Annotated in this window: 239 protein-coding genes and 2 pseudogenes (1 of these 241 running past the window's edge); 28 read left to right on the top strand and 213 right to left on the bottom strand. The window is 53.2% G+C overall.

Features of this window, described 5'->3' with window-relative positions:
* Positions 1-148: 148 nt before the first annotated feature.
* Together AC13H5_RS07320 and AC13H5_RS07315 are read right to left on the bottom strand one after the other, a co-directional pair.
* Positions 149-235 (bottom strand): annotated as a pseudogene (locus tag AC13H5_RS07320) (hypothetical protein); the annotation flags it as partial.
* A 46-nt stretch (positions 236-281) separates the two neighbouring features.
* Positions 282-416 (bottom strand): hypothetical protein, encoded by a 135-nt coding sequence (locus tag AC13H5_RS07315; RefSeq protein ID WP_483546518.1) that lies wholly within the window; start codon positions 414-416, stop codon positions 282-284.
* A gap of 211 nt (positions 417-627) precedes the next feature.
* Between AC13H5_RS07315 and AC13H5_RS07310 the strand changes: the two genes are divergently transcribed.
* On the top strand, positions 628-909 hold the full coding sequence (locus AC13H5_RS07310; protein ID WP_483546517.1) for a hypothetical protein: 282 nt from the start codon (positions 628-630) through the stop codon (positions 907-909).
* Between the two features lie 39 nt (positions 910-948).
* On the opposite strand, the gene adhE is transcribed toward AC13H5_RS07310, so the two are convergent.
* Positions 949-3,540, bottom strand: a complete 2,592-nt coding sequence (gene adhE, locus AC13H5_RS07305) for a bifunctional acetaldehyde-CoA/alcohol dehydrogenase (RefSeq protein WP_034777460.1) — start codon at positions 3,538-3,540, stop codon at positions 949-951.
* A 386-nt stretch (positions 3,541-3,926) separates the two neighbouring features.
* On the opposite strand from adhE, the gene AC13H5_RS07300 reads away from it, so the two are divergent.
* The 3 genes from AC13H5_RS07300 to AC13H5_RS07290 all read left to right on the top strand — a co-directional run bounded on the left by AC13H5_RS07300 (position 3,927) and on the right by AC13H5_RS07290 (position 6,631).
* Entirely contained in the window at positions 3,927-4,373 is a 447-nt protein-coding gene (locus AC13H5_RS07300; protein ID WP_034777458.1) for a MarR family winged helix-turn-helix transcriptional regulator, read from the top strand.
* 79 nt (positions 4,374-4,452) lie between these two features.
* On the top strand, positions 4,453-5,163 hold the full coding sequence (locus tag AC13H5_RS07295) for a YebC/PmpR family DNA-binding transcriptional regulator (protein WP_034777456.1): 711 nt from the start codon (positions 4,453-4,455) through the stop codon (positions 5,161-5,163).
* A 148-nt stretch (positions 5,164-5,311) separates the two neighbouring features.
* Complete coding sequence (locus AC13H5_RS07290; RefSeq protein ID WP_034777454.1) at positions 5,312-6,631, top strand: Na+/H+ antiporter family protein; 1,320 nt, start codon at positions 5,312-5,314, stop codon at positions 6,629-6,631.
* Between the two features lie 149 nt (positions 6,632-6,780).
* Here the strand turns inward: AC13H5_RS07290 and AC13H5_RS07285 are convergent, their stop codons facing one another.
* The 6 genes from AC13H5_RS07285 to AC13H5_RS07260 all read right to left on the bottom strand — a co-directional run bounded on the left by AC13H5_RS07285 (position 6,781) and on the right by AC13H5_RS07260 (position 16,462).
* Positions 6,781-8,232, bottom strand: a complete 1,452-nt coding sequence (locus tag AC13H5_RS07285) for a glutamate synthase subunit beta (protein ID WP_483546516.1) — start codon at positions 8,230-8,232, stop codon at positions 6,781-6,783.
* A complete protein-coding gene (gltB, locus tag AC13H5_RS07280) occupies positions 8,229-12,668 on the bottom strand; it encodes a glutamate synthase large subunit (protein WP_483546515.1) in 4,440 nt (1,479 codons plus the stop codon). Before gltB ends, AC13H5_RS07285 begins: the two co-directional genes overlap by 4 nt.
* Positions 12,669-12,945: 277 nt before the next feature.
* The gene (locus tag AC13H5_RS07275; protein ID WP_034777451.1) at positions 12,946-13,695 is read right to left on the bottom strand and encodes a TspO/MBR family protein; all 750 of its coding nucleotides are present in this window, start codon (positions 13,693-13,695) and stop codon (positions 12,946-12,948) included.
* Positions 13,696-13,912: 217 nt separating this feature from the next.
* Positions 13,913-14,725, bottom strand: a complete 813-nt coding sequence (locus tag AC13H5_RS07270) for an aldo/keto reductase (protein WP_034777450.1) — start codon at positions 14,723-14,725, stop codon at positions 13,913-13,915.
* Positions 14,726-14,791: 66 nt separating this feature from the next.
* The gene (locus AC13H5_RS07265; RefSeq protein WP_034777448.1) at positions 14,792-15,589 is read right to left on the bottom strand and encodes an ABC transporter permease subunit; all 798 of its coding nucleotides are present in this window, start codon (positions 15,587-15,589) and stop codon (positions 14,792-14,794) included.
* Complete coding sequence (locus AC13H5_RS07260) at positions 15,590-16,462, bottom strand: ABC transporter ATP-binding protein (RefSeq protein ID WP_483546514.1); 873 nt, start codon at positions 16,460-16,462, stop codon at positions 15,590-15,592.
* A 121-nt stretch (positions 16,463-16,583) separates the two neighbouring features.
* Between AC13H5_RS07260 and AC13H5_RS07255 the strand changes: the two genes are divergently transcribed.
* On the top strand, positions 16,584-17,147 hold the full coding sequence (locus tag AC13H5_RS07255) for a TetR/AcrR family transcriptional regulator (protein WP_034777446.1): 564 nt from the start codon (positions 16,584-16,586) through the stop codon (positions 17,145-17,147).
* A gap of 82 nt (positions 17,148-17,229) precedes the next feature.
* Here AC13H5_RS07255 and AC13H5_RS07250 read toward each other — a convergent pair whose 3' ends face one another.
* From AC13H5_RS07250 to AC13H5_RS07225, 6 genes are all read right to left on the bottom strand, one after another.
* Positions 17,230-17,577: a hypothetical protein gene (locus tag AC13H5_RS07250; RefSeq protein WP_034777445.1), complete on the bottom strand. Its 348-nt coding sequence runs from the start codon at positions 17,575-17,577 to the stop codon at positions 17,230-17,232.
* A 21-nt stretch (positions 17,578-17,598) separates the two neighbouring features.
* The gene (locus AC13H5_RS07245) at positions 17,599-18,717 is read right to left on the bottom strand and encodes an NAD(P)/FAD-dependent oxidoreductase (RefSeq protein WP_483546513.1); all 1,119 of its coding nucleotides are present in this window, start codon (positions 18,715-18,717) and stop codon (positions 17,599-17,601) included.
* A gap of 80 nt (positions 18,718-18,797) precedes the next feature.
* Entirely contained in the window at positions 18,798-19,532 is a 735-nt protein-coding gene (locus tag AC13H5_RS07240; protein WP_214752847.1) for a Bax inhibitor-1/YccA family protein, read from the bottom strand.
* Between the two features lie 26 nt (positions 19,533-19,558).
* Positions 19,559-20,083: a type 1 glutamine amidotransferase domain-containing protein gene (locus AC13H5_RS07235; protein ID WP_034777442.1), complete on the bottom strand. Its 525-nt coding sequence runs from the start codon at positions 20,081-20,083 to the stop codon at positions 19,559-19,561.
* A 96-nt stretch (positions 20,084-20,179) separates the two neighbouring features.
* The gene (locus AC13H5_RS07230) at positions 20,180-21,100 is read right to left on the bottom strand and encodes an NAD(P)-dependent alcohol dehydrogenase (RefSeq protein WP_483546512.1); all 921 of its coding nucleotides are present in this window, start codon (positions 21,098-21,100) and stop codon (positions 20,180-20,182) included.
* A gap of 104 nt (positions 21,101-21,204) precedes the next feature.
* Complete coding sequence (locus AC13H5_RS07225) at positions 21,205-21,486, bottom strand: hypothetical protein (protein WP_138859493.1); 282 nt, start codon at positions 21,484-21,486, stop codon at positions 21,205-21,207.
* A 172-nt stretch (positions 21,487-21,658) separates the two neighbouring features.
* Between AC13H5_RS07225 and AC13H5_RS07220 the strand changes: the two genes are divergently transcribed.
* The 3 genes from AC13H5_RS07220 to AC13H5_RS07210 all read left to right on the top strand — a co-directional run bounded on the left by AC13H5_RS07220 (position 21,659) and on the right by AC13H5_RS07210 (position 23,755).
* A complete protein-coding gene (locus tag AC13H5_RS07220; protein ID WP_483546511.1) occupies positions 21,659-22,330 on the top strand; it encodes a Type 1 glutamine amidotransferase-like domain-containing protein in 672 nt (223 codons plus the stop codon).
* 154 nt (positions 22,331-22,484) lie between these two features.
* The gene (locus AC13H5_RS07215) at positions 22,485-23,279 is read left to right on the top strand and encodes a thymidylate synthase (RefSeq protein ID WP_034777438.1); all 795 of its coding nucleotides are present in this window, start codon (positions 22,485-22,487) and stop codon (positions 23,277-23,279) included.
* Positions 23,276-23,755 (top strand): dihydrofolate reductase, encoded by a 480-nt coding sequence (locus tag AC13H5_RS07210; protein WP_034777436.1) that lies wholly within the window; start codon positions 23,276-23,278, stop codon positions 23,753-23,755. Before AC13H5_RS07215 ends, AC13H5_RS07210 begins: the two co-directional genes overlap by 4 nt.
* Before the next feature lie 15 nt (positions 23,756-23,770).
* Here the strand turns inward: AC13H5_RS07210 and AC13H5_RS07205 are convergent, their stop codons facing one another.
* The 6 genes from AC13H5_RS07205 to AC13H5_RS07180 form a co-directional block, all read right to left on the bottom strand.
* Positions 23,771-25,261 (bottom strand): GGDEF domain-containing protein, encoded by a 1,491-nt coding sequence (locus AC13H5_RS07205; RefSeq protein WP_138859495.1) that lies wholly within the window; start codon positions 25,259-25,261, stop codon positions 23,771-23,773.
* Between the two features lie 170 nt (positions 25,262-25,431).
* Positions 25,432-26,832, bottom strand: a complete 1,401-nt coding sequence (gene fumC, locus AC13H5_RS07200) for a class II fumarate hydratase (RefSeq protein WP_034777433.1) — start codon at positions 26,830-26,832, stop codon at positions 25,432-25,434.
* Between the two features lie 106 nt (positions 26,833-26,938).
* Positions 26,939-27,328: a reverse transcriptase-like protein gene (locus tag AC13H5_RS07195; RefSeq protein WP_215190153.1), complete on the bottom strand. Its 390-nt coding sequence runs from the start codon at positions 27,326-27,328 to the stop codon at positions 26,939-26,941.
* Positions 27,309-28,091: a 5'-3' exonuclease gene (locus tag AC13H5_RS07190; RefSeq protein ID WP_138859497.1), complete on the bottom strand. Its 783-nt coding sequence runs from the start codon at positions 28,089-28,091 to the stop codon at positions 27,309-27,311. The genes AC13H5_RS07195 and AC13H5_RS07190 overlap by 20 nt, the downstream gene beginning before the upstream one ends.
* Entirely contained in the window at positions 28,091-29,020 is a 930-nt protein-coding gene (locus AC13H5_RS07185) for a CobW family GTP-binding protein (RefSeq protein ID WP_034777428.1), read from the bottom strand. The genes AC13H5_RS07190 and AC13H5_RS07185 overlap by 1 nt, the downstream gene beginning before the upstream one ends.
* A 15-nt stretch (positions 29,021-29,035) precedes the next feature.
* On the bottom strand, positions 29,036-30,214 hold the full coding sequence (locus AC13H5_RS07180; RefSeq protein WP_214752836.1) for a DNA-binding protein: 1,179 nt from the start codon (positions 30,212-30,214) through the stop codon (positions 29,036-29,038).
* A gap of 156 nt (positions 30,215-30,370) precedes the next feature.
* Here AC13H5_RS07180 and AC13H5_RS07175 point away from each other — a divergent pair, with 156 nt between their 5' ends.
* On the top strand, positions 30,371-30,883 hold the full coding sequence (locus AC13H5_RS07175; protein WP_138859499.1) for a hypothetical protein: 513 nt from the start codon (positions 30,371-30,373) through the stop codon (positions 30,881-30,883).
* 40 nt (positions 30,884-30,923) lie between these two features.
* Here AC13H5_RS07175 and hfq read toward each other — a convergent pair whose 3' ends face one another.
* The 7 genes from hfq to AC13H5_RS07140 form a co-directional block, all read right to left on the bottom strand.
* The gene (gene hfq, locus AC13H5_RS07170; protein WP_021067304.1) at positions 30,924-31,172 is read right to left on the bottom strand and encodes an RNA chaperone Hfq; all 249 of its coding nucleotides are present in this window, start codon (positions 31,170-31,172) and stop codon (positions 30,924-30,926) included.
* 12 nt (positions 31,173-31,184) lie between these two features.
* A complete protein-coding gene (miaA, locus tag AC13H5_RS07165; protein ID WP_483546510.1) occupies positions 31,185-32,135 on the bottom strand; it encodes a tRNA (adenosine(37)-N6)-dimethylallyltransferase MiaA in 951 nt (316 codons plus the stop codon).
* A gap of 236 nt (positions 32,136-32,371) precedes the next feature.
* Entirely contained in the window at positions 32,372-32,965 is a 594-nt protein-coding gene (locus AC13H5_RS07160) for an AmiS/UreI family transporter (RefSeq protein ID WP_034777422.1), read from the bottom strand.
* 111 nt (positions 32,966-33,076) lie between these two features.
* Entirely contained in the window at positions 33,077-33,937 is an 861-nt protein-coding gene (locus AC13H5_RS07155; RefSeq protein ID WP_034777421.1) for a PPK2 family polyphosphate kinase, read from the bottom strand.
* A 113-nt stretch (positions 33,938-34,050) separates the two neighbouring features.
* Positions 34,051-35,580 (bottom strand): M4 family metallopeptidase, encoded by a 1,530-nt coding sequence (locus AC13H5_RS07150; protein ID WP_214708587.1) that lies wholly within the window; start codon positions 35,578-35,580, stop codon positions 34,051-34,053.
* Between the two features lie 179 nt (positions 35,581-35,759).
* On the bottom strand, positions 35,760-36,758 hold the full coding sequence (locus AC13H5_RS07145; RefSeq protein WP_034777418.1) for an ABC transporter permease: 999 nt from the start codon (positions 36,756-36,758) through the stop codon (positions 35,760-35,762).
* Positions 36,751-37,671, bottom strand: a complete 921-nt coding sequence (locus AC13H5_RS07140; protein WP_483546550.1) for an ABC transporter ATP-binding protein — start codon at positions 37,669-37,671, stop codon at positions 36,751-36,753. Before AC13H5_RS07140 ends, AC13H5_RS07145 begins: the two co-directional genes overlap by 8 nt.
* A 117-nt stretch (positions 37,672-37,788) precedes the next feature.
* On the opposite strand from AC13H5_RS07140, the gene AC13H5_RS07135 reads away from it, so the two are divergent.
* Entirely contained in the window at positions 37,789-38,538 is a 750-nt protein-coding gene (locus AC13H5_RS07135; RefSeq protein WP_214708585.1) for a GDSL-type esterase/lipase family protein, read from the top strand.
* A 36-nt stretch (positions 38,539-38,574) separates the two neighbouring features.
* Here AC13H5_RS07135 and AC13H5_RS07130 read toward each other — a convergent pair whose 3' ends face one another.
* The gene (locus AC13H5_RS07130) at positions 38,575-39,246 is read right to left on the bottom strand and encodes a hypothetical protein (RefSeq protein ID WP_232939480.1); all 672 of its coding nucleotides are present in this window, start codon (positions 39,244-39,246) and stop codon (positions 38,575-38,577) included.
* Positions 39,233-40,363, bottom strand: coding sequence for a mandelate racemase/muconate lactonizing enzyme family protein (locus tag AC13H5_RS07125; RefSeq protein ID WP_214708581.1), 1,131 nt, complete (start codon positions 40,361-40,363; stop codon positions 39,233-39,235). The genes AC13H5_RS07130 and AC13H5_RS07125 overlap by 14 nt, the downstream gene beginning before the upstream one ends.
* A 78-nt stretch (positions 40,364-40,441) precedes the next feature.
* Here AC13H5_RS07125 and AC13H5_RS07120 point away from each other — a divergent pair, with 78 nt between their 5' ends.
* Positions 40,442-41,632 (top strand): hypothetical protein, encoded by a 1,191-nt coding sequence (locus tag AC13H5_RS07120; RefSeq protein WP_483546509.1) that lies wholly within the window; start codon positions 40,442-40,444, stop codon positions 41,630-41,632.
* A gap of 17 nt (positions 41,633-41,649) precedes the next feature.
* Here the strand turns inward: AC13H5_RS07120 and nhaC are convergent, their stop codons facing one another.
* From nhaC to AC13H5_RS07050, 14 genes are all read right to left on the bottom strand, one after another.
* Positions 41,650-43,050, bottom strand: coding sequence for a Na+/H+ antiporter NhaC (nhaC, locus tag AC13H5_RS07115; protein WP_034779844.1), 1,401 nt, complete (start codon positions 43,048-43,050; stop codon positions 41,650-41,652).
* Positions 43,051-43,214: 164 nt separating this feature from the next.
* Complete coding sequence (locus AC13H5_RS07110) at positions 43,215-44,312, bottom strand: amidohydrolase (RefSeq protein WP_214708575.1); 1,098 nt, start codon at positions 44,310-44,312, stop codon at positions 43,215-43,217.
* 21 nt (positions 44,313-44,333) lie between these two features.
* Complete coding sequence (locus AC13H5_RS07105; protein ID WP_034777412.1) at positions 44,334-44,678, bottom strand: DoxX family protein; 345 nt, start codon at positions 44,676-44,678, stop codon at positions 44,334-44,336.
* A gap of 55 nt (positions 44,679-44,733) precedes the next feature.
* A complete protein-coding gene (locus AC13H5_RS07100; protein ID WP_034777411.1) occupies positions 44,734-45,996 on the bottom strand; it encodes a S1C family serine protease in 1,263 nt (420 codons plus the stop codon).
* A 121-nt stretch (positions 45,997-46,117) separates the two neighbouring features.
* Complete coding sequence (locus tag AC13H5_RS07095) at positions 46,118-46,936, bottom strand: fumarylacetoacetate hydrolase family protein (protein WP_034777410.1); 819 nt, start codon at positions 46,934-46,936, stop codon at positions 46,118-46,120.
* Between the two features lie 54 nt (positions 46,937-46,990).
* Positions 46,991-47,446: an anaerobic ribonucleoside-triphosphate reductase activating protein gene (gene nrdG / locus AC13H5_RS07090; RefSeq protein ID WP_214708567.1), complete on the bottom strand. Its 456-nt coding sequence runs from the start codon at positions 47,444-47,446 to the stop codon at positions 46,991-46,993.
* A complete protein-coding gene (locus AC13H5_RS07085) occupies positions 47,424-49,268 on the bottom strand; it encodes an anaerobic ribonucleoside triphosphate reductase (RefSeq protein ID WP_483546508.1) in 1,845 nt (614 codons plus the stop codon). Before AC13H5_RS07085 ends, nrdG begins: the two co-directional genes overlap by 23 nt.
* Positions 49,269-49,458: 190 nt before the next feature.
* The gene (locus AC13H5_RS07080; protein WP_200881482.1) at positions 49,459-50,310 is read right to left on the bottom strand and encodes a formate/nitrite transporter family protein; all 852 of its coding nucleotides are present in this window, start codon (positions 50,308-50,310) and stop codon (positions 49,459-49,461) included.
* A 201-nt stretch (positions 50,311-50,511) separates the two neighbouring features.
* Positions 50,512-51,171, bottom strand: coding sequence for a 50S ribosomal protein L25/general stress protein Ctc (locus AC13H5_RS07075; RefSeq protein ID WP_034777406.1), 660 nt, complete (start codon positions 51,169-51,171; stop codon positions 50,512-50,514).
* Positions 51,172-51,334: 163 nt separating this feature from the next.
* On the bottom strand, positions 51,335-53,137 hold the full coding sequence (gene mutL, locus AC13H5_RS07070; RefSeq protein WP_214752822.1) for a DNA mismatch repair endonuclease MutL: 1,803 nt from the start codon (positions 53,135-53,137) through the stop codon (positions 51,335-51,337).
* A gap of 4 nt (positions 53,138-53,141) precedes the next feature.
* The gene (gene mutS / locus AC13H5_RS07065) at positions 53,142-55,667 is read right to left on the bottom strand and encodes a DNA mismatch repair protein MutS (protein WP_483546507.1); all 2,526 of its coding nucleotides are present in this window, start codon (positions 55,665-55,667) and stop codon (positions 53,142-53,144) included.
* A 54-nt stretch (positions 55,668-55,721) separates the two neighbouring features.
* Positions 55,722-56,153 (bottom strand): YlbF/YmcA family competence regulator, encoded by a 432-nt coding sequence (locus AC13H5_RS07060; RefSeq protein ID WP_021067281.1) that lies wholly within the window; start codon positions 56,151-56,153, stop codon positions 55,722-55,724.
* 101 nt (positions 56,154-56,254) lie between these two features.
* Positions 56,255-56,683 carry a GNAT family N-acetyltransferase gene (locus AC13H5_RS07055; protein WP_215191007.1) on the bottom strand — a complete coding sequence of 143 codons (429 nt, stop codon included), beginning with the start codon at positions 56,681-56,683 and terminating at the stop codon, positions 56,255-56,257.
* Positions 56,684-56,699: 16 nt separating this feature from the next.
* A complete protein-coding gene (locus AC13H5_RS07050) occupies positions 56,700-58,163 on the bottom strand; it encodes a phytoene desaturase family protein (protein WP_483546506.1) in 1,464 nt (487 codons plus the stop codon).
* 142 nt (positions 58,164-58,305) lie between these two features.
* Here AC13H5_RS07050 and AC13H5_RS07045 point away from each other — a divergent pair, with 142 nt between their 5' ends.
* From AC13H5_RS07045 to AC13H5_RS07015, 7 genes are all read left to right on the top strand, one after another.
* On the top strand, positions 58,306-58,806 hold the full coding sequence (locus tag AC13H5_RS07045) for a hypothetical protein (protein WP_214710996.1): 501 nt from the start codon (positions 58,306-58,308) through the stop codon (positions 58,804-58,806).
* 16 nt (positions 58,807-58,822) lie between these two features.
* Complete coding sequence (locus AC13H5_RS07040) at positions 58,823-59,269, top strand: GNAT family N-acetyltransferase (protein ID WP_214710995.1); 447 nt, start codon at positions 58,823-58,825, stop codon at positions 59,267-59,269.
* Between the two features lie 13 nt (positions 59,270-59,282).
* Positions 59,283-59,804 (top strand): DNA topology modulation protein, encoded by a 522-nt coding sequence (locus AC13H5_RS07035; protein ID WP_214752815.1) that lies wholly within the window; start codon positions 59,283-59,285, stop codon positions 59,802-59,804.
* Positions 59,801-60,523: a nucleotidyltransferase domain-containing protein gene (locus tag AC13H5_RS07030; RefSeq protein ID WP_483546505.1), complete on the top strand. Its 723-nt coding sequence runs from the start codon at positions 59,801-59,803 to the stop codon at positions 60,521-60,523. Before AC13H5_RS07035 ends, AC13H5_RS07030 begins: the two co-directional genes overlap by 4 nt.
* Positions 60,524-60,532: 9 nt before the next feature.
* Complete coding sequence (locus tag AC13H5_RS07025) at positions 60,533-61,060, top strand: P-loop nucleotide/nucleoside kinase family protein (protein ID WP_214752811.1); 528 nt, start codon at positions 60,533-60,535, stop codon at positions 61,058-61,060.
* A gap of 126 nt (positions 61,061-61,186) precedes the next feature.
* Entirely contained in the window at positions 61,187-61,945 is a 759-nt protein-coding gene (locus AC13H5_RS07020; protein ID WP_034777396.1) for a transporter substrate-binding domain-containing protein, read from the top strand.
* On the top strand, positions 61,942-62,946 hold the full coding sequence (locus AC13H5_RS07015) for a pyridoxal phosphate-dependent aminotransferase (RefSeq protein WP_483546504.1): 1,005 nt from the start codon (positions 61,942-61,944) through the stop codon (positions 62,944-62,946). The genes AC13H5_RS07020 and AC13H5_RS07015 overlap by 4 nt, the downstream gene beginning before the upstream one ends.
* A gap of 33 nt (positions 62,947-62,979) precedes the next feature.
* Here AC13H5_RS07015 and AC13H5_RS07010 read toward each other — a convergent pair whose 3' ends face one another.
* The gene (locus AC13H5_RS07010) at positions 62,980-63,534 is read right to left on the bottom strand and encodes a maltose acetyltransferase domain-containing protein (RefSeq protein ID WP_483546503.1); all 555 of its coding nucleotides are present in this window, start codon (positions 63,532-63,534) and stop codon (positions 62,980-62,982) included.
* Positions 63,535-63,624: 90 nt separating this feature from the next.
* Here AC13H5_RS07010 and AC13H5_RS07005 point away from each other — a divergent pair, with 90 nt between their 5' ends.
* Positions 63,625-64,548, top strand: coding sequence for a DUF7916 family protein (locus AC13H5_RS07005; protein ID WP_214710292.1), 924 nt, complete (start codon positions 63,625-63,627; stop codon positions 64,546-64,548).
* 42 nt (positions 64,549-64,590) lie between these two features.
* Here AC13H5_RS07005 and hisIE read toward each other — a convergent pair.
* The 9 genes and pseudogenes from hisIE to AC13H5_RS06960 all read right to left on the bottom strand — a co-directional run bounded on the left by hisIE (position 64,591) and on the right by AC13H5_RS06960 (position 71,538).
* Positions 64,591-65,228 (bottom strand): annotated as a pseudogene (gene hisIE / locus AC13H5_RS07000) (bifunctional phosphoribosyl-AMP cyclohydrolase/phosphoribosyl-ATP diphosphatase HisIE).
* On the bottom strand, positions 65,177-65,944 hold the full coding sequence (hisF, locus tag AC13H5_RS06995) for an imidazole glycerol phosphate synthase subunit HisF (RefSeq protein ID WP_034777390.1): 768 nt from the start codon (positions 65,942-65,944) through the stop codon (positions 65,177-65,179). The pseudogene hisIE and the gene hisF overlap by 52 nt, the downstream one beginning before the upstream one ends.
* Positions 65,937-66,650, bottom strand: coding sequence for a 1-(5-phosphoribosyl)-5-[(5-phosphoribosylamino)methylideneamino]imidazole-4-carboxamide isomerase (hisA, locus tag AC13H5_RS06990; protein ID WP_483546502.1), 714 nt, complete (start codon positions 66,648-66,650; stop codon positions 65,937-65,939). Before hisA ends, hisF begins: the two co-directional genes overlap by 8 nt.
* Complete coding sequence (gene hisH, locus AC13H5_RS06985) at positions 66,628-67,215, bottom strand: imidazole glycerol phosphate synthase subunit HisH (RefSeq protein WP_483546501.1); 588 nt, start codon at positions 67,213-67,215, stop codon at positions 66,628-66,630. Before hisH ends, hisA begins: the two co-directional genes overlap by 23 nt.
* The gene (gene hisB, locus AC13H5_RS06980; RefSeq protein WP_483546500.1) at positions 67,212-67,799 is read right to left on the bottom strand and encodes an imidazoleglycerol-phosphate dehydratase HisB; all 588 of its coding nucleotides are present in this window, start codon (positions 67,797-67,799) and stop codon (positions 67,212-67,214) included. The genes hisH and hisB overlap by 4 nt, the downstream gene beginning before the upstream one ends.
* Positions 67,786-68,799, bottom strand: a complete 1,014-nt coding sequence (locus AC13H5_RS06975) for a pyridoxal phosphate-dependent aminotransferase (protein ID WP_483546499.1) — start codon at positions 68,797-68,799, stop codon at positions 67,786-67,788. The genes hisB and AC13H5_RS06975 overlap by 14 nt, the downstream gene beginning before the upstream one ends.
* Positions 68,796-70,013 (bottom strand): histidinol dehydrogenase, encoded by a 1,218-nt coding sequence (gene hisD / locus AC13H5_RS06970; protein ID WP_483546498.1) that lies wholly within the window; start codon positions 70,011-70,013, stop codon positions 68,796-68,798. Before hisD ends, AC13H5_RS06975 begins: the two co-directional genes overlap by 4 nt.
* Positions 70,010-70,618 (bottom strand): ATP phosphoribosyltransferase, encoded by a 609-nt coding sequence (gene hisG, locus AC13H5_RS06965; protein WP_034777382.1) that lies wholly within the window; start codon positions 70,616-70,618, stop codon positions 70,010-70,012. The genes hisD and hisG overlap by 4 nt, the downstream gene beginning before the upstream one ends.
* Complete coding sequence (locus AC13H5_RS06960; RefSeq protein WP_483546497.1) at positions 70,615-71,538, bottom strand: ATP phosphoribosyltransferase regulatory subunit; 924 nt, start codon at positions 71,536-71,538, stop codon at positions 70,615-70,617. Before AC13H5_RS06960 ends, hisG begins: the two co-directional genes overlap by 4 nt.
* A 109-nt stretch (positions 71,539-71,647) precedes the next feature.
* Between AC13H5_RS06960 and hisJ the strand changes: the two genes are divergently transcribed.
* On the top strand, positions 71,648-72,460 hold the full coding sequence (hisJ, locus tag AC13H5_RS06955) for a histidinol-phosphatase HisJ (RefSeq protein ID WP_483546496.1): 813 nt from the start codon (positions 71,648-71,650) through the stop codon (positions 72,458-72,460).
* A 162-nt stretch (positions 72,461-72,622) separates the two neighbouring features.
* Here the strand turns inward: hisJ and AC13H5_RS06950 are convergent, their stop codons facing one another.
* The 13 genes from AC13H5_RS06950 to AC13H5_RS06890 all read right to left on the bottom strand — a co-directional run bounded on the left by AC13H5_RS06950 (position 72,623) and on the right by AC13H5_RS06890 (position 84,173).
* Positions 72,623-72,979 (bottom strand): hypothetical protein, encoded by a 357-nt coding sequence (locus tag AC13H5_RS06950; RefSeq protein ID WP_034777378.1) that lies wholly within the window; start codon positions 72,977-72,979, stop codon positions 72,623-72,625.
* Positions 72,980-73,179: 200 nt separating this feature from the next.
* A complete protein-coding gene (locus AC13H5_RS06945) occupies positions 73,180-73,755 on the bottom strand; it encodes a deoxycytidylate deaminase (protein ID WP_034777377.1) in 576 nt (191 codons plus the stop codon).
* Positions 73,756-73,808: 53 nt separating this feature from the next.
* On the bottom strand, positions 73,809-75,038 hold the full coding sequence (locus AC13H5_RS06940; protein WP_034777376.1) for a toxic anion resistance protein: 1,230 nt from the start codon (positions 75,036-75,038) through the stop codon (positions 73,809-73,811).
* Positions 75,022-75,738, bottom strand: a complete 717-nt coding sequence (locus AC13H5_RS06935) for a 5-bromo-4-chloroindolyl phosphate hydrolysis family protein (protein ID WP_034777375.1) — start codon at positions 75,736-75,738, stop codon at positions 75,022-75,024. Before AC13H5_RS06935 ends, AC13H5_RS06940 begins: the two co-directional genes overlap by 17 nt.
* Before the next feature lie 184 nt (positions 75,739-75,922).
* Complete coding sequence (locus tag AC13H5_RS06930; protein WP_034777374.1) at positions 75,923-77,275, bottom strand: sodium-dependent transporter; 1,353 nt, start codon at positions 77,273-77,275, stop codon at positions 75,923-75,925.
* Between the two features lie 121 nt (positions 77,276-77,396).
* Entirely contained in the window at positions 77,397-78,275 is an 879-nt protein-coding gene (locus AC13H5_RS06925) for a diacylglycerol/lipid kinase family protein (protein WP_214791469.1), read from the bottom strand.
* Entirely contained in the window at positions 78,272-79,777 is a 1,506-nt protein-coding gene (locus AC13H5_RS06920; protein WP_034777372.1) for an ABC transporter permease/substrate-binding protein, read from the bottom strand. Before AC13H5_RS06920 ends, AC13H5_RS06925 begins: the two co-directional genes overlap by 4 nt.
* Positions 79,770-80,504 carry an ABC transporter ATP-binding protein gene (locus AC13H5_RS06915; protein ID WP_034777371.1) on the bottom strand — a complete coding sequence of 245 codons (735 nt, stop codon included), beginning with the start codon at positions 80,502-80,504 and terminating at the stop codon, positions 79,770-79,772. The genes AC13H5_RS06920 and AC13H5_RS06915 overlap by 8 nt, the downstream gene beginning before the upstream one ends.
* Before the next feature lie 158 nt (positions 80,505-80,662).
* The gene (locus AC13H5_RS06910) at positions 80,663-81,412 is read right to left on the bottom strand and encodes a 3D domain-containing protein (protein WP_232939451.1); all 750 of its coding nucleotides are present in this window, start codon (positions 81,410-81,412) and stop codon (positions 80,663-80,665) included.
* Between the two features lie 223 nt (positions 81,413-81,635).
* A complete protein-coding gene (locus AC13H5_RS06905; RefSeq protein ID WP_034777369.1) occupies positions 81,636-82,100 on the bottom strand; it encodes a GDYXXLXY domain-containing protein in 465 nt (154 codons plus the stop codon).
* Entirely contained in the window at positions 82,097-83,287 is a 1,191-nt protein-coding gene (locus AC13H5_RS06900) for a DUF2157 domain-containing protein (protein ID WP_214752790.1), read from the bottom strand. Before AC13H5_RS06900 ends, AC13H5_RS06905 begins: the two co-directional genes overlap by 4 nt.
* A 17-nt stretch (positions 83,288-83,304) precedes the next feature.
* Positions 83,305-83,505 carry a DUF2187 family protein gene (locus AC13H5_RS06895; protein WP_021067243.1) on the bottom strand — a complete coding sequence of 67 codons (201 nt, stop codon included), beginning with the start codon at positions 83,503-83,505 and terminating at the stop codon, positions 83,305-83,307.
* A gap of 41 nt (positions 83,506-83,546) precedes the next feature.
* Positions 83,547-84,173 carry an NUDIX hydrolase gene (locus tag AC13H5_RS06890; RefSeq protein ID WP_214709992.1) on the bottom strand — a complete coding sequence of 209 codons (627 nt, stop codon included), beginning with the start codon at positions 84,171-84,173 and terminating at the stop codon, positions 83,547-83,549.
* A gap of 104 nt (positions 84,174-84,277) precedes the next feature.
* Between AC13H5_RS06890 and AC13H5_RS06885 the strand changes: the two genes are divergently transcribed.
* Positions 84,278-85,816, top strand: coding sequence for an FAD-dependent monooxygenase (locus AC13H5_RS06885; protein ID WP_235420188.1), 1,539 nt, complete (start codon positions 84,278-84,280; stop codon positions 85,814-85,816).
* Between the two features lie 33 nt (positions 85,817-85,849).
* Here the strand turns inward: AC13H5_RS06885 and AC13H5_RS06880 are convergent, their stop codons facing one another.
* Positions 85,850-86,098, bottom strand: coding sequence for a hypothetical protein (locus tag AC13H5_RS06880; protein ID WP_483546495.1), 249 nt, complete (start codon positions 86,096-86,098; stop codon positions 85,850-85,852).
* A gap of 95 nt (positions 86,099-86,193) precedes the next feature.
* Here AC13H5_RS06880 and AC13H5_RS06875 point away from each other — a divergent pair, with 95 nt between their 5' ends.
* Entirely contained in the window at positions 86,194-86,487 is a 294-nt protein-coding gene (locus AC13H5_RS06875) for a hypothetical protein (RefSeq protein ID WP_483546494.1), read from the top strand.
* A 28-nt stretch (positions 86,488-86,515) separates the two neighbouring features.
* Here the strand turns inward: AC13H5_RS06875 and AC13H5_RS06870 are convergent, their stop codons facing one another.
* The 8 genes from AC13H5_RS06870 to recU form a co-directional block, all read right to left on the bottom strand.
* A complete protein-coding gene (locus AC13H5_RS06870; RefSeq protein WP_215190178.1) occupies positions 86,516-87,091 on the bottom strand; it encodes a nuclease-related domain-containing protein in 576 nt (191 codons plus the stop codon).
* An 18-nt stretch (positions 87,092-87,109) separates the two neighbouring features.
* Complete coding sequence (gene gpsB, locus AC13H5_RS06865) at positions 87,110-87,406, bottom strand: cell division regulator GpsB (protein ID WP_034777365.1); 297 nt, start codon at positions 87,404-87,406, stop codon at positions 87,110-87,112.
* A gap of 5 nt (positions 87,407-87,411) precedes the next feature.
* Positions 87,412-87,957 carry an SLOG family protein gene (locus AC13H5_RS06860; protein ID WP_034777364.1) on the bottom strand — a complete coding sequence of 182 codons (546 nt, stop codon included), beginning with the start codon at positions 87,955-87,957 and terminating at the stop codon, positions 87,412-87,414.
* Positions 87,954-89,111 (bottom strand): ribonuclease H-like domain-containing protein, encoded by a 1,158-nt coding sequence (locus tag AC13H5_RS06855; RefSeq protein WP_427377516.1) that lies wholly within the window; start codon positions 89,109-89,111, stop codon positions 87,954-87,956. Before AC13H5_RS06855 ends, AC13H5_RS06860 begins: the two co-directional genes overlap by 4 nt.
* Positions 89,108-91,357, bottom strand: coding sequence for a DEAD/DEAH box helicase (locus AC13H5_RS06850; protein ID WP_214710970.1), 2,250 nt, complete (start codon positions 91,355-91,357; stop codon positions 89,108-89,110). The genes AC13H5_RS06855 and AC13H5_RS06850 overlap by 4 nt, the downstream gene beginning before the upstream one ends.
* Positions 91,358-91,371: 14 nt before the next feature.
* A complete protein-coding gene (locus AC13H5_RS06845) occupies positions 91,372-91,932 on the bottom strand; it encodes a hypothetical protein (protein ID WP_232939442.1) in 561 nt (186 codons plus the stop codon).
* Between the two features lie 89 nt (positions 91,933-92,021).
* Positions 92,022-94,649, bottom strand: a complete 2,628-nt coding sequence (locus tag AC13H5_RS06840; RefSeq protein ID WP_483546493.1) for a transglycosylase domain-containing protein — start codon at positions 94,647-94,649, stop codon at positions 92,022-92,024.
* Between the two features lie 21 nt (positions 94,650-94,670).
* Positions 94,671-95,267, bottom strand: a complete 597-nt coding sequence (recU, locus tag AC13H5_RS06835; protein WP_084592793.1) for a Holliday junction resolvase RecU — start codon at positions 95,265-95,267, stop codon at positions 94,671-94,673.
* A 352-nt stretch (positions 95,268-95,619) separates the two neighbouring features.
* Here recU and AC13H5_RS06830 point away from each other — a divergent pair, with 352 nt between their 5' ends.
* Positions 95,620-96,471 carry a DUF3800 domain-containing protein gene (locus tag AC13H5_RS06830; RefSeq protein WP_034777355.1) on the top strand — a complete coding sequence of 284 codons (852 nt, stop codon included), beginning with the start codon at positions 95,620-95,622 and terminating at the stop codon, positions 96,469-96,471.
* A gap of 40 nt (positions 96,472-96,511) precedes the next feature.
* Here AC13H5_RS06830 and AC13H5_RS06825 read toward each other — a convergent pair whose 3' ends face one another.
* From AC13H5_RS06825 to bshB1, 15 genes are all read right to left on the bottom strand, one after another.
* Positions 96,512-97,732, bottom strand: a complete 1,221-nt coding sequence (locus tag AC13H5_RS06825; RefSeq protein ID WP_483546492.1) for an MFS transporter — start codon at positions 97,730-97,732, stop codon at positions 96,512-96,514.
* 104 nt (positions 97,733-97,836) lie between these two features.
* Positions 97,837-98,499: an endonuclease III gene (nth, locus tag AC13H5_RS06820; RefSeq protein ID WP_034777352.1), complete on the bottom strand. Its 663-nt coding sequence runs from the start codon at positions 98,497-98,499 to the stop codon at positions 97,837-97,839.
* Positions 98,499-99,086: a DnaD domain-containing protein gene (locus AC13H5_RS06815; protein ID WP_034777350.1), complete on the bottom strand. Its 588-nt coding sequence runs from the start codon at positions 99,084-99,086 to the stop codon at positions 98,499-98,501. The genes nth and AC13H5_RS06815 overlap by 1 nt, the downstream gene beginning before the upstream one ends.
* A 59-nt stretch (positions 99,087-99,145) precedes the next feature.
* Positions 99,146-100,447: an asparagine--tRNA ligase gene (gene asnS / locus AC13H5_RS06810; RefSeq protein WP_034777348.1), complete on the bottom strand. Its 1,302-nt coding sequence runs from the start codon at positions 100,445-100,447 to the stop codon at positions 99,146-99,148.
* A 20-nt stretch (positions 100,448-100,467) separates the two neighbouring features.
* Positions 100,468-101,655, bottom strand: a complete 1,188-nt coding sequence (locus AC13H5_RS06805) for a pyridoxal phosphate-dependent aminotransferase (protein ID WP_215190183.1) — start codon at positions 101,653-101,655, stop codon at positions 100,468-100,470.
* Positions 101,656-101,676: 21 nt separating this feature from the next.
* Positions 101,677-102,135 carry a hypothetical protein gene (locus AC13H5_RS06800; RefSeq protein ID WP_235420184.1) on the bottom strand — a complete coding sequence of 153 codons (459 nt, stop codon included), beginning with the start codon at positions 102,133-102,135 and terminating at the stop codon, positions 101,677-101,679.
* A gap of 17 nt (positions 102,136-102,152) precedes the next feature.
* Positions 102,153-102,338 (bottom strand): YpmA family protein, encoded by a 186-nt coding sequence (locus tag AC13H5_RS06795; protein ID WP_016509977.1) that lies wholly within the window; start codon positions 102,336-102,338, stop codon positions 102,153-102,155.
* A gap of 66 nt (positions 102,339-102,404) precedes the next feature.
* On the bottom strand, positions 102,405-105,215 hold the full coding sequence (dinG, locus tag AC13H5_RS06790; protein ID WP_214752775.1) for an ATP-dependent DNA helicase DinG: 2,811 nt from the start codon (positions 105,213-105,215) through the stop codon (positions 102,405-102,407).
* Positions 105,216-105,322: 107 nt separating this feature from the next.
* The gene (gene panD / locus AC13H5_RS06785; protein WP_021067221.1) at positions 105,323-105,706 is read right to left on the bottom strand and encodes an aspartate 1-decarboxylase; all 384 of its coding nucleotides are present in this window, start codon (positions 105,704-105,706) and stop codon (positions 105,323-105,325) included.
* A gap of 5 nt (positions 105,707-105,711) precedes the next feature.
* Positions 105,712-106,542: a pantoate--beta-alanine ligase gene (gene panC, locus AC13H5_RS06780; protein ID WP_215190185.1), complete on the bottom strand. Its 831-nt coding sequence runs from the start codon at positions 106,540-106,542 to the stop codon at positions 105,712-105,714.
* The gene (panB, locus tag AC13H5_RS06775) at positions 106,539-107,375 is read right to left on the bottom strand and encodes a 3-methyl-2-oxobutanoate hydroxymethyltransferase (protein ID WP_215190186.1); all 837 of its coding nucleotides are present in this window, start codon (positions 107,373-107,375) and stop codon (positions 106,539-106,541) included. The genes panC and panB overlap by 4 nt, the downstream gene beginning before the upstream one ends.
* Before the next feature lie 218 nt (positions 107,376-107,593).
* Positions 107,594-108,556: a biotin--[acetyl-CoA-carboxylase] ligase gene (locus AC13H5_RS06770; RefSeq protein WP_214752773.1), complete on the bottom strand. Its 963-nt coding sequence runs from the start codon at positions 108,554-108,556 to the stop codon at positions 107,594-107,596.
* On the bottom strand, positions 108,529-109,668 hold the full coding sequence (locus AC13H5_RS06765; RefSeq protein WP_483546491.1) for a CCA tRNA nucleotidyltransferase: 1,140 nt from the start codon (positions 109,666-109,668) through the stop codon (positions 108,529-108,531). The genes AC13H5_RS06770 and AC13H5_RS06765 overlap by 28 nt, the downstream gene beginning before the upstream one ends.
* Complete coding sequence (gene bshA / locus AC13H5_RS06760) at positions 109,665-110,786, bottom strand: N-acetyl-alpha-D-glucosaminyl L-malate synthase BshA (protein ID WP_483546490.1); 1,122 nt, start codon at positions 110,784-110,786, stop codon at positions 109,665-109,667. The genes AC13H5_RS06765 and bshA overlap by 4 nt, the downstream gene beginning before the upstream one ends.
* A complete protein-coding gene (gene bshB1 / locus AC13H5_RS06755; protein WP_483546489.1) occupies positions 110,783-111,466 on the bottom strand; it encodes a bacillithiol biosynthesis deacetylase BshB1 in 684 nt (227 codons plus the stop codon). The genes bshA and bshB1 overlap by 4 nt, the downstream gene beginning before the upstream one ends.
* 111 nt (positions 111,467-111,577) lie before the next feature.
* Between bshB1 and AC13H5_RS06750 the strand changes: the two genes are divergently transcribed.
* Positions 111,578-112,453: a YitT family protein gene (locus AC13H5_RS06750; RefSeq protein ID WP_483546488.1), complete on the top strand. Its 876-nt coding sequence runs from the start codon at positions 111,578-111,580 to the stop codon at positions 112,451-112,453.
* Between the two features lie 46 nt (positions 112,454-112,499).
* Here the strand turns inward: AC13H5_RS06750 and AC13H5_RS06745 are convergent, their stop codons facing one another.
* The 27 genes from AC13H5_RS06745 to prsW all read right to left on the bottom strand — a co-directional run bounded on the left by AC13H5_RS06745 (position 112,500) and on the right by prsW (position 134,201).
* On the bottom strand, positions 112,500-112,967 hold the full coding sequence (locus AC13H5_RS06745; RefSeq protein ID WP_483546487.1) for a GreA/GreB family elongation factor: 468 nt from the start codon (positions 112,965-112,967) through the stop codon (positions 112,500-112,502).
* Positions 112,968-113,026: 59 nt separating this feature from the next.
* The gene (locus tag AC13H5_RS06740) at positions 113,027-113,710 is read right to left on the bottom strand and encodes a zinc metallopeptidase (RefSeq protein ID WP_034777336.1); all 684 of its coding nucleotides are present in this window, start codon (positions 113,708-113,710) and stop codon (positions 113,027-113,029) included.
* A gap of 38 nt (positions 113,711-113,748) precedes the next feature.
* Complete coding sequence (locus AC13H5_RS06735; protein WP_214752765.1) at positions 113,749-114,363, bottom strand: DUF1405 domain-containing protein; 615 nt, start codon at positions 114,361-114,363, stop codon at positions 113,749-113,751.
* Between the two features lie 99 nt (positions 114,364-114,462).
* A complete protein-coding gene (locus AC13H5_RS06730; protein WP_021067210.1) occupies positions 114,463-115,257 on the bottom strand; it encodes a menaquinol-cytochrome c reductase cytochrome b/c subunit in 795 nt (264 codons plus the stop codon).
* 33 nt (positions 115,258-115,290) lie between these two features.
* Positions 115,291-115,962 carry a menaquinol-cytochrome c reductase cytochrome b subunit gene (qcrB, locus tag AC13H5_RS06725; protein ID WP_021067209.1) on the bottom strand — a complete coding sequence of 224 codons (672 nt, stop codon included), beginning with the start codon at positions 115,960-115,962 and terminating at the stop codon, positions 115,291-115,293.
* Positions 115,963-115,977: 15 nt separating this feature from the next.
* A complete protein-coding gene (locus tag AC13H5_RS06720) occupies positions 115,978-116,481 on the bottom strand; it encodes a QcrA and Rieske domain-containing protein (RefSeq protein ID WP_021067208.1) in 504 nt (167 codons plus the stop codon).
* Positions 116,482-116,591: 110 nt separating this feature from the next.
* Positions 116,592-117,032: a DUF2487 family protein gene (locus AC13H5_RS06715; RefSeq protein WP_214707512.1), complete on the bottom strand. Its 441-nt coding sequence runs from the start codon at positions 117,030-117,032 to the stop codon at positions 116,592-116,594.
* Positions 117,033-117,197: 165 nt separating this feature from the next.
* Complete coding sequence (locus AC13H5_RS06710) at positions 117,198-117,731, bottom strand: ReoY family proteolytic degradation factor (protein ID WP_034777333.1); 534 nt, start codon at positions 117,729-117,731, stop codon at positions 117,198-117,200.
* A 24-nt stretch (positions 117,732-117,755) separates the two neighbouring features.
* Positions 117,756-119,027 (bottom strand): tetratricopeptide repeat protein, encoded by a 1,272-nt coding sequence (locus AC13H5_RS06705; protein WP_214752763.1) that lies wholly within the window; start codon positions 119,025-119,027, stop codon positions 117,756-117,758.
* A gap of 36 nt (positions 119,028-119,063) precedes the next feature.
* Entirely contained in the window at positions 119,064-120,314 is a 1,251-nt protein-coding gene (gene aroA / locus AC13H5_RS06700; protein ID WP_215190915.1) for a 3-phosphoshikimate 1-carboxyvinyltransferase, read from the bottom strand.
* A gap of 1 nt (position 120,315) precedes the next feature.
* Positions 120,316-121,362, bottom strand: coding sequence for a 3-dehydroquinate synthase (locus AC13H5_RS06695; protein WP_215190914.1), 1,047 nt, complete (start codon positions 121,360-121,362; stop codon positions 120,316-120,318).
* Positions 121,356-122,516, bottom strand: coding sequence for a chorismate synthase (gene aroC / locus AC13H5_RS06690; protein WP_483546486.1), 1,161 nt, complete (start codon positions 122,514-122,516; stop codon positions 121,356-121,358). The genes AC13H5_RS06695 and aroC overlap by 7 nt, the downstream gene beginning before the upstream one ends.
* Positions 122,517-122,526: 10 nt before the next feature.
* Positions 122,527-123,306 carry a CheR family methyltransferase gene (locus AC13H5_RS06685; protein WP_034779832.1) on the bottom strand — a complete coding sequence of 260 codons (780 nt, stop codon included), beginning with the start codon at positions 123,304-123,306 and terminating at the stop codon, positions 122,527-122,529.
* Between the two features lie 117 nt (positions 123,307-123,423).
* Positions 123,424-123,840, bottom strand: coding sequence for a nucleoside-diphosphate kinase (ndk, locus tag AC13H5_RS06680; protein WP_034777324.1), 417 nt, complete (start codon positions 123,838-123,840; stop codon positions 123,424-123,426).
* A 91-nt stretch (positions 123,841-123,931) separates the two neighbouring features.
* Positions 123,932-124,894 carry a polyprenyl synthetase family protein gene (locus tag AC13H5_RS06675; protein ID WP_034777323.1) on the bottom strand — a complete coding sequence of 321 codons (963 nt, stop codon included), beginning with the start codon at positions 124,892-124,894 and terminating at the stop codon, positions 123,932-123,934.
* Positions 124,895-124,897: 3 nt separating this feature from the next.
* On the bottom strand, positions 124,898-125,599 hold the full coding sequence (locus AC13H5_RS06670) for a demethylmenaquinone methyltransferase (RefSeq protein WP_034777322.1): 702 nt from the start codon (positions 125,597-125,599) through the stop codon (positions 124,898-124,900).
* 20 nt (positions 125,600-125,619) lie between these two features.
* Positions 125,620-126,192, bottom strand: coding sequence for a heptaprenyl diphosphate synthase component 1 (locus tag AC13H5_RS06665; protein ID WP_034777321.1), 573 nt, complete (start codon positions 126,190-126,192; stop codon positions 125,620-125,622).
* 127 nt (positions 126,193-126,319) lie between these two features.
* Positions 126,320-126,592 carry an HU family DNA-binding protein gene (locus AC13H5_RS06660; protein ID WP_021067196.1) on the bottom strand — a complete coding sequence of 91 codons (273 nt, stop codon included), beginning with the start codon at positions 126,590-126,592 and terminating at the stop codon, positions 126,320-126,322.
* 109 nt (positions 126,593-126,701) lie between these two features.
* On the bottom strand, positions 126,702-127,412 hold the full coding sequence (locus AC13H5_RS06655; RefSeq protein WP_214752753.1) for a hypothetical protein: 711 nt from the start codon (positions 127,410-127,412) through the stop codon (positions 126,702-126,704).
* 3 nt (positions 127,413-127,415) lie between these two features.
* A complete protein-coding gene (locus AC13H5_RS06650; RefSeq protein ID WP_034777319.1) occupies positions 127,416-127,616 on the bottom strand; it encodes a DUF2768 family protein in 201 nt (66 codons plus the stop codon).
* 80 nt (positions 127,617-127,696) lie between these two features.
* Entirely contained in the window at positions 127,697-128,740 is a 1,044-nt protein-coding gene (locus AC13H5_RS06645; RefSeq protein ID WP_034777318.1) for an NAD(P)H-dependent glycerol-3-phosphate dehydrogenase, read from the bottom strand.
* A 17-nt stretch (positions 128,741-128,757) separates the two neighbouring features.
* Complete coding sequence (der, locus tag AC13H5_RS06640; protein WP_034777316.1) at positions 128,758-130,068, bottom strand: ribosome biogenesis GTPase Der; 1,311 nt, start codon at positions 130,066-130,068, stop codon at positions 128,758-128,760.
* A 129-nt stretch (positions 130,069-130,197) separates the two neighbouring features.
* Positions 130,198-131,346, bottom strand: a complete 1,149-nt coding sequence (rpsA, locus tag AC13H5_RS06635) for a 30S ribosomal protein S1 (RefSeq protein WP_034777315.1) — start codon at positions 131,344-131,346, stop codon at positions 130,198-130,200.
* A gap of 140 nt (positions 131,347-131,486) precedes the next feature.
* Positions 131,487-132,110, bottom strand: coding sequence for a lysophospholipid acyltransferase family protein (locus AC13H5_RS06630; RefSeq protein ID WP_034777314.1), 624 nt, complete (start codon positions 132,108-132,110; stop codon positions 131,487-131,489).
* A complete protein-coding gene (gene cmk, locus AC13H5_RS06625; protein ID WP_034777312.1) occupies positions 132,107-132,784 on the bottom strand; it encodes a (d)CMP kinase in 678 nt (225 codons plus the stop codon). The genes AC13H5_RS06630 and cmk overlap by 4 nt, the downstream gene beginning before the upstream one ends.
* Positions 132,785-132,858: 74 nt before the next feature.
* Positions 132,859-133,524, bottom strand: coding sequence for a flagellar brake protein (locus AC13H5_RS06620; RefSeq protein ID WP_214752752.1), 666 nt, complete (start codon positions 133,522-133,524; stop codon positions 132,859-132,861).
* 20 nt (positions 133,525-133,544) lie between these two features.
* On the bottom strand, positions 133,545-134,201 hold the full coding sequence (gene prsW, locus AC13H5_RS06615; RefSeq protein WP_034777310.1) for a glutamic-type intramembrane protease PrsW: 657 nt from the start codon (positions 134,199-134,201) through the stop codon (positions 133,545-133,547).
* Positions 134,202-134,309: 108 nt separating this feature from the next.
* Here prsW and AC13H5_RS06610 point away from each other — a divergent pair, with 108 nt between their 5' ends.
* Both AC13H5_RS06610 and AC13H5_RS06605 read left to right on the top strand, forming a co-directional pair.
* Positions 134,310-135,281: an asparaginase gene (locus AC13H5_RS06610; RefSeq protein WP_034777308.1), complete on the top strand. Its 972-nt coding sequence runs from the start codon at positions 134,310-134,312 to the stop codon at positions 135,279-135,281.
* Positions 135,282-135,317: 36 nt separating this feature from the next.
* Entirely contained in the window at positions 135,318-136,325 is a 1,008-nt protein-coding gene (locus tag AC13H5_RS06605) for a YpdA family putative bacillithiol disulfide reductase (protein ID WP_214823325.1), read from the top strand.
* Positions 136,326-136,379: 54 nt separating this feature from the next.
* On the opposite strand, the gene AC13H5_RS06600 is transcribed toward AC13H5_RS06605, so the two are convergent.
* The 7 genes from AC13H5_RS06600 to AC13H5_RS06570 all read right to left on the bottom strand — a co-directional run bounded on the left by AC13H5_RS06600 (position 136,380) and on the right by AC13H5_RS06570 (position 143,157).
* The gene (locus tag AC13H5_RS06600) at positions 136,380-137,648 is read right to left on the bottom strand and encodes a Glu/Leu/Phe/Val family dehydrogenase (protein ID WP_021067184.1); all 1,269 of its coding nucleotides are present in this window, start codon (positions 137,646-137,648) and stop codon (positions 136,380-136,382) included.
* 151 nt (positions 137,649-137,799) lie between these two features.
* Positions 137,800-138,717, bottom strand: coding sequence for a D-alanine--D-alanine ligase (locus AC13H5_RS06595; RefSeq protein ID WP_034777306.1), 918 nt, complete (start codon positions 138,715-138,717; stop codon positions 137,800-137,802).
* 96 nt (positions 138,718-138,813) lie between these two features.
* The gene (locus tag AC13H5_RS06590) at positions 138,814-139,395 is read right to left on the bottom strand and encodes an adaptor protein MecA (protein ID WP_034777305.1); all 582 of its coding nucleotides are present in this window, start codon (positions 139,393-139,395) and stop codon (positions 138,814-138,816) included.
* Positions 139,396-139,456: 61 nt separating this feature from the next.
* Positions 139,457-140,314: a MerR family transcriptional regulator gene (locus tag AC13H5_RS06585; RefSeq protein ID WP_034777304.1), complete on the bottom strand. Its 858-nt coding sequence runs from the start codon at positions 140,312-140,314 to the stop codon at positions 139,457-139,459.
* Between the two features lie 164 nt (positions 140,315-140,478).
* Positions 140,479-140,682 (bottom strand): hypothetical protein, encoded by a 204-nt coding sequence (locus AC13H5_RS06580; RefSeq protein ID WP_034777302.1) that lies wholly within the window; start codon positions 140,680-140,682, stop codon positions 140,479-140,481.
* A gap of 41 nt (positions 140,683-140,723) precedes the next feature.
* Positions 140,724-142,151, bottom strand: coding sequence for a RecQ family ATP-dependent DNA helicase (locus tag AC13H5_RS06575; protein WP_483546485.1), 1,428 nt, complete (start codon positions 142,149-142,151; stop codon positions 140,724-140,726).
* A complete protein-coding gene (locus tag AC13H5_RS06570) occupies positions 142,135-143,157 on the bottom strand; it encodes a YpbB family protein (protein WP_483546484.1) in 1,023 nt (340 codons plus the stop codon). Before AC13H5_RS06570 ends, AC13H5_RS06575 begins: the two co-directional genes overlap by 17 nt.
* 143 nt (positions 143,158-143,300) lie before the next feature.
* On the opposite strand from AC13H5_RS06570, the gene AC13H5_RS06565 reads away from it, so the two are divergent.
* Positions 143,301-143,549: a ferredoxin gene (locus tag AC13H5_RS06565; protein WP_021067177.1), complete on the top strand. Its 249-nt coding sequence runs from the start codon at positions 143,301-143,303 to the stop codon at positions 143,547-143,549.
* Positions 143,550-143,587: 38 nt separating this feature from the next.
* On the opposite strand, the gene AC13H5_RS06560 is transcribed toward AC13H5_RS06565, so the two are convergent.
* From AC13H5_RS06560 to smc, 85 genes are all read right to left on the bottom strand, one after another.
* Complete coding sequence (locus AC13H5_RS06560; RefSeq protein WP_034777300.1) at positions 143,588-144,385, bottom strand: thermonuclease family protein; 798 nt, start codon at positions 144,383-144,385, stop codon at positions 143,588-143,590.
* 91 nt (positions 144,386-144,476) lie between these two features.
* Positions 144,477-145,436: an ABC transporter permease gene (locus AC13H5_RS06555; protein WP_034777299.1), complete on the bottom strand. Its 960-nt coding sequence runs from the start codon at positions 145,434-145,436 to the stop codon at positions 144,477-144,479.
* Positions 145,433-146,497, bottom strand: a complete 1,065-nt coding sequence (locus AC13H5_RS06550) for an ABC transporter permease (protein ID WP_034777298.1) — start codon at positions 146,495-146,497, stop codon at positions 145,433-145,435. The genes AC13H5_RS06555 and AC13H5_RS06550 overlap by 4 nt, the downstream gene beginning before the upstream one ends.
* Positions 146,494-148,020, bottom strand: coding sequence for an ABC transporter ATP-binding protein (locus AC13H5_RS06545; protein WP_034777297.1), 1,527 nt, complete (start codon positions 148,018-148,020; stop codon positions 146,494-146,496). The genes AC13H5_RS06550 and AC13H5_RS06545 overlap by 4 nt, the downstream gene beginning before the upstream one ends.
* A gap of 61 nt (positions 148,021-148,081) precedes the next feature.
* Positions 148,082-149,167: a BMP family lipoprotein gene (locus AC13H5_RS06540; RefSeq protein WP_034777296.1), complete on the bottom strand. Its 1,086-nt coding sequence runs from the start codon at positions 149,165-149,167 to the stop codon at positions 148,082-148,084.
* A gap of 128 nt (positions 149,168-149,295) precedes the next feature.
* On the bottom strand, positions 149,296-150,015 hold the full coding sequence (locus AC13H5_RS06535) for a GntR family transcriptional regulator (RefSeq protein ID WP_034777294.1): 720 nt from the start codon (positions 150,013-150,015) through the stop codon (positions 149,296-149,298).
* 402 nt (positions 150,016-150,417) lie between these two features.
* Positions 150,418-152,595: a DNA translocase FtsK gene (locus tag AC13H5_RS06530; protein ID WP_483546483.1), complete on the bottom strand. Its 2,178-nt coding sequence runs from the start codon at positions 152,593-152,595 to the stop codon at positions 150,418-150,420.
* A gap of 62 nt (positions 152,596-152,657) precedes the next feature.
* On the bottom strand, positions 152,658-154,325 hold the full coding sequence (locus AC13H5_RS06525; RefSeq protein WP_034777292.1) for a ribonuclease J: 1,668 nt from the start codon (positions 154,323-154,325) through the stop codon (positions 152,658-152,660).
* Positions 154,326-154,420: 95 nt separating this feature from the next.
* Positions 154,421-155,074 carry a M15 family metallopeptidase gene (locus tag AC13H5_RS06520; protein ID WP_214707485.1) on the bottom strand — a complete coding sequence of 218 codons (654 nt, stop codon included), beginning with the start codon at positions 155,072-155,074 and terminating at the stop codon, positions 154,421-154,423.
* Positions 155,071-156,324: a lipid II:glycine glycyltransferase FemX gene (locus AC13H5_RS06515; RefSeq protein WP_034777290.1), complete on the bottom strand. Its 1,254-nt coding sequence runs from the start codon at positions 156,322-156,324 to the stop codon at positions 155,071-155,073. The genes AC13H5_RS06520 and AC13H5_RS06515 overlap by 4 nt, the downstream gene beginning before the upstream one ends.
* A 3-nt stretch (positions 156,325-156,327) precedes the next feature.
* On the bottom strand, positions 156,328-157,788 hold the full coding sequence (locus tag AC13H5_RS06510) for a UDP-N-acetylmuramoyl-L-alanyl-D-glutamate--2,6-diaminopimelate ligase (protein WP_232939398.1): 1,461 nt from the start codon (positions 157,786-157,788) through the stop codon (positions 156,328-156,330).
* A gap of 83 nt (positions 157,789-157,871) precedes the next feature.
* A complete protein-coding gene (locus tag AC13H5_RS06505; protein ID WP_034777288.1) occupies positions 157,872-159,089 on the bottom strand; it encodes a M16 family metallopeptidase in 1,218 nt (405 codons plus the stop codon).
* A gap of 50 nt (positions 159,090-159,139) precedes the next feature.
* Positions 159,140-161,356, bottom strand: a complete 2,217-nt coding sequence (gene pnp / locus AC13H5_RS06500) for a polyribonucleotide nucleotidyltransferase (RefSeq protein WP_138859580.1) — start codon at positions 161,354-161,356, stop codon at positions 159,140-159,142.
* Positions 161,357-161,488: 132 nt separating this feature from the next.
* Positions 161,489-161,758: a 30S ribosomal protein S15 gene (rpsO, locus tag AC13H5_RS06495; RefSeq protein ID WP_015881433.1), complete on the bottom strand. Its 270-nt coding sequence runs from the start codon at positions 161,756-161,758 to the stop codon at positions 161,489-161,491.
* Between the two features lie 124 nt (positions 161,759-161,882).
* Positions 161,883-162,809, bottom strand: coding sequence for a bifunctional riboflavin kinase/FAD synthetase (locus AC13H5_RS06490; RefSeq protein ID WP_034777286.1), 927 nt, complete (start codon positions 162,807-162,809; stop codon positions 161,883-161,885).
* A 16-nt stretch (positions 162,810-162,825) separates the two neighbouring features.
* Entirely contained in the window at positions 162,826-163,734 is a 909-nt protein-coding gene (gene truB, locus AC13H5_RS06485) for a tRNA pseudouridine(55) synthase TruB (RefSeq protein WP_483546482.1), read from the bottom strand.
* 48 nt (positions 163,735-163,782) lie between these two features.
* Positions 163,783-164,133: a 30S ribosome-binding factor RbfA gene (gene rbfA, locus AC13H5_RS06480; RefSeq protein ID WP_483546481.1), complete on the bottom strand. Its 351-nt coding sequence runs from the start codon at positions 164,131-164,133 to the stop codon at positions 163,783-163,785.
* Positions 164,134-164,151: 18 nt separating this feature from the next.
* Complete coding sequence (gene infB, locus AC13H5_RS06475) at positions 164,152-166,386, bottom strand: translation initiation factor IF-2 (protein WP_214710613.1); 2,235 nt, start codon at positions 166,384-166,386, stop codon at positions 164,152-164,154.
* Between the two features lie 21 nt (positions 166,387-166,407).
* Positions 166,408-166,704 carry a YlxQ family RNA-binding protein gene (locus AC13H5_RS06470; protein ID WP_021067159.1) on the bottom strand — a complete coding sequence of 99 codons (297 nt, stop codon included), beginning with the start codon at positions 166,702-166,704 and terminating at the stop codon, positions 166,408-166,410.
* Positions 166,701-166,979 (bottom strand): RNase P modulator RnpM, encoded by a 279-nt coding sequence (gene rnpM / locus AC13H5_RS06465; RefSeq protein WP_200881481.1) that lies wholly within the window; start codon positions 166,977-166,979, stop codon positions 166,701-166,703. Before rnpM ends, AC13H5_RS06470 begins: the two co-directional genes overlap by 4 nt.
* Positions 166,976-168,142, bottom strand: a complete 1,167-nt coding sequence (gene nusA / locus AC13H5_RS06460) for a transcription termination factor NusA (RefSeq protein WP_034777276.1) — start codon at positions 168,140-168,142, stop codon at positions 166,976-166,978. The genes rnpM and nusA overlap by 4 nt, the downstream gene beginning before the upstream one ends.
* A gap of 12 nt (positions 168,143-168,154) precedes the next feature.
* Positions 168,155-168,625 (bottom strand): ribosome maturation factor RimP, encoded by a 471-nt coding sequence (gene rimP, locus AC13H5_RS06455; RefSeq protein ID WP_034777274.1) that lies wholly within the window; start codon positions 168,623-168,625, stop codon positions 168,155-168,157.
* 119 nt (positions 168,626-168,744) lie between these two features.
* Positions 168,745-173,037 carry a PolC-type DNA polymerase III gene (locus AC13H5_RS06450; RefSeq protein ID WP_214707473.1) on the bottom strand — a complete coding sequence of 1,431 codons (4,293 nt, stop codon included), beginning with the start codon at positions 173,035-173,037 and terminating at the stop codon, positions 168,745-168,747.
* 75 nt (positions 173,038-173,112) lie between these two features.
* The gene (locus AC13H5_RS06445; RefSeq protein WP_483546480.1) at positions 173,113-174,813 is read right to left on the bottom strand and encodes a proline--tRNA ligase; all 1,701 of its coding nucleotides are present in this window, start codon (positions 174,811-174,813) and stop codon (positions 173,113-173,115) included.
* A 46-nt stretch (positions 174,814-174,859) separates the two neighbouring features.
* Positions 174,860-176,110, bottom strand: coding sequence for an RIP metalloprotease RseP (gene rseP, locus AC13H5_RS06440; protein ID WP_034777270.1), 1,251 nt, complete (start codon positions 176,108-176,110; stop codon positions 174,860-174,862).
* A 16-nt stretch (positions 176,111-176,126) separates the two neighbouring features.
* Positions 176,127-177,272, bottom strand: a complete 1,146-nt coding sequence (dxr, locus tag AC13H5_RS06435; RefSeq protein WP_214752728.1) for a 1-deoxy-D-xylulose-5-phosphate reductoisomerase — start codon at positions 177,270-177,272, stop codon at positions 176,127-176,129.
* A gap of 12 nt (positions 177,273-177,284) precedes the next feature.
* On the bottom strand, positions 177,285-178,082 hold the full coding sequence (locus tag AC13H5_RS06430; protein ID WP_034777254.1) for a phosphatidate cytidylyltransferase: 798 nt from the start codon (positions 178,080-178,082) through the stop codon (positions 177,285-177,287).
* 1 nt (position 178,083) lies between these two features.
* Positions 178,084-178,821, bottom strand: a complete 738-nt coding sequence (locus AC13H5_RS06425) for an isoprenyl transferase (protein WP_483546479.1) — start codon at positions 178,819-178,821, stop codon at positions 178,084-178,086.
* Positions 178,822-178,904: 83 nt separating this feature from the next.
* Positions 178,905-179,465, bottom strand: coding sequence for a ribosome recycling factor (gene frr / locus AC13H5_RS06420; protein WP_034777248.1), 561 nt, complete (start codon positions 179,463-179,465; stop codon positions 178,905-178,907).
* Positions 179,462-180,187: a UMP kinase gene (gene pyrH / locus AC13H5_RS06415; protein ID WP_034777246.1), complete on the bottom strand. Its 726-nt coding sequence runs from the start codon at positions 180,185-180,187 to the stop codon at positions 179,462-179,464. Before pyrH ends, frr begins: the two co-directional genes overlap by 4 nt.
* Before the next feature lie 108 nt (positions 180,188-180,295).
* Positions 180,296-181,177, bottom strand: a complete 882-nt coding sequence (gene tsf / locus AC13H5_RS06410) for a translation elongation factor Ts (RefSeq protein ID WP_138859592.1) — start codon at positions 181,175-181,177, stop codon at positions 180,296-180,298.
* A gap of 117 nt (positions 181,178-181,294) precedes the next feature.
* On the bottom strand, positions 181,295-182,035 hold the full coding sequence (gene rpsB / locus AC13H5_RS06405; RefSeq protein ID WP_021067146.1) for a 30S ribosomal protein S2: 741 nt from the start codon (positions 182,033-182,035) through the stop codon (positions 181,295-181,297).
* A gap of 152 nt (positions 182,036-182,187) precedes the next feature.
* Positions 182,188-182,556, bottom strand: coding sequence for a hypothetical protein (locus tag AC13H5_RS06400; protein WP_138859593.1), 369 nt, complete (start codon positions 182,554-182,556; stop codon positions 182,188-182,190).
* 13 nt (positions 182,557-182,569) lie between these two features.
* Positions 182,570-183,340, bottom strand: a complete 771-nt coding sequence (locus tag AC13H5_RS06395; protein ID WP_034777239.1) for a FliA/WhiG family RNA polymerase sigma factor — start codon at positions 183,338-183,340, stop codon at positions 182,570-182,572.
* Positions 183,341-183,351: 11 nt separating this feature from the next.
* Positions 183,352-183,837, bottom strand: coding sequence for a chemotaxis protein CheD (locus AC13H5_RS06390; RefSeq protein ID WP_483546478.1), 486 nt, complete (start codon positions 183,835-183,837; stop codon positions 183,352-183,354).
* On the bottom strand, positions 183,830-184,429 hold the full coding sequence (locus AC13H5_RS06385; RefSeq protein ID WP_034777234.1) for a chemotaxis protein CheC: 600 nt from the start codon (positions 184,427-184,429) through the stop codon (positions 183,830-183,832). The genes AC13H5_RS06390 and AC13H5_RS06385 overlap by 8 nt, the downstream gene beginning before the upstream one ends.
* A complete protein-coding gene (locus tag AC13H5_RS06380) occupies positions 184,419-184,850 on the bottom strand; it encodes a chemotaxis protein CheW (protein WP_034777232.1) in 432 nt (143 codons plus the stop codon). Before AC13H5_RS06380 ends, AC13H5_RS06385 begins: the two co-directional genes overlap by 11 nt.
* 12 nt (positions 184,851-184,862) lie before the next feature.
* Complete coding sequence (locus tag AC13H5_RS06375) at positions 184,863-186,836, bottom strand: chemotaxis protein CheA (RefSeq protein ID WP_034777229.1); 1,974 nt, start codon at positions 186,834-186,836, stop codon at positions 184,863-184,865.
* Positions 186,837-186,855: 19 nt separating this feature from the next.
* Positions 186,856-187,695 carry a MinD/ParA family protein gene (locus AC13H5_RS06370; protein ID WP_034777227.1) on the bottom strand — a complete coding sequence of 280 codons (840 nt, stop codon included), beginning with the start codon at positions 187,693-187,695 and terminating at the stop codon, positions 186,856-186,858.
* On the bottom strand, positions 187,674-188,753 hold the full coding sequence (locus AC13H5_RS06365; protein WP_034777225.1) for a flagellar biosynthesis protein FlhF: 1,080 nt from the start codon (positions 188,751-188,753) through the stop codon (positions 187,674-187,676). The genes AC13H5_RS06370 and AC13H5_RS06365 overlap by 22 nt, the downstream gene beginning before the upstream one ends.
* Positions 188,754-190,727: a flagellar biosynthesis protein FlhA gene (flhA, locus tag AC13H5_RS06360; RefSeq protein ID WP_251126271.1), complete on the bottom strand. Its 1,974-nt coding sequence runs from the start codon at positions 190,725-190,727 to the stop codon at positions 188,754-188,756. It abuts the gene before it with no gap.
* Between the two features lie 58 nt (positions 190,728-190,785).
* Positions 190,786-191,877: a flagellar biosynthesis protein FlhB gene (gene flhB / locus AC13H5_RS06355; RefSeq protein WP_034777221.1), complete on the bottom strand. Its 1,092-nt coding sequence runs from the start codon at positions 191,875-191,877 to the stop codon at positions 190,786-190,788.
* Entirely contained in the window at positions 191,874-192,644 is a 771-nt protein-coding gene (fliR, locus tag AC13H5_RS06350) for a flagellar biosynthetic protein FliR (protein ID WP_034777220.1), read from the bottom strand. Before fliR ends, flhB begins: the two co-directional genes overlap by 4 nt.
* The gene (fliQ, locus tag AC13H5_RS06345) at positions 192,641-192,913 is read right to left on the bottom strand and encodes a flagellar biosynthesis protein FliQ (RefSeq protein WP_034777219.1); all 273 of its coding nucleotides are present in this window, start codon (positions 192,911-192,913) and stop codon (positions 192,641-192,643) included. The genes fliR and fliQ overlap by 4 nt, the downstream gene beginning before the upstream one ends.
* 11 nt (positions 192,914-192,924) lie before the next feature.
* Positions 192,925-193,590, bottom strand: a complete 666-nt coding sequence (gene fliP, locus AC13H5_RS06340; protein WP_034777218.1) for a flagellar type III secretion system pore protein FliP — start codon at positions 193,588-193,590, stop codon at positions 192,925-192,927.
* On the bottom strand, positions 193,587-194,081 hold the full coding sequence (locus AC13H5_RS06335; protein WP_034777217.1) for a flagellar biosynthetic protein FliO: 495 nt from the start codon (positions 194,079-194,081) through the stop codon (positions 193,587-193,589). Before AC13H5_RS06335 ends, fliP begins: the two co-directional genes overlap by 4 nt.
* Positions 194,078-194,443, bottom strand: a complete 366-nt coding sequence (locus AC13H5_RS06330) for a response regulator (protein WP_021067131.1) — start codon at positions 194,441-194,443, stop codon at positions 194,078-194,080. Before AC13H5_RS06330 ends, AC13H5_RS06335 begins: the two co-directional genes overlap by 4 nt.
* Positions 194,444-194,455: 12 nt before the next feature.
* Entirely contained in the window at positions 194,456-195,562 is a 1,107-nt protein-coding gene (gene fliY, locus AC13H5_RS06325) for a flagellar motor switch phosphatase FliY (protein WP_034777215.1), read from the bottom strand.
* The gene (gene fliM / locus AC13H5_RS06320; RefSeq protein WP_034777213.1) at positions 195,559-196,548 is read right to left on the bottom strand and encodes a flagellar motor switch protein FliM; all 990 of its coding nucleotides are present in this window, start codon (positions 196,546-196,548) and stop codon (positions 195,559-195,561) included. The genes fliY and fliM overlap by 4 nt, the downstream gene beginning before the upstream one ends.
* A gap of 9 nt (positions 196,549-196,557) precedes the next feature.
* Positions 196,558-197,007 (bottom strand): flagellar basal body-associated FliL family protein, encoded by a 450-nt coding sequence (locus AC13H5_RS06315; RefSeq protein WP_034777211.1) that lies wholly within the window; start codon positions 197,005-197,007, stop codon positions 196,558-196,560.
* The gene (locus AC13H5_RS06310) at positions 197,000-197,218 is read right to left on the bottom strand and encodes a flagellar FlbD family protein (protein WP_034777209.1); all 219 of its coding nucleotides are present in this window, start codon (positions 197,216-197,218) and stop codon (positions 197,000-197,002) included. Before AC13H5_RS06310 ends, AC13H5_RS06315 begins: the two co-directional genes overlap by 8 nt.
* Positions 197,218-198,009: a flagellar basal body rod protein FlgG gene (flgG, locus tag AC13H5_RS06305; protein ID WP_034777207.1), complete on the bottom strand. Its 792-nt coding sequence runs from the start codon at positions 198,007-198,009 to the stop codon at positions 197,218-197,220. The genes AC13H5_RS06310 and flgG overlap by 1 nt, the downstream gene beginning before the upstream one ends.
* Positions 198,010-198,020: 11 nt before the next feature.
* On the bottom strand, positions 198,021-198,452 hold the full coding sequence (locus AC13H5_RS06300) for a flagellar hook capping FlgD N-terminal domain-containing protein (RefSeq protein WP_034777205.1): 432 nt from the start codon (positions 198,450-198,452) through the stop codon (positions 198,021-198,023).
* On the bottom strand, positions 198,424-199,476 hold the full coding sequence (locus AC13H5_RS06295; RefSeq protein ID WP_483546477.1) for a flagellar hook-length control protein FliK: 1,053 nt from the start codon (positions 199,474-199,476) through the stop codon (positions 198,424-198,426). Before AC13H5_RS06295 ends, AC13H5_RS06300 begins: the two co-directional genes overlap by 29 nt.
* A 20-nt stretch (positions 199,477-199,496) precedes the next feature.
* Positions 199,497-200,057: a MotE family protein gene (locus AC13H5_RS06290; protein WP_214797026.1), complete on the bottom strand. Its 561-nt coding sequence runs from the start codon at positions 200,055-200,057 to the stop codon at positions 199,497-199,499.
* 4 nt (positions 200,058-200,061) lie between these two features.
* Positions 200,062-200,496, bottom strand: coding sequence for a flagellar FliJ family protein (locus AC13H5_RS06285; protein ID WP_034777199.1), 435 nt, complete (start codon positions 200,494-200,496; stop codon positions 200,062-200,064).
* Positions 200,493-201,812, bottom strand: coding sequence for a flagellar protein export ATPase FliI (gene fliI / locus AC13H5_RS06280; protein ID WP_034777197.1), 1,320 nt, complete (start codon positions 201,810-201,812; stop codon positions 200,493-200,495). Before fliI ends, AC13H5_RS06285 begins: the two co-directional genes overlap by 4 nt.
* Positions 201,799-202,521 carry a FliH/SctL family protein gene (locus AC13H5_RS06275; protein WP_483546476.1) on the bottom strand — a complete coding sequence of 241 codons (723 nt, stop codon included), beginning with the start codon at positions 202,519-202,521 and terminating at the stop codon, positions 201,799-201,801. Before AC13H5_RS06275 ends, fliI begins: the two co-directional genes overlap by 14 nt.
* Positions 202,505-203,512 (bottom strand): flagellar motor switch protein FliG, encoded by a 1,008-nt coding sequence (gene fliG / locus AC13H5_RS06270; RefSeq protein WP_034777193.1) that lies wholly within the window; start codon positions 203,510-203,512, stop codon positions 202,505-202,507. The genes AC13H5_RS06275 and fliG overlap by 17 nt, the downstream gene beginning before the upstream one ends.
* A 5-nt stretch (positions 203,513-203,517) precedes the next feature.
* Positions 203,518-205,086, bottom strand: a complete 1,569-nt coding sequence (gene fliF / locus AC13H5_RS06265) for a flagellar basal-body MS-ring/collar protein FliF (RefSeq protein ID WP_483546475.1) — start codon at positions 205,084-205,086, stop codon at positions 203,518-203,520.
* Between the two features lie 21 nt (positions 205,087-205,107).
* Positions 205,108-205,392 carry a flagellar hook-basal body complex protein FliE gene (fliE, locus tag AC13H5_RS06260; protein WP_034777189.1) on the bottom strand — a complete coding sequence of 95 codons (285 nt, stop codon included), beginning with the start codon at positions 205,390-205,392 and terminating at the stop codon, positions 205,108-205,110.
* 13 nt (positions 205,393-205,405) lie between these two features.
* Positions 205,406-205,834: a flagellar basal body rod protein FlgC gene (flgC, locus tag AC13H5_RS06255; protein ID WP_034777187.1), complete on the bottom strand. Its 429-nt coding sequence runs from the start codon at positions 205,832-205,834 to the stop codon at positions 205,406-205,408.
* Between the two features lie 2 nt (positions 205,835-205,836).
* Positions 205,837-206,205: a flagellar basal body rod protein FlgB gene (gene flgB / locus AC13H5_RS06250; protein WP_034777185.1), complete on the bottom strand. Its 369-nt coding sequence runs from the start codon at positions 206,203-206,205 to the stop codon at positions 205,837-205,839.
* Between the two features lie 274 nt (positions 206,206-206,479).
* The gene (codY, locus tag AC13H5_RS06245) at positions 206,480-207,259 is read right to left on the bottom strand and encodes a GTP-sensing pleiotropic transcriptional regulator CodY (protein ID WP_016508279.1); all 780 of its coding nucleotides are present in this window, start codon (positions 207,257-207,259) and stop codon (positions 206,480-206,482) included.
* 37 nt (positions 207,260-207,296) lie between these two features.
* On the bottom strand, positions 207,297-208,667 hold the full coding sequence (gene hslU, locus AC13H5_RS06240; protein ID WP_483546474.1) for an ATP-dependent protease ATPase subunit HslU: 1,371 nt from the start codon (positions 208,665-208,667) through the stop codon (positions 207,297-207,299).
* Positions 208,664-209,212, bottom strand: a complete 549-nt coding sequence (gene hslV / locus AC13H5_RS06235; protein WP_214752711.1) for an ATP-dependent protease subunit HslV — start codon at positions 209,210-209,212, stop codon at positions 208,664-208,666. The genes hslU and hslV overlap by 4 nt, the downstream gene beginning before the upstream one ends.
* An 11-nt stretch (positions 209,213-209,223) precedes the next feature.
* Positions 209,224-210,105: a tyrosine-type recombinase/integrase gene (locus AC13H5_RS06230; RefSeq protein ID WP_483546473.1), complete on the bottom strand. Its 882-nt coding sequence runs from the start codon at positions 210,103-210,105 to the stop codon at positions 209,224-209,226.
* 186 nt (positions 210,106-210,291) lie between these two features.
* On the bottom strand, positions 210,292-211,650 hold the full coding sequence (gene trmFO, locus AC13H5_RS06225) for an FADH(2)-oxidizing methylenetetrahydrofolate--tRNA-(uracil(54)-C(5))-methyltransferase TrmFO (protein WP_052090098.1): 1,359 nt from the start codon (positions 211,648-211,650) through the stop codon (positions 210,292-210,294).
* Positions 211,602-213,698, bottom strand: a complete 2,097-nt coding sequence (topA, locus tag AC13H5_RS06220; RefSeq protein WP_034777177.1) for a type I DNA topoisomerase — start codon at positions 213,696-213,698, stop codon at positions 211,602-211,604. The genes trmFO and topA overlap by 49 nt, the downstream gene beginning before the upstream one ends.
* A 66-nt stretch (positions 213,699-213,764) precedes the next feature.
* Positions 213,765-214,556, bottom strand: coding sequence for a DNA-processing protein DprA (dprA, locus tag AC13H5_RS06215; RefSeq protein WP_214707451.1), 792 nt, complete (start codon positions 214,554-214,556; stop codon positions 213,765-213,767).
* Positions 214,557-214,611: 55 nt separating this feature from the next.
* On the bottom strand, positions 214,612-215,529 hold the full coding sequence (gene sucD, locus AC13H5_RS06210) for a succinate--CoA ligase subunit alpha (protein WP_034777173.1): 918 nt from the start codon (positions 215,527-215,529) through the stop codon (positions 214,612-214,614).
* A 12-nt stretch (positions 215,530-215,541) separates the two neighbouring features.
* Positions 215,542-216,702 carry an ADP-forming succinate--CoA ligase subunit beta gene (gene sucC / locus AC13H5_RS06205; RefSeq protein ID WP_214797030.1) on the bottom strand — a complete coding sequence of 387 codons (1,161 nt, stop codon included), beginning with the start codon at positions 216,700-216,702 and terminating at the stop codon, positions 215,542-215,544.
* Positions 216,703-216,813: 111 nt separating this feature from the next.
* Entirely contained in the window at positions 216,814-217,083 is a 270-nt protein-coding gene (locus tag AC13H5_RS06200; RefSeq protein ID WP_034777170.1) for an EscU/YscU/HrcU family type III secretion system export apparatus switch protein, read from the bottom strand.
* Complete coding sequence (locus AC13H5_RS06195; RefSeq protein ID WP_215190220.1) at positions 217,080-217,928, bottom strand: hypothetical protein; 849 nt, start codon at positions 217,926-217,928, stop codon at positions 217,080-217,082. The genes AC13H5_RS06200 and AC13H5_RS06195 overlap by 4 nt, the downstream gene beginning before the upstream one ends.
* Positions 217,929-217,939: 11 nt before the next feature.
* Positions 217,940-218,692 carry a ribonuclease HII gene (locus AC13H5_RS06190; RefSeq protein WP_034777166.1) on the bottom strand — a complete coding sequence of 251 codons (753 nt, stop codon included), beginning with the start codon at positions 218,690-218,692 and terminating at the stop codon, positions 217,940-217,942.
* Between the two features lie 41 nt (positions 218,693-218,733).
* The gene (ylqF, locus tag AC13H5_RS06185) at positions 218,734-219,594 is read right to left on the bottom strand and encodes a ribosome biogenesis GTPase YlqF (protein WP_034777164.1); all 861 of its coding nucleotides are present in this window, start codon (positions 219,592-219,594) and stop codon (positions 218,734-218,736) included.
* A 12-nt stretch (positions 219,595-219,606) separates the two neighbouring features.
* Positions 219,607-220,149 carry a signal peptidase I gene (gene lepB / locus AC13H5_RS06180; protein ID WP_034777162.1) on the bottom strand — a complete coding sequence of 181 codons (543 nt, stop codon included), beginning with the start codon at positions 220,147-220,149 and terminating at the stop codon, positions 219,607-219,609.
* Between the two features lie 82 nt (positions 220,150-220,231).
* Entirely contained in the window at positions 220,232-220,585 is a 354-nt protein-coding gene (gene rplS / locus AC13H5_RS06175) for a 50S ribosomal protein L19 (protein WP_015881369.1), read from the bottom strand.
* A gap of 114 nt (positions 220,586-220,699) precedes the next feature.
* The gene (gene trmD / locus AC13H5_RS06170; RefSeq protein ID WP_214707443.1) at positions 220,700-221,416 is read right to left on the bottom strand and encodes a tRNA (guanosine(37)-N1)-methyltransferase TrmD; all 717 of its coding nucleotides are present in this window, start codon (positions 221,414-221,416) and stop codon (positions 220,700-220,702) included.
* Complete coding sequence (gene rimM, locus AC13H5_RS06165; RefSeq protein ID WP_034777158.1) at positions 221,406-221,921, bottom strand: ribosome maturation factor RimM; 516 nt, start codon at positions 221,919-221,921, stop codon at positions 221,406-221,408. The genes trmD and rimM overlap by 11 nt, the downstream gene beginning before the upstream one ends.
* Before the next feature lie 53 nt (positions 221,922-221,974).
* Positions 221,975-222,250 carry a 30S ribosomal protein S16 gene (gene rpsP / locus AC13H5_RS06160; protein ID WP_021067098.1) on the bottom strand — a complete coding sequence of 92 codons (276 nt, stop codon included), beginning with the start codon at positions 222,248-222,250 and terminating at the stop codon, positions 221,975-221,977.
* A gap of 81 nt (positions 222,251-222,331) precedes the next feature.
* Complete coding sequence (gene ffh / locus AC13H5_RS06155) at positions 222,332-223,672, bottom strand: signal recognition particle protein (protein WP_214823249.1); 1,341 nt, start codon at positions 223,670-223,672, stop codon at positions 222,332-222,334.
* Positions 223,673-223,683: 11 nt separating this feature from the next.
* Entirely contained in the window at positions 223,684-224,007 is a 324-nt protein-coding gene (locus AC13H5_RS06150; RefSeq protein WP_214823250.1) for a putative DNA-binding protein, read from the bottom strand.
* A 96-nt stretch (positions 224,008-224,103) separates the two neighbouring features.
* On the bottom strand, positions 224,104-225,105 hold the full coding sequence (ftsY, locus tag AC13H5_RS06145) for a signal recognition particle-docking protein FtsY (protein WP_034777152.1): 1,002 nt from the start codon (positions 225,103-225,105) through the stop codon (positions 224,104-224,106).
* On the bottom strand, positions 225,102-228,659 hold the full coding sequence (gene smc, locus AC13H5_RS06140) for a chromosome segregation protein SMC (protein ID WP_483546472.1): 3,558 nt from the start codon (positions 228,657-228,659) through the stop codon (positions 225,102-225,104). Before smc ends, ftsY begins: the two co-directional genes overlap by 4 nt.
* A 115-nt stretch (positions 228,660-228,774) precedes the next feature.
* Here smc and AC13H5_RS06135 point away from each other — a divergent pair, with 115 nt between their 5' ends.
* Positions 228,775-228,969: a DUF1128 family protein gene (locus AC13H5_RS06135; RefSeq protein WP_021067093.1), complete on the top strand. Its 195-nt coding sequence runs from the start codon at positions 228,775-228,777 to the stop codon at positions 228,967-228,969.
* A 46-nt stretch (positions 228,970-229,015) separates the two neighbouring features.
* Here AC13H5_RS06135 and rnc read toward each other — a convergent pair whose 3' ends face one another.
* The 3 genes in view from rnc to fabG are tightly spaced (at most 59 nt apart) and all read right to left on the bottom strand, a layout consistent with a single transcriptional unit that may run on beyond the window.
* Positions 229,016-229,795 carry a ribonuclease III gene (gene rnc, locus AC13H5_RS06130; protein WP_138859619.1) on the bottom strand — a complete coding sequence of 260 codons (780 nt, stop codon included), beginning with the start codon at positions 229,793-229,795 and terminating at the stop codon, positions 229,016-229,018.
* A gap of 58 nt (positions 229,796-229,853) precedes the next feature.
* Positions 229,854-230,093, bottom strand: coding sequence for an acyl carrier protein (acpP, locus tag AC13H5_RS06125; protein WP_021067091.1), 240 nt, complete (start codon positions 230,091-230,093; stop codon positions 229,854-229,856).
* Positions 230,094-230,152: 59 nt separating this feature from the next.
* A protein-coding gene (fabG, locus tag AC13H5_RS06120) for a 3-oxoacyl-[acyl-carrier-protein] reductase (RefSeq protein ID WP_214752696.1) crosses the window boundary here: on the bottom strand, positions 230,153-230,686 show its 3' portion. 207 nt of this gene lie beyond the right edge of the window; the window shows 534 of its 741 coding nt (coding positions 208-741); the start codon falls outside the window, past its right edge; the stop codon is at positions 230,153-230,155.

Here is a 230,686-nt window from a genome sequence, read left to right as displayed (position 1 = left end):
TCTTTTGATACACCTAATTCATATGAAGTAAATATTTCCAACATGTCGAAAGATAGAGCATCTCCGATGTTATCCCATTTGAATGTGTATTAAGGAGTTGAAATAGACGTTCGATTTTTTATTAATATTTGTTGAGTTTCAGCAGATTTCATTCATTTCTGCTAAATCGGTCAATAACTCTTACAACCACAGCGTCATATTCATTGTTATTCACTTTCTCGAGCATCGCATTTAATTGTGGTCGGTTTTGCTATTCCACAGAAGCAATTTATTCATACACTTCATATTTCCATTTTTTCTTTTTTGCAATACTCAATCAATATTCTTCGATGATTTTCAAGCAACGTATCAATACTAATACCATCTTCATCTCTAGACAACCATAAATAAATAGCCATATGTTTAATCTCACTCATAATTAAATCCCGTCCTTTTTAATGTTTTAGTTTTTTTGATTCCATTGGCATTATATTGAGGAATCGGAAAACGTAAAGCACAAAATGAAATTGTTTTAACGAGTTTTAATTATAAGGCGAGTTGTAACCAAATACAGGTCTAGTCTGCCGTGAAAATGGTATGATGATTGAAGAATCAAAATAATGTATTAGAAGACGGTTGGTGCCACATATGAATCAAGTTTATCCGAATCAACAGCGAACGAAAAAACGCTACTTATACGCTTTTCTCCTCTTTGCCCTGTTCAATACAGTACTACATGCATATGATACCGGATCTGTCGCATCCTCCCCGTTCCAACTTGTCGGCGGTCTCGTTTTCTATACAACTCTTCTCTATTTTGGGTTAAAAGAAATAAGGTGGGCCGAAATCGCCATCAAGTTTGTCGTCTGGTTAAACGTCATCGTTTTATTCATCATCCTCTTGTTCATGGGACTCTCCCTCTTTGCATGAAAAAGGCGGCCACTCGTTTGAGTGGTCGCCTTTCGTTGCTTATACGCCTTCGTAAGCAGCGTACATAATCTCTTTCAATTCTTCGACGAGCGGCATTTTCGGGTTAGCCGTCGTACATTGGTCTTCGAACGCGTCGACTGCCATCTTGTCGACTTTCGCGTCGAGGTCCGCTTTCTTGATGCCTTGGGCTTTGAACGAGAGCTTGATGTTCAAGCGCTGACCGAGCTCGATAATCGCTTGGATGAGCGACTCGACGCCTTCTTCCGTCGTGCTGGCTGGAAGTCCGAGGTAGCGCGCGATTTCAGCGTAACGCTCGTCGGCGATGAATGACTCATATTTCGGGAACGCCGCGAGTTTCGATGGGCGTGTCGCGTTATAGCGGATGACGTGCGGCATAAGGATCGCGTTCGTCCGTCCGTGCGGGACATGGAACTCGCCACCGATTTTGTGTGCGATCGAGTGGTTGATACCGAGGAACGCGTTCGCGAACGCCATACCAGCCATTGTCGATGCGTTGTGGACTTTCTGACGCGCTTCGGCGTCACTGCCGTTCTCATACGCTTTCGGGAGGTAATCGAAGATCATCTTCATCGAACGAAGCGCGAGTCCATCCGTATAGTCGTTTGCCATGACCGAAACGTACGCTTCGATGGCGTGTGTCAACACGTCCATACCTGTATCAGCCGTGATTGAAGCTGGGACCGTCATGACGAACTCAGGGTCGACGATGGCGACGTCCGGTGTGATCGCATAGTCAGCGATCGGGTATTTGACGTTGCGTTTCTTATCTGTGATGACCGTGAACGGTGTCACTTCAGAACCCGTACCTGATGTTGTCGGGATGGCGACGAACATCGACTTGTTGCCGAGTGTCGGGAACTTGTACGTCCGCTTGCGGATATCCATGAATTTTTGGCGAAGGTTCGAGAACTTCTCTTCTGGGCGTTCGTAGAAGAGCCACATGCCTTTCGCGGCATCCATCGGTGATCCACCACCGAGTGCGATAATCATGTCTGGTTGGAAGTGACGCATCGCTTCGGCACCACGCATGACCGTTTCGACCGATGGGTCTGGCTCGACTTGGTCGAAGATGCGATACTCGACACCAGCCGGCAAGTTTTTGACGACTTTATCGGCAAATCCGAGTTTGACCATCATTTCATCTGTAACGATCATCGCCCGTTTTTTCGATGTGAGCGATTGAAGGTATTGGACCGAGTTTTTCTCAAAGTAAATCTTTTCAGGGACTTTAAACCATTGCATATTCACGCGACGTCTCGCCACCTTTTTCACGTTGAGTAGATGTTTCGCCGTCACGTTCTCAGAGACGGAGTTTTTACCGTACGACCCACAACCGAGTGTGAGTGATGGTGTCATTTCGTTATAGAGGTCACCGATCCCGCCGTGTGCCGTTGGCGAGTTGACGATGATGCGGCAAGCTTTCATCCGGAGTCCGAATGCGAGGATGGCGTCGTCGTCTGTCGAGTGGATGGCTGCCGTATGACCGAGACCACCGATTTCGAGCATCTTCTCAGCGATGGCGAAACCTTCTTCACGCGATTGAACTTTGTAGGCTCCGAGTACTGGGCTAAGTTTCTCGTGTGAGAGCAATTCTGTCGCGCCGACCGTCTCGAGTTCGGCAATCAAGATTTTCGTGTCGGCCGGAACACTAAGTCCAGCTTTCTCGGCGATCCAGGCTGCAGGCTTCCCGACGATTTCAGGGTTGACCGCACAAGAGTCTGTTTTAATGACGAGTGTCTCGAGTTTTGCTTTCTCTTCTGGTGAGCAGAAGTAGCAACCGAGCGCCGTCATTTCGGCTTTCACTTCTTCGTAAACTTCTTGGTCGACGATGATCGCTTGTTCAGATGCACAGATCATCCCGTTATCGAACGTTTTCGACAAGATGACGTCCGAGATGGCACGTTTTACTTTTGCTGTCTTGTCGATGTAGGCTGGAACGTTACCAGGACCGACACCGAGGGCCGGTTTACCAGTCGAATAGGCTGATTTGACCATCGCCGCACCGCCTGTTGCGAGGACCATGGCGACTCCTGGGTGGTTCATAAGTGCTTTCGTCGCGTCGAGTGACGGTTTTTCAACCCATTGGATCAAATGTTCCGGTGCTCCGGCTTCGATGGCTGCGTCACGAAGGATGCGTGCCGCTTCACTTGAACACTGTTGTGCCGACGGGTGGAAGCCGAAGATGATCGGGTTACGTGTTTTGATGGCGATGATTGCTTTGAACATCGTCGTTGATGTCGGGTTCGTGACCGGTGTTACCCCGGCGACGACACCGACTGGTTCCGCGATGTACGTGATGCCGTTTTGCTCATCGTCTTCGATGACGCCGACCGTCTTCTCACCACGGAGTGAGTTATAAATATATTCTGTCGCAAAGATGTTTTTGATCATCTTATCTTCAAACACACCGCGACCAGTTTCTTCATATGCATGTTTCGCGAGTGCGACGTGTTGTTCGAGACCGGCTAGCGCCATCGCTTGAACGATCGCATCAATTTTCTCTTGATCAAACGTCATTAACGTGTCGAGCGCTGTATGTGCTCGTGTGACGAGCGTGTCGACCATCTGTTCTGCTGATGTTTCCACTACTGCTTTCTCTTTAACTGCCATGTTGGGTTCCTCCTCATGAATGAGAGCTTATACTGCTGACTTGATGGAGAGCACGGGGCGATCAGTGGTTTGATTAAGAGTTTGTGCTTTCCTTCACATTCATAGAATACAACGTTTCCGACAATTTGTGCGTGACAACAATGTGAACTCTTTCACAATATTTTTTTGAAGAATGAGGATAGGTCTTGCTTTTTGATAGGACGCTCAGTAAAATCGTATGCGTTTTCATGAAAAGATGAAGTCTTACAAATGTAAACGCTTACATATATTGTGACGCCCGTTTGTCTGATGTGCTGTGCAATTTGTCACGCAACAAGGATTGGTCGTCCACCCCGCCCTCGGTCGTGTATAATGAAGAAAGAACCTAATTAGGAAGTGACATGACTATGCCGAGACAAGACGCAGCCGATCAGTTCGTAAAACTGATCCCATTAATCCGCAGGAAGTTGTTACGCCGTTCCGACCTCCCGCAAATCCCAAACTTGAACTTTTCCCACTTTCATCTCCTCATGTTGATTGAGGATGAAGGCGCCGTGACGAACGGACACATCAGCGAGACGCTATCGATCGCCCCGCCGAACGTGACGCCGCTCATCACGAAGCTCGTCGATGAGGGCTACATCACCCGCGTGCCGGACGAGCGTGATCGCCGTGTCATCTGGAACCAGTTGACCGACAAAGGTGAGCTCGTTCTTCGCGAGCGCCGCGACTCGTTTCGACGCTTGTTCGAGGACCGCCTCGCTTTTTTAGACGAGGAAGAGACGGATCGATTGATCGACAGCCTGAAGACGTTGACGGAGATTGTCGAGAAAATGGATAAGAGTGAGGGATGATTTTTACTCGTCAACATCCACGTCTTCTTATATAATCGAGGATGAATCAATCGAACAATGGAAAGAGAGATGACATGTAATGGGTCGTAAATGGAACAACATTAAAGAGAAAAAGGCGTCAAAAGACGCCAATACGAGTCGCATTTATGCGAAGTTCGGCCGTGAAATCTACGTAGCCGCCCGCCAAGGGGAACCAGATCCAGAATCAAACCAAGCGCTCAAATTCGTCGTTGAACGGGCGAAGACGTACAACGTCCCACGCGCCATCATCGACCGCGCCATCGACAAAGCGAAGGGCGGCGACGAAGAGAACTTCGATGAACTCCGCTATGAAGGGTTCGGACCGAACGGCTCGATGCTCATCGTCGACACGCTCACGAACAACGTCAACCGGACGGCGTCTGAAGTCCGCGCCGCTTTCGGCAAAAACGGCGGCAACATGGGTGTCAGCGGGTCGGTCGCTTACATGTTCGACGCGACGGCCGTCATCGGTGTCAGCGGCATGTCTGCTGACGACGTACTCGAACTCATGATGGAGCACGATCTTGACGTTCGCGATGTCATCGAAGAAGATGAGACGATTATCGTTTATGCGGAACCAGAAGCGTTCCATGCCGTCCAGACTGCTTTCAAAGCTGCAGGCATCGAGACGTTTGAAGTCGCCGAGTTGACGATGTTGCCACAAAACGAGATCGCCCTCGACGACGAGTCGAAAGAACAGTTCGAAAAACTGCTCGACGTCCTCGAAGATCTTGAAGACGTGCGCCAGGTGTACCATAACGTTGAATGATCATGAACGAGCGATAACTTTTCGGAGTTATCGCTTTTTTTGAACAATCGATTTGACAACCCGAAAAACGTATGTTAAATTTCAAAAGTCTTTATCATATTAAAGTGATAACAAGAGAAAGAGTTTTGAAAGAAAGGTGTTGGAATTGATGAATGCTGTCTTATTAGCTGTTATCGTATTATTCGCTCTCGCGATCAGTCGAGTTCACATCGTCTTGTCGCTCATCCTCGCCGCCGTCGTCGGTGGTCTCGTCGGAGGTCTCGGGTTCAATGAGACGTTGACCGCCTTCAGCGACGGTCTTGGCGGAGGGGCTACCATCGCCCTCAGTTATGCGCTACTCGGCGCGTTCGCCGTCGGTTTGTCAAAAACAGGGCTCCCAGACGTCCTGGCTGAAAAGTTGATTAGCATGTCAGGCCGCGACGTCACCGGTAAGAGCGTGGCGCGCGTCAAGGCGTTGTTGCTATCGTTCCTCTTATTACTAGCAATCAGTTCGCAGAACGCATTACCGATTCACATCGCGTTCATCCCGATCGTCATCCCGCCGCTCCTCGTGCTCTTTAACGAGTTGAAGCTCGACCGCCGGCTCGTGGCGACGATCCTCACGTTCGGTCTCGTCACGCCGTATATGTTACTTCCGGTCGGATTCGGCGGCATTTACTTGAATGAGATTTTGCTACCAAACGTGGAAACGAACGGCATGGCCGTCGGTGATGTCAATATTGTCAGCATCATGGCCATCCCAGCCCTCGGGATGCTCGTCGGTCTCGTCACCGCCTTCTTCCACTACCGGAAGCCGCGGACGTACGATACGATTCAACTCGGGCCTACTGATTACGAGATTCGGACGTTGAGCCCGCTCAAAATCTGGCTCACAGCTGCCGTCGTCCTCGTCGTGCTCGTCGTTCAACTTCAGACCGAATCGATGATCGCATCGGCCGTCTCAGGACTCATTCTGTTGACGCTGCTTCGCCTCATCCCTTGGTCAGAGGCAGACGACATCTTCACGAGCGGGATGCGCATGATGGCTTTCATCGGCTTCGTCATGATTGCAGCGAGCGGTTTTGCCGCCGTCATCCGCGCGACCGGTGCCATCGATCCGCTCGTCAGTGGCGCAAGCGGCATCATGGGCGACTCACAATTTGTCGCCGCGCTCGTCATGCTCCTCGTCGGACTCGTGATCACGTTAGGAATCGGTTCGAGTTTCTCGACGATTCCAATCATCGCGGCCATCTTCGTCCCGCTTTGCATCCAATACGGTTTCTCGGTCGAGGCGACAATCGCCATCATCGGGACGGCCGGTGCACTCGGTGATGCTGGTAGCCCGGCAAGTGACTCGACACTCGGACCGACGAGCGGCTTGAACGCCGACGGTCAACACGACCACTTGCGTGAGACGGTGTGGCCGACGTTCCTCCACTACAATATCCCGCTCATCGTCTTCGGCTTGATCGCCGCCATGGTGTTGTAATCACTTCCGATTGCGCCGAGCGTAAATCGTGCCGAGCAAGACGAGCACGAGTAAAAACCAAACCCCGGTGTACATGAGGATTTCGATAATCATTTCTGACTCCTCCTAAATGTCCATGTAAAAAGGAGCGACGAATTCGTCGCTCCTTTTTATGATGAAGTTTTTAGCTGTTGTTGACAAGTGTTCAAGTATCCGTCGACGGTATCCGCGACCTCGCGACCTTCTCGGATTGCCCAAACAATCAAACTTTGTCCCCGTCTAGCATCCCCTGCAACAAACACACCTTCGACGTTCGACGTATAGTCATGGTTCGCCTCGATGCCGACCTTCCGGAGCTCTCGCTCCGGTCGTTCGAACCCGATGGCGACAAGGACGAGATCGGCTGGATACGTCTCGACCGACCCGTCGACGACGAAGAACGTCGCCTGTCCGTCGGGTTTGACGATTTTCTCCATCCGTTCCGTCTCAATCCCGACGACACAGTCTCCATCTTTGATAACCCGGTTCGACCGAATCAAATACGTGCGCGGATCGTGGTCGAAGTGTTCAATCGCTTCCGCATAGGCATAATCGGTCGACAACGTGTCCGGCTGGAGCGGCCATGGCCGTTCCGGTGCCCGGAACATGCCTTTCTCCGGGTGCTTCCCGAACTGTGTCACCGACTTGGCGCCTTGACGGATCGCCGTCGCCACACAGTCCGCGCCCGTATCCCCGCCACCGATGACGATGACGTCTTTCCCGTTCGCGTCGTATCGGGCGTCGAGCGATTTCCCGCCGAGCGTACGCGTCGACTCGGTCAAATAATCCATCGCCGGCTCAACGCCTATGGCATCATCCCCATCGATGCCGAGCGTCCGTTGTTTTTGAGCCCCTGTCGCGAGAATGACGGCATCGTACGTGTGACGGAGTGACTCGATCGTCACATCGGTCCCGACGTTGACGCCCGTCTTGAAGCGAATCCCTTCTGCCTCGAGTAGCCGTACGCGACGACGGACGACGTCCTTCTCCAGCTTCATGTTCGGGATACCATAGAATAACAGGCCGCCCGCCTCATCCGCTTTCTCATAAATTGTGACCGCATGGCCGAGCTGGTTCAATTGATCAGCCGCCGCGAGTCCGGCCGGCCCGCTGCCGATGATGGCAACACGGTGTCCGGTCCGTTTCTTGACATGACGTGGCTTGACCCAACCTTCCTCGAACGCGCGGTCGATGATCGTCCGTTCGATCGATTTGATCGCGACCGGATCCTCGCTGATGCCGAGCGTACACGACCCTTCACACGGGGCCGGACAGACACGCCCCGTAAACTCTGGGAAGTTGTTCGTCTCCATCAATCGTTCGTAGGCCCGATACCAATCTTGATCCGAGACGAGCTTATTCCATTCGGGAATCAAGTTGTGGATTGGACAGCCGATCGTCTCTTGACCGATCATGTCCCCGACGTGACAGAACGGGGTGCCGCAATCCATGCAACGCTCGGCTTGATTGACGATCGGTCCGTCTTCCATCCGTGAAGCGTATTCACTGTAATCATGAATCCGTTCGAGGACGGAACGTTCTGGCAATGTCTCCCGTGGGATATCGATAAATTTATGTCTCATGCTCCCCCTCCTTCAGTCACGACGCGGAATAGTTCGAGGGCGCGGTCGGCGTCACTCAATTCCGGACGCGTCGCCTCGATGTGACGCATGACGTCAAGTACGTTCGCATAGTCACGCGGTACGACTTTGACGAAGCGTTTTCGTTCTTGCTCAAACGCCTCAAGTACGGCTCTCGCTTTCACACTGTCCGTATGGAACTGGTGCATCTCGAGCAACGCGTAAATCTGTTCGGCATCTTCATCGGTCAACTCTCGATCAATCGAGACGAGCTCTTCGTTGACAAGTTGTTCGTACACCTGGTCCCCGTAAAGGTAGGCCACTCCGCCCGACATCCCGGCCCCAAAGTTACGACCGACCGTACCAAGGACGACGACCGTCCCACCGGTCATGTACTCACAGCCGTGATCGCCGACGCCTTCTGTCACAGCGACCGCACCCGAGTTACGGACGGCAAATCGTTCTCCGACATGACCGTTGAAGAACGCCATCCCGGACGTCGCGCCGTAGAGACAGACGTTCCCCGCGATGACTTGTTCGCTCTCTTCAAACGGGGCATGTTTCTCGGCGATGACGGCGAGTTTTCCACCGCTCAAGCCTTTCCCGACGTAATCGTTCGCGTCGCCGATGACCGAGATCGTGATCCCGCTCGGCAGGAACGCCCCTAAACTTTGGCCGGCCGATCCGCTGAGGCGAAGTGAAATCGTATCCTCGGCGAGACCGACGTTGCCATGCACTTTCGTCACTTCATGCCCGAGCATCGTCCCGACGGCGCGGTCCGTGTTGCGGACGCGACCGACGAAGAACGTCGGTTGAAGCGACTTGATCGAGCGTGATACGGCCGGGATCAATTTTCGGTGGTCATACGACTGATAGGCCGGATGCGGCAGCTCTTCTTTTTCCGGCAACGCTGTCGGAATCGATAGCATCGGTGCCAAATCAAGTGTTCTCGCTTTCGGATGTTCTTGTTTCCAGACGCTTTCCTCTAACAAGTCGGTCCGGCCGATGACGTCACGGAGCGATTTCGCACCGAGCGAGGCTAAAATCTCTCGCACGTCTTCGGCGAGGAACGTCATCAAGTTGACGACGTGTTCGGGTTTGCCCATGAACTTTGCGCGCAAGGCCGGGTCTTGTGTGGCGACACCGACCGGACACGTGTCGAGGTGACACGCCCGCATCATAATACAACCGAGCACGACGAGCGGCGCCGTCGCGAACGCGTATTCTTCGGCGCCGAAGATGGCGGCAAGGACGATATCACGCCCGGTCATGAGCTTACCGTCGGTCTCGAGTGTGACGCGGCCCCGGAGTCCGTTCAACGCGAGCGTCTGGTGCGTCTCGAGCAGACCGAGCTCCCACGGGAGTCCCGTATGCTTGATTGATGTCCGTGGTGACGCCCCGGTTCCTCCGTCATAGCCGCTGATGACAATCGTGTCGGCGTTCGCCTTGGCGACACCGGCCGCGATCGTCCCGACGCCTGACTTCGAGACGAGTTTGACGCTGATTTTCGCGTTCGGGTTGACGTGCTTCAAGTCGAAGATCAGCTGAGCCAAATCTTCAATCGAATAGATGTCGTGGTGCGGCGGTGGCGAGATGAGTCCGACACCTGGGACTGAGCCGCGCACTTCGGCGACCCATGGATATACTTTGTTCCCTGGCAATTGTCCACCCTCACCCGGCTTCGCACCTTGCGCCATCTTGATTTGAATCTCATCGGCGTGATACAAATATTCGGCCGTCACACCGAAACGACCGCTCGCGACTTGCTTGATGCGACTGACGCGTTCACTGCCGTCCTCATCAGGGGTGAACCGATTCCGGTCCTCCCCGCCTTCTCCTGAGTTGCTCTTGCCGCCGATTTGGTTCATGGCGATGGCGAGCGTCTCGTGCGCCTCTTTCGACAAGGATCCGAACGACATTGCTCCCGTCTTGAAGCGGCTGACGATCGAAGTGACCGACTCGACTTCATCAATCGAAATCGCATCTTGTTGTTTGAACGCGAACAATTGACGTAAGAATTGGCCTGACGACTCGTGGAGTTTGACGTAAGCGTCATAATACCGGCGCTCGTTCTCGCGGCAGGCACGCTGGAGCAAATGAATCGTCTTCGGGTTGAAGGCGTGCTCTTCCCCATCAGCGCGCCACTGGAAATCGGCTCCGGCCTCGAGCGGTCGTTCCCGCTCGTAGGCAGCTTCATGCTGGCGGCGCGACTCTTCTTCGAGTTCAGTGAAACCGACACCGGACAACTGTGATGTCGTCCCGCGGAAATGGCGTTCGATCAAGGCACGGTCAATCCCGACCGCCTCAAAGATTTGGGCCCCACGGTAACTTTGTACGGTCGAGATCCCCATCTTCGACATGATCTTGACGATGCCATCGACCGATGCCGTCTGATAGCGGCGAACGGCTTCTGTGAACGAGTATGGCAGTTGACCGGCCTCGACCGCCTCGGCAATCGTCGCATAGGCGAGATACGGATAGACGGCGTCAGCGCCGTACCCAATCAAGGCGGCCGCTTGGTGCACTTCACGCACTTCGCCACTCTCAGCGACGAGACTGCACGACGCGCGAAGATTGACGCGAATCAAATGTTGGTGGACGGCGCTCAAGACGAGGAGCGACGGCATCGCCAGCAGGTTTTCGTTCATGCTTCGGTCTGACAAGATGATGACTTCAGCCCCATCGCGGACGAGCCCTTCGACACGTTCGAACAACGTCTCAAGGGCAGCCTCGAGGTCGTGTTCGTATGTCGTCTCGACCCGTTCGACGCGAAGCGTCTCGTTCACTTGTTCGACCGCGGCCGCATCAAGGAACGGATGTTTGAGCCAGACGCGACGCGCATGACCGCGACCGGTGTGGACCGGGTTCGCGAGTGGTCCGAGCCACGTGAACGTGGCCGTGACGATCTTCTCACGCAATGCATCGATTGGCGGATTCGTGACTTGGGCGAAGTGCTGTTTGAAGTAATGGAACAATGAGCGTGGCCGTTCAGACAAGACCGCGACCGGTTGGTCATGACCCATCGAACCAATCGGGTCTTTCTTCTCAAGGATGAGTGGGACGAGATATTGTTCGATATCTTCTTTCGTGTAACCGAACGCCCGCTGTTTCCGGTGCAGTTCGGCGACGAACGGCTCTTCGACCGGAGACTCTTCAAGCTTAGTCATCTGCTTCAACCATTTACCGTACGGCTCGGCTCGCGCGATCGTCTGTTTGATTTCCGCGTCAGGGATGAGGCGTTTCGACTCTAAGTCGATCAATAGGAGCTGGCCTGGACGAAGTCGCTGTTTCGACTTCACGTTCTCGGCTTGTACGGGAATGACGCCGCTCTCAGACGACAAGATGAGTTCGCCATCAAGCGTCTCGATGTAACGCATCGGTCGCAGTCCGTTCCGATCCAAGATGGCGCCGATTTGACGGCCGTCCGTGAAGACGACACCAGTCGGTCCATCCCAAGGCTCCATGATCGATGAATGATATTGGTAGAAGTCTTTTTTGAACGGATCTATTTTCACTTCTGCGAACGGCTCAGGGATGAGCATCATCGCCGTATGAGCGATGGAACGTCCGGTCCGTGTGAAGAACTCGAAGGCGTTATCGAGCATCGACGAATCGCTGCCCGTCTCTTGAAGGACTGGGAACAGCTGATTCACGTCCTCGAACAAATCGGTCGATGTCACGCCTTCGCGCGCTCGCATCGCGTCGATATTGCCGCGGAGTGTGTTAATTTCTCCGTTGTGCACAATCATGCGGTTCGGATGGGCCCGCTCCCATGATGGGAACGTGTTCGTCGAGAAGCGAGAATGGACGATACCGAACGTGCTCTTATAGGCCGGCGCCTGCAAATCGAGATAAAATCGCTCAATCTGTTCAGGCGTCAGCATCCCTTTATAGACGATCGTCTTCGTCGATAAACTCGGCATGTATAGATTCAAGTCTTCGGTCTTCTCAATCGTTCGTCTGAGTTGGTAGAGTGTCCGCTCGTTCGAGTCGTAGTCTGCGAATGGGCAAGAAACGAACCATTGATAAATCGTCGGCTGTGTCACCCGGGCGTGTTCCCCAATGGCCAAACTATCGACCGGGACCTCACGCCAGGCGATGGTCGCATAGTCAAACTCATCGGCAATCGCTTCCATCTGCCGTTGCTTTTCTTGCAGCCGTGATTCGTCAGGTTGGAAAAAGACCATCCCGACCGCGTAGCGACCTGGTGTCGGCAAATTCATCGTCTCGAGGAACAGTTCGTGCGGTAGCTCGGTCATGATCCCCGCGCCGTCTCCGGCATCGATGACGCCTTGCCCGCCCCGGTGTTCCAGCTTACAGAGCATCGATAATGATTTACTGACAATGTCGTGTTTCTTCTCTCCGTTTAGGTTGACATATAGCCCAATGCCACATGCGTCTTTTTCGAATCGTGAATCGTACAAGCCTGTTCGCTTCATCGAATCAACCCCTCTCTCTCGATCTTGTTTCGTAAATTTTATTTTGTTCTAAATATTCTGATAAATCAAGGGTCTTGTATACCATTCTGCATAATTCACGTCCACCACTATATCGATGTAAGCGGATTCATTAGCGTTATCAAGCAATTTTTGAAAACATGTTATAATGCATAAAGAATAATTATCCATAAAATATATTGATATATAGGTTCATAAGAACTCAAATAAATTCGCAAAAAAGCGGTAGTCTATTGAGCTACCGCTTCTGCTTTCGACCTTATTCAACCGTTTTTCGTGAGTGATGCAAGAATGCCCGTGGTTTTTTCCAAATGATCAAGCCGACATAACCGAGGGTGAGCAAAATCAAGGCACTGACGAGGACGACATAAAGCGTCGCATTGTCGATTCGTGCGAAGATGGCGACGTAGGCCCAGACGAAGACGAGCGGATAGATGAAGTCACGATGCCACCACATGAAGACGAGTGCGAGGACAACACCGACCATGAGCATGAGCGACGTCCAAGCCAGTTCGTCGAGCCCGAGCAACGTGGTGACATTTTCTCGGTTCATGACGACGAACACGTTGACGATCGTCGCGACGGACACCCAGCCGATATAAATCGAGAACGGGAACCGGTCGAGCCAACTTGTCGACGTCCGGAAGGCGATGTAATAGAGCCAGGCGAGCGTCGCGAGAAATGCGATCATGACGACGAGCGAAGCGATGAACCACTCGTTCGTGAACGTGAGCAACCAGAGGCCGTTCAAGATACACGAGACGAGAAAGCCCGCTTTCATCCGATTCGCCTGCCGGTTCGCAACCGACCCTTTCTTCAGTTGCAAGACGAGCCAGACGGCGAGCGCGATATAAATCACGCCCCAAATCGAGAACGCGTAGCCGGCCGGTTTGAAGTAAATATCGATTCGGTCCGACACGGCCGCATTTTCACCGCTCGCGAAGTAGTTGATGACGACTGTCGCTAAAAACGCCAGCCAGTTGATTAAAGGCCATTTTGATAAGTCCATAAGTAGGATCCTCCGAAGAAGACCTGACACCTCCTTTATTAGCATAGTTTTCTATACCCATGTGCCAACGCTCATACACATCTGGACTAGCTCTTGAATAACTCGCTGGACACATAATAAAACGACCCCGGCCTAAACCGGAGTCGTGTCAAAGAAACGGCAGTGTCACCGCATTCGGGATCGCCCACCTGAGTTCGTGGACAATAGCATCAATTGTTTAGAAGTCGATCTCATCCGGGTCCGGACCGAGGCGGTCATGCGTCGCCACGGCGTCGATTTTCGCCAAGTCGTCCGCATCGAGCGCAAAGTCGAACACTTCGAAGTTCTCTTGAATGCGGTGCGGTGTGACGGATTTCGGAAGCGCGACATTCCCCGTGTCCAAATGCCAGCGAAGCACGACTTGCGCCGGCGTCTTGCCGTGTTTCTCCGCGATCTCAGCGAAAGTCGGGATGTCGAGGAACTTCCCTTGCATGAGCGGGCTCCAGGCCTCGACTTGAATGCCCTCGTCTTGGCAATACTCGACGAGATCCGGTTGCGGCAGTTGCGGGTGCAACTCGATTTGATTGATGAGGGGCGTCATGAGACCCGCTTCTTTCAACGTTTCGAGATGGTGTTCTTTGAAGTTCGACACCCCGATTGCCTTGATTTTACCGGCCTCATAGAGGTCAATCAAATCTTTCCATGCCTCGACGAACCCGTCGACTGGCCAGTGGAGGAGGCAGAGATCCAAATAGTCCGTATCGAGTCGAGCGAGTGATTCGTCAAACGCTTCTTTCGTCCGGCGCTGGCGGATATCTTCGTTCCAAATCTTCGACGTCAAAAAGATATCTTCACGAGCGACGCCTGATGTTTGAATCCCTTTGGCGACGCCTTCTTCATTCTTATAAACGGCTGCCGTATCGATATGGCGATATCCGACTTTCAGTGCCTCGGCGACAGCCTGTGGCGCCTCCGTCTCGTTGTCGACTTGCCATACCCCAAAGCCGATCATTGGAATTTTGACACCGTTGCGTAACGTTGCGAGTTGCATACAATCATTCCCCTTTCCAATCTGTTCGAGCTGATTGTATCATACCCGTCATTCTATTTCGAAAAACTAAATCGTCAAATCTTTTCGGGTAAAACGTCCATAAGACAACAGCATGGCGACGATGAGAAGTCCCCCCAACCAGATGAAAGAACGAAACGCTGATTCCCCTTGGATTTGAGCATTGGCGTCAAACAACGAGAAAATCGATAACGTATTCAACCAGTCGAGCTGGTCACTAAATCCCGAGAAGACGTTCGCCATCAAGAAGAGCGCGAAAATCCCACCCGTGACCATATATGACCGTGTGCTGTCGTCGAACAGGCTTGCGAGCACATAGGCGAGCGCACCGAGGACGACTAGAATCAGTCCTGCGTTCAACTGAAGCGTCCACAGTAAGCCGATGTCGATCTGTAAATCAAATAGGACGTTGGCGAGCATCAGACTGAGCCCGTTCAACCCGACGAGTATACCACTCGCGATCACAAGCAACACCATACTAGCCGTCACGTAACCGGCACGTGAAATCGGTGCGGCCAAATAAAGCATGACCTCACCTGAATCGACCGGTTTAGCCATGAGCCGTGAGGCGAACGTGAGCGCGAACAGGATGGCCAATACGTAAAAGATGAGCCCATAGTAATTGCCCGCGAGCAGATTGATGACGTTGTCCATCGCCAAGTTCGGGTCGATTTTAAACACTTCTAGCAACTCGGGTGGCAACGAATCCAACTTTCCTTCAATCAGCCCCGTCTCTTGGATGGATGGGAACACCGCCGCCAAAAAGAACAAGTAGAGGCTCGTCCCGAGCGAGTACCCAAGAATCCAGCTACGATTTTGTTTAAACAGTGCCGAGATGAGAACCATTTATTTCGCCTCCCCATAATATTGCATGAACAGATGCTCGAGTTCGTCCGTGCCGCTCGACAACGATTGGACTTCGTGACGGGCGAGTCGATGAATCAAGTCGTTCAACTCTTCGACCGTCGATAAAGTGACGGTGACGACCACACCGTTACGCGAACCGATTTCTTCGCTCAACCGCATTGCTGCCGCCTCGTCCTTCAATTCGATCCGATACGTCTTCTGACTATGCCGTTTTAACTCGGTCATCTCCGCTTCGATGATCATCCGACCATCACGGATGAGTGCGGCCCGGTCACACGTCTTCTCCATCTCCGGGAAGTGGTGGGAACTCATCAAGACCGCCTTGCCCGCTGTTTTCTCAGCGATGACCCAATCGACGAGCCGTTCCTGCATGAGCGGGTCGAGCCCGCTCGTCGGTTCATCGAGAATATAAACCGGCACATCTTTCATGAAGCAGGTGACGATGGCAAGTTTTTGTTTCATTCCTTTCGACATCTTGCGCACTTTGAGTGACGTATCGAAGGCGAACACGTCACGCAACTTCCGTTCGCGCTCCGCGCTCGTCACATGAAGTTTCCGAGTCAGTCGGATGACATCTTCCCCAGTCATGTCCTGTGGATAATTGATCTCGCCAGGCAAATAGCCGACAAGCGCCTTCACCGTCTCACTCTCGTTCCAGCAATCATGTCTCATGACGGTGGCGACACCCGATTCAGCGTGGAGCAACCCCATCAAGTGACGAATCGTCGTCGATTTCCCCGCCCCGTTCGGTCCGATAAATCCGAACACGGTTCCCGGCTCGACCGTGAACGACACGTCGAAGATGCCGTGTGACGCATCGAAACGCTTCGTCAGTCCTTTAATTTGAATCACCGCACTCACTCCTTAGTTTTGAAATTTATTATATATATGATTACAAAACTAGTATATCACGTTATTTTTTGAAATGGAAATGGTATATTGATTACAAAACATTAGAGAAGCGAGGGTCATCATGGATGGATTCACAAAACGAACTGAAACGAAACGACGAGCAATCTTAGACGCCGCCTTTCGGCTAATGAACGAGAAGCAGTCCCGTTTCACGGTGAGTGAGCTTGCTCGCGCCGCCTCGGTCTCACCGGTATCGATTTATAATTACTTCGGCTCCAAAGAACAAGTGATTGTCGCCGTCTTGACCGAAATGACGGAGGAACAGATGGGATGGATCGAGTCACAAATCGCTGACACCGTCCCGTTCGATCAATTACTGATCGAGATTTTGTCTCGTAAAATCGAGACGGCCGGGCTGTTCGACGAGACGATCACTTCGATGATTCAAGCGGACGCCTCGTGGCAACAGTTGGCAGGACGAGGCTACGCCGCATTCCGGCAATTGATTGAGTACGGGAAGACGAGCGGGGCCATCGACCCGGAGCTGTCGACCGATTCGTACTTACGCTACGTCCAACTCGTGCAGCAGGCGATTTTGTCCGACCCGAGCCTGTCGACGTCACCGATGACCGATTCGATGCAAGACTATTTCCGATTTTTCCTTCACGGCATCATCCGGAAATAACTAAAAAGTCGCCTTCCCCTTCATGTGTGTGTAAGAAGGGATAGGCGACTTTTTATATTCCGTTAACGTAGTAGAAGAGATGCTACTCTTGAAGTTCAGGGGGGATGTACGAATCCACGTCCAATTCGTCTCCACAGGCGATAATCAGTTCCGAGCTTTCAGGCGTCATGAAAACACCCATGCGTTGACAAACCAGTCCTTCCATCATCGGTTCAACATGAACGTGTCGACCGACTTCAAAGCGGTGGGCCATGCGAATCAACTCCGTGCCGAGCCCAATCATGGCATTTCGGCTTAAGGAGATCATCACCTTGCTTTGCGGGCTGACATTTTCCCACGACTCATCAAACACCATGACCGTGCCTACATTATCCGCCAGCTGCTCAAACTCATCATTTTCATCGTCAATCAAATCAAATTCGTACCGCATTCGTACTCCCCCTTCTTATGATTAGCTGTCTTTCGTTCTAAACACCGATTCCTCGATTGGATAGAGTGATAGATCGAGCTCACAATCTCCGCTTATAACAAGGTCGGCGAGCACTTTCCCGATGAACGGGCCGACCGTCAAACCGGACGAGCCGAGACCGTTCGCGACGAGCAACTGCTCCGCTCCAGGCACGCGGCCAAGAATCGGGATCGAGTTCGGCGTGACCGGACGGAAGCCGACCCGCGTCTCAATCAGTTCGGCCTCAGCGAGTCCCGGGGCCGATTCTAGCCCTTTTGAGAGCACTTCATGAATCCCGATCGCCGTCGGTCGTGCGTCGAACGCCTTGTCCCGCTCATGCGTCGAGCCGATGACGATTCGTCCTTCTTCAAATCCGAGCAAATAGCGGCGCCGCGGCGGCATGACGACCGGCCAGTCGGATGCGTCCGTATCAGGTAGCTGCACGTGCACGATTTGCGCCTTCTCCCCGGCGACACGGGCCGTGTACCCGATTGGTTCCATCAACTCGGGCAACCACGCCCCGCAGGCGAGTACGATTTCATCCGCCTCAAAGCGGATACCATCACATTCGACATGATAGCCGTCCGCTTCAACGAGCACGGCCGAACCGTCAATCAAGGTCACACCGCGTTTTACGGCGACCCGTTCGAGCGCCGCTCTTAACTTCTCCCCATCGACGCGTGCCCCTCCTTCGACGAGAAGGGCGTCATATTCGTCCGAGAGCGGCGGGAACAGCGCTCTCGCTTCTTCTGCCGTCATCCGGGTCAAATCGCCGATTTCCGGGGCTTCTTCACGGCGTAGCGCCGTCCGCTCTTGCATCTCGTTCAATTTTTTGTCTTCGTGCAAGGCGAGCGTCCCGACGCGTTTATAGCCGGTCTCCGTCTCTCCTTCTCGCTTCAAATCGTCCACGACGGTCGCGTAGTAGTGAGCGCCCCCTTTGGCGAGCGCGTACCACGCCTTGTTCCGGCGCTGGGCGATCCACGGGCAGACGATGCCTGCTGCCGCGTCGGTCGCACGGCCCTTCTCTTTACGGTCGATGACGGTGACGTCGGCCTTCCCGGCCAGATGGTACGCGGTCGAGATGCCGACGATTCCTGATCCAATCACAATCACTTTTTTCATAACAGTAGCGCCATCATCGGTTCGATGACGGCTTCACATCCTTTCCTTTCATAAAAAATCACCGGCCCGAAGGCCGATGATCAGTCGCGCATGGCGAGGCGATACAGTAAATCAAGAATTTCAATATAGAGCCAGATGAGCGTCACAATCAACCCGAACGCCGCGACCCATTCGAGCTCTTTCGGAGCCCGGCTCTCGACTTGACGAGCGATATAGTCGAAATCAAGCACGAGCGCGAGTGAGGCGATGATGACAATTACAAATTGCACGCCGATGGCAAGCGGTGACGAGCCCGTCATGAACGGGAGTCCTGAACCGAAGAAACTCATCCCGATTTGAACGAGATAAAGCAACATGACCGTAAAGATCGCGGCCGTGACACCGGCGCGGAACTTTTGCGTCACTTTGACGAGACCCGTCGAGTAGACGAACCACATCGCGAACGCGACGATGAACGTCGTCAAGACGGCACGGCCGACGATGCCCGGAAGCATCGCTTCGAAGAAGTACGAGATCAACCCGACGAACACCCCTTCGACAATACCATACAATGGCGCGACGACCGGTGCCGTTCTCGGTTTGAACGTGATGACGAGTGCTAAGACCAAGCCGAGGATGAGCGAGCCGATCATGAGCGGGAACAATAACGCCTCCCCGATTGTCGGCACGAGCATCCACGTCGTCCCGGCGGCTGCCGTGACGAGCAAGAGCAGCGTGAACACTTTCGACCACGTACCGGCTTTCGTCATCGGCGTGGCGCTATAAGCTGTTGTCTCCATTGATTTACGGAGAACTGGATTCGATTTAAGTCTCAACTGTCGTTAACCCCTTTATTCTATTTTCAGTTCTTGGCCATGACTTTAATGAATTCCCGCATATAGTCAGGCAGGTCAGGCGGACGGCGGCTCGAGACGATATGACCGTCGACGACGACCGGCTCATCGTGCCAAATCGCACCCGCGTTTTCCATATCATCTTTAATACCCGGTGTGCTCGTGACGTTGACACCATCAAGAATCTTCGCTGAAATCAATACCCAGCCCGCGTGACAGATTTGACCGATTGGCCGTTTCTCGTCATGCATATAGCGGACGAACCCTTTCACCGAATCGAAGCGGCGCAACAAGTCGGGTGACCAGCCACCTGGGACGAGGATAGCGTCGTACGATGAGATGTCGACGTCATCGAACGCGATGTCCGATTTGGCTGGAACGCCGTACTTACCGATATAGGCGTGATCTGCCTTCTCGCCGGCGAGGATGACGTTTGCACCTTCCTCGCGTAACCGATGGACCGGATACCATAATTCTAAGTCTTCAAAGTCGTCACTGACGATTTGCAGGACATTCTTACCTTGTAATTGCATCGAATCCCTCCCTTTATTTGTCTTTCACAAGTATACCCCATAAGCCACGTGGCGAAAACAGGGACGATTGATGAAACGCACGTCGCTTAACTTGAATCAATTTGCTTGTGTCACGGTCACAATCACATTTCCAGCCTTTCCTCCGGCATCAACGTAACGGTGCGCCGCGACGATGTCCTCGAGCGGATAAACCGAATCGATGACGGCCTTTACTCGGCCGGCTTCAAACAGATCGTTCAGGAAAGTCAAATCCTCTTTCCGTTCACTCGCAGGTCCTTGTCCGGCGACAGAACTGAATTTCCCGTGTTCGGCGACATGTTTCCGGGCCAACCGCTTATCGATTTTCCCGGCCGCATCGAACACGGCGTCGTATGTGGTCAGTTTCTCGTCGTAGCCGTCTATGGTGTAGTCAATCACCACGTCCGCGCCGAGACTTGTGACGAGTTCGAAGTTTCGCTCTCGACAGACTGCCGTTACGTGAGCCCCGTAATGTTTCGCGATTTGAACGGCCATCGAACCGACTGCCCCGGCAGCCCCATAAATCAATACGGTCTTCGCTTGTTCGATGTTCACTTTGCGCAAAAAATGAAGGGCAGTCGTCCCTCCGAACGGCAAGCTGGCCGCTTCGACAAAACTAGCGTTTGTCGGCATGCGTTCGACACATTTATTCGCTTTGACACACGCATATTCGGCATAGCCGCCGAACCGCATCCCGGTCAGCGCATAGACACGGTCACCGACCTTGAGGTCTTCAACGCGACTACCCGTCTCGACGATCTCCCCTGCCAAGACGACACCAAGAATCGGTTGGCGCGGCGCCTTGAAACCGACGATGACTCGCATCGGGAGCTTACCTAGAGCCGGTACATCAAGAGCCCGTAATCGACGGTCGCCGGAATGGACGGCAGTGGTGTGAACTTTGATCAACAACTCATCCGATTTTGGCACAGGCTTGTCGACCTCTCGGAGCTGTAACACGTCAGGTGGCCCATATGCGGTACAAATCACTGCTTTCATCGTAACCCTCCTCTTAAGACGTGCAGTAGTTACTAATGAATTCACCGTCTCAATAAAATAAAACTAGATGGAAAAGTCATCTGGTTCCTGGAATGAGTTTTTCATCAAACAAGCTGAGGAATAAGAATGACCGCCAACAGAAAAACGGAAGTGATTTTTACTTTGTTACGATTCAATGCGAAAGGAAGCAGAAATAACCCAAGAAAAGTAATGGCAAGGGCGATAAGTCCATGGATGAAGTACCCTTCAGTGGATGCGATTGGGATGCTGATCACCTGAATGGTTGGATTTAAGAAAAAGCCCATCGTTTCAAAAACAAGATTTCCGATTAGGCCAAGGCTCAGTAAGCATACGGATAATAAGAAAATTAATGATTGCTTCTTCACGATAATCCTCCTTTTGAACGTACATCAATCAACATGACAAGGTGAACTCGTTTGTCTTCTTCATTATAAACAATCACATATTATTTATGGAAAAAATTTCAACCAATTCGGTTACAATGAGATTGATTCTAATCAATTTATTGAAAGAACTTCCATACGAAGGAGGCTCACTATGAAGACGTGCTACTATCTTGGATGGTTCAACGATTTTTTCCCAACTCATTTGGCAGATGCCTTATCACGAGACGTGACAAATCGGCAGTCCCTCGTAATGATCAGCTCGGACCCTGCCTCAACTGCGGAAAATGGTGTTATCGAGCTATCGTGGTTACAGGAAGCCGGCATCTTGTTCAACGACTATCACGTAATCAATTATGAAACGGACCGAACTAATGCAAAACATCTTCTTAAAGCAGCTTCGATGATCTTCTTGTTAGGTGGGGACACCGTCAAGCAAAATCAGTTCATACATGAATATGACCTAATCCAATCGATTCAACAAAGCGAGGCCATCGTCATAGGCGCTAGTGCAGGCGCAATCAATATGTCTTTGTCTTGGTTATGCTCGCCATTCATGGGTTATGAGGTTTCAACCCCAACGATTTTCCAGGGCGTGGCCCTCAACGATTTTTCGGTGCTCTCCCACTTCGATCTCGAACATCACATGCACATCGTCAAACAAGAACTCGCCCTCTTATCCGAAGAATTACCAATCTATTTGTCGAACAAAGATTGTGCACTTCGTGTTCAAGGTGATCAAGTCGATATCTTCGGAGACGTTTATTTGTATGCGAATCGAAACATAACGAAGCTACCTGAGACCACATCTTTCCATACAGATTAGTCCCTCCCATTACGATATGGTTTCATGTTAAATCCGAGATAATTATCGCTTGCAAAATCTGTATATAGAAATCGAAACGTTATGTCGTCAATATATTGTGTTATAATGAGTGCGTCTTTTTGTAAATTTTTGAACGAGAAAGGGGACTTCCCACATGAAACAATACCATGATTTATGCACCCATATCCTCGAGAACGGGGTCGTCAAAGAAGACCGCACCGGGACCGGGACGACGAGCGTGTTCGGCTACCAGATGCGTTTCAACCTTCAGGACGGGTTCCCCCTGATCACGACGAAGAAATTACATACGCGTTCCATCATCCATGAACTGCTCTGGTTCATCACCGGCGACACGAACGTCAAATACCTTCAAGACAACGGGGTTCGTATTTGGAACGAGTGGGCCGACGAGGACGGTAATCTCGGTCCTGTCTACGGGGCTCAGTGGCGCTCGTTTCCGAAACCAGACGGCACGACTGTCGACCAGCTCGCGCAAGTAATCGAGCAAATCAAAACGAACCCTGACTCGCGCCGACTCATCGTCTCGGCCTGGAATCCAGGGCAACTTGAAGACATGGCGTTGCCGCCGTGCCATCTCATGTTCCAGTTTTACGTCGCGGACGGCAAATTGTCGTGCCAGCTCTATCAACGAAGCGCTGACACGTTCCTCGGTGTCCCGTTCAATATCGCGTCTTACGCTTTGCTCACGCATATGGTCGCCCATGTGACCGGGCTTGAGGTCGGAGACTTCGTCCATACGCTCGGCGACGCCCACATTTACCATAATCACCTCGAACAAGTGAAGCTGCAATTGACGCGTGAGACACGACCGCTCCCGACATTGAACATCCTGCGTGACGTGTCATCCATCGAGGACTTCCGGTTTGAAGACTTCGAGATTGTCGGCTATGACCCTCATCCACACATTAAAGGAGAAGTGAGCGTATGATCATCCATGTCGTCGCCATCGGGAGCAATCGGGAAATCGGGAAAGATAACGCCTTGTTGTGGCGCCTGCCCGATGACTTGAAACAGTTCAAAGCTGTCACGACGGGTCAAACGGTCGTCATGGGACGAAAGACGTTTGAATCGATTGGTCGGCCGCTGCCGAACCGACGCAATATCGTCGTCACGTCGGACCGCACCTTTTCGGCTGAAGGTGTCGATGTGTGGCACGACCTCGAGTCGCTTAAAGACGAGACGACAGACCTTTATATCATCGGTGGCGCGACGCTCTATGAGCAGACGCTTTCGATAACGGACCGGTTCTTCGTCACCGAGGTCGATGGCACGTTCGAGGCGGACACGTTTTATCCGTCCCTTCCGGACGGTCTTATCGTGACGAACGAACAGTTTCATCCGGCCGACGAACGGCATGCCTATAGCTTCACATTCCGTCAATATGACAAAAGGGACATCGACTGAGTCGACGTCCCTTTTCTAATCGGGTAATTTTTCGAGCCATTGCTCGATTTTTTCAGTGATCGTGTCCTGATGGTCCTGCTCGGCCAAGTCATCATACAGCGCCCCGAGCTCGAGCGCGGTTCGTTTCGATACGGCCAAGATGTGGCTGTACTTGCCGCGTTGCTCTTTGACGGCTGACAAGGTCCCTCTCGTCTCGTTCGTGCCCGAGTCATCGAGAATAAACATTTCCATATGATCGTTACAGGCGTAACGGTCGTAAGGGCGATAGATGACCTCGTAGCGACGATGCTGCTTCGGCAAGCGCTCAGCGAGCAAAGCGTACTTCTCAGGACTCATCGTCACGTAAGCGAGCCGTTTCTCCTCGCGGACGGCTGACGAGTAGCGGATGATTCGATTGCGTCCATCGCGCTTCGCCTTGTAGAGCGCCTCATCGGCATAAGCACACCACTCGCCGAGCGTCATACCGGTCTGACAGACCCGTGTATAGCCGATCGATACGGTGACGTGATGTTCATATGTAAATGTCATCTCCTCGATGCGCCTACGGACCCGTTCAAGCACCGCATCGACGACGTGACGCTCGGACACGTTTAGGATGATGAGAAATTCTTCCCCGCCATAACGAATCAATTCGTCACTCGAGCGGATGGCGAGACGGACTTCCTCGGCGACGCGATGCAACACCTCGTCCCCGTAAGCATGACCGAACGTATCGTTCAACTGTTTGAAATGATCGATGTCGAGCAGGGCGAGCGTGAAGCTCTCACCGGAGCGCTCAAGTCGGGACATGAAACGGCTAAACGTCGCTTTCAAATATTTTCGGTTGAACGCGCCTGTCAATTCATCGACGAGGAGCGCGTTCGAGACGAGACGAGCCTTCTCGATATGATGTCCGAGACGAACGAGTCGTTCTTCCATCGGTACCCATTCCTCCCAATAGTCATCGAAGCCGTAAGAATAGGCGGCGAGGCGATAATGTTCATTCGTGCCGATCACGATGAGCGGGACATACAGCTTCTTCATCTTGCTGACGAACGATTGAATCGACCGCTCCGGGAAGCGGGCCCACAACTCGACGTCCATGATGATGGCTTTCGGGACATCTTCATAGTCATATTCGACGGCCTCTTCTAACGTCTGCAAGAAGACAGGACGCGCCCCGAGCTTTTCGACGCGCGGTTTATACCGGCTATACGTAGAAAAACTGTTAGCTAAAACAAGGACGAGATCCTCGTCTTCCTGCTCGATGCCTAAGACGGTATGGATATAACGTTTCACTGGGGCAATCAAAGCCATCGCCTCCGCTTGCGTCAAGACCGGTGGCAATTCACGAACATCAGACTCGACACGACTGAAAATCTCAAGCAAGTGCATCAAGCGGCGACGCTTCACTTCTTGCTTCATCCAATCTAATAAAAACTCGATCTCTGATGTTTGAATCTGTCTCGCGCTCGTGATTTGCGTCAAAATAGTATGTATACGATCTGTGAGTTGCTGCTGCTTCATTCCCGACCCCCCCAGTTTCGTTCTCCCCGATATGTTCTTCTGTCTATGATTATGCGACTTTATCCACGAAAATACAACTATTTACTTATTTTCCGCCCATTGTTTGACAATAAGATAGTGCTTATGACCCATTACATCATGAAAAAGAGCGGTCATCGACCGCTCTTTTCTTATTTTCCAACTTTTAGGTTAGGAGATGTCATCTCTTCTGGACGAATCCATTCGTCAAACTGCTCTTCTGTCAATAGTCCTGTCTCTAGCGCCGCTTCTTTTAAAGACGTCCCATTCTTATGTGCTAGTTTTGCGATTTTAGCCGCATTCTCGTAGCCGATATGCGGGTTGAGCGCTGTCACGAGCATGAGCGAACGATCGACGTTGTGCGCGATGACGTCTAAGTCTGGTTCGATGCCGACGGCGCAATGCACGTCGAACGAATGAAGACTGTCCGTCAACAGGCGGCACGTCTGGAGGAAGTTGTACATGATGACCGGTTTGAACACGTTCAACTCGAAGTTTCCTTGGCTCGCCCCGAATCCAATCGTCGCATCATTGCCGAGCACTTGGGCCGCGACCATCGTCAACGCCTCACTCTGAGTCGGGTTGACTTTACCAGGCATGATCGAGCTGCCCGGTTCGTTCTCCGGAATCAAGATCTCACCGATACCGGCACGCGGGCCAGAAGCGAGCCAACGGACGTCGTTGGCAATCTTCATCGCATCCATGGCGAGCGCTTTCAAGGCACCGTGTGTGAACACGAGCTGATCGTGGCTCGTGAGCGCATGGAACTTGTTGACGGCCGTGATAAAACGTTTTCCGGTCTCTTGCGAGATCTTCTCGGCCACGACTTCTCCGAACCGTGGATGAGCATTGATCCCCGTCCCGACTGCCGTCCCGCCGAGGGCGAGCTCTGTCAACGGTTCGAGCGTACGCTCAATCATCTGTTTCGACAGCTCGAGCATCCGGACCCAACCACTGATCTCTTGACCGAGCGTGACTGGCGTCGCGTCTTGCAAGTGCGTCCGACCGATCTTGACGATGTCCATGAATGACTCGGCCTTCTTCGCGAGCGTCGCGTGGAGCGCCTCGATTGACGGCAACACATGGTCCTCAACAGCGAGGATGGCGGCGATGTGCATCGCCGTCGGATATGTGTCGTTCGAGCTCTGCGACTTGTTGACGTCGTCGTTCGGATGAATCGTGAGCGTTTGACCACGCTCTTTCAACTTATCATTCGCCAAATGGGCGATGACTTCGTTGACGTTCATGTTCGACTGTGTCCCTGAACCCGTTTGCCAGACGACGAGTGGAAACTCGGCGTCATGTTTCCCGGCGACGATCTCATCGGCGACTTCGGCGATGACGTCGGCTTTCGCTTGCTCCAACACACCGAGCTCGGCGTTGGCGAGTGCGGCACCTTTTTTCAAAATCGCGAAGGCATGCACGACCTCGAGCGGCATCTTTTCCGTGCCGATTTTAAAGTTCTCTAGACTGCGCTGTGTTTGGGCTCCCCATTTGGCTGAAGCCGGAACGTTGATTTCCCCCATCGTGTCCCGTTCGATCCGATATTCCATGAAAATTCCCCCTCTTTTTTTGACTACGCTTTCATTTTAGCGAAACTTTTGCAAAAAAGAAATCATTCCCCTGCAATTGACAAAAAGTCGGGCCAAAGCCCGACTCTCATCCGATCAACAATGCCTGTTTCGCCACGTCATGGGCCCGGTTCTCTGCCCGCGGGATCCATTTGATGAACTTGTTTGGCAATTCGTCATACAGCGTCAGCGCCTTGACGAACAAAGGACGCACCGCTTGGTCTTTTAAGAACCGCTGCTCGAGCGCCCGCACGACCGTCTCGGCGTCCGAATAGAACATGAACGTCGATTCGTCCGTGAGCGTATGCGCTTTTTCGAGGGCGAACGCGAGCGCGGCGAGTTCGGCCTGAACGCTCGTCAGCCCGACACGTTTGGCGATGTACGTGGATACGGTGCCGTCCGTCGTCTTGACCCAGACACCAAGACCGTTCTCACCCGCCTCTTGGTTCGTCGCCGCATCAAAATAAATGTGAACCAAAGCGATACGCCTCCCAATCCGTTTCGATCGGTGCATGGATATCGATGAGCGAGAGACGTTTCGACAAGAGCGCCACTTCTTCTTGCCCGTCGAGCTTCTTCGCAAACTTCCGATGCGCCTCTTGGAGTGCTTCTTGTCTCAAGATGTCATACAGCGCTTCAACCGTGTCGTATGACTGGACAAGAATCGTCGCCGTCTTTGGTCCGATGCCGCGGACGCCTGGAATATTGTCCGAGGCATCACCTTGGAGCGCTTTCACATCGACGAACTGTCCGGGCCGTATTCCATAAGTCGTCTCGAATATGTCCTGGTTCATCATCATCTCTTCCCCTTTTTTCGGGACGATTTGAAACACGTTCGGGGAAAGCAGCTGATGCAAATCACGGTCTGACGAATACATATACGATTCACCCGGGAACGCGGTCGCGACGGCCCCGATCAAATCGTCGGCCTCATATCCGGCGAGCTCGGACTGAAAAATGCCGCGCTCGCTCAACGCTGCCCGCAACTTGACGTAATCGTGGAACAACGGTTCCGGTAAGCCGGTGCGAGTCGCTTTATAGTCCGAAAACAGGGCGTAACGATGCGTCGTCTCGCGTGGTCCGTCCCAAAAGAAGGCGATATGCGTGAAGTCGTTCGTCCACCCGTCAACTTTACGGAGCAGTCCTTTCAACGTCACATCGGGATCGAGCGCCCGACGACGCTCTGTGGCAAAATAATAACGCGACAGGAGATTAAACCCATCGACCAACATCAATTTCATCATGCATCCACCTCACAAGCTTGTAATCCGCGCGCTAGCGCGTCTCGATCGAGATTCTTCCCGATCCAGACGAAGACGGAACGCGAGTCGTCGCTCGGTTCGTTGGCGAACGTCGCCCCCATCAGTTGATTTGTCGCTTGGACGACGAATTTTGATGTTTCTCCGTCTAAACGGACAATCGCCTTCAAGCGATAGACATCGTCCTCATAGTGCATGAGCACCTCGCGTACGTATTGCGTGACACGTTCCCGACGTAGTGGGACGTCGGTCGTGAGCGTCACGGCCCGTAGTGAAGAGACGGACGTGTGCCCTGCTGTCAGTCGACCGAGGAGTTGCTCGTCGACTCGTGAAAGCTGGAACGTATTTTCCGTCAAGTCATAGTCCCCTACCGTCTGGACCGTCTCGATGACCCGAACGGTCGGATTTAGTGCTTTAATCCGTTCATGCGCTTGTTCGAGCGTGACGTCATCGACGAGGTCGACTTTGTTCATCAGAATCACATCTGCATAGGCGATTTGATGGATTCCTTCTATAAACAATTCGCGGTCCATTTGACTAGCGTCGACGACCGTCAAAATCGCCGTCAGCTTGAACCGTGTCCGTAAGTAATCATCGTAATAGATCGTCTGGATGATCGGTGCCGGATCGGCGACACCAGTTGTCTCGATGACGATGCGGTCAAATGTATCTTTGGACGCAAGCTGATAGAACGTCTTACTCAAATCGCTTTGAATCGAGCAACAGATGCAACCGTTCGATAACTCAATCTGTTCTTGGTCCATCTTGACGATCAACTGTTCGTCGATATTGACTGAGCCAAGCTCGTTGACGATGACGAGCAATCGCTCGTCCGTCGCTTCTAGCAAGCGATTCATATAGGTCGTTTTTCCGGCGCCTAAAAAACCGGTCACCAATTGCACGGGAATCATGTACTGCACCTCACCTTATAAATTTTCGTGGACCCGCGCCCACTTCTCATAACGGGCATCCAACAAGTCGATCAGATGGAGCATCCATCCTTCCGTCGTGACCGGTAACACGCTCGAGCCCCACTCGCGCTTGCCGTGGTGGGACAAAATCATATGCCAAATCCGGTGATGGACGTCGAGCGGAAGTGTGACGCCGGCAGCTTGTTGACTTCTCTCGAACAAAAGTCCGCCGTACGGCATGTGTCCGATCAAGCTTCCCATCGGGTTGATGGAGATCCCGGTCGTCTCACTCGTGCCGCTGACCGAGAACAGTTGCTCGAACCGGTTCGGGGACGACAGCAAGTGACTGTACTCGAACAACTTACCGATATCATGGAACAAAATCCCGAGCGCGAGCTCGTCCCAACGGAGTGGCTCTTTCAACTCGGCGATGGCCTCACAGGCCGCGTAAAGCGACTCGAACGTGCCGCGGAACGCCTGTTCAACTTTTACACCGTTCATCGTATTCCATACGTCTACTTTGTGCAACTGCTCGGCTTCTTTGATGACCCGGAACGCCATCGCCAAATGGTCGTCTTGTTCTTGAAACCGATAACCAAGTCGAAGCATACAGACCGTGTGCTTCAAGAGGCCGCCGACATAGTTATGATGATGATACAGTGCGGCCGGTGCGAGAACGAAATCGTCCCAATAGCGGTCGAGCAGTGACATCGCGATCGCTTGATAGTCTGGCGAGAGCGTCGACAGAATCGCGAACAGCTCGTCGGCGTATTGTTCCATCGTCTCGTCTCCAGGAAGACCTGGCAACAACGATACCGCTTCGTCCCGGGCAATCGGTTTGGCCCGGTCGATCGTAATCGATTTGGCGCCGTCCGGTTTTGGGTAGACGTCGATTTTCCCTTCGAGCTCGATGACGCCTGACTCGTAAATCGGCAACAATTGATCTTCATTGCCGCGCAACCACTGCTTGGCACGGATGAGTCCACTCGAGGTCGTCAAATTGAGCTGTAACCATTTCGCCCCGGATTTGCCTTCTCGAACTTCGACCGTACTGACGAGCGCTTTCGTCTGAACCGGTGTTCCGTCTGTCAGGTCCGATAGCCGTGTCGCCGACTTCTCTACGGTCGGAAGTTGGAACCGTGTTCGGTCGAATCCGCCCCCTGCAATTGGATCAATCTGTTGGTAATAGTTCATGTGCAATGCCCTCCTTCTTCTCTTTGCCCATTGTATCGTGTTTTCCGCTTCGAGGCGAACATACTTTCGTTATAGGGCCAGAAGTTTCCTGAATTATATTGAAAGCGCTTACTAGAATTGTTACGATAAAGGCAGTTAGATAAAGGGGGAACTCACATGATTTCATTGGTAGATACGTATGAACGGTTGATCGCAACAGGGGAAGCGACACGTTACGCCACTACGCATTCGACAATCGCAAGCATTTTACAGGCATCGACTTGCCCGGTCTCGCATCAAGAGCTCGTCACGGCGGTCTCGGGGCATGCCGGTAACCCATATACGCCAGACCAACTCGTCGACTCGGTCATCGAGCATGAAATGAAAGGGGCGATGGCCGTCCTGCTCGTCGCCGGTTATCCGATCCAAACACCGCTCGCCAAAGCCGTCGTCTTATCGGCGTTCGCACGCACGAACCGGATGAACATCGAGAAACTGAAAGAACTCGGTCATGCTGACTTGCTCGTGCGGATTCAATCGGCAGAACGATCTTGGAAGCGGACATATACCCACTTGTATCGGTCGGCACCGACACAGCTCTGTGACCAGCTCGACTCACTGCTCGGCGGTTGCGCCGTCCATCGTGTGATTGAAGCACTCGATCTCGACCCGAACGTCAAAACGGCATAAAAAAGAGCGGTCCCCGGGCCGCTCTTTTTTATGCCTTAAATTATCCTTCTGTCACTTCGACCGCTTCCGGTTCGAACAACGTGACGTTCCGCGCTGGTGAGAACGTTGAAATCGCATGTTTATAGATCAACTGTTGGCGCCCTTCTGATTCGACGATGACCGTGAAGTTGTCAAACGATTTGATGACTCCCCGAATTTGAAATCCGCTGACTAAAAAGACGGTCGTCGGCACCATTTCTTTACGTAATTGATTCAAAAAATGGTCTTGGATGTTATAGCTAGCCTTCATGTTGCATTCCCCCTAGTCTATGTCTCTTTCAAATAATCGGAATTTTCGAAAAAACTCCTCAACTTCATCATAAATATTTTGATACGATAGTTCAAATGATTTTCTTCCCATATCAACCCAAATCCCATCAAATTGATGACGGAACCATGTTAATTGACGCTTCGCGAATTTGCGCGTGTGCTGTTTGAGCGTCTCGGTCATCTGCTCTCGGGTCATCAATCCATCAAGGTACGGAACGACTTCTTTATAACCGATGGCCCGCATTGCCTGCGTATCCCGATAACCAGCTGCGAGCAAACGTTCGACTTCTTCGATGAGACCCGCTTCGAGCATCAAATCGACACGAAGGTTGATACGCTCATAGAGTACGTCCCGGTCGGCGTGGAGCACAAACAATTTGTAGGCGTAATGCTGGGAGGGGAGGCTATCCATCGCCTGGGCGTCGCCTTGGAGCGCGACTTCAAGAGCACGGATGACGCGGCGGACGTTATTTGGATGAATGCTCTCGGCCCGTTTTGGGTCGAGCGACTGCAGGCGGGCGTGCAGCGCTTCAGGACCATTTGTCTCCGCCTCTAACTCGAGCGATTCGCGCAATTCATGGTCGACCGGTCGCTCCGTGAACTCATAGTCATATAAGATTGCTCTGATGTAGAGACCGGTCCCACCGACTAAAATCGGCAATTTCCCGCGCGCGTAGATGTCATCGATCGCCGCTCGGGCCAACGTCTGGAATTTGGCGACGCTCATCGCCTCGTCCGGGTCACAGATATCGATTAAATGATGCGGAACCCCTTCCGCCTCCTCGACCGTCACTTTTGCCGAACCGATATCCATCCCGCGGTACACTTGGACCGAGTCGCCCGATACGATTTCACCGTTGAACGCTTTCGCGAGCTCGATTCCTGTCTTCGTCTTCCCGACAGCGGTCGGTCCGACGAGGACGATGACTGGTGTTTGTTCCATCCTTGTCACTCCTCAAACGAAAGACCGTTCCAAAAAGGAAACGGTCCGTTAAATTCTTCTTTTAATTGTATCATCAAACACGACCGCAAACAGCATCCATCCGCATAATAATAGTCCCATCAATAAAATTAAGCCGTCACTCATCCGTGGTCGCCTCCTTTACGTACCTCATTCCCACTTTTCACACTTTAGACACAATTGAATACGTAAAAAAAGACGCTCACGAAGAGCGTCATTCATTGTGTCACTTCAAGAACTCGGCGGCCTCGCCACATCGTGAACCCAATGTAGAGAACCGTCGTGCCGCTCGCTGCCCACCAGATCACGTCATAGAGCGGTGTCATCAAGTTGGCCAGTCCAAACAGCGCCGGGACGATCAGTGTCAACCAAGCGAGCACGAATGCGACTCGGGCCGTCAACCCATCAATTTGGCGCCCAAGACCCATCCCTACATAGAACAGTCCCCATAGGAACGACCAGAACAACCAGGTTACGGCGCCCATCACATCGCCCGTCGTGAACGAGATGGTGGCATAAAAAACGGCTGAAATCGAAACAAATAGCGAGAACCAACCGACGCCACGTCCGTCGAGGTCGAACAAAAATGTCACACCGACGTACAAATAGGTGAAAGCGAACAAATAGATGCTCGCATATCCGAACACTTCCGCCGAACTCGCGCCGATGACGAGCCACGTCGCGATGAACGTCTGCAACAGTCCTGTGAAGAGACTGAATACACCCGCACTCTTGACGTCCACTTTCCCGAATAAGACGAGGCTGTTAATGAACAGTGCCACGCCACCAAATAATAAACTAATATTCCCCACTCTCATTGCTCCTTCGTACAGATGTCTGACGTCTTATTTTATACGTCCACTGTAACGTGAATTCGTTTTCAGTGCAAGTAGGGAAATGGATGTTCACGGAGTCGACAAAGGTCACTCATTCTCGAGCGTTTCAATCGCTTCATCAATCCGGTCCTGTTCGTCCTCCGTAAATGTCGGGAATTTAGGATCGATGTCTTCAAGGACGTCAATCATAATCGTGGAGACGATATATCTGGCGTACCAGTCATCATCTGCCGGGAGCACAAACCAGGGTGCATGTTTCGACGCCGTGTTCGATAACATATCCTCAAAGATATCCTGGTAATCATCCCAATGCTTTCGCTCTTCGACGTCATTGAATGAAAACTCCCAGTTCTTACTTGGATCTTTCAGTCGTTCAAGCAAGCGGTCACGCTGGACTTCTTTTGACACGTTAAAGAAAAATTTGATGACTTTGAATCCGTTCTCATCTAAATATTGTTCAAAGTCATTGATTTGGCGATAACGGACCTTCCATACCGACTCTTTGTCCTCTTCATCAGGGATGACCTCTTCCCCGAGCAGGTCATGGACGCGCGGAGCGATCACTTCTTCATAATGCGACCGGTTCAAGATGCCTACCTGCCCCCGCTCTGGCATGAGGTCATGCATTCGCCACAAGTAATCGTGTTTCTTTTCCGTGTCCGACGGTTTTTGGAACGCGTTCGTCTTCAACCCTTGCGCGTTCAAGTTCGAAAAGATATAACTGATCGCCTCATCTTTGCCGCCGGCGTCGAGCGCCTGCAAGACGACAACGATCCCTTTCTTCGATTCGGCGTACAGCTTCCAATGCAACTCTTTCAATCGCTCCACGCTCTTTGGAATCAACTCGTTTTGTAACGTCTCGTCAGATGGGCGATCTTGTATCGTGGTCGGGAAATCGCTGAGACGAATCCCATTTTTATGGTCAATGCGAAAAGTTTGAATATCCATGTGTCCTCCTTGACTCGATTGAATTCTAAGTACAACATCTATTTACCCTATTCTTTCAAAAAAATAGCGACAAAAAAATCCTTTCCGCCGAAGCGAAAAGGACTGAATCAAGTTTAGTTGATGCCGACCGCATCGAACGATTTCGCCGCTGCGACTGCTTGCGTGCTCGTCGCACCGTGCAAGTCTTTGGCCGATTGAACGACGGCTTGACGTAGGCTTGAGAAGTTCGAAGTCGGTGTCAAGTAGACCGTGAGGGCACGGTAGTAGATGTCCCCCATCTCCATGACGCCGATGCCTTGGACCGAGACGCCGTAGTGTGACCCGCCGCTCGCTAAGAGATAAGCCGCTTTGTTGACAATTCCCGAGTTGATGTGGACGCCGCCGTTATCCTGCGTCCCCGTGTAACGGACCGAGTAGTGGTCCGGGTCACCATATGCTGCCGGATTCGACATCGAGCGGAGACCGTCCCCAGCCACGCCAGGCGTGTAGATGTCTTCCCCGACCAACCAGTCAAAGTTCGAGCCGACACTATATTCCGCGACCGTACCGAAGATATCCGATACCGCCTCGTTGATCGCACCCGATTCATTTTGATAGATCAAACCGGCCGTGTATTCTGTAACGGCGTGTGACAATTCGTGAGCGACAACGTCGAGGGCACCAGAGAGGTACGTGAACGTTTGACCGTCCCCGTCACCGTACACCATCTTGCTGCCATCCCAGAACGCATTGTTGTAGCTACGGCTATAGTGGACCGTCGAGTTGAGGGCCGCACCGTTGTTATCGTAACTGTTGCGTCCATAAGTGTTCTTGAAGAAGTCATACGTCTTCGTCGCGTTGACATGGGCACTGACAGCGGCCCGGTCGTACGTCGTGTTCAAGACGTTGTCAGCGTCGGCCCAGAGCGATCCAGGAAGGCGCGTCCGGTTTCCGGCGTCATACGTATAGATGCCTTTACCGCGCGTCGAGTCTTGGAGATAGTAATATGAACCGCTCTTCGTCGTCTTGAACGTTTGGCTCTGACCAAGAACGTCGATTCCCGTTCCCGTAAATGTCGTACCCGTGACGCCGTTCGTCGGTTTGGCGTGCGCCAATTGGTTGTATTTGTTCAATACTTTCCCGCTTGCCGCATCGATGAAGTATGTCCAGCGTGACGGCTCATCCGCATCAAGGATCGTCCCGGTCACTTCATACGCATAGACCGCCTCTTCACCATTCGGATAGACGACGAGTTCCGCTGCCGGCTCAAGCTCGTATGCGCCTTTGTGGCCGACAAGCTCTTTATAACGAGCGACCGCTTTTTGCTCATTCAGCTTGATCGATTTATGTAATCCTTTAAGTTGTTTCGTATCATCGACGACCGTTTTCAATTGGCCATCGTTATCGACGACACCGACGACAATTCCACCGAAGACTGGCACTCCGTCGACCGTCTGTTGTAATTTGACAACTTGTCCGACTTTGTCACGCTTCGATTCGAGCGTTTTGAATTCGCCTTTCGCTTTCGCATACTCTTTGACGATCGTCGTCGGGGCTTCGTTCGATGGTTTCGTCAACGTGCCCGACTTGAGCTCCGCCGCGCCGACGAGTTGTGGCACGAGCAAGACTCCTGCGATGAGTGATGTAGATAAAACTTTTTTCATGTGTGTTTCCCTCCTTATGTGGTGTCTCCTACTTTACATAGTTTCCCACATTTAATGTATCCAACTTTTTAATTATTTTGACAATTCAAATTATTAAGACATTTGGACTAACCCGTCCTCTTCTCTAGTCGTATCAGCCGTAACAAAAAAAGCGTCACCATGGAAGGTGACGCCAGTCATCAATAGACATCTTTTTGTGTGAAATGGTAGAACGCATACGCGAGAGCCGCTAGCGACCAGACGAATATGACGATGAGCGAGAACGGCAACGTCATCCCCTCGATTGGTGGGGCTTGCCCCTCGAGATAGGTATGAAGACCGAAATTGACGTTGACCAAATATTTCGAGCTGTCCCAATTCGACCCGAGCGACGTGAGGAGCGGTCCTGAAATCAGGACGGCCATCATGATCCCAATCCCTGTCGCCGTGTTTTTAACGATGACCGAGATCATGAGCGCAATCGTCCCGACGGCTGCGACGACGAACCAAGATAGTCCGACCGACATGAGCAAGTATTGCCACATCGGCAGCGTATGAACGAAGTCGGTCGAGAACGTCCCCGTCGACGAGGCCTGGAAGCCGGTCAAAATCGGGGCGGTCCATCCGTCCCAACCGAGCACGATGCCGGAGATGGCGTAACTAACGAACGCCGTGATGAAGATGAGAATCGACGTATAAAGCAGCGTCGTCATCCATTTGGCGAGCAAGATTTTGAATCGTCTTACGGGCCGAGACAACAGTGTCTTGATCGTCCCGTCATTGTGTTCACCGCTGACGATATCCGCCATCAAGACGATGATGAAGAGCGGCAGCACGAGCGTCGTCCCTTGCGAGAAGAAGACTCGCATGAACGTCGGAGCCCCGGGATAGTTCGGGTTAATATCATTATCTAAGTAGTATTGATTCTGTTGGACCTGGAACTCCAAGATTTGACGGAACTCGTCCTGAACGTTCGCCGAGGCGAGCCGGTTTTGCGTATCGACAATCTCTTGTTGCAAGTCGACGCGCCAATCGATCGTCCCTTGTTCTTCGCGCTGTTTCTCGATTTGACGATAGTTCGCATACGTGAACATCGAAACGAGCACAATCAAGATGATCGAGACGACGAGGAGTCGTCGCTTCTTATGGATCTTTAAAACTTCGTTCCGAATAAGGCCAAGTATTGACGGATTAGACAATATGGTCACCCCCGGTCAATGAGATGAATAATTCTTCGAGTGTCTGGACGCGTCGTTCAAGCCCGAATACGTCGACTCCCCGGTCAAGCAAATAGCGGTTCAAGCGGGCCGTCTCTTCAAGATTCATCGAGACGCGAATCGTGCGCTCGTCGACGACGTCGGCGTGCTCAATCGATTCGAAACCGCGCACAATCGGCAAGACTTCAAAACTGTCGGCCACATGAACATCGACAGTCGACGCCAACTCATGAATCAATTCGTCAACCGTCCCGACTTTGACGATTTTCCCGCGCGACATGATGGCGACGCGGTCCGCGAGCAGTTCAATCTCAGCCAAAATGTGGCTCGAGACGAGGACGCTCAGTCCAGTCTCTTCGACGAGACGGCGGATGAAGAGTCGAAGATCGCGAATCCCCATCGGGTCGAGCCCGTTCGTCGGTTCATCAAGAATCAAGACGCGGGGATTGTTCAACATCGCTTGGGCGATACCGAGCCGTTGCCGCATTCCGAGCGAGTAGGTCTTCACTTTATCATCGATCCGCGCCGTCAAGTCGACGAGGTCGATCACTTCTTGAATCCGGGTCTCATCGACACCGGGCAACATCCGGGCAAAGGCGTTCAAGTTCTCACGCCCGCTCATGAATTTATACAGCTCCGGATTCTCGACGATGGCCCCGATTTGGTTCATCGCCTGAACGAATTGTCGTTCGACGCTGAATCCACAAATCGAGACGGTCCCTTTCGTCGGCTTAATCAACCCGACAATCATCCGGATCGTCGTCGTTTTGCCGGCCCCGTTCGGACCTAAAAATCCGAACACCTCACCTGGGAATACATCGAACGAGATGTCATCGATGATTGTTTTCTTACCGATTACTTTTGTCAAATGGTCTATTTTCAATGTTGGTTGCATCATCTCACCTCTCCTACATTCTATCGGACTCAACCGCATCTGTCCTATTCGAACATTCACATAGGGCAGGTTCAAACTTATTTGATATGATAGTCTCATAGAAAGTGAGGGAATCACATGAAAAATGGGAAATGGTATTCGTTTTTAATCGGTTCGGTCTTCTTGACGGGCATCGCCTTATACGGTTTATGGATCGGCTATCAAGATATCGTCAACCCGCCGGAACGCACACTCTCGATTAGTGAAGATTCGAGACCCGAACCGGTCGGTGACGTTTACGTCGCTTTAGGTGACTCCCTGACACGCGGCGTCGGGTCGACGTCAGGTGCTGGCTACGTTCAGCCGGTCGGTGAAACGCTCGACGAAGACGGCATTCGTACGCAGAACTTGGCCGTCTCTGGTGCCCGGACTGAGGATTTGTTGGCCCAACTCGAACAACCGGAAGTACGGCGAACGATTGAGAACGCCCGCTACATCACACTCACGATTGGCGGCAACGACCTGTTCAATCGCGGCGAGAACGTCGATAACTTTGAATCGGTCGATATCGAACAAGTCGTGACCGATGCCAAGACGAATTTGAATGACATCTTTGAACAAGTTCGCGGATTGAACGATACGGCACAAATCGTTTATATCGCGCTCTATAATCCATTCCAAGAGAACGAAAACGGTGAGGCGTTCAATCAACTGATTCTCGATTGGAACGCCTCGGCGGCCACGTTCGGAAACGCGCAACGCATCGACGTGATCGACCCGTTCGCTTACGTCTCTGACGTCTCGCGTGACCTCGCGACCGACCAGTTCCATCCGAGCGATCGGACGTACGAGAAGTTAGCCGAGGACGTCCTGTTCATCCTCGAATAAGTAAAATGGCCTGATCATCGCGATCAGGCCATTTTTTCATCTTTCATATTTGACGAGCCAGCTCTCCCCGTCGCGCGTCATGGACGTTCCGTACCAACCCGCCTTCAACAAGGCGCCCTGTTGCTCCGTCTCGCCCATCTCGAGCCATGTCGCTTCTCCGGCCGGTCGCCAGTCGCTGTGCAGTTCCTTCATAAAGATGTAGCGCAACTTCCCGCCATACTTCGGTTTAAGGGCACCGATGCGAAGCCCGAGGGCAAACTTGTCTTTCAAGCTCGGGATGTTGAATGGTGCCACGGTCGCACAGACGAGGTCGAATCGGCTACCATGTTCCAGCTCTTTCATCAGAAGCCTGCCGAGATGCTGTTGCAGGCCGTAGCCGCGGTAGTCCGGATGGACGTTCGTCACTTCTTGATAAATAATGCGTTCCAGTCCCTCTGATGGATAACCGATATCATAGCCGAGATGCTCGTCATCGAGCGGTGGGATGAGGAGCGCGCGGAACGCGATCAACGTTCCCTTGTGATATGCCCCGATGAGCGTCCGGTCCGTCAACAACTTGACGAACTCCTCTGTCGACAGGGACTGATACTGGCTCCCTTCCGTCAGTGTATCCATGACATTCTGTTGCACCGCCTCGATTTGTCCCAGGTCGGTCATCGCCAAATAGGTGACCTCGATGTCGAGGCCGTTACAATCACCGCGCCACATGATCGGTCCCTCCGACGACGTACGTCGCGGTCGTCAGACGTAATAAGACAGATTCATCGACGTCGACACCGAGTCCTGGTCGTTCAGACAATCGAATGAACGGGAGGTCGTACGTCAAATTGCCGATGTCTTCTGCGAAACGGAGCGGCCCTGTCAATTCGACCGATTGGACGATTTTGCTCGAGAACGCGACGTGGAAACCTGCACTCGAGGCGACCGACGACTCGACCATCGACCCGATTTGGCACTCAATACCTGACATCTCGGCCATATGGACAAGTTTTTTCGCCGGGTAGATGCCGCCGCACTTCATCAGCTTAATGTTCACTTTGTGGGCGGCCTGCATCATCGTCAGACGCCGCATTTCGGTTACACCCCGCACGCCTTCATCAATCATGAGCGGGACCGAGATTTTCCCTTTCACTTCGACCATGCCTTCAAAATCGTCGGCTTTGACCGGCTGTTCGACCCAATCGATATGGAATGGCTCGAGCAACTTCATCGCTTGGAGCGTCTTGGCAGCATTGACCCAACCTTGATTGACATCGACCCGAATCGGAACGTCCGGTCCGACGGCTCGCCGAACCGCCTCGACACGTCGTACGTCCGAGGCGACATCGACGCCGACTTTCATCTTGACGGCTGTATAGCCTTGTTCGATTTGTTCGAGCGCCTCGGCCGCCATCGCTTCCGGATCTCCGATGCTTAACACGTGCGTGACCGGGAAGGCATCGTGATAACGGCCGCCAAGCAACTCATACACAGGCAAGCCAAGTTTTTTCCCAACAACGTCGTGACAGGCAATATCAAGCGCCGCCTTCGCCGCCGGCACGTCCCGGATGGCTCGGTCCATCACATCATGGATTCGTTCCATATGCATCGGGTTTTGCCCGATCAAAAGAGGTCCTAGCACATGTCGGATGACGCTAATCGTACTGTCGAGCGACTCACCCGTGACGTGCTCATCAGCGACGGCCTCGCCGTAACCGACATGTCCGCACTCGGTCGTCAGTTTCACGATCACCGACGGCATGTCGTCGTAGCGGTGATAACTGACGATGAACGGTACTTTCAGTGGTAGACGTATCGCAAACAGCTCGATTTTCTTTATTCTCATATCCATTCCCCTTTACTTTTCACATATCGTTAGCTATATTGTCGTTAAATAGTCGTTAAATTGCAAGGAGGAGTTTTGATGTCCATCCATATCGCCATCGTCGGGTCGCACGAATTCGTGGCGACCATCCGTACCCTCGGTGCCCCAGAAGGTGTTCGGTTCGAGTATCACCCTTATGAGCATCCCCATGAAGCAACCGTTATCGCCAAAACGCTCGGCTCGTTCGATGGTGTCTTTTTTTCCGGGTCGTTCCCGTTCACTTATGCGGCCCCCTACCTTCAAAACGTGGCGACCCATCACGTCGTCCAAGACGAGACTGTCCTATTAACGACACTTCTCTATGCGACGCTCACCCACTCAGTCCCTCTTGATCAACTGTCCATCGATTTGGTCGAGCCGGAGCGTTTGACGTCAATCCTCGAGTCGTTCCCGAACCGTGCCTCGACTCCTGCCGTTATGAAAATCGAACCGAGTATCGCTTTCGAAGACGTGATTACTTTTCACACGGAGCACCGGGCCAAGCAGGCGAAACTGGCCGTGACGAGCATCGAACAAGTTCATCGTCAACTCGTCCGTGATGGGTATCATAGTCTATTGATGATCGAGCCGCGGTCCACGGTCGAGCGCCATCTCGATATGTTAATTCAACGAATTCGACGCCAGTTCGCGGACGACGCCCAGTTCGCCATCATTCGTTTCGAGACCGACGACAAGGCATTACTCGAACATTTGAAAATGGTCCGCTACCTTGGTGGACACATCGAATCGACCGACGATGGTCGTATCACGCTACTTACGACACGAGGCGAGACGAACAACGCCCTCGATACAAGTACGCTCAGCCCAACAGGTGATTATCGAATCGGAATCGGCTATGGCACGCAATATCAACAAGCATACGAACATGCTGAGATCGCACTATCGGCCGCGAGCAAGGAGCGCATTCGAATCGTCGACGATTCAAAACGCTTGTCCTTTCCGAACCGTGAGGACCGCATCCCCTATCGAGTGACCGAAGTAGCGGTCTTTAACGTCATCAAGCAAGCCGGAATCAGTCCGGTCAATATCGGTAAAATTATGCAGTTCTCAAAACACCATCTCGAATTCACGGCAAAAGAGTTGACTGACCATCTCGCCGTCTCAAGACGGACGACGGAGCGACTCATCAAAAAATTACATGACGCGCAACTGATCGAAGTGATTGGTGAAGAGATGAGTTACAACCAAGGACGACCTCGTGCCGTCTATAAATTCAATTTCCCGACCTGAATAGGCCGGGAAATTTTTCATTGTGCTGCTTGTTTTTCGAGTGGCGGTTCCACACTCTGCACAGCAATCCGTGCAATCGTGAAGCCTGTGAACGCATAGATAATCGAGATGACCGGAACGATGAAGTTCAAGATCGCGTATGGCGCATATTCGAACGCCCCGACGCCGAGCGTCCCGAGAATGAACACACCGCACGTGTTCCATGGGATGAAGACCGACGTCAGTGTCCCGCCGTCCTCGAGTGCCCGGGATAAGTTTTTCGAGTGAAGCCCCATTTTCTCATAAGCACCTGCAAACATACGAGATGGAACGACGATCGAGATGTATTGTTCGGAACACGTGGCGTTCGTTGCTACCCCGGCGAGAATCGTCGACGCAATCATCGAACCGGCCGTCTTCGCCAGTTTGACGATTTGATTCATGATCGATTGCAGCATCCCCGAGTATTCTAAAATCCCTCCGAACGTCATCGCGACGATCGTCATCGAGACAGTGTACATCATCGCGTCGAGACCGCCCCGACTGAACAAGTTGTCGACGAGTTCATTACCGGTGTCGATCACATACCCGCTCTGCAACGCCCCGACGCTGTCGGCGAGCGAACCGCCTTGGACGATGACTTGGGCGAGAAAGCCGAGCGCAATCCCGACGACGAGTGCCGGAATGGCCGGTACTTTCCTCGCGACGAGGACGATGACAGCAAGTGGAATCAATAGGAGCCACGGCGAGATGACGAAGCTGTCCTGTAAAATACCGAGTGTTTGGACGATTTCTGAAGAGTCCGTCGTCGTCTCACTGAACCGTCTGCCAAGCCACCAATAGGCGCCGAGCGCGATGACGAGCCCTGGAATCGTCGTGTAGAGCATATGCCGAATATGTTCGAACAAGTTCGTGTGCGTCAAACCCGCCGCAAGGTTCGTCGTATCCGACAACGGGGACATCTTATCCCCGAAGTATGCCCCTGAGATGACAGCTCCGGCGACCATCGGTGCTGGTATCCCCATACTCAGTCCGATGCCCATCCCGGCGACGCCGATCGTTCCCATCGTCGACCATGAGCTGCCAATCGAGAGCGCGACGACCGAGCAGATGATACAAATCGTCACCAAGAAATAGGCCGGTGAAATAATCGTCAATCCGTAATAAATCATCGTAGCGACGACGCCTCCCCCGATCCAGGCACCAATCGTTAAACCGACCAAGATGATGATGACGACGGCCGGTAGTGCGAGCCGAATCCCTTTGTACATCATCTCCTCGATCTCTTTCCACTTGTACCCGTGTCGCCATGCGACGAGCGACGCGACCGCTGTCCCGACGATGAGTGGGATGTGCGGCCCTTGTTCCAATTTGACGATGGCTACGAGCATGACCCCGATCATGACAAGTAGCGGCAATACCGCCCAGCGAAGCTTCATGTCTACCTTGTTCCCCTGTTGTTCCATGTGTCTTCCTCCCCGATAGCGAAAAATTCAGAATTGTCGTTATATTGTCGCTAATAAGTAGATGATAACGCTTACATTTAAAGTTGGCAATAAAAAAATGAACGAGCTCGTCCGGCCCGTCCATCTAGTCAATCGCTTCAATTATCGTTTGCGGCCCGGCGCAACGTATCGGCGAGTAAGGCGGCCGCTTCTGGTAAGACGTCCCGATCGAACGACATATGAGGATGATGGAGCCCCGGTGTCAAGTTCGCGCCGATTCCGATCATCGTCGCATCGAGTCCCGGCTGTTCGACCGTATAGAAATGAAAGTCGTCACTACCTGATGTAATGATCCGGTCGACGAGCGCGCTTTCCCCGAAGCGGTCGACAATCGCTTCGGCCGCATGTCGGCTCGAGCGTTCGCCGATCTCCGCACCCGGTGTGAAGTCTTGCCAGTCCCAGTGGATGGTGACATCATGAAGGACGGCGATTTGCTGCAACAGCGTCTCGACGCGGTCACGTAACGCAAGCAACTCCTTGTTCTGTTGAGCCCGGACGTCGAGTGAGAACGTCGCGTTCCCTGGGATGATATTCAAATTATCGCTACCGGCTTGGACGCCCGTCAATTTGATCGAATGGGGCTCGAACGGCGACAAGTAGATGCTTTTGAGCATCTGTTGAATCGTAAAGATGACATCTAACGCGTTTTGACCTTGATGCGGTCGCGCGCCATGGGCATCGTCCCCGATAACGCTTCCTCTTAGAAAGAATGCGGCTCCGTGTTGAATCGCAGCCGCATATTGTCCGCGCTGCAATTCCTCGAGCGGTCGCAAGTGGATGCCATACAGCTGACTCACTCCTTCGAGTGCCCCTTTTTGAATCATCGCGAGCGAGCCGTTCCCTTGTTCTTCCGCCGGTTGGAAAATGAAGCGAATCCGCTTCGATAGCATCTCATGTCTCAACAGGTCGAGCGCGCCGAGCACCATGCTGATGTTGGCGTCGTGCCCGCATGAGTGATTGGCTTGAAACGTCCCGTCGACTTGTTGCCATAAGGCATCGATATCGGCCCGGACAGCGATGACGTCATCACCTTGCCCAATCTCTGCGATGACCCCGGTCACGTCCGCAAACGTCTCGTGACGGACTTGCCATGACGTCAAGATGTCGGCAATCGTCTTCGTCGTCTCAACCTCTTTCCAGCTCACTTCCGGATGAGCATGAAAATGCTCAAACCAGTTCAATACGTTCGTCGTCATGATCAATTCCCCCATATGTACTTATATTTTTTTGACCCCTTTGATTAAGAGCCACTGCAGCGGCAATCGGGCCCACGTGACCCATTTTGGGAGCGGTATTTTGCCTAGTTTCGACGGTTTGAGCGCCATGTTGATATTGGCCGGGAACACCGCGATTAAGAAAGCGGGTAATGTCCCTTTCACGAAGCGCGTCCCTTTGTTCATGAGCAACAACACACCATAGACGACCTCGATGACCCCGCTTGCCTGGACCATGAATCGTTTGAACGGCCATGATTTCGGAATAATCGACATGAACGCCCGTTCCTGAATGAAGTGCATGATGCCGGCCCCTAGAAATAAAATCCCGTATAGTTTACGAATCAACTGAACCCCTCCTTTTTTCTAAGCATAACAAAAAAGATGGGCTGCGTGCCCATCTTTACAGTGCGTCTCCATTTGCGTTTTGAATCTCGACATCGACCGTTTCGGTCTTACCGTCACGAACGTATTCGATTGTGACGGTCCCGTCCGTGTCTCGAATCAGTTCACTCCGCAGGTCGATGAACGATGAGACAGCCTGGTCGTTGATTTTCACGATGACATCGCGTGCCTCAAGTCCTGCCCGTGCAGCCGAACTGTTCGCTTGCACTTCAACGATGATCGTGCCCGACGTCACCGACTCCGGCAAATTGATTTGCTCGGTCAAGTACCCCGGTGGGAACTCCGACACGTCCCGAAGCGAGACGCCGAGCGATGGATGATTCACTTCGCCCGTCTGTTCGATTTGATTGATGAGCGGCAAAGCGATATCGACCGGGATGGAGAAGCCGACCCCTTCGACCGAGTCGGTCGCGATTTTCATCGAGTTGATCCCAATCAATTGTCCTGATTCGTTGATTAACGCGCCACCGGAGTTACCCGGGTTGATGGCCGCGTCCGTCTGAATGACTTCGGCGTTGAAGTCGGCTTGTCCGTTCTCATCCGTATCGACCGGGACGAGACGTGACGTCGACGAGACGACGCCGCGTGTGACCGAGTTCTCAAACTGGCCGAGCGGGTTCCCGATGGCGACGACGGTTTGCCCCGGTTTCAACTCGCTCGACTTTCCAATCGAGATGACGGACGAGACTTTGTCCGCATCGACTTCGAGCACGGCCAAGTCATACGTGGCGTCGCTACCCATCAATTTGGCGTCCGCTGTCGATCCGTCATTGAATGTCACGGTCAAACGGTCAGCACCGTTGACGACGTGATGGTTCGTGACGATGTAAGCCGAGTCGCCGTCTTTCTTATAGATGACACCCGAGCCGACCCCGGCTTCGACAGCTTCACTTGAAAAACCGTTTGACGCGAAATTGTTCACCGTCACGACAGCAGGCTGTGCGGTCGCGACCGCATCGGTGACCGAGCTGTCCGTTGTCGTAGACGTCGTCTGGACCGGCGACCCTTCCGACGTCACGTTCGTATCAGACACATTTGTCGGCACTTGATCGATGAACGGAAAAGCGATGGCGCCAGTCAAGACGGCACCAATCACGCCGCCGACAAACCCAGGGAACATCCGGCCGACGAACGATGGTCGGGCCGGTTGCTCTGCGCGCGACGGTTCTTGTCGTTGTTCTGACGAGCCGAGCTCGGTATCGAGCCAATCCTCGCGGTGATTTTGTTCATTTGATTCTGTTGGACGATCATTGCGTTCCATGTGTAATCATCTCCTATATGATGTTTCCTCTTTGTTCTACCCTTAGTATAAGAGGCATAGTCATCGTTTTGCGGAAATGAAGCATCGATTACAAGATTCTTCACAATTTGCGTCAATTGGGTCAGACGATGACGTTTCGGAGCGTCCCGAGTCCCGTGATGCTCACTTCGACCGTGTCTCCTGATTGGAGATAGACGGGCGGCTTCATGCCGTGGCCGACCCCGGCCGGTGTGCCGGTCGCGATGATGTCTCCTGCTTCAAGTGTCATGCCCTTTGACAAAGTCCGAATTAACTCTTCGATCGGGCGAATCATATCCGCCGTCGACCCATCTTGACGTGTCTCGCCATTGACAACCGTTTGAATCGTGAGTGGGAACGAGAGCTCATCCGGTGTGACGATATACGGCCCCATCGGACAGAACGTATCGAACGATTTACCGCGGAAAAACTGGACGTGTTGTTTTTGCACATCCCTGGCCGTGATGTCGTTCAGAATCGTGTAACCAAAAATATGGGCATCGACGTCGTCAATATCCCGCCCTGATTTCCCGATGATGACGGCGAGTTCGCCTTCATAGTCGAGCTGGTCGGTCAATTCGGGGTGACGTTCGACGACAGCCTCTGGGCCGACGACCGAGGTCGGCGCTTTCGTGAAGATGACGAGCTTACCGGCCCCCGCCGTATCCATCTCTTTCACATGCTCTTCGTAATTTTTCCCGATACAGATGACATTTTTGAGCGGACGATACGGTGCGACGAACGTGACGTCTTGAAGCGCCAGCCTTGGCGCGACATCTAAATCGACATCCGGTTCAAACTCACGCGCGATGACTTCTAACAACGAAGTCGTATGTAATTGGTCACTGACGTCATAGACGAACTCTCCTGCCACGACACCGACCCTCTGCTCTCCTTCAACTTGAAAACTACACCATTTCATCAAAATTCCCCCTTTTTTGCTAGTATACAAAAAATCGGGACCCGACGGCCCCGATTACGCTTTGTTTAAGAAAATAATCCGCTGGTTGCTCGATCCCCGAAACCGGAGCGACCGGTCCATGAGCGGCTGTTCGAAACGCCCATCGACGAGCACATCGGCACGGTCGAGCACGCTTGTGACGAATTCGTCGTGCATGGCTTGCAACTGTTCGAGCGTATAGCCCGTATACACCCAAACGTTTTTTTGCAGGACCTTACATCCGTCGACGAGCCGTGCCAATTCTTCCGGTTGCAGAAATGGTTCCCCGCCTGAAATCGTCACCCCGTCCCAGCCTGATTGTTCGATTTGAGCGAGTAAGTCCGCGACCGAGACGTCTTGTCCTCCACGTGGATTCCAAGATTCTGGATTATGACACCCAGGGCAACGGTGCGGGCAGCCTGCCGTAAAGATGACCGTGCGAATGCCTGGACCGTCGACGACCGATTCTTCAAGTACGGATAGGACGCGCATGATGCTTCACCCTCGCTCGTTCTTCTTCTCGTTTTGCCGAATTCCACCGGTCCATCGTCCCGACCAAGTAGCCGGTGATGCGACGGATCCGTTCAATTCGTTCATGCTCGCCACATGTCGGGCACGCTTCGTCGATGATCCCTTCAAGGCCGCAGTTGCCACAACGGTCGACCGGATGGTTGATCGACCCGTAGCCAATGTTCTCGGTCCGCATGAGCCGGACGATCGCTTCGACCGCTTCCGCATTATGGGCGAGCGATCCGTCGACTTCGACATACGTGATATGACCCGCATCACAGAGCGCGTGGTAAGGCGCTTCGAGACGGACTTTATCGCGAATCGAGACCGATTGATACACGGGCACATGAAACGAGTTCGTATAAAAGGCGCGGTCGGTCACACCTTCAATCATCCCAAACGATTGCTGATCTCTCGTCACAAATTTACCCGACAATCCTTCGGCCGGGGTCGCCAAGAGAGAAAAGTTCAAATCGTATCGTTCCGATGCCTGCTTCATTCGATCACGTAAATGAGTGACGATATCGAGCCCAAGCCGTTCCGCCTCTCGCGACTCGGCATGCGTGCCACCTGTGAGAACACGAAGCGCTTCGGCGAGACCGATAAATCCGACCGAGAGCGTCCCTTGCTTCAGTACCTCGCGAAGATCGTCTTCTGGACCGAGTCTCTCTCCACCCCGCCAGACGTATTGGGCATAGAGGAACCGAAATTCGTCGGCATGCCGCTTCGCTTGATAGTCGAATCGTTCGAGTAATTGATCGATGGCGACGTCGACGTAAGCGTCGAGCGTCTCATAAAAAGTATGGATATCCGAGGAGACGAGTGCCATTTTCACCAAGTTCAACGTCGAAAATGATAAGTTGCCTCGTCCAATCGACGTCTCGGCACCATGTCGATTCCCCATCACCCGTGTCCGACAACCCATGTAGGCGACTTCCGAGCCGTGCGTCCCGTCGTAGTATTGAAGGTTGAACGGAGCATCGACGAACGAGAAGTTCGGGAATAACCGCTTGCCCGTCACACGACAGGCGAGACGGAACAAGTCGACGTTCGGATCGTCCTCATGGAAGTTGACCCCTTCTTTCACTTTAAAGATTTGAATCGGGAAAATCGGCGTCTCCCCGTTACCGAGCCCTCGCTCGGTCGCACGCAGCAACTCTCGAATGAATACTCGTCCCCACCGGCTCGTGTCGGTGCCGTAATTGATGGAAACGAACGGTACTTGTCCGCCACCACGTGAGTGCATCGAGTTGGCGTTGTGGATGAACGCCTCACACGCTTGATACGTCGCCGCAATTGTTTCAGACTCGGCAGTTTCAAAGAGTTGCTCGGTCGTCCATTCGACTGGTAGCTTTTTGAGCCGCTCGAGCTGACGTTCATACGTCTTTTCGACATACGGTGCGAGGTCGACATCAAACATCGGGAAAGCTTGACCGCCATGCTGCATGTTTTGGTTCGCTTGAAGAATGATCGAAGCGAGCGCCATCGCCGAGCGGATATCCTGGGGCGGTCGAATCGTCCCGTGCCCGGTATGAAATCCGTTCGTGAGTAGATCACCGAGTGGGATTTGACAACACGTCGTCGATCCTGTCACATAGTAGTCGGCGTCATGGATATACAAAAAATTATCCTCGACGGCTTGACGTGACCGTTCTGATAATAGATATGTCGTCGACAATTGTTTTGATACTTCTGAGGATAATCGTGCCAATTTCCCAAGTGGTGATTTCCCGTCGACGTTGGCGTTCTCTTGTACGAGGTCCTGATCTGGGAGAACACAGACATCTTCATAAAGCTGGAGCATATTCACTCCGCATCACCTCACTATATATTGATTACAAGCGAGTTAATTACTCGCTCAAGTTCCATATATAGATTATGTCATGTTTTGCTCTTGAGATGTGAAGTCGAAATTGTGATCAATGCTTGTGATAAAAACGCAAAAACAGTCGAGCCACTGACGTGGACTCGACTGCTCGTTGTCGTGAGCTACCTTATACTTCTTTGGCAGGTTTCACAATTTTCAATTCGACTTCTTCCGTTGCTTCCGATTCTTGGGCTTCACGCAAGCCTTTCGCGTTTAACCACGTATAGATCGCACCCATGAACAACGCGCCACCGATGATATTCCCGAACGTGGCTGGAATCAAGTTGTGGATCGCGCCGGCAAAGCTGATCGCCTCAGGATGCGGGACGACGAGCGTGAGGGCGAACAAGACGAAGTTGGCGATGACGTGATCAAATCCTGAGGCGAAGAAAACGGCGACGAGGAAGATCATCGAGAAGATTTGGGCGAACTCGTTTTTCATTTGCTTCGGCAAGAAGATGGCAAGACAGACCATCCAGTTGCAGAAGATCGCGCGGAAGAAAATTTCGACCGTCGTATGGTGCATCTTGCTTTCGACGACTGAGAACAGCCAGTTGTCCATCCCAAGTTCTTGGATGACACCGGTCGGCGCGAGCAGCAAAGCGAACAAAACGCCACCGAGCGCATTCCCGACAAAGCAGAGCAACCAGACGAGCATCGTGTCGCTGAGCGTCGTGTACCCCCGCATCGTCGAGGTTGTGAAGTACATCGTATTCCCGGTGAACAGTTCGGCTCCGCCATAGATGATCATGACGAGGGCGATCCCGAATGAGAATCCTCCGATGAGCGTTGTGAACGGAGAATCGATCAAATACATTCCGTTGACGACTTTCAGTGTGAAAATTGAAGCGAATCCGATAAAGATCCCCGCGAGCATTGCTCGTAAAAAGTACTCCATTGGCCGATAATGAATCATTTGCGAAGATGCCTGCGCTTTCTTCCGCAACGATTCGAGTGCATGGATTTCCATTGATGCCATGTCACAAACCCTTCTTTCTGTTTGAATGAAACCATTATAATAAGAACGAACATGTGAAATCATTAACAATATAAGCCCGAAACGAATAAATTGCAATCGCCCCTTCCACATGTTGACACATTTTTCACATCGTAATCGTTTACATTTGTCGGATTTGTGACTAGAAAAAAACGACCCTTCGCAAAGGGCCGTTCGAAATGATTATTCTTTGTTTTCAGAAGCCTCTTCCGACTCTTCCGTTGAAGTTTCTGACGCCTCTTCAGTCGCTTCAACTTCGCCTTCTGTCGCTGTATCAGCTTCAAGGTCTTCGACCGCCACCGGTTCATTCACCGATGCGATTTGAAGATCACCCTCAGATACGATTTCGTAATCTTTGTTCTCTGGAATATCAGCGACAGTGAGCGAGTCACCGATGCCGAGTTCAGAAACATCAAGCTCGATACGCTCCGGAATGTTGGCTGGTGTTGCCGAGACCGTTACTTTGTAGAGCGTCTGTGCCAAGTAGCCGCCTTCTTTGACGCCTTTCGCGTCGCCGACGAGTGTGACGTCCGCTTCGACTTCTGTCGCTTCGTCCATCTTCACTGCCATAAATTCGACGTGCTTGTATTCGTTCGTGAATGGGTCGACTTCTGTCCCGTGAACGAGTGTGTTCACTTTCTTACCATCGATATTGAGTTCGATCAAAGCGTTGTCGCCGTGTTCACGAAGAATCTTACGAAGTGCCATCTCTTCGAATGCGACCGGTGTGCTTTCAACTTTGTAGCCGTAAACGACACCTAACACTTTTCCTTCTTTACGCAAGTTAGCGCGGACCGAACGTGGTCGTAATTCTCGTTTCGTTACTTTAAGCGTGTCTGCCATAATCTTTTCCCCCTACTGGTTTATCGATCATGTCTACATCTTGAGGGTGAGGCAGTGAAAAAGCCACCTCTCAACCTCGATGCGTTGAGTGACATGTGTATATTGTTCCCATAGCCACCTATCCATAAACGTAACAGGAGGTTAAGAAAAGATTACAGGCGTGTCACATAACGCGTTTAAATAGCTTCTCGAGCTCGTACGTGCTCCACTTCACTAAAATCGGACGTCCGTGCGGACACGTGTACGGAGACGTCGTCTGATTCAAATCGTGAAGCAATTGCCGCATCATCTCGTGGTTCAACGGATGGTTTGCTTTAATCGACCGTTTGCACGCCATCAAAATCGACGCATCTTCCCGATATTTAGCGATGTCAATGGAGCGATCCCGGATCGCCATCTCTATCAAATCACGGACCGTTCCTTCTAAATCGTGTTGCGGGTACCACGTCGGAATCTCTCTAACGAGGAACGTATTGCCGCCGAACGGCTCCAATTCGAGACCTGCTTCTTTTAAAAGCGGAGTGACTTCTTCAATCGCGAGCGCCTCTTCTTGCGTGAACTCGAGCGTGAGCGGAAGCAGCAACAACTGGTATTCCTTGTCAGGATTCCCGAGCTGCTCGTAAAACAACTCATATTTGATTCGTTCCTGGGCCGCGTGTTGGTCAATGACGTACATCCCGTCCTCGGCACCACAGACGATATAACTCGCATGCAATTGACCGATGACGTCGAGCGGCGGCAACCGCTCTCCTTTCGTCTCGATTGTTTCCGATTCGACCGTCGACTCTATCGGCTCAGGCGCTTCATTGACGAGCGGGGTCGGCGACCATCGACTCGGTGACGTGACAGGCTCACGTGGAATTGGATAGTTCCACGTCGGCGCTTCATCCGTGACCGGCGCCCGTTCAACCGTGAAATCAAGTCGCTCTTGTTCGGTCCGATTGACCGGTCGCTCTTTCGGTTTGACCGACGGGATTAAACGCTGTTCCCGGAGTGTCAGTTGGACCGTCTCGCGAATCAATTGACAGAGCTCTTTCTCTTTTGAAAGCCGAACTTCTCGTTTCGTCGGATGGACGTTGACATCGATCAGCATCGGGTCCATGTTCACTTCGAGGACAGCGATCGGATAACGACCAATCGGTAGCAGCGTGTGGTAGCCTTCGAGCACACTTTGGGTCAAAGCGAAGTTTTTAATGCTTCGCCCGTTCAAAATGAGTGTCACGTACTGCTTGTTCGAACGCGTCACTTCCGGACGGACGAGATGGGCGCTCAAACTATAGTCGTTCGTCTTACTCGACGCCGTGACAATTTGGGCCGCGACTTGTCGGCCATAGATGGCGAGCATGACTTGTTTGATGTCTCCGTTCCCGCTCGTCCTGAGTAGTTCCTTGTCTTCATGGAACGCCGTGAGGCGCACTTCCGGGTGGGACAAGGCAATCCGGTTCAACGTGTCGGTGATGCTCGCCAGTTCCGTCGCGGACGTTTTCAAATACTTCAATCGGGCTGGTGTATTATAGAACAATTGACTGACGGCTATCTCCGTCCCGACGTTCGCCGCGGCCGGTGTTTGCGCCGTGACAACGCCGCCTTGAAGCGTCATCTCGAACCCGTCTTCCTCGGCCCGGCGTGACTTCAGCGTCACATGGCTAACCGAAGCAATCGAGGCGAGCGCCTCGCCCCGGAAGCCGAGCGTGCGAATCCGGAACAAGTCGTGCTCGTCCCGAATCTTACTCGTCGCATGACGTAAAAAGGCGCGCGGGGCGTCCTCTTCATAAAACCCGTGCCCGTTATCGCGGACTTTAATGAGCCGGATGCCCGCTTCCTCCAAATCGACTTCGATTTTGGTGGCGCCGGCGTCAATCGCGTTCTCGACGAGCTCTTTCACGACCGAGGCCGGTCGCTCGACGACTTCGCCAGCCGCGATTCGGTTGGCCAGTTGTTCCGGTAACTCTTGAATGATTCCCATCGACTCACCCCTTCTTCGCGGATTGTTGGAGCGCATAGAGCGCTTGCATCGCCTCGATCGGGTTCATCGCCAACAAATCGAGTTCGAGCAATTGTCGTTTAATCTCGTCTTCCGCCTCAAAGAGCGATAGTTGGGCCACGGGTTCTGCCGTTCCCGGATTTTCAACAGCTGCCCGTTCCGGTTTCGAGTCCGTCTCAAGTTGAGACAAGATGGTCCGCGCCCGTTCAATCAAATCACGGGGCAATTCAGCGAGCTCGGCGACATGAATCCCGTACGACTTATCGGCCCGCCCCGGATGTACTTCATGTAGAAACACGACACGCCCGTCTCGCTCGATGGCGCGGACGTGCACGTTCTCAAGAGCAGGGATCGTGTCTTCGAGCACGGTCAGCTCGTGATAGTGGGTCGAGAACAACGTCTTCGCTCCAATTGTCGAAGCGATGTATTCGACGATAGCCTGGGCGAGCGCCATGCCGTCATACGTCGACGTCCCCCGACCGATCTCATCGAGCAAGATGAGGCTGTGTTCGGTCGCCTCTGTCACCGCTTGGCGTGTCTCCGTCATCTCGACCATGAACGTCGACTGGCCGCTCACCAAGTCATCGGCCGCACCGATGCGGGTAAAGATTCGATCAAACAATGGAATCTCAGCCGCTTCAGCCGGCACGAACGACCCGATTTGATGCAAGATGGCGATCAAGGCGAATTGACGCATATACGTCGATTTACCGGACATGTTCGGTCCGGTGATTAAGAGCATGCGCCGCGTGTCGTCGAGCGTCAAATCGTTGGCGACGTATTCACCGCGTGGTAGCACCGTCTCGATGACCGGATGGCGGCCACGATCGATTTGGACGTTCGTCGACGTCGTCGGCCGGACATAGTCACGTTTTTCGGCGACGATGGCGAGCGCGAGCAAGACGTCAAGCTCACTGAGCGAGCGCGCCAGTTGTTGGAGCGGTTTCGTCTCTTGCTTGACTTGGTCACGCAAGGCGACGAATAAATCATACTCGAGCGTACAACTCTTCTCTTCAGCCCCGAGAATGAGCGCTTCTTTCTCTTTTAACTCGGGTGTGACGTAACGCTCGGCGTTCGTCAGCGTCTGTTTCCGTTCGTAACGTCCCTCTTCGAGCAGGCGGGCGTTCGCTTTCGTCACTTCTAAGTAATAGCCGAAGACACGATTATAGCCGATTTTCAGCGACTTGATGCCGGTCGCGAGCCGCTCTTGTTGCTCGAGATTGGCAATCCATGTCTTTCCGTTCGCTTTCGCCTCGAGCAGTTCGTCGAGTTCGGCCGAATAGCCGGCACGAATCATCCCACCTTCTTTAATCGAGATCGGTGGCGCCTCGACAAGCGCTGCCTGGAGCATGTTGGCCAAGTCGTCGAATGTGTCGAGCGTATCATCGATTTGACGAAGCCGTGAGGCCGTGACGCCTTCGAGCAAGGCCCGCACCGCCGGGATGCGCTCGAGTGTGTTCCGGAGTTGGACGAGGTCACGGGCGTTGGCCGTCCCGTAACCGACTTTGGCGACGAGCCGTTCGATATCGTAGACGTGACGTAACTGTTCACGCAACTGGTCACGAAGCATGAAGTCATCGACCAAGTTCTCGACCGCATCTTGTCGGTCCCGAATCGCCTGCTCGGTATAGAGCGGCTGTTCGAGCCAACGTTTCAGCAACCGTCCCCCCATCGCCGTCGTCGTCTCATCAAGCAAGGCGAGAAGCGACCCTTTCCGTTCACCGGACCGGGCTGACCGAAACAATTCCAAGTTCCGGGCCGTGTTGGCATCGAGTTGCATATGGGCCTCGACTTCATAGGCGACGGCCGGTTGGAGATGATCGAGGGCGCGTTTTTGCGTGCGCGTCAAATAAGCGAACAGCAATTCAAACGCGCTCACTTGCGCCTCGTCTTTCGCTCCGCTCGACAACGGGCTCGCTAGCCGCTCTGTCTGGACCGACAACGGGATGCCGAGTGATGAGAGATGGTCTGCCAACTCGGCGTCATCAACGATGATTTCACTCGGGACCAACCCTTCGACTTCGCGCAGGACGGCCTCACGCGACGGCAAGGTCGTCAACCAAGATTCACCTGTCGTCACATCGCCGCGGGCAATCCCGAAACGGCCTGCTACGTTCACGACCGATAGTAAATACCGGTTCTCTTTTTCACCGAGTGCAGCCATGTATGTACCCGGCGTGATGACTTGGATGACTTCACGTTTGACGAGCCCTTTCGTCGCTTTCGGATCTTCCATCTGTTCACAGATGGCCACGTTGAATCCTTTTTCGATCAGTTGTTCAATGTAGATAGCGGCCGAGTGATGTGGTACGCCACACATTGGAATCGGGTGCTCAGCGTTCTTCCCGTTTTTCGCGGTCAATGTCAACTCAAGTTCTTTGGCAACGATTTGGGCATCTTCAAAGAACAGCTCGTAAAAGTCACCGAGCCGGTAGAAGAGAAAGGCGTCTGGATAATCGGCCTTGATTGAAAAGTATTGTTTCATCATCGGGGTTTGATGTATCGTTTCCATTCGTGTTCACCTCTAGAAATTAGAACAGCTGACCAAAGGCCAGCTGTCTGTTTGTTAGTATCCGCAGCCGCCGCGTGATTTCTCCGCTGCCATACCGCTTCCTGTTTTACCGGCGAGAACGTCACCGTCCGTCGACTCGATAATGCGATCTGTCACCGAGTTGGCGAGTGTGACCGTCACGTATTGAAGCAAATCGTTCACTTCGACTTGCGTCTCCTGAAACGCCTGGACAACCGGGATCGAATCGAGTTCGTCCATCGCCTTGTCGATTTTCAGCTCGACTTTGGCGAGTGCTTCCGTCTTCCCGTAGTGCTTGCAGTTGACGGCTTCTTTTTGTAAGTATTTGATACGTTTAATCAACGTTTGAACGCGTTCACTTTCGTTCACTTTCGTTTCCGCTTCTTTGAAGCGGGCCACTTCCGGCGTGCTCGCCAATAAGTCGGCTAATTCTCTCGCTTTTTGAATCACAGTTTGATCAGTCACCATCGTAAACCCCTTTGCTCTCTATGATTGAACGCACGTCTTGACGCACGCAAGTATTCCTCATCATTCTACCACGAACTTATGGCAAACGGTACCGCATCGATTCACTTCGAGACGGTCGCCGTCCGAACCATATCGACGTGAGGAATCCCGTCCTCTAAGTAATCCTCGCTCGTTCGTGTGAACCCGAAGCTCGCATAGAACGGCTCCACGTATGTCTGTGCTTGCAAGTACAAATCGCGATCCCCAAAGTCAGCCACGGCTTCTTGCATCAAACGCCGCGAATGGCCTTGTCCCCGATGCGTCGATTTCGTGACGACACGGCCGATGGCAACCGGCGACTCCTCCTCGAGGACACGTAGCGCCGCGATCGGACGACCATCAGCCTCAATCCAGTAATGGACCGCCGCCACGTCTTTCCCATCGACTTCTTGATATGGGCAATCTTGTTCCACGACAAAGATTTCGGTCCGGAGCGCCAATAACTCATAGAGTTCTTTCGTCGTCAATTCGTCAAACCGTTTTTTATGCATCTCCACTTGTCTCCCCTCATAACTTCGAACCGAGCGCTCGAGCGACATGAAGCCCGCTCGTCATCGCCCCGATTGTGCCTGCCCCCGGAAATACTGTATCCCCGCAGACATACAGGTTCGGCAAGGTTGTCCGGTAGCTCGCCGCATGGAACAAAGCTTGTTGCGGTGTTTGGGCATAACCACCGACCGCGCCGTGCGGACGTTTCGTATATTTCACCCACGCCCCTGGTCCCCCGGGCAACATGACAGACGATTCGCCGTTCCAGTCCGGGAACGCTCGACTCACAACCGAGACGAGACGCTCGGTCCAATCTGTCTCTAGTTTCTCATACGTCACCTTGTCTTTCCAAGCCTGCCACTCTGTCAAATCGATATGGGTCGAGACGGTGACGGTCCGTTCCGGCCGCTCGGTCCGGAGCGAATCATCTGCGGCTGACATCGAGATGAAGGCGTGTCCTGACGGTAAGTCATCGCTATACACTTGTTGGAACAGCGGACGGTTCATGCATATCGCTTCAGGTAACGTGACGTACAGACTGAACGTTCCCCATTGCGAGCGCTTTAAGTGACGCCCGTACTGCTTGCTGAATTGACGTGACGTATCTCCGCTCAGCAGTTGAGCGGTCGCCTCGAGCGGGATGGCGGAGACGACGACATCGACGAGGTCGAGCCGGCCCCGCCGATCGGTCAAGAGCCAACCGTCCGCCACGCGCTCGAGTTTGACGATTTGTCGTCCGAGAAGGGTTTGTCCGCCGTCTTTTTGAATCGAGCGCTCCAAGGCGTGAGCGAGCGTGTACAAGCCGCCATCGACGTAAAATGCCCCTTCGTGGTAAATCGATAACGCGACGGCCGCGAGCAAGTGACTCGCCTCGCGAGCTCCGGTCTGAAGACTATCGAGCAAAATCCCGTCGATGACCCGTTCGAACGCCGTCCCGTCCAATCGATGCCGTTTTAACGTTGTACCGAGCGACCGGTATAACTTCCGAAACGCACGTAGTTGCGTCGGTCGAAAACCACGTATCGCAACCGATGCGTCATGAATCGTTCGAAACGGCAACGCCGGTAGCGTCTCAAACAAAGGACGAATCGTCTCAAAATCGGTCCATACTTCATTCAAGAAGGCACGAATCCGCGGAGCGAGTTCGGGAAACGTCGATTCAAGTTCAAGTAAAAAACGAGTCGGGTCTTGATAATAGCGGACCGTTTTCCCGTCCACATGAATCTGCATCACTTCCTCTAACACCCGAACGTCGATCGACTCACCCAAATACGTCAGCACTCGTTCGTGTAGTCCGCCCGGTTCAAATCCCATCCCGAGCGTTGCCCCGGCTGGGAATCGGTAGTCACCGCGCTCGAACTTACCGGCGCAACCACCCCACTCCCGCGATGATTCAAACACCGTCACGTCATGACCAATCCGACTTGCCAACGCCCCGGTCGTCAACCCGGCAATCCCACCGCCGATAATCCCGATTCTCATTCCTCATCCCCTCCTGACTTCATCATACATGGGTTCCTTGTATCCGAGATGTTTCGACGTGTTTCGGCAACATATTTCAAGCTTTAGGCAGGGTTCTGCCAGAAGATGGCGAAAAAAATCGATAAAGGACAGGTGAAACTATATGCGAAGTCGGGTCATCATTTATCTGCTCATCCCTATCTTAATTTTTATCGGCATTCTCATCACCCCGCCATCGGAAGAATCACAAAAATTGGCCACGATGACGGCTGTGAATATTCAAGAGATGATTCCGTATGAACGCGAGTACACGGCACAAAAAGTGTTACTCAAGGAAGTGAACGATGGCCGCGAGGCAATCATCGAGGAGTGGCGACTCGAACGCGGGGCGCGCACGACTTATAGTTACGTGTTACGACTCCAAGGGTTCGATACGGTGATTCAAGTCGATGCAGGGGCGGCCAATACGCGTTCGGACGGCTATTATGCCATGCAGGCGCACAGTCCCGTGTTCGAAGCGGACGAACCGCTATCGACCGGTTATCCGATTGTGCTCTTCGCCACCGAGCAACGGCTCGTTTTAAACCAGATGGAAGTACGCGTCCTATACGAAGAGGACGGTGTCATTGAAAAATGGCGTATCCTTGAATCCACAGACTCCTAACAAAGGCGGAATCGATATGAATCTCACGTTTCAACGAGCAACCGAATCACAACTGACCGAAATTTATAGTCTTGCAGGCGTCAACCGCGAAGAAGCAACCAATCACGTCTCGGCTGATAGCCGGGAAAAGATGATTGAAGCGTACGAACACTCTGCGAAATTTGGTGCCTATTTCCTCTGTCTCGTCGATGGTGAGACGCTCGTCGGCTGGACGCAAATCGATAAAGCATTCGACTATTTGACGGGTGCAGAGGTCGGTTGGGTGAACGACCTGTATATCAAGCCCGCGTTTCGCGGTCACGGCTATGCCAAACTATTGATGCGAGAAGCACTCGATACGTTCAAACAGATGGGCCATACTGATGTGCGCCTGAACGTGTATGCTCACAATCAAACGGCGATGCAACTATATGAACAACTCGGTTTCACAGACGTCAGTAAATTTATGAAGATTGACATTTGAAAGGTGGTATTCGATGCAAAAAATACTTCTCATCGGCTCAGGCGGTTCGGGCAAATCGACGCTCGCCCGCGTGTTGGGAACCCAACTCGGCATCGACGTCCATCACTTAGACGCCTTACTATGGAAACCAAATTGGTCACCCGCCACACGGCAAGAACAAATTAAAACGCAGTCCGCATTGATTGGACGCGATTCATGGATTATCGACGGCAATTACGGGGGCACGCTCGACTTGCGCCTTCATGCTGCCGACACGATTGTTTTTCTCGACTTGCCGAGGATTATTTGTACGTATCGCGTCTTGAAGCGCATGCTTTCCTATCGTGGCAAGACACGTCCGGACATGGGCCCAGGTTGTGAGGAACGGTTTGACCCGAAGTTCTTGAAATGGGTGTGGGATTATCCGAAATCGCAACGCCCGATTGTGATCAACCGATTGCAAGCCCTTCCTGATAACAAACAAGTCATCATATTGCATTCACGGACAGAGGTTCGTGACTTTATAACGCGCGTCGGTACGGAGCAACACCTATGATTCCTAAACTTGAACCAATCGTAGCAGCGAAGACGTTCGTCACAACGCGTTTCTCCCACTGTCGGGCCGCACTGCTCGCCGGGAGCGTCGTCCGTGGTGAGGCGACCGCAACGTCGGATTTAGATATCATCATCTTCGACGACACCCTCGGCTCGTCTTTTCGGGAATCGTTCATCGAGTCCGGATGGCCCATCGAACTGTTCGCCCATAACTTGACGTCGTATCGGACGTTCTTCGAGCAGGATTGCCGACGTGCCATTCCGTCGTTGCCGAGAATGGTCGCCGAAGGCATCATCTTGAAGGACACAAATATCGTCGAAGACATCAAGCGTGAAGCGAGAGCCTTGCTCGACAGCGGGCCCGAGGCTTGGTCGGACGAGACGATCGAGATGAAGCGATACTTCCTGACCGATGCACTCGAGGATTTGATTGGATGCACCACTCGGGCAGAAGGGTTATTCATCGCGGGCACTCTCGCCACGTTGGTCTGCGAGTTCATCCTGCGCACGAATCGACAATGGACGGGATCTTCCAAATGGACGTACCGCGCTCTCGACCGCTACGATGCGCAAGCAGCCCGAGAACTCGTCACTGCCCTTGAGGCGTATTATCAAACGAACGAACCCGACGCGCTCATCCGTTACGTCGATGAGACGCTCTCCCCGTTCGGCGGCCGGTTGTTCGCCGGATTCAGCCGCGGGAAATCAAACGAAACGTGAGGGTACTCCATGTTCTTTCTTCAAATGTCCGGGTTCCCCGGATCAGGTAAGTCGACGCTGTCTCGGGAAATCGCCCGACGGCTGGATGCGGTCATCGTCGATCATGATATCACGAAGACGGCACTGCTTGAATCGACTTCACAACACCCGCTTGACCCGGCGCTCGCCGGAAAAGTCGCCTATGATCTCGATTGGGCGCTCGTCGAGTTCCATCTGTCTTTAGGACGGAACGTCATTCTAGATAGCCCTTGTCTATATGACGTAATGATCGACCGCGGTTTGGCGATTGCGGCAAATAACGGGGCCACGTATCGTTACGTCGAGTGTCTCGTCGACGACGTCGATGTAATCAATCGGCGGTTGCGCGAGCGAGACCGGAAGCTCAGTCAAATCGGAAGCGTCTCACCAGAAAATTTCGATCGGACCGTCGCCAGCAGTAAAAAACCACCGAATATGCATGCGCTTACAATCGATACAAATCGCCCGCTCGAGACGTATTTACCGGACGTCATCGCCTATCTTCAGGCGATTGATTGACGATTCGATGCACCCTGAAACTTTTTCCCGGATGCATTTTTTTAATCATTTTTTGTATTTTTATGCTTTACAATTAATAATCATACATATACACTTAGTCTCATATCTTGAAGGAGGAATTCATACATGAAAAAGTGGGTCATTACAGGGGGATTAGTGGCAAGTGCATTACTAGCAGGATGTAGCCAAGAGACGACGGGCGAAGAGAAAAAAACACTCGTCATGGGGACGAGCGCCGATTACTTCCCGTATGAGTTTGTCGATACGGCGAACGGGGATGAGATTGTCGGATTTGATATCGAGATCGCCGAAACCGTCACGGAACGCCTCGGCTACGAACTCAAAATTGAAGACATGGACTTCGGCAGCCTGCTTGGGGCACTAAACGCCGGACGTGTCGACTTCGTTATGGCCGGTATGACGCCGACCGAAGAGCGGAAAGAAAATGCCGCCTTCTCGGATATCTACTTGTCGGCGACGAACTTAGTCATGACGAAAGATGAGTCACTCGAGTCGATTGAGGCGCTCGCCGGCAAGAAAATCGGCGTCCAAACCGCTTCGATTCAAGAGAACATCGCCAAAGACCAAGCTCCGGAGGCAGAGCTCGTCTCATTGAACAAGATTCCAGAGATCGTCCAAGAGTTGAATACGGGTCGGATCGACGCGATGGTCATCGAGGACACGGTCGCCCAAAAATACTTGGACCAAGATGCCGGACTGTACACGTTCGCCTTGAAAGAAGATGGCGAGAAAGGTTCAGCAGCCGCCTTTAAATTGGAGGACGACCTTCGCGATCAGTTCAACGAGGAGTTGAACAAGATGATTGACTCAGGTGAAATCGACAAACTCGCCAAAAAATGGTTCTCGATGGAGCCGACGGAATGAGACCAGTCTCGCTGCCGATTTATCCAGTCACCTATCCAGACGGGTACCGTTTGAATCAAAACGAGAGTCAGTTCCCGGTGCCGTCCCGCCTCTATGACCAGCTCGCGACGATTTCGTTCCAAGACTTGCATGAGTATCCGGTCCAACCGATTGACGAGTTGTTCACCCGTTATGCGGCCTACGCCGGTGTCGAGCCGAATCAATTGCTCGTCGGTTGCGGCAGTGACGAGATGATTCACGTCGTCACCCAGGCGCTGTTGGCACCGGAAGACGTCGTCTTGTCACCGAGCCCGGATTTCGCACTCTATCCGATCTTCACGACAATCGCGCACGGCCGGCACGTGCAAGCCGATGACCTGTCGTATGACGCACTCGTCCAGGCGATCACGCAACACACACCGAAGCTGTTGCTGTTGTCGAACCCGAACAATCCGACCGGTAAATTGTGGAGCGTCGCTGAATTGGCCGAACTCGCGGGACTCGTGCCGTACTTGATCGTCGACGAAGCCTATATCGACTTCACACCGACGTCGAGCATGGTGGCCCATCTTGATTCATTTGCGAATGTGATTGTACTGCGGACGTTATCGAAGGCGTTTGGCCTGGCCAACGTCCGCCTCGGTTTCATGGTCACGACGACCGAACTCGCCGCTTATTTCCGTCAGTTCGTCCCGCCGTTCAACATTAGCGGTGTCAGCGCGAAAATCGCCAACATGTTCTTACAAGATGCGACGTATCTCGATGAGGCCATCGCATGGCACGCCGACATGCGCGGACAGTGGACCGACTTGTTCGCCACCATCGGACACGTCCATCCCGCCGAGGCGAACTTCATTTACGTCACGCTCGATGAGCCGGAGGCCGTTTGGGCCCACCTCGTCGCGCATGGCGTTCACACATCGAAACAACCGAACGGGATTCGCATCACGCTCGGCAATGAATCTGCTCTCGAAGCAACACGTCAGGCACTAGTCACCTTCGCGTCACAACCGACAGCATAAGCAAACGACCCGACATCACGTCGGGTCGTTTCGTCATGGTATGAACTTGAGCACTTTTGCTGGATTGCCCCCGACGACGGCACGGGCTGGCACGTCTTTCGTCACAACGGCGCCAGAGGCGATGACGGCATCGTCCCCGACTGTCACCCCTGGGTTTAGAATGGCACCGCCGCCGATCCATACCCGATGTCCGACCGTGACCGGTTTCCCGTATTCAAGACCCGAGATTCGTTCGATCGGGTCGAGCGGATGCGTCGCTGTATAGACGTGGACACCTGGACCGAGCATGCAATCGTCACCGAATGTGATCGGACAGATGTCGAGGAATACGCAATCAAAGTTAGCGAAGAACCGTTCTCCGAGATGAATGTTATAACCGTAGTCGCATTTGAACGTCGGCTCCAAATAAAACGAACTTCCGGTCGAGCCGAATAGCTCCGCTAACACTGCTTTTCGGTCGTCGAGTTCATCAATCCCGGATCGATTAAATCGTTCCGTCAAACGCTGGGCCTGACGCCGGTCGGCGACGAGTTCCTCGTCTCCGGCCAAGTAAAGCTCGCCCCGAATCATCTTTTCTTTTTCAGTCATCTGCATCTCCCCCTATTCTGTCATCATTATAGAGGAATTTCTAGCGAAATGGGGAATAGGAACATGACGAACTAGAGGAGGAATAGACAGATGAAACGAATTCTTGACTGTAGAGCCAGTGATTTCTTGACGTTCAACCGCTCGGATTTGATTGGATCGATTCGCAAAGCCGAAGGCCGGACCGTACTCGCCGAAGTCATCCCGACCGTACAACCACTCTATCCGGAAGTGACGAACGCCGAACTCGCGCGGGCGTTCGGTGCCGACATGATTCTTTTGAACATGCTCGACGTGTTCCACCCGTACATAAAAGGTCTCGAAAGCCACGCCTTGTTCGGAAACATGCCGGGCGAGACGATGTCTGACAATCCAATCATGGAATTGAAGCGGCTCGTCGGTTTGCCGATTGGGGTCAACCTCGAGCCGGTCGACTTTTCCGAGAAATCGGAGGACATGTATGATGTGAAACAAGGACGGCTCGCGACACGGGAAGCGTTCGCCAGAGCGTCCGAGCTCGGGATCGACTTCATCTGCCTGACCGGAAACCCGAACACCGGGGTGACGAACGAGGCGATCGAGCAAGCCATCATCAACGCCCGCCAAGAGTTCGCGGGCGTCATCATCGCCGGGAAAATGCATCAAGCCGGCGTCGGCCGTGTACTCGACCAGGAGGCGTATGTCCGCTTCGCTGAGGCCGGGGCCGACATCATCTTGATTCCAGCGCCCGGCACCGTTCCTGGCGTCCGCGAAGATGAATTCTATGAAGTCACGCGCGAGATTCAGGCGTTGGATAAACTTGTCGTCGCCGCCATCGGCACTTCACAGGAAGGATCCGATGAAGCGACGATTCGTGACATCGCCTTGTCCTCGAAGCGCGGTGGGACGGACATCTTCCATATCGGCGATGCTGGGCTGTCCGGAATCGCCACACCAGAGAATATTCAGGCGTTATCGATTGCGATTCGGGGACGGCGCCATACGTACATCCGTATGGCCGCCTCGGTCAACCGCTAATCAAAAGGAACGAAGCCGATAATGGCTTCGTTCCTTTTTGTGTTACCAGTCGGTGACGTCTCGGCGTGGTTTCGCCGGAGTCGTCGTCCCGTGCCGTTTGGCGAGGAGCGCCTCAACGTCTTGTAATGACACGCCTTTGGCGGCGAGCAAGACGAGCAGGTGGTACAAGAGATCGGCCGACTCTTCGACCAAATCTTCATCGTTCAGCGCCGCGATGACGACCTCGAACGACTCTTCCCCAAACTTCTTGGCAATCTTGTCAACACCTTGGTCGAATAGATAAGACGTATACGACCCTTCTTTCGGTGACGCCTGTCGTTCTTGAATCAACTTCTCTAATTCGTGAATCATCCTTCCACCTCCGTGAAAAAGCAGCTTCGATTTCCCGTATGGCACGTCGGCCCATTGGCACGGACACGGACCAACAACGCGTCTTGATCACAATCGACGTGGATGCTTTCGAGCTCGAGCGTATTCCCGCTCGATTCCCCTTTCATCCAAAGTCGCCCTTTTGAACGTGACCAGAACGTGACCGTGTTCGTCTCGAGCGTCTTCTGAATCGCCTCGTCGTTCATGTAGCCTAACATGAGGACGGCGTCGTCCTCTGTCGACACGATGATGGCTGAAATCAATCCGTTTTCGTCGTAACGAACCGCATCGGCAAGTTGTGCTCGCTGCATACGTGTTTCACCTCTTCCACTGTCGTTTTCCGGTCATGCAAAATCGAGGCGAGTAGCGCCGCATCGACCTTCTCGAGCGCGTCGACGACGTGATTCGCGTTCCCGGCACCGCCAGAGGCGATAATCGGGATATCGACGGCGTCCCGGAGCAAATCAAGGATTCGCAAATCGTAGCCGCTCTGCTTTCCGTCCTGATTCATCGACGTGACGAGCAGTTCACCCGCCCCAAGTGCGGCCACTTGCTTTGCCCAATCGACGGCCCGCAACTCGGTCCGGTTCTTCCCGCCATACGTATAGACGAAGTAATCGTCGTCCTCGAACTTGACGTCGATGGCGATGACGATACATTGTGACCCGAACCGCTCGGCCGCTCGTTTAATCAAATCGGGTGATTCGACGGCGAGCGTGTTGAGCGACACTTTATCGGCCCCAGCTTTTAAGAGCGAGGAAATATCCTCAAGTGACCGGATGCCGCCACCGACCGTGAGCGGAATGAACACTTTCCGGGCGACGGCACTGACGACGTCAAGCATCGTCTGGCGGCGTTCCGTACTCGCAGTGATATCGAGAAACACGAGCTCATCCGCACCGGAGGCGTCATAATACTTGGCAATCTCGACGGGGTCGCCGATGTCACGTAACGCGACAAACTCGATCCCTTTGACGACACGACCGTCTTTCACATCAAGACACGGAATGATGCGACGTTTAAGCATGGCGCGCCTCCCACTCGATCAAGTCATCGAGACTGACTTGTCCGGAGAGTAGTGCCTTCCCGACGACCGCCTCGTCGATGCCGGCCGCTTGAAGCGCCTCGACGTCAGCCTCGGTCGTCACGCCACCCGAGGCAATGATCGTGACCGAAACAGCCTCACGGAGCGCCTTCATCCGCTCAAGGTTCGGTCCGTTCAATTTCCCGTCCGAACCGATATCCGTATAGAGAATCGTCTTGACCCCACGGTCGACGAGTTCTTTCGCGGCATCGATATCTTTTAAGTCGGTCGCTTCTTGCCAACCGTTGACGGCGACGATACCATCATAGGCGTCGAGGGCGACGGCGACACGATTTCCGTACTTCGCGAGCGCCCGGCCCAAGAAATCCGGGTCTGTGAACGCTTTTGTCCCAAGCAAAACCCGGTCGGCGCCGGTCGCCATGACCGCATCGAGCGCTTCCTCGGAACGAATGCCTCCGCCGGTCTGGACGAAGAAGCCGCACGATTTAGCGAATCGGACGACATCAAGATGTCTCGGTTCGCCGGCTTTCGCTCCCTCGAGATCAATCAAGTGAAGCATCGGAACGCGCCCTCGCCATTCCTTCAATTTTTCGTATGGGTCGCCATACTGTTCTTCTGTATTGAAATCGCCTTCCGTCAAGCGGACGATTTTTCCGTCAATCAAATCAATGGCCGGTAGTAATCTCACGTTCGACCGCCTCCTTCCATTCTGTCAATAAACGTAATCCGAACGCGCCGCTCTTCTCGGGATGAAACTGCATCCCCGTGACGAGTCCTTTTTGCACGATGGCTGGCACGGTTTCACCCATATAATCGGCAGACGCGATCACGTGGACTGGATCAGTCACGACGTGATACGAGTGGACGAAATAGACGTCCTCGTCGCGCAAAATCGAGTTCCATCCGACGTGTGGCAGACGTTTCGCCCGCATCCGCTCAACGCGCCCTTCAATCAAACCGAGTCCCTCCGTCGGCACGCCTTCCATACTCGAGTCAAACAAGAGCTGCATGCCGAGACAGATGCCGAGGAACGGCTTTTCATTCGCCGATCGTTTCAATAGCGGGATCAGCCCCGTCTCGTTCAGTGATTGCATCGCCTGCGGGAACGCTCCGACCCCAGGTAACAAGATGGCATCAGCCGTCTCGATTTCCACTGGATCGTTCGTGATGGTGACGTAACAGCCGATAGCTTGGAGTGCCCGTTCGACGTTGAACACGTTACCCATTCCATAATCGATGACCGCGATTTTCATCCTTCGATCAGTCCTTTCGTCGACGGGAGCCGATTCGACCCGTCTTGCCCGATCGCTTCAGCGAGGGCGCGACCGAACGCCTTGAACAGTCCTTCAATCATATGGTGCGAGTTCGACCCGTAGAGGACCTCTAGGTGCAGTGTCAACCGGGCGTTCATCGCCACGGCCCGGAAAAATTCTTCGGCGAGCTCGGTATCAAAGTCTCCGAGTTTCGGATTTTTAATATCGGCGCGGTAGACGAGGAACGGACGGCCCGATACGTCGACGACGGCACGCGCGAGCGTCTCGTCCATCGGCAAATAACTCGTGCCATAGCGGCGAATGCCGACTTTGTCGCCGAGCGCTTGATTGATCATCTGCCCAAGGGCGATTCCGACGTCTTCGACCGTATGGTGAGCGTCGACCCACGTATCCCCTTCGACATGGACCGTCAAATCGATTTGGCTGTGGAACGCGAACAGTGTCAGCATATGATCAAAGAAGCCGACACCTGTCTTGATGCCACTTTGTCCTGTCCCATTCAAATCAAGCTTGAGCTCGATGTTCGTCTCTTTTGTCTCTCGTTTCGTCTCAGCTGTTCTCAAGTGAAGTCACCTCTTCTATCGTTTGTTGAAGCAAGCGGTACGCCTCGTCCGTGCCGGCACTGACACGAATCCCGTCTGCGAACGCGCGAACATGGACATCCTTTTCTAAGAAACGGGCGGCCCAAGCTTCGCTGTCCGGTGTTTTGACGTATAGGAAATTGGCACGGCTCGGTAAGACGTTTCCAATCGGTGCGAGCAACGTTTCAAGCTTTTGTCGTTGCGTTTGATGGAAGCTGATCGACTCATCGATATATTCGGAGTCGTTCAACACGACCGTCGCCACGGCCGCGCTCAGCCCGCTCACGTTGAATGGCGAACGGAACCGATCAATCTTCTCGATTAAGCGCTCGTCGGCAATCATGAAACCGATGCGCAGATTCGCGAGCCCGAACGCTTTCGATAGCGTACGGAGAATGATGACGTTCGCGTGGTCCGCGAGTCGGTCTTTGAATGAATCTTCCATCGTGAAATCGATATATGCCTCGTCCACGACGAGATATGGAACACGGCTGGCGACCGTTTCGAGTTCATCGAGCGTCCACATCTTTCCGGTCGGATTGTTCGGGTTCGACACGAGCACGAGTTTCGGCCGTTCCGCCTCAATCGTTTGCATAAGCGCCTCGAACGACAATCCGTCCGCATCCGGCTGCACAAAATTCCCGCGAGCAATATGCGTATAAATGCCGTACATCGAAAAATCGGGAATCGGGGCGGCGGCGACGTCATCGGCGTCAAGGATTGCCTGACAAAGAATCGCGAGCAATTCATCGCTACCGCTCCCGACCATGAGTTGTTGCGGATCCACACCAGCATATGTCGCATAACTTTGTTTCAGCGCTGCCAACTCATCGACCGGATAATGGCTCAAATCGAGCGGAAGCTCTCGGATTGCCGTCTTTAACCGCTCTGGGAACTCATATTGGCTCTCGTTTTGATTCAACGCATGTCCTTTGACCGCCTGCGGGACGTAGCGGGGAATCGTCTCATAGTTCTGTCTCATACGTCCTCCAATCGAACCGCCATCGCTCGGGCGTGGCCGTCAAGTTGTTCTTGTTGCGCGATGCGAATCGCGGCGCGTGTGACACGTTCATCGAGCTCCGTCATCTGAAGGAACGTCTGGCGTCGGTAAAAATCATCGACCGAGAGCCCGCTCGAGAAACGTGCCGTCCCGCTCGTCGGCAAGACGTGGTTCGGTCCAGCGATGTAATCGCCAAACGCTTCCGCGGCTTCATGACCGAGGAAGAACGAACCACCGTGACGGATGGCTTGCATATAGGTTTCCGGGTCGGAGACGGCAAGTTGCACGTGCTCGGCTGCCATCTCGTTGGCGACTTCGATTGCACGTTCGCTCGACATGATGCGTACCCCGCCTCGTTTCAATGCCTCGACCGCAATGTCACGGCGTGGTAGCTCGGCCAGCTGGCGTGCCAATTCCTGTTCGATCCGTTCGGCCAACTCGTCTGACGTGACGAGAGCGAGTGCCGTCGCTTCAACGTCATGTTCGGCTTGGGCGAGCAAGTCGGCGGCGACCCATTTCGGATTAGCCGTCGCATCGGCGATGATGAGTACTTCAGACGGTCCAGCGACCGAGTCGATGCCGACGATGTGGGAGACGAGCGATTTTGCAGTCGCGACATAGGCGTTACCAGGTCCGACAATCTTGTCGACCGGTTGAATCGTCTCGGTGCCAAACGCAAGCGCGGCCACGGCTTGTGCCCCGCCGACGAGATGACACTCATCTGCCCCTGCGATTTTTGCCGCAATCAATAGCGACAAGTCGATGCCATCTGGTTTTGGCGGCGTCACCATGACGATCCGTTTCACACCGGCCACTTTCGCCGGGATGATGTTCATCAATACGCTCGAGGGATAGACGGCCGTCCCACCCGGTACGTACACGCCGACCGAGTCGAGCGGCATGAAGCGACGTCCGAGTCTGAACATGCCATCTTCATACGCGTCGTCTTGACGACGCTGACGCTCGTGGAACGTGCGAATGCGTTCGGCGGCGAGCGTCAACGCCTCGGTCAACTCCCCGTAAGCTTCAGGTGGCGTGAAGGCCGTCAAGTCGACCGTTTCGATTACGTCGACACCGTCAAATTTCTTTGTAAACTCTAGGAGCGCCTCATCTCCGTTCGACTCCACGGCCTCGAGAATTGGCTTAACCGCTTCCGCCCAGCTTTCACGCCGGCTCCGATTCGTTTCCGTGCTCATTTCGCTTCCTCCTTGCTTAAACGACGAATCCAAGCCTTCAATTCATCAGGATCGTTGGCGAGCGCCGTCTCACTCGTGATGAACTTGGCGTTCACCGTGAAAATCGTTTCGTATTCCTCGAGGTCGTTCGCACGAAGCGTCGCCCCCGTCTCGACGATATCAACGATGCAATCGGCGAGTCCCGTGAGCGGTGCGAGTTCGACCGAACCGTTCAACGCAATCACTTCGACGTTCTGTCGCTTCGAAGCGAAGTGAGAGATGGCGATATTCGGATACTTGCTCGCGACTTTCAATTTTTTCGTCCCGTTCTTTCGTTCTTTCGGTCCACAGACCGCCATCCGGCAACGGCCGAACGGCAAATCGACGACTTCGAGGACGCCAGGCGTCTTCTCTCGCAAGATGTCGCCACCGACGACGCCGACATCAGCCGCGCCGTGCATGACATATTTATAGACGTCATCCCCTTTGACGAAGATGAACTCATGCCCGTCGACTTCGACGGTCAATTCCCGGCCGCGTTTTTCGGGCCAGACGGTTAATCCGACTTGTTCGAAATAGTCTCGGGCCGCTTTTTCAATGCGTCCTTTCGCGATGGCCACTTTCATAAAATCACCTCACCTAATTGTTCTAAATCAAGCGACAATCCGAACGCCCGTCGCGATTGGCCGAAATGTCCATATAGCGAATCATAGCGACCGCCCGAGAGGACGCGCCGTCCATCGATGCTTCCTGTCACCGTCAATCCTGAATAATAATCAAAATCGCCGGTCTGTCCAAAGTCGTACGATACGTTCAAACCGATGGCGCGTAAATGTTCGACCGCCCGCTCGACTTCATTGATCGCAGCCGTCAACCCTGGCTCGGCGACTTCTCGTAGTTCAGCGAGTGCCGAATCACCGATTAAGAACGGTAGCTTCGCGATTAACGGGTATTGGTACGTATCAGCGAGGTCACGAAGTGATTCCAAGTTACGGAGCGCCAAATATTGACGGAGCGTCCGCTCTGGGATCCCGGCCTCTTCCGCCACGGCCGCGACCAAGGCAGCCGAGCCGACTTGAATCCGAAGCCCGTCTTGCGGCAACACCCGCTCGGTCATACTGAGGAACGATGCGATCAGCTCCATATCAGGTGAGTCCCCGTCAATCCATTCGAGACCGAGCTGTTGACGCTCATGCGGCTGACCCGAATGTTTCGGGGTACGCCGATAGACGGCACCGGCATAGGCGACCCGCATCGGCTCATGACCATCGGCGAGCTTCCGAGCGATTTGCAACGTATAGTCCGGACGCATGACGAGCAACTCGCCGTCATTCCCGAACAGACGATAATAGGCCGACTCATCGAACAAGGCCAAGTCTTGATAGTGCGAATAATATTCCACGAGCGGTGGCTCAATGACACTGTAGCCATTTGACTCGGCTCGTTCTAAAAATGACAACATCCACTGCTTCGGACGCAGGACGTCTTCCCCTTGCAATTCGTGCCATCCTTCCGGGATGGATCCTTTTGTATTGAACCAGATCATCAATATCACCCTTTATCTTATTATCACTTTACCAAACTAAAGTAGTGTGTTAAATTTATCAAACCAAGCCGTTGCTGTCAACCGGCGAACTCGAAAGGAATGTCGACTGATGATTGACTTTACCCGTGATGGTCACCTTCACACCCCATTTTGTCCGCATGGTTCATCCGATTCGCTCGAAGCGTATGTAAAGCGCGCCTTGAACCAAGGAATCCAGACGCTCACGTTCACGGAGCATGCGCCGCTCCCGGCCCGGTTTCAGGACCCGACGCCAGAACAAGATTCAGCGATGGCGCTCGATTTGCTCCCGCGTTATATAGAAGCTTTGCAGACGTTGAAGCGGTCGTATCCCGAACTTGATCTCCGCATCGGTTTGGAGATCGACTATTTGCCCGGATATGAGTCCGAGACGCTGGCGTTGCTCGAGCCGTATGCCGACGTATTAGACGAAGCAATCTTGTCCCAACACTTTCTCCTCGTCGACGACGAGCTCCTGCCTATCGACTTCTCGGCCGACACGTTTGATGCGCTCGTCAAACGTGTCGGCTCGTTCGAGACCGTGATGAAACAATACTACACGGCGCTCGCTGCCGGCCTCGCATTCCCTTGGGAGCGTTTGAAAGTGGACCGCATCGGACATATCGACTTACCGATCAAATATCAACACAATTACACGTGGGACCGCTCGAACGTGCAGGACGAACAGACGCGCTTGCTACAAACGATCGCTACACGCGGTTTCGGTCTCGATTTGAATACGGCCGGGCTCCGCAAGCCCGATTGCGGCCAACCTTACGCCATTGACGTCGCGTCCGAGGCGGCCGCACTCGGCATCCCGTTCGTGCTCGGTTCAGACGCCCATATCGCCTTTGATGTCGGCGCCGGGTTCGAAATTATACAAAAAAAAGCCACGTTCCTATGAACGTGGCTTTTTCACAGCGATCTAGCTATCTAGATCCCCATTTTTGGTTGTCGATAACGATATGGCGTTCCATTTCTTCATCTATTGACAATAATACCATACTGAACCCGCATTGCAACCCGAAAATGAAAAAAGGATGACGTGGGTGTCATCCTTACAAAGTTAGACCGCCATCTCGGCGTATAGGTCTTTCAACTCTTCCGTCGCTGCCTCATCCATTTGTAACGCGACGAGTTCAACAAACCGGAGCGCCGGATCCGTATCCCCTGACAAGGCGACGATCTCAGCTGCGGCACCATCGAGCGCTAGCAAGATGCCCGAGACACCGAGCGTCGGATAGTAGCGAAGCAACGCCCGAACGTGCTTCAACTCCGAAACCTCATTTCCGTTGATCTTTAATGACTTAACGGCGAGCTCTTTATGCGTCCCGATGGCAAATTTATCTTCCCACACCTCTTCGAGTGTGATCAACGCTTCCACATCATAGGCACCATCTGTGAAACGAACTTGTTTTTCCATGTAACATTTCCCCTCTCGTTAATCTACTTTCATTATAAGAAAGAAACCCACGAAAAGATTGTGAAATATTGAACATTATGTGTAAACTTTGTCTCACCTGTGCTTAGCCATAAAAAAAGGTCCCTCCGAAGAGAGACGAATAATGGAAGAGTAAAACACCATTGGCAGTACATTAATAATATAACATCGAATGTAAACGTTTACAATGTGTTTTTGAAACTTTTTTCGAGTGGCATATGTACCACGTCAATCCCACTCTCACGCATCAAATCGAGGCCGTCACCGTGCTCATAGCCGACCGCATAGACGACACGGGCTACGCGTGACGCGATCAAAGCGAGCGAACAGGCATGACATGGTGAGTGGGTCACATAGGCTGTCGCGCCGAAGGCGTTCGTCGAATCCGCGGCGAGCTTACCGATCGCGTTGATTTCGGCGTGGATTTCATGTTGCTTCGACCAATTATGGTGGTCGTATGGGTCCGAACATCTAATAAATGTCACACCCTCATGGATGAATGAAACCGGTGCCTCGAGCAAATCGACCGCATCTTCTGACACGTACTCGGCCCGTTTATAAAAACCGTCTTCCCGTTTTAAAAAGATCTCATTGCAGTTCGTATGTCCGGGTGGCGTCCCATTGAGCCCAATCGAGATCGGCTTCTCATCTTTGACGATGACGCAAGCGACACTTTTCGAGGCGCATTTCGAATGGCGTACCGCCATCATATCAGCGAACTGCAACCACGTCTCATCCCATAGCCGTTGTTTTTCCATTTTCTTATCCTCCTCAAAGAAAAGGAAAGTCTGAGGGCTCAGACTTTCCTCGTTCAATATCCAGTCTCTTTTGGCAACTCTTTGTTTTTTGAAGCGATCTCGATGACTTTTTCTTTCAACTCGTGCTCCATGCGATCGAGTTCACGTTCGGCCTCACGGCGCTTCTGACGTCCTTCTTGTTGAATCCGGAGCGTCTCGTCGAGCGTCGAGAGCAAGTTCTCGTGCGCCACTTTGAGCGATTCGACCGAAACGATGCCTTTCTCGTTCTCTGTGGCGATCTCGATCGATGAGTCTTTCAACATCTTCGAGTTCTGCTCGAGCAACGTATTCGTCGTCTTCGTGACGTCTTGCTGCATGCGGAGCGCCGTCTTTTGTCGTGTCAAGCTGAGCGCGAGCACGACTTGGTTTTTCCAGAGCGGAATCGTATTGACGACCGCCGACTCGATTTTCTCGGCTAGAATCTGGTTGTTCTGTTGGATGACCCGAATTTGCGGTGCCATCTGCAGACTGATTGTCCGGCTCAGTTTCAAATCGTGCAATTTTTTCTCGAATCGGTCCGCGAGTTGAATCATGTCGTTCAACTGTTGAAGTTTGACCTGGTCTTTCGACATCTCCACTTCTTGACGGAGCGGGGCGATCTCATAGCTGCGCACGTGGTCAAGTTTCGTCTCACCGGCGGCGATATAGACGTTAAGCTCTTCAAAATAACGCTTGTTCTTATCGTACATCTGATCGAGCATCGTGATGTCCTTCATCAAACCGAACTTGGCCCGGTCTAGATTATGGATGACTTCTTCTAAATAGACGCTCATCTTTTCAAACTGGAGTTTGTAGTTCTCGGCTTTCTTCTTGGCCCGTCCGATGAGCGGCAAGTTGTCCATAAAACTCTTCTTCTCTGGTTGCAACATGTCCGGGTCCATCTTGCGTACGTTCTGCATCAAGTCGGACAATAGCTTTCCGGCGTCACCGCCATCCTTCATCCGGACCTCGGTCAAGATTTGGTCCGAGAATTGCGACAGTTCGCGTTGCACGTTTGATCCGAACAACATGACGGAATCTGTCTTTTTAATATCGATCGACTCGGCGATGCGCGTGATCCGTTCCCGGTGTTCCTGCGGGACATCTGGATTCACTTGAATCGCCGGCACCTCATGTTTCTCTGTCATAGATGACCAGTCCACGGACGGGTCCGAAATCGCATCGGTTTCCGTCTTCGTTTTCGTCTGTGAAGTGAGCTCTTCTTCTGGCCATGACTGCCAGTTCGTTTCATTCGATGAAGTCATGTTTTTTTCTCCCTTCTGGTTGATCGGCCAATACTTTTTCCATCATGATCAACTCTCGTTCAAAGTCGACCGCATCGTCTTCTAAGAGACGGCTGCGTTGCTGTTTGAACTTGTCGACGATGAGTCGCATATTGGTAATCAACTGTTCACGTGTCTCTTCTTGAATGACGACGCGTTTTCCTTCTAGTTCTTTAAATTTCAACACGACCGACACAAGCGAATCCAAATAGAACGTGAAGAGATCACGAACATGTTTCGCGTCTTGTGGATTCTCGAACAGTTCAGCGAACAGTTCGTGCGCTTCCTTCGAGACGGCCTTCATCTCACGCCGCACCTCGATGTCTTTGATTTCCGGCAAGACGCGGTCGATTTGTTGCAGTTTCTCATACCCTTGTTCAATCGTCCGTTGCAAAAATTGAAGCTCTAAATCGTCGGTCGCCTCGAACTGACGTACCGGCGCCGCTTCTTCAAGCGGTTTCAAAATACGCGAGCCGACGAACGGTTCGTCTTCATCGAGCAACAGCTTTTTCTTGGCCCGTTTGGCAACGGGGGCCGGTGCCCGCTTCCGGCGTTTATTGGTCGACCACACTTCGTTTAATACGAGCGCCCCGACGATGATAAACAACCAAGAGAAATCAAAAACGTTTATGGCAAAATATAGGATCGCCCCGGTCAGGGCCCATTTCATCCATGTTTTCATCCGTTTCACCTCGTCTCATGATACTTCTATTGTACCTTACGTGACCCTTCAAAAAAAGTTTCGTCATCTTTATAAGCTTAGCATAATGACGCCGCACGCTCTCTCGGTCGCAAGAACGAAAAGTCAGGGTCGCTCGAATGTAAAAAACCCTCCTGATTCAATGAATCAGGAGGAGTTCGTCACGTTACACCGTGACCCACGTCGTCACCATGACGATGGCGACCGTCACCGGAATGACATACCGGATGAGGAAGTGCCAGACCGGGTACAGCTTGACACCAGCGCCCGATGTTTGAATCTCTTCTTTAAGAATGCGCTGATCGACGACATACCCGACGAAAATCGATGTCAAGAGCGCACCGACCGGCATCAAGACATAGCTGACGATATAGTCCATCGAATCGAAGAACGTACGACCGTTCAAGAACTGCATCTCGCTCATCACTCCGAACGAGAGGGCCGAAGGGATACCAACCGCAAAAACAATCGCTGCTGACAAGAGTGTGACGTTCCGTTTCGACATCGTCTGTTTCTTTTCGTTCAGTCGGTCGGTCACACCGGCGACGACGACTTCAAGCATCGCAATCGATGACGTGATCGAGGCGAACGTGAACAGCAAGAAGAACAATACCATGAAGAACCCACCGAGCGGGACTTGATTGAAGACGGCCGGCAAGACGACGAAGAGAAGCGCCGGTCCTTCAGCCGGGTCGAGACCTGATGCGAACACGGCCGGGAAAATCGCGAGACCCGCTAACAGTGAGACGGCGATGTTCAATAGAACGATCATGTTCGCCGAGCGATTGAGCGTGCCTTTCGTTTTAATGTAGGACGCATACGTCAACATGGCCGCAACCCCGAGTGATAGCGAGAAGAACGCTTGACCGAGGGCGAACAAGACCGATTCCCCCGTCAAGGCAGAGAAGTCAGGCTGCAAGAAGAAGCGAACCCCTTCCATCGCCCCGTCGAGCGTCAATGAGCGGATGACGAGGACGATGAAACTGACGAACAAGAGCGGCATCAAGATCTTGCTCATCCGCTCGATTCCAGCTTCGACGCCTTTTAGCACGATTAAGAGCGTGATCAATAAGAATAAGAATTGACCGAACACGGCGATGCCTGGTGACGAGACGACATCTCCGAAGACGGCACCGAATTCGTCAGGCGATCGGCCGTTCAATGTCCCGCTCAAGCCGAGACCGACATAGATTAAGACCCAACCACCGATGACACTGTAGAATGAGAGCAATAAGAAACATGCGATGACACCAAGGTAACCGACAAGTGTCCAACGGCCGTGCCCTAATTTTTTGAATGCGAGCAGTGCCGTTTTTTGTGTCGAGCGTCCGACGATGAACTCACCGATCAATAACGGGAGACCGAGTAAGAGCGTAAACGCTAAAAACATGAGCAAAAAGGCGCCGCCTCCACTTGTGCCGGTGACATACGGAAATTTCCAGATCGCACCGAGACCAATCGCTGACCCTGCGGCCGCTAAGATGAATCCAATTTTTGAGGCGAACGAGTTTTGCGCCATTACCATCCCTACTTCCTGTTTTCATATCTATTTTCATAATAATAGTGAAATACTAACACGGTTCAGAAATGAGAACAACAAAAAACAGAGAAAAGTCTGAATTCTTTTCTCTGTCTGGTTTTTAGTGGGATGGGACAAGGAATGTCAGTTCACTTGGCAAGACGTCGATGTGTAATCGGTCCGCCTCAAAATGTTCCCCATCGACGTCGATGATCTGTGATTCGCTCAAGTGGACGGTCAGCTGAGACATCTGTAGATGGACCCACTCCGGCGACGACTGTTCGAGTCCGAGTTGTTGGGTCAACAATTGACGAATCATTGGAAAGCCGATGGCCGAGCTGTGCACGACTTCGACGAGTCCGTCGGTGAACGATTGGGTCGGTAACTTCGTCGGTACCGTACCAAGATATGCCCCGTTTCCGACGTACAAAAAACTGACCGGCCCATCATGGACGACTTCTCCGTCCTGCTCGATGCGGACGTCGAACGGGTCGAGCTCTCTAAATTGACGAATCGTCGCTAAAAAGTAGCCGATGGAACCAAGAGATTCTTTTTGAAGCGGATCGATTTGTCGCGATGCGTCGGCGATCAGGCCGACCCCAATAAAATTGAGGCCATATCGATCATTGACCCGCATGACGTCGACGGGCTGGACATGACTCATCTTAAATAACCGCGCCGCCTCAATCGGTTCGACTGGTAAATCGAGCGCACGGGCAAAGTCGTTGCACGTACCACCGGGGACGAGGCCGACCGTCGGCCGCTCGTCCTTCGGAAGTGACATGAGGCCGTTGACGACCTCATGCAGGGTCCCGTCCCCACCGATGACGATTAAATGCTCGAACGACCCACTCGCCTCGGCAAAGCGGGCAGCATCTCCTTGTCCGAGCGTCTTTCGAATCAGAATCTCGTCATACAAGGATTCGACCGTCCCGACAACCTCACCGAGCATCGTTTCACTTGCACCGGATGTTGGATTCGAGATAATCATTGCTCTCATAGGAGACCTTCCTGCTCCAAGAAGTCTTGTGCGACGTCATAAGCACGCTCATTCCCATACGCGACGCGGCGGTTGAGTTCAGACATTTCTTCATCTGTAATTTTACCAGCCAATTGATTGAGCGCGTCCTCGATTTCAGGGTGCTCGTCTAATGTCTCTTGCTTGAGCAACGGTGCCCCTTGATATGGCGGGAAGAACTGTTGATCATCTTCAAGGACGAGCAAATCATTCTCGGCGATATCCGGGTCCGTCGCGTATGCATCGACAAGGTTGACGTCACCACGAGCGATGGCGCGGTAACGGAGTTTCTGTTCCATCGAGACGACCGACGGGAAGTCGAGACCGTAGGCTTGCTGAAGTCCAGGGTATCCGTCTTCCCGGTCCGTAAACTCGAGCGTGAAGCCAGCTTTAATGTCCGTTTGCACGTTCCGTAAATCAGAAATCGATGTGATGCCTTCCTCTTCGGCGTAGTCGCGTGGGATGGCGATGGCATATGTGTTGTTGAACTGCATCGGCTCAAGCAAGGCATAGCCGTCGTCTGCCAGCGCATCACGAGCCTGTTCATACACTTCGCGAGCATCATTTGAGTTCGGTGTCTCTTTCACGAGACTGGCGAGTACCGTCCCTGTGAATTCTGGGTAAATATCGACATCACCAGATTGGAGCGCACCCCAGACGAATGTCGTCTCGCCAAAGTTTGGTCGGACAGAAACAGTCAAATCAGTCTCTTCCTCGATCAATAATTTATACATGTTCATTAAAATTTCAGGCTCTGGTCCAAGTTTTCCGGCGACGACGAGATCGGTCTGTTGCGTGCGACCGAGCGCGAGCGGTGCCGCGACGATTAACGCCAAGACGGTAGAGACAGCAATCAATTTTGTCTTATTCCGCGTAGCTGTCGCGCCTTCCATTTGTCGGAGCAAGAAATCGAACAAGAGAGCGAGGATGGCGGCCGGGATGGCGCCGAGTAAAATCAAGTAGTTGTCATTCCGGTTGATTCCTAAAAGAATCAACGTCCCGAGCCCACCTGCTCCAACGAGGGCAGCGAGCGTCGCCGTCCCGACGATGAGGACCATCGCCGTCCGAATCCCGGCCATAATGACCGGCAAGGCGAGCGGGAGCTCGACTTTCATCAAGCTCTGGTTCGGCTTCATGCCGCAAGCTCGTGCCGCTTCGATGAGCGATTTGTCGACCTCGTTCAGTCCGGTGAACGTGTTTCGTAAAATTGGGAGTAAGGCGTACAACACGAGGGCGATCGTCGCCGGCAAGGCGCCAATCCCAACAAGTGGAATCATCAGTCCGAGGAGCGCCAAAGAAGGAATCGTTTGAATGATGGCAGTGACACCGATGGCGGTCTCGGCCACTTTTTTACGGCGCGTCAACCAAATACCGAGCGGGACGGCAATCAAGACCGCGATCAATAAGGAGACGACGGAGAGCTGCAAGTGCTCGATGAGCGCCTCGACGAGTTCCCCTCGTCGGTTTTGGAATGTCTCAAGCATCAACCTCACCTCTTCCGCGTTGTGTAAAGTCGAGGACGAACGGGTCCGTGCTCGCTCTGATTTCATCTGGTGTCCCGACGACGACCAACTCGCCGTCACGCATCAACGCGATACGGTCTCCGAGTTTCATCGCTTCCTGCATGTCGTGGGTCACGAACAAAATCGTTTTCCCAAGTTCATCGTTCAAGCGTTTAATATCGTCTTGGAGTTGGCCCCGGCTGATTGGGTCGAGTGCCGAGAACGGCTCATCCATCAAGATGACGTCAGGATCGGCCGCGAGCGCACGGAGCACCCCAACGCGTTGCTGTTGTCCACCGGATAGCTCGGTCGGCTTTTTAGCCCGCAAGACGGGATCTAATCCGGCGATTTCCATGAGTTCGGTCACGCGGTCTTTCGTCTTTTGCTTTGGCCACTTCAATAGTTCAGGAACGACAGAAATATTTTCTTCGACCGTTAAATGAGGGAATAAGGCAATTTGTTGAAGTACATAACCGATATTGCGGCGTAACTCATAAATATCGAATTGGTAAATCTCTTTCCCATCAATCAAAATTTTCCCGTCGGTATGATCGATCAGTCGATTCACCATTTTCATGGTTGTCGTCTTGCCACACCCTGATGGGCCGATCAAGACAAAAATCTCGCCTCTTCGTACTGTTAAATCCAAATCTTTGACGGCTAACGTCCCGTCTTCGTAACGCTTAGATACATTTTGGAATTCTATCAACTCTACCCCTCCTCGGCTCGTAACTTTTCATGAAAGTCAAATATTAGTTTGCCCGTTTCCAACGATTGTTAAACAATGAAACGTGCTGGGACGCGGTCGAAAGACTGCCAACCCACGAGGCGAGACAAAAAAGGTTCCCCCGCAGGAGAACCTTTAAATTATGGCAATGTGATTGTGATATGACGACGACCCCAATTGATGGCCTCGCTCTTCGTGTCGACGAGTAAATCGACGATGTTCCCTTTAATGCGTCCTCCTGTATCAAGGGCGATCGCTTGGCCGATGCCGTCGATTTGAACGACCGTACCGAGCGGGATGACAGATGGGTCGACTGCGATGATACGCATGCCGTTATAATAAATCGAGTCTGTCACGTCATGGCCTGTCGCCGTCAAGACGCGTCCCCCGTAAGAACCGTTGTCAGCTGCATCGTTCGTGTAGGCCGTTGACTCGGCTTGAATGACACGTCCTTGTGTCGAGACCGGTGTCACGGTCGCACTCGATGCCGCTTGTTGCTTCTTCTCGGTTTTTGCTGCGGCTTGGCGTTTCGCTTCTTCTTGTCGTGCCTTTTCGGCAGCGACGCGCTTTTCTTCTTCCAAACGTTCTGCTTTCGCTTTCGCTTTCGCTTCACGCTCGGCCTGTTCACGTTTGGCTTTCTCTTCTGCCAAGCGCTTTTCTTCGGCTAAACGTTTTTCTTCAGCGAGCCGTTTCTCTTCGGCAAGACGTTTCTTGCGTTCGATTTCTTGCTGGCGCTCCAACTCAATGGCCTGACGTTCTAATTCAAGTGGGTTTTGGACAATTTTCTGTTCAGTCCCGATTCCAATTTGGGCGGCATCGGCATTCGCAGCAAACACGAATGTTCCAACAGCGGCAAATAAAATCGCGATTATATATTTTAAGGAATGCATTAATAGGTCAGCACCTTTCTCGTCATCTAACGAACAGGAGTAAATTTACCATGTCGTTTCAATCACGAGAAGGGATTTTGACGAAGTGAAATATTTCTGACACATCAAGAAAGAACTGGTTACAATCTGTAACATTTACAATAAACCTAGTGTTACCAACCGTTTTCGTAAAAAATTACAGATTCGTTACAACATAACGTGTAACAAATCTGTAATCTGATTGTCATTCTGTTTCAGCTTCAATCGAGCGTAAATCATGGGGGCGAACCATGCCCCAAGGTGCCACGTCGACATCCACTTCGAACGTTTTCGCACCTTCGATCGCCGACGTTTCTTCTTCGGCGACCCGATACGAACTCATGTCATCGATATACACTTGCCGGTCATAGTAATTGGCACGAGTGCCACCGAAGAACGGCCGTGAACTGACCCGATCAATGGTCGCGTAACCGTCGTCCCCCGTTTTGAACGACACGTATACCGTCCCTGATTCGACATCTTGTCTGCCGTCGAACGAATCGTATTCCAAATAGACAAAGTCTCCAAAGAACGGATCGTACGGCTCATAGGAGGTCGCTTTGAACGTATACGTCTCTCCGAACCAGGAGACCGCATAGACGAGCAGAATAAAACCGACAGCGATCACTACTTGCAAAACCGGCACTAGCCAAGGCGTCAATCGTTTCATGTCTGAGCATCCCCTCTCGTACGGCTACGGCTGCGCCACCACAAAGCGAGCGACAATGCGAAGACGATCAATGCTCCGATGAGGAAGAACAGCGAAATGTCGAGTCGATCCCAAACGTAAATGAAGTAAATCGTCATTTGGACGAGCAAGAAATAAATGAAAGCAAGCACGATCGGTTTGCGATTGTGGTCTTGATAGACGAGATAGGCGAGTGCGACCACTTCAAGTAGCACCGCTAGCAAGATGCCGGAGTCTTCGAATAATGAGAACGGGATGACAGCGAGTAAACTGACCCACATCAAGTCCTGGCGTCGGTGAAGTAAATAGACGGCGACGAGGACGACCGAAAGGATCGTCGCCTCGATGACCGAGGGCGTTCGTTGCGACAACCAGCCTTCCGTCGCATTGATTAAATAACCGATCGATAGGACGGCCGCGACGAAGAGGTACAAATAATTCCACTGGGCCCGCTCACGATAGATAAGGAATAGGACATGTAAGGCAGCAAGGGCCCATAGCGGCCAAAAGCGTCCTTCGTAGCCGGCATATTGACCGATTGTGATGAGGAGGCCATAAAAGCCGAACCAGGCGAAGATACGATCGAGCTCGTTGTCTCCGTAATGGAACCAGACCCAGGTCACGAGGAACCCGAACGCGATCAACGTGATGCCGATGCCTTGAAAACTGTTCGTGACCGCCAAAAAGGCAGCGAGCGCGGCCAGGAACGTGTAGATGGGATGCTTATAGATCAATTTATGCAGGACAGCGACGGCAAGGAAGAGCCAAAATAAGAGCGGGATTTGCGAGGACAGATTATAAGTGGAGAAGATGACGATCATCGTGGCGACGAAGAAAGCGACGCCTAAAAGCCGGAACAGCGTGACATAGCGTGACGCCTTCACTTGCAGGCGTTCGGCGGTCACATACATCCCGACCATAAACCCGAGGAAAATAGCGACTTTCACAAGGTCAGGAATCGCTTGCCAATTGGCCGCGACAAAGCTGAATAGACTGAGTGCGAGCAAAATAGAACCGATGATCACAAGAATAGGCGGTTTGTGCTCACGTTTGTCACCGACCGCCAATTTCTTATGTTCATATTCGACCAAGCGCTGACCGGTCACTTCATCAAGTAAACCGGCCTCTTCCCATTCACGAACTTTTTTGTCAATGGACACCTGAATCATCCCTTTCGATTAAAAGGTCAGCTGGCGCGTTCGATCAATTCCAAATCTTTTTTCAGTAAAACTTGCTTCTCAAATTCGAGACCAAGCTGTTGAAATTCTTCCATGATGGAAACGTCCCCGATGACCGTATTGGTCAATACGGCAGTCACTTCTGCGACCCAACCTTCACGAGTTGACTTGACGATATCACCCACAACGAATTCTACAGACACACCCATTCACTTCCAATCTTAAATTTGTTTCTATCATTATAACGAAATTATATCGGTTTGAATACGTTTTCTTTAAGCCGTTTAATAAATTGTGTCAAAATTTTTCCAGTCAATCCCCAAATAATGTAGTCTTCATGTTCATAAAAAGGTTCTCTCATTTTAATTACCCGTTTTTCGTACGCTTTAGCATTCGCCATCCGTTCAAATGGGATATTTTGATCCGGGTTCATCGTCCATTCCATCTCCCCATGGAACGGGTCTAGCAAAAGCAACGTCTCGACCGGGATTGAAAATAAATGGTCGACCTCATCCGTATGGTGCACGTCCGGTAGCAGTGGAATTACCCCGACGAACGGATAGATCAGTTGCCGGTGCGGCGTCGCGAGTGGCTGCAGGCGACCGATGACCTCGATATCGGATAAGGCGAGCAATAACTCCTCACTCGTCTCTCGAACAGCGGCCTCGACCGGTGTCTCACCGGGATCGAGACGGCCGCCCGGAAATGAGATTTCTCCGGGTTGACGCCGCATTGTATGGGCGCGTACTTCAAAGACGACGTGCCACGTCCCGTCGACCTCGGTCAACGGGATCAAAACGGCTGCCGTCTGTTCATAGTTTTCTTCCATCGAGAAACTGTCACGTAGTTGTTGTTCCGTGATCCACGATTTGTCCATTCTCTCCACCTCGTTCTCTTTGTTTCTACACTTCCACCGTTGTCTCCTCGTTTAAACGCATCAAATGTCGGAAATATCATTATTAACGATAGGAGTTGGTGGATGTGGTGGATAAAAAAGTTGATGTATTGATCGTCGGAGCGGGCCCGACCGGACTCACGCTCGGATTGACGTTAGCCAGATATGGGATCTCATTTGAAATCATTGATCGTAAGACGACCCCGTCGAACAATTCCCGGGCCATCGGGATTCAACCGCGAACGATCGAAGTGTTCTCTCGTCTCGATGTCGCCAAGGAAGTACTCGGCCGGGCACGGACCATCGAGAAAGGCAATCTATACTTCTCGGGTCAATGGACGGCCAAACTTGAATTTTCTCGCCTCGTCACGCCGTACCCGTTCGTGACGCTGCTACGCCAAAACGAGACCGAGGCGATTTTAGAGGATGCGTTAAACGGACACGGTCATTCCGTCCAGCGCGGTGAATCGCTCGTCTCGTTGACACATTACCCGTCTCGAGTGCTCGCCCACCTTGAGTCAGATGCATCAAACCGGACGATCGAAGCCAAATACGTCGTCGCGGCCGATGGGGCGAACAGTTCGATTCGCCGGATGCTCGCCCTTCCGTTTAGCGGAAAATCGTTCAAAGAGTCGTGGGTGCTCGCCGATATGAAAGCCAAATGGAACATCTCGCGCGAAGAAGTGCATATTTTCTTTTCCGACCGGGGCGTCTTAGAAGTTTTCCCGCTCACGGATGACACGATTCGCATCACAGGGAACCTCGCGAGCGACGAGTCGTTCAATGAGTCGGAACTGCGCAAGTTGATTGAACAGCGAAGCCATATGGATGTCGAGATCGACGAAGTTGAGTGGTTCTCGCTCTTCCGGGTCCACAACCGCATGGTCGACTCGTTCATCCACAATCGAGTCATTTTAATGGGAGACGCCGCCCATATCAACTCACCCGTAGGCGGACAAGGGATGAACACCGGCATCGCCGACTCGTTCAACCTCGGGTGGAAGTTGTGGCTTCATTTGAAGGCTGGTGCCCCGTTCCGCGTCGTCGCCTCGTATCGCGACGAACGTGAACACGTGGCTCGTAACGTACTTCAGACGACGAACGTGGCGACTGAGGTGTTACAGACGACGTTGCCTGTCCTCTTGCCGTTCCAAGCGCTCGGCGCCGACGTCTTTACGCGCGTCAACTTGGTCAACCAAAAAATAACGGAACGAATCGCCCAACTGCACTTGTCTTATCCCGGACATTCCCGAATTCCGTTTTTGCGTGTCACCAAGGGCAAAATCTTCCCGGAGATCGAGATCATCCGGACCGATGACGGGTTGCGCACCAAAATCTCAGAGATTGCGGACGGCCGGTTCCAAGTGCTCATCCTCGACGATGATAAACGTGATGCGACCGCACTCTATGATTATTTGAACGATCATCAATCGTTCTTCCAAATCATCACGCTCTCGAAGACGAGTCGTCCCTTCTTCGACCAAGGCAACGAGCTCGCGAAATCATTGTTCATGAAGCGCGGCGTGCTCGTCATCCGACCGGACGGCTATTTGCTTCATAAACAACGGCACCTGCGCCCTGATTCGTTGCAAGAGACGATGTCCACTTGGCTGCCGACACCATGACAAAAGCTCCACTCGAGATGAGTGGAGCTTTGTTTACGCTTGGTTATAATAAAGCGTCCCTGGCTTCGAGAGCATCAAATCGTAGAACGCCTCAAACGCTTCGATGTCCTCTAACTTGCGGAAATCGACTTTGTCCGTCTCTTCATTCGGAATCGCGACGACGATTCCGTCTTCGGTTTGTTTGATCATCCCGGTCTGCCCGTTATGGATGCGGATGTAGAGCACGTGCTTGTCTTCTAGCAGCGTCACGGCTTCGCGACGCGATTGAATCGTTGTTTTCATCGTCATCCCTCACTTTCTTTTGAGTATACCGGTCTATCGTTGTTGCTTTCAAGCGGTTGCACCCTTAAAATTATGTAAAGAAGGGGTTGAACGCTTTGGATTTGGAAACGCTATTGATTATCGTCTTAGGCATCACATTCGTCGTGCTCGTCTCAATCCGCGCCGTCCGCAACTTACAGTGGGTCCGCTTCGGCGAGGCGTTTGGCAAGCAAGGCGAGGCGCTGCTCGACGACTATACGTATTTGACGGAACATGGCATCACGTGTCGCGTCGAACACGGCTTGCCGACCGGGCGCCTGTTCCGCCCGCTCGCAAAAAACTTGGACGACCGGGTCGCTTTGTTCGTCCATCGTAAAGATGCAGAACAAGCCCGACAATTATTGAAATGAAAATGGCGCTGAAGCTTCAGCGCCATTTTCATTTATGTACTTGACGCTCCGAGCAATAGTAGGCGATGTGTTTGATTGTCGCCTCCGATAACAGCTCGAGCTTCGTTTTCGCGATGACGTCATCGATCACATCGAACGTATCGGCACAGTTGGCTTTGATGCGTTCGACCTTTAGACGGGATGTCTCAGGGAAAATCAAGAACGACGTGACAGGGACTGCTTGTCCGCATTGCCTCTTCAGGGCGCTCCTGACGTGCTTCGTCATCCGCTCAAGCTCTTCTATCGGATGCGGATAGATGTTTTTCCAACCGAGCGACGTCTCGAGACGACAGTCACGGTTCGTCATATGGACGGCCGACGTCGTCCGATTGATGCGGACTAAAAAGACGCCTTTCGGGCCGACCAATACATAATCGAGCACATCCTCACCAAGCTCGACTTGTTCGATCATCATCCAATCAAACCGGCATGTGTGACGGATAATCTCGACGATCTCGTCCGTGTACGACTTCGGCGGTGCGATGACTTCTTCTTTCGTGCGGAACAAGCCTTTCGTCTGTCGTTTCTCAGGTTCTTTTTTGACGGCCGTCAATACTTGTAACATCTTCTCCACCTCCTCACTTTATTCGCTCGGGCCGACCTGTTTTCCGAAGACGGCCTTTTCTAAATTCGAGATGCGACGCAACATGTCATAGTTCGACGCGACAGGCTGGGCCGGTTTGACCGGTTCTGCTTGTTCGTTCGAACCGCGGCGGAGCGACTCGTTCTCTTGGCGCAACCGTTCGATTTCTTTCGTCATCTTCTCATAATCGCGGATGACGACGTCCAAAAACTGGTCGACTTCTTCTTGTGAGTACCCACGAAGGGCGGTCTTGAATTCTTGTTTATAAATGGCTTCGGCTGTTAATTCAGTTTGCATCATTTTCACTCCCAATGTTGTTCCCATTGTTTTTCTTCTTCAATCACGCGTAATTCTTCCTGTGTGATCAAGAATAACTCCATCTGATGTTTTCGTTTAGCCCCTTCGACGAGAAAGCGTGGGCTTCCTCCCGTCTCTTCGTCATACAGTGTGATTAATCCTGCTGCTTTGTCTAAAAAGAAGGCGGTTTTTGCCCGCAACTGACTCGGGTCCTCGTAAGGACGCTGGGTCAGCGCTTCAAAAAAGTCGGCCTCGAGCTGCAAACGAATGAACAATTCTTGCTCGTACGGCTTATACTTCTCTTCCATCTGTAAAAAAGGTGGAAATACGGCGATTTTGATTGGATAAGTTTCTCTTAACTCTAACAATACTTCTCCAGCCCATAATTCACAACCGTTCGTGCCACTAAAAATGAACCATTCGGCTCCGAGCTCGATGGCTTCGACAATTTTTCGCTCATACGCTTCCTTGATGATGCCGATACCGGGATGGTCGGCTTTGAAGATGCCGAGTTCATGCGGCCGGTATCCTGTGATGGCGACAACTTTCATGACTGCTTCCTTTCTAGCCGGTTCATCCGGTGCCGAAGCGCCCGCATCTCGGTCAAAGCGGTCTGTCGAAGCACCGTCTCTTTCCGTTCCGCCAAGGCGATGGCCTGTTCGGTATAGATGATGGCCCGATTGATGTCTTTTTCGCGATGTTCGGCGTATTTCGCCAATTCGACGAGCGCCTCGACCGTACCGACTTGTTCGAACAGCGGCAACGCCTGCTCCATCTGACCGGTCCGTTTTAACAGGAGCGCTTGACGCATCAAGGCCCGCTTCGTCGGCTGTTCAAGCCGCTCGTACTCTTGAAGCGCCGCCTCGGCGTTGCCGAGGTCGTTCAACCAGTGCGCCCGTTCTTCACCAAATGGCGTCTCGTCGGCTTCGACGAGATGACAGAGCCGTTTGTAGAGCGAGACGAGGCTTAGACAGTCGGCATGATGGTGTTCGATGACCGGCTGTAAAATATCCGGTTCCCGGTCCTTCACATATTGGAAATAGTGCATCGGGGCCAAGAAGCCGGGCAAGTCGTCCGTCCGGGCGTGGCCGAAATGGGCCTCGACCGCTTTGAGCGATACCGATTCGAGCGTCGGTTTCAGCAATCGCCGTGAGGCATGCAACAAATCGACATGGCCGACGGCCGGGAGCGCCTTCACTTTCGAACGGACGAACGTATGCCTTGTTTTGATTTGGGGCCAGTCGAACGACTTGCCGTTATACGTCACGAAACGAACCTCGTCGCCGATGTCATTCAAGAAGTGATAATAAAACGCCGTCTCGAACGCGGGATGAGGCAACACGTATTGGATCATCTCGAGATGGTCTCCTTGGAAACGCGCGAATCCGATCAAAAAGATCGAGGTCCCCGATCCGCGGAGCCCGGTCGTCTCGGTATCCATGAACAACACCTGCTCGGACGGGACATCGACTTGGAAAAAGGGATGGGTCGATGTCGCGAGTGAGGCTTTTGCCTCTCCGAACGTAAAGTCGTGGTACGTCTCGTCGAGCGGATAAATCTGCTTCAAGCGGACACACCACTCTTGTTCGAACGTCAGGATTTCTCCACCTCGGGCCCGCCACTTCGCCTGTTCAACGTCGTCCGGCGTCACGGCCGTTTGTTTCGGTTCATTCGTTTTGATGAGTCGTGATAGTTTTGCTTTCATATCGATCCTTTCAATGCATGCAACTGCTGGACGACCTGCTGTTTGAAATCACCGTACCCAATCATGCCGACGCACCGCGGACAGCCGCTCTCACACGGACAGTCCTCGACCGTACGGATGGCTGCATCCAAGACCTCATCGGCGTCGCGATAAAGCGCCTCGCTCAGCCCGATGCCGCCTGGGTAGCGGTCGTATAAATAGACGGTCGGTTTATTCGTATGGGTCGCTTTCATTTGAATCGTCGTGAACAAGTCGAGCGTGTCACACATCAAATAGAGCGGGGCGAGCCGCCGCAATAGATCACTGACCGCTTCGAGCTGATCTTCCATGTCGGCCTCCGAGTAGGCGAACCGTTCGTCGAGCGTGAACCACGTCGCCGTCGTGTGCAGTTCTCGTTCCGGCAAATGAATCGGCCCGGAACCGATATTCTCATGCGTCCCGAACTTAATTTTCTTGAATAGTGTCGCCATCGCGATGACCGATACTTCTCCAAACGTCTTCACGCCGGTCGTCTTGTTCTCTTCCAACACTTTCAGTTCGACCGCCAAATTGGCGTCCGTATAGTAGTCGACGTCGACACGTCGGACGTAAGCTTTCTTCTCTTCAAAGTCGAGTCGTTCGACTTGGTATTGCTCGGCCCCATGTAAATAGATGGCCTCGTCATGCAGTAACGTCATCGCGCTGAACGTATCCATCTCACCGATGACCTGGTTTTTCGCGGTCTGGTCGACGATGACGACATTCTCTTGGTCACTCGTCCGCAGCGAGATGTCGTGAGCCGGGAATGCGTCCGTCATCCAATAATATTTATTGGCCCGTTCATGCAAGATGTGGGCGTCCGTCAAGAAATCGAGAATCTCTTCCGTCTCGACCGTGCCGAATCGTTCCCCTTTTGAGAAAGGCAGTTCGAAGGCGGCACATTTCATATGGTCAACGAGAATGATTAAATTGTTCGGGTCGAGACGAGCCGCTTCCGGAGACCGGTCTAAAATCAAATCGGGCTGTTCGACGACGAGTTGATCGAGCGAAGACGACGAGGCGACAAAAATGACGAGCGCCTCGGAATGACGGCGTCCGGCCCGGCCCGCTTGTTGCCACATCGAGGCGACCGTGCCCGGATAGCCGTTCAAGACACACGCCTGCAACTGGCCGATATCGACGCCGAGTTCAAGCGCATTCGTCGAGACGACAGCTTTAATCTCACCGTTACGGAGCCGACGCTCGATTTCACGACGCTCCGACGGTAAGTAGCCGCCCCGATAGCCAACGATCGATTTTGGTCCGAGCTCGCGCCGCGTCAGTTCTTGTAAATACGTCAACAACACCTCGACCCGTACCCGTGAGCGGGCGAAGACGATCGTCTGAATGTCCGCTTCGACGAGCTTTGAGGCGATCCGCTTCGTCTCGAGCGTGGCGCTCCGACGAATCCCGAGCGCCTCATTGACGACGGGCGGATTGTAGAAAATTAAATGTTTCTTCCCTTGGGGCGCCCCGTTGTTGTCGACAAGGACGACGTCCTCTTCGGTCAACAGTTCAGCCAGCTCGACCGGGTTGGCGATCGTCGCTGACGTCATGATCCATTTCGGATGGCTCCCATAATAGGCACAGATCCGTTTCAAACGACGAAACACGTTGGCGACGTGGCTACCGAATACCCCTCGGTACGTGTGCAACTCGTCGACGACGATATATTCCAAGTTCTCGAACAAGCGAATCCATTTCGTATGATGCGGCAAGATTCCAGAGTGAAGCATATCGGGATTCGTGATGACGATATTGCCGGCGTCCCGTACTTTCGTACGAGCCGCTGGCGCCGTGTCCCCATCGTAAGTGAAACAGCGGAGGTCACCTTCGAGCGCCTCGACCATCTCCATCAAATCACTGTTTTGGTCTTGGGCGAGCGCTTTCGTCGGGTACAAGTAGAGCGCCCGGGCATTCGGTTGTTCAATCATTTTCGATAAAACCGGCAGATTGTAACAGAGCGTCTTCCCGGAAGCGGTGGGGGTGACGATGACCGTCGAGTTGCCTCGAGACGTCTGCTCGATTGCTTCGGCCTGATGGGTGTACAGTTGTTCGATTCCGCGGCCATGCAGCACCCGGACGAGATCTGGCGGGACGCTCGATGGAATCGGCGCATACCGGGCCGGCTTCGCCTCGACCGTGTGCCAATGCGTCACGTTGCCCGAGAAACCCGGGTCGGTCTTGAGCGTCTGAATCATTTCTTCCACGGAACGTTTTTTCCGCATAGAGTTCACCTTCTTTACGATTTCGAAGGTGCAAGACGTTCCACGACAGCCTTGACTTGGCTGATCCGTTCGTCGCGTACGAGCCGGTGGACGGCCGGCAAACGGAGCACGTCCATCGCTTTGAACGAATCGGCGACATGCTCATTCTCTTCTTCGAGACGCGTGATCGCATCGTCATACAACCGTTGCGTCGACCGTCCGAACAAGACGATGGTATGTAGCTTCGTGCACTTCGAGTGGACCGCTTGTAAATGCTTCGTGTAACGCTGCACCGCTTTATGATAATCTTCATGCGTCGCGAGCGCTTGGCGCTTGCCCCGCAGAAGTTCAGGGTAATATGACTCGTCGCCGAGAAACATCGTCTCAACGCCGATCCGTTTCAAATAGGGATGGCCACTGGCCTCGGCCACGGCTTGATCATCAATCAAGCGTCCGAACGGAATCGATTCCTCGAGGAGCAATCGGCCCATCTTCAAGCCATTGACGCCATGTAACGGGATGCCTAAATCATCCTCTTGCAGTCGGTCGATCACAAACAATACTTTCATCTTACGTTTCAATGAGAGTTGTACCATGTGTCACCATCCTATTCGCTTTCTTTTCATTATAGCAAACGAAACAGAAAAACAGGGCGCTGATGTCGCCCTGTTTCCTGTGAGTCAGATTAGTCACGACCCCCGTTGCCATTCCCGTTGCCGTTGTTACGGTCATCCGAGTCTGACGTCGATTGACGGCTGACGTCCCCCTCCGAATCCGACTCCCCGTCTGTCTCATCGGTTGTCGGTTCTTCTTCGGTCGGTTCTTCCGTGTTCTCGTCTTCGGTGTTGTTGTCGTTTCCGTTATTCTCATTGTTTTCGTTATTGCCATTGTTCTCGTTGCTCTCACCATCGGTTTGCTCGCCTTCTTCTTCAGGAGGCGTCTCTTCCGTGGCTGGCTCTTCTTCCTCTTCGGCAGCAGGCTCCTCGCTCCGTTCGACCGTGTAGGAAGTTTGGAGCGGGCTCGACTGTTGATCGCCGACGAGCGCGTTCGTCGCGTTGGCGACAATCGTGAACGTCGTCTCCCCTTCACCGAGGCCAGAGATGGCGATGCTCGTGTCTTCGGTCGTCCCGACGACACGCTCGCTACCGTCCGGACGTGTCTCCGTCACGGTGAACGAAAGTCCTTGGTAACCAGCTGCTTCGACTGCTTGCTTGTCGTATGACCACGAGAGCGTACCTGTCTCGCCTGGCACATCGTAGTCAATCGATGCGCCGGTCGGCGCGGCGAGTTTGTCCGGCTGCAAGTCTTTTGGTTTCGTTCCTTTGACGTACAACTCGTTTCCGAGCGAGAGCACCGATTCCGGTTGCTGGAAGCGATCCGGTTGACCCGTCGCTTTCGTCACTTCTTGCATCATATACTCGAAGTAATATTGGGCGTAGTTCGGTTTAAACAACGATACGGGTATGTCATTTGATGCACGGGCCGTCCATACCGAAATTGAGTAATCGGTCGTATAGCCGGTAAACCATTTATCATTCTCATCGCCCTTTTCATCGTTCGTCGTCCCGGTCTTCCCGGCGACGTCGTACGGGAACGCGCCTGGTTCATACGTCCCGTTCGAACCGCTGACGACGTCACGAAGCATATCCGTCAACATGTAAGCCGTATAATCTTCCATCGCCTGCTTCGCTTTGATCGGCGAGTTGATCGTCGAGCCGTCATTGAATTCAATTTTTTGAATCAAGTGCGGCTTCGTATACATACCGTTCGTGCCGAGCGCCGCGTAAGCAGCCGCCATTTGTGTCGTGCTCGCTTCTGCTACACCAAGACTGTTTGCCGGCAGAATCTCGTCACCCGCACGCGCCGGCTCGATGCCGACGTTCTCGACGAACGACTCAATCGCCTCCGAACCGAACTCTTCCTGTACTTCATAGAAGGCACGGACGGCTGGTGTGTTCCCGGAAACCGTCAAATAGTAACGCATCGTGTTGGCACCGCGGAACCCTGGATAGTAGTTCCCTGGTTTAAAGGTTTCACTTTCGTCAAACTCTTTATCGATCAAAATTTTCCCAGTCGACCACTGTGCGTTCTCAATCCCTGGGCCGTAATCGAAGAACGGCTTCGCCGTCGAACCGATTTGGCGTTTTTCGCGCGAATAGTCGCGATAGTTCTTATCGCCTTGTTTCGCTTGTTCACTGTCGATAACGGCGACGATTTCACCCGTCTTCGTGTTCAACACGGTCGCTCCCATGCGAAGATCTTCTGGGAACTCACTTGTTGGAAGGTTGACGTTATCGTTCTTAATGTCGTTATTGAACTTCGTATGCAAATCTTTATTGATTGACGTATACACTTTCAAGCCCGTCCCGTAAATGTCGGCCTGCTCGAGACCGTAGTCTTCCTCGAGCTCGGCTTGGACGCGAGCGTAAATAGAGCGCGTGTACGTCTCTTCTTCTGTTTCTTCACCTGGTGAGATGACGTCCGCGATCTCGACGTCGAGCGCCTGGTTGTATTCTTCTTCCGTGATATGACCGTCACGCTTCATCGCTGAGAGCACTTGCTCTTGACGATAACGCGTCAGTTCCTGGTCCCCGTTGATCGGGTCATAGGCACTCGGACGTTGCGGGAGACCCGCCAAAATGGCCGCCTCTTGGTAATTCACTTCTGAGACCGGCTTATTGAAGTAGCGTTTCGATGCCGTTTGGACACCATATCCGCCTGTACCGTAATAGTTCTTATTCAAGTACATCTCGAGAATCTGCTCTTTCGTGTACTCGCGCTCAAGTTTGATGGCGAGCCACTGTTCTTGCAGCTTCCGCTTCAATTTCTTGTCGGTCGACAAGAACGATTGTTTGACGAGCTGTTGCGTGATCGTCGAACCACCTTCGGCCCCAAAGCCGTCCGTCAAGTTCGCGACCACGGCGCCGCCGATACGGCGCAAGTCGATTCCGTTATGTTCATAGAAGCGACGGTCCTCGATCGAGATGACCGCTTGTTGCATCACTTCTGAAATTTCATCGATGGAGACGTACTCCCGAATTTGTCCGCTTCCTTCGAGCGGTTCGCCTTCAGCTGATAATAGTTGGATCGGATACGTATCGACCAACTTCTCTTCATCGAGCGGCGGTGCCGTCGCGATCGCATACGCCGTGTATGCGGCGCCGGCGATGACGCCGATAATGAATAAAATCCCTAAAATCGTTAAAATGCGTCGAAACTTCGACTTCTTCGTTTTTTGTTTCGGCTTCTTGGCCGCTGGTTTACGTTTATTGCTCGTCGTATCTTGTCGACGTGCCATCCGACTTCGTTCCATTCACGCTTCACTCCTTCTATTTCAATCGAGCCACGCCTCAATCGCCGTCAAATAATCGACGGCGGGCATCGCCCGGGTTGGAACTTCAATTGCTTCTTGCTCGATATAAGAGAGCGGAATCGACTTCCGTCCCGATTCGCGCTGTTCCCACCAAACTAATAATTGCTCCGTTGATAACACATATTGCGTATTATAGCGGCTAAACCGAATGATGACAAAACAAACCCCTCCATGCCGCTCGCACTCACGCATGTGGTTGATTTGGTGGTCGTGGAAGTTTCCGAGTGGAAATGACGTCTTATTGTTCGTCTCTTTCGCCTCGAAATCGATGTACTTCCCGCGATACACCCCGTTATAATCGGTCGTCGACGCTTGCTTGAAATACGCCTCGGTCACTTTCGCCGCACTCCGTTTCGGGTAATCGACTTTCACGATTTGCAGCGGTGTCGGCTTCTTATGGATGACCGCTCGTCCATGGAGTCGGTAAAACTCATTCGTGTCGTTCAGCAGCGTCTCAAGGTTCATGCCTCGATTCGCATACGTCTGCGGATTAGAGCGGACCGGCGTTGCCGCAGGTTTCGGCTTTTTCCCGTTCGGATAATGGAACAATGTCGTCACCCCTAGTCTCTAGTTTAACAGGTTGGTCCAGCCGTTCCTTCCGTCTGAAGTCTGATTGTCGAGTTCTGTCGCTCGACTCCTGTGTGGATTTTCCGCAATCCATATCGTACCAAACTCCCGTATGTTAAACTAGTATGTAGTTCATTGTGTAGTCAAATTGACACGACCTTGTTACGGAAGAGCTATTTATTTTTCTGAAATAAGTCTTCTACTTATTAGCCATAATCAAGACAGATTAAACGCAGATTGACGTAAGTTTGAAAAAGTGCGCAATAAGCAATGTAAACCAAGGTTGGAAAACAATTAGCAGGCTCGCTTAGATAAACAGTTGAGCCATGGTTGGAGGAGTAAGATGGAAACACAAAAGAAGTATGTCATGTTCGTCGATGAGACGGGCACGCCAAAAGGAAATACCCAGTTCAACCTCACCGGCGTATTGATGGAATACAAATATGCAATCGATGCCGACGAGGCCGGGATGCCGTGCGAGTTGAAGCGCCGGTTACATGCCTTCAAACGCGACGTGTTCAAGACGGAGAATATCCCGCTCCATTTAAAAGAGATTTTAAAGGCCGAGCATCCGTATGGAAAAGAGGATGGCATCACGATCGATATGCTTCGTGACTTTTGGAACAAGTTGCCGGACTTCCTACGCGATATCAACTGCACGATCATCAGTGTCGAGGTCGATAAACAAAAACTTCACGACTTTTATTCAACGCCGAAAGACCCGTACGTCGTCGCCTTCGCCCACTTGATGAAATCGTTTTATGCATTCTTAGAAGAGACGGAAGCGGTCAGCGCCCGTGTCGTCTTGGAATCGCGAGACGACTATCAAAACTTGCTCATCCAAAAAGCGTTCTTCGATATCTTCAATTCAGGGACAGTCCATCTCGACGTCGAGAAGAGCCGACAAAAGATTAAAGGTTTCATCTTCTCGGAGAAACAGAACACAATCTATCAGTCTGGGCTTGAAATCGCTGACCTCGTCTGTCTACCGCTCTCGCGCGTACGTCGCGGCGTCATCGAAGTGAAACCACGGTTCGTCCATTATGGGGATGAGAACCGGATCTTCAAAGCCATCAAGGACAAGATTTACATTCGTAAAGAAAGTCCTGACCAAGATTTCCGTAACTGGGGATTCAAAAAAGTACCCATCACGAAAAAACGCCGCGAATGGAGCGACCATCCGTGGAACCATTAAAAACTGCCTCGCCGAAATCTTCGGCAAGGCAGTTTTTTGATTAACGCAAACCTGGAAGTGTCTCCCGCAAACGACCGAGCGCATTGAGTCCGGCCAGGAACGGTAGGACGGCCACAAGCCCAATCGCCCAATCGATGGACAATATGTCGGTCAATACCCCGGCAAAGATGGCTCCGAACGCATAGCCGCTGTCGCGCCAAAACCGATAGACGCCCATTGCTGAGGCGCGCCAATATGGCTCGGCGACGTCACTGATTGAGGCTTGGAGCGTCGGATAGACCATTGCCGTCCCGATGCCGAGCATGACCGCGGCGAGCACCCATTGCCAATAGTCGGACATGACGAGAATCGCCCAAAGCGAACCGGCCTGGACCCACATCCCGGCGACGATCAATCCTTTGCGTCCGATGCGATCGCTCCATACCCCGGTGAACAGTTGGAAGAAGCCCCACGCCGCCGGATAGACCGCCACGATTAATCCGACTTCAGCTAGACTGAGCCCTTGTGCGGCGAAATAAATCGGGAACAAGCCCCATGCCATGCCGTCTTTCAGATTGGTCGACAGACCCGCCACCGTCAGACTCGAGAGCGAGCGATCTTTCCAAGTCGTCGTCATAAATACGTCTCTCGCGGAACGTGTTTTCTCAGACCCGCTCGTCGGTTGGAGCTGTATCTGATTCGTCGTATCGCGGACGAACAGTGATAACCCGAGACCGATGAATGCGACGAGGACGCCGATATAAAACGGTTCCGGCCGACTGCCGTACGTGACGGCAATCATCCCAGAGACGGCGGCCATCACGGCGACGCCGACATAACCGGCGAATTCATTCAGTCCGACCGCGAGCCCCCGCTCCGTCGGTTTAGCCAAATCAATCTTCATATTGACCGTCATCGACCACGTCAGTCCTTGGTTAATCCCAAGCAAGACGTTCGCCACGATGATCATCCACCAGGCCGGGGCCAACATGACGAGCACGGGGACGAATACCCCGATCCCCCAGCCGAAGACGAGCACTTTCTTGCGCCCGAATCGATCGGCGATGGCTCCTGCGAAGTAATTGACGACAGCCTTCGAGAACCCAAAGCTGATGATGAACGATAGCGCCGCACTCGTCGAGACGAGACCGAAGTACTCTTCTCCGATGATGGGCAAGATCGTCCGTTCGAGGCCGACCATCGACCCGACGAAAAAGTTCGTCACGACGAGTAAGATAAAGTTCATTTGATTTTCTTTTATTCCAATCCGGGTTTCACCCATATACATCCTCCTTGCCGATTGCTAACTGGATTGAGTATACCAAAAAATACCCCCTTACGTATAAAAAGCGTCTTCCTGATCAATGTAATCAGGAAGACGCTTGTTCATTGTCCGGTCGCTTGCTTGGACTTCATTCGTTTCTTGCCTTCGCGGCACATGTGCAACAACGGACATGTCTCGCAGGCAGGACGTTGCGCTTTACAATGGTAACGTCCGAAAAAGATGAACTGATGATGGAGCTGAGACCATTCTTCGCGCGGGAACTTCTTCATGAGCGTGTCCTCGACTTGACGGACGTTGTCTTTCCAACGACAAATCCCGAGCCGTTTCGAGACGCGCTCGACGTGTGTGTCGACGGCGAACGCCGGTTCATGAAACGCGACGGACAAGACGACATTCGCCGTCTTCCGTCCGACGCCAGGCAATGCCTCGAGCGATTCGCGGTCCGACGGAACGATTCCGTTATGACGTTCCACGATTTGCATCGACAGCGCCTTCACGTTTTTCGCCTTGTTCCGATAGAGACCGATGCGCTTGATTAACGCCTCGATGTCGGCGACGTCTGCCGCGGCCATCGATTCGACGGTCGGATAGGCCTCGAACAGACCAGGCGTCACTTTGTTGACGAGTGCATCCGTCGCCTGCGCCGATAACGCCACGGCCACGACCAGTTCGAACGGGTTGCGGTGCGTCAACTCACAGTGGGCGTCCGGGAACATACGGCGCATCTCGTCCGACACTTCGTTCAATTGGGCTCTCGTCAACATCACTTTTTCCTCCGTTGATAATCGACGAGGTCCTCGAGCGACTCGACGTTATGGTCTTGCCACACCCGGAGGATCTTGTCCATATATTTGAAGTTCCGTACGTTGCGTAGTTTCGCTTCCCGAAGCGCGGCCATGATCAGCTCTTCGCTGAAGCCGTCCTCGGTCAACCAGCCGACAATCTGCTCGATCTCAAATGGAGTGATTGTCCCGAACTCGCGCTCAAACGTATGAATGATGTTCTCATTCAACGAATGGGCCGATTTTTCAGGTGCCGCCCCTTCCTCGAGCGCCAAGAACAATGGAAGCAGACTGTATCGTTCGACCTCGGCCGACGCGTCGATGGCGATCAACTCTTTTTGGAGCAGGCCGAGCAACACGGCGCGGGCCTCGCTCTCGGCCACGTTCATCCGGTCCCCGAGCTCACTCGGGAGCGGCATCTCGATGCCTTCCCCGATCATTTCAAGCAGATGGATGACGAGATTGAACTCGACCGGCGTCAAGTTGAGGCGACGTGCCTCGGTGAACAGTTTCCTCGGAACGACGACTGGATTTTGTTCGAACAGCTTGATTATATTATGTGCATCCATGTCGCACATCCTTTCTAGACAAATCAATCGGGGAAGACAAAGTCATCCCCGATCGGCGATTATGGGTGAATGCGGTTCAAGAGACGTGGGAACGGGATCGCTTCGCGGATATGCTCGATACCGCTAATCCAAGCAACCGTCCGCTCAAGGCCGAGGCCGAAGCCAGAATGCGGGACCGACCCGTATTTACGGAGTTCGAGATACCAGTCGTACGCGTCCGTCTCATCAAGACCTTCTTTGATGATTTCTTCTTTCAAGCGGTCGTAGTCGTCTTCACGCTGCGAGCCGCCGATGATTTCGCCGTAACCTTCCGGCGCGATCAAATCGGCACAAAGGACGAGTTCCGGGTTCTCCGGGTCGACTTTCATGTAGAACGGTTTGATGTCTTTCGGCCAATGGGTGATGAACACCGGGAGGTCATGCGCGTTGGCGATGGCCGTCTCGTGCGGTGCACCGAAATCGTCACCGTACTCGATGTCGTCGAAGCCTTCCTCTTTCAAGAACTTGATCGCATCCGTATAACGGACGCGCGGGAACGGTGCTTGAACTTTTTCGAGTTTTGACAAGTCACGTCCGAGCAGTTCCAATTCGTTACGGCAGTTCTCAAGTGCCGACTTGGCGATGTATGAGACGTAACGCTCTTGGAGCTCGAGGCTCATGTCGTGGTCGAAGAATGCCATCTCTGGCTCGATCATCCAGAATTCGATCAAGTGACGACGCGTCTTCGATTTTTCGGCCCGGAACGTCGGTCCGAACGAGAATACTTTCCCGAGTGCCATCGCTGCGGCTTCCATATAAAGTTGGCCCGTTTGCGATAAGTAGGCCGGCTGTCCGAAATAATCTGTCTCGAACAATTCCGTCGTGCCTTCCGGTGCGCTCGACGTGATGATCGGTGGGTCGATCTTCACGAATCCTTCTTGGTTGTAGAACTCGTACGTCGCCCGGATCAATTCGTTACGGACTTTCATGATCGCGTGCTGACGACGCGAGCGGAGCCAAAGGTGACGGTTGTCCATCAAGAACTCTGTCCCGTGCTCTTTCGGTGTGATCGGATAGTCGACCGACTCCGCGATCACTTCCATGTCCGTCACCTCGAGTTCGAACCCGAGCGGCGTGCGACCGCCGTCCGATTTGACGGTACCGGTCACCCAGACCGATGTCTCTTGTGTCACGCCTTTGGCGAGGGCAAACAAATCTTCTGCCACATCGGCTTTGACGACGACCGCTTGGGCAAAGCCGCTCCCGTCACGAAGTTGAAGGAACGCGATCTTTCCGCTCGAACGTTTGTTGGCGATCCAAGCTCCGACCCGGACCGTCTGGCCTTCATAGTCTTTAAATTGGCTGATTGAAATAGTTGTCATGTTCATATCCATCCTTTCGCTTATCGAGCGTTACGTGTAATGAAGTCTTCCACTCGATCGAGCGCTTCTAGTACTCGTTTTAATTCTGTTGCATATGACAAGCGGACGTAGTCGTCCTGACCAAAACCTGAACCCGGGACGAGCGCGACGTACGCTTCACCGAGGACGGCCTCGCACCACGCATCGACCGAGTCGTAACCGCTCATCGTGGCCGCTTCTTTGGCGTTGGCATATAAGTAAAATGCGCCTTGTGGCTTCAAGCATGTGATTCCTGGAATCGCAATGAGTCGTTCATAGACGATCTCGAGTCGTTCAGCGAACGAGACACGCATCATCTCGACGTCATCTTGTGGTCCATTGTAGGCTTCGACCGCCGCAGCTTGCGCGATCGACGTCGGGTTCGATGTCGAGTGCGACGCGAGGTTCGTCATCGCCTCGATGATCGTCTTGTCACCGACCGCATAGCCGATGCGCCATCCCGTCATCGCATGCGACTTCGAGACACCGTTGATGATAATCGTCCGTTCCCGCATGTCAGGAAGCGTCGCGATGGAGACGAACTCCGCCTCACCGTAAACGAGTTTCTCATAAATCTCGTCACTGACGACGAGCAGATCATGCCGTTTGACGACGTCCGCAAGCGCCGAGAGTTCAGATTTTGTATAAATCATGCCGGTCGGGTTCGATGGGCTGTTCAAGATGACCGCCTTCGTCCGATCCGTGATGGCCGCCTCGAGCAGCTCCGGCGTCAGTTTGAACATCGTCGTCTCGTTCGTGTCAACGTAGACCGGAACCCCGTCAGCCAGCTTCACTTGCTCCGGATAACTGACCCAATATGGTACCGGAATGATGACCTCGTCCCCTTCATCTAAAATCGCTTGGAACAGCGCATAGAGGGCGTGTTTCGCACCGGAAGCGACCATGACCTCTGGACGTGTGAACGTCAAGTTGCTGTCGCGTTTCGTCTTTTCGATGATCGCGTCTTTGAGTGCGACCGTCCCGCCAGATGGGGTATACTTCGTGTCGCCATCGCGTGCGGCCTGACAGGCTGCCTCGATGATGCGTTCAGGCGTATTGAAGTCCGGCTCACCGGCCCCTAGCCCGATCACGTCTTGACCCGACGCTTTTAACGCTTTCGCTTTCGCCGTGATGGCGAGTGTCGTTGAAGGTGTCAACTGCTTTACACGTTGTGCCAATAGATGTTCCATTGAGATCCCCCTCTAGTTTCGTCAAGGCGAGTCCGTCAATTGGACCCGTCGAATGAATTCGCCCGCTTGGAGCGTATAGTACGAGTACGTGTAAGACGTGCCCGCTTTTGTCACGACTTCGATCAATGCCCGTTCATCGAAGCCATATTTACAGCTGACGAGCGTACCGCCGGTCTCTGCGACCGAATCGGCACAGATTTGTTCTGAGTCGACCGTTGCGATGTCCCGTGTCTCGATTGGCAACTTGTCGTCGACCGGCACGAACTGGACCCGATCCGTCTCCTCGAAGACGACATACGGTTCTGTCCCGTTAAACAGTTCGGCCCGTTCAATCGAGACGGACGGTTGCTCGTCGACGAGTCGCTCGCGCGCTTCCTCGATCATTTTCTCTTTCGTCCGCTCGGTGTGGCCGACCGTGAACCAATAAATGCCACTAAATACGATGACGACACCGATGAGTGCCGTCATGAACGCAATCACTACTTTTGTCTTCCGTGTCATTCCGTCCGATAGATGGTGAACACCATCTCTTCTTTCTTCGGATCATTCACTTTTTTCTCTAAAGCAAGACCGAACATTAAATCTTGGCTCTTCAACGTACGATTCAACAAGTCGACGATTTTGTAGACGTCTGCCGTCGGCTCGATTCGAACCGTCGCCAACGTCTCAATATTCGAATTCATGATTACTCCTCCTTCAAAAAACACTATACCCATTATTATAAAGCGATAATTTCACGATGCCTAGCGTTATCTCTGATTTCCTAACCCGGTCTTCTCTTTCTCGTCTAAAAACAGCTCAAGTTCAGCGAGGGCGGTCTCGAGCGGTCCGTCAATTCGATCGACGGACGGTAGACTGTTGATGAACTGCTTGCCATAACGCGTTGTCTCGACGCGACGGTCGAAGACGAAGATGGCGCCGTAATCCTCTTTCGAACGGATTAGGCGACCGACCCCTTGCTTGAAGCGGATGACCGCTTGCGGAAGCGATAGTTCAAAGAAAGACGATTTACCGGTCGCCTCGATTTTCTCGGACCGAGCCTGCATGACCGGCTGGTCGGGCGGCGCGAACGGAAGCCGGACGATGATGAGGCAGGTGAGTGCCTCGCCCGGAATATCGACCCCTTCCCAAAAACTTGCCGTTCCGAACAAAATCGACTGGTCGATCCGTTTGAACTGTTTCGTCAAGCGGCTTCGCGATCCGCCGCTGACGCCTTGGGCGAGGAGCGTGTACGCCTCATCCAATTGGTCTTTGACAGCCTCGTGCGTCAAACGCAACAGTTCGTTCGACGTGAACAAGACGAGCATCCGTCCTTTCGTCACGTTGGCGATTTGGGCGATCGAGTCCGCGATCTGCTCGACGAACCGCGGCAACGGAACTTCGTTGATGAGCGGGATATCGGACGGGACGAACAGTTTCGCTTGCTTCTTGAAATCAAACGGGGACGCCAGGACGACGCGGCGAACGTTTTCCCCATCGAGTCCGAGACGCCGCTCGATGAAGCCGAATCGTCCTGAGACGGTCATCGTCGCCGACGTCAGGATGGTCGGCCGTTTGGCGAACAGCCGCTCATGCAGGAGCGGTCCGATCTCGACCGGCTGGGTGTACACCGAGGTCAACTTGCGATTAGCCAGATTGAGCTCAACCCAACTGACGGCATCGTCGTCTCGCGTGAGCATCGTCTCGTAGAGGACGCTCTCGATATCGCGCACGTCGCCGATGAACGCCTTCAAATCACCGAGCACGGCCCGTTGTTTGAACGTCATATGCTCTTTATGCTCATCGAGGAGACGGTGCAGTTGTCGCAATGTCGTCCGTAACGTGCGCAGTCGGTCCTCGAGCCGTTTCGCCACTTCACGAATCGGTCGGAACGGTTCCCCTTCCCGCTCGAAGCGGACGGTTTGACGTTGCTCCCGCTTTTTCCCGAGCGACTGGAGCGCCGTGAGCAAATCGTTCAGCTCATCGTCGACGCGGGCGAGTGCTTGATCGGTCGCTTTGCTAAACGCCTCCGCCTCTTCCGAGACGGACGTCAAATCGGCGAGCCCGAGCACGCGCGAATGAAACTTGCCGTCGGCACCGTAGCCGAACCATTTGAACAAGCGGTCAAATTGAATCGCGTCAAACGTGACTCCGAAGTGATGCGACGCGACTTCCTCGACTTGATGCGCCTCGTCCAAGACGAGTGGCGTATCGGTCGGGAGAATCCCAGCCTGGTGTTGCAAATCAGAGAACAACAAAGCATGGTTCGTCACGATGATATCGGCCTCTTTCGAGCGCAAGACGGCCCGGGTGAAGAAGTCACGGCTATACCAAGGGTCGAAGCGACCGAAGTCAGAGGCTGCATCGGCCTGGATCAGCCGTTTGAACGAGGCCGGCCCTTGTGACGCCGCACCGGGCAATGACAACTCTTCCAAGTCCCCCGTCTCGGTCTCGGTCAACCAGACGAGGACCATCGCCTTGCACATCGCCGGGAGCAGCCCGTCATTCGTTTCTTCGAGAATCATCTCGAACTTTCGGAGGTCGATGTAGTTGCGTCTCCCTTTCAAAAGTGTGAACTCGATTTCAGGGAAAATCGCTTTTAAGATTGGTAAATCTCGATTCAACAACTGTTCTTGCAACTGAATCGTATGTGTGCTGACGACGACCGGGCGCTTCGTCTCGAGGGCGTGGTGTGCGCTCGGAATCAAATACGCCAATGTCTTTCCGGTCCCCGTACCCGCCTCGATCAACAGCGTCGCCTCGTCGTCGAGCGCCTTATAGACGTGTCGCATCATCTCGAACTGACTTTGACGCGGTTCAAATTGACCGAATAGTGCCGGAAGCGTCTCTTCGATCGTACGGTGAAGAAACGGCTCGAACGGTTCGCGTTCGACAGCGGGTTCGAACGTATCGACGAGACGTCGGAGTGCGATTTTCCGATGAATATCGAACGTCGTCTCATCGTCGGCTCGGATCCCAACCTCAAGAATCAACTCGTCGAGGAGCGGTTCGACGTTGCTCGTCCATGACTCGGACAGGCGTCGTAACTGTTGTAACGTCACGAGTGGCAAGGCGCGCAACCGTTCAATCAAACGAATGAACAGTTCCGCCGTCGCCTCGGCATCGCTGAGCGCCCGGTGCGCGTCAGTATGCACGAGATCAAACGTCTCGGCGAGCGACTCGAGCGCATGGCTCTCAAGCGTCGGGTATAAGATCCGGGCCAGCTCGACCGTATCGATCGCTCGCCCTTGGAACGGCAAGTACCCGGCTTGCTCGAGGCTTTCATTTAAAAAATTCAAATCGAAAGACACGTTGTGGGCGACGAATATTCGCCCATCGAGCATCTTCCATATATCTGGGATCACTTCCTCAAACGTCGGGGCTTCTGCCACGTCTTGGTTCGTGATCGTCGTCAACTGCGTGATAAAAGGCGGGATTGGGCGACTCGGGCGAATCAAGGTACTGTAGCGCTCAATCACTTCACTCCCTTGAACGACCACCGCCGCAAATTCAATCAGTTCGTCGCCGGACTTGACGGAATGACCAGTCGTCTCCAAATCCACTATCACATAGGTGTCCATAACATCCATCCCATCTTCGGCACGCTCGTGCTTTCTGTCTGTCTCATCTTACCATAGAACGATACACGAAAAAACGGGGATGCCTCTATCGGACATCCCCGCTCGTGTCATAGAATCGTATGGGCGATCTCTTCATAAAGAAGTTGATCGATCTCGTTCCGTTCGTTCAAGACGGCGACTTTCGGACGATGCTGTTTCGCTTCCTCGGCTGTCATTTGGCCGTACGCCATGATAATGACGACATCTCCGACTTGGAAGTGGCGGGCCGCTGCCCCGTTCAGACAGACGACACCCGAACCTCGTTCTCCTTTGATGACATACGTCTCGATACGAGCTCCGTTATGGTTGTTCGTGATGTGCACATGTTCGTTTTCCATGATGCCGACCGCGTCCATCAAATCTTCATCGATTGTGATTGAACCGACGTAATGCAAGTTCGCCTCGGTGACGGTCGCTTTGTGTAGTTTCGCGTGCATAAATGTTCGAATCATTGGATTCATCCTCTCTTCCAAATCACATTATCAATCAAGCGGGCCCGTTCGAACTGCACCGCTACGGCAATCAATAGTTCGGTCGACGCGGAGGTCACCTCGGTCAACGTCGGGTAGTCTTTGATCTCGATATAGTCGATCGTACTGTTTGGGACGTTCTTCAGGCGTTCCTCGAGATGTGCTTTCACATCTTGAATCGTCTCACCTTGCGCAAGGGCGTCTCGCGCCTCGATCAAGGCACGGTTGATGTCACTCGCATCCGCCTTCTCCGTCTCCGACAAATAGACGTTCCGGGACGACTTGGCGAGACCTGATTCTTCACGGATGATTGGACAGCGTCGAATCTTGACCGGGACGAAATAGTCACGGACGTATCCTTCGATCAAGGCGACTTGTTGCGCGTCCTTCAAACCAAAATAAGCGCGCGTCGGACGGACCAAGTTGAACAGCTTGGACACGACGGTCAAAACGCCATCGAAATGACCGGGCCGGCTCGCTCCGCAGAGAACATCTGCGCCGGTACGTACCGTGACACGAGCCATGTCGAGCGGATACATCGTCTCCGTGTTCGGGTAGAACAAGACGTCGACACCCGCCTCGCGGGCGAGCGCCTCGTCCCGCTCGAAATCACGCGGATAGCGGTCGAGGTCCTCGTTCGGACCGAACTGGGTCGGGTTGACGAAGATGCTCATGACGACGAGGTCGTTCTCTGACTTGGCCGCCTCGACGAGACTGAGGTGCCCTTCATGCAAATAACCCATCGTCGGGACGAAACCGATCGTCCCGGCGTCGGTCAACAGTTTCTGTAAGTCATGTGGTGTCGTGACGATGTTCATGCCTTGCCCCCGTAGAGCGTGTCGAGCAGCGACTCATCCATCGTGAACGTGTGCCGTTCGAGCGGGAACGAGCCGTCTTTCGTCGCCTCGACATAATTGCGGATTGCCGTCGTCGCGACCTCGTTCACATCGGCATACGCCTCGACGAACTTCGGCAGACGGTCGACGCCATATTTCAAGATATCGTGATAGACGAGCACTTGACCGTCCACGTCGGCACCGGCACCGATGCCGATGACCGGGATTGTAAGTGCCTCGGCAATCTTTTTGGCCAATTGATGTGGCACACACTCGAGAACGAGCATCTTCGCACCGACCCGTTCGGCCTCGAGACTGTCGGCGATCAACTGTTCGGCATCCTCGAGCGATTTGCCTTGTACTTTATAGCCTTCAAGCACACCGACCGATTGTGGGGTGAGGCCAAGGTGGGCCACACACGGCATACCGACTTTCGTCAGACGTTCGATCGTTTCGAGCACCTCGCCGGCCCCTTCAAGTTTGATGGCATCGGCCTGACCGTCTTGGAACAACGTCGCGGCCGCTTGAAGCGTGCGGTCGAAGTCGCCATGATATGTCGCAAACGGCATATCGACGACGACGAACGTGTCGCGTGCCCCGCGGCGTACGGCCTTGGCATGGTGCACCATGTCCGAAGTCGTCACCGGAATCGTCGAATCGTAGCCGAGCACGACCATTCCGAGCGAGTCCCCGACTAAAATGATGTCGACCCCTGCTGCCTCGGCCAGTTTCGCCGACGGATAATCGTAGGCCGTCAACATGACCAATTTCTCTTCTTGCTTCATCTTCTTCAATAACGAAGTCATCGTGTGCATATGGTTCTCCTCCTAAATGTGGAGACAGGTTACAAAAAACGCCTTCCTACACGAATGGTAAGAAGGCGCACGAAAACGATCTCAAGTAGTTGAGTGTCCTTCTGTCCCTGTCAAAATGATCAAGGCAGACAAAATATAGAGTGGCGGTCTGCAGTTCCGGTACACTTCGCGAGCGATAGCGTCCGGCACATTCATTATAGACCACGAACCCGTTTCCATCAATCATTCCAAACTGCGATCTCCGCCGAATAAATCGGCTCGATGATTCCTTCTTGTTCCAAAAGGAGTGCGCCTTCTTCCGAAATACCGCGCATCGTTCCATACCTCGGCTTACCTGACGCCGTCAACGTGATCGATTCGTTCAGATAAGCGGCATGCTCGAGCCAATGCTTGCGCACAGGGCCGAACCCAGACTCAAGGAACAAGTCATATTCGCTTTCAAGCTCGGCGAGTAAGTTGGCAAGCAGCTCGCTTCTGCGATGCGTCTGATTCGTCTCGAGTTTGATCGATGTGGCCCGATGCGCGAGCTCTTCCGGGATGACCTCGCTGTTGACGTTCATCCCGAAGCCGAGGATGACGGCTTGAATCCGGTCACCCTCCGTCTGCATCTCGGTCAAGATGCCGCCGATTTTTTTCCCGTTGAGCAACAAGTCGTTCGGCCATTTGATGGTGGCCGGGATGCCTTGCGCGTGCAGGGCGCGCGCGAACGCGCTCGCCGCCATGAGCGTCAGCTTCGAGGCGTCTCGAATCGGCAACGCCGGCCGCAAAATCACGCTCGCCGCGATATTGACGTGGCTCGGATTATACCAGTTCCGGCCGAGTTGGCCTCGGCCCGCTGTCTGCTCTTCGCTGATGACGAGCGTTCCTTCGAGGACGCCCTTTTGCGCCAATTCATGGGCGATGCGTTGGGTCGTGTCGATTTGCTCAAACGCATGGACGACTTGTCCGAACCGCCCTTTTCGGAACGATACGAACGCCGGTTCATCGAGCCGGTCGGTCTGACCGAACAATTGATACCCTTTTCGAGGAATCGTTTCAATCGCATACCCGTCTTGTTTTAACGTCTCGATATGCTTCCAAATGGCGGTACGTGAAATATTTAATTGGCGGGCCAACTCTTGACCGCTCCAGACGGCCCCGTCCTGCAACAGATTTAAGACTTTTCCGCGTGTCGAAGCCATTGTTCGGCCTCCTTTCGTAACGGTTCCGGCTCATTGGCGAGCTCGCCAATGAGCACGAGCCGCTCAACGTGGGCGAGCAGCTGTTTGATGAGCGGTCCCCGGGCACCGAGATGTAGCGCATCGCGACCATCGAATCGGAGTTCCCGGCGCGACTGGATCGGCAACTGCCGCTTCAACTGTTCGGCCGTCTCGCTTCGTCCGGACATCCGCAAGTATGTCGCTAGCGTCTCCGGCGTCGTCTCATAGATGGTGAACGTGTCGAGCCCGCTGTCGAACAGACGCGCGAGCACGCCCGCCTCCCGCTTCAGTGCGTTCGAGCGTTTCCACGGTGTCAGCCAATCGGTGGCGTCAGCATAATAGACGAACAACGCCCAGCCCCCGACCGGGTCGACCGGGGTCCGCTTGTCGGCGATGACACGGCGGATGAGCGTCTCCGTGACGTTCGGCAAGTATTGATGGATGCCGAGGTCAAGTATCGCCGCGAGCGCCTTTCGGTATGCCGGGCCCATCATCAACTTCTCGAACTCGATGGCGACCCGTTCCATCGCGATGTCTTGCAGTTTGTGGCCGAGTTCGCGTGAAGCCCGTTGCACGTCTTCGTCGAGCCGGAAATCGAGCTGGGCCATGAAGCGGAACGCCCGCATGATGCGGAGCGCGTCCTCGTTGAAGCGTTCATAGGGGCTGCCGACGGTCCGAATGACACGTGCCTCGAGGTCCATCCGTCCGCCGAACAAGTCGACGACGTTGCCGTCGTGGAACGCCATCGCGTTCATGGTGAAGTCACGCCGTTTCATATCTTCTTCAAGCGAAACGCCGAGCGAAACATGATCGGGTCGTCTCGAGTCCGAGTACGTCCCTTCCGAGCGGAACGTCGTCACTTCGAACGGATGATGGTCGAGGATGACCGTCACCGTGCCGTGGTCAATCCCGGTCGGTACCGATTTCGGGAACAAGCGCATGACTTCGTCCGGGAAGAGCGACGTGGCGATATCGATATCATCCGGAAGCGTACCGAGCATATAGTCACGGACGGCCCCCCCGACGATGTACGCTTCGCCGCCGTGGGTGTTGATCGTTTCGATGATTCGTTTGGCGTATTCCCATTCCGTCATCGGCCCACCACCTGTTCATAAAGCGATTCATACGCCGTGACGATATCGGCCGAGGCGAACTGTTTGGCCCGCTCGAGTCCGTTCGTGCGGAAGCGTGCATGCAGTTCCCCATCGAGCAAGATTGCTTCGAGCGCTTTCGTCGCCGCGGGCGCGTCGCCGCGTTTGACGACAAACCCTTCCACGCCGTCGGTGATGACTTCCGGCAATCCGCCCGCATCGCTGACGACCGACGGTACACCCGTCGCCATCGCCTCGAGGGCGACGAGGCCGAACGCCTCTTTGTCCGACAACAGGATATGGACGTCGCACATCGATAGAAGTGCCGCCACTTGCTCTTGCTTCCCGGCGAAGATGACTTGCTCTTCGAGCCCCATCTCGCTCACGAGGCGGCGCATCGCTCCCATGAGCGGGCCGTCACCGACGAGGAGCAGTTTTTTGTGCGGCACGTTCATCTGCTGGAACGATTCGAGCACGAGGTCGATTCGCTTCACTTGACGGAAGTTTGAGATATGGATGACGACCCGGTCCTGTTCCGATAAACCGTATCGTTCGCGAAGCGATGTATCGGCCTGCGGTTGATAGACGGCCTCATCGATAAAGTTATGGATGACGTCAATCGACAAATCGGACCCGATCCGCTCGAGCGTCTCTTGTTTCAAGCTATCCGAGACGGCCGTGATCGCGTTCGATTGACGCAACCCATAAAGGATGGCCGGCTTGAGTTCTTCGTCTTCCCCGAGCACGGTGATATCGGTCCCGTGGAGCGTCGACACGATCGGCGTCTTCGTCCCGGCCATCTCGCGCCCGAGGGCGGCACAGACAGCGTGCGGCACCGCGTAGTGGGCATGAATGACATCAAGCCCGAACGCCTGGATGACGCTCGCGATTTTCGAGGCGAGCGTGATGTCGTACGGCGGATAGCGGAACACCGAGTATTGGTTGATCTCGACTTGGTGAAACGTGATATTCGGATGGTAGGCATTCAGTCGGAACGGGATGCTCGACGTGATGAAATGAACGTCATGCCCCCGGTCGGCGAGCTTCATGCCGAGCTCGGTGGCGAGTATGCCCGAACCTCCGACCGACGGATAACAAAGGACCCCGATGCGTAGTCTCATGCGAGCTCACCCGCCTTCGTGACAACGTACGGACGGGTCGTCATGAGCCCTTCGGCGTACTCCGTGCCGATCAAACTGCCGAAATGACGTTCCCGTGCCAACACCCGATCGAGATAGGCGTCCGTGAGCGGCGTCGCCACACCGTCGACTGGTGTGAACTGACTGGCATAAGCCCGTAAAGCGTTTAGTTTATGTTCGATCGTCGCCGTGATGTCGATGCAGACGTCAGGCGTCGTATGGGCGTTGATCATATATTGATAGACGCTCGCCGGTCGATACGCGGCGACGTCCGGCATAAATTTACGGATTCCTGCGTTAAAGAGCGCCTCCTCGACGAGTCGGGCGCAAGCCCCATGGTCAGGATGGCGGTCGACGCCGTATGGATAAAAGACATGTGTCGGACGTTCGGTCCGAATCAAACGGACGAGCGCCTCGACTTGTTCATTGTCCCCTGTCAAACCCCGGTCCGGAAAACCGAGGTTCACACGCCGGATACCGAGCACACGGTCGGCCGTTTCGGCTTCTTTCCCCCGGGTGACGACGTCCCCGTTCGATGACAGTTCGGCTCTCGTCAAATCGACGTATAGGACCTCGATCCCGTCCTCGGTCCATTGGGCGGTCATACCGGCGATGCCGATCTCAATGTCGTCCGGATGGGCCCCAATTGCTACTATTTTCATAAAATCACCTCTTCTGTGAAAAGTATATCGGACTCCGTCTCGATTGTCATATGTTCAGGGTAGGCAATCGAGAGGTTTTTCGAGTACGCTACTAGATGGGAGGTGAACCAGATGACGGTACAATTACCGATTCGGTTTCGCAATATATTCTTCATTTTGATTGGTTCCTTTATTTTCGCGTTCGGTGTCTACCACTTCAACGTCCAGAACAACTTGGCGGAAGGCGGCTTCACAGGCATCACCTTGATTCTGCGGGGCTTGTTCGATTGGTCGCCATCGATCACGAACTTGGTGCTCAACATCCCGCTCTTCTTCGTCAGCTATAAGCTGCTCGGGCGGACGACGTTCATCTACACGCTCATCGGGACGTTCAGCTTCTCGCTCTGGTACGCCCTCATTGCCAAGTACTCAAACCTCGTCATCGATTTGACGGACGACATGGTGCTCGCGAGTTTGTTCGCCGGCCTGTTCATCGGGGTCGGTCTTGGGATCATCTTCAATAACGGCGGCACGACCGGAGGCGTCGACATCATTGCCCGGCTCGTGCAACGTTACGTCGGCTGGTCGATCGGCAAGACGTTCCTCGTGTTCGACTTTTTCGTCATCGTCCTCAGTTTGACGTATCTTGATATTCGCGAGGCGATGTATACGCTCCTCGCCGTCTATATCGGGGCCCGCGTCATCGACTCGATGCAGGAAGGGACGTATGCCGGGAAGGCTGCCATGATCATCAGCGACCATCGGACGGCCATCGCCGACGGCATCCACGCCACGATGAACCGCGGGACGACCCGTCTTCTCGCCAAAGGCGGCTATTCGAACAAGGAACTTGAAGTCCTCTACGTCGTCGTCGGGCGGAACGAAGTGAACCGGTTGAAGACGATCGTCAAACAAATCGACCCGCACGCCTTCATCACGTTCCACCACGTCTATGAGGTCGGTGGTGAAGGCTTCACGTTCGATGAGAACCGGATTCCTTTGAAATAAGTCACGACGCACAACGCCCCGTTCGAATGAACTGGGCGTTGTTTCATTATCGTTCGATGCGGACAATCTCAAACGTGAGCGTGCCGCCCGGTGAAGCGATGGAGACGGTTTGACCGACGGTAGCTCCCATCAAACCACTGCCGAGCGGTGATGTCGCGGAGATCGACCCGTTTGCCAGATCAGCCTCGAGCTCGCCGACGATTTGGTACGTCTCGGTGTCACCATCCGGCAGTTCTCGCAACGTCACCGTGTCGCCGAATCCAACCTCTCCGGCAGTCGCTTCCTCTTCCACGACGACGGCAGCGGCGAGCGTCCGCTCTAGTTCGCTGATTTTCGTCTCGATCCGCTCTTGTTCACGCACTGCGTCAAAGTACGTCACATCTTCTCGAAAGTCACAAAATTTCCGGGCCGCCTTGACACGTTCGAGCGCTTCACGCCGACCCTCGATGCGAAGCGTCTCGAGTTGTTCGATCAGACGCAGACGACCCGCCTTCGTCAACTGTGGTTTTGACATCTCGGTCCCCTTTCCAAACATGATAAAAAAAGTCCCGTCGCGAGACGGGACCGTTGATTCTACTCATCACGTGGCATGAAGACGATGAGTGCCAAGCGGATCAATTCGGCGACGGCGACGAGCGTTGCCGCCACGTACGTCCATGCTGCCGCGTTGAGCACTTTGCGCGCACCCGACTCTTCGGTTGCCGTGACGATTCCGTGGCTCGTCAGTTCAGCCATGGCCCGTTTCGAGGCATCGAATTCGACTGGGAGTGTGACGAGTTGGAACACGACCGCCCCGAGCATCATGACGACACCGAGTTGGGCGAGGCCCATCGCGCCGAGCAAGAAACCACCTAAGAGAAGCGGGAACGACAAGTTCGACGTGATGTTCACGACCGGCACGAGCCGGTGGCGGACACGCATCATCTTATAGTCGGTCGCATCTTGAATGACGTGGCCGATCTCGTGGGCCGCAATCGCAGCCGATGAGATCGTCGAGCCTTGATACACTTCACGTGAGAGACGGACGACTTTATTGACCGGATCGTAATGGTCACTCATCAGTCCGTCGACCATCTCGATGCGGACGTTGTTGACGCCGTTTTGTTTCATGATGAAGTCAGCGACTTGGGCGCCGGTGACGCCGCTTTGAATCGGTTGTTGAAGAAATTTTTTGTACGTACTTTTCACTCGCATCTGGGCCCATAATGGGATGAGCATAATCAGTGCAAGATAGAAAATATAGCCACCTAATGACATGTTCTCTATCACCTCTGCGTGTATTTGATACCCTGATTTTACATTCTTATGAACTTATTATCAAGTGAAGTGCGCAGGATGAGGTGGTATCCCATAAAAAAACATATTCCCGTCAACCAGAACGAACCGTAGCCGATCCAGGCGATATGCTCGGCGAGCGACGGATAGCGCGGCCATTGGCCGAGCACATAATCGACGACGTCATTGTGGACGACCCAGACGAGCGTCATAACGAACGAACGAACCGTCCATGTCATGAACGGTGCATACAACAGCGCCTGGAACGCCATCGCTCCGTGCGACACCATCAGCATGACGGCCATGAGCACGGTGAACGTCTCGGCGTCCGGACCGAGTTCTCGCAAGAACAAGAGGTTCATGATGACGGCCCACACCCCATACTTGATGAGCGTCACGAAGGCGAGCGTCTCCATGAGCGGCGACTTCTTTCCGGCGAGCCATAGGCCGAGCACAATCGTGAAGAAGAGCGAGGCCGTCGGGCTGTCCGGTACGAACGGCCAATAGATGAGCGGCGTATCGCGAAGCTGGGGCTCATACCAGACGTACCCGTAGATCGTGCCGAGCAGATTGATGAGAAAGAGTAGTCCTAACACGAGCCGGTGTGTCAGGATCGGGCGCAACATATGTATCATTCGAGTATTCCATCCTTTTTTTCTTCATTGTAGCGCAACGAAACGAAAGTAAAAAGAAGTGTGGCCCGTTTGACGGGTCACACTTCTTGAACCAATCGTTTATTGGTTGTTTTCTCCGCCTTCACCGTATGAAGCGATGAATTCAGACATGGCTTGGAGGTCCTCATCCGAACCGTCCCATTGGCCGGCCGGCATCGTACCGACACCGTTGACCGCGATATCCGCGATCTCTTCGGCCGTGTACTGAGTGCCGACGAGTGCAGGAGCTGCTGCCCCGCCTTCGAGGTTCTGACCGTGACAGTTCACACATGACTGCGCCGAGTAAATCTCGTAACCTGGTGCGGCCGTATCGATTTCAGGGCCCTCGCCCGGTACTTCCAAGATTCCTTGTTCATGCACTTGATCCCAATGTGTCGTTTGAACCGATTCCCACGTCAAGTAGAAGATCGACAAGACGCCGAGAAGCATGAAGCTGATGGCGACCGGACGTTTCGCCGGACGGCGTTCGAGTCCTTGGTCGAGCCATGGTGCGATCAAGAGCGCCGTGAAAGCGACCCCTGGCAAGATGACCGTCCCAAGAAGGATCCAGTCCCCTGCTGCGAATTGGTATTTGAGCAATTGATACAAGAACAAGAAATACCAGTCCGGTAACGGAATGTAAGATGTGTTCGTTGGATCGGCGATGTTTTGGAGCGGTGGTGCCTCGACGATCGTCAAGGCGATGAATCCGATCAAGAAGACCGAACCGACCATCCACTCTTTCAACAAGAAGTTCGGCCAGAACGCCTCAGTGCGTCCTGGGTATTCAGAATAGTCTTTTGCAATATTTTGTTTCCGATTCGAGATTCCTACTCGAGAGTCGGTTACAAATTTCATCCCTTTACCGCGATGCATATCGTTTCTCCCCCTTTATATCTTCGAATCGGCTTATAGCGGTCCTGAAATCCCTTGTTTACGAATCATCAAGAAGTGGGCTCCGAGGAGTCCGAACAAGGCCGCCGGTAAGAAGAAGACGTGAATGGCGAAGAAGTTCGTGAGCGTCCGTGCGCCGACGATCTCACCACCGGCGAGAAGCGTCTTGGCAATGCCACCAATGACCGGGACACTCTCGGCAATTTGAAGCGTAACTTTCGTCGCGAACAACGCTTTCATATCCCACGGCAACAAGTACCCTGTAAGACCGAGCGCCAAGACGACGAAGAACAAGAGAACACCGACGACCCAGTTGAGTTCGCGCGGTTTCTTATACGATCCGGTAAAGAATACGCGGAGCGTATGTAAGAACAACATGACGATGGCGACCGATGCGCCCCAGTGGTGCATCCCACGAACGATTTGTCCATGTGCGATCTCGTTTTGAAGATAGTACACCGACGCGTGCGCGTTGATGATGTCTGGTACGTAGTACATCGTCAAGAACATCCCTGACAGAATTTGAATCACGATCGTGAAGAACGTCAGACCGCCGAAGCAATAAACAAATGCTGAAAAGTGATGGGCAGGGTTGACGTGTTCTGGAACTTCATGGTCAGCGATGTCGCGCCATAACGGCGTGATGTCGACGCGTTCATCGACCCAATCATAAATTTTTTGTAACATCGACTATTCCCCCTCTCACAACTGTGCGACTGGACTGCCCAAGTATAGGAAGCCGTCTTTTTCTTCTTTTTCGTAGCGTGCAAGTGGTGCAGTCGGAGGCGTACCAGGAATGTTCGTTCCATCTTTCTCATAGCGACCGAAGTGACACGGGCAGAAGAACTCTGTCGGTCGAGTCGGGTCTCCACCATATCCTACTTGACAGCCGAGGTGCGTACAAATTGGAGACAAGGCGATGATCTCGCCGCTCTCATCTTTAAATACCCACGCCGAAAGCGTTTCTTCAAATTCATACCAAGCATCTTGCGTTTGTTTCTTAAAGTCGACACGTTGCGGCTCAGTCGTGATGTCATCAAGACTGATGACTTTTACTTTATCGCCCGCTCCCGATTTTTTTAAGACCGGATCGATCGCAAAGTTGACCATCGGACTGATCAATGTTGCCGCCATAAAGCCACCTACACCAGTCAACGTATACGTTAAGAACTGACGGCGTGTGACTTTTGACCCATTTTGAGCCATTTCGTTCCCCCCTCATTCGTGTGCATAACCCCATAATTCTTTATGCATTCTTCACAAAAATTTCTCACTCAACAAAATAGTATATCAATAAAACCTCCACGTCAACCGCTTCATGTCGCCATCCAACGGCTCGAAAGCTCGGTAATGACTTGCGTCGCAAAATTTTGAACCATCGTGTGCGACTGCTCGCCGGACATGCCTTTTAAAGCAAGCGGCGGAACAAACATAATCGGCAGTTCAGACCCTTTGAAACGCAAATCCGAGGAGATGAACAACACGTGGGAAAACCCAGAGGACACCGCCTTCGTGAGTACCGCTTCTGCCGTCGCCCGGCCAGCGTCCACGTCGACGTAACTAAGTGTCGGGCTGAGCATCGTCCGTCCCGACAGTTGCCGTTCGGTCTCAAGTGCCACCGCCTGAATGACTTCGTTCCCTTCGGCTTTTCGCACCATGTCCTCATCAAACGCCAGTTCGACGAGTGGGACGACGAGCGTGTCGACGTATTGACGTTCTGTCAGCGATTTCATCGCGTCTATGCCATCGAACCTCATCTTCCTCCTCCTCTCCTCCAGACATACATCATCATGTCCATTGTAGCGTACCTACAAACGTTCCCTATGCGAAACTTATGAACGAAATGTGAAATTATTGTGTATTCCTACGTCATTAATATACCAAAAAACAAGCGCCGACCATAACGGAAGCGCTTGTTTTTATTAAAATAATTTTGAGGCTCGCACTTGATGCAGCTGACTCGTCAAATTGCGGAACAATTTCTCGTCACGCCGGTCGAGCGCCTTGTCGATTTCGACGAGCAGACGTTCTTCCTCGAACTGGGCGACCGAGGCCCGGATGACCGTTTGCGCGGACGTCGTCACTTCATCCTTAAGTTCGGCCACGGGTTCGAACGGGTTCAATTCAACGATGTCGATCCACATTTCGTCGATCATCATCCCTTGGAAGTTGAGCTCCACGTAGATGGCGCCGTCATGGAGCCGGATGTCGTGATACGCCTTCTCGGGATTGACCGTGATGAGGTCACCCCGGCGGTAACGGAACGGTTCCCCGTCAAAACCGTACGCCGTCATGATCAGGCTACGCGGTGAGACCGAGGCGTTCGTGACGAAATGAACGTTCCCGAGTTTTTCTGGATGTCTGAGCCAGTAGTCGATAATCCACTTGGCTTCTCGTTTGCGAAGCGTATGATGAGCGAGGAATCGCTTTAAGAACATCTTTTTCCGCTCGACCATATGACCCCATCTCCTTTGTATCGATTAATCGTGGTCCGTCAACCGTTCGAGCCGCTCCTCCAGAACTTGGCGGTCGTCGACATCGACGGTGAGCGCAAGCGTTTGCTCGAGCACTCGTTGCGCTTCGGCACGCTGTCCTTCTTCTATCAATAGTGTAGCCCATTCGATGGCAAATGACACGTCCTCTTTATAAACTTGCTCGATCGACCCGTATAACGTGACGGCTTGATCGTAGTCCTCGAGTTCATAGGCCGCCTTCGCTTTGTACCAGGTCATGAGCGGAGACGTCGAATGCTCTTCGAGCGTGTCGATCGTCTCGAGGACGGCCTCCATGTCACCCGATTCGAATAAGACTGATAAGAGGAGCTCGGTCGCCTGGAGCGATTCCGGGTTCAGCGCGAGCGCTTCCCGGAGTTCCGTGACCGCCTCGTCCGTCCGCCCTTGCTTCAAGAACAGCTTCGCCTTCACCGTCCGCAACTCGTCGTTGTAGTCGTCACGGTCGATTCCCTGATCGATCACATCCAATGCCTCTTCGAAGCGGCCGAGCGCGTCGAGCGCTTCCGTATAAGGCAAGTAGAGCGACGTGAAGTCCGGGTCCATCGCCCGGAGTGACTCGAACTGCTTCACGGCGATTTCATCGCGACCGATGCGATGGGCGGTCATCGCGTGACCGAACACGGTATTCAAGTTGCGGTCGTTTGCTTTCTCATACTCATTGAGCGCCTCTTCGAACGAGCCGATCATCGTCAGCGCCTCGGCGTAGTCCGCCTGATAGTCGAGTTCTTCCGGCAAGCGCAAGTGCGGCAGACGGGCATAGAGCGGGACCGCCTGTTCGAATGAACCGATCGACGCATACAACTCGGCTAGGCCATAGATGAGGAGCGGTTCGTCTGGATTCGCCTCAAGCGCCTCCATCAATTTCTTCACCGCGACCTCATCCAACCCTTGAGATTGATAGAGATCAGCGAGCAAGACGAGGCTGCGCATATGCGCTTCCTTGTCTGTCGTATCAATCTTTTCGAGGACGGCAATCGCCTCTTCTTCCCGGTCGCTGTCCAAGTAGGCCTCGGCGAGTGACAAGGCGACGTGCGGATTGCCCGCGTAGTCGACGTAGAGTGCCGCGAGTACGTTCACGGCCCGATCGGCGAGCCCGAGTTCGAGGTAGATGTCAGCGATGGCCAGGCGGTCTTCGTCCGACCCTTCCTTCTCGAGCGACTCGAGATGCATGAGGGCATGCTCGGTCTCACCTTTCTCGAGCATCTCAATAATATGATTCAATTCTATTTCGTCTAACATGTTTATAATTCCTCCTACCGGCTACTCGTATTGACGTTATTCTATCTCACGGCCGAGGCGTTGTAAATCGTCACGGAATCGTGGGTAACTTACATCAGCTGCCTCGACGTGTTCAATCGTCACACGGTCCGTCGTCAATAAGTCTGCGATTTGGAGCATCATCGCCAAGCGATGATCCCCGTGCGAGGAGACATGACCCCCGTGCAACCGGCTCGGATAGACGTCAAATCCGTCCTCGGTTTCGCGCACATCGACCCCGAGTGCCGAGAGTTCGTGCACGACCGTCTGAATCCGGTCCGTCTCTTTCACTCGGAGTTCGCCCGCGTCCCGGACCGATGACGGACTCGTCGCTTGCGACGCGACGAGAGCGAACAACGGCAATTCATCAATTTGGTGCGGGATGGCATCCCCGTCCAAGCGGATGCCGTGAAGTGTACTCGTCGACACTGTCACGTCGCCGACTGACTCTTCCCCGAGCGTGCGAACGTTCGTCACTTCTGTCTTCACACCCATCCGTTCGAGCGTACGTAAAAATCCGATTCGTGTCTCGTTCAAACAGACGTCGGTCGTCGTGACGCGACTGCCCGGGACTAGCGCCGCCCCGGCCCACCAAAAGGCAGCCGAAGATGGATCGGCCGGAACGGCCACCGTGGCCCCCTTGAGCACGGATGGAGCTAACCGGATCGTTCGGACACCGTCCTCTGCCGTGATGTCCAATTGCCCACTGAACAAAGGCAGCATGCGTTCCGTATGGTCCCGCGATAAGACGGGCTCGCGCACGATTGTCGGTCCGGTCGCACGAAGTCCCGCAAGCAGGACCGCTGACTTCACTTGCGCGCTCGCGACAGGCAACGTGTAATCGATGCCCGCCAGCGTCCGGCCGTGAATTTGGATCGGGGCGAACTCCCCGTCGAGGTCCGCGCCCATTTGTCGGAGCGGGTCCGTCACCCGACGCATCGGACGTTTTGAGAGCGAGGCGTCTCCGGTAAGCGTGAACTCCCCATCGTAACCGGCGAGAAGCCCTGTCAAAAGACGCATCGTCGTGCCCGAGTTCCCGCAATCGAGTTCGGCCGATGTGAGCGTCTTCGCCCCCGTGATGAGGAGACGGTCCGGCTCTTCGATGACCTCCGCTCCTAATCGCCGGATCGCCTCGAGCGTCGACCGGCAATCCTCGCCAAGGAGTGGATCATAAATCGTCGTCTCCCCGGTCGCCACGGCCCCGAACAAGAGAGCGCGATGCGTGATCGACTTGTCACTCGGTACCCGTATGAATCCATTCAATCCCATGTCAAAACCACCCTTTCATTTGATGGAACGCTCCAGCGAGTCGCTCGGCCGTGACGCTCGCAACGGTCACCTCAGCGCCGAGCAGGACGAAGCGGATCTGCCCGTCCCGATTCTTTTTATCGTGTCCCATGCCTGCGAGATACGTGTCAAACGATTGCCAGTTGACCGTTGTGATGCCTTCCCGCCTCATGAATGAAGCGAGGGTTTCGGCCCGTTCCTCGTCGCCGGAGACGAGGAAGGCGTACACCATCCCGTAGAGAATCGCTTCCCCGTGCGACAACCGGTATGCCTCAGCCGACTCCAACGCATGGCCGAACGTATGACCGAAATTCAGCCACGCCCTCACGCCTTGTTCGCGTTCATCGGCCTCGACGACTAATCGCTTCACTTCGATCCCTCGTGCGAGCCACGTTTCCCAATCGAGCGGTCCTTGTGCCAAAGCATTGAACAACTCCACCTCGAACGAGTGACCGAGGACGTAACGTGACAGATAGGCGTGCTTAATCAGTTCACCGAGCCCGCTCAAGACGTCCCGCGCGGACAACGTCTCGAGACGGTCCACGTTATAGTGGACGCCCGCCGGTTGATAGAAGGCACCGATCGCATTTTTCGCGAGCGGATGGTTCACCGCGACTTTCCCGCCGACGGCCGAGTCATGCGCGAGAATCGTCGTCGGCACTTGTATGTAACGCACACCGCGCATATAGACGCTCGCTAAAAAGCCGGCTAAATCCCCGACCATGCCACCTCCGAATGCCACGACGAGCGTATCCCGGTCACAACCGCCCGTCAATCCGTCCGTGACGAGCCGCTCAATCGTGTCGAGCGACTTCGAGCCGTCACCCGGGCGGACGACCGACCAGACGACGTTCCGATGTTTATGCGCGAGCCGGTCCCGGAACGCACTTCCGTGCAACCGGTCGACCGTCTCATCTGTGACCACCCAGACGGTGGAGCACGAGAAGTAAGGGACGCGGTCGAGCCAGGCGTCCCCTCGTTCAATTGTGACGTCGTACGGGGTCGAGGCGTTCACATGGAGCGTCACCACGTCCGAATCTCCTCTCGGTATGCGGCGACACGTGACTGGATCCGATTGACCGTGTCATGTCCGAACGTCTCGCATAACTCGCGCGCGAGCTCAAACGCGACGACGGCCTCGACGACGAGCGAGGCGGCTGGGACGGCGCAGGCGTCACTCCGTTCGATTTGCGCGAGAAACGGTTCTTTCGTGTCGATATCGACGGATTGGAGCGGTTTGTAAAGCGTCGGAATCGGTTTCATCACAGCGGTACAGACAATCGGCATCCCGGTCGTCATCCCACCTTCGAAACCGCCGAGATGATTGCTCAGGCGTGTATAGCCGTCGGGACCATAGGCGATCGGGTCCATCACTTCCGACCCTGGTCGATAAGCCATCTCGAACCCATCACCGAACGCGACGCCTTTGATGGCGTTGACACTCATGACGGCGCGAGCGATGGCCGCATCGAGTTTCCGGTCATATTGGACATACGACCCGAGTCCCGGGATGACCCCATGCACTTCCGTACAGACGACACCTCCGAGCGAGTCACCGGCGGCTTTCGCCTCATCGATTCGATGCATCATCGCCTGGCCTGCCGTCTCATCCATCGTCCGGACCGGTGACGCCTCAATCGTGGCGCGCAACGTGTCGAGCGACTCGTATGAGGCATCGGCCTCGACCCCGCCGATCACTTTGACATAGCTGACGAGCGACATGCCGACCGCAGCGAGCAGTTGCTTGCTAAGTGCCCCGACAGCGACACGGGCCGCCGTCTCTCGAGCGCTCGAGCGTTCGAGCACGTCTCGCAGGTCGCGATGGTCATATTTCAGTCCGCCGACGAGGTCGGCATGACCCGGCCGTGGCCGGACGACGCGACGCTTGATTTCAACATCCGCGTCGACCGGTTCGGCCTGCATGACGTTCCGCCAATGGGTATGGTCCTTGTTCTCGATCCAAAACGAAATAGGGGCCCCTGTCGTCACCCCGTGACGAATACCGGCCCTCACCTCGATTCGGTCTGATTCAATTTGCATGCGACGGCCGCGACCATAACCCGATTGCCGTTTGGCAAGCTCGTCATTGATTGCCTGCACGTCGACTTCAAGCCCGGCCGGCACACCCTCGATGATGATCGAGAGTCCGGGACCGTGCGATTCTCCTGCCGTCAAATAACGCATGTGCGCCACCTCACTCTTCAAATTTTTCGTAGAAGAAACTTTGTTTCATCTTGTACCCATACCGTTTCGGTTGAAAGATTTGCTCCGTGCCTCCGACGAAAAGGATCCCGCCCGGGCGAAGCGAACGGTGGAATGATTTATAAACTTTCTCTTTCGCTTCCTCGGTGAAATAAATCAAGACGTTGCGACAGACGATCAAATCAAAATTCCGCTCGTACACGTCGGCCAACAAGTTATGTTTTTTAAACGTCACCAATTTCTTGATGTCTTCTGTGATGTAATAGTCGTCCCCACGGCGAGTGAAATAACGCTGCCGAAAATCAGGGGGCAAGTCGACGAGCGCCCGCTCATGGTACTTGCCTTGCTTCGCTTTTTCGATCACCACATCATCTAGGTCCGTCGCCGTGATCGTGAACTGGGCGGGTGACAAATGTTTCGATAATAGCATCGCTAACGAGTACGGCTCTTCTCCGGTCGAACAGGCCGCGCTCCAGACACGCAATTTGCCTTGGCTTTTTCGGATGAGCTCGGGTAAGATATCCGTCTCAAGCTGCTGCCAGCGGACGGGGTTCCGATAAAACTCGCTCACGTTGATCGTCATGCGATCTAAAAATTCATCGTACAATCCTCGATCCGCTTCCATCGCTTTGAAATACTCGATGAACGTGGCATACCCTTTCTTCTCACGAAGCGCGATCATCCGCCGCTTCATCTGAGCCTCTTTATATAAATTCAAGTCGATCCCTGACTTCAAATAAAACTTTTTAACGAAGATGGCATAATCATTTATCACCAGTTCCAACCTCAATTCTTTCTCTTCTCCTAGATCATGTCGTGCCAAAACGAGTGAGAGCGCTTCAATCCCAATATAAAAAGGGACAGGAGGCCCCCGTCCCTTTTATCGTCATCAAACGTGTGATGCTTCAGTGGCGAACCAGAGTGACAATTCACGCTCTGCGCTCTCCACGCTATCTGAACCATGGATGACGTTTTGTGACATCGTCGAGGCCAAGTCGCCACGAATCGTTCCAGGTTGTGCGTCAAGCGGGTTCGTCTTCCCGATCATCAACCGAGAGACGGCGACGATATTCTCGCCTTCCCATTCCATCGCCACAACAGGACCAGACGTTAAAAAGTCGACTAGCTCTCCAAAGAACGGCTTTTCCTTATGTTCCGCATAATGCGATTGTGCAACTTCCACTGATGGTGTCAACAGTTCAAGACGATTCAACGTATAGCCTTTTTGTTCGAAGCGCGAGATGATTTCCCCAATCAATCCACGTTTCACGCCATCCGGTTTCACCATTAAAAATGTTTTTTCCATTCCCCTAATCCCCCTAAATCGATATGTGTACCATGTACGTTATTAGTTTACACGGTCATCACCATTATTGAAAGGGTTTACAAGGTGCCGATTACCATTTTCGTTTCCCGATGTACTCGGCAATCTCGATGAGGGAGCGTTTGTCGGCCACGTCCGGTAACCCGTCAAGACGTCGGATCGCCCGGTTCACATAACGGTCGATCGTCCGTTGGCTTCGCTCGAGCGTCCCGTTGCGTTGCACTTCACGAACGAGCGTGTGTGTCAAAGCATAATCAGACGAATGACTGACTTGTTGCAACCGATCGAAAAATTCCGGATTTTCCGCTGAATAGAAGAGCGGTAGCGTTTTATGACCGTGTTTCAAATCTTCACCGACCGGTTTTCCGAGTTGGAAACTTTTTGCGGTGAAGTCGAGCAAGTCGTCCGTCATTTGAAACGCCATCCCGATATCATAGCCGAACAACCGCAGCTGTTTGACAACGTCAGGAGAGGCTCCCGAGACGACGGCACCAGCCGCACAACTCGTCTCGATCAACAGCGCCGTCTTGCGGGCGATGCGGTCGAGATATCGTTTCGGAGACTGGGCCCAGTCATATTGATCTTGGATTTGATTGATTTCCCCGACACAGATCAGTTCCATCGTATCAGCCATGATTTGCATCACGTCTGGGGAATCGATCTCAGAGACGAGCCGAATCGCTTCACCGAACAACGTATTACCGGTGTACATCGCGACCCGTTCATCGTAACGTTCCATGACGGTCGGTTTGCCGCGGCGCAATGTGGCGTCATCGATGACGTCGTCATGAACGAGCGAGGCCATATGAATCAATTCTAGACTCGCCGCCACTTTCGTCAATCGGATGTCTTTCGTCTGTCCGAATCCGGCGCTAAGCAGGACGAACGCCGGCCGAATCCGCTTCCCGCCCGCGTCTAACAGTTGTTTCGAAGCCGCTTCGATGACCGGATGATCGGTTTGGACTCGCGTCGACAAGAACCGGTCAATCTGTTCAATCTCTCGGTTCATGTGGCGATAAAGTCGCTTCAAAGACATCGGTCACCACTTCTTTCCTAAGTGCATGGCACACGCACCGCCGGAGAACGCCTTCACTTCGACTTGTTCGAATCCTGCCGTCTCAAACATCCGTTTTAGTGTCAACCGGTCCGGGAATTGATCGGTCGATTCTTGGAGCCACTTATATTGATCATACGAGCCGGCAAACACTTTACCGAACAGTGGCATGACCGATCCAAAGTAAAATCGGTATAGCTCGCTGAAAAGTGGTGCCGTCGGTTGGCTCGTCTCGAGACAGACGACCGTCCCACCCGGCTTCAACACCCGGTGCATCTCACGGAGCACCGTCATATAGTCCGGAACGTTGCGAAGACCAAAACCGATCGTCACATAGTCGAACGAGTGATCGCCGAACGGCAATGCCATCGCGTTACCATGAATGAGTTCGATCGTCGGATATTCTTCCACTTTCTCTTGTCCGACCGCGAGCATGTTCTCGGAGAAATCGAGACCTTTGACGACACCGGTATTCCCGGCCGCCTCGGCGAGTTGAATCGTCCAATCAGCCGTCCCGCAACAGACGTCGAGACATTTAGCCCCTGGGAACACTTGCATGCGACGCATTGTCGCTTTGCGCCACCATTTATGCAAACGGAAGCTGATGATCGAGTTCATCGTATCGTAGCTCGGTGAGATTGATTGAAACACGTCATATACTTTTTGCTCTTTTTCTTTCGGTTGCAATACGTAACATCCTTTCCGTTCTAAGCGACAGCGTGCGCCAGGAGCGTCGATAGCTGTTCTCGTTGTTCTTGGCGCAGTTCCGCCGCCTTTCGTTCGATGATCGTTTTTCCGTATGCGGTCAAGTAAGCCTGACCGATCACTTCAGAAAACGTTTTGATCAATCCGAAGTTCGCTTCCATCCACGTCGTGACAGGTACGTCTGCGTCTAACGCAAGTGTACATTTCGCCCCGTTGACGAGCTGGACCGTCCGGCCGAAGCGATTGCTATAGTCGGCAGGAAACAGGGCCAGAATTTTATAAAATTGAGCCGAGGCATAATCGCCGGCGAGCACTTTCAATTGCCGCTCGAGCGATCCGTTCGGACTATCCTTTACTTGATCGTGCAGTTCGAGCGCTTGGTGCGCAAAATACGTCGCAAGCACGAGCTGACGTTGTTGATTCGATTCGATTTCAATCATCTCGACCATCCAACGAAGTAAAGGCATGTCGACTGCGGGTACAATCTCGTGTCTCGTCAAATACGGATGGGTCATGCGTTCTTCGATTTGACGAGCAAGGTCGGTGACAACGGTTTCGTATGTCATCTGTTCCATGCTATCCCCCCTCGTCCTCTTCGTTGTCATTCTGACATAGTATAGCACATTTTTGTCACATTCACGCCATGTGAACTCGCTTTCCACCACAAAAAAAGCCGCCTTTCGGCGACTTATGTATTGCACATTATTTGACCGCATCTTTGAGCGCTTTACCTGCTTTGAAGGCAGGAACTTTGCTCGCCGGGATTTCGATATCTTCTTTCGTACGTGGGTTACGGCCTTTACGGGCAGCACGTTCACGAACTTCAAAAGTACCAAAACCGATCAATTGAATTTTATCACCGTTTTGGAGTGCTTCAGTGATAGATTCGAATGTAGCTTCTACAACTTGTGTAGCTTCTTTTTTCGAAACGTTGGCTTTCTCCGCAACTGCTTGGATCAATTCAGTTTTGTTCATCACGATTCACCTCCTCTCACAGGGAGTTTACGGGATTAATCATATCGTACAAACGTTGATATGACAACATTTTTTAAGTGAAAAGCCCATATTCGACCCGTTCCGACGATCAGTTGTTTAAAAACTCGACCTCACCTTGTTCATTAATCGTGTACCCTTGCGAATAAGCAGGGGCGAACGGGGAGTCATTATAGAGCAAATACCGAATGTCTTCCCCGACTTTCGGCTCTACATCCGTGTTCTCAAGGGCGGCTTCAAGGTCGGTCCGGTAATCGACAAATAATTGCCCGGTCCCGTCGACATAGATTGGCAACTCGGTATCGGTGTATGGACTCGGGACCGTCGGTTCTTCTGAGACGAAGATGAGATCATAATCGATCGTGAATTGATTCTTGCCGACCGACCCGTCAAACGGAAATTTCCCTTCCTTGGCCCGAAAGGCGTTAATGTTCGTCTGTAACGTTTGCAACCGTTCGGTCACGCGCAAATCAATGAGCTTGACGGTAGGCTCGGTCTCGGCGTCGACAAGGACGTATAAGAACAAGCCGCCCCCTTCGAAACTGTTCGCCGGCGGATCGGCCAAATAACCAGGCACGAGACGGGCGAATTCGATCGGGTAACGCTCCATGAGAGGCGTTTCAGCCGGTTTCGTTTTGATTGGCAAGACACCGGTCGTCTCTTTGAACGAATCAACGGCCGTCTGGACCGATTTCAATTGATCTTCATACGGCACGTTATCGACCCGGTTCGAGTCCGGGAACATACATCCACTGAGCACGGTCGCCGCCAAAAGACTAGCGACCAACAAAATCCGTTTCACGTGTTATCCTCCTGTCGGTCCTGAAGCGACCACATAAATCATGATGATCGTTCCAAATAAAAATATGACGAATGCGATGACGCGGACGAGCGCCGCGAACCATCCCGATAGCTTCGTATGGCTGATTGCCACCATGAGCGCGGCGATGGCAAACGCTCCAATCCCCGCAAATGAAATCCACATCTTGATGAGTGACGGTGTCACGTCTATCCCCTCGACTTTCTCTTTAATTCTTTCTCCGTACATAAGTGTAGCAAAAAAAACAAAGGAACTGAACGAAAACGTCAGTCCCTTTGCTCTTCGCCGCCTTCGAAATGGAATACTTCTTCCATCTCATGCTTTTGCGGGCGTCTCATTAACTTTTGTACTTCATCATGCGGGCTCTTGCCTTCGAACAATACGTTGTAAAGGGCTTCCGTGATTGGCATCTCGACACCGGCTTCCCGAGCGAGTGTATGCGCCGCCTCACAGGCACGAACCCCTTCGACGACCATGCCCATATGACCGAGCACGTCCTCGAGTTTTTCACCGCGGCCGATCGCATTCCCGGCACGCCAGTTACGGCTATGCTGAGACGTGGCCGTGACGATTAAATCACCAATCCCGGTCAATCCCGAGAACGAGGCCGGGTTGGCACCGAGTTTGACCCCGAGTCGCGCGATTTCGACGATCCCGCGCGTCATGAGGGCCGCTTTGGCATTATCGCCGTAACCGAGGCCGTCCGTCATCCCCGCAGCGAGCGCGATGATGTTTTTAAGGGCACCACCATACTCCGCTCCGATGACGTCCGAGTTCAAATACACCCGGAACTGATCGTTCGTGAGCAACTCTTGAATCTCATCGGCCACATCCAAATCCTCGCAGGCGATCGTGATGGTCGTCAATTTACGGACCGCCACTTCTTCCGCGTGGGTCGGGCCGGTCAAAACACCGATGGCCCGGCGTTTCGCCGGATCGATTTCTTCGGCGATGATCTCCGACAGACGTTTGTGCGTCTTCGGTTCGATCCCTTTAGCGGCGTGGACGAGAACGGCCGGCTCTGTGAGAAGTGCGTTCAACTCACGAGACACCGGACGAATCGCCGAGCTCGGGACGACGAGGAACACGATGGAGCGGCCGGCGACCGCTTCTGCCAAGTCCGTCGTCGCTCGAATCGAAGTCGGTAACGGCGCATCTTTCAAATACGTCGAATTCGTGTGGTCGGTATTGATTTCATGCACATGCTCTTCTTCACGTCCATAAAGCAGGACGTCGTGTCCGTTGTCAGCGAGGACGAGTGATAACGCCGTTCCCCAGCTCCCTGCGCCGATGACAGCAACTTTTGCCATAGAAGGCACCCCCATTACTAGTTTTTCTGACGCGCCACGATATGAATCGGTGTACCAGTGAAGTCAAATGCGCGACGAATCTGGTTGTCTAGATAACGTTTGTACGAGAAGTGAAGCAACTCTGGGTCGTTGACGAACAACACGAACGTCGGCGGCTCGATGGCCACTTGCGTCGCGTAGTTGATCTTGAGTCGCTGTCCTTTGTCCGTCGGTGTCGGGTTCATCGCGACCGCGTCGACGATGACGTCGTTCAACACGCTCGTCGAGATCCGACGACGGTGCGACTCGGCCACTTCCTTGATGACCGGAAGCAACGTCTGAAGACGTTTCGACGTGAGAGCCGACAAGAATACGATCGGCGCGTAGTCGAGGAACAAGAACTCTTTACGAATTTTCTCTTCCATCTTCTTCATCGTCTTATCGTCTTTGTCGACGGCATCCCACTTGTTGACGACGAGCACGATGGCTTTCCCCGCTTCGTGGGCGAGGCCGGCGACGCGTTTGTCTTGTTCGATGATGCCTTCTTCGCCGTCGATGACGACGAGGACTACGTTCGAACGTTCGATTGCCTTTTGGGCACGCATGACGCTATAACGCTCGGTTGATTCATACACTTTTCCGCGTTTCCGCATACCGGCCGTATCGATGATGACGTACTCTTGTCCATCCCGTGTGAACGGTGTATCGATCGCATCACGAGTCGTCCCCGCGATATCCGAGACGATGACGCGTTCTTCACCGAGAATCGCATTCGTCAAGCTCGATTTCCCAACGTTCGGACGTCCGATGAGCGAGAACTGGATGACTTCTTCATTGTATTCATAGTCATCTTTATCTGGCGCCAAATCGAGAACTTTGTCGAGCAAGTCTCCAAGCCCGAGTCCGTGTGTCCCCGAAATCGGGAACGGGTCGCCGAATCCGAGCGAATAGAACTCATACATGAGTTCGCGCATCTCGAAGTTATCGACTTTGTTGACGGCGAGGACGATCGGTTTGTTCGAACGGAACAACAAGTTCGCCACTTCTTCGTCTGCCGCTGTAATGCCTTCGCGTCCGTTCACCATGAAAATGATGACGTCCGCCTCATCGATCGCAAGCTCGGCCTGGTGGCGCATTTGAACGAGAAGCGGCTCATCACCGACCTCGATCCCGCCTGTATCGATTAAATGAAACTTACGGTTCAACCACTCACCCGTCCCATAAATGCGGTCGCGTGTTACCCCCGGTTTATCATCGACGATCGACACGCGATCTCCGATAATCCGGTTAAAAATCGTGGATTTCCCAATATTCGGGCGGCCTACGATGGCCACTGCTGGAATTCCCATATAAACACCTCTCTAACTTTCATTCAATAACTAATCGTTTCTAATTGCAACTGTACTATCATATCACAGCGCTATTTCCGTGACCATACAAAAAGAAGCGGGAGTCTGGCTCCCGCTTGAACGACCGTCTTATTTAGAATCGTCCGAGGTCTCTTCTCCTGTCAATTCAGAGACAGAGAACCCTCCTTGGTCACTATACTCGTCAAGCAGCGATTGGTCCGCGTCTTCACGCGTCGAATCACTCGACTCGAGCGCACGCATCGAGAGTGAGATTTTCTTCTCATCAAGATGGACATCGAGCACTTTCACTTTCACGTCTTGGCCTTCTGACAACACTTCAGACGGCGTCGCGATGTGTCGGTTCGCAATCTGCGAGATGTGCAGCAAACCTTCGACTTGCGGCGCGACTTCGACGAAAGCACCGAACGTCACGAGACGTTTGACTTTCCCGTCGATCACGTCGCCCGGTTGAATTTTACCTTCCACCGATTCCCACGGTCCAGGTTGCGTCTCTTTGATCGACAACTTCACTTTCTCGTTGTCGAGGTCAAGTCCAAGCACTTTCACTTTGACTTTGTCTCCTTCAGTCACAACATCGCTCGGTTTCTCTACCCGGCTATGGGCCATTTCCGAAATGTGGACGAGTCCGTCGACGCCGCCGATATCGACGAATGCACCGAAATCAGTGAGACGTTGAACCGTCCCTTCGATGATTTGACCGACCTCGAGCGATTCGAGCGTCTCCGCTTTCTTCGCGCTCATTTCAGCTTCAGCAACCGCTTTATGCGACAAGATGACGCGATTTTTCTCGCGGTCAATCTCGACGACTTTAACCGTAATCGGTTTATTCAAGTAGGATGAGAAGTCTTCGACAAAGTGGTTTTCTACGAGCGAAGCCGGGATAAATCCACGGATACCGATGTCAACGACAAGACCACCTTTGACCTTGTCTTTTACCATGACTTCGAACACTTCGCCAGATTCGAATTTCTCGACGATTTGATCCCAAGCTGCCTCGGCATCCACGTCTTTCTTCGAAACGACCACCTCTTCGTCCGTGACCTTTTTCACTTTGACACGGATTTCGTCGTTAACATGGAGTGATTCGTTTAAATCGTCTAAATGCATGCTTGATACTTCGCTGATTGGTAAAATTGCCTCGGTTTTATAACCGATATCGATCAACGCTTGTTTGTCCTCGATTTTGACGACAGTACCGGTCACAATTTGACCTCGATTAATCTCAAAATCAGGCATATCTTTCATTTCTTCGACCATTCCAACACTACCCCCTCACGATGAGTACAAAAAGGAACGCCCTAAGGCGCTTACACCTAGTATAAACTTCTTATAATTCGAAAGATTTGTCAAGGTGTTATCAGGTTAGTTCCTTTCCTGGCGCGAGATTAAACCTGAAATTAACGAACGTTCCGTGAATGCTGCATGTACAAATCACCGATCGTCGCCATAATCAAATCGGCCGCGGTTTGAGCACTCGCCTTCTCCGCTTTTAGCCCGCTCAAGTCGACTGGCTTGCCGATCACGACTTTAAGCTTCGAACGGAACTTATATGTGCCGATGATGGCTACCGGAAGCACCGAGGCGTCCGAGCGGAGCGCAAAGAACCCGACTCCGGCCTGGGCTTTGCCGAGCGTCCCGTCTTTCGAGCGTGTCCCTTCCGGAAAGATCGAGATGACCTCGTCTTCCTTCAACTTTTGCAAGACGACACGGAGTGCCTGGCGGTCGCCTTCTCCGCGTGACACAGGGATTTGACCAGCGCGGTTCAAGATATGTTTCAATACCGGGACTTCAAACAACTCTTTTTTCGCAAAGAAGCGGAGCTGGCGTTGTTTCGGCATCGCCCCGGCGAGAAGTACCGGGTCCCAGTTCGATTGATGGTTTGAACAGACGATCATCGACCCGTCGAGCGGGACGTTTTCCCGTCCGATATATTCGACGCGGAAACTCAACCGGCGAATGATATTGACGACGCCCACCGCGAGACGATACATGCCGAACGGCCCGTTGTTGAGTGGTCTCATCGTTCAATCACCTGCTTCATCAATTGTTCGATCGCCTCGACGACCCCGTCGATCGACAACTCGGTCGTGTCGAGGTAGTGCGCGTCGTCCGCTTGGCGAAGCGGAGCGACCTCTCGTTCCGAGTCGCGCTTGTCGCGGAGGGCAATCTCAAGCTGTAACTGTCCGAGGTCGCTCGGCAACCCTTTCGCCACGTTCTCTTCGTGGCGACGGCGGGCCCGTTCTTCGACCGTCGCCGTCATGAACACTTTCAAGTCGGCGCCTGGTAAGACGTGCGTGCCGATATCACGGCCGTCCATGACGATTCCGCCTTTACTCGCGAGGTCACGCTGTAAATCCATAAGGGCAGCCCGTACTTCCGGCTGGCGCGCGACGAAACTGACGTTGTTCGTCACTTCGCTCGTCCGGATGACATCGGTCACTTCTTCCGTGCCATCGAACACGCGTTGACCGTTCTCGGACGGAACGAGACGTAAATCCATCTTGTCGATCATCTCAGCGAGCATCGGACCGTCTTCGAGACCGACGCCGTCTTGAAGCGCGCGATACGTGACGGCGCGATAAATCGCACCCGTATCGATATAGACGTATCCTAGTTTTTTAGCGAGCGTTTTCGCGATCGTGCTCTTGCCGGCCCCAGCCGGTCCATCTAATGCGATTTGTAATGGTTTATTCATAAAAATTGGGTATCGGCTCATCCCGATACCCGCCTCCTCTCGGTCATTTGTTCCGAGAACATCATACCAGTTTTTTATCGTGAAGAAAATACGGAGCCGGTCCGTTTTCTCGCTTCGAGCTGGGCTCGGAAGCAATAACGTAAAATCGTCTCCTGGTCCCGGTGTGATAACTCTTCAAAGCAAAGCGACAACTCTTGTTTGGCCGTCTGTTCATGGATGCGGACGAGGCGGCTCTTGACGCGGAACGTCTGCGGCACGCCCCGGTCATCATTAATATGGAACGTGACGATCATCGACTCGTCGACCGCGACCGGGGCTCGATTGGCCACGATTCGCATACCGCCGGCCGACACGTCGAGCGACGTCGTCTCAAACGATGGGAACGCCTGGCCGTCCTCGGCGGATACGGTCACATTGATCATTTCAGGGACACGTAAATATTCACGGCGCTGCACGCGCTTGATTTTCTTTTCATCCGGCAACGCGAAGGCGTAGCGAAGCGTCAGTTGCGCATCGCTCACCCGTCTCGTCACGACCGTATCAAACGCATAGAGCTGCTCTTCTCCTACGAAGAAATAGACACGCATCGATTCGTCCTCGTGCAAGAAAAACGTCTTTAACGTATCCGTCTCACTCGGGGACTCGATCCAGACGACTTGGTCGTTGATAGCCGCGATTTTTGTCTTTCCTTCTTTTCTCCCTTCGACTTCTACCCGTAACTCTTGTCCTACTTTTAACATGAAACGATTCCCCTTTTATTCTATTTGTACTGGCGATGGTTGGAGCGATTGGCGGTCCGCACGAGCAAAAGCGCGACCATCCAAAGAACGACGATGTAGACGACAGCCGGCACTTTGTTCATCGGTTCGACGAGCAAGATATAGTCGAACATGCCATGCAACAATGTCGCCGCCATGACGGCCGTGAACAGCCAGAAGCGCTCATGGGCGGAATGTTTGGCCCGGCCGAGGCAAAACCCCATCACGACAGCGAAGAGCGCATGCCCGCTCACCGGCAACACAGCACGCCAAATGGCGATTTCAATCGAGTCGTACACCCATAAATATAGAAAATTCTCTAACGTGGCAAAGCCGAGTGAACAGGCGACCGCATAGAGAATCCCGTCGTAGTAATCATCAAAGACTTTATGTATGTATATTGTATAATAAATCATGAACCACTTAAAAAACTCTTCTAATAGCGCGGTGGCCACGAACGCCTTCCAAAACGGGCCCACGAGCACCCCTTCTTCCACGAACGCATACTGCACGAACATGATCGGAAAGACGAGAATGGCCCCGGCGACGAACGAACGGATCACATAGCCGAGCGGTTCCGCTTCCAATTCATGCCGGAGATAGAAGTAGGAAAGAAGGGCGAACCCTGGCGCAACCGCAGACAAGGCGATTGCAATCATGATGCATCTCTCCTTTCTCACGTTAAGCATACACTGAAATAGAGGAAAGAAAAAGTAGGTCGCACCTAGAAATTGGAAGAAACGAACAAAAAAGTTGGAGGTCTGTTTATGAACCATTTATTACTGATCCACACCGGCGGCACAATCGCCATGTCTCAATCGGGGTCGGGACATGTCATGCCGAGCGAAGTCAATCCGATCGACGCGACGTTACCGAAAGCGACGGACATCGCGAATATCACAACGAAACATTTCTCGAACATCCCGTCGCCGCATATGACGCCCGAGAAAATGCTCGAGCTCGCCCAGTTCATCAATCAACAATTGACACAAGACACGTACGATGGGGTCGTCATCACTCACGGGACGGACACACTCGAAGAGACGGCCTACTTCTTACAAATCACGCTTGGTGCACCGGTACCGATCGTATTGACCGGAGCGATGCGCTCGTCAAACGAGGTCGGCTCGGACGGCGAATTCAATCTCATCACGGCGCTTCGGGTCGCCCAAAGTGATGTGGCACGCGGCAAAGGCGTGCTCGTCGTCTTCAATGGTGAAATCCACTCCGCGTTCAACGTCACGAAGACGCACACGTCCTCGGTCGACACGTTCAAATCGGTCCACTTCGGCAACGTCGGTATGGTGACGAAAGATCACGTCCTCATTTATAGTCAGCCGACGACAAAACAACCGAAAATGATTCCATCGATCACGAAACGGGTCGCGGTGCTGAAAGTCGTCGCCGGGATGGAGCCGGACCTGCTCGAGGCGGTGCTCGCGCTCGGCTATGACGGGCTCGTCCTTGAAGTACTCGGGCAAGGGAATGTCCCACCGTCAATCGTCCCCGCGCTCGAGATGCTCGTCGAACGGATGCCGGTCGTCATCGTCAGCCGTTGTTTCAACGGAATCGTGCAAGACGTGTACGGCTACGTCGGCGGCGGCCAGCAACTGAAAGAGATGGGCATCATCTTCTCGAACGGTCTGAACTCACAAAAAGCGAGACTTCGCCTCCTTGTCGAGCTCGAGGCGGGTTCGTCCCAAGCGGTCATGGAACATAGCTTCAGCTTCCAACAGTGAGTTGGCGGCTTGCCAACCGTTTCGTCCTTCCATACAATGAGGGATGAGGTGATTTCATTGAATAAACATGCTATCGTCGTCGGCGCCGGACCATGCGGACTGTCGGCTGCAATCGAATTAGAACGGATCGGCATCTCGTGCACGGTCATCGAGCGCGGCAATATCGTCGATGCCATCTATCGGTACCCGACCCATCAAACATTTTTCTCTTCTGCCAGCTTACTCGAAATCGGGGATATCCCGTTTATCTGTAAAGATTTGAAACCGCGTCGTCAAGACGCGCTCGTCTACTATCGGGAAGTCGTCAGCCGGACCGGTCTCGACGTCCAACCGTTCGAGACGGTCGAAACGGTCGCGCGTTCCGAGGACGGGTTCATCGTTCGGTCACGCCATGATCGCGACGGCGTCAAAGAACGCCAAGCCGATTATGTCATCTTGGCCACCGGGTATTATGGCCGTCCTCGTACGTTGGACGTCCCAGGTGAAGAGTTGCCGCACGTCACGCATTATTTCAAAGAAGCGCATCCGTTTTACCGACAACGTGTGACGGTCATCGGCGGAAAGAACTCCGCGGTCGACGCGGCCATCGAGCTCGAGAAGGCCGGTGCCCACGTCACGGTACTCTATCGCGGGGACGGCTACAGTCCGTCTGTCAAACCGTGGGTCCTGCCGACGTTCGACTCGCTCGTCCGTCATGACAAGGTGCGACTCGAGCTCGAAGCGGAGATCGTTCGAATCGAACCGCATCACGTCGTCTATCGTCAGCATGGTGAAGAACATCGGCTCGAGACCGACCACGTCCTCGCCATGACGGGCTACTTGCCCGACCATGGGCTGTTCGCCGATGCCGGGGTCCAAGTCGATGAGGAGACCGGTGTGCCCTCGTTTGACGAGACGACGTTCGAGACGAACGTCGACGGCTTGTTCATCGCCGGTGTCGTCGCCGCCGGAAATGACGCCAATAAGATCTTTATCGAGAACGGCCGCTTCCATGGCCAAGCGATTGCCGAGACGCTTCGGGAGCGTAACGGTGTGACAACGTAATCGACAAAAAGAGGGAGAACCTGGCGCCAGGTTCTCCCTCTTTTTGCTGTTTAATTATACCCAACCGCGGAAACGCGATGCTTCCGCCATCTTGCGTACACCGACCATATAGGCGGCGAGACGCATGTCGACTTTACGGGCCGATGACGTGTTATACACCGTATTGAACGAGTGGACGAGCACTTTCTCAAGCTTCTCTTCCACTTCCTCTTCCGTCCAATAGTATCCTTGATTGTTTTGAACCCATTCGAAATACGAGACGGTTACCCCACCGCTCGAAGCGAGCACATCCGGGACAAGCAGGATGCCGCGCTCTGTCAAGATGCGGGTCGCTTCGTTCGTCGTCGGTCCGTTGGCGGCCTCGACGACGATGGACGCCTTGATGTTGTCGGCGTTGTCTTCGGTGATTTGGTTCTCAATCGCGGCCGGGACCAAGATGTCGCAGTCGAGTTCTAACATTTCTTTGTTCGAGATCGTGTTCTTGAAGAGCGTCGAGATCGTCCCGAACGAATCTCGACGATCGAGAAGATACGGGATATCGAGCCCGTTCTCATCGTGGATCGCACCATATGCATCGCTGACGGCGATCACTTTCGCCCCGGCGTCATGCATGAACTTCGACAAGAAGCTACCAGCATTCCCGAACCCTTGGACGACGACACGCGCCCCTTTCAATTCGATCCCACGGCGCAGCGCCGCTTCCCGGATCATGATGGCGACACCTTTTGCCGTCGCCGTCTCACGTCCATGCGAGCCACCGAGCACGAGCGGTTTACCAGTGATGAAGCCCGGCGAATTGAATTCATCGATGCGGCTATACTCATCCATCATCCACGCCATGATTTGCGAGTTCGTGAACACGTCCGGCGCTGGGATATCTTTCGTCGGTCCGACGATTTGACTGATGGCTCGGACATAACCCCGGCTCAATCGTTCGATTTCACGGAAACTCATCTCACGCGGATCACAGACGATCCCGCCTTTACCGCCACCGTATGGAAGGTCGACAATTCCGGCCTTCAAGCTCATCCAGACCGACAACGCCTTCACTTCGACCTCCGTCACGCTCGGGTGGAAGCGAATCCCACCTTTCGTCGGTCCGACCGCGTCATTATGTTGCGCCCGGTATCCTGTGAAAATCTTTGTCGATCCGTCATCCATACGTACCGGGATGCGGACGGTCAACATCCGAAGTGGCTCTTTCAAGAGCTCATACATCTCTTCTGGATACCCGAGCTTATCAAGCGCCTCGTGTATCACTTCTTGTGTCGATTCAAGGATGTTTTTTCGTTTTTGATGACCTTTTTCTTGATCCGTAATCATGAAGGTTTCCTCCCCTAAATTGTCAATTCTCCCCCAAGAATCAACCTCGTATTCGTTTAAAAGTATAGCTGATACGCGCCCAATTTGAAAGGCTTTTACAAAAATAATGAAAGCGTTTTCTAAAATGAAAAAAGAAGGGGGAGTTCCCTTCTTACTTTTCTAGTGCCAGTTCGATGAATCGCTCTAACAGCTCACCGTACGAGATCCCGACGGCCCGGGCGCTGTCCGGGAACAAGCTGAGCGGTGTCATACCCGGAAGCGTGTTCGTCTCTAAAATATAAGCGAGCCCATCTTCAGAGACGAGGAAGTCCGAACGAGAATAACCGCTGCAACCGAGGGCACGGTGCGCTTTGATGGCAGCCGTTTGAACTTCTTCAGTCAACGCGTCCGGCAACTCGGCCGGACAAACGTGAATCGATCCACCTTCTGAATACTTCGACTCATAGTCATAAAATTCATTTTTCGGGATGATCTCGATGACCGGGAGTGCGGCCTCAGCCCCGTGATTCCCAAGGACGGGTACCGTCAACTCACGGCCTTTAATATATTGCTCGACCAAGACAGCCGTATCGCACGCGAACGCTTTATCAATCCCTTCACGGAGCATCGCTTCGTCCATCGCGATCGTCAATCCGTTCGATGACCCTTCTTGGGCCGGCTTGACGACACATGGAAACTCACTGCCCCACTCGACGATTTTTGCGTCGATGTCGTCGCCCGACTCGATGAGGACGTCACGGGCGATGCGAATGCCGGCAGCGGCGAAAATAATTTTCGCACGGGCTTTGTCCATCGCGAGCGCTGATGCCAAAACGCCCGACCCCGTGTACGGCAATCCGGCCATCTCTAAGAGCGACTGAACACGGCCATCTTCGCCGTATTTGCCATGCAGGGCGCTGACGACGACGTCGGCTTGAAGCGTCAACAGCTCATTGGCCCGGTCCGGGTGAAAATCAATCGCCACGACGTCGTGACCCCGTGCTTCGAGCGCTTCAATCATTCCTTTACCACTCGTGAGCGACACTTCCCGCTCACCTGATACACCACCATATAATACCGCGACTTTCATCAAATCTCTCCTTCGGCTAACTTCTCAAAAATTCAAGTTTTATCATACCATGTGTCGGCCGAAAACAATAGAAACAGAACAGTAAAAAAGCCGTACTTACGCGAACGTATCGTACAGCTGTTTCACGGCTTGTTCAGTTTGAATCGTCTTGCCATACTCCATCATGACGTAAGGGCTGACGGTCGTCGTGCGGCCGTATTCCGACAAGATGGCGGCCAACCGCTCTTCGACGTCCGGTTTGAGCACTTCGACGAAGTGTAAATAATAGTGTCCGTCATAATGGTAGAGCGCCCCGCCCTGCTCCGTATCCTGCATGTGCGGGAACAAACGGACCGAGGCGTTGATGACGTCCTCGATATCATCAAACTGATAAATCAGATGATGAATCACATCGATCGTCAAACGGATCTCGACTTGTTCTTGATCCGCATCCGGGACGGCTGCCTCGACTTTTTGGACGTCGATGACGAGCCCATCACGGGGAAACATTGTCACGTTCAAGTCGACGGTGCCTTGGGGCATGAAACCGAATTCCGCTTCCGCCGTCTCGAGCAATTCCCGCCACAAGTCTTGACCACTCTCGCCAACGATCGTATCGATGGCAATCCCTCGAATCGAAAGGTCACTCGCCGTCAAATATACCCTTAAATGTTCTTTAGTTTGCTTTTCAAATCTCAAACGAAAACCTCCAAAGATTAATCAATCCTACTTTATAAGCTACTCTCGTTTGTGCAACCTGTCAAATAGTTGACAACCACTCGGTCCATGCTTCGGGCGTATCTCCAAGGAAGGCCGACTCAAACTCGGTCGCGTGAAGGCTGACGGCATATCCGCCGGCCCCGATGACGAGATCGGGATGATCCGCTTGGATAAATCGCATCGCCTCTTTCAGGTCCTCGAGATGTTCCGTCAACGTGCAGGAGAAGATCAAGCACTTGGCGTCGATATCGTGCAACGCCTCATTTAAATCCTCTTTCGGGAAGCCCGCACCAAGGAAAATCACGTCGTATCCATATTGACGCAAGTAAAGCGTCACGAACAACAGACCGATCTCGTGCATCTCGCCCGGGGCACACACACAAATGATCCGCGGTAAAAATGGGTTCATCGGCATCTGCAGCGAGAGGGTCGACAATCGGGCCCGCAAAAAAGCGGTCGCAAAATGCTCATGCGCGATCGTGATGTCCCCATTCTCCCAACGCGTCCCGATCTCCATCAACAACGGACCAATGATATCTTTCGTGACCTTCTCAAAACTGAACGTATTAAAGGCACGATTGATCAAATCGTGCGCCTTGCGTTCGTCAAATGAAAGTAACGCCTCGAGCAACCCGTCCATGAGCTCCTCGTCATAGAGGCGGGCAGGCTTCGGCTTCGGGGCTTCATGAAGTTGTTGAATCGCTTGGGAAACGGTCAAGCCTTCCCGTTGTTTTTCAACGACCCATTTAATCTTTTCGACGTCTTGGTCGGAATACAATCGGTGGCCGGATTCGGTCCGGCTCGGCACGATGAATTGATAGCGGCGTTCCCACGCTCGAATCGTCGTCGGGTTGACCCCGGTGAGCGACGCGACCGTCTTAATGGAGTACTTCGGCACAGCAGCCCCTCCTTTCCTACAAGTTCTTCTTATTTAGTATAGACCCATCTGAAGCGCTTTACCTGTTTTATTGTGCAATTCCTGTGAGAAATTGGTGAGATTGTGCGATTGGTTCGACAAAACAAAGATTGCTCATAAAAAAATACGACGTCCCCGTCGTATTGTCAGAAAAATATTGTATGACGACCTATATATAAAAATACGAGAATAATGGCAAACATCGTCAATGTCAGCATCATAGCGAGCGGCCGTTTCAGCCAATTGTCGTTCAATTTTTCTTTCCGCTCATGCTCTTGTCGTTCAGCGCGAGACGGCAACGTGTCCACCACTTGTTCACGAAGTGAGTCCGCTTGGTTCCGATGTCGCAACGTGTGCCCTCCTTTACCTTTTTTATCATTTTACTATGATATCAATCAAAGGAGAAGATACGAGATAAACGATGTTTCCAATCTGTCACATTTTTAGACACAATTTGAACCGACGGCGGGAATACGATCTCCCCACAGACGTCGCAACAATCGGCTTGTTTGACCGGTTGTTCCGAGAAATAGTTCAACAAGTAATCGCGCCGGCACGTCTTGATGAGGGCGTAGTCCATCATCTGTCCGAGTTGACGATAGCGGGCCCGCTTTCTATCTTTTACCCAATCGATCGCCTCGGCAAGCATCCGCTCGGCGAGCATCTGGTTCAACAATCCCCAGACCGGGTCTTCCTCGTTCAACCGCAAGAGACGCGGCAGTTGGGCCAGACTCGTGCCGTTGTCGCGTTCCAAATACGCGAGACGGATGTCTTTGTCTTTCGGATATTGTTGGTCGATCAAAAACTGTTGAATGCGTTCATCGCCTTCGGCATAGAGCAAGACGGCAAATGCGGGTTCGCCGTCTCGTCCGGCACGACCGATTTCTTGCATGTACGCCTCGAGCGTGGCCGGGATTTGATAATGGATGACCGAACGGACGTTGTCTTTATTCACACCCATCCCGAACGCACTCGTACATACCATGATTGCGACTTCATCTCGCAAAAATTGCGATTGCACGAGCCGGCGGTCCTCAGTCGACATGCCACCGTGATAAAACAAGGCGTCGTCAAGATGAAGCGCGAGTGCTTCGGCTTCACGCCGTGTCGCCGTATAGATGACGGCCGGTTTCGGGACGTCATGGACGAGCTCGCTCAACCGCCGCATCTTGTCCTCGGACTCGAGACGTTCGACGATGAGTCGAATCTCAGGCCGGTTTGCCGAATGGACGAACTGCGCCGGCGAGAACAACGCCAACTTCTCGATGATATCCCGTTTCACCGTCTCCGGGGCCGTCGCGGTGACGGCCATGCACTGCGGGCTGCCGAGTTGTTTACGCAACTCGCCTAGACGGGCATACTCGGGTCGAAACTCATGGCCCCACTGCGAAATACAGTGGGCCTCGTCGACGACGAGCATTTGAATCCGCGTCCGAGCGAGCGCCCGCGTCACGTGCGGCACGGCGAGTTGTTCGGGCGATAAGTATAAGAAGCGATAACGCTTCAAATGGTTCAAGATGTCTTGTTTCTCCTCGAGCGTCTCCATCGATGTCAATCGCGCCACTCCCCGCTCGCCGCGTTCACGGATGTGGAGCATCTGATCTTCGATTAGCGACAAGAGCGGTGACACGATGATGGTCAGCCCGTCATTTTTAAGATAGGACGGGAGTTGGAACGTCAACGACTTGCCCGCTCCGGTCGGCATGATCGCCAACACGTCCTGGCCGTCGGCGACCGCTTCGATCACATCCCGTTGACCGGGACGGAAGCTGTCGTAGCCGAACACCCGCTTCAACGTCTTCTCAAACAAATGTCTCACCTCGTTTCAATCTCGCGAACACCAATCGGATTTGATAGTAACTGATCCCGTCGATTTGTTCAAAAATCGGCTTGAGCGCCCAGCTCGACTCGTCACGCAACTGCTCGACTTGCTTGATTTGCTCGAGCGGAACAAATTGGTCGAGCGGGAACTCGTCTAAATACATCGCCATCTCGACGACGTGGTCTTCAATCGTACTCGTGCGCAACCGTCGCTGGGACTGGACTTGTTGGAACGTTCGACCAGCCGAAAACTGCTCATACGACTCGCGCGCCGACAACGTCATCCGCTCGCTCGACAAGCCGTGCGCGAAGCCAAGCAACTTGGCATCCCTTGGCAATTTCCACAGGAGCGCATTCCACCCGGCCAAAAAATAGAGCCGCGCCGTGCGCGCATCGACATCGAGAAGCGAGGCGATTTGTTCATACGTGTATCCTGTCTCGAACGCACCGGTGAACCGATAGACGACGGCGGTCGCGTACGGGTCCCCCACTTCTTCAAGCGCCGTTTCAAGCTCCTGGTGAAAGCTGTGGATCAGCGGTTGCCACTCCCGCTCGGTCCGGACGATCTGTTTGACCCAGCGTTCGGCCAACCGATCGGCCTGCACCGGATAGAACGTCCGCTCATGCTCGAGCGACATGAACGTCTGGACGAACAAACTGAGCCGCTTCCACGTCATCGTCGTATAGTCCCGATACTCACCGCCGAGACGGTCGAACAGCTCACTGACCGCCTCCGGCGAAGCGAGCATCTTGCCGGCCTCGGTCAACGTGAAGCTCGAACGGTTGAGCCAGCCTCGCTTCTCGAACGAGGCGAGCAGTTTCTCATAGTCGTACTTCGTATAGGGGAACAATCCGAAAATTGGTTCCAAGTCATAAAAAAAGGCATCTTGCAGTGTCGTCGCCGAACGTTTGCCGTTCAACACATGAAACAAACTGCGCTCGCTGCGCTCCCCTTTCAAGCGCTCAATCGAAAGCAACAACACCCCGTCCGCTAAATGAACCATCGTTCCACCTCCTCGGTCAAAATTATGCTTCCAAAACGTTATTCGTTTCCTCATTGAAATATTTGGGTATGTAGACTACAATTACTCATAGTCAGTAGAAAATCATTTCTATGCAGAGAGACGAAACGTATGGAGGGTTACAAATGGCAAAATTTACGATTGTTGATAAAGATACATGTATCGCATGTGGGGCCTGCGGAGCAGCCGCCCCAGACATCTTCGACTATGACGACGAAGGCCTCGCGTTCAACTTGATGGACGACAACACGGGCACGATCGAAGTCCCGGACGAATTGTATGAGGACTTGATGGACGCGTTCGAAGGATGCCCGACCGACTCAATTAAAGTCGCGGACGAATCGTTCGATGGCGACGCACTCAAGTACGAATAAGAGAGACATGTGTGCCTGAAGGGCGCACATGTCTTTTTTTATCGCGTCGCTTTCCGGAAACCCGCTTCACGCGCCTCTTCCTCTGTACAGAACATCTCTTCTGGGATCGTTCGCTCATAGCTCGCCCCGCCCGGAACGTGATAAATCTTCTCTCCGTCCCGATTGATATTCCCTTTAATGTCACATCCATCCGTGTCACGTTTCGGCTGGGCCGGCTCGGTCGCCTCATGGTCGAAGCCGTTGCCGGTCACGTAGTCCTCAAGACTCCAAATCCCGAGCAATTCCTGACGCGCGGCCTGCTCGACCTCCCGAAACGCATCGACGTGTTGCGTGTTCGGCGCGTATACATAGGCGACACGCGCCAACCCGCGGCGCAACAATTCCTCGTTCAACATCGCTTCGTCATACCAGACGTAGGCGAGTGTCCGTTGATAGCGATCGTAGCGCCCGACGTCATACTCGAGTGTGATCGTATCTCCTTCTGGCAGCCAACGCTCGACGAATGATTTCGCATCCTCTCCGAACGGTTGGACCGGCAGCGTCGGATGGCTCGTCTCTGGCGTATCGACGAGCAAGAGACGAATCGATTCGGTCGCTCCGTTCTCAAACTCGACTTTGAGCGTATCTCCGTCGATGACGCGGTCGAGCGTGACCGTCTCGGTCTTGCCGAGCGGCCGTGCGACTTGTTGCGCGACCGACGCCGACGGAAAATCGGCCTCGAGTTCGACGAGCGATTCTGGCGGGTCGATTTGTTCGGCGAACCAGTCATCGACGGAGCAGCCCGCGAGCGAAACGCTCAGCACGACGGCGATCAGCAGTTGCCACCATTTTTTCAATTATCTCACCTCTACACCAGTATAACAAAAAAGGTTGTTTGACTTAAGCGTCAAACAACCTGGATGAAATGGACATTTGTCCTTTTGATGATTAGCGTTTCCCTTTAATATATGGGATACCGACCGATTTCGGTGCATCCGCACGTCCGACGACACCTGCGAGAGCAAGGATCGTGAGCGCATACGGCGCAATCAAGAGCAACACTTGCGGCACGTTGCTGATGACCGGCAAGTTGCTACCGATGATCGACAACGCTTGGGCGAATCCGAAGAACAGACCGGCACCGAGCGCGCCGAGCGGATTCCACTTCCCGAAAATCATGGCGGCGATGGCCAAGAAACCTTGACCGACGATCGTCGTCCCGCTGAAGTTCGTCGTGACGGTGACAGCGTACACGGCACCAGCGAGTCCGCCGAACGCTCCTGAGAGCATGACGCCCATGAAGCGCATTTTCGTGACGTTGATCCCCATCGTGTCAGCCGCCATCGGGTGTTCCCCGACCGAACGGAGACGAAGACCGAACGGTGTCTTGAAGATGACGAACCAGACGACGAACGCGAGAATGATCGCAATGAACGACGTGTACTGCACGTTGATGAAGAACATGCGAAGCACCGGGATATCCGATAGAATCGGAACGTTCTCTTTGGCAATCCGAAACTCGATGAAGTCGGTCTGCCCTTTGTTGTAAAGCACACGGACGACGAAGATGGCGAGTCCGATCGCGAGCATGTTGATCGCGACCCCGAGTACCGTCTGGTCAGCCCGCCAAAGGATGGCCGGCACCGCCAAGAAGAGCGAGAAGAGCGCACCGACGACCATAGCGACCAAAAGTGAGATCCATGGACTGAGACCGCCCAGCCCCATATCTGTCAACGTGAGCGTCGTGATAATTCCTGTCGCAGCACCGATGACCATGATGCCTTCTAAGGCGATGTTGACGACACCCGAACGTTCACTGAAGATGCCGCCGAGCGCCGCGATGATGAGTGGAGTCGCATAGGCTAAGGCAACCGGCACGACGATGTAGAGGACTTCTAAGAAGCTCATTTTTTCTCCACTCCTTTCTTACGATTTCCTTTGAATTTGTCAATCACGTAGTTAAAGGCGTAACCTGAAGCCACGAAGATGACAATCGCGGCGATGATGACTTTGACGAGCTCAGATGGGATGTTCGCACCGAGCTGCATCGCGAGTCCGCCGATATTGAGTCCAGCGAACAAGATAGCTGCCAAGACGACACCGACGGCCGTGTTCGCACCGAGGAGCGCGACGGCGATCCCGTCAAAACCGACTCCGGTGAACGAGGCGCTGAGCGTCATGCCGTTGAACGTACCGAGACCTTCCATCGCCCCTGCGAGTCCTGCGAACATACCCGAGATGACGAATGAGAGAATGATGTTCCGGTTGACGCTCATTCCTGCGTACTGCGATGCGTGTTTGTTGAAACCGACGGCACGAAGCTCATAACCGAGCGTCGTCCGTTGCAAGATGTAGTAATAGACGATCGCTGCGAGCACGGCGATGAGGACACCCCAATGCAAGCGCGAGAACGTCGTCAATTCTTGAAGCATCGGTGACGCGAGCGACGCCGAATCTTTAATGGATTCGGTGCGTTCGTTCGTTACCCCGATGACACTGCGCAAAATCGCGTTCGTCGTGTAGAGCGCGATATAGTTCATCATGATCGATGTGATAACTTCGTGGACGTGGAACTTGGCTTTCAAGAAACCAGGTACGAACGCCCAGAGCGCTGCTGCGAACATGGCCGCGAGAAGCGCGAGCGGCAAGTGGATGAACATCGGCAAATCAAAGTTGATCCCGACATACACCGCTGCCACCCAGCCAATCAACACTTGGCCTTCGACCCCGATGTTGAAGAGGCCGGTCCGGAACGCGAACGCGACCGCCAAACCTGAGAAGATGAGCGGCGCTGCGGCGCGAAGCGTCTCACCAATTGCGTACGGGCTGCCGACCATGCCTTCAAACAGTGACGAGAACCCTCGAATCGGGTCATAGCCACCGATGAGCATGACGATCGCCCCGACGAGAAGTCCCATCAAGATCGACAAGAGCGGGATGAGCAGTCGATTAAATCCTAGTTTATTCATACTGTTTCTTCTCCTCTCTTACCGCCGGCCATCAAGAAGCCGAGTTCTTGCTCCGTCGTCTCTTTCGGATCACGGATTCCGACAATCTTCCCTTCATACAAAACGGCGATTCGGTCCGCGACGTGTAAAATCTCTTCGAGCTCGAACGAGATCAACAAGACGGCGCGTCCTTTTTCACGCTCTTTGATGAGCTGTTCATGAATGAATTCGATGGCCCCGACGTCAAGACCGCGCGTCGGTTGCGCCGCGATCAACAAGTCAGGTGACCGGTCGACTTCACGGGCGATGATGGCTTTCTGTTGGTTACCACCAGACAAGGCACGGGCAGGTACATCGACCGATGGAGTTCGGACGTCAAACTTCTCAATCAACGCTTTCGCTTTCTCAGCCACGGCTTTATAGTTCATCAAACCGCGCTTCGAGAACGGCTCTTTATAATACGTTTGGAGCACCATGTTGTCGCGAATCGTATAATCGAGGACGAGGCCATGTTTATGCCGGTCTTGCGGGATGTGGCCGACACCAGACTCCGTCACTTTGCGCGGCGTGAACCCGGTCACGTCTTTCCCGTTCAACATCACTTTTCCAGACTCGGGTTTCTTCAAGCCCGAGATGGCTTCAATCAATTCGGTTTGTCCGTTCCCGTCAATCCCGGCAATCCCGAGGATTTCCCCTGAACGAATCTGTAAATCCAAGCCGTCGACGGCTTTGAGCCCGCGACTGTCTTTGACGACAAGTTTTTGGACGTCGAGGACGACTTGCTGTGGATCTGCCTTGGAATATTCCGCATCAAAGTTAACTTCACGCCCGACCATCATTTCTGCCAAACGATCTTCGTTGACCGTCTCATCGATATCAATCGTACCGATATAACGTCCACGACGGATGACCGTACAGCGATCGGCGACTTGCATGATCTCTTTCAGCTTATGCGTGATCAAAACGATCGATTTACCTTCTTCAATCAGACGCTTCATGATTTGAATGAGTTCTTGAATCTCTTGCGGCGTCAGTACAGCGGTTGGCTCATCGAAAATCAAGATTTCGGCCCCGCGATAGAGCGTCTTCAAAATTTCGACCCGTTGTTGCATCCCGACCGAGATATCCTCGATTTTCGCATCCGGATCGATCCGAAGACCATACTGTTCCGAGATGTCCATGACTTTTTTACGCGCCGTCGCCCGGTCGACCGTCAGTCCACTCTTCGGCTCTGAGCCGAGGATGATGTTCTCGGTCACCGTGAACTTCTCAACGAGCATGAAGTGTTGGTGTACCATACCGATTCCAAGGTCGTTGGCGATGTTCGGATTCTCAATGTTCACTTTCTCCCCGCGCACGCGGATCTCCCCGCCTTCCGGCTGATAAAGACCGAACAGGACGTTCATGAGCGTCGATTTTCCGGCCCCGTTCTCGCCGAGCAACGCATGAATCTCTCCCTTGCGCAATTGGAGGGTGATATTGTCGTTGGCAACGAACGTTCCGAACTCTTTGCGAATATTGAGCATTTCAATTACATATTCCAAGAAAGTCCACCCCTAACTTTAAGTAAAGGGAGACCGCATGGGTCCCCCCTAACTCAATGAATTATTTTACTGTTTTCATGAACTCTTCGAACTCAGCGTCAGTTGCTGGAGCCGTGATGTCTCCGTCGATCAACTGTGTGCGGTACTCTTCAACTTTTGCGAGGACGTCAGCTGAAACGTTCTCATCAGATGTTTCAGCAATCCCTACACCATCGTCTTTCAAAGAGAACTCAACGATTTCGCCTGCTGGGAACTTATCTTCCATCGCAAGTTTCGATACTTCGTAAGTAGCCGTGTCAACACGTTTGACCATTGAAGTAAGCGTTACGTTTTCTGGAAGACCTTCTTCGTATTGGTCACGGTCAACACCGATGACCCATACATCTTCGCCGTTCTTCTTACGGTTTTTCGCTTCTGTGAATACGCCAACCCCAGTACCGCCTGCTGCGTGGTACACGATATCAGAACCTGCTCCGTACATACCTGAAGCGATTGCTGTACCTTTTTCAGCTGAGTTGAAGTCTTCAGCGTACTTCACGTCGATTGTCGCATCCGGGTTAACGGCCATGACGCCAGCTTTATAACCGTTCTCGAACTTCTTGATCAAGTCAGACTCAACGCCGCCGACGAATCCAACTTTGTCAGTTTTCGTAGTAAGACCAGCGACAACACCGACGAGGAACGAACCTTCTTGCTCTTTGAACGTGATTGATGCGACGTTCGGTGCATCAACGACCATGTCGACGATCGCGAAGTTGTTGTCTGGGAACTGCTCAGCAACTTTTTGGATGTCTTCGCCCATCAAGAAGCCGATTCCGTAAATCAAGTTGAAGTTATCGCGTGCCAATTGTTGCAAGTTTGGCTGGTAGTCGGCTTGCTTCGATGATTGAAGATATTTGAATCCTTCGTTCTCAGTCAAGTTGTTGTCTTCCCCGAACTTCGTGAGACCTTCCCAAGCTGATTGGTTGAACGACTTATCATCGACACCGCCAGTATCGGTTACCATTGCTACTTTGAAGTCACTGCCTTCGCCGCCGCCTTCGCCGTTTGAAGCACCTTCATTGTCATCCCCGCCACATGCTGCGAGTACTGTCGAGAGTGTGAGACCTGCTGCTAAAGCTGAGAGAATTGTTTTTTTCTTGTTCATCGTCGTGTTTCCCCTTTCGGATCATAACAATTAAGGTTGTCATGTCATCAGTAGTCTTTACACCGGTATAAGAAAGCGCTTTCACGCTGTTCCCCAAAAATAACCGTTTCCGGATAAAACGAACGTGCTTAAACGCGTTTGCGGACGACGTGGAAGTCGAAGCGGTCCGCTCGGAAAAAGTTTGCCGAATCGAGCAGCGGTAAGTCGCTCTCATCGTAATGCAATTGTTTCAATGCCAGTAACGGTTGGTCCGTTTGAAGTTGCGTCGAAATTTCAGCGTTCACACTCGGTTCGATGTGCGTGATCGCATATGCGACCCGACGTCCTACCTCTTTTTCGAGCGCATCAAACAATGACTTTCCTTCCGTCAACGCCTTCGGATTCGAGACGAGATGGGCTGGGATTTTATCGACACAGTAGACGACTGGTGTCTCATCCGCATATCGAATCCGGACGATCCGATAAATCGGTGAGTTCGGTTCGATTTTTAAACGCTCGGCTTCTCTCTCGGTCGCTAGAACCTTTTCGGCCACCAACACTTTCGTTCCTGGTGTCATTTTGGCGCGCATGATCATGTCCGTGACGCTGAACAGCTCTTCAATCCCTGAAGTAAACGGGGGTTTTGAACTGATGAATGTCCCGACGCCATGTTTCCGCACGACAAATTTCTCGTCTTCGAGAATACGAAGTGCTTCCCGGAGTGTCGCTCGACTGACTCCTAGTTGCTTCGATAACTCGAATTCTGAAGGAAGTTTCTCTCCTTCACGATAGACACCATCGTCGATATCTTGCTTGATTTTCTCAATCACGCGAAGATAGAGCAAGCGATGATCGAGCTTGATCGACATGGGCCTCACCACCTTTACCTATTTCTTACCAGTGCTCAGACATCTGACGTATGAATGTCCTTGCCAATATTAAGTATAGGGATTCGAGAAATAGAACGCAATACTTTTTGTTCGGAATCAGGGAAATATTTTAAAGTGAAGGGATTATGTACACTTCATAGTCTATATTACCTGTTCTGGCAGGCTTTGAAAAGAAATCGTAAAATGAAAACGGTATTAAAAAATGAAAGCGGTTCAACATTTTTAGTAGTATGTCCTAATGAATCAAATAGGTCAGATGTGCTATATTAGTTCGTCCCAACATGACGTCGACCCCGATCGTCACGTTTGAACCGGATTATCTGAAATCAGATAAAAAACGAACGATTAGGATTCGTTATACCTAATCGTTCGTTTTATTTTTTAACCCTCTGGTTGGTTAATGAGCACTTTCCGCGGCTTCGAGCCTTCTGACGGCCCGACATATCCGGCTTGTTCGAGTGAATCAATCAAGCGGGCTGCCCGGTTATAACCGATGCGGAATCTTCGTTGAATCATCGAAGTGGACGCCGTCTCTTGCGTCAAGATGAATTGAACGACTTCTTCGAACAATGAATCGTCCGAATCAATGGTCGTGACCTCTTCTTCTTTCGGCATCATCGCCTCGACGTATTGGGCCCGTTGCTGGGCGATGACATGATTGACGACCGTTTCGACTTCTTGGTCCGACACGAACGCACCTTGCACACGGATCGGTTTGTTCATCCCGTTGGCGAGCATGAGCATGTCACCCCGGCCGAGCAACTTCTCAGCACCTCCCCCGTCAAGGATCGTCCGTGAATCCGTTTGCGACGAGACGGCGAACGCGATGCGGGACGGGATGTTCGCTTTGATGACGCCCGTAATGACGTCGACAGACGGACGCTGGGTGGCGAGCACCATATGAATGCCGGCCGCCCGTGCCATCTGGGCAAGACGCATGATCGCGTCCTCGACGTCGTTCGAGGCGACCATCATCAAATCGGCGAGCTCATCGACGATGACGACGATGAACGGCAGACGTTTGGCGTCTTCATCGTCCGATTTATCGACGAGTTCGTTATAGCCTTCGATATTCCGCACACCATAACGGCTGAACAACTCATAGCGTCGTTCCATCTCGGCGACAACTTGTTTGAGTGCTTGGGCGGCTTTCTTCGGATCCGTCACGACCGGCGTCAGCAAGTGCGGGACGCCGTTATAGACGTTCAACTCGACCATTTTCGGATCGATCATCATGAGCCGGACTTCATCAGGACGAGTCCGCATCAAGAGCGACACGATCATGCCGTTGATACAGACCGATTTCCCGGAACCGGTCGAACCAGCGACGAGCAAGTGCGGCATCTTGTTCAAGGCGATCGTCACCGTCTCGCCACTGATGCTGCGCCCAAGGGCGACGAGGAGCGGCGACTGCTCCCGCTTGACCGGATCGGCCTCGAGCACTTCACGGAGACAGACCGGGGCCACTTCCTGGTTCGGCACTTCAATCCCGATGGCGGCCTTTCCTGGGATCGGCGCCTCGATCCGGATGTCTTTGGCGGCAAGCGCAAGGGCAAGGTCATCGCTGAGCGAGGTGATCCGGCTCACTTTGACCCCGATATCCGGTTGCAGTTCATATTTCGTCACGGTCGGACCAAGATGAATCTTTAACACCTTCACACCGACGCCGAACGATTTGAGCGTCTGGACGAGTTTTGTCGCATTTGCTTTCAGACGGGCGTTCTCGCCGGACAGGTCGGTCACGACCGGTTCGCTGAGGATGGTGAACGTCGGCAATTCATACGTGTCCGACACGTCTTGTGACGCCGTCATCATCATGTCTTCGGTCGGTAGCTCCGTCACTTCCTCCGTCGGGGCCACCTCTTCCGTTTTCGGACGTTTCTCGGCGACGACTTTCTCGCTGAACCCGACAATCGGGATGTCATGCATCGTCACCGCGTCTGCTTCAGGCTCGGCTTCGACCGGCTTCGATTCAACCTTTGCCGGTGCCGAAACCGCCTTCTTCCGATTGGACACCGGAGCCGGTTTGACCCGCTCCCGGTCGCGCCACTCTTGTTTGATGGCCGTACCGGTCTCGAGCAGGCGCGACCCGATCGTCCGCCAAATCGTCGGCGATAAGAGCGAGATCCCGATGATCATGCATAGCACGCCTAAAAAGATGATCCCAAAGTCGGAGAGCAAGTATTGATTGAGCTGATACAGCGCCCCGTTGATCGTCCCTCGTTCCGCTCCCCATACCAAATCTCCGAACATGAGAAACGAGACGAATAGGAACAGGATGCCCGTCCGTTGCATCGGACGAAATTCGTTTAAAAAGACGAGCAACGTGAATGCGATTGCCAAATACGTGAGTGCCCCCCAGCCTCCGAATAACGTCGTCGCGAGGAGTGACGTCTGATTCCCGACCCAACCGAAGTCGAACAAGGAGAAGATGAACGCCGTGATCGACATGACGAACATGACCCAGCCATATGTACGTAGTGGGATTGGCTGTTTTTTCGCACGCCTTGTCGTCGGTCGCTTCCGCTTCGCCGGAGTTTTTCTCGATTTTTGTGCCACCTTAGATTCCTCCTAAAAAAACGAGGCAAAAGTCTGATGACTTTTGCCTCAATCTCAATTCCTTAAATCTCCATGATGATCGGCAAGATCATCGGACGACGTTTCGTCTGTTCGAACAAGTAGACGCTGAGCCGCTCGCGGATATTTGATTTCAACTCGGTCCAATCACTTCCAGCCTGGAGACTCTTCTCGATCTGTTTCGTGACGATGCGGTTCGCTTCTGAGATCATCTCTTCGGATTCACGCATATAGACGAATCCGCGCGAGATGAGTTCAGGTCCTGAAATCAATTTCTTCTGTTTCCGGTTCAACGTGACGACACAGAGGACGACACCGTCTTGTGACAAGAGACGACGGTCACGGAGGACGATATTCCCGACGTCCCCAACGCCAATTCCATCGATCAAGACGTTGCCGGCCGGTACTTTACGGCTCATCCGAGCTTTGCGTCCCGTGAACTCGACGACATCCCCTTTTTCGACGATAAAGATGTTGTTCGATTTCACACCGACTTGCTCGGCGAGTTTCGAGTGGGCCATCTGCATCCGGTATTCTCCGTGAATCGGAAGGAAGTACTTCGGTTTGACGAGGTTCAACATGAGCTTGAGCTCTTCGGCCGAACCGTGTCCCGAGACGTGTACTTTCCGTTGGTTATAGATGACGTTCGCTCCTGAGCGGAACAAAAGGTCGATCGTCTTCGAGACGGACTTCTCGTTCCCAGGAATCGGTGTCGCCGCGATGACGACCGTGTCGTTCAAGCGGATGTTCACTTGCTTATGGGCGTTGCGCGCCATGCGCGTCAAGGCCGCCATCGGCTCGCCTTGCGAACCGGTCGTCAAGATGACGACTTTGTTGTCAGGCAAGCGATTCACTTGCGACAGCTCGACGAGCGTCTTCGGCTTGAAGCGAAGGTAGTTGAGCTTCTGCGCCACTTCGACGATATTGACCATGCTGCGACCGACGACGGCGACTTTGCGGTCGTTCGCCTCGGCTGCCGCGAACACTTGTTGAAGACGGTGCACGTTCGAAGCGAAAGAGGCGACGATGACGCGGCCCTCAGCTTGATAGATGACATCGTTCAACTCGGCGCCGACGAGCGACTCCGAACCAGTTTGGCCAGGGCGTTCCGCATTCGTCGAATCTGACAATAAGCAGAGGACGCCGCGTTGGCCGATGGCTGCCAACTTGTTAAAGTCCGACTGTTTCCCATCGACTGGCGTGTAATCAAACTTAAAGTCGCCCGTGTGTACGATGGCGCCTTGTGACGTTTGAATGCAGACACCGACACAATCCGGGATTGAGTGGTTGACGCGGAAGAAAGTGATGAAATGATCAGCGATAGTCAATTTCGTTTTGGCGTCAATCAATCGGAGGTCGACTTCTTTTAACAAGCCCGCCTCTTTCAATTTGAGCTCGATTAAACCGAGCGTCAATTTCGTCCCATACACGGGAACGTGCTTCAAATCACGGAGTACGTAGCTGAGCCCACCGATATGGTCTTCGTGACCATGGGTGATGAAAATCGCGCGTACCCGATCTTTATTTTCTTTTAAATACGTAATGTCTGGGATGACAATATCAATCCCGAGCATCTCATCGCCTGGAAACATAAGGCCGGCATCGATGACGAAGATGTCGTCGTCTAGTTCCACGACGTACATGTTCTTCCCGATTTCGCCTACGCCTCCAAGCGCAAAGACGCTAACGTTCTCTGTCTTCTTCTTTGACACTAACAAAAACCTCCTAGATGTTGCATATTCTGTTTCGTCCACTTATCGCTACTGAATATTGTATCGGAAAACTGCTGATATGCCAACATTTCCGTTCAATTGACGAGAGGTTTCATCACATCGGCGAGTGGCATCGTCGCTTTGTCGTCCGGACGTTTCCCGGAAGCGAGTTGGCGAATCGACAAGCCGAAGTCCATTTGTAAATGCGGGTAATCCGGAAAACTTCTCCAATCCCCGCCCCATTCGAAGCCGAGTGCTTTGCCGAGTTCTCCTAACTCTTGCCAATCGGGTTCGTCCGATCGGTTGTGGTCCGACTCGAGATTGTAATCGGCACGGTTATTGTGGATGATGACGAAATCGACGGCGAGCCCATAGTTATGGTAACTTTGTCCCGCCTTGGCGTTCGTCACGACTTGTCCCGGTTTCGAGCGCCCTTGGGCATAGAGCGCGTTCTGCTCATCGGCCGACCGATACCCCGACGTCAGACGGACCTCGAGGCCGAGGCAAGAGTAGGCCAGGCGCACGAACGACTCGCTCCGCTCGCGGACGTGCGGATGAAGCTTCGCGAACGCCTTTTCACTTCGCTCGACGACGACATCTTCCGAGCCCGGGTTGCGTTCACACATTCCCGCTTCAAATGTCGGTTCATCGACCCATGGCATCGGGCCCGGACGTGACAACGTGTACGCTAAAAAGATTCCGACTAAAAACGCCGTCATCGCGAACGTCAAAACGCCGGTCCATTTCATCGGCGCAACCGTTTACGGAGTCCTTTGACGAGCGGTAATCCCGTCTCGAGGGCGAAATAGAGCGGACGATTCAAGACGAGGTCGAACTCGCCGACTTTCTCGATCAAATCGCTTCCCCAGCCCGACTTGAACGCATAAAGCCCTGCATACTCGTCATCAGGCTCCGTGCTACCCGATACGCCACCGAAATCGTAGCGTTCGGCCCCGCTCGCCTTGGCTGCTTGCATCATCGTCCATTGCATGAGGTGGTTCGGCATGAACTCACGAAACTCGTTGGAGGATGCCCCGTACAGATAATACGAGCGTCGTCCGGCAAGCGTCAACAGACCGCCCGACAAGACGAGACCGTTCGGGTATTTCTCGTGTAACTCCGTCAGTTCAGGTAACGCGGCTTGAATCTTCTCGATTTGCTCACGTGTCTGCTTTTGACGGTTCAACAAGCTCGTCCGTTTCTTCTCGACCGTTTCCGTCTCGAGTGACCGTTCGATTTTCCCAAGGTCACGCTCCGCTTTTTCGAGTGTGGCCATCTGTTGGTCGAGTGCGAGTTTCGGTTCAAGTTTCGTCAAAAACAAACGGGCGTCATCAGGTTGCAGACAATCGTATAGGTTCTCGAAATAGTCAAGTCCACGAATAGCAAAACCGTCACGCTCGCCCGTCACTTTCATCAAGTCGGCGAACGTCTTAAGCCCGTCGCGCCCGACTTCCGTGCAGACGATCCCTTTCCGTTCGGCCAAGCGAACGTTATAGCGGAATTTATGATGGAATTTGCCGAAGATGTCTTTCTCGCTCGGGCGTAAATCCGTCTCCATCGTGAACCGCGGTTGGGCGTAATCAAACCCACCGCCGTATCCTTTATGGGCGAAGCCGAGACTCGCCATCTCGGTCAATAGACCTGGCACTTCATCTCGATCGATATTCGGATCGATTTTCACGACGATCGCTTTGTTCGCCTTGGCGACCCGCTTCGCCTCCTCGGTCAATGCCCGTAAAGAAGCCACGTCGTCATAGTCGACGACGAAGCCGCGTGGCGCATAGCAGAGTGTGAATGGGAGCTTCGGTACACGTTTGAATAAGAGTAACGCCACCCCGCTCGTCACCCCATCGTTCGCGACGGCGACCCGCTCGGCGAACCAGCCGTTTTGTCGTTTGACGTCGGCCCAACTCGAAAGCTGAAGCAAGTCCCCACGGTCGTGTGTTTTGACGAAATCGTCATGCTCTTTCTCTGTCAAGGTGATCGGTTGTACTGCCATAAATCATATTTCCTCCGTCTTCAAAATTGTCGCTCGGACGATTGCTTCTTCATCTAGCGGAATTTTCTCATTACCGATGATTTGATATTTCTCATGCCCTTTTCCGGCCAAGACGACGATATTGTCCGGTTCGGCCAACCGAGCCGCATAACGGACAGCCTCTTCCCGGTCCCCAATCTCGACGAAATTATCGTGGGTCATCCCGGCGGCGATTCCGCTCGTGATCGAGTCGTACGCTTCAAAACGCGGGTCATCCGTCGTGATGACGACCGTCCCCGCATATTTCGAGGCCATCTCTCCCATCGTCGGCCGCTTCGTAACGTCACGGTTCCCGCCTGTACCGATCAAGAATACGATCTTCTCTTTCGGGACACCGACGAGTGATTTCAAGCATTGCTCGATGCCATCCGGTGTATGCGCATAGTCCGCATAGACGTTATACCCTGGTACGTCGAGACGTTGCATCCGCCCTTTGGCAGGATGAATCGACTCGAGTGCCTGAACGATCTCAGGCAAACGATAGCCGGCAGCGATCAAACACCCGGTCGCGAGCAAGATGTTGTACACGTTGAACCGGCCGATGAATTGAACGGTCAACGGATGACTCTCCCCTTGGTAGTTGAGGCTAAAACTCGTCTCTGACAGCGTCTGAACGATATCTGATGCCGTCACATCGGCCATCTCGTCGATTGCATACGTGATCACTCGGGCGCCCGTCATCGTCTCGTACAGCTTGCTGTACGGATCATCCGCGTTCAACACGGCAACTTTGTGACGCGACGCCATCTGTCCGAGTTGAGCGAACAATAAGCCTTTCGCCCGCGCATAGTTTTCGAACGTACCATGGAAATCGAGATGGTCATGCGTCAAGTTCGTGAAGCCGACGATATCGAAGTCCGTACCGATGACGCGACCGAGTTCGAGTCCGTGCGATGACACTTCCATCATCACATCGGTGACGCCTTCTTCGTGCATCCGGGCGAGCAACTGTTGCAGCTCAGAGCTTTGCGGTGTCGTGTTTTTGCTCGGGACGACCGTATCGTTAATGCGTACCTCGACCGTGCCGATCAAGCCGGTGCTATGTCCGAGCTCGGTGAGGACATCACGTAAAATGGTCGTCGTCGTCGTCTTGCCGTTCGTTCCCGTGATCCCGAACAGACGCATCTGCTCAGACGGATATTGATAGAACGCGGACGCCAATAGACCGACCGTACGTGTGCTGTCACGCACGATCAAGTTCGGCACACTCAAAGAGAGTGGCCGTTCACTGACGACGGCGACTGCGCCTTTAGTGACTGCTAAATCAGCGTAGTCGTGACCGTCGACCGTATAGCCTTTAATGGCGACGAACAGCGTCCCTGGGACGACTTCACGCGAGTCGGTCGTCACATGGGTCACCGTGATGCCTTGTAGGTTTGGTTGATTAATCAATTGTATGTGGTTAGCTAAATCCGTTAAGTTCAAGTCTTTCCCTTCTTTCACCTGTTCCTGTCCAAAGTAAAGAATACCTCTTAATCAGTGTAGAGAACTTACAATTCGGTTTCAAGTCAGTCTTCGGACGGAAGGACATATGATTTGGCAGGGGCGTGGCCGAGCACCTCATTGATGAGGGTGTTGACGTCACGCGTTTCAATGCGATCAACTTTGTCGAGCACTTCGTTCAAATCCTCGACTTCATCGAGCAGGACGAGGTTGCGTCCGTTGCGGTTCATCCGTGCGCTCGTGCTCTCGTTCCCAAGGACGAGCGACCCTTTCAGTTGTCGTTTCCCTTTCTCGACTTCCTCATCGGACAGCCCATCCGCTTTTAACGTTTCGAGCTCACGCGTCATGATCGTCTCGACTTGCGCGAGCGTTTCTGGTGACGTTCCGATATAAATGGTGAACGTCCCGTGGTCGTCGAACGTCGTATAGTACGAGTAGATCGAGTAGGCGAGGCCTTCCTCTTCTCGAATCGACTGGAACAGCCGTGACGACATCGTCGCCCCGATCGCATTGTTCAACAAGGCCAAATGCGGCAATCGATCGTCTTTGGCGGCAATCGCCTCGAAGTTCCAGCACAGGTGCGCTTGCTCCGTCTCTTTCTGTTTCTTCACCACGTCGCTATACAAGATCGGCGTCGTCGATTCTTTCGGTGATTCCCCTGATGGAAGGTCGGCAAACCTTCTCGTGACCGCCTCGACCAACTCTTGCGGCACGTGGCCGGCGATTGAGACGACGACACGGTTGCCTGTATACGTCGAAGCGACGTAGCGGAGCAATTGCTCCCGAGATAGTCCGAGGACGCTCGCTTCCGTCCCGAGAATCGGTTCGGCGAGAATATCATCTTTATAGACGGCTTTCGCGAGCAGCTCGTGGACGAGATCTTCCGGGGTGTCCTCATACATTTTAATTTCTTCTAAGACGACCCGCTTTTCTTTCTCGAGCTCCGTCTCATCAAACAACGAATCGAATAGCATGTCGGCGAGCGCGTCGAAGGCGATGACCGCGTGCTCGTCAAGCGTCTTCACGTAATAGCACGTATGATCTTTTGACGTGAACGCGTTCACGCTTCCGCCAAGTTCATCAAAGAACGACGCGATCTCTTTTGCCGTTCTCGTCTTTGTTCCTTTGAATAGCATATGTTCAATCAAGTGGCTGATGCCGATCTCGGTCATGTCTTCGGTCCGAGTGCCGGCTTTGATAAAGACACCGGTCGACGTGCTGCGGACATCCGCCATCGGTTCAATCACGATGCGGACGCCGTTGTCTAATGTGATCCATTCCATGTTATCACTCCTATGAAAAAGGCCATCGCACCAGACGATGGCCATCATGATTAGTTTGTCGGGCGTGGCGGACGACGGTCTCCGTCACGACGCGGCGGACGGCTGTCACGTGGTGGACGGCTCTCGCGCTGCGCTTTACGTTTCGCTTCGTATGCTTCGCGTTCTTCCGGTGACAATCCTTCAAGGATGAGCACTTTGTGCGAGGCATTGACTCGGCCTTTGTCATCGATTTCCGTTACGCGGACTTTAATTGTATCACCGAGTTTAACGACGTCTTCGACGTTCGCGACGCGATCAAGACTGAACTCAGAGACGTGGACGAGCGCGTCCTTGCCTTTGAACAACTCAACGAAAGCGCCGAATTTCTCAATACGACGAACCGTCGCGTCGAACTCTTCGCCGACGACGACTTCGCGGACGATGTCACCGATGAGCGCCATCGCCATGTCGATACCTTCTTGATCGGTCGACGCGATGAAGACTGTACCGTCTTGCTCGATATCGATTTTGACACCCGTTTGGTCGATGATGCTGTTGATCATCTTCCCGCCCGGTCCGATCACGTCACGGATCTTGTCCGGATTGATCGTCATCGTCACGATTTTCGGTGCATACTTCGACAACTGTGGACGCGGTGCGTCGAGCGTCTCAAGCATATGGTTCAAGATATGGAGACGGCCTGAACGTGCTTGTTCGAGTGCCTCTTCCAAGATCTCACGCGTGATCCCGGCAATTTTGATATCCATTTGGAGCGCCGTGATCCCGTCTTTCGTTCCTGCTACTTTGAAGTCCATGTCTCCGAGATGATCTTCGAGACCTTGGATGTCAGTGAGGACCGTATAGTGTTCGCCTTCCATGATGAGACCCATTGCGATCCCGGCAACTGGTGCCTTGATCGGCACACCTGCGTCCATGAGGGCGAGTGTCGAACCACAGATTGACGCCTGTGAACTCGAACCGTTCGACTCGAGTACTTCCGAGACGAGACGAATCGTGTAAGGGAAGTCGGCTTCTTTCGGGATGATTGGAAGAAGTGCACGTTCTCCTAGGGCACCGTGACCGATTTCACGACGACCTGGCGCACGCACCGGACGAGCTTCTCCGACCGAGAACGGCGGGAAGTTATAGTGGTGCATGAAGCGCTTGTTCTCTTCTAACCCGATGCCGTCGATGATTTGAGCATCTCCGATGACGCCGAGTGTCGCGACCGACATGACTTGTGTTTGTCCACGTGTGAATAACCCAACGCCGTGGGCGCGTGGCAACAAGCCCGTTTCTGATGCGAGCGGGCGGATGACTTCCGGGCGACGACCGTCCGGACGAACTTTGTCGACCGTGATCAAACGGCGGACTTCGTCTTTGACGAACTTGTTCAAGATGCCAGATACTTCTTTCAACTTAGCCGGTTCGTCAGCGAGTGATTCTTCGTATGCAGCTACGTATTTGGCAATCACTTCGTTGATTGCTGCGTCACGTGCATGCTTCTCTTCGACTTGAACCGCGGCGTTGATTTCTGGACGTGCTGCTTCGAGCTCAGCCGACAAAGCGTCATCAAACTTCGATACCGTATATTCGAACTTCGGTTTCCCGACAGCTTCGACGATTTCTGTTTGGAACGCGACCAATTTCTTGATCTCTTCGTGACCGAACAAGATTGACTCGAGCATGACGTCTTCCGGTACTTCGTTCGCGCCTGCTTCAACCATGTTGATCGCAGTTGCTGTTCCGGCGACTTGGAGCTCAAGGTCCGTCTGTTCGAGTTGAGCTGTCGTCGGGTTGACGACGAACTCACCGTTGACACGTCCGACTGTCGCTCCGGCGATCGGCCCGTCGAACGGGATGTCCGAAATCGAGAGTGCGATCGACGTTCCAAGCATACCGGCCATTTCAGCCGAGCAGTCTGGATCGTTCGACATGACGTAGATCATGACTTGAATATCGTGACGGAATCCGTCAGGGAAAAGCGGACGGATCGGACGGTCGATGAGACGTGATGTCAAAATCGCGTTCTCTCCAGGACGTCCTTCCCGACGGAGGAAACCTCCTGGGATTTTACCGACCGAGTATAATTTTTCTTCATAGTTGACCGTGAGCGGGAAGAAATCTAAATCCTTCGGCGCTTTCGATGCTGTGACCGTGGCGAGCACGACCGTGTCCCCATAACGGACGAGTGCCGAGCCGTTTGCTTGTTTCGCAAGTTGCCCGACTTCTACAGATAGCGGACGACCGCCCCATTCAGTAGAAAAGACTTGTTTCGTACCTAACATGAACATTCTCCTCTCAAACCTTATCTAGTTTATTATGTAACTCATTCATATGAATGTCTAATGATTTTCCTCCCAAAAAAGAAGAAACGGACTAGGAACAAGTGTCCCAGTCCGTCACATGGTCCGTTCGGATTAACGACGGAGACCAAGGCGTTGAATCAATTCACGGTAACGTGTAACGTCCTTGTTACGAAGGTACGTAAGCAAGTTACGGCGACGTCCAACCATTTTCAAAAGACCGCGACGTGAGTGGTGGTCTTTCTTGTGTGTACGAAGATGATCGTTCAAAGTGTTGATTTGTTCAGTCAATACTGCAACTTGAACTTCCGGTGAACCAGTGTCACCTTGTTTTGTCGCGTATTCCGCGATGATTTCGTTTTTACGTTCTTTTGAGAGTGCCATTGCCTCTCCACCTCCATTTAATAGAAAATTGCCGCGTTGCCGAGCCGTCGTTGGTGAATCGTCCAGCCAAGCGAAGCGGTGTACTTTGCGTACCAAATTAGGATACCGTACCACCCATTCAAAGTCAAGACAGGATTGCCCGGGCGGCTGTCTCATCTTGCTTGAGTTGAGCGATGAGTGCGTCGAGTCCGTCGAACGCCCGCTCGTCACGCAAGTAATGCATCCATTCGATCTCGATCAGTTGCCCGTATAGATCCTCTGAGAAATCGAACAAGTGGCTCTCGATCGAGACGTCCCCGGTCGCATAAAACGTCGGCCGCCGCCCGACGTTCGTCATCGCGTCGAACGTCCGGCCGTCCTGAAGCCGTACACGCGTCGCGTAGACACCGAGACGCGGCATGACATACGATGCGTCCATGACGACGTTCGCTGTCGGGTAACCGATCGTCCGGCCACGGGCGTCGCCGTGGATGACTTCCCCGCAGATGACGTACGGCGTACCGAGCAACTCGCTCGCCACATCGACGTCACCGGCACCGAGCAATTGACGAATCCGCGTCGACGACACTTTTTCGCCGCCACTCGTCTGTTCGGCGACGACCGAGGTCGTGAAGCGACCGCGCGCATGATACGGCAGCGTCTCCATCGTCCCTTCGCCAAATTTACCGTACGAGTAGTCAAAACCTGCCGTCACGTGGACCGCACCGGCACCAATCAAATAGTCATCCACGAATTGTTGCGGTGACAGGCTCGCCAACTCTTTCGTGAACGTGATGACGATACACCGTTCGACACCGAGTCCGGCAATTCGGTTCAATTTCCGCTGGAGCGGTGTGATATAACGGACCGCATCCGGTTTGTTTGAGAGCACTTGTTTCGGGTGCGGGTCGAACGTGATCACGGTCACGGGTACATCGAGCTGTTTCGCTTGCGCCTGTGCATGCCGAATCACGGCCTGATGTCCGGTGTGGACGCCGTCGAAAAATCCGAGCACCATGACCGAAGGGACCAGGTCAGGTGTCTCCGGATACGTCAGATGGATCGTTTCCATAACTTCAATCTCCCCTTTAGTCGATGGTCAACATGACCTCGACAGTTGCGTCTGTTGTTCCGTCAAGCCGTCGATAGAGGGCAAGTGGAATTCCTTCTTCATTATAGACAGTAAACAGTTCAAATTCGAGCGAGACGTCGTTCAAACGACCCCCGTTGCGAATATACCGTTCCCGATTGGCTGGAATCGTCATCGCAGGCCAACGCTTGATGACCTGTTCGAGCGGGATGAGGTGGTTCATGCGTTCCTCGACCGTCTCGAGGTCGGCGAGTTGTTGCAACGTGACAGCGGCCGTCTCCTCGAACGAACCAGACCTCGTCCGCCGCAGGTCGCTCATATGGGCCGGATAGCCGAGACGCTCCCCGATTTGGACGGCGAGCGTCCGAATGAATGTGCCTTTGCCACACTCGACGTCGACACGGAAACGGCAGACACCGTCTTCGATGACCGGGTCATTCGTCCGGACGAGGCGATGAATCTCGACGATACGGCGCGGTCGTTCCACCGTCTGACCTTTTCGGGCGTATTCGTACAATTTCTTGCCGTTCACTTTGACGGCAGAGAAGTACGGTGGGATTTGCTCAATCTTTCCTGTCAACGTCTCGAGGACGCGATCGATGTCTGCAGCAGTGAACGCCTCCGGACCGACTTCGCGCGTCTCGACGACCTCGCCATGGGCATCCTCGGTCATCGTCGCCGTCCCGATTGTAATCTCGGCGGCGTACCGTTTGCCTTCATCGGTCAGAAAACGTGACAGCTTTGTCGCCCGGCCGAGACAGATCGGCAGGACACCGGTCACTTCGGGGTCGAGCGTGCCGGTATGACCGACTTTCTTCGTTTGGAACAATTTACGGAGCTTGAACACGCAGTCGTGGCTCGTCATGCCGCTGTCTTTATCTAAAATCAATACACCTGTTGGTTCCATCTGGATTCCTCCCATCAAAAAAGGGGAGACGCGAGTCCCCCCTTCAATTTATTGGTCGTTCCGATTTAAGTCACGAATCAATGAATCGATATGGCTACCATATGCGACCGATGAATCGTATTCGAACGACAATTCTGGCGTTTTCCGAAGACGAATGCGGCTCCCGATCTCGCGGCGAATAAATGCGCTCGCCTTATCGAGACCAGCTTGCGTCTCAGCCTTCATTTCGGCGTCGTCTCCGAGCACCGTGTAGTAGGCTGTCGCTTGCTGCAAATCTCCTGTCACATCGACACTTGTAATTGTAGCGTTCTTCGTACGTGGGTCGTTGACTTCACGGAGCAAGATATCTGTAATCTCTTTACGCATCTGCTCTGCGACGCGTTGGGCACGAATGTTCATACGTGTTCCCTCCTCGCTTTATTTACGTTCGACTTCTTTCATGATGAACGCTTCGATAACGTCCTCCACTTTGATGTCGTCGAACTTCTCTACTTTAATCCCACACTCGTAACCTGTCGCGACTTCTTTGACGTCGTCTTTGAAGCGGCGGAGCGTATCGAGTTTTCCTTCGTACACAACAATCCCGTTACGGATGATGCGGACGCCGGCGTCGCGTGAGATTTTACCTTCTGTGACGTAACAGCCGGCAATCGTACCGACTTTCGAGACTTTAAAGACGTCACGGACTTCAACTTGTCCTGTGATTTCTTCAACGAACTCAGGGTCGAGCATCCCTTTCATCGCGCTCTCGATTTCATCGATCGCGTTATAGATGATGCGGTGCAGACGCATTTCAACATGCTCTTGCTCGGCCATCGACCGGGCGTTACCATCTGGGCGAACGTTGAATCCGATGATGATCGCATTTGCCGCCGAAGCGAGAATGACGTCACCTTCTGTGATTGCACCGACACCTTGGTGGACGATGTTGATTTTAACGCCTGCGACGTCGATTTTGCGGAGTGAACCAGCGAGTGCTTCAGCCGAACCTTGAACGTCTGCTTTGATGATGACGTTCAAATCTTTGACTTCGCCTTCTTGAATGCGGCTGAACAAGTCATCAAGACTAACTTTAGCCGATTCGCGACGCTGTGATTCGAGGTAACGTTGGTAACGTTTTTCTCCGATTGCACGTGCTTTTTTCTCATCTTCGAACACGATGAACTGATCCCCGGCTTGTGGGACATCGTTCAATCCTGTGATCTCGATTGGCGTCGATGGACCGACTTCTTTCACACGACGACCGATATCGTTGACCATGGCCCGGACGCGTCCGAACGTGCTGCCGACGACGATTGAGTCACCAATCCGGAGTGTCCCGTGTTGAACGAGAAGCGTGGCGACAGGACCGCGGCCTTTATCGAGCTTCGCTTCGATGACCGAACCGCGAGCTGGCATTTCAGGCGTCGACTTGTACTCTTCGACTTCTGATACGAGTAAGATCATCTCGAGCAACTCATCGATCCCCTCGTCTTTCAAAGCTGAGATCGGTACGAAAATCGTTTCGCCGCCCCACTCTTCCGGTACGAGACCGAACTCTGTCAATTCTTGTTTGACGCGGTCAGGGTTTGCGCCTTCTTTATCCATTTTGTTCACGGCGACGATGATCGGCACGTTTGCCGCTTTCGCATGTGAAATGGCTTCTTCTGTCTGTGGCATCACGCCGTCATCCGCTGCGACAACGATAATCGCGATATCTGTCACTTCGGCTCCACGGGCACGCATCGTCGTAAAGGCGGCGTGACCTGGTGTGTCGAGGAACGTGATCTTTTTATCGTTGACTTCAACTTGATAAGCACCGATGTGCTGCGTGATTCCGCCGGCTTCACCAGCAACGACTTTCGTGTTGCGGATCGAGTCAAGAAGTGTTGTCTTACCATGGTCGACGTGACCCATGATTGTGACGACAGCAGGACGCTCAACAAGCTCGTACTCAGAGAAGTCGATTTCCACTTCTTCAAAGTCTGTCTCATCGATGAGTACTTCTTTCTCAACTTCGTAACCGAATTCAGTTGCAAGCAACTCAATCGTCTCGTCATCAAGCGTTTGGTTGATCGTCGCCATGACACCAAGACCCATCAACTTCATGATAATCTCGTTTGGCTTTTTATCCATCTTCGCAGCGAGGTCCGATACGCTGAGGACATCATCGTACTTGATGACGTTGCCCATTTCAGACTCTTGCGCTAAACGAGCTGCTTTACGTTGACTCGTTTTCGAATTCGGATCCGCTTCCAAGGGCACGGCTGCTTTCGCAGGTTTGCCTTTGAATTTACCACCGCGTTTCTTGTTGCGGTTGTCGTTGCGGTTGTTGCCGAAGCGGTTGCCACCACGGTTGCCCGCTTGGTTGCTTTGACCGCCAGACGCTTGTGGGCGTGCTTTCGGTGCTTCTTGCTTGGCAGCAGGTTTCGCGTCAGCCGGTTTTGACTCGGCAGACTTCGTTTCAGCTGGTTTCGTTGCAGCTGGTTTTTCTTGCTTGTCAGCCGAGCGGTATTTCTCAGGGTTGAAGACACGATCGAGTTGCTTGACCGATTCCTCATCTAAGACAGCCATGTGGTTTTTCACTGGCTTGTTCATTTTCTCGAGCTGAGTAATGACTTGTTTACTTGTTACATTCTGTTCTTTTGCAAATTCATAGACGCGTTTTCCCAAAGCATCCACCTCCGTTAATAGTTAAGAGAGAAGTTGCTTAAGCTTGTTCGCAAATCCGGATTCTGTCACAGACACGACGACTCGCATGTCTTTACCTAAAGCAGCCCCGATCGTATATCGGTCGCTCACTTCAATCAATGGAACACCATACGATGTACATTTGTCGGTAACCCGTTTTCTCGTAGACGCTCCAGCGTCTCCGGCAAGGATGACGAGTTTGGCTCGGCCAGCTCGCACATCCTTCAACACAAACTCTTCTCCCATCGTTACTTTCCTCGCCCGTGCGGCGAGGCCTAACAATGATTCCCACTGACTCATGATTCGGCTCCTGCAACAGCTTGAAGCAGCTGCTCATAAAGCGTGTCACTCGTCTTGACTTTTAAATGATGATCGAGTGTCCGTTTTTTCTCTGCTAAACGAATCACATCCGCATCTTTCGACAAATACGCTCCACGCCCGTTCAATTTACCGGACGTATCGATGACGACATCGCCTTCCGGCGTCCGAACGACACGAATCAACGCTTGTTTCGGTAACATTTCTTGCGTGACCACACATTTGCGCAAAGGAAGTTTCTTTTGCTTCATGGTCATTCCTCTTCTTTCACCGTTGTCGGCTCGAGGGCGACGTCAACCGAGTCAGTTTGTTCCATTTCATTGTGAACAATTTCTGGCTCCGGTTCAACTTTTTCGGCGTACGTATCATACAAGTCCATGCCTTCTGCATCCGTCTCGCTCTTGATATCAATTTTCCATCCCGTCAATTTAGCGGCAAGACGGGCGTTTTGACCACGCTTCCCGATGGCGAGTGACAATTGATAGTCTGGCACGACGACCGTCGTCGACTTATTCGGTTCATTGACGTACACGTCAACGACTTGAGCCGGGCTGAGTGCGTTTTTCACGAACTCTTTCGGATCGTTCGACCAACGAACGATATCGATTTTCTCACCGTTGAGCTCATCGACGATCGTTTGGACACGTTGCCCTTTCGGACCGACACAAGCGCCGACTGGATCGACGATGTCTGAATGGACGGCAATCTTTGAACGATCACCCGCTTCACGTGAGACCGACATGACATCGACCGTACCGCTCGCGATTTCTGGCACTTCGAGCTCGAACAAACGACGCAACAGACCTGGATGCGTCCGCGAGACTTGAATGGCTGCGCCAGAACCTTTCGTCGTCGAATCGACTTTCGTCACGTAAACTTTGATACGGTCATGAATCTGGTACGATTCATTCGGCATCTGTTCGTTCGGTGTGAGCACCGCTTCGATATTGTTTTCAAGACCGATATACAAGTTGCGTGGGTCGAACCGTTCCACAATCCCCGTCATGATCTCGTCTTCTTTATCGACGAAGTGGTTATAAATGCGCTCGCGCTCGGCTTCCCGCATCTTTTGCGTGACGACTTGTTTGGCTGTCATCGCCGCGACGCGACCGAAGTCGCTCGGTGTGACTTCTTCTTTATGGAAGTCCCCTAACTCGTAGTTCGGGTCAATCTCATGCGCTTCTTCGAGCGATAATTGTTGCTCGGGATGCGAGAGACGTTCAACGACTTCGAGAAGTGCGAAGACACGAATATCACCAGTCACTTGGTCGAATTCAACTTTTACGTTTTCATTCGGGTTGGCGACGTTTCGACGATATGCCGAAATGAGCGCCTGCTCGAGCGCATCGATGATAATCTCTTTCTCGATTCCTTTTTCGTTAGCAATCTGTTCGATTGTTGTGAGTAATTGTGGCCCCATCTTTACCTCTCCTTAACTAAACGTGACCGCTAGGCGGGCTTGTGCAATTTTGTCTACCGGTAGCGATATCGCTTTTTTTCTTGTCTTGATGCGCGTCTCGACGACGGCGGTCTCGCCGTCATATTCCGTCAAAATGCCTTCGAACTCTTTGGCACCTTCAATCGGGGCAAACGTCTTGATATAGACGTTCTTCCCAATCGCACGTTCAAAGTCGGTCGGCTTTTTCAGTGGTCGCTCGGCACCGGGACTCGAGACGTCAAGATAATAGGCTTGTTCGATCGGATCGCTATCGTTTAGTTTTTCCGAGAGTTGTTCGTTGATGTTGACGCAATCATCTAAATCGACGCCCCCCGGCTTGTCGATATAGACGCGCAAGAACCAATCTGGCCCTTCTTTCACGAATTCGACATCGACCAATTCCATGTTCTCACGCTCCACGATCGGCAACGCGATCGCTTCGACGACTTCTGTTATTTTGGACACTCTCATCCCTCCTTCTGGCTTTTACATACAAGAAAGGAGTAGGGTTCCCTACTCCTTTCCGTCGTAGTATCCAACATTGTTCGATACCAATATATCATATTTTCCCGGTTTTTCGCAACTTACACCCCAAAATCAAAGAACGAGAGTTGGTTCTCATCCGGGAGGCCTTCGAGACATTTCATCGTATCGAGCGTCTCGACGATCGTCTTCGACAACTTGGCCCGTTTGCGCAAGTCTTCTTTCGATAAAAACTGTCCTTCGGCGCGCGCCTCGACAATGGCTTTCGCCGCGTTCGTACCGAGACCATCGACGGCATTGAACGGCGGGATGAGCGTGTTCCCTTCAATCAAGAACTCGGTCGCGCTCGAACGGTACAAATCGATGTTCTGGAACTTCATGCCGCGCTCTAACATCTCGAGTGCGAGCTCGAGCACGGTGTGAAGCCCTTTGTCTTTCGCCGTGGCTTCAAATCCTTTTTCACGGATATCCGACATCGCTTTACGCACGGCCTGTGACCCTTTGATCATGGCCGACAAATCGAAGTCGCCGGCCCGGACCGTGAAGTACGTCGCGTAATACAGAATCGGATGATGCACTTTGAAGTAGGCAATCCGGACGGCCATGAGCACGTACGCCGTGGCGTGCGCTTTCGGGAACATATACTTGATCTTCTTACAAGACGAGATGTACCATTCCGGGACATCGTTGGCCCGCATCTCCGTCTCCATGTCTTCCGACAAGCCTTTCCCTTTCCGTACCGACTCCATGATTTTGAAGGCGAATGACGGTTCGAGGCCCGCATAAATCAAGTAGACCATGATGTCATCACGACACCCGATGACGTCTTTCAGTTCGCACGTCCCATTATAGATGAGCTCGTTGGCGTTCCCAATCCAGACATCTGTCCCGTGAGACAGTCCCGAAATTTGAACGAGTTCGGAGAACGTCGACGGTTTCGTCTCTTCGAGCATCTGCCGGACGAACTTCGTCCCGAACTCTGGAATCCCTAGCGTACCCGTCTTCGATTCGATTTGCTCCGGCGTGACACCGAGTACTTCCGGCGATGAAAAGATTTTCATGACCGTCGGATCGTCTGTCGGAATCGTCTTCGGATCAATGCCCGATAAATCTTGCAGCATGCGGATCGCGGTCGGGTCATCGTGACCGAGAATATCGAGTTTGAGCAAGTTGTCATGAATCGAGTGGAAGTCAAAGTGGGTCGTTTTCCACTCGGATGACTTATCATCGGCCGGATATTGGATCGGCGAAATTTCGGCGATGTCCATATAATCCGGGACGACGATGATCCCCCCCGGGTGTTGTCCCGACGTCCGTTTGACGCCGGTGACGCCCGAGACGAGCCGATCGACTTCGGCGTTCCGATAAATCTTATCGTTCTCGGTCGCATAACCTTTCACATATCCATATGCCGTCTTATCGGCAATCGTCCCAATCGTCCCCGCTCGGTACACATACTCTTCACCGAACAATACTTTCGTATAGGCGTGGGCGTGTGGTTGATATTCACCCGAGAAGTTCAAATCGATATCCGGTACTTTGTCCCCTTTGAACCCAAGGAACGTCTCGAACGGGATATCGTGCCCGTCCTTCGTATACCAAGTCCCACACTCCGGACATTGCTTGTCGGGAAGGTCATACCCGGACCCGACCGATCCGTCGTCGAAGAAGTGGGAATGTTGACACTTCGGACAGACGTAATGCGGCGGCAACGGGTTGACCTCGGTGATTTCGGTCATCGTCGCAACGAAACTCGAGCCGACCGAACCACGTGAACCGACGAGATAGCCGTCGTCGAGTGATTTCTTAACGAGCTTATGCGAAATCAAATAGATGACCGCAAAGCCGTGTCCGATAATCGATTTCAGCTCTTTCTCGAGCCGGGCCTCGACGATTTCCGGCAGTTGTTCTCCGTAAATCGAACGGGCCATGTCGTAACTCATGTTCCGGACCTCATCGTCTGCGCCTTCAATCTTCGGCGTGTACAAATCGTCCGGAATGATTTGAATCGACTCGATTTGATCGGCGATCGCATTCGGGTTCGTGATGACGATTTCGCGGGCGAGTTCGTCCCCGAGGAACTTGAACTCTTCCATCATCTCTTTCGTCGTCCGGAAATGGGCGTGCGGGAGTTCTTTCCGCGTGTTGATGAAGTTGGCACCACCTTGCGTCCGAATCAAGATCTCTCGGTACGAGCGGTCTGTCCGGTCAAGGTAATGAACGTTTCCGGTCGCACATACCGGCAGGCCGGCCTGTCCGGCGACGCGAATGATCCGCTTAATGATTTCCCGTAACTCGAGCTCGTTGGCGACGATCTCTTTATCGATCAAATGCATATAGAGCGCCGGGGGATGAATCTCGATGAAGTCGTAGAACGCCATCATCTTCTCAAGCTCTTCGTCTGACTTGTTCAGGGCGGCGTCAAAAATTTCACCGTTGTCACACGCCGAACCGATGAGGAGTCCTTCACGGCGCTTCACGATTTCCGAGCGCGGCATGCGTGCCATCCGGAACAAGTAATCGATGTGGGACAACGAGATTAGTTCGTATAAGTGACGAAGTCCCGGTTTTTTCGTTTTCGCATAAATCGTCGCATGGAACGGACGGATTTTCGAGACGTCGCTTCCGACTTTCGCGTTCAGTGAGCGATGCGTCTGCATCTCAAACATCTGTTTGGCGAGTTCGAGCAGTTTCATGAGCAAGTACGCCGTCGCCTCCGCATCATAGATGGCCCGGTGATGCTGGGTCAACTCGATATCGAATCGCTTCGCGAGCGTGTTGAGGCGGTGGTTTTTGAGCGTCGGTAAAATCGTCCGGGCGAGTTCGAGCGTGTCGATGACGGGATAGTCATCCGGCTCGTGCCCCCCGCTCCGAAGCGTCGCTTCTAAGAAGCCCATATCGAACGATGCGTTATGGGCGACGAGGATGCCGTCCCCGCACCAATCGACGAACTGTTTGGCGATGACTTCGGGATCGGGCTGGCCATGGACCATGTCGTCCGTGATGCCCGTCAGCTCGATTGTCGTAGCCGAGAGCGGATGTTTCGGATCGGCGAACGCCTCGAACCGGTCGATGATTTCACCGTCTTTAATTTTGACCCCGGCAAGTTCGATGATTTTGTTGTAGACGGCCGAAAGTCCGGTCGTCTCGACGTCGAAGACGACATACGTCGCATCATCGAGCGGGACATCGGTCGGGTGATACGCGACCGGCACGCCGTCATTGACGACGTTCGCCTCGACCCCGAACAGCACTTTGATGTCATTCTTTTTCCCGGCGTAATAGGCTTCCGGGAACGACTGGACGCCGGCGTGATCGGTGATGGCGATGGCGCGATGGCCCCATTTGGCCGCCCGGGCGACGAGCGCCGACACGTTCGTGACCGCGTCCATCTGGCTCATTTGCGTATGCGCGTGTAATTCGACGCGTTTCTCACCGGCCCACTCGTCACGGGCCGGTTCGACTTTCACTTCTTGCAGTTGCGATGCCATCATGCACAGTTCGCGCATGAAGCTGTCATCCTCGACCCGGCCGGCCGCTTGGATCCACATGCCTTTTTTGACGGCGCTGAGCATCCGGTCATCATCGTCATCGCGTGCGAACACTTTGACGATGAGTGAATCGGTATAGTCTGTCATCTTGAACGTGAACAGTTTCTTCCCGCTCTTCAGTTCTTTCCGTTCGGCCGAGAAGACGAGGCCTCGGATGGCGACGCGTCGTTCTTCTTCGATGATCGTCTTGATCGGGACGATCTCGTCTTTGATCAAGGCGCCCATCCGTACCTCGGTGACCGGTTCGTCGTTCGTCTCGGTCGCCTTCGCGAATTGCGCTGCGAGGGCGAGCTTCGCTTGTTCCAAATCTTCTTGCACGACTTGTTCGCGGAGCGCTTGGTTTGCTTCTTCATTCTCCGAGAACAGCGCTTGGCAAGGTTTCTTCATAAAGCCATAGGCGCTATAGAGCGCTTGGACTTCTTGGCATAACTCTTTATCGACATAGTTCGCCTCAGGGGCCGAGCGCACCGGGATGAGCAATTTGTTCTGCTCAAAGCGCGGTGAGACCGATGCGAAATAACTGCGCATCGCACCCGACACTTGGCTGAGTTCACTGACAATACGCGGCCAATAGTCGATATAATCCTGTTCGGCACCGCCTGAGGTCGTCGTGAAACGCGCGTACACCTCGTCAGCGAACGTCGCGTACCGGCTCTCGATTCGGCTCATGAACAGTTGATACACCTCGTACGGCAACACGCGCTGCAACTGGAAATAAAACGTCCACGTCCGGCGCTGCTTGTTGACGACAAGTCGCGTCAATTCCGCATCGTCGAATTGTTCCGTCTCGGTCGTGATGCCGAGATCGGTCAAGAGCAATTGCATTTTTTGATTAGCTTCCACGGGTAAGAAGTCCCCCCTTTTATCATTCGATGTCGAAAAATGAAGGTGACGGCAAGAAACCGTCACCTTCATCTATCATTTTGCCTCGTTCAGTTGCGCCGTGATCACACGTGGCAACTCATCTACCGTCGTCTCAAGGACTTCGCCAGTGGCACGTACTTTCACTTCGACGATACCTTCGCTCGCTTTTTTCCCGACGTTGATACGAATCGGAAGACCGATCAAATCAGCATCGGCGAACTTGACGCCAGCCCGTTCTTTACGGTCATCATACAACACATCGTACGTCGATGACAGCTCATCATATAAACGGTTCGCGAGTTCGACTTGCGCTTCGTCTTTCGTGTTGATGGCAATCAAGTGCACATCGAACGGAGCGACGCTCTTCGGCCAAACGATACCGCGATCGTCATGATGTTGCTCGATGACGGCCGACAATGTGCGTGAGACGCCGATGCCGTAGCAACCCATAATGAGCGGTTCGGCCCGACCTTCTTCGTTCAAGAACGTCGCACCCATCGCTTCTGAATAGCGCGTGCCGAGCTTGAACACTTGCCCGACTTCAATCCCGCGAGCGAAGCGGACCGGACCCGACTCGTCAGGTGCCATGTCGCCTTCGACGACGAAACGGAGGTCATGATACATCAAATGCGACAAGTCGCGTTCGGCGTTGACGTGCGTATAATGGGTGTTCGCCTCGTTGGCGCCACATACCGCGTCGACCAAATATTTGACGGCGTAATCGGCCACGACTTTGACCGGTGCATGAATCGGTCCGAGCGTGCCCGGCTCACAGCCGAACAAGTCGATGATCGTCGCTTCTTCTTCCATTTGGATGTCGAGTCCGCCGAGGGCGTTCTTCACTTTGACGTCGTTCGCCTCGTGATCACCTCGAACGATGGCCATGACCGTCTCGCCATCGACGTTGAAGAGGACCGACTTGATCGTCGTCTTCGTGTCGACGTTCAAGAAGCGCGCCACATCTTCAATCGTCTTATTGTCTTTCGTGTCGACCTTGTCGAGGGCAAGCACTTCGGCCGCTTGCATGTCATAGCGGTCGAGCGTTTCTGCCATCTCGATATTGGCGGCGTAGTTCGACGTGTCCGTGTAGACGATCGTGTCTTCCCCGATATCGGCAAGCGCTTGGAATTCGTGCGTGTCTTTCCCGCCGATGGCACCCGAGTCAGCTACGACCGGGCGATATTTTAAACCGATGCGGTCAAAGATGTTGGAATAGGCGTTATACATGTTCTTGTATTCGTCGTCCAAGTCATCTTGTGTGGCGTGGAACGAATACGAATCTTTCATCAAGAACTCACGACCCCGGAGCAGTCCGAAACGTGGACGACGCTCGTCGCGATATTTCGTTTGAATCTGATATAAGTTGACCGGTAATTTTTTGTAGGAGTTGAGTTCATCGCGCACGATCGACGTGATGAGTTCCTCGTGCGTCGCACCGAGGGCGAAGCGACGATCGTGACGATCGGTCAATCGCATAAGTTCAGGACCATAAATACCCCAGCGACCCGTCTCTTCCCACAGTTCCGCCGGTTGAATCGCTGGCATGAGCAATTCTTGGGCACCGGCCCGGTTCATCTCTTCGCGGATGATCGTTTGAATCTTTTGTAACACGCGGTGGCCGAGTGGAAGATACGAATAAATTCCAGCGGCGTTTTGGCGCATGAAGCCCCCGCGGACGAGGAGTTGATGGCTGACGGCTTCTGCGTCGGCCGGCACTTCTCGAAGCGTAGGCATGAACAGTCTCGATTGTTTCATAGGTATCAACGTTTCCCTTCTATAACCCGATTAGATCTTACTTTTATTATTTAAAGAATGATTGAATATCATTCCACGTGACGATCAACATGAGGAGCATGAGCAAAGCGAACCCGATAAAGTGGACGAATCCTTCCTTTTTCGGATCGATCGGCCGTCCGCGCACCGCTTCGAACAAGAGGAAGATGAGTCGTCCTCCATCGAGTGCCGGGAGCGGCAACAAGTTAAAGATGGCCAAGTTGACTGATAAAAGTGCCGTCCAGTTGAGGAGCATGATGAGCCCGCTCGCCGCCACTTCATCGGTCATGCGGACAATCCCGACCGGTCCGGCCAATTGGTCGACGCCGACTTGACCGGTAACCAAATCACCGACCGCGGAAAAGATGAGCGTCGACATCGTCCACGTCGTCTCAGCCCCAGTCGTGAAGGCTTTCGTCGGTGAACGCTCGAGCGCGTTCGTCACGCCCAATATCCCGACCGTCTCGCCGTTTTGTTCGACCGCTTGCGGCGTGAGCGTCACCGTTTGTTCTGCATTATCTCGAATATACGTCACTTCGGTTGGCGTGTCAGCCCGGTCGGCAAGCACAGTCCGAAGGTCGAGCCAGTCATCAATCGTCTCGCCTTCGATGGAGACAATTTCATCTCCCGCCATGAGACCTGCTTGATCTGCAGCCGAATCTGGCTGCACCGTACCGATTCGTCCATCGTCCGTTGGCGTCCCTTGGACGAGACCGACGATGACAAGCAAGATGAAGGCAAGGACGAAGTTCATCGCTGGGCCGGCTGCAATCGCGAGCACACGTTTCCATACCGATTGAGCTCCGAACGTGCGGTCGTATGGGGCAATTTGAATTTCCATGCCTTGGTCGACGAGAAGCGTGTCCCGTTCAAGTGAATAGACACGGACCTCATCATCGACGAGTAACTGGATCTTCAATTCGCGAATCGAATCGAACTTGTCGACCGTCCCGACGATGTGCACGTCTTTTGCCTGGTCCGGCTGGAAGTAGACACGATCGACCGTGCCGGCGTTCGTCAGGCGTAACCCGACGTGTTGACCGGCTTTCACTTCGATCGGCTCAAAATCTTCTCCTGCCATTTTGACATACCCACCGATTGGCAATAAGCGAATCGTATACAGCGTCTCATTCTTTCTGAACGAGAGGATTTTCGGTCCAAACCCGATTGCAAATTCATGACAGAGAATCCCTGCCCGTTTCGCCATGACGAGGTGTCCCCATTCATGAACCGATATGAGTACCCCAAACATCAAAACGATGGCGATAAAAGTCGTCATTGTCTATTCCCCACCTTCACTTTCCTTGCTGAATTTGTTCTCGAACCGCTCGGTCGACTTGAAGGATCTGTTCGAGCGTCGGTTCTGCAATTACCGTATGTGTCTCCATCGCTTGTTCAACGATCCGTTCGATATCGAGGAAAGCGATCTCCCCGTTCAAGAACAGCTCGACAGCCGCCTCGTTGGCCGCATTAAGCACCGTCGGCATCGAACCACCGGCGCGCCCGGCCTCATACGCGAGGCGTAAGGCCGGATAACGCGTCAAGTCGGCTTCTGCGAAGTGAAGCGTTCCGATTTCTCTCAAGTTTAACCGCTTGTTCCCGTCGATTTCAAGACGTTTCGGGCCTGAGAGCGCATAGAGGATCGGTCCCCGCATATCCGGATTTCCAAGCTGCGCCATGACGGCGGCGTCTTTGAATTCGACCATCGAGTGGATGATGGACTCACGATGTAGCACCACTTCAATATCATTATAATCGATATCGAACAACCAGTGCGCTTCGATGACTTCGAGTCCTTTATTGAACATCGTCGCCGAATCGATCGTGATTTTCGCCCCCATCGACCAGTTTGGATGTGCGAGCGCCTCTGCGACGGTCACGCCGTCTAATTCATCCCGCGACTTGTCACGGAAACTCCCGCCTGATGCCGTTAAGATGATTTTCGAGACGTCCTCTCGGCGTTCACCGTTCAAACATTGATAGATGGCTGAATGTTCACTATCGACTGGAATCAGGCTGACCCCATGCTTCTTGACGGCTGCCGTGACGAGATGGCCCGCCGTGACGAGCGTCTCCTTGTTCGCCAAAGCGATGTCTTTACCTGCCTCGATGGCAGCGAGCGTCGGCTCAAGACCGACAGCCCCGACGACGGCTGTGACGACGATGTCAGCCCGCTCTGCGGTCGCACATTCGATCAACCCTTCAAGTCCGATAAAAAAGAGTGGTTCGTATGTAAGTCGTGGTTTGAGTTGTTCGAGCACTTCGATGTCTTTGGCGGACACGTATTTCGGCCGCAGGCGGTTGATCCATTCCTCGGCTACATCTACATTCGTTCCGAAGGCATAGGCCTCAAGTTCAAACAAGTCGGGGTGCTGTTCGATGACGTCACATGTCTGTACGCCAATCGAACCAGTCGCCCCGATTAAGCTGATTCGCTTCATCTTGACACTCCTTTATAACAAATTAAATACCCAGATGACGGTGAATACCGCGATCATACTATCAAAGCGGTCCAAAATGCCACCGTGTCCCGGTAACAGATGACCCGAATCTTTTACGTTGAATTGACGTTTATACGCCGACTGCACCAAGTCCCCGAGTTGCCCGACGACGGATACGACGACCGCGAGCACCAATACTTCGAGAATCGGCAACACCGGTTCGACGAGGACGTAGACGAGACCGACGACGATAGACGAGATGATCCCACCGACCGCCCCTTCAATCGTCTTGTTCGGACTGATTGAGGGCCACAGTTTTGTCTTACCGATTGCTTTGCCCGTGAAGTAAGCACCCGAGTCGGTCGCCCAAATCATGAACAGGACGAGAAGTACTTTGACGAGCCCATCCTCCGAAAGACGGACGAGCGCAAAACTAGAGAAACCGATGACGAGATAGACAGCAGATACAAAATAAAAACTCGCGTCTTCATACGTGAAACGGTTTTTTGTGACGACCGTCCAAAACAGGAGGAGCATTAAACCGAGCACCATCCATTGATTCGTCGACATCGGCATCTCGCCCATGACAAGCTGTCGCTCAAGCAACATCAATACGAACGGGAAGGCTACAAGGAGCGACGTCACAAGGAACGGAAACGCCGTCAACTTGTGATTGCGCATCATCGTGAACTCGCTCAGTCCAATCAAGGCGAGCACACCCATCAAGATGACGAACGGACTGCCGCCGAGGGCGATCAAGCTGACAAAAATGGCACCGGCCCAAAGACCGGTAATAATTCGAGTTTTCATGTCACACCCCACCAAACCGGCGCGTCCGCGCGTTATACGCTTCGATCGCCTCGACGAAGTGGTCTCGTTTGAACTCAGGCCATAACACGTCTGTGAAATGGAGTTCAGCGTACGCCCCTTGCCAGAGCAAGAAGTTCGAGAGACGCTGTTCCCCGCTCGTCCGGATAATCAAATCGACGTCTTGCATATTTGTCATGAGACGATGTCCGATCATAGCGTCATCGATGTCGTCCGGTTGGATCTTCCCTGCCGCTACATCGCTGGCGATATGGCGCATCGCTTGTACGAGCTCGTCGCGGCCACCATAGTTTAAGGCAAAGACGAGATCCAGACCTGTGTTCGTCGCCGTGCGCGTACGAGCCTCATCGACTGCATCCCGCGTGCCGCGCGGTAATTTTGACACATCACCTGCGACGAGGATGCGAACGTTTTGTTCGTCCAGTTCTTTTAAGTCCGTCTCTAAAAATTGTTTCGGCAATTTCATCAAGAAGTTGACTTCTTCTTCCGGACGCGTCCAGTTCTCCGTCGAGAACGCATAGAGCGTCAACGAACGGATCCCGAGTTCTTGGGCGGTGCGAACCGCTTCCCGGACCGATTTCATCCCTTCCCGGTGACCCATGATGCGAGGGAGTCCACGCTTTTTCGCCCAACGGCCGTTGCCGTCCATAATGATGGCGACGTGTTCGGGGATGCTCAGTTCCGCCTCGGTCTTCGTTTTAGGATTCACCCATTTAAACATACTCTATCCTCCTGATTGTATGAAAGAGGGACCCTCTCAGTAAAAGGGTCCCCACACAGCTTTTTGGTATACCACTTCCGTGATTACACTTCCATGATTTCTTTTTCTTTCGTCGCTGCAGATTCATCAATCTTTTTGATATACGAATCCGTTAACGATTGAACGTCATCCGCGTAACCGCGAAGGTCGTCCTCAGTCAAGTCCCCATCTTTTTCAAGCTTCTTCAAGTTTTCGTTGGCGTCACGACGAACGTTACGGACAGCGACTTTCGCTTCTTCCGCATATTTTTTCGTCACTTTCACGAGCTCTTTGCGACGCTCTTCCGTCAAAGCTGGGATGGCGAGACGAATGACGGTCCCGTCCGACGACGGCGAGAGACCAAGGTCGGCTTTTTGGATCGCTTTTTCAACGTCAGACACCATCGACTTGTCCCATGGTTGAATCAAGAGAAGGCGTGCTTCCGGTGTATTGATGTTCGCTACTTGATTGAGCGGTGTCGGTACGCCGTAGTAATCGACTTGAACCGGGTCCAAGATCGACGCGCTCGCGCGGCCCGTCCGAAGTGTTCCGAAGTCACGCTTCAGCGCGGAAACGGCTTTCTCCATTTTCTCTTCAGCAGTTTTCAATACGTCATTTACACTCATGAATTGATTCCTCCTACTACCGTCCCGATATGTTCCCCGAGTACGACACGTTTGATGTTTCCTTCTTCAAGCAATGAGAATACAATCAGTGGGATATGGTTGTCCATACATAGTGACGTGGCTGTCGAATCCATCACTTGGAGACCGTCCTTTAAGACGTCCAAGTACGTGAGCGTGTCGTATTTGACTGCATCCGGAACGAGTTTCGGATCGGCCGAATAGACGCCGTCGACGTTGTTTTTTCCCATCAAGATGACGTCAGCTTCGATCTCCGCTGCGCGGAGTGCCGCTGTCGTGTCTGTCGAGAAGTACGGGTTCCCCGTCCCTGCCGCGAAGATGACGACGCGACCTTTTTCAAGGTGACGCATCGCCCGGCGACGAATGTACGGTTCAGCCACTTGGCGCATTTCGATTGAGGTTTGGACGCGTGTTTGGACACCGTTCGTTTCAAGGCTATCTTGTAGCGCGAGCGAGTTCAATACCGTGGCGAGCATGCCCATGTAATCCGCATTCGCTCGGTCCATGCCGAGCTCGCTACCGGTCTTGCCGCGCCAGATGTTCCCGGCGCCTACGACGACGGCAACTTCGACGCCCATGGCGACCAATTCTTTAATTTGCCCAGAGATCGAATTGACGATGGCCGGGTCAATCCCGTACCCTTGATCTCCAGCGAGCGCTTCCCCACTCAATTTTAACACAATTCGCTTATATTTCGGTTCCATACTTTGCCTCCTCTTGCTTGAAAAAAGGGAACACGCTCCCTTAACGAACTAACTCAAGGTTATACAGACGTGTTCCCAATTTTGATAGCACCATGTGAATGATGCAGATTATTTTTTAAGTTGGTTCATTACTTCTTCAGCAAAGTTTTCTTCGCGTTTTTCCATACCTTCTCCAACTTCGTAACGTACGAATGAATTGATACGGCCGCCTTTAGACTCTACGTATTTCCCAACTTTGAAGTCAGCGTCTTTAACGAATGTTTGGTCGACGAGGCAGATTTCCTCGAAGTACTTGTTCATACGTCCCGCAATCATCTTCTCGACGATGTTGGCAGGCTTGCCTTCGTTGAGGGCTTGCTCAGTCAAGACTTTCTTCTCACGATCTGCTTCTTCAGCCGATACTTCGTCGCGTGTCGCGTAAAGTGGGCGTGCTGCTGCAACGTGCATAGCTACGTCTTTTGCAACTGTTTCGTCTGTTGTACCGTCGAGGACAACGACTGAACCGATGCGGCCGCCCATGTGGAGGTACGTGCCGAAGACTGCATCGTCCGCTTTTTCAAGGACAGCGATGCGACGGAGTGAGATTTTCTCTCCGATTGTCGAAGCTTCTTCTTGAATGTGTGTTTCAAGCGTTTTACCAGCTACGAATTCAGAAGCGAGTGCCGCTTCAACTGTCGTTGCGCCTGAAGTAAGAACAGCTTTTGCTACGTCTGAAACGAGTGTTTGGAACTTCTCGTTTTTCGCAACGAAGTCTGTTTCTGAGTTAACTTCGACGAGCGTAGCTTTGTTGCCTTCAACCGCTACTGCCGTCAAACCTTCTGCTGCGATACGGTCGCCTTTAGCTGCTGCTTTCGCGATCCCTTTTTCACGAAGGAAGTCGATTGCTGCTTGCATGTCACCGTTTGTTTCAGTGAGTGCTTTTTTGCAATCGAGCATACCTGCGCCTGTTTTTTCACGAAGTTCTTTTACCATTGCTGCTGTAACTGCCATCGGAAATTCCTCCTTGTAAAACTTACGAATTTTTAAGAAAAAGCACTAAGGCTTTATATACGTGTCCTAAAAAAAGGTGATAAAAGGCTTTCCCTTTATCACCTGTTGTCTGACTGATTACTCAGCTTCTGTCGCTTCAGCTTCTGGAGCTACCGCTTCTTCAGCTACTTCTTCTTCGCCTTGTTTCGCTTCGATGATTGCATCTGCCATCTTCGAAGTGAGCAATTTAACCGCACGAATCGCATCGTCGTTCGCTGGGATGACGTAGTCGATTTCGTCTGGGTCACAGTTTGTGTCGACAATCGCAACGATTGGGATGTTCAATTTGTGAGCTTCTGCAATCGCGATCCGCTCTTTACGTGGGTCAACGATGAAGAGGGCATCAGGAACACCTGGCATGTCCTTGATTCCGCCGAGGAACTTCTCAAGACGTGTCATTTCTTTTTTCAAGATGATGACTTCTTTCTTAGGAAGTACTTCGAACGTACCGTCAGCTTCCATTTTCTCAAGCTGCTTCAAACGGTTGATACGTTTTTTGATTGTTGAGAAGTTTGTGAGTGTTCCACCCAACCAACGCTCATTGATGAAGTACATACCTGAACGGAGTGCTTCTTCTTTGATTGTGTCTTGAGCTTGTTTTTTCGTACCTACGAAGAGGACGTTTCCGCCTTCTGCCGCGAGTTCACGAACGAAGTTGTACGCCTCGTCTACTTTTTTGACCGTTTTTTGAAGGTCGATGATGTAGATGCCGTTACGCTCCGTGAAGATGTATTTCGCCATTTTTGGGTTCCAACGGCGTGTCTGGTGACCGAAGTGTACACCAGCTTCGAGCAATTGCTTCATTGAAATTACTGCCATGATAAATTTCCTCCTTGTGGTTTAAAAAAGTCCTCCGCCTCGTTCATCGTTGTATTCCGACCTTTCGGCACCGAGGAATACCATCCCGAGACGTGTGTGATGTGTTTAACACCAAAAAATACTATAGCATATGTCCGCCAATCCGGCAACTCTCACTTTTTACGAAGTTTGGCATATAAGGCGACTTCTCCTTCGCCTTTTCCAAGGAGTCGGGCCGTCTCCCGGACCGAATGGTGCAATAACACATCCTCGACGTGCGGGGCTGATTGCGTATCGTCGTCCGATGTCTCTCGCTTTGGCTCCGCATGGATTGACTGAGCACCTGCAACCTCTTCGTTTGAGGACGCTGGTTGTTTCACGACATCGTTCATCGATTCCATGAACGACAACAGGAGGGCCTCGGTCTCACGTTTCTCGTGCTCGAGTTGCGTGACGCGAGCGGTCAACGCCTGGACTTGACGAAATAAGATCAGCAGTCCGTAAGCGACGATACAGGCGATTGCGATATATACGATGGTCATCTCCATCCCTCCTTCACGATGTCTTTTCTTCTAAATACGAACGTCCAAGTGCAAGCTTTAACGTCTTTAACGCCTTGGAATGGATTTGGGAGATACGTGACGTCGACAGTTCCAACACTTCGCCAATCTCGGTCAACGTCAACTCGTCGAAGTAGAACAACGAGACGACGAGACGTTCTTTCTCGGACAAGTGCTCGATTTCGGTCGTCAGCACGTCGAGCAGCTCGCGCTGCAATAGCGTATCCTCCGGTTTCTCAGAGTCAGGGTCGAAATACGTGACGGACATGACCTTGCCTTCTTCTTGAAGCGTCACCGCTTCATCGATCGACAACATGTTCGCGAAGTACCCTTCCGCCATCGCCTTCTCGATTTCCGACACCGGTAGTTCGCAGGCGCTCGCGAGTTCTTCTTTCGTCGGGGCCCGGTGCAACTTCTGCTCGAGTTGTTCGGCGATGTGATCAATTTTTTTCACGCGTTCGCGCACCGAACGCGGTAACCAATCGATTTTCCGCAGCCCATCGATGATGGCGCCACGTATCCGAAACGCCGCGTACGTGTCAAACTTGTTGTTGTGTTCTGGATCATATTTCATGAGGGCATCGTACAATCCCATGTAACCCAAACTTTTCAATTCGTCGCGTTCGACGCTCTTCGGGAGCGTCACGATCATTCGTTGCACGTGATAATGGATGAGGAACTCGTAGTGCGCCAATAGTTCATTCGCTGTATCCATATCGCGGTCAGTGTTCCAACGATCCCACAACTCGGTAAGCTGAGTCGTCATGTCGATCCCCCCTAGATTTCCTTAGTTCCTACGCTGACCGTTCGAATCGACAGGACGCAAGTCGCCACATCAAATTCGATCGTCCGTCCGTTATGCCCGCCACAGTCTTCTGCGATGAGCGGGATACGGTGCGCTTTCAGTGCGGTGCGCACGGCTTCGGCGTTTCGTTCACCGATCCGCATCGCCTCGTTCTCATACTTGAATTGAAACATTTGGGCGCCGCCGGCCATCTTCGCTTGCAGCCGACCGGCTCCGGCCCGTTTCAACGACGAGACGAGCGCATCGATGGCCGTATCCGCATATTTTCCTACTTCAACCGTTTGGTGTTTCCGGGCAATCGCCGAATCCGGCAACATGACATGGGCCATCGCCGCGATTTGGAGCCGGACGTCATACAAGATGACGCCGACGCACGAACCGAGTCCTGCCGTTCGCAATTTGTTCGGCGCGGTCGTCTGCTTCCATTCCGCGATGCCGATTTTGATGACTTCAGCCATGGCCAATCAACCGCTGTTGTATCCGTTCGAGCGAGCCATGCGTCGGTAGGAACAACACATGCCCAGCACTTACTTTCTCATCGATGCGGAACGTCGTATCGATGTAGAGTGCCGCATCTTCCTCAGGTTGGACCGACGTGACGACGAATTCGACGATCGAACCCGCCATGTCGACCGCTGTCGCCGGGACTTGGATGGAGATTGGGGTATCGAGCCAATCCCCGAGCGCCCGGGCGTAAGCCCCGCTCATGATGTTTCCGATTTCTTCCCATGCCGACTGGCCGAGCTCGTCCGCCGATTGGAACGAGAACGTGCTTCCGATGAGGGAAGCGACCATTGTTTCGGCATCATCGACCGGAAACAAGATGAGAATCATGCCGCTAATGTCACCGCCGAGCTCCAACAAGACGGACGCCACGTGACGTTCCGGCCCGCCGACGCGTTCCGGCAAATACGTGATCGGTTCCATCTCCGCTGAGGAGACGGTGATTGTGACCGGCTTGCCCAAGAGCGTCGACAATGCCGTCGCGGCATGACCAGAACCGATATTGCCGAGTTCTTTCAATAAATCTTGCTCGAACTCACTCAGCATGCTGTTCCTCGAATAATGCGTTGGCATCGAGGAGCGAGAACAATTTGTCCTCGCCCTTGGCGATCGCCGTCAAGTGAGCCGACAACATGTCTCGGCTCGACTCCGGAATCGGCTCGATGCGAACGTCTTCACTTTCCACGACCTCGTTGGCCCGGTCGACGATAAAGCCGGCATCGCCTTGATTGAGTGAAGCGATCAAAATCCGTGTTTCTTCGGTCGGTTCGACTGCCTCGTAACCGAGACGGAGCCGAAGGTCGATGACCGGTGTGACGACCCCACGCAGATTGATGACACCTTTGACGTGAGCCGGCGCGTTCGGGACGCGTGTGACCGGTTGTACCCGTTCAATCGAGCGAACTGACTGGACATCGATTCCGTATGTGTTCGATCCCAATGAAAAGACTACCCATTTTTGTTCCATCCTTCTTCCTCCTTAGAACAGATCGTTGCTGTCGACAATCAAGGCGACACGCCCGTCTCCGAGTATCGTCGCACCAGAGATGGCCGGGATGCCCTCGAGATAAGTTCCGAGCGGCTTCATGACGATCTCTTGTTGGCCAATCAAGTCATTGACGACCACACCGACGAGCTTGTTTCCTTTGCGGACGACGACGACCGGGAATTGCGTCTTCGTTTCCGTTTCGATCGCGAACATTTCTTTCAAGTAAACGAGCGGGACGAGCTGACCTCTGAAGTCGAAGACGCGTTCGCGATGGGCCGTCAATATGTCGGCCTCGTCGAGGAGCGTCGTCTCGAGAATCGATGACAGCGGAACGGCGTACGTCTCATCGCCGACTTGTACGAGCATCGCCGAGATGATCGAGAGCGTGAGCGGCAAACTGACTTGGAATTTCGTCCCTTGTCCGACGACCGTCTCGAGCGTGACGACCCCGCCGAGCGATTCGATCTTGTTTTTGACGACGTCTAGTCCGACGCCGCGACCTGAAAGATCAGTGACGACGTCTGCCGTCGAGAATCCAGGTGCGAAGATGAGCATGGCTACTTCATTGTCCGTCATCGCCGTCGCTTCTTCAGGCGTGATGACGCCTCGTTCGAGTGCTTTTGAGCGGACTTTATCGACATTGATCCCTGCCCCGTCATCCTCGATTTCAATGAAGACACGGTTGCCGCCATGGTAAGCGCGAAGCGCGAGTCGACCTTGCTCCGGCTTCCCGGCTTCGAGGCGGACTTCTGGCAACTCGATGCCGTGGTCGATGGCGTTACGAATCAAATGGACGAGCGGGTCACCGATCTCATCGATGACTGTCCGATCGAGCTCGGTCTCAGCACCGGTGATCTCGAGTTGGACTTTTTTATGGATATCTTTCGCGACCGAACGCACCATGCGCGGGAAGCGATTGAACACTTGCTCGATTGGCATCATGCGGAGGGTCAAGACGAGCGATTGAAGTTCGTTCGTACCGCGTTTGATTTTCTCGACCGTTTCGTTCAGTTCAGGTTGACCGACTTCGTCGGCGAGCCGCTCAAGACGACCGCGATCGATGATGAATTCTTCGAACAAGTTCATCAGACGATCGATCCGCTCTAAGTTGACACGAATCGTCTTCGCTTGTGCGACGGCCTGTTCTTTCGGTTCGTCCGTCTCCACCGCTTTCGGTTTCACTTCGGCCACGGCGACGCTCTCGGCACTGACGGCGACTTCCGGCGCACCGGCTGCCGCACTCGTGTAAGGTGTCACTTGGACGTGCTCGACTTCCGACACTTGGGACACGGCATGCTCAATCACGTCCGCTGACTCCTGAGACACGAACAAGACGTCAAATGAGAGATCGAACTGTTCTTGCTCGATCGCCTCGGTCTCAGGAACCGTCCGGACGACTTCGCCGAGTTCTTGGAGGCGATCGAACACCATGTAGGCGCGCGCCGCTTTCAACACGACGGCATCCGATAGCTTCACATGAAGTTGGAACGCTTCGAAGCCGGTCTCTTTCGCTTGCGTGATGACCGAATCGGTATATAGGTCGGCCGTGAAGACCGTCTCATCGACCACCTCGACTGCTTTCGGAGTGCTACCGATAAATGACTGGAACGCGGACACTGTCGCCGTCACATCGATGTTTGCGCCTCTGCCTCCCGTCTCGATATCAGCGATCATCTCTTCGATTTGTTCCATTGCCGAGAACATCGTATCGAGCAACAACTGGTTGCTCTCTTTCTTTCCGGCTCGAACCAAATCGAGCGCGCTCTCCATCTCATGCGTCAAGTTGGCGACACTCTCGTATCCCATCGTCGCCGACATCCCTTTGAGCGTGTGTGCCGAGCGGAAAATCTCTTGAATCGCTTCCTGACTGCCCGTCTGTTCTAGTTTCAACAGCTGGGTGTTAACCGATTGGATATGTTCTTGAGATTCGTCTAAAAACAATCCTAAGTATTCGTTCACGTCCATCTATAATGCCTCCCTGTCGTTAGACTCGGTTCCACTGACGTTTCAAGTTCCCCATCAAGCGTTCCATAAAATGACGCGGCTTCGGCGGTGTCCCGGTCAATGTTGTTAAAATCCGTTCAAGCCGCCAACTGATGTCACTCTTCCGGTCCAGATGGTAAAACGGGACTTGGGCGATGACCGCTCGTCTGACCGTGGCGTCATCTGGTAAATACCCGAGGAATCGAATCGATTTCTTTAAAAACTGCTCACATGCAACTTCCATTCGTTCAAAACATTGCAGCGCTTCTTCACCCGATTGGGCCCGATTGACGATCACACCGAGCGGTAAGTCCGGACTTTGACGATGAACGAGCTTCGTATAGGCATATCCATCCATGAGCGAGGTCGGTTCAGGCGTCAAGATAAGGAACATCTCATCGCATCCCTCGATGAACTGGAGCGACGTGTCGGTCGCACCGGCCCCCATGTCGAATAACACATAATCGTATTCGGTCAGCACTTCGAGTTCACGCATAAAAAATTGCATATCTGCATGTGAGAATTGGACTAGTTCGTCGAGCCCACTTCCCCCATGTAATATATCGACACCATGCACGTCTTTCTGAACCGAGGCGGCGAGCGGAATTCGCGCTTTTACCGAATCCATCATCGTTCGTGACCGCGACGCGTTCAATAAAATGTGCACGTTTGCCATCCCGATGTCGAGGTCGACGATCAAGACACGTTTTCCGAGCTCGACGAGACCGATGGCCGTATTGACGCAGACGTTCGTTTTACCGACCCCGCCTTTTCCGCTCGCAAAAGCGATTGTCGTCGGTGCGGTCTCCGTTTTCGCCCTCAGACGTCTTGCTTGGTCCATTGGGTCCACCCTTCTTTCTCAAGTAAACGATCCGTCAATCGGTCCGGCTCTCCGGCGACAAGGTCGTCCGGCACTTCTTGTCCGTCCGTCAGCCAAGCGACCGGCAGTCCGCTCTCGCGGACCATCCGATACATCGCGTGAATGTCACTCGTCTCATCGGCTTTCGTGAAGATGAGCGACTGGAGCGGCAACGGTTCGAATTGGCGATAGATCATGTCCATATCCCGCATCTTCGACGTCAAGCTGAGGACGAGCGACAAGCTCGTTTCCGAGAAATCGTGATGTCGCTCGAACTGTTCGACGTACGCCTCGTCGCGGAAGTTGCGACCGGCCGTATCAATCAAGATGATGTCTTTCCGTGCGAACAGTTGTTTCGCTCGTTTGAAGTCATTGAAGTCATAGGCGACCTCGACCGGGATGTCTAAAATCTCGGCGTACGTTTTCAATTGTTCGATTGCCGCGATCCGGTACGTGTCCGTCGTGATGAGACCGACCGAGAGCCCATGCTCGAGTTTGTAGTGAGCGGCAAGTTTGGCGAGCGTCGTCGTCTTGCCAACCCCGGTCGGACCAACGAGCATCATATACCGTTTCGGTTCAGGGACAGCCAAGAAGGAACTCCGGATTTGATCACGCACGTAGCGTTCGACGACTTCCACCGATTTTGTCGTGTAATACAGCTCGTTGATCGCTTCGTCCCACGTCTCACCACGGAACGACTCGGAGGCGAGCAGTGATTCGACATGCGCCAGCGCTGCGGGCAACCGTCTCGACGTCGACACGGTCGCCGCCTGACTTGATTCGTTCGTTTGTTGCGGTGGACGCGTCGGAGCCTTCACGGGCTTCGATGGTGCGACGGGTTTCGTCGCGGCACGCGGTTTGACAGCGAGCGGTGCTTTCTCGAGCGCGGCGATGACCTCGACGTGTTGCGATGCGAACAGGCCGAGCCAGCCTTTCTTCACTTGACGGGAGTTCAAAATCACGGCGTCGTCACCAAACTCCTGTTTGACTTTCGCCATCGCTTCCGCCATCGTCTTGCCGGTATATTTTTTGATTTGCATTTAAATCACCCCAATACTTTTCACTTCAATCGAGCTGAGCAGCTCGTTGTAGGCGAGAACCGGTACGTCCGGATAATATCGTTCGAGCAGTTGTCTCACGAACAAACGGATCGTCGGCGAGCATAAAATGACGGCCGAAGCCCCGTAGCGTTCGAACATCGACAGTTGCTCACCCGAGCGTTCGATAATCTCGCGCGCCTGTTCCGGGTCGAGCGCCAAATAGTTCCCGAACTCGGTTTTTTGAACGGCGTCTTGAATAAGCTGTTCGGTCTGGCCACCGAGTGTGACGACGTAGAGCGGTCCGTCCGGCGGGCTGACTTGGTCCGTCAATTGACGGGACAGGCCTTGACGGCAATATTCGCCGAGGATATCGGCATCTTTCGTCACTTTTCCATAGTCGGCCATCGTCTCGAACAAGAGCGGTAAATTGCGAATCGAGACGTGTTCTTTCAATAGATGACGGAGCACTTTTTGAATGTCGCCAATCGATAGGACGGATGGTGTCACGTCTTCGACGAGCACCGGGTGCGTCTCTTTCAAGTGTTCGACGAGTTGTTTCGTCTCTTCACGGCCGAGAAGGTCTGCCGAATGTTTCTTGAGCGTCTCCGTCAAATGCGTCGCGACGACCGATGGCGGATCGACGACGGTGTACCCGCTCATTTCAGCGCGAGTCCGCGTCTCTTCGTCAATCCAGAGAGCCGGGAGGCCGAACGCCGGTTCCGTCGTTTCGATGCCGTATACTTCCGGGTCTTCGATGCCAGGGCTCATCGCCAAGTAATGATCGAGCAACAGCTCCCCTTCAGCGACGACGTTGCCTTTCACTTTGATGCGGTACGCATTCGGAGACAGTTGCAAATGATCTCGAATTCGGACCGTCGGCAAGATGAAGCCGAGTTCGAGCGCGAGCTGACGACGAATCATGACGACCCGGTCAAGCAGGTCGCCGCCCTGCGACTCATCGGCGAGCGGGATGAGTCCGTAACCGAACTCGAACTCGATGGCATCGATTTGTAACAGCGACACGACGGTCTCGGTCGGTGCCATTGGTTCTTCTTCCGGTAGCGGTGTATCGATGACTCGTTTCATGTTGCGGCGCATCGCATACGCCCCATAGAAAGCGACTCCGGCGATGATGACCGTCACCGGGAGCAGACTCGGTGAGATAAACCCGAGCATGATCACAATCGAGCCGGCGATATAGAGGAGCGTCGGATTTTGACCAAGCTGGTCGACGACGTCTTCTCCTAAATTCCCATCCGACACGGCACGGGTGACGATGATGCCGGTCGCCGTCGAGATGAGGAGCGCCGGGATTTGACCGACAAGCCCGTCCCCGATCGTCATGAGTGAGAACGTCTGGAACGCTTCACCGACCGGGAGGCCCATTTGGACGGTCCCGATGATGATTCCAAAAATCAAGTTGATGACGACGATAATGATCCCGGCGATGGCGTCCCCTTTGACGAACTTCGAGGCCCCGTCCATCGATCCGTAAAAGTCGGCTTCACTTTGAATTTTTTTCCGACGGATTTGAGCGTCCTTGTCGTCAATCAATCCTGAGTTCAAGTCGGCATCAATCGCCATCTGTTTACCAGGCATGGCGTCGAGCGTGAAGCGAGCCGATACTTCCGACACGCGTTCCGCCCCTTTCGTGATGACGACGAACTGGATGATGACGAGGATGAGGAAGACGACGAACCCGACGAGCACGTTTCCTCCGACGACGAAGTTCCCGAACGTCGCAATAACTTCTCCCCCGTACCCGGTCGAAAGAATCGACCGCGTCGTCGACACGTTCAATCCGAGCCGGAACAGCGTCACGATCAACAAGAGCGAAGGAAAGACTGAGAAGTCGAGCGCTTCGCGGGCGTTCATCGCGACGAGCAAAATCAGCAAGGCGATCAGTATATTAACAATGATTAAAAAATCTAATATGAACCCCGGTAACGGGATGACGAGCATGACGACGATCATAAGAACGCCAATCAATACCGCGAAATCTTTCGCTTTTACAGCCAACACATACTCCTCCTCAAGACGGTTGTTTCAATTGATAGACGAACGCGAGCACTTCAGCGATCGCCTGATAAAACGACTCGTCAACGACTTCCCCGATATCCATTTGGGCGTAAAGTGCGCGGGCCAACGGTTTATTTTCCACAATCGGGATGTCATGTTCTTTGGCCACGTCGCGGATGTTGAAGGCGACTTGGTCGACGCCTTTGGCGACGACGAGCGGCGCAAAGTCTTTCGTGTCGTCATAGCGAATGACGACGGCATAATGGGTCGGGTTCGTGATGACGACGTCCGCGTTCGGAATCTCTTGCATCATGCGGCGCATCGCCATCTCCCGTTGTTGTTGTTTGATTTTTGACTTGATGAGCGGGTCACCTTCACTGTTTTTATACTCGTCCTTCACATCTTGTTTCGACATGCGAATCGATTTCTCAAAATCGAATCGTTGATAGAAAAAGTCGAGCAACGCGAGTGCGAGCAAGGCGACGCTCACCCATAGTCCAAGTTCGATCGTGATGCTCGCGAGCGCGATGACCGATTCACGGACATGTTCGACAGCCATCCGGGACAGCTCTTTTTGATTCTGCCAGAGCACGGCAACAGCAGTCGTCAGGATAATCAATAATTTGAATAAGGACTTTAAAAATTCGACGACCGCTTTCATACTGATAATCCGCTTGACCCCTTTGATCGGGTCGATGCGTTCGAGTTTCGGTTGGATCGCCTCTGCCGAGAACAACGTCCCGATTTGAAGATAGTTGATCAAAATCCCGAACACGACCGCGACGACGAAGAACGGTCCCACAATCAAACCGACACGAAGCAACAAGTCGGTAAGCATCCCGGACAATCCATTCGATAAGTCGAACAACAAGTAACTCGTACCGAGCAAATCTTTCGTCAACCCGAACAGTTGCTTGCCGAGATACGGACCTAAAAACGATAACATGAGAAACATCGCGAACAAGGCGAACGCGCCGGTCAAATCGGCCGACTTGGCGACTTGTCCTTTCTTGCGCGAGTCCTCCCGCTTACGCGGGGTCGCTTTTTCGGTTTTTTCTCCTGCAAAAAATTGAAGATCGACCGATAAGGTATATAGAGGCTTCATGAGGCGTCTCCTAGCAATGTCATAAAATCACGCAACACTTCTTGTAAAATCGGGATGAACTGGCTGATGCCGTTCAAGGTCAACCCCATCATGACGACCATGACCGAGAAACCTGCAATCAGTTTGAATGAGAATCCGATCGCAAAAATATTGAACTGCGGGGCCGATTTCGCCAAGAACCCAAGCGCCATGTCGACAAGCAAGAGCGATGCCATGAGCGGAAAGGCGAGCTGTAAAGCGACCATCATCGTCATCGTGACGACCTTCACGGCCATCATGAGCGACGCTTCACTAAAGTTGATGATCGGCTGGCCCGGTGGATATATTTGAAAGCTATAATAGATGCCATCGATCAGCAGTAAATGTAAATTGCTCGACAGCATGATAAACAATGTGAAGATGTAATAAAAACGTCCGATCAATGGCGACTGGCCTCCGAACATCGGGTCATACGCCGATGCCATCGCGAGTCCGAGCTGCAAATCGATGACCCCTCCCGCAATCTGGGGCGCAAAGAACAAAATATTGATCAATATGCCGAGCACCAAGCCGATCAGCACTTCGTATAACACTTGCAAGATATAGGCTTGCCCGAGCTCGAGCGGCTCCGTCACCGTGAACATCGCATAGTAGGCTAAAAAAGCACTGAAGGCGACGCGATGCATGACAGGTAGCTGTCGGGATGAAAACAACGGGACGCTCACGAAGAAACCGGACAGACGTGCGAACGTCAAACCGTATAGACTGATAAAATCGACCGCGTTCATTTCGAGGCGACCTCGACCATCAGTTCAAAAATCAATCGGGTGAACCCTTCGATCTGTTGCAGCATCCAAGGCCCGAAGATGACGAGCCCGATAAACACCGAGACGATTTTTGGGACGAACGATAACGTCTGCTCTTGAATCTGTGTCGTCGCCTGTAAAATCGAAATGACGAGACCGACGACGAGTGAAATCAACAAGAGCGGCATCGAGATTTTTAATAACGTCCACACACTCTCCGTCGCCAAATAGATGACCATTTCCTGCGTCATATTCGTTCCTCCTACATACTTCTAAGCAAGGACTCCACAATCAAGTGCCATCCATCCACCAACACAAACAATAACAGTTTGAACGGCAAGGCGATCATGACCGGTGGAAGCATCATCATCCCCATCGACATGAGGACACTCGCCACAACCATATCGATAATTAAGAACGGCAAGAAGATCATGAATCCGATTTGAAATGCCGTTTTCAGTTCACTAATCGCATAGGCCGGGACCATCGCGAGGAGTGGGACGTCTTCGACCGACTCAGGTTGCTCATAGTTCCCATATTTAATGAATAATTGCAAATCTTCTTGGCGCGTGTATTGGGCCATGAACCGCTTCATCGTATTCCCCGCCTCTTCGAACGCCTCGTCTTGACTGATTCGGTCGTCCATGTATGGCGATAGTGCCTTGTCATTCAACTCCGATAGCACCGGTGACATGACGAACAACGTGATGAACAGGGCGAGCCCGATAATCAGTTGGTTCGGCGGTGTTTGCTGCGTACCGAGCGCCGGACGGATAAAGGAAAGTACGACGACGACGCGCGTGAAACAAGTCATCAAGATTAAGAAAGATGGCGCGAGCGTGAGCAGTGTCAACACGACTAACAATTTGATCGAAGTCGATGTGCTGTCTGGCGTCTCTAGGTTGATCAGTTGTTCAATCGTCGTCATCGTTTCTTCCTCACTTCTTCAATCTGGGCCAATTGCTGTTTAAACGTGTCGAGAAAAGCCGATGTGTTCGAGTTGTTCAAGGCTGGCGCGTCGTGGACCGCTTCATCCATCGCTTCGGCATCGACCCGATCAAGCAGTTGAATCGAGTCACCGACTCCGAGCACGTAAACTTGTTCGCCGAGCTTGACGAGTTGCACCGATCGGTCTTTGCCGAGCGGTACCCCGCCGAGATGTGTCAAATGCTGTGCCGTTTTGACGCCTTGCGTGCGTGCGTTCAACCAACGCACGAGGACGAGAAAACCGCCGATGACAACGACCATGCTCAAGATGAGCTTGATCGCTGTCCCGACCGATGAGACGGCCGATTTCACCGGCTGGTCTTCAGCGTCTGGCTGTTGTTGCTCGAACTGTTGATCGACGGTGGCGGCCTCGACCGTGGCCGGGACGCTTAGCCCGACCACGAGAAGGATAATCAACCACCACTTGTTCATTGTGCGACCGTTTTCGAAACCGCTTCTACGACCCGTTCCGCATTGAACGGCTTGACGATGAAGTCTTTCGCCCCAGCTTGAATTGCGTCGATAACCATCGCTTGTTGTCCCATCGCAGAACACATGATTACTTTCGCGTTTGAATCAAAGCCACGAATTTCTTTCAAAGCGGCCAAACCGTCCATCTCTGGCATCGTGATGTCGAGCGTGACGAGGTCCGGCATGAGTTCACGATATTTTGCGACCGCATCCACACCGTTCTCCGCTTCCCCTACGACTTCAAATCCATTCTTTGTCAAGATATCCTTAATCATCATGCGCATGAACGCCGCATCATCTACCACCAAAATTTTTGCACTCATTGTTCTTCCTCCTTAAACGATGCCAATCCGCTCGTGCGGTTGGATAATTTCTGTTACACGGACCCCGAAGTTCTCTTCGATGACGACGACTTCGCCGCGGGCAATCCGTTGTTGGTTCACATAAATATCGACCGGCTCACCGGCAAGTTTATCGAGTTCGATGATCGAGCCTTGCGACAACTCAAGCACTTCGCGGACCGAACGTTTCGTCCGCCCGAGCTCGACCGTCACGCTGAGCGGCACGTCATACAACAGACCGAGGTTTGCTGGAATCGAATCGTTCGTCGCAGGAGCATGCAGCGGCATGAATTCCGCTTGACTGACAGCGACTTCCGGTGCCGACTTCACTTCCTGACGTACAGGTTGTTGGGGAGCCGGTGCGGCCGGTGCTTTTGGCGCTTCTTGCTTTGGGGCGGCCGCAGCAGGTACGACCGGCTGAGGGGATGTGGCCGTCATCAATTCATTGACGAGCTGTTTCCCGAATTGAATCGGTGCGATTTGAACGATTTTTGAGTCGATCAACGTACCGACTTTCAAATTGAACTCGATCAACACCATCGTCTCCCAAAGTTCGAGACGATCGATGATCGTTTGGGTCTTCGTCGCATCGAACACTTCGACGAGCGGCGGTGAAATGTCAATTTTTTTTGAGAACACCGTCGACAAAGATGTCGCCGCTGCCCCCATCATTTGGTTCATCGCTTCTTGCACGGCCGAGAGTCGAATTTCGTCCAATCCTTCCGGATCGACATCGATCCCGTTCCCGCCGAGCATCAAATCCGAGATGATGGCCGCATCCTCACGTGTCAACACGAGGACGTTTTCGCCTTTCAAACCTTCTGTGTAACCGACGCGAAGCGCCACGTGCGGTGTTGGATAACGCTCACGGAGCGCATCGATTGTGACTTCACTGACGATTGGGGTCGTGATTTCTACTTTTTGTTGCAGTAACGTCGATAGTGCCGTCGCCGAGTTACCGAACGAGATATTCCCGATCTCTCCTAAGGCGTCGCTCTCCATCGAGTCAAGATGCTCTTCGGGCTTCGCCTCTGGTTTTGACGAGTCGCTCGTCCCTCGTAATAACGCGTCTATTTCATCTTGTGACAACATCTCACTCATTGCTCTTCCTCCTTCACCCGGTGGAGCACTTGGACGGCCATCCGCTTCCCGCTCACACCGACTTGCCCTTTGAACACTTTATTTTCCCCTACCATGATGGATAATGGGTCTTTCACCAATTGGTCGAGCGTCAAACAATCCCCGACCTCTAAATGTAACAAGTCACCGAACGTGATCGTCGTCTCTCCGAGCAGAGAAACGACCTCAACCGTCGAGTTCATCAATTGGGCTTTGAGCGGTTCCTTGCTGTTGCCGCTCGCATTGCGGCGGTTGGCCTCCTGCATCCAGTAATGGCTCGACAGTTTGGATAACACCGGCTCGATCGTCACGAACGGCAAGCATACGTTGATTGTGCCGCTCACCTCGCCGATGGTGACACCGATCGAGATAAGGACGACCGTCTCGTTTGGCGAGACGAGTTGAAGAAACTGCGGATTGACCTCGACCGCGGTCATCTCTGACTTGATCTCGGCAATCGACTCCCACGCCTCCCCGTATCCGGCAAACGCTCGTTTATATAACTGGGTCAAGATGCGCATCTCGATTTCTGTGAAGCTCTCGACTTTTTCGATTTCGACCCCTGGACCACCAAGCAGACGGTCGAGCATCGCATATGAGATGTTCGGGTTGACCTCGATGATGAAGCGGCCGTTGAGCGGCGGAGCCTCAATCAAGTTGATCATCGTCATACTTGGGATGGAATGAATGAATTCATCGTACGGGAGCTGCTCGACCGAATTGACCGTGAACTGCACGTACGTCCGGAGCTGAGCCGAAAAGAACGTCGTCAACATGCGCGTGAAATGTTCATGGATTCGGGTCAGACTTCGGATTTGGTCTTTCGAGAAGCGGACCGCCCGTTTAAAGTCATATTGCCGAACCTTCCGCTCTTCTTCTTGATTTAAAAAGGAGTCGGCTTCGACGTCGCCACTGCTTAACGCCGATAGCAAGGCATCAATTTCTTGTTGAGATAAGACTTCTCCCATGATGCCACCTCACTGTATGATTTTCTTCGTCATATAGACTCGTTGGACCTCACCTGACTCCAACAGTCCGTTTAATTGTTTACGGAGCGACTGCTCAAATTTCTGCATGTCTTCCTTCGTCGTCAACTGGGCTTTCGTCATGCCGGCCAAATCACCAAGGATGACGTTATGCACTTGAAACTTGCGAAGTTCGAGATCTTCTTTCGTTTCAGCGGCATCGGTCACGATCGTGAACTGGACGTTGATGAAACGCTCATCTTGAATGTTCGTTGTCATGTCGTCTGTCGTGAAGCTACGTTCGGCCAACTCTTCGGCGGTGACCGGTTTCGTTTTCGCCGTCACGTTGTCTCCGAACAAATATTTATAAGTCATGAATCCGGCCCCGCCCATGACGAGCAGGACGACTAGCAAGATGAGCACCATCTTCATGGCGCCACCTTTTTGTTTTTCTTCACTCATCTTCTTCACCTCGTATGCCTGTCGTTCCAATCAGACCAATCGAGGCATAAAATGCCGTCGTCCGGTCGATGATTTGTTGTTTCGTCTCGCTGACGATATACGTTTTTCCGTTATACAAGTGAATGATCGTATCCGGTTCGGCCTTGACCGTCTCGATGAACAAGGCGTTCAATACGAGTTCTTCACCCCGGAGTGTCGTGACGCGAATCATCAGCGTTTCAAGTTGACGAGTTCTTGGAGGATCTCGTCCGATGTTGTGATGATACGAGTGTTCGCTTGGAAACCACGTTGAGCGACAATCATTTCTGTGAACTCTTCCGACAAGTCGACGTTCGACATCTCGAGCGCGCCCGAGACGAGTTCTCCACGTCCATCTTGTCCAGGGATGCCGACGTTCGGTTCACCTGAGTTTTGCGATTGAATGAAGTTGTTTGCTCCGACTTTCGAGAGTCCGGCATTGTTGGCGAACGTGACGACTTGGATTTGACCGACGACCGTCGATTCCCCGGCATTGTTCACGTAGCTGACTTGTCCGTCTTTACCAATCGAGAGTGATTTCGCACCGGCTGGGATGTTGAGGCGGTCACCCGTCGTACTGAGGACGTAGGCTCCATCTCCATTGACGAGGTCGCCCGTGTTATCTGTATAGAAGTTACCGGCCCGCGTGTATTGCGTTTGACCGTTCACATCCAAGGCGAAGAATCCTTCTCCTGAGATCCCGACGTCAAGTGCTCGCCCTGAGTTTTGCATGGCTCCTTGGTTATAGACGTTGTCGACGGTCGCCATCGTGCCCCCGAGACCGACTTCTTTCGGGTTGACCCCGCCGCTGACTCCGTTCGCCGCGGTCGCACTACCGACTTGCTGACTGACGAGGTCCTTGAACGTGACCCGACCTTTTTTATAGCCGAACGTGTTGACGTTGGCGATGTTGTTCCCGACGACGTCAAGCTTGGATTGGAAGTTCTTTAAACCACTGATTCCTGAGTACATTGCTCTTAACATGATGAATCCTCCTATGCTTGTTTGATGGAAGTGATGTTATACACGTTGATGGACGTCCCGTCCTCAAGGTCGGCGACATAGCCGGCTTCGGTCTTCGAAATCGAGAGGACACGACCCGAGCCTTCAATCGTCTCGGTTTCCGTCTCCGTCATATAATCGACCGTTTGACCGATCATATTGCTGAACTCCGAAATCGAAGCCATTTGCCGATCGACAAGGGCCGAATCGAGTTGTTTCGAAATCGTCTGCATCTGTTCGAGAGAAGAGAACTGGGCCATCTGGGAGATGAACTCACGGTCTTCCATCGGTGACATCGGGTCTTGGTTGGCGAGTTGCGCGAGCAACAGCTTCAAGAACATGCTTTGATCATATTGGTTCGTTGCTTTCGGCATCGATTGATCCGGTAACGTATAGTCACTCGTCTTCGGCTGGATGGTCGTCATCTTCTGGTTCTCCTTTCGGTTGTTCCTGCTGTTCCGGTTCCGGTTGGTCGAACTCGTTGAATCCGGACCCTTTCGTCTCGAGCGCCTGTTGGGTCAAGTTGATCTCGACACGGACGTTTTGCGTCAGCGGTTGAAGCGTCTGTTGCAACTGTTGGACCTGTGACTGAAGCAACTGCTTCGCTTCTTGGTTGCTCGCAAACAGTTTGACGACGAGTTCCCCATTTTGACGTTCGAGTTTGACGACGAGCTCGCCTAACTGTTCAGGATAGAGGCGGACCGTGAACACTTTGGATCCGTCGGCTCCGCTCTTGAACGGTGCACGTTGCAAAGCGGCTTCGATTCGGGCCTGCAAATTCTCTGGCAGTGAACCTTTCGAGGCATACATCACCATTTCCGAATCAATTTGCGGTTTCGACCAGATCATCCCTTTGGGCATCCATTCGGTCTCTTTTACCGAGGGTTGCAATTGCGCAACTTGTGTTTCGGTTTGAGTAAGTCCGGGTATAGATTTAGGGGTCTGTCCGAGCGTCCCTTTAAACTGCGCAACGACTTGTTGGATGATGCGCACGTTCTCTTCCACTTGATCGGTCGGCACGGGTGTAACGAGTGCTTCCGTTTCCTTTTTCGTCAGCGTGAACGAGATTGTCGGCGCCGCCATTTGTCCAGCGAGGAGTGCGGGCGTCACGGCCGATGTCGTCTCAAGAGTTGCCGCTGACTGATCCGGGGCGACTTGATTTAAAATCCCAATATAAGCATCCATAAACTTTCGGTAAGCATCTGCCGGCAGTGATTTCAACCATTGCAGGCTGTCGGGCTGTTGGAGCCATTGCTCCAATCGGTTCGATACATTCTCGAGCGGAAGCGATTCCTCGTCTTCCGTGGCGACCGCCACCTCTGGAGATGGCGTCGAGGTCCCGAGCATCGCCGAGAGCAACTCCAAAAACTGTCCGGTCGGGGTCGCAGCCGCTTCCCCGCCTTTTTGGGTCGTCCCTTGTAGCGATTGGGCGAGTAAGGCGATATTCATCATCACGTCCTCCTTTCCTGTCATTGGAGCAACTGGGTCACGACGGCGGCCTGTTGGGCATCCATCCGTCCTAAAATGTCGGCTTGTTGCTTCGGTGACAATTCTTTCAATAAGTTGGCCACTTGCGGGCTCTCGAGTTCATTCATGATGGCAGCAGCTTGTTTCGCGGACATCTCTTCATAGACGCGAGAGACGTCCGAGGTTTCTTCTTCCGCCGCACTTGCCGTCGCCAATTCCGCGACGAGCCGGTCACGCTCTTTGATCAACTTCGATACTTCCTCTTGGCGCGCCTTCACTTCGTTCGTCAACTCGACATTGTCCGCCCGAAGCTTCTCAATCTCGGCGTTCGCCACTTTCAAACGATTCGCGGTATCGTTGTCGATCCCGGTCACGTTCACGTCCGTCTTCACTTTTTCTTCCGGCTCTTGTTTCGCACCGATCTCTAGAAACGGGACCGATAACAACGGACGGTCCATCGCATAGTTCATGACGACGATCCCTCCAACGAGTAGAAAGATGGCCGGGACGAGAACGAGCGCGACCAGTAGCTGTCTTCCCCGCTTCGAGTTGTCTTTTTCCATCGGTTTACTTCCCTTTCCCGTGATGAATCACTGCCAGCTCATCGATGAAATGTTGCTCGATGAGCTTCGTCGCAGCCACTTCATGTTGACTGACTTTTTCATGCAGCGTTACATATTTCTTTTCCTCAACGACTTTTCCGAGCAAGCGCTCTTGTGACAGATGGTACCGATTGCGCGCCTGCTGGACGACGAGCTGTTGCGTCTCGATTTGACGTTTCAGCCGTTCGCGTGTCTGCTCACGATATTGCGACATGAGCAGGTCGATGACGCCATCCTGTTCATCTTGACTCTTCATGAGCGACTCGTACGTCAACACGAGCCGATAGAGCGCCTCCATCTCCGTCTCGAACCGTGCTTTCTGTTGTCTCATCTCCGTCGCGGACTCTTCTTTCTCATGTTCCGCGATCGGCATGATGCGTTCTAACAATAGTCTGTTCATGGTTCACCTCGCACGATCTTGGCCAAACGTTCGAGCGATTGCTCGAGCGGGGCCTCTTCTTCGATGGATTGCTTTAAAAAAGTCAATAACGCTGGGTATTGCTCAATCGCCGTATCGATTGCCGGGTTCGTCCCTTTTTTATAGGCCCCGATATTGATCAAGTCCTCGGCGTCCAAGTACGTCGCCAACCAGCCGCGGAACGTTTGGGCGGCCTCACGGTGCATCGGCCCCGCAATTTGGTTCATGACACGGCTAATCGACTTTAAGACGTGGATCGCGGGGAACTGGCCACGGTTCGCGAGCGAACGGTCCATGACGAAGTGGCCGTCCAGTATGCCTCGCACCGCGTCTGCGATTGGTTCATTCATATCATCCCCGTCGACAAGGACGGTGTAAAAAGCGGTGATCGAGCCCGTCACAGCGGTACCGCTTCGTTCCAACAGTTGCGGCAACATCGCGAACACGGATGGGGTATACCCTTTTGACGTCGGAGGTTCACCGGTCGCAAGACCGATTTCCCGTTGCGCCATGGCAAAGCGGGTCACCGAGTCCATCATGAGGACGACTTCCTTGCCTTGGTCCCGGAAGTATTCAGCGATGGCCGTCGCCGTATAAGCCCCTTTCAATCGGACGAGAGGCGGTTGGTCGCTCGTCGCCACGATGACGACCGAGCGGGCCATCCCTTCTGGTCCGAGCTCTTTCTCGATGAACTCTTTCACTTCACGGCCACGTTCACCGATTAAAGCGATGACGTTTATGTCGGCCGATGAGCGTTTGGCGATCATCCCGAGCAGAGTCGACTTCCCGACTCCTGAACCCGCGAACAACCCGACCCGTTGCCCTTTACCGACCGTTAACAGACCGTCGATGACGCGGACGCCGGTCGACAAGACATCTAAAATCCGCGGTCGCTCGAGCGGGTTCGGTGGCTTCCGAAGGACATCGTAGCGTTTTCCCGGAGTGACTGCTTCACCGGACAAGGGACGGCCGAGACCATCGAGCACTTGTCCGATCAGTTCGTCACCGACCGGGACTTGGAGCATCCGACCCGTCCCTTTGACCATACAGCCCGGAGCGATCTGGGTCGTCTCCCCGTAAGGCATGAGGAGCACGCGGGCCTCATTGAATCCCACGACTTCCGCCTCGACATGTTGGCCGGACGGGAGTTCGATCAGACAGCGCTCTCCGATAAAAGCGCTCGGCCCCGTCGATTCAATCATCAGTCCGACGACTCGGCAGACCCGGCCGACTTTCCGGACGTATTCGTCCTCGGCGGATGCCGTGATCGACTGAAGGACGTGGTCAATAAGCGCCATCGGCCAAAACCTCCTCGATTTTGGATTGGATGCGTTCAAAGCTGTAAGTCAAATCGAGTTCGTCACCGTGGTGCGGTGTCTCGATCCGGACGCTCGTCTCACTCAAACCGGCATCCGCCCGATATTTCAAAGGCGGACCGTCTGGTGTCGCCCACTCCGAATCGAAACGTTGAATCGAAGCGAGACGGGTCGGATGGACGTACACCGTCAACGACTCGGCATCGAGCTGACGGAGCAACTGTTCTCGAATCCGGTCGGCGAACAACGCCTCATCTTTCCGGACAAGCTCTGTTGTGACGCGGGCGCTGACCTCGAGGGCGAGGGCGACGAGTTGCCGCTCCGCGTCCTGCCACTTCGTATCGAACAGTTGTTCAAGTTCGACGGCGACGGTGTTCAGCCGCGTCGTCAACTCGTCGTACTCCGCCTTGCCTTCCCGTCTACCGTGGTCAAACCCTGCGTCAAACCCTTCTTGTCGGGCTGACGTCAACACTTCCTCTCTCAGCACCGCGAGTTCCTGTTCTATCGAGGCACGGCGACTCTGAAGCGCTTCTTCGTCTAACCGGAGTTGTTCACGCTTTTGTTCCAACTGCTCATTTTCTTGGTCGTCATGCTCCACCGATACCGGCTCAAGAAACGGTTTCGAGTCGATCCGTTGCGGTTCGAGCGGTGTCGCATAATAGCGTTTAATCACGTTAGACAACGATGTCATCTCCTCCGCCGCGGCTGATCACGATCTCTCCGACGTCTTCTAAGCGACGGATGATGCCGACGATACGGCTTTGCGCTTCTTCGACGTCACGCAACCGGACAGGCCCCATGAATTCCATGTCTTCTTTGAACGTTTCGACCATTCGCTGTGACATGTTTTTGAAGATGATCTGTTTGACTTCTTCGGACGACACTTTGAGGGCAAGCAATAGGTCGTCGTTTGCCACTTCGCGGATGATTCGTTGAATCGCACGCGAATCGAGCGTGACGATATCTTCGAAGACGAACATCCGTTTTTTGATTTCCTCGGCCAGTTCCGGGTCTTCAATTTCAAGCGCATCGAGGATGGTGCGCTCGGTCGTACGATCGACCCCGTTGAGCACTTCGACGACCGCTTCGATGCCACCAGACTGGGCGTAGTCTTGCATATCGGTCTGGGACAAGTTTTTCTCGAGAATCTGTTCAATCTCGTGAATGACGTCCGGATTGAGTCGATCCATCGTCGCGATCCGCTTGGCGACTTCCGATTGAATCTCAGGCGGGAGTTCCGATAGGATTTGTCCCGACTTGACCGGTTCGAGATGCGCCAAGATCAAGGCGATCGTCTGCGGATGCTCGTTCTGGATAAAGTTGAGCAACTGCTTCGGGTCGGCCTTACGGGCAAACTCGAACGGTCGAACTTGGAGCGTCGATGTGAGCCTATGGATGAGGGCCATCGCTTTCTCTTCTCCGACCGCTTTCTCGAGCACCGTTTTCGCAAACCCGATCCCGCCTTGCGTGATATAACTTTGTGCCATGGCGAGCTCGTGGAACTCGCCCATGATCGCTTCTTTTTGTTCGGACGATACTTTCTTCAAGGCCGAGATTTGTAACGTCAACTGCTCCATCTCTTCTTCCGACAGATGTTTGTAGACGTTCGCAGCCACCTCAGGTCCAAGCGAGATCATGAGCATGGCCGCTTTTTCCCGGTTCGCTTGTTTTGCGTAATTCACAGTACTCACTCCTCAGACATCCAAGTACGGAGAAGTTTGGCGAACTCTTCAGGATTGCTCTCTGCCAATTTCTCCAACTGTTTCTTCTTGACGGCCCCTTCGCCTCGTTCTTCAAGGTCGAGGTCCGGTACTTCGTCTTCATATGGGACTTCCCATTCGTTCGTTTCGGCAATCGGTTCACGTTTGCGTTTACGCATCGCGAAGAGCAAGAGCGCGAGCAAGACGACGGCCCCTGCTGCTGCCGCATACATCCACCACTGGGTAGGTTGTTCGACCGCAGCCGCTTCTTCCGTCTCAGCGAACGGACGCGATACGACGACGACTTTCTGTTCAAGTTCCGCCTCTGTGAGCGCCTCGCCGGTCTTGGCGAGTGACGTCCGGATAATCGAGTACATCATCGTCTCGAGGTCACCTTCGAGTTGTGGGTCAATCGTCGTCGCCCCGTTCGGCGGTTCGACGATCAATTGAACACCGAGATCACGAATCGAGTACGGTGCGTTTTGAATCTGTTTCGTGATGCGGTTGACTTCATAATTGATGATTTCATGATTCTTTTCGCTCTCTTCTTCCCCGGTGCCGGTGGCGGCCGGGAAATTGACCGTGTCATTCTCGGCCGTGCCCGCCGCGGTCGCCGCGCCGGTACCGCCGGTGTACGCTTCGGCGATTCGTTCGGCCGATGTGACGATCCCTTCCATGCTGTCCTCGTTGACAGGTGTCACGAGGTTCTGCTCTTCTGCCGCTTGCGTCGTGTCGATATCGGCCGTAACCGAGACGAGGACGCTCCGCTCTCCTAAGAGGACGGAAAGCATCTGTTGAATCTGTTGACGGACATCTTTCTCAACTTGACGCTTCAAGACGAGCGGATCGGTGGATGATCCTCCTGCCGTCGTCGTTTGGTCCAAATCGTAATACGTAAAATATTGGTCCATGACCGAGATGTTTTCTGGTTTCAAGTTCGGTACGCTCTTACTAATCAAATGGTAGAGCCCTTTGACCGTCGCCGGTTCAAGATTCGTACCTGCTCCTAAGTTTAAGACAATCGACGCCGTCGGCTCGCCCTGGTCTTCCGCCAAGAAGACCGATTTCTCAGGAATCGAGATGATGACTTTCGCTTGGTTGATCCCTTCGATTTGTGTGATCAACCGCTCGAGCTCGGTCTGCATCGCACTCCGTTCGATGACGGCCATCTCGCGGTCGGTCGTTCCGAAACCGGCATTTTCACTGAAGAAACTGTAGTCGATTGCGCCTGACTTCGGGATGCCCGCTGCCGCGAGGCTGACTTTCAATTGATCGACCTGTTCGCTCGGTACGTATACACTCACGCCGTTCGATGTCGCTTTAATTTCGGCTTTCACACCGTCAGCCGTCAGCTTCTCCGTCACCTCGCCCGCTTCTTGGGCGGACAGGTTCGTATAAAGCGGAGCCATGTTCGGGCGCGACAGCCAGACGGTCAAGACCACCGCGACGAGAAGTACGCCGGCGATGACGAGGCCCCAAAAGATTTTACGGTTCGTCTTCATCGTTTGAAGGGAACCGGTCAGTGAACCGAATCGTTCTTTTAACTTTTCATTCATCGCAACTCGTCATCCTCTACATTAAACTTGCATTCGCATCATTTCTTGATAGGCCTCGACCGCTTTGTTTCGCACCTCAATGGCGAGTTGCATCGCAATCGACGACTCTTCACTTTGAATCATGACTTGATGTAAATCTGCTTTGCCGACAGCAAGGTCGGCCCGGGCTGAACTCGTCGCTTGTTGGACATCGTTCAACGAGCGCATCGCCTCGTTCAAATACGTACCGAACTGAGACGGTGTCTCTTTTACCGTCGGCGTGACGGTCGGTTGTGTACCGATCAACTGTATCGGGTTAATTTGCATCGTTTGTCACTCCTTATCCTTTACCGATTTCCATCGCTTTGACGAGCATCGCTTTCGTGGCGTTCATTGCAGCAATGTTTGCCTCGTATGACCGGGTGGCCCCCATCAAATCGACCATTTCTTTCAACAAGTCGACGTTCGGCATTTGAACGTAGCCGCGGTCATCCGAATCTGGATGGCTCGGGTCATAGACGAGCTTGTACGGGCTTTCATCTTCCACGATTTGTGATACTTCGACGCCGCCGCTGACGGCGGACAACTGTTGTCGAAACGGTGCTTCCTGCAAGACGGTCATTTTCCGCGTATACGGTTGCCACTCTCCGTCGACGAGTTTGCCTCGTGTCGTCTGGGCGTTCGCGATGTTTGCGGATACCGTGTCCATCCGAAGCCGCTGTGACGTCAATGCCGTCGCCGAGATATGAAAACTATCAAACATCCCCATCGTTAACGTCCTCCTCTAATGACGGTCTTGAGTCCGCCGAGCCGGCGGTTCAATTGTTCCATCATCGCTTCGTATTGAAGTTGGTTCCGAGCCAACTCGCTCATTTCATAGTCGAGGTCGACGTTGTTCCCGTCACTTCGCATCGCTCCTCCGGCCCGGTCCGTGATTGTCGTTGCCGCTCGCTCGCTCGGACGTCCACCCGCCAATTTGAGACGCATCTCGTTGTTCAACGTCTGTTCGAACACGGCTTGTTTCGCCCGGAAGTTCGGGGTATCGATATTTGACAGGTTATGGCTGATGACCTTCTGATTTACGACCGAATGATTGATCGCTTGCTTCATTAATTGATAGTCGGTGCCGATCCAATTCATGCGTTTCACTCACTTTCACCAAAAGAATGCATGTATATACCTTATTTGGAAAATCTACTATTACATTGAAACAAATCTGTAACAGTGTTGAAAGATATTTTTGTTAAAACAGGTAAATGCTATCTTCTGTTTTTGTCGAATTTACGACGAATTCTGAAAATAATTACTTTTGCACTAAAAAAAGTCGCCCCCGACGTATCGGAAGCGACTTTATAAGTCGAAAGTCCTAATTCAATAGACTTTCCTATAATTCATATACTGAATTGTCTTTATTTCAATTCGATTTCAACTTTTGTAATTCGAACAAGAAGTTGTCATTTAGTATCTTAATATACGTTCCTTTCATACCAAGCGAACGTGATTCGATGACGCCTGCGCTTTCCAATTTGCGGAGCGCATTGACGATGACCGAACGTGTGATTCCCACTCTATCGGCAATTTTGGAAGCAACTAACAGCCCTTCGTTTCCACCGAGCTCCTCGAAGATATGTTCGATTGCTTCGAGCTCTGAATAAGAGAGCGAGTTGATCGCCATTTGAACGACCGCCTTCTTACGGGCCGACGCCTCGGCTTCAGCCGCTTTCTCACGCAGGATTTCCATTCCGACGACCGTCGCGCTATATTCTGCCAAGACGAGGTCGTCTTCCGTGAACTCATTGTTGAGACGACCGAGTACGAGTGTCCCGAGACGTTCGCCGCCTCCGATGATTGGGACGATCGTCGTCATCGAGTCGAGGAACAGTTCACGGTTCTCAACCGGGAAGGCTGTATATTCACTGTCGATGCCGATGTTTTCTGTCGTCTCTTTCACGTTGAACAAGTTCGAGGCATAAGGCTCCGGGAATTGGCGGTCGACTAAAAACGCCTTCATCCGTTCGTTCTCGATCTGTTGTTTGATCGCGAAACCGAGCAAGCGGCCGCGACGGCTCACGATGAACGTATTCGCTTCGAGTACTTCGCGCATTTTGTCCGCCATTTCTTTAAAATCAACGTGTGCGCTTGCCTCTTGTTGAAGCATCGTGTTCAATTGGCGTGTTTTGTCTAGTAAGTTCATAATTCTTATTTTCCTCCCTGTATGTGCATACAGAATCTTATAGTATAAATTGGCTCAAGTCTCGATCTTCCGCGATCGATCCGACTTTTTCTTTCACATAAGCCGGTGTGATTTGAACGTGTGTCTGCGGCATATCGGCCGCCTCGAACGACAAGTCCTCAAGCACGCGCTCCATGATCGTGTACAAGCGGCGGGCCCCGATGTCGTCCGTCTCTCGGTTGACGTGCGTGGCGATACGAGCGATCTCTTCGATGGCCGAATGCGTGAACTCGACACTGATCTCCTCAGACTCGAGAAGAGCGGTGTACTGCTTGATGAGTGCTTGGGACGGCTCGGTCAAGATCTTGACGAAGTCTTCTTCGGTCAAGCTGCCCAATTCGACGCGAATCGGGAACCGACCTTGAAGTTCAGGAATCAAATCGGACGGTTTGGCCATATGGAATGCGCCAGCGGCGATAAACAGCACGTGGTCCGTCTTGACCGGGCCATACTTCGTCACGACGGTCGACCCTTCGACGATTGGGAGGATGTCACGTTGGACCCCTTCCCGCGAGACACCGGCGTGCTCTTGCGACTTCGTCGCAATCTTGTCGATCTCATCGACGAAGATGATGCCCATCTGTTCACTGCGGCGGACGGCCTCGTCATGAACCTCGTTCATGTCGAGCAAGTTCTCCGCTTCTTCAGCGACGATGAGCGGTCGTGCTTCACGGACTGGCAGTTTGCGCTTTTTCCGTTTTTTCGGCACGATTTGACCGAGCATGTCTTGGAGATTCGATAACCCTTCCATGCCTTGTCCTTGGAACAAGTCGACGGTCTGTTTTTCTTCGAGGTTGACCTCAATCAACCGTTCTTCGAGCTCACCAAGTTCAAGCAAGCGGCGCAGTTGCGCGCGATCGGACGACTGTGTGCTCGTCGGTTCCTCGGTCTTTTGACCTTGACCCCCGAACAGCGCCTCAAACGGATTGGATGCGGTCGGCTCGACCTTGGCTTTCCCTTGCAGGGCGTCGAGGATGCGTTCGGTCGCTGCGACCTCGGCTTGTTCTTTCACGCCCTCTTTCTTCTCTTCCTTCACGAGACGGACCGAATCTTCGACGAGGTCCCGGACCATCGACTCGACGTCACGGCCGACATAACCGACTTCCGTGAACTTCGTCGCTTCGACTTTGACGAACGGTGCGCCGACGAGTTTGGCCAACCGTCGCGCGATTTCCGTTTTCCCGACACCGGTCGGTCCGATCATCAAGATATTCTTCGGTGTCACTTCATCGCGCAAGTCGGCGCTCAGTTTTTGACGCCGATAGCGATTGCGGAGCGCGATCGCGACCGCGCGCTTCGCATCTTTCTGTCCGATGACGAAGCGGTCTAACTCCGCTACGATTTGGCGGGGTGTCAGTTCACGTTTCATTCAGAATCGCCTCCGATCGTTTCTACGATGACTTGGTCGTTCGTGTAGACGCACAGCTCCCCTGCAATCTCGAGAGCGGCACGGGCTATGTCTTCTGCTGTTTTCTCCGGCGAATGCCGCACGAGGGCACGTCCGGCGGCGAGGGCGTAGTTCCCGCCCGAACCGATGGCCAAGATGCCGTCGTCCGGTTCAATCACTTCCCCGTTCCCAGACACGAGCAATAAGTGATCGCTGTCCATGACGATCAACAACGCCTCAAGTTGGCGGAGCATCTTATCCCCACGCCACTCCTTGGCCAGCTCGACGGCCGCACGCGGCAAGTTTCCGTTATACATCTCAAGTTTCGATTCAAACTTTTCGAAAAGGGTGAACGCGTCGGCGACGCTGCCGGCGAATCCGGCGACGACTTTGCCGCCATAAAGACGTCGTACTTTTTTGGCCTTGTTTTTCATGATGACGGCGTTCCCGAACGTGACTTGTCCGTCTCCGCTCATCGCGCCGTGTCCGTTATGGCGGACCGCGAAAATCGTGGTTGCATGAAACATCTGATGACCTCCTACTTTCTCGGATGTGTAGCTTGATAGACCGCTCGCAGACGCTCGGTCGAGACGTGGGTATAACGTCCGGTCGTGGAGAGCGACTCGTGTCCGAGCAGTTCCTGGACGGCGCGAAGGTCCGCCCCGCGCTCGAGCAGGTCCGTCGCAAAACTGTGACGGAGTGAGTGTGGCGTCAACGGCTTGTGAAGGCCTCCTAGCTTCCGGAGTCGCTTCATGACGTAGCGAATTTGGTCCGTTGTCACCCGATTCCCTTTTTGACTGAGAAATAATGCCGTTTCCTGAGTCGTCGTGCACGTTTGCCGCATGTCTACGTAACGGTCGAGCGCCTCGATGGCGAACTGCCCGATTGGGATGTAACGTTCTTTCTTCCCTTTCCCGACGACATGGACGAACGCGAGGCCCGCATCGTAGGACGACACGTCCATGCCGCACAACTCGGCGACACGCATGCCTGTCCCGTACAACATCTCGACGATCGCGACATCACGTGCCCGTAGGAATGGGTCGTCTTGCCCTTCGGCTGCCTTCAAAAGCTGTTCGACCTCGCTCGGCACGGCGAACGTCGGTAGCGACTTTCGCCGTTTCGGTGACGTCAAACCATGAAACAACGGTTCACCGCCCGTTTCACGTGCCACAAATTTCCCGAATTGTTTGAGACACGATACTTTTTGGGCGACCGTCGTCGTGGCGGTGTCTGCCTCATAAAGAGCATATAAATAACGCCGCGCCGACTGCACATCATAAGGATCTTGATGTGTCGATTGGCAATAAACGGCGTACTGGTCGAGCGTCTGCTCGTAAGAGCGTTTTGTATGAGGAGACAGTCGGCGTTCGACTTGGCAATAGCGCAAAAACGATTGTTGATCGTCAACGAATCTCATCCTCTCGCCTCCTCGTTTTCAGCTTAAAAACGCATGTTCCCGTCAAATCGAAATTAGCATAGCATACACAGTCAGAGGTGACAATAGATACCTCTTCAATAATCTGAAAATTTTCAAAGTGTTGTACAAATTACACAATTGAAATTTAGATTCATCAAAAAGGAGCCAAAAAATGGCTCCTTTCCCTTAAATCTCTTTATACTGTTGAATCGTTTCGAGGGCACGGTTCGCGTAGCGCTCGTAACGTTCTTGTTTCTTCATCTTCTTCGGAGCGTCTTCAAGCGACGGCACGAGACCGAAGTTCGCGTTCATCGGTTGGAAGTGTTTCCCGTCCGTTGTCGTGATGTAGTGCGCCATCGAACCGAGCATCGTCTCACGCGGGAGAACGACGAGCTCTTCCCCAGCGATCAGCTTCGCCGCGTTGATCCCGGCGAGGAGACCGGAGGCCGCCGACTCGACATACCCTTCGACACCGGTCATCTGGCCGGCAAAGAACAACGTGTCGCGTGTGCGGGCCTGATACGTCGGTTTCAAGAGGCTCGGTGAGTTGATGAACGTGTTCCGGTGCATGACACCGTAACGCACGATCTCGGCGTTCTCAAGACCTGGAATCAATTGAATGATTCGTTTCTGTTCTCCCCACTTCAGGTGCGTCTGGAAACCGACCAAGTTGAAGAGCGTCCCGGCCGAGTTATCTTGCCGCAATTGCACGACCGCATGCGGACGTTTGCCCGTCTTCGGATCTTCGAGGCCGACCGGCTTCATCGGTCCGAATAAGAGCGTCTTCTTGCCGCGTTGGGCGAGTACTTCAAACGGCATGCAGCCTTCGAAGTAAATCTCTTTCTCGAACTCTTTGAGCGGGACGACTTCGGCTTTGACGAGTTCGTCATAGAACAAGTCGAACTCCTCTTCCGTCATCGGACAGTTGAGGTAGGCCGCTTCGCCCTTATCGTAACGTGACTTCAAGTAAACCTTGTCCCGGTCGATCGTCTCGCCGTCCAAGATTGGAGCGGCTGCGTCGTAGAAGTACAAATAGTCTTCACCAGTGAACGCTTTGAGCGAAGCCGAAAGGTCAGGCGATGTGAGCGGCCCGGTCGCCATGATGACGATCCCGTCCGGAATCGCCGTGATCTCTTCGTTGTGCACGGTCACGTTCGGATGGTTTTTCAACGTGTCGGTCACGAATCCTGCGAAGTCGTGACGGTCGACGGCGAGAGCGCCGCCGGCCGGTACGCTCGCCGTATCCGCCGCTTTCAAGATGAGCGAGTCGAGCGTACGCATCTCTTCCTTCAAGACACCGACCGCATTTTGGAGCCCGTTCGCCCGGAGCGAGTTCGAGCAGACCAATTCCGCGAATTGGTCCGTATGGTGTGCCGGCGTCTTTCGCACCGGTCTCATTTCATACAAATCGACTTGAATCCCGCGCTTCGCGAGTTGCCAAGCCGCCTCGGAGCCGGCGAGGCCCGCTCCGATCACAGTTACACGTTGCTGCAAAGTTAATCCTCCTCTAACTGATGTACCTCGGCATGGGTACAGTTCGTACATTGATATTTCACGCCGTCTTTGATTTTTTTCTCGACCATCATCTTACCACATTCCGGACACGGTTTCGCGACCGGTTTGTCCCATGAGACGAACTCACAGTCTGGATAGTTCGAGCAGCCGTAGAATAGACGACCTTTTTTACTGCGTCGTTCGACGACTTGTCCGTCTTTGCAGCTCGGACATGGGACGCCGATCTCGACTTGTACCGGTTTCGTGTTCGTACAGTTCGGGAAGTTCGAGCACGCCATAAATTTACCGTAGCGGCCCATTTTGATGACCATCGGCGCACCGCATACTTCACAGTCGATGCCAGCCGGTTCATCTTTCACTTCGATCTTCTCGATCTCGGCCTCGGCCCGTTTCAAGCGTTTCTCGAAACTGCGATAGATTGGGGCAACGACGTCGGTCCATTGGACTTCCTCGTTCTCGATCGAGTCGAGGAGCGTCTCCATGTCGGCCGTGAACTGTACGGTGATGAAATCGTTGAAATACTCGTCAATCATCTCGATGACAAGTTCACCGAGCTCCGTCGGGACGAACTTCTTCTCTTCGAGGACGACGTAGCCGCGTTTTTGAATCGTGTCGAGCGTCGGTGCATATGTCGACGGACGACCAATCCCGAGCTCTTCCATCGCCCGCACGAGCCGTGCCTCGCTATAACGCGGCGGCGGTTGGGTGAAGTGCTGTTTCGGCTCGATCGTGTCGAACTTGACGAGGTCGTCGACTTCGAGCGGTGGGAGCAACCCTTCTTTTTCTGGATTCGTATCTTCGATATCATCATCTTTCGATTCGATATACACTTTCATGAAACCTGGGAATTTGACGGTCGACCCGTTGGCACGGAAAATCATGCCGTTCGATTCGACGTCGATTTTTACCGTGTCGAGGATGGCCGGCGCCATTTGGCTCGCCACGAGACGTTCCCAAATCAACTTGTACAGTCGGAGCTGGTCGCGTGACAGGTATGCTTTGACCGAGGCCGGGTCACGTAACGCCGATGTCGGACGAATCGCTTCGTGGGCATCCTGGGCGTTTGCCGCCTTCTTCTCTTTTTGTTTCTGCAATGCGACATACTCTTCACCGAACGTGGACTCGATATACGATTTCGCTTCTTCTTTCGCCAAATCTGAGATCCGTGTCGAATCGGTACGCATATACGTGATCAAACCGACGGTACCTTCTTTCTTACCGAGGTCGATCCCTTCGTAAAGCTGTTGCGCGAGCATCATCGTTTTCTTGGCACGGAAGTTGAGCTTACGGGCCGCATCCTGTTGGAGCGAACTTGTCGTAAACGGGAGCGAGGCGTTCCGCTTCCGCTCTTTCTTCGTGACATCGATGACTTTGAACGAGTCGTCGATCGCGTTGAGCACCGCGTCGGCGTCTGCCTCGCTCTTGAGCTCCAGTTTCTTCCCGTCTTTCCCATAAAACGATGTCTCGAACAATTCGCCTTCATGGTTGAGCATGAGTTTGATCGTCCAATACTCTTCTGGGTCGAAGGCGTTGATCTCCCGCTCCCGGTCGATGATCATTTTGACGGCCACTGATTGGACACGTCCGGCCGATAAGCCTTTTTTGACTTTCTTCCATAATAATGGGCTCATCCCGTATCCGACGAGACGATCCAAAATTCGCCGCGCTTGTTGGGCGTCGACGAGATCGTGATTGATTTTACGTGGGTGCTTGAATGACTCCTTGATCGCATCTTTCGTGATCTCGTTAAAGACGACCCGACATTCTGTCGTTTCGTCGACACCGAGGGCACGCGCTAGATGCCAGGCGATCGCTTCCCCTTCGCGATCCGGGTCAGCCGCGAGAAAGATTTTCGTCGCTTTTTTGGCTGCCGTCTTCAATTCTTTCAAAACTGGGCCTTTTCCACGAATCGTAATGTACTTCGGTTCAAAGTCATGTTCCACGTCGACACCGAGTTGACTTTTCGGTAAATCGATGACGTGACCCATTGACGCTTTGACCGTGTAATTCGATCCTAAATAACGTTTAATTGTCTTTGCTTTCGCCGGTGATTCGACGATCACCAAATATTTTGCCATACATCTGCTCCCCTTTTAGAGGTCGTTTTAAATCCCTACCATAATATTCATGTTGTCGCTCGTTTGTCAACGTCCAATCCTTGAACGCATTAGAATTTGGTCGGAAGTCGTCAATGGAATCGCCCCGTCCTCAATCAATCGATTCGGACCTGCCGCGAGCGGATCAAGCGGGCTTCCAGGTACCGCAAACACCGTCTTTCCTTGCTCGAGCGCATGTCCGACCGTATTCATCGTCCCGCTCTTCTGACGGGCCTGAATGACGACGAGCTGATCGCCGAGTCCGCTGACGAGACGATTACGTTCTAAAAATTGAAATTTTTTGACAGGTGTTTCCGGTGGGTATTCGGTGAGGAGTAACCCGTGTCTCGAAATTCGTTCGAACAGCGGCGCATGCGCTTGAGGATACATGTGTGAAAAGCCCGCTCCGAGGACAGCGATTGTCGGACGGTTATGCTGGAGTGCCAACTCATGGACGAGACCATCGATGCCGAGCGCACCGCCCGATACCGAGACAGTTTCTTCTATTAAAGGGTAGAAATGCTCGACGAGACGATGGCTGATGCGATTCAATTCACGGCTTCCGACCAAAGCGGTCGTTTGTTGTTGTAGTACCTCTAAATCGCCTCGGTAAAACAAACAATACGGCGGGTTCGGTATGTCGAGCAACGCGCGCGGGAACGCGTCGTCTTCCCACGTCAAAAAACGGTCGTACGTGACCGTTGAACGAAGCGCCCGTTTTGCTTTGTTCCAGACGTTCGGATGGAAGGGACGAGTGCTCGAACCCGGATGCGATAAGTAATGATGGACGAACTCGACCGGCAGCCGTTCAGCCGCGAATCGAGCGATTGTTTGATTCATCACAATCACCTCTAAAAAAATGAGGGATGGCGCGCATCCCTCATTTCCGAATGGTTTACGTGGTCGGTTGACCCGTCACGCAAGCTTCATACAATCCTTCTTGCTTCAACACCCGGATGAGCGTCTCTCCGATGACGGCAGGCGTCTCGGCGACTTCGATCCCGTTGGCATTCAACGTCTTGATTTTCTCGGCGGCCGTTCCTTTTCCGCCTGAGATGATGGCGCCCGCATGGCCCATCCGTTTCCCTTCAGGAGCGGTTTGACCGCCGATGAAGCCGATGACTGGCTTCGTCATGTTCGCCTTCACCCATTCAGCAGCCTCTTCTTCAGCCGTCCCACCGATTTCACCGATCATGATGACCGCTTTCGTGTCCTCGTCTTCATTGAACGCTTGGAGCGTGTCGATGAAGTTCGTGCCGTTGACCGGGTCTCCCCCGATTCCGACAGCTGTCGATTGTCCGATTCCGGCCGTCGTCAACTGATGGACCGCCTCGTACGTGAGCGTCCCTGAACGCGAGACGATACCGACGTGGCCTTTCGTATGGATATAGCCTGGCATGATGCCAAGTTTTGCTTCCCCTGGCGTGATGATTCCCGGGCAGTTCGGTCCGATGAGACGGGCCGGCTTGTCCTCGAGGTAACGCTTCACTTGAATCATGTCGATGACCGGGATACCTTCTGTGATACAGATGATCAACTCGATGCCGCTATCGGCCGCTTCCATAATCGAATCGGCTGCGAACGCAGGTGGCACGTAGATGATTGACGCGTTCGCGCCAGTCGCTTCGACTGCCTCGGATACCGTGTTAAAGACCGGTACGCCGTCAAGGACGGTCGTGCCACCTTTACCAGGTGTCACCCCTCCGACCAATTTCGTGTTATATGCCAGCATCTGTTCGCCGTGGAACAGACCTTGTTTCCCCGTGATCCCTTGAATGATCACTTTTGTATCTTGATTCGCCCAAATACTCATGTCGTTTCCCCCTTATCGAACGAGTGCCGCGATTTTTTCTGCACCGTCAGCCATCGAGCTCGCCGAAGTGATCGCAAGTCCAGATTCATCGAGAATGCGTCGTCCCGCATCCACGTTCGTACCTTCTAAACGGACGACGAGTGGCAAATCGAGACCGATTTCTTTCGTCGCCGCGACGATACCTTCAGCAATGATGTCACACTTCATGATGCCACCAAAGATGTTAACGAAGATTCCTTTGACTTGGTCATCTGACAAAATCAATTTGAACGCTTCCGTTACTTTTTCTTTCGTTGCACCGCCGCCTACATCGAGGAAGTTAGCGGGTTCGGCGCCATAATGCTTGATGATATCCATCGTCGCCATGGCCAGGCCGGCACCGTTAACGAGGCAACCGATGTTGCCGTCGAGCGCGATATAGCTGAGGTCGTGTTTTGACGCCTCGACTTCACGCGGATCTTCTTCTGTCGTGTCGCGCAGGTCGACGATGTCTTTATGACGATAAAGCGCGTTGCTGTCGAAGTTGAGCTTCGCATCGAGGGCGATGACGTTTCCGTCTTTCGTCGTGACGAGCGGGTTGATCTCTGCGATCGTACAATCCGTCTCGACATACACTTTGTACAGTTTCATGACCATGTCACTGAACTTGTTGACGAGCTTGGTCGGCACTTCCATCTTGAAGGCAAGACGGCGCGCTTGGAACGGACGGAGTCCGACGACCGGGTCGACGACCTCTTTATGAATCTTTTCTGGCGTATGTTCAGCGACTTCTTCGATGTCCATACCGCCTTCTGATGAACCCATGATGACAATTCGGCCGATCGAACGGTCAAGCACAAGTCCTAAGTAAAATTCTTGATCAATCGCAGATCCTTCTTCGATGTAAAGGCGTTGCACGACTTTCCCTTCAGGTCCAGTCTGGTGCGTGACGAGCGTCTTGCCGAGAATCTCTGACGCATACTGTTTGACTTCCTCATCCGTCTTCGCAAGTTTGACACCGCCGGCTTTCCCGCGGCCCCCTGCGTGAATCTGGGCTTTGACAACTTTTAGTTCACCGTCTAGCTTGGCAGCGGCTGTAACTGCTTCTTCAACACTAAACGCCGGATAGCCCGTAGGTACGGCCACTCCGAACGCACGAAGCAATTCTTTCGCCTGATACTCATGGATATTCATTTCGTTTCCCCCTTAGTCCCCTTTAATATCGGCACGTCTATTGTAACGAAAAACTGAAAGCGCTGTCTATCGTTCTTGCTTTAAGTTTTCATCTTTTTTTCACATCTACCCCTAGACATCTTCGATTTTTCCTTGTTCCATCTGATAAAGAAACACGAAAAGCTCGGCGATGACCTGATAAAGGTCGTCCGGAATATGCTCCTCAATCTGTAAAGCGGACAATAGTGACAATAGCGCCGGGTCCTCATGGATCGGGACCCCGTTCTCCTGCGCGAGCGCGAGCATGCGCTCGGCGACGAGTCCGCCCCCTTTGGCGACGACACGCGGTGAATCCATCGATTGCTCGTAGGACAAGGCGATCGCTTGCTTACGGTCCGTCATATGCGTTGATCCACCTTTCCGAGCGGGGCGAACGTGTCTGGCACGGATTCCCGCTTTTCTTCGAACGAGAAGCGTGACAGTTCATAGCCGCTCGCTTCAAGCGCCTTGCTGAGCGACGGCTCATAAGCGTTGACGAACGGGCTCAAATCGTGCCGTTCATTGAACACTTTGATCGAGACGTGTCGCTTTTGGACGAGCAAATCGATACCCGTCTCTCCAAACTTCGGTGTCTCCAAAAATAGGACGATGCGTGCGTGGTCGGCGTCAATCATCTCGCCCTTCGGCGCCTCGAGGCGGAATCGGACTTGTTCAAACGGTCCTAATTGCGGTATGTGAAATGCTTGGGCGACGTATGGCGGCGTCTGAAGGGCATTGAACGTCTCCTGAGCCCGGACGAACTGCTCGAACTTCGGGTCCCCTTTCGCTTTGAACAACTCGCCGATGAGTTGCTTCACATCCGACCCGGCTCCGCTCTCGAGCAGTTGACGCCCTTGCGCCTGAAGCGATTCAGGCGTGTCGAGCGGCTGACGGGCGAGCCGTCCGAGTTCCGAACTTAAAAGGGCGAGCGGGGACCGTGCTGCTTGCGCAAGGGCTTCTGCTTGTTGCGGCACGACTTTCAAGACGAGTTTCGGTTCGAGCTCGGTGACGACCATCTTGTACGTGACATTCTCTTTGACGTCAGCGTTCACCCCGACCCGGAACAAGCCTTGCGGCAGTTGCATGACCGCCTCGCCGCCTGGCAGCAGCTGGAGCACCCGACCGACGACCGTATTGCCGATGAGCAGTTGCCTCGAATTCTGTTCCGTGACTTTGAACGGCATGACGCCTTGATGATCGATCCGCATGATGACCCCTCCTACATATGTTTAATCGGCGCGAACGATTTTCGGTGGATTGGCGTGATCCCCTGTTCCGCTAGTCCGGCCAAGTGCGCTTTCGTCCCGTAACCGGCGTTCTGTTCGAAACCGTAGCCGGGATAGAGGACGGCGTAGTCTTCCATCATGTTGTCACGGACGACTTTGGCGACGACGCTCGCCGCCGCGATCGATACGCTCCGGGCGTCGCCTTTGATGAGCGATTGTTGCGGGACGTCGAGCTCGAGCGTCATCGCGTCAATCAAGAGCGCATCGACTTCACCGAGTTGCCGGACCGCCTCCATCATCGCGAGTTTCGTCGCCTCGTAAATGTTGACGCGGTCAATCACGTCGGCGTCGACGATGCCGACGCCGACCATGGCCTCGTCCATGAGCGCCCGATACGCGACTTCACGTGCTGATGGCGACATCAGTTTCGAGTCGTTCAAGCCCGGATGATAAAATCCTTCCGGCAAGATCACGGCCGCGGCGACGACCGGACCGGCGAGCGGTCCTCGACCGACCTCATCGACGCCACCGATGCGGACATAGCCGTTTGCCTTCAACTCGTCCTCGAACACGCTCCGGGCCGCATAATCGTCCTGGCGCTCACGTTCGACCTTGAACTGGCGCTCACGCTGCCTGAGCAACGTCTGGACGCCTGCGCGCGGGTCATCCTTCAGTTCGGCCCGGACTGCTTCCCACTCTTCATATCGGACCGTCTGTAGCCGTTGTTTAATCGCTTGAATCGTCATGCTGTTCCTCCTATTCAAAAAAGCCCTGTTTGCACAGGACTTCACGCCATCTCATGGTCGGCCGGTGTCTCAAGAGAGACCCGTCCGATTTTCTCATGACGTAGTTCGTTCAATAGTAATTCGCTCGCCTTCTCGAAATCGACGTAGCCGCCGCTGACGAGTCCACGTTTCTTCCCGATCAATTCGAGCAGTTCGACGGCGTCTTCCGGCAGTTGATCGATTTTGAATCGCTCTTTCACCTGTTCCGGATAGCGGGCCGATAGCTCACGGGCCGCATAGAGCGCGATATCATCAAGGTTCAAAATATCGTCCTTGATGGCACCGGTCGCCGCCAAGCGATAACCGACCATCTGGTCCTCAAACTTCGGCCACAGAATCCCCGGCGTATCGAGCAATTCCATCTCGCCGCCCTTCATCTTGATCCATTGCTGACGCTTCGTGACACCCGGACGGTCGCCAGTGACAGCGATATTGCGTCCAGCGAGGCGGTTGATGAGCGTCGATTTCCCGACGTTCGGGATGCCGATGATGAGGGCGCGGATCGGACCGGGATTCCGGCCTTTCTCACGCATGCGGTCATGCTTTTCTTGCATGAGCTTCTCGGCGCCCGACATGAGCTGCTTCAAGCCTTTGCTATGTTTCGCGTCGACGGCGACGACCTCGACGTCGTCACGCTTCAAGGCGCGGAGCCAGGCGTCGGTGACGACGGGATCGGCCATATCGGCTTTATTCAAGACGATGAGACGCGGTTTGCCTTCTGTGATCTCATCGACCATCGGGTTACGGCTTGATTGTGGGACGCGTGCATCGACGAGTTCGATGACGACATCGATGAGCTTTAACTTTTCTGTTACTTGTCTTCGTGCCTTGGCCATGTGGCCAGGGAACCATTGAATTGCCAAAAAAACACCACCTTATTCTTGTACGGTCCCGAAATCGCCGAGCGGCCAGAACACGAAGTTCGTTTTGCCGACGACGTCCTCTTTCGGGACAAAGCCGATTTCACGGCTGTCTTTCGAGTTTTGTCGATTGTCACCCATCACGAAGTACGAACCTTCCGGGACGACTGTTTCGCCCGTCACTTGTTCGAGCGTGAAGTTTTCGGTAAGAGGAAAGCCGTTCATCTGGGCCTGGAAATCCTCTAAATACGGTTCTTCGACCGCTTCGCCGTTCAAGTAAAGCGTATCGTCCCGATATTCGAGCGTGTCGCCAGGAATGGCGATGACGCGTTTGATATAGTCTTTTGATTCCGTCGCGTGGAAGACGATAATATCGCCCCGATCGAGCTCACCGACGTAGTTCGAAATTTTGCTGACGATCATGCGATCGGCATTTTGGAGCGTCGGCATCATTGACTCTCCCTCGACGATGACAGGTACAAAGATGAACGTCCGGATCACGAACGCGATGACGAGCGCCACGACGATCGCCTTAAGCCAACTGAACACTTCTTTCAACTTGCCTCACTCCTCTGTCCGTTTGAACTTATTGTACTAGAAAAAAAGAAGCTTGTCGCAAGCGACAAGCTTAATCCCCATCTTAACGACGGATTTCTTTAATACGTGCTGCTTTACCGCGAAGGTTGCGGAGGTAGTAGAGTTTCGCACGACGGACTTTACCGTAACGAACGACTTCGATTTGCGCGACACGCGGTGAGTGAAGCGGGAATGCACGCTCAACACCTACGCCGTAAGAGATCTTACGGACTGTGAATGTTTCGCTGATGCCGCCACCTTTACGCTTAATGACAACGCCTTCGAAGATCTGGATACGCTCACGCGTTCCCTCTACGACTTTAACGTGGACACGTACTGTGTCACCAGGACGGAAAGCAGGTACGTCCGATTTGAATTGTTCTTCTGTGATTTCACGGAACAGTTTTTGTGTGTTCATGAATTGTTCTCCTTTTTCTTCAATGTTCATATCTTCATCTGCCCAAGCATCCAACAGCGGAACATCGGTAATCGGTGGGGGTTAACCCACATGCTCAAACATAGCATAATTTGGTCAATCGCGCAACGATTCAATGAATTTTTTATCCGCCTTCGACAGGTCGATTTGCTCGAGCAGTTCCGGCCGCCGTCGATACGTGCGTTCAAGTGACCGTTCACGGCGCCACGTCTCGATGTTGGCATGATTGCCCGACAAGAGGACGTCCGGTACCTTGAGGCCCCGGAAGTCGGCTGGACGCGTGTAGTGCGGGTATTCGAGGAGTCCCGTCGAAAACGAGTCGTCCTCGTGGCTCGCTTGATCGCCGAGCACTTCCGGGATGAGCCGCACCGTCGCATCGATCATGACCATCGCCGCGAGCTCACCGCCGGTCATGACGAAATCGCCGATTGACACCTCGTCCGTCGCGAGCTCGTCATGGATCCGTTGGTCGAACCCTTCATAATGACCGCACAAAAAGATGAGGTGTTCCTCGGACGCCCACTCTTCTGCCATTCGTTGGTCAAAACGGCGTCCGGTCGGTGTCGTGACGATGACACGGGGACGCGTCTTCGCGATCGCGTCAAAGGCGTCAAAGATCGGTTGCGGGGTGAGAAGCATGCCTGCCCCGCCCCCGTACGGATAATCGTCGACTTTGTGGTGCTTGTTCGTCGAGAAGTCACGGAAGTTCGTGAACGCCATCTCGACGTGACCGAGCGTGCGCGCCCGTCCGACGATCGAATGATCGAGCGGGGCGAACATCTCAGGGAATAAGGTTAAGACATCAATCTTCATCGTCGATCATTCCCGGAATCGGGGTGATGACGACACGTTTCGCCTCGACATCGATGTCGCTCACGACCGATTCGATGTACGGGATGAGCGCATCCGACTTGCCAGGACGTTTGATGACCCAGACGTCGTTCGCGCCGGTCTCGAAGATGTCATCGACGACTCCGATGACCTCACCATCGACGACAGCCTCACAGCCGATAATCTCATGGTAATAAAACTCATGTTCCGGCAACTCGTGGACGTGCTCGACGTGGACGTATAGCTTCATCCCTTTATATTTCTCGACGAGATTGATGTTCTCGAGTCCTTTGAACGTGACGAGATGGAACTGCTTGTGTGGACGATACGTCGTCACTTCGAACGGAACTTTCTTGCCGTCGATGTCTAAATAGAGCGTCTCGCCCTTCTTGAAGCGCTCCGCCGGAAAATCGGTCGCGGCGAGCAACTTCAATTCTCCTTTTAAGCCATGGGTGTTGGCGATCTTACCTACGTATAACCATTCCATTGTTATGCCTCCTCACAAAAATGGGCCGACCTCATAAAAGGTCGGCCACATCCTTACTTCGCGTTTTTCGCGTTGTGGAATTTCTCCATGATCCCTGCTTTAGAGAACAAGTTACGTACTGTGTCAGATGGCTTCGCGCCGTCTGCCAACCATTTGAGAGCGAGTTCTTCGTTGATGCGAACTTCTGCTTCTGGTTTTGCAACCGGGTTGTAGTGACCGAGTTGCTCGATGAAGCGGCCATCACGTGGTGAACGTGAATCAGCTACAACGATCCGGTAGAAAGGTGATTTGTTTGCGCCCATGCGCTTGAGACGAATTTTAACTGCCATGGTAATATACCTCCATCATGTGTTTAAGAATTGACAACTTTAATAGTATACTGCTTTTTTGTCCGACTGACAAAAGTTTTCTTAGAAGAATGGAAGGCCGAGACCTTTTTTCTTCCCTTTCATTTGTCCTGACATCTGCTTCATGAGCTTCTTCATGTCATCGAACTGTTTGATGAGACGGTTCACTTCCTGGATGGAGCGACCGCTCCCTTTTGCGATCCGCTTGCGACGACTCGCGTTGAGCACTTCAGGATTGGAGCGCTCATACTTTGTCATCGAGCGAATGATCGCCTCGACATGATCGAGTTGCTTCTCGTCGATTTGGACGTTCTTCAACCCTTTCATCTTACCTGCACCAGGTAACATCGAGAGCAATTCATCAATCGGGCCCATGTTTTTCACTTGACCCAATTGCTCGATAAAATCATCGAACGTGAACGATGCGTCGCGAATTTTGCTTTCAAGCTCTTTCGCGGCATCTTGGTCCATCTGTGACTCGGCTTTTTCAATGAGCGTGAGCACGTCACCCATTCCAAGAATCCGTGACGCCATGCGTTCCGGGTGGAAAGGTTCGAGGGCATCCAACTTTTCACCGAGACCGACGAACTTAATCGGCGCTCCCGTGACTGCCTTGATTGAAAGGGCTGCCCCACCACGTGTGTCACCGTCGAGCTTCGTGAGCACGACGCCGGTGATTCCGAGTTTCTCATTGAAGCTATCGGCCACGTTGACCGCATCTTGACCCGTCATCGCATCGACGACGAGGAAGATTTCATTTGGTTTGGCAATCGTCTTCACGTTTTCGAGCTCGCCCATGAGCGTCTCGTCAATATGAAGTCGACCGGCCGTATCGATCAACACGAAATCGTGATGATTGGTTTTGGCGTACTCGAGCGCTTTCGTGACGATTTCTTCCGGCTTCACTTGGTCGCCAAGTGAGAACACCGGTAAATCGAGCTGCTTGCCGAGTGTCTCGAGCTGTTTGATGGCCGCAGGCCGATAAATATCTGCCGCGACGAGAAGTGGACTCCGGTTATGCTTTTTGCGAATCAAATTCGCGAGCTTACCGGTCGTCGTCGTTTTCCCCGCACCTTGTAACCCGACCATCATGACGACTGTCGGTGGTTTTGGGTTAAATGTGATTGGGACGACGTCGCTTCCCATCAAGTTCGTTAGCTCTTCATGAACGATTTTGACAACTTGTTGGCCAGGTGTCAACGATTTCATGACGTCTTGGCCGATGGCCCGTTCTTTCACGTCGTTGACGAACTGTTTGACCACTTTGAAGTTGACATCGGCTTCAAGGAGAGCGAGACGAACTTCTCTCATCATCTCTTTGACATCTGCTTCGGAAATTTTACCTTTCCCCCGCATTTTCGCCAGTGTCGATTGCAACCGTTCGGATAATCCTTCAAATGCCATGCTTCAGCCCCCTACTCTAAATTCTCAAGCGCCGAAATCGTTTCCGTCAAATCGGGCGAGTGCTCGACTTGACGTTTGAGCGTTTGAAGCAGTCGTTGCCGCTGTTCGAATTTCTCGAACAAGGCCAACTTCTCCTCATACTGCTCAAGCATCGCTTCGGTACGCTTTATGTTATCGTAGACCGCTTGACGGCTGACTTCAAACTCTTCCGCAATCTCTCCGAGCGAGTAGTCATCTAGGTAATAAAGAGACATATAGTTGCGCTGTTTCGGTGTGAGAAGCGCTTGATAAAAATCGAACAGATAGTTCATTCGATTCGTCTTTTCGAGCGACATGACCTCCACCTCCACATGTTAAGTGAAATCCCTTTACAACTACCAATAGTACAGCCGTCCCCACCTCTTGTCAAGTTTTTTTCTTAACAGTGAAAGTTAGGCGAGGTCATCGTTTGTCTGTTGTTTTTCTTCGAAGATGTCCCCGAATAATCCGTACACGAACTGTTCCGGGTCGAACGCCTGTAAATCATCAACTTTCTCACCGAGACCGACATATTTGACCGGGATATCGAGCTCGTTTCGAATCGCGAGCACGATCCCCCCTTTAGCCGTCCCGTCGAGCTTCGTGAGGACGATCCCGCTCACGTTCGTCGCTTCTTTGAACGCTTTCGCTTGAACCATCGCGTTTTGTCCCGTTGTGGCATCTAACGCGAGCAATACCTCGTGCGGCCCGTTCGGTACTTCACGTTCGATGACGCGCTTCACTTTCTCGAGCTCTTTCATCAAGTTGACCTTGTTTTGCAAACGTCCGGCCGTGTCACAGATCAAGACGTCGACGCCGCGTGATTTCGCTGCCTGCACAGCGTCGAACACGACCGCGGCCGGGTCCGATCCTTCGGCTTGACGGATGACCGGGACTCCGACGCGTTCGCCCCAGACTTGGAGCTGATCGATGGCACCGGCCCGGAACGTGTCGCCTGCCGCGAGCATGACCGAACGCCCTTCCGACTTCAATTGATGGGCGAGTTTGCCGATCGTCGTCGTTTTGCCGACACCATTGACGCCGACGAACAAGATGACCGTCAATCCGTCCTGCATGTTCAACTCACGATCCGCCTCGTCTTCTTGGAGACGGTTCGCCACGACTTCGACGAGGGCGTCACGGACAGCGACCGGGTCTTTCAAATTGCGACGTTTCACTTCTTCTTTCAAATCTTCGACGAGGTCCATCGTCGTCGTCACGCCGACATCCGCTTGGATGAGCAAATCCTCGAGTTCATCGAAGAAATCCTCATCGACTTCGCGGAACCGATAGACGAGGTCGTTGACGGCACTGGCAAATCCGTCTCGTGTCTTCGTCAATCCGTCGGTAAACTTTTGCGACACCTCTTGTGTCGAGGTCGTCAATTTATCTTTTAACTTCTTAAAAAAACTCAACTTAATTCCTCCATCTCTTGTTCCGTCTCGACGACGCGCTTCGCTTCGGATAGTTCGACCGAAAGCACCTCGGAGACACCGTTTTGTTGCATCGTCACGCCGTAGAGCGTGTCCGCCGCCTCCATCGTCCCTTTACGGTGGGTGATGATGACGAATTGTGTATCGATTGAGAGCGTCCGGATATATTCCCCGAACCGATGGACGTTCGCCTCGTCGAGAGCCGCCTCGACTTCATCGAGCACACAGAACGGGACGGGTCTCGTTTTCAGGATGGCGAACAGAAGCGCGATCGCCGTCAAGGCCCGCTCTCCGCCGGATAACAGACTGAGCGTCTGCAACTTCTTCCCGGGCGGTTTGGCGACGATCTCGATGCCCGTGTTGAGCAGGTCGGACTCGTCGACTAGTTTCAAATCGGCCTCCCCCCCGCCGAACAGCTCGTTGAACGTCTGTTTAAAGTGACCACGAACGAGCGTGTACGTCTCTTTGAACAAGCGCGTCACTTCACGGTCCATCTCGGTGATGATGTCGTATAAATCCTCTTTGGCGCTGACGAGGTCGTCCCGTTGCTCGGACAAGAACATGAAGCGTTCATTGACGAGGTCGAACTCCTCGATCGCGTTCAAGTTGACCGGTCCGATTTCTTCGATTTGACGAACGAGCAGTTTGAACTCTTCTTTCGCCTCATCGAGCGGTATCGTGAGGGTCGGAAGCAAATCGAGGACGAGCCCTCGTTCCTCGAGCGCGTCGAGTTTCCACTTCCGCTTCAACTCGAGCTCGTTCGCCTCGGTCTCGAGCTTGCGGACATCCGCCTCGACCCGACGACGCACGTCCGACGCCTGTTGTTCACGCTGTCTGAGGATGCGATACGACTCTTCTTCGGCGTGGAGCTGTTTCGTATGCAACGCCATCCGCTCTTTCAATCCGTCCATCTGTTTGACCGCCTCGACGTGCTCGAGCTCGAGCTCGGCAGACGAGACGACCCGGCCGCTTGCCACATGTTCGAGCTCACGCTCGATCTGTCCGAGACGGGACGTCTGTTTAGCGACCTCGGCCTCGAGCCGCTCGACTTCTGCGCGGACGCGGTCGAGGTCGAGCATATTGCGTTGACGATCGAGTTCATTTTGACGAATGGCTGTCTGAAGTTGTCCCGTCGTCTCGGCGCCTTTGGCTTGCTCGCCGCGGAGCGCCTCGAGTTCGGTCCGAATCGAGGCTTGCAATGCATCAGTCGCCTCGAGTTCTTCGGCGAGCCTTGTCAACTCATTTGTGGCGGATGCGATTGTTTGGGCGTAACGCGCCATCTCATGGTCGAACAGTTCGAGTTGCGCTTTGGCGTCTTGCGACACCCGTTCCAAGTTTCTAAACGCCTGTTCCGTCGAACGGAGCGTCTCTTCGGCCTCGCGCTTCTTGAGCCTGAGCGTCTGGAGCGACGCACGCAGTCGGGACATCTCATCGGTGTACGTCGACACCCGCAACTGTTGCTCGTGAAGCATGGCCAACCCTTGCGTCAATCCTTGCTTCAAATCATCGAGTTCACGGGACTGGGTGAACAAGGCGACACCTTGCTTCCGGCTACCCCCGGTCATCGAACCGCCAACGTTGACGATATCCCCTTCGAGCGTGACGATGCGATAGCGATACCCCGTCGTCTTGGCGATCCGGTTGGCCACCTCGAGGGAATTGGCCACAATCACGGCGCCGAGGAGCGACCGTTTCAATTTCTCGTAGGCCGGGTCCGTCTCGACGAGGTCGGCGGCGATGCCGACGAATCCGTCGACTGATTCGAGACGGTGTGCGACTTCACTCGGGACGTAACGTTCCTTTACGCTCGTCATCGGTACGAACGTGGCTCGTCCGGCACTTGCTTTCCGTAATCGTTCAATCTCTCGGCGTCCGACCTCTTCCGTCTCGACGACGATATGTTGTTGCGTCTGACCGAGCGCCGTCTCGATGGCGGCCTCATAGGACGGGAGAACGCGAATCAATTCTGCGACGGCACCGAGCACGCCCGGCCCCCGTTCTTTCAAGACAAATTTGACCGCATGGAAATAGCCTTCGTACGACTGCTTCATCCGTTCGAGCAATTCGATCCGGTCCTCGGTCTTCTGACGCCGGCGGTCAAGGTCGTGGTACGACTGCTCGGCCCGCGACAATTTGTCTCGAAGCGTCGCTTCCCGTTCGGTCAAATCAGCTTCTTCCGCCATGAGCGTCTCCCACGTGTCCCGAGCCTCGTCGAGACGAGCTTGTTCGGCCTCGAGTGATGCCGTCTGTTCGGTCCGCACGTCAAGGCGATCCTTGTTTTCACGAAGCAGACGAGCTTTCGCTTCTTCCGCTTGTTCGATATCGCGCCGTTCTCGCTTCTGTTGGTTGCTCAGCGTGGCCCGTGTCGTCGCCAACTCGAACGCTTCGCCTTGAAGCTGTTCGATTTCTGCGTTAAAGTCACGCGTCGCCGCCGTCAATTGCGCGTCAAGTTCGGCCCGTGCCGCTTCCACGGTATGTAACGCCTCAGCTTTTGACGCCATATCCGCGTTTGCCACGTTCAACTTCTGCGTCAACTGTTCGGTCTCTTCGGCCAATTCGACACGTTGGCGCTCGAGGCGTTCTTTCGTCTCCGCCCCGTGCTCTTCACGGGCTTTCGCGAGCTTGATCTCACCTGTCAACCGTTCCAGCTCGGTCGCTTGAGACCGTTCTTCTTGATGGAGCGTGTCGAGCGTTTCTCGATCTTTGGCGAGTGCCGCCTCAAGCGTCGTCCGCTCTTCTGAAATCGCGGTCAACGCGCCGTCTTGCTCGGCGAGATTCGTCTCGGCCGTCCGCAGTTGCTCGGACACACGAGCGATGCCCGTACCAAGTTCTGTGATCTCGGCGCCGAGAATACCCGTCTCGAGCTCATCGTGGCGCGCTTTGGCGACTTGATACTCGCGTGCGAGCGCGGCCTGCTCTCGGAGCGGTTCGACCCGATCGGCGAGTTCATACAAAATGTCATCGACCCGAGACAAGTTCAACTCGGTGTCTTGGAGCTTCCGTTCGGCTTGTTTTTTACGCTGCCGGTACTTCAACACCCCGGCCGCTTCTTCGATGACAGCCCGACGATCTTCCGGTTTCCCGGAGATGACTTGCTCGACCCGTCCTTGCCCGATGATGGCGAACGCATCGCGTGATAGGCCCGTATCCATGAACAGGTCGATCACATCTTTAAGCCGGCACGGCTTCTTGTTCATGAAGTAGTCGCTGTCGCCGCTCCGCGTGACGCGGCGCGTCACACTGACTTCTTCATATGGCAACCGCAAATGGGCGTCCGTGTTGTCTAGGACGAGCGTCACTTCGGCGACGTTGCGATGGTTCTCACCTTCACTGCCGGCAAAGATGACGTCTTCCATTTTCGCTCCGCGGAGCGATTTGGCCGACTGCTCACCGAGTACCCAGCGAACAGCGTCCGATATATTTGATTTTCCGCTCCCGTTCGGCCCAACCACGGCTGTGACGCCGGGACGAAAATCCAGTTCAATCCGCTTGGCAAACGATTTAAAGCCAGCGAGTTCGATTCGTTTTAAGTGCATCGTGACCATCCTATCCTCAGTAAGCATTCATTTGTTTATTTTACCACAGTTGCCAGTTCGTCAAAATGCTAGAATCATGCTATTCTAAAAAGAACTGTAGAAAGGGGTACGACCGATGACTAACGAACAAATGATTGAGGAAATTCTCGACAAAATGAACATCATCAACCGCGGCGCCATCAAAGCGGAAGAATATAACCGTGCCGACGCCTCGGCCGTCAAAGAGATTTACGACTACGTGATGAACCGCTCATCGCTGTCGATCTCTGAAGTGGATGGGATTGTCGAAGAACTCGGACAATTGACGTGATGAGATGACAGAAAAGGAGTGGACCCATTGAGGTCCACTCCTTTTCTTATAGGCCGGCGTACTGCCGGTTGAATTCGATCAACGCTTCTTTCGCCGCGAGTTGCTCGGCTTCTTTCTTCGATCGGCCGATGCCTTCGCCGACGATATCGTCTGACAGACGGGCATGGGCGACGAACTCCCGGCTATGGGCCGGACCACGCTCTTCGATAATCGTGTACGAGACAGGCCCGAGACCTTCTCGCTGGACGCTTTCTTGGAGCTGACTCTTATAATCGGTCTGTTCTTCAAACACACCGGCCAAGACTTTCGGAAAAACCGCTTCGGCGAGGAACTGTTCGACTGGTTCAATCCCTTGGTCCAGATAGAGCGCGCCGATGTATGACTCGAACACATCCGCGAGTAGCGCCGGACGCTTGCGTCCGCCGGTCAACTCTTCGCCTTTCCCAAGCAAGATAAAATCAGAGAAAGCATAGGCTTCCGCAAAGTTGACGAGTGACGGCTCACAGACGATGGCCGCCCGCAACTTCGTTAATTCCCCCTCGGAGCGCTCCGGATACGTCTCATACAAAAATCGAGACACCGTCAACTCGAGCACCGCGTCGCCTAAAAACTCTAAGCGCTCATTGTCTTTTTTCAGACCGCGTTGTTCGTTGACGTATGAGGAGTGGGTGAACGCTTGCATCAATAGGTCTTGGTTCGTGAATCGAACCGACAGCCGTTCTTCAAGTACTTTAAACTGCTCGAGAATCCGTGACCGCTCGAGCTCATTTCGCCGACGCCGTTGCGCCGACCCTTGACGGTCAAACCGTCGCTTGTCCTTTGTCATAATTCCCTCCGTGTATAAGCACAAGCCCACCGCTCATGACGAGCGGTGGGAGGCTTGATTACAATTTAGTTTCGATGTAAGCGACGACGTCGCCAACAGTCGCGAGCTTCTCAGCATCTTCATCTTCGATTGTGATATCGAATTTGTCTTCAAGGTCCATGACCATTTCCATAACTTCGAGCGAATCCGCACCGAGGTCGTCTTTGAATGATTTGTCGGCTGTGATCTCAGATACATCTTTCCCGAGTTTCTCTGCCACTGCTGCTTGTACGTCTACTAAGATTTGTTCTGTTGTCATGATAAAATCCCTCCAAATTAAAGTATATAAAATGTGTTTCGATTGGTAAAGTTCTGATTTTAAGCCATCGTCATGCCGCCGTCAACGGCAATCGTCTGACCCGTCACGTAAGCCGCTTGGTGAGAGGCGAGGAATGAGACGAGGTTCGCCACATCTTCGACCTGACCGAAGCGATTGAACGGGATTTGACCGAGCGTCGCCTCGCGTTGCGCATCTGTCAACGCGTCGGTCATGTCCGTCTGGATGAAACCAGGACAGACGGCGTTCACCGTCACGTGACGTCCGGCGAGTTCACGCGCGACCGACTTCGTCAGCCCGATGAGCCCCGCTTTCGCCGCCGCGTAGTTCGCCTGACCGGCATTCCCCGTGATCCCGACGACCGAAGCGATATTGATGATGCGTCCCGTCTTCGATTTCAAGAGCGTCCGCGTCGCGGCTTGCGACGTCAAGAACGCACCTTTCAAGTTTGTCGACAGGACATCGTCAAAGTCAGCTTCTTTCATGCGCATAAGCAGACCATCCCGCGTGATGCCTGCATTGTTGACGAGACAATCGATGCGGCCGTACGTGTCGACCGCCGTCTTGATGAGTGC

It is taken from the genome of Exiguobacterium sp. FD-YE-25-4, from assembly GCF_057004685.1.
This window is presented reverse-complemented; position numbering and strand designations above follow the sequence as displayed.

Bases quoted from the DNA above. Each gene is read 5' to 3' on its own strand.
- AC13H5_RS06715 (WP_214707512.1), bottom strand. From the start codon at position 117,032: ATGAGGTTCGATGGCATAGACGCGATGAAATCGCTGACAGAACGTCAA.
- fliQ (WP_034777219.1), bottom strand. From the start codon at position 192,913: ATGACGCAGGAAATGGTCATCTATTTGGCGACGGAGAGTGTGTGGACG.
- AC13H5_RS06900 (WP_214752790.1), bottom strand. From the start codon at position 83,287: ATGATTCAGGTGTCCATTGACAAAAAAGTTCGTGAATGGGAAGAGGCC.
- AC13H5_RS06860 (WP_034777364.1), bottom strand. From the start codon at position 87,957: ATGAAAGTTGTCGCCATCACAGGATACCGGCCGCATGAACTCGGCATC.
- dinG (WP_214752775.1), bottom strand. From the start codon at position 105,215: ATGGACACCTATGTGATAGTGGATTTGGAGACGACTGGTCATTCCGTC.
- gltB (WP_483546515.1), bottom strand. From the start codon at position 12,668: ATGAAGCGAACAGGCTTGTACGATTCACGATTCGAAAAAGACGCATGT.
- AC13H5_RS06150 (WP_214823250.1), bottom strand. From the start codon at position 224,007: ATGTCGCTCGAAAAGACGAATCGAATGAACTATCTGTTCGATTTTTAT.
- mutL (WP_214752822.1), bottom strand. From the start codon at position 53,137: ATGGGAATCATTCAAGAGTTACCGGAACAACTGGCCAACCGAATCGCG.
- AC13H5_RS06390 (WP_483546478.1), bottom strand. From the start codon at position 183,837: ATGGCTGAAGTCATCAAAATCGGCATCGCGGAATGGAAGCAGACGACC.
- rplS (WP_015881369.1), bottom strand. From the start codon at position 220,585: ATGAACACACAAAAACTGTTCCGTGAAATCACAGAAGAACAATTCAAA.
- AC13H5_RS07040 (WP_214710995.1), top strand. From the start codon at position 58,823: ATGAATCTCACGTTTCAACGAGCAACCGAATCACAACTGACCGAAATT.
- AC13H5_RS07220 (WP_483546511.1), top strand. From the start codon at position 21,659: ATGAAGACGTGCTACTATCTTGGATGGTTCAACGATTTTTTCCCAACT.
- AC13H5_RS06855 (WP_427377516.1), bottom strand. From the start codon at position 89,111: ATGAAAGCAAAACTATCACGACTCATCAAAACGAATGAACCGAAACAA.
- AC13H5_RS06505 (WP_034777288.1), bottom strand. From the start codon at position 159,089: ATGGAATGGATCACATTAGACAACGGCGTCCGCATCGTGATTGAACCG.
- AC13H5_RS06610 (WP_034777308.1), top strand. From the start codon at position 134,310: ATGAACCATTTATTACTGATCCACACCGGCGGCACAATCGCCATGTCT.
- AC13H5_RS06935 (WP_034777375.1), bottom strand. From the start codon at position 75,738: ATGAAAACATGGATGAAATGGGCCCTGACCGGGGCGATCCTATATTTT.
- gpsB (WP_034777365.1), bottom strand. From the start codon at position 87,406: ATGCAAACTGAATTAACAGCCGAAGCCATTTATAAACAAGAATTCAAG.
- prsW (WP_034777310.1), bottom strand. From the start codon at position 134,201: ATGATTGCAATCGCCTTGTCTGCGGTTGCGCCAGGGTTCGCCCTTCTT.
- AC13H5_RS06815 (WP_034777350.1), bottom strand. From the start codon at position 99,086: ATGGATGCACATAATATAATCAAGCTGTTCGAACAAAATCCAGTCGTC.
- AC13H5_RS07010 (WP_483546503.1), bottom strand. From the start codon at position 63,534: ATGACTGAAAAAGAAAAGATGATTCGGGGCGAGCTTTACTTGGCCGGA.
- AC13H5_RS06275 (WP_483546476.1), bottom strand. From the start codon at position 202,521: ATGACATCGTTGTCTAACGTGATTAAACGCTATTATGCGACACCGCTC.
- AC13H5_RS06745 (WP_483546487.1), bottom strand. From the start codon at position 112,967: ATGTCAAAACCACAGTTGACGAAGGCGGGTCGTCTGCGTCTGATCGAA.
- hisH (WP_483546501.1), bottom strand. From the start codon at position 67,215: ATGAAAATCGCGGTCATCGATTATGGAATGGGTAACGTGTTCAACGTC.
- dxr (WP_214752728.1), bottom strand. From the start codon at position 177,272: ATGAAGCGAATCAGCTTAATCGGGGCGACTGGTTCGATTGGCGTACAG.
- AC13H5_RS06490 (WP_034777286.1), bottom strand. From the start codon at position 162,809: ATGGAAACGATCCATCTGACGTATCCGGAGACACCTGACCTGGTCCCT.
- panC (WP_215190185.1), bottom strand. From the start codon at position 106,542: ATGAACATCGTCACGACACCACATGACTTACAGAAACTGTTGACCGAC.
- AC13H5_RS06660 (WP_021067196.1), bottom strand. From the start codon at position 126,592: ATGAACAAAACTGAATTGATCCAAGCAGTTGCGGAGAAAGCCAACGTT.
- smc (WP_483546472.1), bottom strand. From the start codon at position 228,659: ATGCACTTAAAACGAATCGAACTCGCTGGCTTTAAATCGTTTGCCAAG.
- fliE (WP_034777189.1), bottom strand. From the start codon at position 205,392: ATGCAAATTAACCCGATACAGTTGATCGGTACACAACCGACCGTCACG.
- AC13H5_RS07005 (WP_214710292.1), top strand. From the start codon at position 63,625: ATGAAACGAATTCTTGACTGTAGAGCCAGTGATTTCTTGACGTTCAAC.
- cmk (WP_034777312.1), bottom strand. From the start codon at position 132,784: ATGAATAAACCATTACAAATCGCATTAGATGGACCGGCTGGGGCCGGC.
- AC13H5_RS06880 (WP_483546495.1), bottom strand. From the start codon at position 86,098: ATGAAAACAACGATTCAATCGCGTCGCGAAGCCGTGACGCTGCTAGAA.
- AC13H5_RS06825 (WP_483546492.1), bottom strand. From the start codon at position 97,732: ATGGGTGAAACCCGGATTGGAATAAAAGAAAATCAAATGAACTTTATC.
- trmFO (WP_052090098.1), bottom strand. From the start codon at position 211,650: ATGTACGAACTGTACCCATGCCGAGGTACATCAGTTAGAGGAGGATTA.
- panD (WP_021067221.1), bottom strand. From the start codon at position 105,706: ATGATTCGAACATTTATGCACGCGAAACTACACAAAGCGACCGTCACC.
- AC13H5_RS07135 (WP_214708585.1), top strand. From the start codon at position 37,789: ATGAAAAATGGGAAATGGTATTCGTTTTTAATCGGTTCGGTCTTCTTG.
- AC13H5_RS06535 (WP_034777294.1), bottom strand. From the start codon at position 150,015: ATGTCGATCAAGCTCGATCATCGCTTGCTCTATCTTCGCGTGATTGAG.
- AC13H5_RS06975 (WP_483546499.1), bottom strand. From the start codon at position 68,799: ATGAGACAGAACTATGAGACGATTCCCCGCTACGTCCCGCAGGCGGTC.
- AC13H5_RS06600 (WP_021067184.1), bottom strand. From the start codon at position 137,648: ATGATTACGGATCAAGAAAAAGGTCATCAAAAACGAAAAAACATCCTT.
- AC13H5_RS06315 (WP_034777211.1), bottom strand. From the start codon at position 197,007: ATGAGTGAAGAAAAACAAAAAGGTGGCGCCATGAAGATGGTGCTCATC.
- AC13H5_RS06705 (WP_214752763.1), bottom strand. From the start codon at position 119,027: ATGTTAGACGAAATAGAATTGAATCATATTATTGAGATGCTCGAGAAA.
- AC13H5_RS06540 (WP_034777296.1), bottom strand. From the start codon at position 149,167: ATGAACAAGAAAAAAACAATTCTCTCAGCTTTAGCAGCAGGTCTCACA.
- AC13H5_RS07075 (WP_034777406.1), bottom strand. From the start codon at position 51,171: ATGGCAGACACGCTTAAAGTAACGAAACGAGAATTACGACCACGTTCG.
- pyrH (WP_034777246.1), bottom strand. From the start codon at position 180,187: ATGGAACCGAAATATAAGCGAATTGTGTTAAAATTGAGTGGGGAAGCG.
- hisJ (WP_483546496.1), top strand. From the start codon at position 71,648: ATGATTGACTTTACCCGTGATGGTCACCTTCACACCCCATTTTGTCCG.
- AC13H5_RS06845 (WP_232939442.1), bottom strand. From the start codon at position 91,932: ATGGTACAACTCTCATTGAAACGTAAGATGAAAGTATTGTTTGTGATC.
- hisD (WP_483546498.1), bottom strand. From the start codon at position 70,013: ATGAGCACGGAAACGAATCGGAGCCGGCGTGAAAGCTGGGCGGAAGCG.
- hisG (WP_034777382.1), bottom strand. From the start codon at position 70,618: ATGAAAGTGGCCATCGCGAAAGGACGCATTGAAAAAGCGGCCCGAGAC.
- AC13H5_RS06870 (WP_215190178.1), bottom strand. From the start codon at position 87,091: ATGTTACAAGTATTGACGGCCGTCAAAAAAGAACCTGAGAAACGACAG.
- AC13H5_RS06795 (WP_016509977.1), bottom strand. From the start codon at position 102,338: ATGAATTCGAATATTGAGACGTTGGCGACGGTTCGAATCGAGCCGACG.
- AC13H5_RS06730 (WP_021067210.1), bottom strand. From the start codon at position 115,257: ATGCATCGCGGTAAAGGGATGAAATTTGTAACCGACTCTCGAGTAGGA.
- AC13H5_RS07265 (WP_034777448.1), bottom strand. From the start codon at position 15,589: ATGGTTCTCATCTCGGCACTGTTTAAACAAAATCGTAGCTGGATTCTT.
- AC13H5_RS06925 (WP_214791469.1), bottom strand. From the start codon at position 78,275: ATGAGAGCAATGATTATCTCGAATCCAACATCCGGTGCAAGTGAAACG.
- AC13H5_RS06710 (WP_034777333.1), bottom strand. From the start codon at position 117,731: ATGGTCGAGCGGAAAAAGATGTTCTTAAAGCGATTCCTCGCTCATCAT.
- AC13H5_RS06570 (WP_483546484.1), bottom strand. From the start codon at position 143,157: ATGGTTCATTTAGCGGACGGGGTGTTGTTGCTTTCGATTGAGCGCTTG.
- AC13H5_RS06335 (WP_034777217.1), bottom strand. From the start codon at position 194,081: ATGAACAAGTGGTGGTTGATTATCCTTCTCGTGGTCGGGCTAAGCGTC.
- miaA (WP_483546510.1), bottom strand. From the start codon at position 32,135: ATGGAACAAACACCAGTCATCGTCCTCGTCGGACCGACCGCTGTCGGG.
- AC13H5_RS06960 (WP_483546497.1), bottom strand. From the start codon at position 71,538: ATGATCTGGTTCAATACAAAAGGATCCATCCCGGAAGGATGGCACGAA.
- AC13H5_RS06445 (WP_483546480.1), bottom strand. From the start codon at position 174,813: ATGAAACAATCGAGACTGTTCATGCCTACGCTTCGAGAAGTGCCGGCC.
- AC13H5_RS06515 (WP_034777290.1), bottom strand. From the start codon at position 156,324: ATGGCAGTACAACCGATCACCTTGACAGAGAAAGAGCATGACGATTTC.
- rseP (WP_034777270.1), bottom strand. From the start codon at position 176,110: ATGACGACTTTTATCGCCATCGTTTTGATGTTTGGGGTACTCATATCG.
- bshA (WP_483546490.1), bottom strand. From the start codon at position 110,786: ATGAGACTACGCATCGGGGTCCTTTGTTATCCGTCGGTCGGAGGTTCG.
- AC13H5_RS07085 (WP_483546508.1), bottom strand. From the start codon at position 49,268: ATGCTCCAGCTTTATGAAGATGTCTGTGTTCTCCCAGATCAGGACCTC.
- AC13H5_RS06550 (WP_034777298.1), bottom strand. From the start codon at position 146,497: ATGAATAAACTAGGATTTAATCGACTGCTCATCCCGCTCTTGTCGATC.
- AC13H5_RS07190 (WP_138859497.1), bottom strand. From the start codon at position 28,091: ATGAAATTGATGTTGGTCGATGGGTTTAATCTCCTGTCGCGTTATTAT.
- AC13H5_RS07095 (WP_034777410.1), bottom strand. From the start codon at position 46,936: ATGAAATGGTGTAGTTTTCAAGTTGAAGGAGAGCAGAGGGTCGGTGTC.
- rnc (WP_138859619.1), bottom strand. From the start codon at position 229,795: ATGACAAAGGACAAGCGACGGTTTGACCGTCAAGGGTCGGCGCAACGG.
- rnpM (WP_200881481.1), bottom strand. From the start codon at position 166,979: ATGACCATGAAGCAAAAGAAACTTCCTTTGCGCAAATGTGTGGTCACG.
- AC13H5_RS07275 (WP_034777451.1), bottom strand. From the start codon at position 13,695: ATGGACTTATCAAAATGGCCTTTAATCAACTGGCTGGCGTTTTTAGCG.
- AC13H5_RS07025 (WP_214752811.1), top strand. From the start codon at position 60,533: ATGTTCTTTCTTCAAATGTCCGGGTTCCCCGGATCAGGTAAGTCGACG.
- flhA (WP_251126271.1), bottom strand. From the start codon at position 190,727: ATGATCGTCGTCATGCTCGTCATCCCGTTACCGGGGTTCATATTAGAT.
- AC13H5_RS06890 (WP_214709992.1), bottom strand. From the start codon at position 84,173: ATGGACAAATCGTGGATCACGGAACAACAACTACGTGACAGTTTCTCG.
- AC13H5_RS06735 (WP_214752765.1), bottom strand. From the start codon at position 114,363: ATGATACATATGTTGCGCCCGATCCTGACACACCGGCTCGTGTTAGGA.
- ffh (WP_214823249.1), bottom strand. From the start codon at position 223,672: ATGGCATTTGAAGGATTATCCGAACGGTTGCAATCGACACTGGCGAAA.
- flgB (WP_034777185.1), bottom strand. From the start codon at position 206,205: ATGAATTGGATCGGCACCGACTATCAATTAATGAAGCAAGCGATCAAT.
- hisF (WP_034777390.1), bottom strand. From the start codon at position 65,944: ATGCTTAAACGTCGCATCATTCCGTGTCTTGATGTGAAAGACGGTCGT.
- AC13H5_RS06200 (WP_034777170.1), bottom strand. From the start codon at position 217,083: ATGACGGACCGTAAGCAAGCGATCGCCTTGTCCTACGAGCAATCGATG.
- flgC (WP_034777187.1), bottom strand. From the start codon at position 205,834: ATGGGGATGTTTGATAGTTTTCATATCTCGGCGACGGCATTGACGTCA.
- mutS (WP_483546507.1), bottom strand. From the start codon at position 55,667: ATGGAAACGATACATCAAACCCCGATGATGAAACAATACTTTTCAATC.
- AC13H5_RS07205 (WP_138859495.1), bottom strand. From the start codon at position 25,261: ATGAAGCAGCAGCAACTCACAGATCGTATACATACTATTTTGACGCAA.
- AC13H5_RS06805 (WP_215190183.1), bottom strand. From the start codon at position 101,655: ATGGAACATCTATTGGCACAACGTGTAAAGCAGTTGACACCTTCAACG.
- AC13H5_RS06370 (WP_034777227.1), bottom strand. From the start codon at position 187,695: ATGGACCAAGCAAGACGTCTGAGGGCGAAAACGGAGACCGCACCGACG.
- AC13H5_RS06230 (WP_483546473.1), bottom strand. From the start codon at position 210,105: ATGAGATTCGTTGACGATCAACAATCGTTTTTGCGCTATTGCCAAGTC.
- AC13H5_RS07020 (WP_034777396.1), top strand. From the start codon at position 61,187: ATGAAAAAGTGGGTCATTACAGGGGGATTAGTGGCAAGTGCATTACTA.
- fliY (WP_034777215.1), bottom strand. From the start codon at position 195,562: ATGAGTGAGATGTTGTCACAAGATGAAATAGACGCGTTATTACGAGGG.
- hslV (WP_214752711.1), bottom strand. From the start codon at position 209,212: ATGTTTCATGCAACCACGATTTTCGCGGTCCGCCATAACGGACACGGC.
- AC13H5_RS07255 (WP_034777446.1), top strand. From the start codon at position 16,584: ATGGATGGATTCACAAAACGAACTGAAACGAAACGACGAGCAATCTTA.
- AC13H5_RS07295 (WP_034777456.1), top strand. From the start codon at position 4,453: ATGGGTCGTAAATGGAACAACATTAAAGAGAAAAAGGCGTCAAAAGAC.
- rpsO (WP_015881433.1), bottom strand. From the start codon at position 161,758: ATGGCACTCTCAAAAGAACGTAAAAACGAAATCATCGCGGAATACGCG.
- AC13H5_RS06330 (WP_021067131.1), bottom strand. From the start codon at position 194,443: ATGAGTGCAAAAATTTTGGTGGTAGATGATGCGGCGTTCATGCGCATG.
- truB (WP_483546482.1), bottom strand. From the start codon at position 163,734: ATGGAACCAACAGGTGTATTGATTTTAGATAAAGACAGCGGCATGACG.
- fumC (WP_034777433.1), bottom strand. From the start codon at position 26,832: ATGGAATATCGGATCGAACGGGACACGATGGGGGAAATCAACGTTCCG.
- AC13H5_RS07285 (WP_483546516.1), bottom strand. From the start codon at position 8,232: ATGAGACATAAATTTATCGATATCCCACGGGAGACATTGCCAGAACGT.
- AC13H5_RS07300 (WP_034777458.1), top strand. From the start codon at position 3,927: ATGCCGAGACAAGACGCAGCCGATCAGTTCGTAAAACTGATCCCATTA.
- flhB (WP_034777221.1), bottom strand. From the start codon at position 191,877: ATGAAGCCTCTATATACCTTATCGGTCGATCTTCAATTTTTTGCAGGA.
- AC13H5_RS06290 (WP_214797026.1), bottom strand. From the start codon at position 200,057: ATGGAAAAAGACAACTCGAAGCGGGGAAGACAGCTACTGGTCGCGCTC.
- fliI (WP_034777197.1), bottom strand. From the start codon at position 201,812: ATGGCGCTTATTGACCACGTCCTTCAGTCGATCACGGCATCCGCCGAG.
- AC13H5_RS07045 (WP_214710996.1), top strand. From the start codon at position 58,306: ATGCGAAGTCGGGTCATCATTTATCTGCTCATCCCTATCTTAATTTTT.
- AC13H5_RS07155 (WP_034777421.1), bottom strand. From the start codon at position 33,937: ATGGATATTCAAACTTTTCGCATTGACCATAAAAATGGGATTCGTCTC.
- AC13H5_RS07030 (WP_483546505.1), top strand. From the start codon at position 59,801: ATGATTCCTAAACTTGAACCAATCGTAGCAGCGAAGACGTTCGTCACA.
- AC13H5_RS07230 (WP_483546512.1), bottom strand. From the start codon at position 21,100: ATGAAAGCAGTGATTTGTACCGCATATGGGCCACCTGACGTGTTACAG.
- AC13H5_RS07015 (WP_483546504.1), top strand. From the start codon at position 61,942: ATGAGACCAGTCTCGCTGCCGATTTATCCAGTCACCTATCCAGACGGG.
- AC13H5_RS07140 (WP_483546550.1), bottom strand. From the start codon at position 37,671: ATGCAACCAACATTGAAAATAGACCATTTGACAAAAGTAATCGGTAAG.
- AC13H5_RS06770 (WP_214752773.1), bottom strand. From the start codon at position 108,556: ATGGCTTCGACACGCGGAAAAGTCTTAAATCTGTTGCAGGACGGGGCC.
- AC13H5_RS06300 (WP_034777205.1), bottom strand. From the start codon at position 198,452: ATGACGACCATCCAGCCGAAGACGAGTGACTATACGTTACCGGATCAA.
- adhE (WP_034777460.1), bottom strand. From the start codon at position 3,540: ATGGCAGTTAAAGAGAAAGCAGTAGTGGAAACATCAGCAGAACAGATG.
- AC13H5_RS07180 (WP_214752836.1), bottom strand. From the start codon at position 30,214: ATGAACTATTACCAACAGATTGATCCAATTGCAGGGGGCGGATTCGAC.
- AC13H5_RS06135 (WP_021067093.1), top strand. From the start codon at position 228,775: ATGACTAACGAACAAATGATTGAGGAAATTCTCGACAAAATGAACATC.
- AC13H5_RS07035 (WP_214752815.1), top strand. From the start codon at position 59,283: ATGCAAAAAATACTTCTCATCGGCTCAGGCGGTTCGGGCAAATCGACG.
- rpsB (WP_021067146.1), bottom strand. From the start codon at position 182,035: ATGGCAGTAATTTCAATGAAGCAATTGCTCGAAGCTGGTGTACACTTC.
- sucC (WP_214797030.1), bottom strand. From the start codon at position 216,702: ATGAATATCCATGAGTATCAGGCGAAAGAATTGCTTCGTGCGTTCGGA.
- AC13H5_RS07175 (WP_138859499.1), top strand. From the start codon at position 30,371: ATGATTTCATTGGTAGATACGTATGAACGGTTGATCGCAACAGGGGAA.
- AC13H5_RS06595 (WP_034777306.1), bottom strand. From the start codon at position 138,717: ATGAAAGTCGCGGTATTATATGGTGGTGTATCAGGTGAGCGGGAAGTG.
- AC13H5_RS06190 (WP_034777166.1), bottom strand. From the start codon at position 218,692: ATGACGATTCAAGCGATTAAACAACGGCTACAGACGGTCCGATATGAA.
- AC13H5_RS07235 (WP_034777442.1), bottom strand. From the start codon at position 20,083: ATGCAATTACAAGGTAAGAATGTCCTGCAAATCGTCAGTGACGACTTT.
- AC13H5_RS06750 (WP_483546488.1), top strand. From the start codon at position 111,578: ATGACGGTACAATTACCGATTCGGTTTCGCAATATATTCTTCATTTTG.
- fliM (WP_034777213.1), bottom strand. From the start codon at position 196,548: ATGGGAGAAGTCTTATCTCAACAAGAAATTGATGCCTTGCTATCGGCG.
- AC13H5_RS07315 (WP_483546518.1), bottom strand. From the start codon at position 416: ATGAGTGAGATTAAACATATGGCTATTTATTTATGGTTGTCTAGAGAT.
- ndk (WP_034777324.1), bottom strand. From the start codon at position 123,840: ATGGAAAAAACATTTTTAATGGTGAAACCGGATGGCGTGAAACGTGGA.
- AC13H5_RS07245 (WP_483546513.1), bottom strand. From the start codon at position 18,717: ATGAAAAAAGTGATTGTGATTGGATCAGGAATCGTCGGCATCTCGACC.
- AC13H5_RS07185 (WP_034777428.1), bottom strand. From the start codon at position 29,020: ATGATTCCCGTGCAATTGGTGACCGGTTTTTTAGGCGCCGGAAAAACG.
- AC13H5_RS07120 (WP_483546509.1), top strand. From the start codon at position 40,442: ATGTCCATCCATATCGCCATCGTCGGGTCGCACGAATTCGTGGCGACC.
- AC13H5_RS06520 (WP_214707485.1), bottom strand. From the start codon at position 155,074: ATGAAATGGACCGGCGTTTTGACGTTCGCGATGACGGCGTTTTTAGTC.
- sucD (WP_034777173.1), bottom strand. From the start codon at position 215,529: ATGAGTATTTGGGCGAATCAAGATACAAAAGTGATCATTCAAGGGATC.
- qcrB (WP_021067209.1), bottom strand. From the start codon at position 115,962: ATGTTACAAAAAATTTATGATTGGGTCGATGAACGCGTCGACATCACG.
- tsf (WP_138859592.1), bottom strand. From the start codon at position 181,177: ATGGCAGTTACAGCAGCAATGGTAAAAGAACTTCGTGAAAAAACAGGC.
- rimM (WP_034777158.1), bottom strand. From the start codon at position 221,921: ATGGAATGGTTATACGTAGGTAAGATCGCCAACACCCATGGCTTAAAA.
- AC13H5_RS06765 (WP_483546491.1), bottom strand. From the start codon at position 109,668: ATGACGGAATGGGAATACGCCAAACGAATCATCGAAACGATCAACACC.
- AC13H5_RS06895 (WP_021067243.1), bottom strand. From the start codon at position 83,505: ATGGGTGTGTCTGTAGAATTCGTTGTGGGTGATATCGTCAAGTCAACT.
- AC13H5_RS07210 (WP_034777436.1), top strand. From the start codon at position 23,276: ATGATCATCCATGTCGTCGCCATCGGGAGCAATCGGGAAATCGGGAAA.
- AC13H5_RS07290 (WP_034777454.1), top strand. From the start codon at position 5,312: ATGAATGCTGTCTTATTAGCTGTTATCGTATTATTCGCTCTCGCGATC.
- AC13H5_RS07250 (WP_034777445.1), bottom strand. From the start codon at position 17,577: ATGCGGTACGAATTTGATTTGATTGACGATGAAAATGATGAGTTTGAG.
- rpsA (WP_034777315.1), bottom strand. From the start codon at position 131,346: ATGGTCGAAGAAATGAAAGATATGCCTGATTTTGAGATTAATCGAGGT.
- AC13H5_RS07215 (WP_034777438.1), top strand. From the start codon at position 22,485: ATGAAACAATACCATGATTTATGCACCCATATCCTCGAGAACGGGGTC.
- hslU (WP_483546474.1), bottom strand. From the start codon at position 208,667: ATGAAACGTGAACTGACACCCCGCCAAATCGTAGCGGAGTTAGACCGC.
- aroC (WP_483546486.1), bottom strand. From the start codon at position 122,516: ATGCGTTATTTGACGGCAGGAGAATCGCACGGTCCCGGACTCTCGATC.
- AC13H5_RS06295 (WP_483546477.1), bottom strand. From the start codon at position 199,476: ATGAATATCGCCTTACTCGCCCAATCGCTACAAGGGACGACCCAAAAA.
- AC13H5_RS07080 (WP_200881482.1), bottom strand. From the start codon at position 50,310: ATGGCATCAATGGAAATCCATGCACTCGAATCGTTGCGGAAGAAAGCG.
- nrdG (WP_214708567.1), bottom strand. From the start codon at position 47,446: ATGCGCGTCCTATCCGTACTTGAAGAATCGGTCGTCGACGGTCCAGGC.
- AC13H5_RS06565 (WP_021067177.1), top strand. From the start codon at position 143,301: ATGGCAAAATTTACGATTGTTGATAAAGATACATGTATCGCATGTGGG.
- nusA (WP_034777276.1), bottom strand. From the start codon at position 168,142: ATGGGGCCACAATTACTCACAACAATCGAACAGATTGCTAACGAAAAA.
- rbfA (WP_483546481.1), bottom strand. From the start codon at position 164,133: ATGAACATTCGTGCCCAACGCGTCGCAGAGCAGATGCGTAAAGAGATT.
- AC13H5_RS06850 (WP_214710970.1), bottom strand. From the start codon at position 91,357: ATGCGGAAAAAACGTTCCGTGGAAGAAATGATTCAGACGCTCAAGACC.
- rpsP (WP_021067098.1), bottom strand. From the start codon at position 222,250: ATGGCAGTTAAAATTCGTCTCAAGCGCATGGGCGCAAACAAATCACCT.
- AC13H5_RS07125 (WP_214708581.1), bottom strand. From the start codon at position 40,363: ATGAGAATAAAGAAAATCGAGCTGTTTGCGATACGTCTACCACTGAAA.
- AC13H5_RS06905 (WP_034777369.1), bottom strand. From the start codon at position 82,100: ATGAAACGATTGACGCCTTGGCTAGTGCCGGTTTTGCAAGTAGTGATC.
- AC13H5_RS07055 (WP_215191007.1), bottom strand. From the start codon at position 56,683: ATGCATAAAAAACGGTTTGACGAATTGACGACGAAAGAACTCTATGAG.
- fliR (WP_034777220.1), bottom strand. From the start codon at position 192,644: ATGAACGCGGTCGATTTTATCAGTCTATACGGTTTGACGTTCGCACGT.
- AC13H5_RS06945 (WP_034777377.1), bottom strand. From the start codon at position 73,755: ATGGAAAAACAACGGCTATGGGATGAGACGTGGTTGCAGTTCGCTGAT.
- nth (WP_034777352.1), bottom strand. From the start codon at position 98,499: ATGTTGACGAGAGCCCAATTGAACGAAGTGTCGGACGAGATGCGCCGT.
- flgG (WP_034777207.1), bottom strand. From the start codon at position 198,009: ATGTTAAGAGCAATGTACTCAGGAATCAGTGGTTTAAAGAACTTCCAA.
- AC13H5_RS06940 (WP_034777376.1), bottom strand. From the start codon at position 75,038: ATGACTTCATCGAATGAAACGAACTGGCAGTCATGGCCAGAAGAAGAG.
- AC13H5_RS06920 (WP_034777372.1), bottom strand. From the start codon at position 79,777: ATGCTTGAGACATTCCAAAACCGACGAGGGGAACTCGTCGAGGCGCTC.
- AC13H5_RS06470 (WP_021067159.1), bottom strand. From the start codon at position 166,704: ATGAGTCAGTGGGAATCATTGTTAGGCCTCGCCGCACGGGCGAGGAAA.
- AC13H5_RS06620 (WP_214752752.1), bottom strand. From the start codon at position 133,524: ATGTTAAAAGTAGGACAAGAGTTACGGGTAGAAGTCGAAGGGAGAAAA.
- fliP (WP_034777218.1), bottom strand. From the start codon at position 193,590: ATGACGACGATTGAACAACTGATCAACCTAGAGACGCCAGACAGCACA.
- AC13H5_RS06675 (WP_034777323.1), bottom strand. From the start codon at position 124,894: ATGTCTTTGAAGCGACTTTATCGCCACATGAACCGAGAGATTGAACAG.
- AC13H5_RS06630 (WP_034777314.1), bottom strand. From the start codon at position 132,110: ATGAGACCACTCAACAACGGGCCGTTCGGCATGTATCGTCTCGCGGTG.
- AC13H5_RS07310 (WP_483546517.1), top strand. From the start codon at position 628: ATGAATCAAGTTTATCCGAATCAACAGCGAACGAAAAAACGCTACTTA.
- nhaC (WP_034779844.1), bottom strand. From the start codon at position 43,050: ATGAAGCTTCGCTGGGCGGTATTGCCGCTACTTGTCATGATCGGGGTC.
- codY (WP_016508279.1), bottom strand. From the start codon at position 207,259: ATGAACTTACTAGACAAAACACGCCAATTGAACACGATGCTTCAACAA.
- pnp (WP_138859580.1), bottom strand. From the start codon at position 161,356: ATGTTAGGTACGAAACAAGTCTTTTCTACTGAATGGGGCGGTCGTCCG.
- hfq (WP_021067304.1), bottom strand. From the start codon at position 31,172: ATGAAGGCTAGCTATAACATCCAAGACCATTTTTTGAATCAATTACGT.
- asnS (WP_034777348.1), bottom strand. From the start codon at position 100,447: ATGACAACTATTTCAATCAGCCAATTTAAAGACTATGAAGGCCAGACG.
- AC13H5_RS07270 (WP_034777450.1), bottom strand. From the start codon at position 14,725: ATGCAACTCGCAACGTTACGCAACGGTGTCAAAATTCCAATGATCGGC.
- fliF (WP_483546475.1), bottom strand. From the start codon at position 205,086: ATGAATGAAAAGTTAAAAGAACGATTCGGTTCACTGACCGGTTCCCTT.
- frr (WP_034777248.1), bottom strand. From the start codon at position 179,465: ATGAGTGTAAATGACGTATTGAAAACTGCTGAAGAGAAAATGGAGAAA.
- AC13H5_RS06930 (WP_034777374.1), bottom strand. From the start codon at position 77,275: ATGGCGCAAAACTCGTTCGCCTCAAAAATTGGATTCATCTTAGCGGCC.
- dprA (WP_214707451.1), bottom strand. From the start codon at position 214,556: ATGAATCAAACAATCGCTCGATTCGCGGCTGAACGGCTGCCGGTCGAG.
- AC13H5_RS06365 (WP_034777225.1), bottom strand. From the start codon at position 188,753: ATGCAAATCAAAAAATATACCGGCAAGACGATGGCGGAAGCGATGGCG.
- AC13H5_RS06910 (WP_232939451.1), bottom strand. From the start codon at position 81,412: ATGCATTCCTTAAAATATATAATCGCGATTTTATTTGCCGCTGTTGGA.
- AC13H5_RS07150 (WP_214708587.1), bottom strand. From the start codon at position 35,580: ATGAAAAAAGTTTTATCTACATCACTCATCGCAGGAGTCTTGCTCGTG.
- AC13H5_RS07100 (WP_034777411.1), bottom strand. From the start codon at position 45,996: ATGGAACGCAATGATCGTCCAACAGAATCAAATGAACAAAATCACCGC.
- AC13H5_RS07060 (WP_021067281.1), bottom strand. From the start codon at position 56,153: ATGGTGACTGATCAAACTGTGATTCAAAAAGCGAGAGAATTAGCCGAC.
- trmD (WP_214707443.1), bottom strand. From the start codon at position 221,416: ATGAAGATTGATGTCTTAACCTTATTCCCTGAGATGTTCGCCCCGCTC.
- AC13H5_RS06645 (WP_034777318.1), bottom strand. From the start codon at position 128,740: ATGGCAAAAGTTGCTGTCATCGGCGCAGGGAGCTGGGGAACGGCGTTA.
- AC13H5_RS06720 (WP_021067208.1), bottom strand. From the start codon at position 116,481: ATGGCTCAAAATGGGTCAAAAGTCACACGCCGTCAGTTCTTAACGTAT.
- AC13H5_RS06665 (WP_034777321.1), bottom strand. From the start codon at position 126,192: ATGGAACAGATGACATACGAAACCGTTGTCACCGACCTTGCTCGTCAA.
- AC13H5_RS06310 (WP_034777209.1), bottom strand. From the start codon at position 197,218: ATGATTCGCGTCACGACACTCCGGGGTGAAGAACTCGTATTGAACGCC.
- bshB1 (WP_483546489.1), bottom strand. From the start codon at position 111,466: ATGAAAATAGTAGCAATTGGGGCCCATCCGGACGACATTGAGATCGGC.
- AC13H5_RS06605 (WP_214823325.1), top strand. From the start codon at position 135,318: ATGAGGGATGAGGTGATTTCATTGAATAAACATGCTATCGTCGTCGGC.
- AC13H5_RS06285 (WP_034777199.1), bottom strand. From the start codon at position 200,496: ATGAACAGACTATTGTTAGAACGCATCATGCCGATCGCGGAACATGAG.
- AC13H5_RS06430 (WP_034777254.1), bottom strand. From the start codon at position 178,082: ATGAAAACTCGAATTATTACCGGTCTTTGGGCCGGTGCCATTTTTGTC.
- AC13H5_RS07130 (WP_232939480.1), bottom strand. From the start codon at position 39,246: ATGTGGCGCGGTGATTGTAACGGCCTCGACATCGAGGTCACCTATTTG.
- AC13H5_RS06950 (WP_034777378.1), bottom strand. From the start codon at position 72,979: ATGGAAAAACAAGTTCGTTTCACAGATGGTGCCTATGATGTGGAAGCG.
- topA (WP_034777177.1), bottom strand. From the start codon at position 213,698: ATGGCAAAATATTTGGTGATCGTCGAATCACCGGCGAAAGCAAAGACA.
- AC13H5_RS07050 (WP_483546506.1), bottom strand. From the start codon at position 58,163: ATGAGAATCGGGATTATCGGCGGTGGGATTGCCGGGTTGACGACCGGG.
- der (WP_034777316.1), bottom strand. From the start codon at position 130,068: ATGGGAATTCCAGCAGTGGCCATCGTAGGCCGCCCGAATATTGGGAAA.
- AC13H5_RS06380 (WP_034777232.1), bottom strand. From the start codon at position 184,850: ATGGAACAAAAATGGGTAGTCTTTTCATTGGGATCGAACACATACGGA.
- AC13H5_RS06740 (WP_034777336.1), bottom strand. From the start codon at position 113,710: ATGTCATTAGGTGGCTATATTTTCTATCTTGCACTGATTATGCTCATC.
- AC13H5_RS06400 (WP_138859593.1), bottom strand. From the start codon at position 182,556: ATGACCATCGTATATATCGCAATCGCCTGTATCGTCGCTTACGGACTG.
- AC13H5_RS06425 (WP_483546479.1), bottom strand. From the start codon at position 178,821: ATGTTTAAATGGGTGAATCCTAAAACGAAGACCGAGGCGGAACTGAGC.
- acpP (WP_021067091.1), bottom strand. From the start codon at position 230,093: ATGACAACAGAACAAATCTTAGTAGACGTACAAGCAGCAGTGGCAGAG.
- AC13H5_RS06555 (WP_034777299.1), bottom strand. From the start codon at position 145,436: ATGAGCTTCTTAGAAGTCCTCTACATCGTCGTGCCGGTTGCCTTAGCC.
- AC13H5_RS06195 (WP_215190220.1), bottom strand. From the start codon at position 217,928: ATGCGGATCGATCATCAAGGCGTCATGCCGTTCAAAGTCACGGAACAG.
- panB (WP_215190186.1), bottom strand. From the start codon at position 107,375: ATGCACACGATGACTTCGTTATTGAAGAAGATGAAGCAAGAAGAGAAA.
- AC13H5_RS06830 (WP_034777355.1), top strand. From the start codon at position 95,620: ATGGAAACACAAAAGAAGTATGTCATGTTCGTCGATGAGACGGGCACG.
- AC13H5_RS06385 (WP_034777234.1), bottom strand. From the start codon at position 184,429: ATGCTGAGTGAGTTCGAGCAAGATTTATTGAAAGAACTCGGCAATATC.
- AC13H5_RS07110 (WP_214708575.1), bottom strand. From the start codon at position 44,312: ATGACGACGAACGTATTGAACTGGTTTGAGCATTTTCATGCTCATCCG.
- aroA (WP_215190915.1), bottom strand. From the start codon at position 120,314: ATGGGATTGAATGGATTCATACGGGTACCGAGTGACAAGTCGATCACG.
- AC13H5_RS06395 (WP_034777239.1), bottom strand. From the start codon at position 183,340: ATGACGACTCAGCTTACCGAGTTGTGGGATCGTTGGAACACTGACCGC.
- AC13H5_RS06375 (WP_034777229.1), bottom strand. From the start codon at position 186,836: ATGGACGTGAACGAATACTTAGGATTGTTTTTAGACGAATCTCAAGAA.
- AC13H5_RS06840 (WP_483546493.1), bottom strand. From the start codon at position 94,649: ATGGAACGAAGTCGGATGGCACGTCGACAAGATACGACGAGCAATAAA.